The sequence below is a fragment of the Polaromonas sp. P1_E12 genome (genome assembly GCF_056405975.1).
On the sequence record NZ_JBFUBB010000001.1, the window covers coordinates 228550 to 448578 of the forward strand.

General features: G+C 62.5%; 233 protein-coding genes and 1 pseudogene (2 of these 234 cut by a window edge). 92 read left to right on the forward strand and 142 right to left on the reverse strand.

The annotated features are described in order from the left end of the window. Window positions 1-132, reverse strand: the start of a protein-coding gene (locus AC1D13_RS01020; protein ID WP_457279300.1) for a LysR family transcriptional regulator. The gene continues 792 nt to the left of window position 1, outside the view; the window shows 132 of its 924 coding nt (coding positions 1-132); it begins with the start codon at window positions 130-132; its stop codon lies off the left edge, out of view. 145 nt (window positions 133-277) lie between these two features. On the opposite strand from AC1D13_RS01020, the gene metE reads away from it, so the two are divergent. Then, the gene (gene metE, locus AC1D13_RS01025; RefSeq protein WP_477688784.1) at window positions 278-2626 is read left to right on the forward strand and encodes a 5-methyltetrahydropteroyltriglutamate--homocysteine S-methyltransferase; all 2349 of its coding nucleotides are present in this window, start codon (window positions 278-280) and stop codon (window positions 2624-2626) included. Window positions 2627-2652: 26 nt separating this feature from the next. Here the strand turns inward: metE and AC1D13_RS01030 are convergent, their stop codons facing one another. Both AC1D13_RS01030 and purM read right to left on the reverse strand, forming a co-directional pair. Continuing rightward, entirely contained in the window at window positions 2653-3630 is a 978-nt protein-coding gene (locus AC1D13_RS01030; RefSeq protein ID WP_457279298.1) for a division plane positioning ATPase MipZ, read from the reverse strand. Window positions 3631-3800: 170 nt separating this feature from the next. Then, window positions 3801-4841: a phosphoribosylformylglycinamidine cyclo-ligase gene (gene purM / locus AC1D13_RS01035; protein WP_477666278.1), complete on the reverse strand. Its 1041-nt coding sequence runs from the start codon at window positions 4839-4841 to the stop codon at window positions 3801-3803. Window positions 4842-5020: 179 nt separating this feature from the next. Here purM and AC1D13_RS01040 point away from each other — a divergent pair, with 179 nt between their 5' ends. Genes AC1D13_RS01040 through folK form a run of 5 tightly spaced genes read left to right on the forward strand, consistent with a single transcriptional unit; the run spans window position 5021 to window position 9662 of the window. Further along, window positions 5021-6097, forward strand: a complete 1077-nt coding sequence (locus AC1D13_RS01040) for an AI-2E family transporter (RefSeq protein ID WP_477666279.1) — start codon at window positions 5021-5023, stop codon at window positions 6095-6097. Between the two features lie 34 nt (window positions 6098-6131). Beyond that, window positions 6132-6818 (forward strand): DnaA regulatory inactivator Hda, encoded by a 687-nt coding sequence (hda, locus tag AC1D13_RS01045; protein WP_457279795.1) that lies wholly within the window; start codon window positions 6132-6134, stop codon window positions 6816-6818. Between the two features lie 17 nt (window positions 6819-6835). Beyond that, window positions 6836-7513, forward strand: a complete 678-nt coding sequence (locus AC1D13_RS01050; protein ID WP_477666280.1) for an HAD family hydrolase — start codon at window positions 6836-6838, stop codon at window positions 7511-7513. A 6-nt stretch (window positions 7514-7519) separates the two neighbouring features. After that, entirely contained in the window at window positions 7520-9154 is a 1635-nt protein-coding gene (pcnB, locus tag AC1D13_RS01055; protein WP_477688785.1) for a polynucleotide adenylyltransferase PcnB, read from the forward strand. 7 nt (window positions 9155-9161) lie between these two features. After that, entirely contained in the window at window positions 9162-9662 is a 501-nt protein-coding gene (gene folK, locus AC1D13_RS01060) for a 2-amino-4-hydroxy-6-hydroxymethyldihydropteridine diphosphokinase (protein WP_477688786.1), read from the forward strand. 20 nt (window positions 9663-9682) lie between these two features. On the opposite strand, the gene AC1D13_RS01065 is transcribed toward folK, so the two are convergent. Then, on the reverse strand, window positions 9683-10036 hold the full coding sequence (locus AC1D13_RS01065; RefSeq protein WP_477688787.1) for a hypothetical protein: 354 nt from the start codon (window positions 10034-10036) through the stop codon (window positions 9683-9685). A 7-nt stretch (window positions 10037-10043) separates the two neighbouring features. Next, entirely contained in the window at window positions 10044-10694 is a 651-nt protein-coding gene (gene pdxH, locus AC1D13_RS01070) for a pyridoxamine 5'-phosphate oxidase (protein WP_477688788.1), read from the reverse strand. A 123-nt stretch (window positions 10695-10817) separates the two neighbouring features. Here pdxH and AC1D13_RS01075 point away from each other — a divergent pair, with 123 nt between their 5' ends. The 4 genes from AC1D13_RS01075 (at window position 10818) to AC1D13_RS01090 (ending at window position 14885) form a co-directional block, all read left to right on the forward strand. Beyond that, the gene (locus AC1D13_RS01075; protein WP_457279290.1) at window positions 10818-11390 is read left to right on the forward strand and encodes a TetR/AcrR family transcriptional regulator; all 573 of its coding nucleotides are present in this window, start codon (window positions 10818-10820) and stop codon (window positions 11388-11390) included. 170 nt (window positions 11391-11560) lie between these two features. Beyond that, window positions 11561-12019 (forward strand): (2Fe-2S)-binding protein, encoded by a 459-nt coding sequence (locus AC1D13_RS01080; protein ID WP_457279289.1) that lies wholly within the window; start codon window positions 11561-11563, stop codon window positions 12017-12019. 23 nt (window positions 12020-12042) lie between these two features. Further along, window positions 12043-14337: a xanthine dehydrogenase family protein molybdopterin-binding subunit gene (locus AC1D13_RS01085; protein WP_457279288.1), complete on the forward strand. Its 2295-nt coding sequence runs from the start codon at window positions 12043-12045 to the stop codon at window positions 14335-14337. Then, complete coding sequence (locus tag AC1D13_RS01090; RefSeq protein ID WP_477666285.1) at window positions 14337-14885, forward strand: nucleotidyltransferase family protein; 549 nt, start codon at window positions 14337-14339, stop codon at window positions 14883-14885. Before AC1D13_RS01085 ends, AC1D13_RS01090 begins: the two co-directional genes overlap by 1 nt. Before the next feature lie 25 nt (window positions 14886-14910). Here the strand turns inward: AC1D13_RS01090 and AC1D13_RS01095 are convergent, their stop codons facing one another. Then, window positions 14911-15435, reverse strand: coding sequence for a superoxide dismutase family protein (locus AC1D13_RS01095; RefSeq protein ID WP_477666286.1), 525 nt, complete (start codon window positions 15433-15435; stop codon window positions 14911-14913). A gap of 87 nt (window positions 15436-15522) precedes the next feature. Continuing rightward, window positions 15523-16068, reverse strand: a complete 546-nt coding sequence (locus tag AC1D13_RS01100) for a gamma-glutamylcyclotransferase (protein WP_457279794.1) — start codon at window positions 16066-16068, stop codon at window positions 15523-15525. 120 nt (window positions 16069-16188) lie between these two features. Between AC1D13_RS01100 and AC1D13_RS01105 the strand changes: the two genes are divergently transcribed. The 3 genes from AC1D13_RS01105 (at window position 16189) to eda (ending at window position 19398) form a co-directional block, all read left to right on the forward strand. Beyond that, a complete protein-coding gene (locus AC1D13_RS01105) occupies window positions 16189-16764 on the forward strand; it encodes an OmpA family protein (RefSeq protein WP_477666287.1) in 576 nt (191 codons plus the stop codon). A gap of 163 nt (window positions 16765-16927) precedes the next feature. Beyond that, window positions 16928-18745, forward strand: coding sequence for a phosphogluconate dehydratase (gene edd / locus AC1D13_RS01110; RefSeq protein WP_477666288.1), 1818 nt, complete (start codon window positions 16928-16930; stop codon window positions 18743-18745). Window positions 18746-18783: 38 nt separating this feature from the next. After that, window positions 18784-19398 (forward strand): bifunctional 4-hydroxy-2-oxoglutarate aldolase/2-dehydro-3-deoxy-phosphogluconate aldolase, encoded by a 615-nt coding sequence (eda, locus tag AC1D13_RS01115; RefSeq protein ID WP_457279793.1) that lies wholly within the window; start codon window positions 18784-18786, stop codon window positions 19396-19398. Between the two features lie 100 nt (window positions 19399-19498). On the opposite strand, the gene gloA is transcribed toward eda, so the two are convergent. The 7 genes from gloA to AC1D13_RS01150 form a co-directional block, all read right to left on the reverse strand. Beyond that, on the reverse strand, window positions 19499-19909 hold the full coding sequence (gene gloA, locus AC1D13_RS01120) for a lactoylglutathione lyase (RefSeq protein ID WP_457279283.1): 411 nt from the start codon (window positions 19907-19909) through the stop codon (window positions 19499-19501). A 148-nt stretch (window positions 19910-20057) separates the two neighbouring features. Further along, a complete protein-coding gene (locus AC1D13_RS01125; protein ID WP_457279282.1) occupies window positions 20058-21713 on the reverse strand; it encodes an ATP-binding response regulator in 1656 nt (551 codons plus the stop codon). Window positions 21714-21874: 161 nt separating this feature from the next. After that, complete coding sequence (locus tag AC1D13_RS01130) at window positions 21875-22222, reverse strand: N-acyl amino acid synthase FeeM domain-containing protein (RefSeq protein ID WP_457279792.1); 348 nt, start codon at window positions 22220-22222, stop codon at window positions 21875-21877. A 23-nt stretch (window positions 22223-22245) separates the two neighbouring features. Then, on the reverse strand, window positions 22246-22548 hold the full coding sequence (locus AC1D13_RS01135) for a hypothetical protein (protein ID WP_457279281.1): 303 nt from the start codon (window positions 22546-22548) through the stop codon (window positions 22246-22248). A 310-nt stretch (window positions 22549-22858) separates the two neighbouring features. Continuing rightward, window positions 22859-23275 carry a DUF6691 family protein gene (locus tag AC1D13_RS01140; RefSeq protein WP_477666290.1) on the reverse strand — a complete coding sequence of 139 codons (417 nt, stop codon included), beginning with the start codon at window positions 23273-23275 and terminating at the stop codon, window positions 22859-22861. A 10-nt stretch (window positions 23276-23285) separates the two neighbouring features. Then, window positions 23286-23720 carry a YeeE/YedE family protein gene (locus AC1D13_RS01145; protein WP_457279279.1) on the reverse strand — a complete coding sequence of 145 codons (435 nt, stop codon included), beginning with the start codon at window positions 23718-23720 and terminating at the stop codon, window positions 23286-23288. After that, window positions 23717-24046, reverse strand: coding sequence for an ArsR/SmtB family transcription factor (locus AC1D13_RS01150; protein ID WP_457279278.1), 330 nt, complete (start codon window positions 24044-24046; stop codon window positions 23717-23719). The genes AC1D13_RS01145 and AC1D13_RS01150 overlap by 4 nt, the downstream gene beginning before the upstream one ends. A gap of 78 nt (window positions 24047-24124) precedes the next feature. Between AC1D13_RS01150 and AC1D13_RS01155 the strand changes: the two genes are divergently transcribed. Then, the gene (locus AC1D13_RS01155) at window positions 24125-24997 is read left to right on the forward strand and encodes an MBL fold metallo-hydrolase (RefSeq protein ID WP_457279277.1); all 873 of its coding nucleotides are present in this window, start codon (window positions 24125-24127) and stop codon (window positions 24995-24997) included. Here the strand turns inward: AC1D13_RS01155 and AC1D13_RS01160 are convergent. After that, a complete protein-coding gene (locus tag AC1D13_RS01160; protein WP_457279276.1) occupies window positions 24994-25548 on the reverse strand; it encodes a PaaI family thioesterase in 555 nt (184 codons plus the stop codon). The genes AC1D13_RS01155 and AC1D13_RS01160 overlap by 4 nt on opposite strands. Window positions 25549-25596: 48 nt before the next feature. Here AC1D13_RS01160 and AC1D13_RS01165 point away from each other — a divergent pair, with 48 nt between their 5' ends. From AC1D13_RS01165 to AC1D13_RS01180, 4 genes are all read left to right on the forward strand, one after another. Continuing rightward, window positions 25597-26076 (forward strand): MarR family winged helix-turn-helix transcriptional regulator, encoded by a 480-nt coding sequence (locus AC1D13_RS01165; protein WP_457279275.1) that lies wholly within the window; start codon window positions 25597-25599, stop codon window positions 26074-26076. A 67-nt stretch (window positions 26077-26143) separates the two neighbouring features. Next, window positions 26144-27355 carry an MFS transporter gene (locus AC1D13_RS01170; protein ID WP_477689132.1) on the forward strand — a complete coding sequence of 404 codons (1212 nt, stop codon included), beginning with the start codon at window positions 26144-26146 and terminating at the stop codon, window positions 27353-27355. 17 nt (window positions 27356-27372) lie between these two features. Beyond that, window positions 27373-27846, forward strand: coding sequence for a MaoC family dehydratase (locus tag AC1D13_RS01175; protein WP_477688789.1), 474 nt, complete (start codon window positions 27373-27375; stop codon window positions 27844-27846). Window positions 27847-27933: 87 nt separating this feature from the next. Then, window positions 27934-28908, forward strand: a complete 975-nt coding sequence (locus tag AC1D13_RS01180; RefSeq protein WP_457279273.1) for a magnesium and cobalt transport protein CorA — start codon at window positions 27934-27936, stop codon at window positions 28906-28908. A gap of 1 nt (window position 28909) precedes the next feature. On the opposite strand, the gene AC1D13_RS01185 is transcribed toward AC1D13_RS01180, so the two are convergent. Further along, a complete protein-coding gene (locus tag AC1D13_RS01185) occupies window positions 28910-29590 on the reverse strand; it encodes a DNA-3-methyladenine glycosylase I (RefSeq protein WP_477688790.1) in 681 nt (226 codons plus the stop codon). Window positions 29591-29709: 119 nt separating this feature from the next. Here AC1D13_RS01185 and AC1D13_RS01190 point away from each other — a divergent pair, with 119 nt between their 5' ends. Continuing rightward, window positions 29710-30336 carry a LysE family translocator gene (locus AC1D13_RS01190; protein ID WP_477688791.1) on the forward strand — a complete coding sequence of 209 codons (627 nt, stop codon included), beginning with the start codon at window positions 29710-29712 and terminating at the stop codon, window positions 30334-30336. A 2-nt stretch (window positions 30337-30338) separates the two neighbouring features. Here AC1D13_RS01190 and AC1D13_RS01195 read toward each other — a convergent pair whose 3' ends face one another. The 7 genes from AC1D13_RS01195 to AC1D13_RS01225 all read right to left on the reverse strand — a co-directional run bounded on the left by AC1D13_RS01195 (window position 30339) and on the right by AC1D13_RS01225 (window position 38640). Then, entirely contained in the window at window positions 30339-30740 is a 402-nt protein-coding gene (locus AC1D13_RS01195; RefSeq protein ID WP_477666293.1) for an SRPBCC family protein, read from the reverse strand. A 91-nt stretch (window positions 30741-30831) separates the two neighbouring features. Next, complete coding sequence (locus tag AC1D13_RS01200) at window positions 30832-33201, reverse strand: heavy metal translocating P-type ATPase (RefSeq protein ID WP_477688792.1); 2370 nt, start codon at window positions 33199-33201, stop codon at window positions 30832-30834. Window positions 33202-33407: 206 nt separating this feature from the next. After that, the gene (locus tag AC1D13_RS01205) at window positions 33408-34196 is read right to left on the reverse strand and encodes an SDR family NAD(P)-dependent oxidoreductase (RefSeq protein WP_457279269.1); all 789 of its coding nucleotides are present in this window, start codon (window positions 34194-34196) and stop codon (window positions 33408-33410) included. A 2-nt stretch (window positions 34197-34198) separates the two neighbouring features. After that, a complete protein-coding gene (locus AC1D13_RS01210; protein WP_477666295.1) occupies window positions 34199-34840 on the reverse strand; it encodes a 2-dehydro-3-deoxy-6-phosphogalactonate aldolase in 642 nt (213 codons plus the stop codon). Between the two features lie 35 nt (window positions 34841-34875). Next, window positions 34876-35757, reverse strand: a complete 882-nt coding sequence (locus tag AC1D13_RS01215) for a 2-dehydro-3-deoxygalactonokinase (RefSeq protein WP_457279267.1) — start codon at window positions 35755-35757, stop codon at window positions 34876-34878. Continuing rightward, a complete protein-coding gene (locus tag AC1D13_RS01220) occupies window positions 35754-36686 on the reverse strand; it encodes a sugar kinase (RefSeq protein WP_477666296.1) in 933 nt (310 codons plus the stop codon). The genes AC1D13_RS01215 and AC1D13_RS01220 overlap by 4 nt, the downstream gene beginning before the upstream one ends. Before the next feature lie 214 nt (window positions 36687-36900). Then, window positions 36901-38640 carry an IlvD/Edd family dehydratase gene (locus AC1D13_RS01225; protein WP_457279265.1) on the reverse strand — a complete coding sequence of 580 codons (1740 nt, stop codon included), beginning with the start codon at window positions 38638-38640 and terminating at the stop codon, window positions 36901-36903. 67 nt (window positions 38641-38707) lie between these two features. Between AC1D13_RS01225 and AC1D13_RS01230 the strand changes: the two genes are divergently transcribed. From AC1D13_RS01230 to AC1D13_RS01270, 9 genes are all read left to right on the forward strand, one after another. Continuing rightward, window positions 38708-39703 carry a 2-hydroxyacid dehydrogenase gene (locus tag AC1D13_RS01230; protein WP_457279264.1) on the forward strand — a complete coding sequence of 332 codons (996 nt, stop codon included), beginning with the start codon at window positions 38708-38710 and terminating at the stop codon, window positions 39701-39703. 139 nt (window positions 39704-39842) lie between these two features. Continuing rightward, window positions 39843-41219 carry an ABC transporter substrate-binding protein gene (locus AC1D13_RS01235; protein ID WP_457279263.1) on the forward strand — a complete coding sequence of 459 codons (1377 nt, stop codon included), beginning with the start codon at window positions 39843-39845 and terminating at the stop codon, window positions 41217-41219. A 72-nt stretch (window positions 41220-41291) separates the two neighbouring features. Then, complete coding sequence (locus AC1D13_RS01240; protein ID WP_457279262.1) at window positions 41292-42164, forward strand: carbohydrate ABC transporter permease; 873 nt, start codon at window positions 41292-41294, stop codon at window positions 42162-42164. Next, window positions 42161-43012 carry a carbohydrate ABC transporter permease gene (locus AC1D13_RS01245; RefSeq protein WP_457279261.1) on the forward strand — a complete coding sequence of 284 codons (852 nt, stop codon included), beginning with the start codon at window positions 42161-42163 and terminating at the stop codon, window positions 43010-43012. The genes AC1D13_RS01240 and AC1D13_RS01245 overlap by 4 nt, the downstream gene beginning before the upstream one ends. A 204-nt stretch (window positions 43013-43216) precedes the next feature. Continuing rightward, window positions 43217-44287: an ABC transporter ATP-binding protein gene (locus AC1D13_RS01250; RefSeq protein WP_477688793.1), complete on the forward strand. Its 1071-nt coding sequence runs from the start codon at window positions 43217-43219 to the stop codon at window positions 44285-44287. An 18-nt stretch (window positions 44288-44305) separates the two neighbouring features. Further along, a complete protein-coding gene (locus AC1D13_RS01255) occupies window positions 44306-45061 on the forward strand; it encodes an SDR family oxidoreductase (RefSeq protein ID WP_457279259.1) in 756 nt (251 codons plus the stop codon). A 36-nt stretch (window positions 45062-45097) separates the two neighbouring features. Continuing rightward, window positions 45098-46144, forward strand: a complete 1047-nt coding sequence (locus AC1D13_RS01260) for an L-idonate 5-dehydrogenase (RefSeq protein ID WP_457279258.1) — start codon at window positions 45098-45100, stop codon at window positions 46142-46144. A gap of 37 nt (window positions 46145-46181) precedes the next feature. Then, window positions 46182-46565 (forward strand): cupin domain-containing protein, encoded by a 384-nt coding sequence (locus AC1D13_RS01265; RefSeq protein WP_477688794.1) that lies wholly within the window; start codon window positions 46182-46184, stop codon window positions 46563-46565. 9 nt (window positions 46566-46574) lie between these two features. After that, window positions 46575-47324, forward strand: coding sequence for a FadR/GntR family transcriptional regulator (locus tag AC1D13_RS01270; RefSeq protein WP_457279256.1), 750 nt, complete (start codon window positions 46575-46577; stop codon window positions 47322-47324). 7 nt (window positions 47325-47331) lie between these two features. On the opposite strand, the gene AC1D13_RS01275 is transcribed toward AC1D13_RS01270, so the two are convergent. Both AC1D13_RS01275 and AC1D13_RS01280 read right to left on the reverse strand, forming a co-directional pair. Beyond that, a complete protein-coding gene (locus AC1D13_RS01275) occupies window positions 47332-47958 on the reverse strand; it encodes a Rossmann-fold NAD(P)-binding domain-containing protein (protein ID WP_457279255.1) in 627 nt (208 codons plus the stop codon). Continuing rightward, the gene (locus AC1D13_RS01280; RefSeq protein WP_457279254.1) at window positions 47900-49633 is read right to left on the reverse strand and encodes a DEAD/DEAH box helicase; all 1734 of its coding nucleotides are present in this window, start codon (window positions 49631-49633) and stop codon (window positions 47900-47902) included. Before AC1D13_RS01280 ends, AC1D13_RS01275 begins: the two co-directional genes overlap by 59 nt. 381 nt (window positions 49634-50014) lie before the next feature. On the opposite strand from AC1D13_RS01280, the gene ettA reads away from it, so the two are divergent. Further along, window positions 50015-51676 carry an energy-dependent translational throttle protein EttA gene (ettA, locus tag AC1D13_RS01285; protein ID WP_457279253.1) on the forward strand — a complete coding sequence of 554 codons (1662 nt, stop codon included), beginning with the start codon at window positions 50015-50017 and terminating at the stop codon, window positions 51674-51676. A 143-nt stretch (window positions 51677-51819) separates the two neighbouring features. Next, on the forward strand, window positions 51820-52356 hold the full coding sequence (locus tag AC1D13_RS01290; RefSeq protein WP_457279252.1) for a DUF1415 domain-containing protein: 537 nt from the start codon (window positions 51820-51822) through the stop codon (window positions 52354-52356). A gap of 17 nt (window positions 52357-52373) precedes the next feature. Here AC1D13_RS01290 and AC1D13_RS01295 read toward each other — a convergent pair whose 3' ends face one another. The 18 genes from AC1D13_RS01295 to AC1D13_RS01380 all read right to left on the reverse strand — a co-directional run bounded on the left by AC1D13_RS01295 (window position 52374) and on the right by AC1D13_RS01380 (window position 70389). Continuing rightward, the gene (locus AC1D13_RS01295) at window positions 52374-52739 is read right to left on the reverse strand and encodes a response regulator transcription factor (protein WP_457279251.1); all 366 of its coding nucleotides are present in this window, start codon (window positions 52737-52739) and stop codon (window positions 52374-52376) included. Window positions 52740-52904: 165 nt separating this feature from the next. Continuing rightward, window positions 52905-54668, reverse strand: coding sequence for a sensor histidine kinase (locus AC1D13_RS01300; RefSeq protein ID WP_477666297.1), 1764 nt, complete (start codon window positions 54666-54668; stop codon window positions 52905-52907). A 74-nt stretch (window positions 54669-54742) separates the two neighbouring features. After that, entirely contained in the window at window positions 54743-55840 is a 1098-nt protein-coding gene (locus tag AC1D13_RS01305) for a M14 family metallopeptidase (protein WP_457279249.1), read from the reverse strand. Window positions 55841-55856: 16 nt separating this feature from the next. Beyond that, the gene (locus tag AC1D13_RS01310; protein ID WP_477688795.1) at window positions 55857-57071 is read right to left on the reverse strand and encodes a M20 aminoacylase family protein; all 1215 of its coding nucleotides are present in this window, start codon (window positions 57069-57071) and stop codon (window positions 55857-55859) included. 80 nt (window positions 57072-57151) lie between these two features. Next, window positions 57152-58255 (reverse strand): ABC transporter ATP-binding protein, encoded by a 1104-nt coding sequence (locus AC1D13_RS01315; RefSeq protein WP_477688796.1) that lies wholly within the window; start codon window positions 58253-58255, stop codon window positions 57152-57154. Then, entirely contained in the window at window positions 58252-59229 is a 978-nt protein-coding gene (locus AC1D13_RS01320) for an ABC transporter ATP-binding protein (protein WP_457279246.1), read from the reverse strand. Before AC1D13_RS01320 ends, AC1D13_RS01315 begins: the two co-directional genes overlap by 4 nt. 129 nt (window positions 59230-59358) lie before the next feature. After that, entirely contained in the window at window positions 59359-60276 is a 918-nt protein-coding gene (locus AC1D13_RS01325; RefSeq protein WP_457279245.1) for an ABC transporter permease, read from the reverse strand. Between the two features lie 239 nt (window positions 60277-60515). Continuing rightward, window positions 60516-62099 (reverse strand): ABC transporter substrate-binding protein, encoded by a 1584-nt coding sequence (locus AC1D13_RS01330; protein WP_457279244.1) that lies wholly within the window; start codon window positions 62097-62099, stop codon window positions 60516-60518. Window positions 62100-62171: 72 nt separating this feature from the next. Then, window positions 62172-63152 (reverse strand): ABC transporter permease, encoded by a 981-nt coding sequence (locus AC1D13_RS01335; protein WP_457279243.1) that lies wholly within the window; start codon window positions 63150-63152, stop codon window positions 62172-62174. Window positions 63153-63314: 162 nt separating this feature from the next. Continuing rightward, window positions 63315-64712: a TAXI family TRAP transporter solute-binding subunit gene (locus tag AC1D13_RS01340; protein ID WP_457279242.1), complete on the reverse strand. Its 1398-nt coding sequence runs from the start codon at window positions 64710-64712 to the stop codon at window positions 63315-63317. Window positions 64713-64850: 138 nt separating this feature from the next. Then, on the reverse strand, window positions 64851-65150 hold the full coding sequence (locus AC1D13_RS01345) for a copper-binding protein (protein WP_477671982.1): 300 nt from the start codon (window positions 65148-65150) through the stop codon (window positions 64851-64853). 11 nt (window positions 65151-65161) lie between these two features. Continuing rightward, the gene (locus AC1D13_RS01350) at window positions 65162-65644 is read right to left on the reverse strand and encodes a DUF411 domain-containing protein (protein ID WP_477688797.1); all 483 of its coding nucleotides are present in this window, start codon (window positions 65642-65644) and stop codon (window positions 65162-65164) included. Window positions 65645-65666: 22 nt separating this feature from the next. Beyond that, a complete protein-coding gene (locus tag AC1D13_RS01355) occupies window positions 65667-66161 on the reverse strand; it encodes a cupredoxin domain-containing protein (RefSeq protein ID WP_457279239.1) in 495 nt (164 codons plus the stop codon). A gap of 49 nt (window positions 66162-66210) precedes the next feature. After that, window positions 66211-66798, reverse strand: coding sequence for a Spy/CpxP family protein refolding chaperone (locus AC1D13_RS01360; protein ID WP_477688798.1), 588 nt, complete (start codon window positions 66796-66798; stop codon window positions 66211-66213). A 21-nt stretch (window positions 66799-66819) separates the two neighbouring features. Further along, the gene (locus tag AC1D13_RS01365; RefSeq protein WP_477688799.1) at window positions 66820-68205 is read right to left on the reverse strand and encodes a multicopper oxidase family protein; all 1386 of its coding nucleotides are present in this window, start codon (window positions 68203-68205) and stop codon (window positions 66820-66822) included. Window positions 68206-68231: 26 nt separating this feature from the next. Then, window positions 68232-69398 (reverse strand): TolC family protein, encoded by a 1167-nt coding sequence (locus tag AC1D13_RS01370; RefSeq protein WP_477688800.1) that lies wholly within the window; start codon window positions 69396-69398, stop codon window positions 68232-68234. An 8-nt stretch (window positions 69399-69406) separates the two neighbouring features. After that, window positions 69407-69742, reverse strand: coding sequence for a hypothetical protein (locus AC1D13_RS01375; RefSeq protein ID WP_457279235.1), 336 nt, complete (start codon window positions 69740-69742; stop codon window positions 69407-69409). A gap of 113 nt (window positions 69743-69855) precedes the next feature. Beyond that, complete coding sequence (locus AC1D13_RS01380; protein WP_457279234.1) at window positions 69856-70389, reverse strand: hypothetical protein; 534 nt, start codon at window positions 70387-70389, stop codon at window positions 69856-69858. A gap of 33 nt (window positions 70390-70422) precedes the next feature. On the opposite strand from AC1D13_RS01380, the gene AC1D13_RS01385 reads away from it, so the two are divergent. After that, window positions 70423-71481, forward strand: a complete 1059-nt coding sequence (locus tag AC1D13_RS01385) for a DMT family transporter (RefSeq protein WP_477666308.1) — start codon at window positions 70423-70425, stop codon at window positions 71479-71481. Window positions 71482-71514: 33 nt separating this feature from the next. Here AC1D13_RS01385 and AC1D13_RS01390 read toward each other — a convergent pair whose 3' ends face one another. From AC1D13_RS01390 to AC1D13_RS01430, 9 genes are all read right to left on the reverse strand, one after another. Further along, window positions 71515-71793, reverse strand: a complete 279-nt coding sequence (locus tag AC1D13_RS01390; protein ID WP_477688801.1) for a hypothetical protein — start codon at window positions 71791-71793, stop codon at window positions 71515-71517. A 28-nt stretch (window positions 71794-71821) separates the two neighbouring features. Then, window positions 71822-72988, reverse strand: a complete 1167-nt coding sequence (locus tag AC1D13_RS01395) for an MFS transporter (protein WP_477688802.1) — start codon at window positions 72986-72988, stop codon at window positions 71822-71824. A gap of 203 nt (window positions 72989-73191) precedes the next feature. Further along, a complete protein-coding gene (locus AC1D13_RS01400) occupies window positions 73192-73860 on the reverse strand; it encodes a DUF1989 domain-containing protein (protein WP_457279231.1) in 669 nt (222 codons plus the stop codon). Between the two features lie 12 nt (window positions 73861-73872). Beyond that, the gene (locus AC1D13_RS01405) at window positions 73873-74658 is read right to left on the reverse strand and encodes an amino acid ABC transporter ATP-binding protein (RefSeq protein ID WP_457279230.1); all 786 of its coding nucleotides are present in this window, start codon (window positions 74656-74658) and stop codon (window positions 73873-73875) included. Then, a complete protein-coding gene (locus AC1D13_RS01410; protein ID WP_457279229.1) occupies window positions 74648-75328 on the reverse strand; it encodes an amino acid ABC transporter permease in 681 nt (226 codons plus the stop codon). Before AC1D13_RS01410 ends, AC1D13_RS01405 begins: the two co-directional genes overlap by 11 nt. Window positions 75329-75457: 129 nt before the next feature. Next, window positions 75458-76120 (reverse strand): amino acid ABC transporter permease, encoded by a 663-nt coding sequence (locus AC1D13_RS01415; RefSeq protein ID WP_457279228.1) that lies wholly within the window; start codon window positions 76118-76120, stop codon window positions 75458-75460. Window positions 76121-76257: 137 nt separating this feature from the next. Next, on the reverse strand, window positions 76258-77046 hold the full coding sequence (locus tag AC1D13_RS01420; protein ID WP_457279227.1) for a transporter substrate-binding domain-containing protein: 789 nt from the start codon (window positions 77044-77046) through the stop codon (window positions 76258-76260). Next, the gene (locus tag AC1D13_RS01425; RefSeq protein WP_477688803.1) at window positions 77043-77828 is read right to left on the reverse strand and encodes a GntR family transcriptional regulator; all 786 of its coding nucleotides are present in this window, start codon (window positions 77826-77828) and stop codon (window positions 77043-77045) included. The genes AC1D13_RS01420 and AC1D13_RS01425 overlap by 4 nt, the downstream gene beginning before the upstream one ends. Before the next feature lie 182 nt (window positions 77829-78010). Further along, complete coding sequence (locus tag AC1D13_RS01430) at window positions 78011-78964, reverse strand: Bug family tripartite tricarboxylate transporter substrate binding protein (protein ID WP_457279788.1); 954 nt, start codon at window positions 78962-78964, stop codon at window positions 78011-78013. A 263-nt stretch (window positions 78965-79227) separates the two neighbouring features. Here AC1D13_RS01430 and AC1D13_RS01435 point away from each other — a divergent pair, with 263 nt between their 5' ends. From AC1D13_RS01435 to AC1D13_RS01445, 3 genes are all read left to right on the forward strand, one after another. Next, a complete protein-coding gene (locus AC1D13_RS01435; protein ID WP_477673549.1) occupies window positions 79228-80982 on the forward strand; it encodes a long-chain fatty acid--CoA ligase in 1755 nt (584 codons plus the stop codon). A 54-nt stretch (window positions 80983-81036) separates the two neighbouring features. Continuing rightward, complete coding sequence (locus AC1D13_RS01440) at window positions 81037-82149, forward strand: mandelate racemase/muconate lactonizing enzyme family protein (RefSeq protein WP_477688804.1); 1113 nt, start codon at window positions 81037-81039, stop codon at window positions 82147-82149. A gap of 170 nt (window positions 82150-82319) precedes the next feature. Beyond that, window positions 82320-83258 (forward strand): ion transporter, encoded by a 939-nt coding sequence (locus AC1D13_RS01445; RefSeq protein ID WP_477666397.1) that lies wholly within the window; start codon window positions 82320-82322, stop codon window positions 83256-83258. Here the strand turns inward: AC1D13_RS01445 and AC1D13_RS01450 are convergent. Then, entirely contained in the window at window positions 83255-83815 is a 561-nt protein-coding gene (locus AC1D13_RS01450) for a YaeQ family protein (RefSeq protein ID WP_477666313.1), read from the reverse strand. The genes AC1D13_RS01445 and AC1D13_RS01450 overlap by 4 nt on opposite strands. Before the next feature lie 276 nt (window positions 83816-84091). On the opposite strand from AC1D13_RS01450, the gene AC1D13_RS01455 reads away from it, so the two are divergent. The 10 genes from AC1D13_RS01455 (at window position 84092) to ppk2 (ending at window position 92227) form a co-directional block, all read left to right on the forward strand. Further along, window positions 84092-85102, forward strand: coding sequence for an LLM class flavin-dependent oxidoreductase (locus tag AC1D13_RS01455; protein ID WP_457279221.1), 1011 nt, complete (start codon window positions 84092-84094; stop codon window positions 85100-85102). Between the two features lie 58 nt (window positions 85103-85160). Next, window positions 85161-86204 carry a methionine synthase gene (locus tag AC1D13_RS01460; protein ID WP_457279220.1) on the forward strand — a complete coding sequence of 348 codons (1044 nt, stop codon included), beginning with the start codon at window positions 85161-85163 and terminating at the stop codon, window positions 86202-86204. An 86-nt stretch (window positions 86205-86290) separates the two neighbouring features. Further along, window positions 86291-86845 carry a cupin domain-containing protein gene (locus tag AC1D13_RS01465; RefSeq protein ID WP_457279219.1) on the forward strand — a complete coding sequence of 185 codons (555 nt, stop codon included), beginning with the start codon at window positions 86291-86293 and terminating at the stop codon, window positions 86843-86845. A 178-nt stretch (window positions 86846-87023) separates the two neighbouring features. Then, complete coding sequence (locus AC1D13_RS01470; RefSeq protein ID WP_477687869.1) at window positions 87024-87686, forward strand: glycine zipper 2TM domain-containing protein; 663 nt, start codon at window positions 87024-87026, stop codon at window positions 87684-87686. A 307-nt stretch (window positions 87687-87993) separates the two neighbouring features. Beyond that, window positions 87994-88275, forward strand: coding sequence for a DUF427 domain-containing protein (locus tag AC1D13_RS01475; RefSeq protein WP_477674366.1), 282 nt, complete (start codon window positions 87994-87996; stop codon window positions 88273-88275). A gap of 157 nt (window positions 88276-88432) precedes the next feature. Further along, complete coding sequence (locus AC1D13_RS01480) at window positions 88433-89149, forward strand: class II aldolase/adducin family protein (protein WP_477687868.1); 717 nt, start codon at window positions 88433-88435, stop codon at window positions 89147-89149. Window positions 89150-89177: 28 nt separating this feature from the next. After that, on the forward strand, window positions 89178-90152 hold the full coding sequence (locus AC1D13_RS01485; RefSeq protein WP_477688805.1) for a Bug family tripartite tricarboxylate transporter substrate binding protein: 975 nt from the start codon (window positions 89178-89180) through the stop codon (window positions 90150-90152). Between the two features lie 186 nt (window positions 90153-90338). After that, complete coding sequence (locus AC1D13_RS01490; protein ID WP_477688806.1) at window positions 90339-90776, forward strand: universal stress protein; 438 nt, start codon at window positions 90339-90341, stop codon at window positions 90774-90776. Window positions 90777-90825: 49 nt separating this feature from the next. Next, complete coding sequence (locus AC1D13_RS01495; RefSeq protein WP_457279214.1) at window positions 90826-91065, forward strand: HP1242/YdcH family protein; 240 nt, start codon at window positions 90826-90828, stop codon at window positions 91063-91065. 256 nt (window positions 91066-91321) lie between these two features. Beyond that, entirely contained in the window at window positions 91322-92227 is a 906-nt protein-coding gene (gene ppk2, locus AC1D13_RS01500) for a polyphosphate kinase 2 (RefSeq protein ID WP_457279787.1), read from the forward strand. A gap of 313 nt (window positions 92228-92540) precedes the next feature. Here ppk2 and AC1D13_RS01505 read toward each other — a convergent pair whose 3' ends face one another. After that, window positions 92541-93305, reverse strand: coding sequence for an SDR family NAD(P)-dependent oxidoreductase (locus AC1D13_RS01505; RefSeq protein WP_457279213.1), 765 nt, complete (start codon window positions 93303-93305; stop codon window positions 92541-92543). Window positions 93306-93345: 40 nt separating this feature from the next. After that, window positions 93346-94053, reverse strand: a complete 708-nt coding sequence (locus AC1D13_RS01510; protein ID WP_457279212.1) for a pseudouridine synthase — start codon at window positions 94051-94053, stop codon at window positions 93346-93348. A 41-nt stretch (window positions 94054-94094) separates the two neighbouring features. Here AC1D13_RS01510 and atpE point away from each other — a divergent pair, with 41 nt between their 5' ends. Continuing rightward, entirely contained in the window at window positions 94095-94331 is a 237-nt protein-coding gene (gene atpE / locus AC1D13_RS01515; RefSeq protein WP_007868318.1) for a F0F1 ATP synthase subunit C, read from the forward strand. On the opposite strand, the gene AC1D13_RS01520 is transcribed toward atpE, so the two are convergent. From AC1D13_RS01520 to AC1D13_RS01530, 3 genes are read right to left on the reverse strand one after another with little or no spacing between them, the layout of a single operon-like run. Beyond that, a complete protein-coding gene (locus AC1D13_RS01520) occupies window positions 94328-94660 on the reverse strand; it encodes a VF530 family protein (protein WP_457279211.1) in 333 nt (110 codons plus the stop codon). The two genes, atpE and AC1D13_RS01520, sit on opposite strands and share 4 nt — an antisense overlap. Before the next feature lie 7 nt (window positions 94661-94667). Continuing rightward, window positions 94668-94811: a hypothetical protein gene (locus AC1D13_RS01525; protein ID WP_164483755.1), complete on the reverse strand. Its 144-nt coding sequence runs from the start codon at window positions 94809-94811 to the stop codon at window positions 94668-94670. Window positions 94812-94870: 59 nt separating this feature from the next. Continuing rightward, window positions 94871-96181 (reverse strand): NAD(P)/FAD-dependent oxidoreductase, encoded by a 1311-nt coding sequence (locus AC1D13_RS01530; protein WP_457279210.1) that lies wholly within the window; start codon window positions 96179-96181, stop codon window positions 94871-94873. Window positions 96182-96514: 333 nt separating this feature from the next. Between AC1D13_RS01530 and AC1D13_RS01535 the strand changes: the two genes are divergently transcribed. Continuing rightward, the gene (locus AC1D13_RS01535) at window positions 96515-97759 is read left to right on the forward strand and encodes an MFS transporter (RefSeq protein ID WP_457279209.1); all 1245 of its coding nucleotides are present in this window, start codon (window positions 96515-96517) and stop codon (window positions 97757-97759) included. Here the strand turns inward: AC1D13_RS01535 and AC1D13_RS01540 are convergent. From AC1D13_RS01540 to AC1D13_RS01585, 10 genes are all read right to left on the reverse strand, one after another. After that, a complete protein-coding gene (locus AC1D13_RS01540; RefSeq protein ID WP_477666320.1) occupies window positions 97749-98066 on the reverse strand; it encodes a hypothetical protein in 318 nt (105 codons plus the stop codon). The genes AC1D13_RS01535 and AC1D13_RS01540 overlap by 11 nt on opposite strands. A 48-nt stretch (window positions 98067-98114) precedes the next feature. Then, window positions 98115-98552, reverse strand: a complete 438-nt coding sequence (locus AC1D13_RS01545) for a DUF6678 family protein (RefSeq protein WP_457279208.1) — start codon at window positions 98550-98552, stop codon at window positions 98115-98117. A 351-nt stretch (window positions 98553-98903) separates the two neighbouring features. Next, window positions 98904-99455: a DUF4166 domain-containing protein gene (locus AC1D13_RS01550; protein ID WP_457279207.1), complete on the reverse strand. Its 552-nt coding sequence runs from the start codon at window positions 99453-99455 to the stop codon at window positions 98904-98906. A gap of 193 nt (window positions 99456-99648) precedes the next feature. Continuing rightward, window positions 99649-100935 (reverse strand): c-type cytochrome, encoded by a 1287-nt coding sequence (locus AC1D13_RS01555; protein WP_477688807.1) that lies wholly within the window; start codon window positions 100933-100935, stop codon window positions 99649-99651. Then, window positions 100932-101720, reverse strand: coding sequence for a c-type cytochrome (locus AC1D13_RS01560; RefSeq protein WP_477688808.1), 789 nt, complete (start codon window positions 101718-101720; stop codon window positions 100932-100934). Before AC1D13_RS01560 ends, AC1D13_RS01555 begins: the two co-directional genes overlap by 4 nt. A 166-nt stretch (window positions 101721-101886) precedes the next feature. Continuing rightward, window positions 101887-102306: a hypothetical protein gene (locus AC1D13_RS01565; protein WP_477688809.1), complete on the reverse strand. Its 420-nt coding sequence runs from the start codon at window positions 102304-102306 to the stop codon at window positions 101887-101889. Window positions 102307-102451: 145 nt separating this feature from the next. After that, a complete protein-coding gene (locus AC1D13_RS01570) occupies window positions 102452-103537 on the reverse strand; it encodes a hypothetical protein (RefSeq protein WP_457279203.1) in 1086 nt (361 codons plus the stop codon). A gap of 255 nt (window positions 103538-103792) precedes the next feature. Beyond that, window positions 103793-104551 (reverse strand): alpha/beta fold hydrolase, encoded by a 759-nt coding sequence (locus AC1D13_RS01575; protein ID WP_477688810.1) that lies wholly within the window; start codon window positions 104549-104551, stop codon window positions 103793-103795. Between the two features lies 1 nt (window position 104552). Beyond that, on the reverse strand, window positions 104553-105548 hold the full coding sequence (locus tag AC1D13_RS01580) for a M14 family zinc carboxypeptidase (protein WP_477689133.1): 996 nt from the start codon (window positions 105546-105548) through the stop codon (window positions 104553-104555). 148 nt (window positions 105549-105696) lie between these two features. After that, a complete protein-coding gene (locus tag AC1D13_RS01585; RefSeq protein ID WP_477688811.1) occupies window positions 105697-106629 on the reverse strand; it encodes a LysR family transcriptional regulator in 933 nt (310 codons plus the stop codon). A gap of 73 nt (window positions 106630-106702) precedes the next feature. Here AC1D13_RS01585 and AC1D13_RS01590 point away from each other — a divergent pair, with 73 nt between their 5' ends. After that, window positions 106703-107374: an N-acetyltransferase family protein gene (locus AC1D13_RS01590; protein ID WP_477688812.1), complete on the forward strand. Its 672-nt coding sequence runs from the start codon at window positions 106703-106705 to the stop codon at window positions 107372-107374. On the opposite strand, the gene AC1D13_RS01595 is transcribed toward AC1D13_RS01590, so the two are convergent. Further along, window positions 107314-107625: a 2Fe-2S iron-sulfur cluster-binding protein gene (locus AC1D13_RS01595; RefSeq protein ID WP_457279199.1), complete on the reverse strand. Its 312-nt coding sequence runs from the start codon at window positions 107623-107625 to the stop codon at window positions 107314-107316. The genes AC1D13_RS01590 and AC1D13_RS01595 overlap by 61 nt on opposite strands. A gap of 42 nt (window positions 107626-107667) precedes the next feature. Then, window positions 107668-108264, reverse strand: a complete 597-nt coding sequence (locus tag AC1D13_RS01600) for an LURP-one-related family protein (RefSeq protein WP_457279198.1) — start codon at window positions 108262-108264, stop codon at window positions 107668-107670. A 183-nt stretch (window positions 108265-108447) separates the two neighbouring features. Here AC1D13_RS01600 and AC1D13_RS01605 point away from each other — a divergent pair, with 183 nt between their 5' ends. Further along, window positions 108448-108969 (forward strand): GNAT family N-acetyltransferase, encoded by a 522-nt coding sequence (locus AC1D13_RS01605; RefSeq protein WP_457279197.1) that lies wholly within the window; start codon window positions 108448-108450, stop codon window positions 108967-108969. 675 nt (window positions 108970-109644) lie between these two features. Here the strand turns inward: AC1D13_RS01605 and AC1D13_RS01610 are convergent. Further along, window positions 109645-109824, reverse strand: coding sequence for a hypothetical protein (locus AC1D13_RS01610; RefSeq protein WP_457279196.1), 180 nt, complete (start codon window positions 109822-109824; stop codon window positions 109645-109647). Between the two features lie 335 nt (window positions 109825-110159). Between AC1D13_RS01610 and AC1D13_RS01615 the strand changes: the two genes are divergently transcribed. Continuing rightward, window positions 110160-110507, forward strand: coding sequence for an ElaB/YgaM/YqjD family protein (locus AC1D13_RS01615; RefSeq protein ID WP_457279195.1), 348 nt, complete (start codon window positions 110160-110162; stop codon window positions 110505-110507). 204 nt (window positions 110508-110711) lie between these two features. Next, window positions 110712-111653: a DUF808 domain-containing protein gene (locus tag AC1D13_RS01620; protein ID WP_457279194.1), complete on the forward strand. Its 942-nt coding sequence runs from the start codon at window positions 110712-110714 to the stop codon at window positions 111651-111653. Window positions 111654-111689: 36 nt separating this feature from the next. Here the strand turns inward: AC1D13_RS01620 and AC1D13_RS01625 are convergent, their stop codons facing one another. Together AC1D13_RS01625 and AC1D13_RS01630 are read right to left on the reverse strand one after the other, a co-directional pair. Beyond that, window positions 111690-111893 carry a hypothetical protein gene (locus AC1D13_RS01625; protein WP_477666327.1) on the reverse strand — a complete coding sequence of 68 codons (204 nt, stop codon included), beginning with the start codon at window positions 111891-111893 and terminating at the stop codon, window positions 111690-111692. A gap of 187 nt (window positions 111894-112080) precedes the next feature. Further along, window positions 112081-113007: a LysR family transcriptional regulator gene (locus tag AC1D13_RS01630; RefSeq protein WP_457279192.1), complete on the reverse strand. Its 927-nt coding sequence runs from the start codon at window positions 113005-113007 to the stop codon at window positions 112081-112083. Window positions 113008-113432: 425 nt separating this feature from the next. Here AC1D13_RS01630 and AC1D13_RS01635 point away from each other — a divergent pair, with 425 nt between their 5' ends. From AC1D13_RS01635 to AC1D13_RS01665, 7 genes are all read left to right on the forward strand, one after another. Continuing rightward, complete coding sequence (locus AC1D13_RS01635) at window positions 113433-114308, forward strand: alpha/beta hydrolase (RefSeq protein WP_457279191.1); 876 nt, start codon at window positions 113433-113435, stop codon at window positions 114306-114308. Window positions 114309-114352: 44 nt separating this feature from the next. Then, window positions 114353-115591 carry an efflux RND transporter periplasmic adaptor subunit gene (locus AC1D13_RS01640; RefSeq protein WP_477666328.1) on the forward strand — a complete coding sequence of 413 codons (1239 nt, stop codon included), beginning with the start codon at window positions 114353-114355 and terminating at the stop codon, window positions 115589-115591. 32 nt (window positions 115592-115623) lie between these two features. Continuing rightward, a complete protein-coding gene (locus tag AC1D13_RS01645) occupies window positions 115624-118857 on the forward strand; it encodes an efflux RND transporter permease subunit (RefSeq protein ID WP_477666329.1) in 3234 nt (1077 codons plus the stop codon). A 30-nt stretch (window positions 118858-118887) separates the two neighbouring features. After that, window positions 118888-120297, forward strand: coding sequence for an efflux transporter outer membrane subunit (locus tag AC1D13_RS01650; protein WP_477666330.1), 1410 nt, complete (start codon window positions 118888-118890; stop codon window positions 120295-120297). Between the two features lie 511 nt (window positions 120298-120808). Further along, the gene (locus tag AC1D13_RS01655) at window positions 120809-122065 is read left to right on the forward strand and encodes a methyltransferase (RefSeq protein ID WP_477688813.1); all 1257 of its coding nucleotides are present in this window, start codon (window positions 120809-120811) and stop codon (window positions 122063-122065) included. 19 nt (window positions 122066-122084) lie between these two features. Continuing rightward, a complete protein-coding gene (locus AC1D13_RS01660) occupies window positions 122085-123107 on the forward strand; it encodes a tRNA dihydrouridine synthase (RefSeq protein ID WP_477688814.1) in 1023 nt (340 codons plus the stop codon). Window positions 123108-123229: 122 nt separating this feature from the next. Then, the gene (locus AC1D13_RS01665; protein WP_477688815.1) at window positions 123230-123694 is read left to right on the forward strand and encodes an RcnB family protein; all 465 of its coding nucleotides are present in this window, start codon (window positions 123230-123232) and stop codon (window positions 123692-123694) included. Between the two features lie 127 nt (window positions 123695-123821). On the opposite strand, the pseudogene AC1D13_RS01670 reads toward AC1D13_RS01665, so the two are convergent. Further along, window positions 123822-124523, reverse strand: a pseudogene (locus tag AC1D13_RS01670) (GNAT family N-acetyltransferase); the annotation flags it as partial. Window positions 124524-124651: 128 nt separating this feature from the next. On the opposite strand from AC1D13_RS01670, the gene pdxR reads away from it, so the two are divergent. Together pdxR and AC1D13_RS01680 are read left to right on the forward strand one after the other, a co-directional pair. Then, window positions 124652-126145 carry a MocR-like pyridoxine biosynthesis transcription factor PdxR gene (gene pdxR / locus AC1D13_RS01675; protein WP_477688816.1) on the forward strand — a complete coding sequence of 498 codons (1494 nt, stop codon included), beginning with the start codon at window positions 124652-124654 and terminating at the stop codon, window positions 126143-126145. A gap of 20 nt (window positions 126146-126165) precedes the next feature. Continuing rightward, on the forward strand, window positions 126166-127026 hold the full coding sequence (locus tag AC1D13_RS01680) for a PA4780 family RIO1-like protein kinase (RefSeq protein WP_477688817.1): 861 nt from the start codon (window positions 126166-126168) through the stop codon (window positions 127024-127026). A gap of 20 nt (window positions 127027-127046) precedes the next feature. On the opposite strand, the gene AC1D13_RS01685 is transcribed toward AC1D13_RS01680, so the two are convergent. Then, complete coding sequence (locus tag AC1D13_RS01685; protein ID WP_477671493.1) at window positions 127047-128249, reverse strand: multidrug effflux MFS transporter; 1203 nt, start codon at window positions 128247-128249, stop codon at window positions 127047-127049. A 296-nt stretch (window positions 128250-128545) separates the two neighbouring features. Between AC1D13_RS01685 and AC1D13_RS01690 the strand changes: the two genes are divergently transcribed. Further along, a complete protein-coding gene (locus AC1D13_RS01690) occupies window positions 128546-130975 on the forward strand; it encodes a cellulase family glycosylhydrolase (RefSeq protein WP_477688818.1) in 2430 nt (809 codons plus the stop codon). A gap of 24 nt (window positions 130976-130999) precedes the next feature. Here AC1D13_RS01690 and AC1D13_RS01695 read toward each other — a convergent pair whose 3' ends face one another. Then, complete coding sequence (locus AC1D13_RS01695; RefSeq protein ID WP_477688819.1) at window positions 131000-131959, reverse strand: tripartite tricarboxylate transporter substrate binding protein; 960 nt, start codon at window positions 131957-131959, stop codon at window positions 131000-131002. A gap of 49 nt (window positions 131960-132008) precedes the next feature. Further along, window positions 132009-133235: an acetylornithine deacetylase gene (gene argE, locus AC1D13_RS01700; protein ID WP_477688820.1), complete on the reverse strand. Its 1227-nt coding sequence runs from the start codon at window positions 133233-133235 to the stop codon at window positions 132009-132011. 180 nt (window positions 133236-133415) lie between these two features. Here argE and AC1D13_RS01705 point away from each other — a divergent pair, with 180 nt between their 5' ends. Next, window positions 133416-133925, forward strand: coding sequence for a DUF1993 domain-containing protein (locus tag AC1D13_RS01705; protein WP_457279178.1), 510 nt, complete (start codon window positions 133416-133418; stop codon window positions 133923-133925). Between the two features lie 63 nt (window positions 133926-133988). On the opposite strand, the gene AC1D13_RS01710 is transcribed toward AC1D13_RS01705, so the two are convergent. Then, window positions 133989-134510, reverse strand: coding sequence for a hypothetical protein (locus AC1D13_RS01710; protein WP_457279177.1), 522 nt, complete (start codon window positions 134508-134510; stop codon window positions 133989-133991). A gap of 182 nt (window positions 134511-134692) precedes the next feature. On the opposite strand from AC1D13_RS01710, the gene AC1D13_RS01715 reads away from it, so the two are divergent. Beyond that, window positions 134693-134920, forward strand: a complete 228-nt coding sequence (locus AC1D13_RS01715; protein ID WP_477688821.1) for a hypothetical protein — start codon at window positions 134693-134695, stop codon at window positions 134918-134920. 212 nt (window positions 134921-135132) lie between these two features. Here the strand turns inward: AC1D13_RS01715 and AC1D13_RS01720 are convergent, their stop codons facing one another. The 7 genes from AC1D13_RS01720 to AC1D13_RS01750 all read right to left on the reverse strand — a co-directional run bounded on the left by AC1D13_RS01720 (window position 135133) and on the right by AC1D13_RS01750 (window position 140256). Then, complete coding sequence (locus AC1D13_RS01720; RefSeq protein WP_477666339.1) at window positions 135133-135831, reverse strand: hypothetical protein; 699 nt, start codon at window positions 135829-135831, stop codon at window positions 135133-135135. A 149-nt stretch (window positions 135832-135980) separates the two neighbouring features. Continuing rightward, window positions 135981-137030 carry a class I SAM-dependent methyltransferase gene (locus AC1D13_RS01725; RefSeq protein ID WP_477666340.1) on the reverse strand — a complete coding sequence of 350 codons (1050 nt, stop codon included), beginning with the start codon at window positions 137028-137030 and terminating at the stop codon, window positions 135981-135983. Window positions 137031-137250: 220 nt separating this feature from the next. Next, on the reverse strand, window positions 137251-137724 hold the full coding sequence (locus AC1D13_RS01730) for a DUF4864 domain-containing protein (RefSeq protein WP_477688822.1): 474 nt from the start codon (window positions 137722-137724) through the stop codon (window positions 137251-137253). Window positions 137725-137821: 97 nt separating this feature from the next. Next, the gene (locus AC1D13_RS01735) at window positions 137822-138712 is read right to left on the reverse strand and encodes a PhzF family phenazine biosynthesis protein (RefSeq protein ID WP_477688823.1); all 891 of its coding nucleotides are present in this window, start codon (window positions 138710-138712) and stop codon (window positions 137822-137824) included. A gap of 119 nt (window positions 138713-138831) precedes the next feature. Further along, the gene (locus AC1D13_RS01740; protein WP_457279171.1) at window positions 138832-139068 is read right to left on the reverse strand and encodes a hypothetical protein; all 237 of its coding nucleotides are present in this window, start codon (window positions 139066-139068) and stop codon (window positions 138832-138834) included. A gap of 79 nt (window positions 139069-139147) precedes the next feature. After that, window positions 139148-139765 (reverse strand): ubiquinol-cytochrome c reductase iron-sulfur subunit, encoded by a 618-nt coding sequence (petA, locus tag AC1D13_RS01745; protein WP_477688824.1) that lies wholly within the window; start codon window positions 139763-139765, stop codon window positions 139148-139150. A 41-nt stretch (window positions 139766-139806) separates the two neighbouring features. Beyond that, complete coding sequence (locus AC1D13_RS01750) at window positions 139807-140256, reverse strand: carboxypeptidase-like regulatory domain-containing protein (RefSeq protein WP_477688825.1); 450 nt, start codon at window positions 140254-140256, stop codon at window positions 139807-139809. A 278-nt stretch (window positions 140257-140534) separates the two neighbouring features. On the opposite strand from AC1D13_RS01750, the gene AC1D13_RS01755 reads away from it, so the two are divergent. Further along, a complete protein-coding gene (locus AC1D13_RS01755; protein WP_457279168.1) occupies window positions 140535-141197 on the forward strand; it encodes an alpha/beta hydrolase in 663 nt (220 codons plus the stop codon). A gap of 93 nt (window positions 141198-141290) precedes the next feature. Here AC1D13_RS01755 and AC1D13_RS01760 read toward each other — a convergent pair whose 3' ends face one another. Then, the gene (locus AC1D13_RS01760; RefSeq protein ID WP_477666343.1) at window positions 141291-142580 is read right to left on the reverse strand and encodes an MFS transporter; all 1290 of its coding nucleotides are present in this window, start codon (window positions 142578-142580) and stop codon (window positions 141291-141293) included. 63 nt (window positions 142581-142643) lie between these two features. Then, window positions 142644-143381: a hypothetical protein gene (locus tag AC1D13_RS01765; RefSeq protein WP_477688826.1), complete on the reverse strand. Its 738-nt coding sequence runs from the start codon at window positions 143379-143381 to the stop codon at window positions 142644-142646. A 356-nt stretch (window positions 143382-143737) separates the two neighbouring features. On the opposite strand from AC1D13_RS01765, the gene gshA reads away from it, so the two are divergent. Further along, entirely contained in the window at window positions 143738-145330 is a 1593-nt protein-coding gene (gshA, locus tag AC1D13_RS01770; protein ID WP_477688827.1) for a glutamate--cysteine ligase, read from the forward strand. A 215-nt stretch (window positions 145331-145545) separates the two neighbouring features. Here the strand turns inward: gshA and AC1D13_RS01775 are convergent, their stop codons facing one another. Beyond that, a complete protein-coding gene (locus AC1D13_RS01775) occupies window positions 145546-145770 on the reverse strand; it encodes an oxidoreductase-like domain-containing protein (RefSeq protein WP_477688828.1) in 225 nt (74 codons plus the stop codon). A gap of 20 nt (window positions 145771-145790) precedes the next feature. After that, complete coding sequence (locus tag AC1D13_RS01780) at window positions 145791-146066, reverse strand: hypothetical protein (RefSeq protein ID WP_457279163.1); 276 nt, start codon at window positions 146064-146066, stop codon at window positions 145791-145793. 230 nt (window positions 146067-146296) lie between these two features. On the opposite strand from AC1D13_RS01780, the gene AC1D13_RS01785 reads away from it, so the two are divergent. Further along, window positions 146297-147169: a MipA/OmpV family protein gene (locus tag AC1D13_RS01785; RefSeq protein ID WP_477688829.1), complete on the forward strand. Its 873-nt coding sequence runs from the start codon at window positions 146297-146299 to the stop codon at window positions 147167-147169. A gap of 148 nt (window positions 147170-147317) precedes the next feature. Here the strand turns inward: AC1D13_RS01785 and AC1D13_RS01790 are convergent, their stop codons facing one another. Together AC1D13_RS01790 and AC1D13_RS01795 are read right to left on the reverse strand one after the other, a co-directional pair. Beyond that, window positions 147318-148730, reverse strand: coding sequence for an ATP-binding protein (locus tag AC1D13_RS01790; RefSeq protein WP_477689134.1), 1413 nt, complete (start codon window positions 148728-148730; stop codon window positions 147318-147320). A 5-nt stretch (window positions 148731-148735) separates the two neighbouring features. Next, the gene (locus AC1D13_RS01795; RefSeq protein ID WP_457279161.1) at window positions 148736-149401 is read right to left on the reverse strand and encodes a response regulator transcription factor; all 666 of its coding nucleotides are present in this window, start codon (window positions 149399-149401) and stop codon (window positions 148736-148738) included. Window positions 149402-149717: 316 nt separating this feature from the next. On the opposite strand from AC1D13_RS01795, the gene ylqF reads away from it, so the two are divergent. Continuing rightward, window positions 149718-150692: a ribosome biogenesis GTPase YlqF gene (gene ylqF / locus AC1D13_RS01800; RefSeq protein WP_477688830.1), complete on the forward strand. Its 975-nt coding sequence runs from the start codon at window positions 149718-149720 to the stop codon at window positions 150690-150692. 21 nt (window positions 150693-150713) lie between these two features. Here ylqF and AC1D13_RS01805 read toward each other — a convergent pair whose 3' ends face one another. Together AC1D13_RS01805 and AC1D13_RS01810 are read right to left on the reverse strand one after the other, a co-directional pair. Continuing rightward, window positions 150714-150914 (reverse strand): YgaP family membrane protein, encoded by a 201-nt coding sequence (locus AC1D13_RS01805; RefSeq protein WP_457279159.1) that lies wholly within the window; start codon window positions 150912-150914, stop codon window positions 150714-150716. A gap of 26 nt (window positions 150915-150940) precedes the next feature. Next, window positions 150941-151378 (reverse strand): universal stress protein, encoded by a 438-nt coding sequence (locus AC1D13_RS01810; protein WP_457279158.1) that lies wholly within the window; start codon window positions 151376-151378, stop codon window positions 150941-150943. Window positions 151379-151631: 253 nt separating this feature from the next. On the opposite strand from AC1D13_RS01810, the gene AC1D13_RS01815 reads away from it, so the two are divergent. Next, window positions 151632-152219, forward strand: coding sequence for a hemerythrin domain-containing protein (locus tag AC1D13_RS01815; protein ID WP_477689135.1), 588 nt, complete (start codon window positions 151632-151634; stop codon window positions 152217-152219). Window positions 152220-152234: 15 nt separating this feature from the next. Here AC1D13_RS01815 and AC1D13_RS01820 read toward each other — a convergent pair whose 3' ends face one another. Beyond that, window positions 152235-152891, reverse strand: a complete 657-nt coding sequence (locus AC1D13_RS01820) for a GDSL-type esterase/lipase family protein (protein ID WP_477688831.1) — start codon at window positions 152889-152891, stop codon at window positions 152235-152237. Between the two features lie 405 nt (window positions 152892-153296). Between AC1D13_RS01820 and AC1D13_RS01825 the strand changes: the two genes are divergently transcribed. After that, window positions 153297-153899: a hypothetical protein gene (locus AC1D13_RS01825; protein WP_477688832.1), complete on the forward strand. Its 603-nt coding sequence runs from the start codon at window positions 153297-153299 to the stop codon at window positions 153897-153899. Between the two features lie 80 nt (window positions 153900-153979). Here AC1D13_RS01825 and AC1D13_RS01830 read toward each other — a convergent pair whose 3' ends face one another. Continuing rightward, entirely contained in the window at window positions 153980-154138 is a 159-nt protein-coding gene (locus AC1D13_RS01830) for a hypothetical protein (protein ID WP_457279155.1), read from the reverse strand. 6 nt (window positions 154139-154144) lie between these two features. Between AC1D13_RS01830 and AC1D13_RS01835 the strand changes: the two genes are divergently transcribed. After that, entirely contained in the window at window positions 154145-154939 is a 795-nt protein-coding gene (locus AC1D13_RS01835) for an oxygen-binding di-iron domain-containing protein (protein WP_457279154.1), read from the forward strand. Window positions 154940-154964: 25 nt separating this feature from the next. Here the strand turns inward: AC1D13_RS01835 and AC1D13_RS01840 are convergent, their stop codons facing one another. Next, window positions 154965-155633, reverse strand: coding sequence for a hypothetical protein (locus tag AC1D13_RS01840; RefSeq protein ID WP_457279153.1), 669 nt, complete (start codon window positions 155631-155633; stop codon window positions 154965-154967). Between the two features lie 158 nt (window positions 155634-155791). Between AC1D13_RS01840 and AC1D13_RS01845 the strand changes: the two genes are divergently transcribed. After that, window positions 155792-156358, forward strand: a complete 567-nt coding sequence (locus tag AC1D13_RS01845) for a hypothetical protein (RefSeq protein WP_457279152.1) — start codon at window positions 155792-155794, stop codon at window positions 156356-156358. A 183-nt stretch (window positions 156359-156541) separates the two neighbouring features. After that, window positions 156542-157096, forward strand: coding sequence for a DUF2242 domain-containing protein (locus AC1D13_RS01850; protein ID WP_477688833.1), 555 nt, complete (start codon window positions 156542-156544; stop codon window positions 157094-157096). A 115-nt stretch (window positions 157097-157211) separates the two neighbouring features. Here AC1D13_RS01850 and trxC read toward each other — a convergent pair whose 3' ends face one another. From trxC to AC1D13_RS01870, 4 genes are all read right to left on the reverse strand, one after another. Next, window positions 157212-157649, reverse strand: a complete 438-nt coding sequence (gene trxC / locus AC1D13_RS01855; RefSeq protein ID WP_477688834.1) for a thioredoxin TrxC — start codon at window positions 157647-157649, stop codon at window positions 157212-157214. Between the two features lie 205 nt (window positions 157650-157854). After that, entirely contained in the window at window positions 157855-158376 is a 522-nt protein-coding gene (locus AC1D13_RS01860) for a hypothetical protein (protein ID WP_457279150.1), read from the reverse strand. Window positions 158377-158569: 193 nt separating this feature from the next. Beyond that, window positions 158570-159493 carry a peptidoglycan DD-metalloendopeptidase family protein gene (locus AC1D13_RS01865; RefSeq protein WP_477688835.1) on the reverse strand — a complete coding sequence of 308 codons (924 nt, stop codon included), beginning with the start codon at window positions 159491-159493 and terminating at the stop codon, window positions 158570-158572. Between the two features lie 28 nt (window positions 159494-159521). Next, window positions 159522-159737 carry a hypothetical protein gene (locus AC1D13_RS01870; protein WP_457279148.1) on the reverse strand — a complete coding sequence of 72 codons (216 nt, stop codon included), beginning with the start codon at window positions 159735-159737 and terminating at the stop codon, window positions 159522-159524. Window positions 159738-159994: 257 nt separating this feature from the next. On the opposite strand from AC1D13_RS01870, the gene AC1D13_RS01875 reads away from it, so the two are divergent. From AC1D13_RS01875 to AC1D13_RS01910, 8 genes are all read left to right on the forward strand, one after another. Then, window positions 159995-160330, forward strand: a complete 336-nt coding sequence (locus AC1D13_RS01875) for an ArsR/SmtB family transcription factor (protein WP_457279147.1) — start codon at window positions 159995-159997, stop codon at window positions 160328-160330. Next, a complete protein-coding gene (locus tag AC1D13_RS01880; RefSeq protein ID WP_477688836.1) occupies window positions 160327-160761 on the forward strand; it encodes an SRPBCC family protein in 435 nt (144 codons plus the stop codon). The genes AC1D13_RS01875 and AC1D13_RS01880 overlap by 4 nt, the downstream gene beginning before the upstream one ends. 39 nt (window positions 160762-160800) lie before the next feature. Next, window positions 160801-161250, forward strand: a complete 450-nt coding sequence (locus AC1D13_RS01885) for a DUF1801 domain-containing protein (RefSeq protein ID WP_477689136.1) — start codon at window positions 160801-160803, stop codon at window positions 161248-161250. A gap of 33 nt (window positions 161251-161283) precedes the next feature. Next, entirely contained in the window at window positions 161284-161691 is a 408-nt protein-coding gene (locus tag AC1D13_RS01890; protein WP_477688837.1) for a DUF1801 domain-containing protein, read from the forward strand. Between the two features lie 222 nt (window positions 161692-161913). Further along, window positions 161914-162393, forward strand: coding sequence for an SRPBCC family protein (locus AC1D13_RS01895; protein WP_477688838.1), 480 nt, complete (start codon window positions 161914-161916; stop codon window positions 162391-162393). 13 nt (window positions 162394-162406) lie between these two features. Continuing rightward, a complete protein-coding gene (locus tag AC1D13_RS01900; RefSeq protein ID WP_457279142.1) occupies window positions 162407-162733 on the forward strand; it encodes an ArsR/SmtB family transcription factor in 327 nt (108 codons plus the stop codon). Window positions 162734-162755: 22 nt separating this feature from the next. After that, a complete protein-coding gene (locus AC1D13_RS01905; RefSeq protein WP_477688839.1) occupies window positions 162756-163106 on the forward strand; it encodes a DUF2200 domain-containing protein in 351 nt (116 codons plus the stop codon). Window positions 163107-163189: 83 nt separating this feature from the next. Then, complete coding sequence (locus tag AC1D13_RS01910) at window positions 163190-163930, forward strand: NYN domain-containing protein (RefSeq protein ID WP_477688840.1); 741 nt, start codon at window positions 163190-163192, stop codon at window positions 163928-163930. Window positions 163931-164008: 78 nt separating this feature from the next. Here AC1D13_RS01910 and AC1D13_RS01915 read toward each other — a convergent pair whose 3' ends face one another. Beyond that, on the reverse strand, window positions 164009-164608 hold the full coding sequence (locus tag AC1D13_RS01915) for a pseudouridine synthase (protein WP_477688841.1): 600 nt from the start codon (window positions 164606-164608) through the stop codon (window positions 164009-164011). Between the two features lie 50 nt (window positions 164609-164658). On the opposite strand from AC1D13_RS01915, the gene AC1D13_RS01920 reads away from it, so the two are divergent. Then, window positions 164659-165363 carry an SOS response-associated peptidase gene (locus AC1D13_RS01920; RefSeq protein ID WP_477688842.1) on the forward strand — a complete coding sequence of 235 codons (705 nt, stop codon included), beginning with the start codon at window positions 164659-164661 and terminating at the stop codon, window positions 165361-165363. 120 nt (window positions 165364-165483) lie between these two features. Here AC1D13_RS01920 and AC1D13_RS01925 read toward each other — a convergent pair whose 3' ends face one another. From AC1D13_RS01925 to AC1D13_RS01950, 6 genes are all read right to left on the reverse strand, one after another. Then, window positions 165484-166107, reverse strand: coding sequence for a DUF938 domain-containing protein (locus AC1D13_RS01925; RefSeq protein ID WP_477688843.1), 624 nt, complete (start codon window positions 166105-166107; stop codon window positions 165484-165486). A 129-nt stretch (window positions 166108-166236) separates the two neighbouring features. Beyond that, the gene (locus AC1D13_RS01930; RefSeq protein ID WP_477688844.1) at window positions 166237-167304 is read right to left on the reverse strand and encodes a hypothetical protein; all 1068 of its coding nucleotides are present in this window, start codon (window positions 167302-167304) and stop codon (window positions 166237-166239) included. Between the two features lie 160 nt (window positions 167305-167464). Beyond that, window positions 167465-168601 carry a hypothetical protein gene (locus AC1D13_RS01935; protein ID WP_477688845.1) on the reverse strand — a complete coding sequence of 379 codons (1137 nt, stop codon included), beginning with the start codon at window positions 168599-168601 and terminating at the stop codon, window positions 167465-167467. A 93-nt stretch (window positions 168602-168694) separates the two neighbouring features. Further along, entirely contained in the window at window positions 168695-169672 is a 978-nt protein-coding gene (locus AC1D13_RS01940) for an alpha/beta hydrolase family protein (protein WP_477688846.1), read from the reverse strand. An 8-nt stretch (window positions 169673-169680) separates the two neighbouring features. Next, window positions 169681-172509, reverse strand: a complete 2829-nt coding sequence (locus AC1D13_RS01945; RefSeq protein WP_477688847.1) for a DUF3857 domain-containing protein — start codon at window positions 172507-172509, stop codon at window positions 169681-169683. Between the two features lie 81 nt (window positions 172510-172590). Then, entirely contained in the window at window positions 172591-174435 is a 1845-nt protein-coding gene (locus AC1D13_RS01950) for a glutamine--tRNA ligase/YqeY domain fusion protein (RefSeq protein WP_477688848.1), read from the reverse strand. Window positions 174436-174553: 118 nt separating this feature from the next. Here AC1D13_RS01950 and AC1D13_RS01955 point away from each other — a divergent pair, with 118 nt between their 5' ends. Continuing rightward, window positions 174554-174949, forward strand: coding sequence for a hypothetical protein (locus AC1D13_RS01955; RefSeq protein WP_477688849.1), 396 nt, complete (start codon window positions 174554-174556; stop codon window positions 174947-174949). A gap of 120 nt (window positions 174950-175069) precedes the next feature. Here AC1D13_RS01955 and AC1D13_RS01960 read toward each other — a convergent pair whose 3' ends face one another. From AC1D13_RS01960 to AC1D13_RS01990, 7 genes are all read right to left on the reverse strand, one after another. After that, on the reverse strand, window positions 175070-175651 hold the full coding sequence (locus AC1D13_RS01960) for a DUF3455 domain-containing protein (RefSeq protein ID WP_477688850.1): 582 nt from the start codon (window positions 175649-175651) through the stop codon (window positions 175070-175072). Window positions 175652-175987: 336 nt separating this feature from the next. Further along, window positions 175988-176578 carry a DUF3455 domain-containing protein gene (locus tag AC1D13_RS01965; protein ID WP_477688851.1) on the reverse strand — a complete coding sequence of 197 codons (591 nt, stop codon included), beginning with the start codon at window positions 176576-176578 and terminating at the stop codon, window positions 175988-175990. Between the two features lie 340 nt (window positions 176579-176918). Further along, complete coding sequence (locus AC1D13_RS01970) at window positions 176919-177473, reverse strand: DUF3455 domain-containing protein (protein WP_477688852.1); 555 nt, start codon at window positions 177471-177473, stop codon at window positions 176919-176921. A 353-nt stretch (window positions 177474-177826) separates the two neighbouring features. After that, window positions 177827-178510 (reverse strand): DUF924 family protein, encoded by a 684-nt coding sequence (locus AC1D13_RS01975; protein ID WP_477688853.1) that lies wholly within the window; start codon window positions 178508-178510, stop codon window positions 177827-177829. Window positions 178511-178528: 18 nt separating this feature from the next. Next, window positions 178529-179689: a branched-chain amino acid ABC transporter substrate-binding protein gene (locus tag AC1D13_RS01980; protein ID WP_477689137.1), complete on the reverse strand. Its 1161-nt coding sequence runs from the start codon at window positions 179687-179689 to the stop codon at window positions 178529-178531. Between the two features lie 234 nt (window positions 179690-179923). After that, the gene (locus tag AC1D13_RS01985; RefSeq protein WP_477688854.1) at window positions 179924-180949 is read right to left on the reverse strand and encodes an alpha/beta hydrolase family protein; all 1026 of its coding nucleotides are present in this window, start codon (window positions 180947-180949) and stop codon (window positions 179924-179926) included. Window positions 180950-181085: 136 nt separating this feature from the next. Then, a complete protein-coding gene (locus AC1D13_RS01990) occupies window positions 181086-181496 on the reverse strand; it encodes a DUF2306 domain-containing protein (RefSeq protein WP_457279125.1) in 411 nt (136 codons plus the stop codon). Window positions 181497-181794: 298 nt separating this feature from the next. Between AC1D13_RS01990 and AC1D13_RS01995 the strand changes: the two genes are divergently transcribed. The 3 genes from AC1D13_RS01995 to AC1D13_RS02005 all read left to right on the forward strand — a co-directional run bounded on the left by AC1D13_RS01995 (window position 181795) and on the right by AC1D13_RS02005 (window position 184363). Further along, window positions 181795-182628 carry an undecaprenyl-diphosphate phosphatase gene (locus AC1D13_RS01995; RefSeq protein ID WP_457279124.1) on the forward strand — a complete coding sequence of 278 codons (834 nt, stop codon included), beginning with the start codon at window positions 181795-181797 and terminating at the stop codon, window positions 182626-182628. Window positions 182629-182672: 44 nt separating this feature from the next. Then, window positions 182673-183878, forward strand: coding sequence for a dienelactone hydrolase family protein (locus AC1D13_RS02000; RefSeq protein WP_457279123.1), 1206 nt, complete (start codon window positions 182673-182675; stop codon window positions 183876-183878). 98 nt (window positions 183879-183976) lie between these two features. Beyond that, entirely contained in the window at window positions 183977-184363 is a 387-nt protein-coding gene (locus AC1D13_RS02005) for a DUF3597 domain-containing protein (protein ID WP_477686643.1), read from the forward strand. Window positions 184364-184381: 18 nt separating this feature from the next. On the opposite strand, the gene AC1D13_RS02010 is transcribed toward AC1D13_RS02005, so the two are convergent. The 5 genes from AC1D13_RS02010 to mutS form a co-directional block, all read right to left on the reverse strand. Continuing rightward, the gene (locus AC1D13_RS02010; RefSeq protein ID WP_477666372.1) at window positions 184382-185887 is read right to left on the reverse strand and encodes an acyl-CoA-binding protein; all 1506 of its coding nucleotides are present in this window, start codon (window positions 185885-185887) and stop codon (window positions 184382-184384) included. Window position 185888: 1 nt separating this feature from the next. Next, window positions 185889-187169: an MASE1 domain-containing protein gene (locus tag AC1D13_RS02015; RefSeq protein ID WP_477688855.1), complete on the reverse strand. Its 1281-nt coding sequence runs from the start codon at window positions 187167-187169 to the stop codon at window positions 185889-185891. A gap of 868 nt (window positions 187170-188037) precedes the next feature. Beyond that, entirely contained in the window at window positions 188038-188880 is an 843-nt protein-coding gene (locus tag AC1D13_RS02020; RefSeq protein WP_457279119.1) for an alpha/beta hydrolase, read from the reverse strand. A 3-nt stretch (window positions 188881-188883) separates the two neighbouring features. Continuing rightward, window positions 188884-189711 (reverse strand): proteasome-type protease, encoded by an 828-nt coding sequence (locus tag AC1D13_RS02025; RefSeq protein WP_457279118.1) that lies wholly within the window; start codon window positions 189709-189711, stop codon window positions 188884-188886. Window positions 189712-189761: 50 nt separating this feature from the next. Further along, complete coding sequence (gene mutS / locus AC1D13_RS02030; RefSeq protein WP_477688856.1) at window positions 189762-192374, reverse strand: DNA mismatch repair protein MutS; 2613 nt, start codon at window positions 192372-192374, stop codon at window positions 189762-189764. A 311-nt stretch (window positions 192375-192685) separates the two neighbouring features. On the opposite strand from mutS, the gene AC1D13_RS02035 reads away from it, so the two are divergent. Beyond that, entirely contained in the window at window positions 192686-193543 is an 858-nt protein-coding gene (locus AC1D13_RS02035; protein ID WP_457279116.1) for a lysophospholipid acyltransferase family protein, read from the forward strand. 37 nt (window positions 193544-193580) lie between these two features. After that, entirely contained in the window at window positions 193581-194357 is a 777-nt protein-coding gene (locus AC1D13_RS02040; RefSeq protein ID WP_457279115.1) for a glycosyltransferase family 2 protein, read from the forward strand. On the opposite strand, the gene AC1D13_RS02045 is transcribed toward AC1D13_RS02040, so the two are convergent. From AC1D13_RS02045 to AC1D13_RS02115, 15 genes are all read right to left on the reverse strand, one after another. Then, window positions 194345-195145 (reverse strand): class I SAM-dependent methyltransferase, encoded by an 801-nt coding sequence (locus AC1D13_RS02045; protein ID WP_457279114.1) that lies wholly within the window; start codon window positions 195143-195145, stop codon window positions 194345-194347. The genes AC1D13_RS02040 and AC1D13_RS02045 overlap by 13 nt on opposite strands. Before the next feature lie 11 nt (window positions 195146-195156). After that, complete coding sequence (fabG, locus tag AC1D13_RS02050; protein ID WP_457279113.1) at window positions 195157-195891, reverse strand: 3-oxoacyl-ACP reductase FabG; 735 nt, start codon at window positions 195889-195891, stop codon at window positions 195157-195159. Continuing rightward, complete coding sequence (locus AC1D13_RS02055; RefSeq protein ID WP_457279781.1) at window positions 195888-196394, reverse strand: hotdog family protein; 507 nt, start codon at window positions 196392-196394, stop codon at window positions 195888-195890. Before AC1D13_RS02055 ends, fabG begins: the two co-directional genes overlap by 4 nt. Before the next feature lie 14 nt (window positions 196395-196408). Further along, window positions 196409-197239 (reverse strand): beta-ketoacyl synthase chain length factor, encoded by an 831-nt coding sequence (locus AC1D13_RS02060; RefSeq protein WP_457279112.1) that lies wholly within the window; start codon window positions 197237-197239, stop codon window positions 196409-196411. A gap of 9 nt (window positions 197240-197248) precedes the next feature. Next, the gene (locus tag AC1D13_RS02065; RefSeq protein WP_457279780.1) at window positions 197249-198442 is read right to left on the reverse strand and encodes a beta-ketoacyl-[acyl-carrier-protein] synthase family protein; all 1194 of its coding nucleotides are present in this window, start codon (window positions 198440-198442) and stop codon (window positions 197249-197251) included. Window positions 198443-198524: 82 nt separating this feature from the next. Further along, window positions 198525-199196, reverse strand: coding sequence for a phosphatase PAP2 family protein (locus AC1D13_RS02070; protein ID WP_457279111.1), 672 nt, complete (start codon window positions 199194-199196; stop codon window positions 198525-198527). Next, entirely contained in the window at window positions 199193-199996 is an 804-nt protein-coding gene (locus AC1D13_RS02075; protein WP_457279110.1) for a polysaccharide deacetylase family protein, read from the reverse strand. Before AC1D13_RS02075 ends, AC1D13_RS02070 begins: the two co-directional genes overlap by 4 nt. Next, the gene (locus AC1D13_RS02080) at window positions 199989-202331 is read right to left on the reverse strand and encodes an MMPL family transporter (protein ID WP_477689138.1); all 2343 of its coding nucleotides are present in this window, start codon (window positions 202329-202331) and stop codon (window positions 199989-199991) included. The genes AC1D13_RS02075 and AC1D13_RS02080 overlap by 8 nt, the downstream gene beginning before the upstream one ends. Continuing rightward, window positions 202331-202975 carry a LolA-related protein gene (locus AC1D13_RS02085; protein WP_457279108.1) on the reverse strand — a complete coding sequence of 215 codons (645 nt, stop codon included), beginning with the start codon at window positions 202973-202975 and terminating at the stop codon, window positions 202331-202333. The genes AC1D13_RS02080 and AC1D13_RS02085 overlap by 1 nt, the downstream gene beginning before the upstream one ends. A gap of 4 nt (window positions 202976-202979) precedes the next feature. Beyond that, window positions 202980-203948 carry an LpxL/LpxP family acyltransferase gene (locus tag AC1D13_RS02090; protein WP_457279107.1) on the reverse strand — a complete coding sequence of 323 codons (969 nt, stop codon included), beginning with the start codon at window positions 203946-203948 and terminating at the stop codon, window positions 202980-202982. Continuing rightward, window positions 203945-205609, reverse strand: coding sequence for an AMP-binding protein (locus AC1D13_RS02095; RefSeq protein WP_457279106.1), 1665 nt, complete (start codon window positions 205607-205609; stop codon window positions 203945-203947). Before AC1D13_RS02095 ends, AC1D13_RS02090 begins: the two co-directional genes overlap by 4 nt. Further along, window positions 205606-206277: a COG4648 family protein gene (locus tag AC1D13_RS02100; protein WP_457279105.1), complete on the reverse strand. Its 672-nt coding sequence runs from the start codon at window positions 206275-206277 to the stop codon at window positions 205606-205608. Before AC1D13_RS02100 ends, AC1D13_RS02095 begins: the two co-directional genes overlap by 4 nt. Beyond that, the gene (locus AC1D13_RS02105; protein ID WP_457279104.1) at window positions 206274-206570 is read right to left on the reverse strand and encodes a phosphopantetheine-binding protein; all 297 of its coding nucleotides are present in this window, start codon (window positions 206568-206570) and stop codon (window positions 206274-206276) included. The genes AC1D13_RS02100 and AC1D13_RS02105 overlap by 4 nt, the downstream gene beginning before the upstream one ends. A 144-nt stretch (window positions 206571-206714) precedes the next feature. Beyond that, window positions 206715-207686 carry an inositol monophosphatase family protein gene (locus tag AC1D13_RS02110; protein WP_457279103.1) on the reverse strand — a complete coding sequence of 324 codons (972 nt, stop codon included), beginning with the start codon at window positions 207684-207686 and terminating at the stop codon, window positions 206715-206717. 152 nt (window positions 207687-207838) lie between these two features. Continuing rightward, window positions 207839-208126, reverse strand: coding sequence for a DUF1330 domain-containing protein (locus AC1D13_RS02115; RefSeq protein ID WP_457279102.1), 288 nt, complete (start codon window positions 208124-208126; stop codon window positions 207839-207841). A gap of 104 nt (window positions 208127-208230) precedes the next feature. Here AC1D13_RS02115 and AC1D13_RS02120 point away from each other — a divergent pair, with 104 nt between their 5' ends. From AC1D13_RS02120 to cysE, 3 genes are read left to right on the forward strand one after another with little or no spacing between them, the layout of a single operon-like run. Beyond that, a complete protein-coding gene (locus AC1D13_RS02120) occupies window positions 208231-209091 on the forward strand; it encodes a LysR substrate-binding domain-containing protein (protein ID WP_457279101.1) in 861 nt (286 codons plus the stop codon). 14 nt (window positions 209092-209105) lie between these two features. Further along, window positions 209106-209921 (forward strand): RNA methyltransferase, encoded by an 816-nt coding sequence (locus tag AC1D13_RS02125; RefSeq protein WP_477688857.1) that lies wholly within the window; start codon window positions 209106-209108, stop codon window positions 209919-209921. Window positions 209922-209930: 9 nt separating this feature from the next. After that, the gene (cysE, locus tag AC1D13_RS02130) at window positions 209931-210704 is read left to right on the forward strand and encodes a serine O-acetyltransferase (protein ID WP_457279099.1); all 774 of its coding nucleotides are present in this window, start codon (window positions 209931-209933) and stop codon (window positions 210702-210704) included. Between the two features lie 81 nt (window positions 210705-210785). Here the strand turns inward: cysE and AC1D13_RS02135 are convergent, their stop codons facing one another. The 3 genes from AC1D13_RS02135 to yjgA all read right to left on the reverse strand — a co-directional run bounded on the left by AC1D13_RS02135 (window position 210786) and on the right by yjgA (window position 212397). Further along, the gene (locus AC1D13_RS02135; protein ID WP_457279098.1) at window positions 210786-211124 is read right to left on the reverse strand and encodes a DUF4870 domain-containing protein; all 339 of its coding nucleotides are present in this window, start codon (window positions 211122-211124) and stop codon (window positions 210786-210788) included. 74 nt (window positions 211125-211198) lie between these two features. Then, window positions 211199-211792, reverse strand: coding sequence for a molybdopterin adenylyltransferase (gene mog, locus AC1D13_RS02140; RefSeq protein WP_477688858.1), 594 nt, complete (start codon window positions 211790-211792; stop codon window positions 211199-211201). Next, window positions 211789-212397: a ribosome biogenesis factor YjgA gene (yjgA, locus tag AC1D13_RS02145; protein ID WP_457279096.1), complete on the reverse strand. Its 609-nt coding sequence runs from the start codon at window positions 212395-212397 to the stop codon at window positions 211789-211791. Before yjgA ends, mog begins: the two co-directional genes overlap by 4 nt. 25 nt (window positions 212398-212422) lie before the next feature. Here yjgA and pmbA point away from each other — a divergent pair, with 25 nt between their 5' ends. Further along, window positions 212423-213859 carry a metalloprotease PmbA gene (pmbA, locus tag AC1D13_RS02150; RefSeq protein WP_457279095.1) on the forward strand — a complete coding sequence of 479 codons (1437 nt, stop codon included), beginning with the start codon at window positions 212423-212425 and terminating at the stop codon, window positions 213857-213859. Between the two features lie 214 nt (window positions 213860-214073). On the opposite strand, the gene AC1D13_RS02155 is transcribed toward pmbA, so the two are convergent. The 3 genes from AC1D13_RS02155 to AC1D13_RS02165 form a co-directional block, all read right to left on the reverse strand. Next, window positions 214074-214523, reverse strand: a complete 450-nt coding sequence (locus AC1D13_RS02155; RefSeq protein WP_457279094.1) for a GatB/YqeY domain-containing protein — start codon at window positions 214521-214523, stop codon at window positions 214074-214076. Between the two features lie 121 nt (window positions 214524-214644). Further along, a complete protein-coding gene (gene rpsU / locus AC1D13_RS02160) occupies window positions 214645-214857 on the reverse strand; it encodes a 30S ribosomal protein S21 (RefSeq protein WP_007872347.1) in 213 nt (70 codons plus the stop codon). A 166-nt stretch (window positions 214858-215023) separates the two neighbouring features. Beyond that, entirely contained in the window at window positions 215024-215971 is a 948-nt protein-coding gene (locus tag AC1D13_RS02165; RefSeq protein WP_477666379.1) for an alpha/beta fold hydrolase, read from the reverse strand. A gap of 110 nt (window positions 215972-216081) precedes the next feature. Between AC1D13_RS02165 and AC1D13_RS02170 the strand changes: the two genes are divergently transcribed. Next, the gene (locus tag AC1D13_RS02170) at window positions 216082-216909 is read left to right on the forward strand and encodes a cupin domain-containing protein (RefSeq protein WP_477666380.1); all 828 of its coding nucleotides are present in this window, start codon (window positions 216082-216084) and stop codon (window positions 216907-216909) included. Here AC1D13_RS02170 and AC1D13_RS02175 read toward each other — a convergent pair. Both AC1D13_RS02175 and AC1D13_RS02180 read right to left on the reverse strand, forming a co-directional pair. Next, window positions 216906-218153, reverse strand: a complete 1248-nt coding sequence (locus AC1D13_RS02175; protein ID WP_477688859.1) for a BaiN/RdsA family NAD(P)/FAD-dependent oxidoreductase — start codon at window positions 218151-218153, stop codon at window positions 216906-216908. The two genes, AC1D13_RS02170 and AC1D13_RS02175, sit on opposite strands and share 4 nt — an antisense overlap. Window positions 218154-218289: 136 nt before the next feature. Next, window positions 218290-219414 carry a sterol desaturase family protein gene (locus tag AC1D13_RS02180; RefSeq protein ID WP_457279092.1) on the reverse strand — a complete coding sequence of 375 codons (1125 nt, stop codon included), beginning with the start codon at window positions 219412-219414 and terminating at the stop codon, window positions 218290-218292. Between the two features lie 214 nt (window positions 219415-219628). Here AC1D13_RS02180 and AC1D13_RS02185 point away from each other — a divergent pair, with 214 nt between their 5' ends. Beyond that, window positions 219629-220029, forward strand: the 5' portion of a protein-coding gene (locus tag AC1D13_RS02185) for a CPBP family intramembrane glutamic endopeptidase (RefSeq protein WP_477688860.1). It continues 274 nt past the right edge of the window; only the first 401 of its 675 coding nucleotides appear in the window; it begins with the start codon at window positions 219629-219631; the stop codon falls past the right edge of the window.

Here is a 220029-nt window from a genome sequence, read left to right on the forward strand (position 1 = left end):
GAGCAGCTTGACCTGATGCGAGAGTGCCGACTGCGTGAGGTTGAGCAATTGCGCCGCGCGCACCAGGCTGCCGCTGTCGCGCAGGGCGGTCAGTGTGCGCAGGTGGCGCAGTTCAAGGATGGACGGGCTCATCAGTTATTCCCTGCAGATCGATCAGTAGATTAATCGGTGAATCAATTATTTTCATATTGAAAGGCAATATCTTTCGTTTGAATAATAGTTGAATCTGGCCGACCATGCGTTCTTCTGTGATTGATTTGCATTGGGAGATAACTGGATGGTCCACACACATACCCTGGGTTTTCCGCGCATGGGCGCGAACCGGGAACTGAAATTCGCGCTCGAAAAACACTGGCGCGGCGAGATTGACCTGGCTGCACTGGAAGCCACCGGAGCCGGCCTGCGCGAGCAGCACTGGGCCGTGCAGAAAGAAGCCGGGCTGGACTTTGTCACGGTAGGCGACTTCGCTTTTTACGACCACGTGGCCAATCACATCCAGATGCTGGGTTGCGAACCGGCGCGCTTTGGCTTCACCGGCCGGGAGTCTGCCCTCAGCCGCTACTTCTCCATGGCGCGCGGCGTGAATGCGCACAGCGACCATACACACAGTGCCGACTGTGCGTGCGCGGATGGCAAGGCGGGCGGCGGCAGCTTCGCGCTGGAAATGACCAAATGGTTTGACACCAATTACCACTACCTGGTGCCCGAATTCAATGCAGGGACGCAATTCAGCCTTGCTTCGGAGCGCCTCTTCGATGAAGTGGCGCAGGCCCAGGGCGCCGGCCACCGGGTCAAGGCGGTGCTGCTCGGGCCACTGAGCTTTCTGTGGCTTGGCAAGGAAAAGACAGGCGGAGATGAGCCCGGCTTTGACCGCTTCAGCCTGCTCGACAAACTATTGCCGGTGTATGCGCAGATTCTCGGGCGGCTGAAGGCGCAAGGTGTGGAGTGGGTGCAGATGGACGAGCCCATCCTGGGCCTGGATTTGCCCGAGCAGTGGCGCTACGCCTTTGAGCGCAGCTATTCGCAGCTTGCCCGCAACGCACCCCAGCTGCTGCTGGCCACCTACTTTTCGCCGCTGGCCGACAACCTGAGGCTGGCTTGCCAGCTGCCGGTGGCGGGCTTGCATGTCGATGCGGTGCGTGCGCCCGAGGAACTGGTGGGGGTGGCCGACTGGCTGCCTGCGCACAAGGTGCTGTCGGTGGGCATTGTGGACGGCCGCAACATCTGGCGCACAGACCCGGACGCGGCGTTGGCAAAGCTGCGCGCGATGACTGCCAGGCACCAGGGCGAACTCTGGATCGCGCCATCCTGCTCGCTGCTGCACGTGCCTTTCAGCCTTGCCGCCGAGAACGCGCTGGATGCGGAGCTGCGCGCCTGGCTCGCCTTTGCTGTGGAAAAACTGGGCGAGCTGCGCATGTTGCGCGCGGCGTTCACGGGAGAAGAGTCTCTGGTTGCCAGGGAGCTCGCTTCAGCCCGCGCGGCTGTTGCGGCGCGCCGGCGCAGCCCCCGTGTGCACCGGGCCGACGTGGCATTGCGTCTTGCACGCAGCGTTGCAGGCGACGATTGCCGCAGCTCACCTTTTCCGGTGCGCCAGGTCCTGCAGCGCGCCCGCCTTGCGCTGCCGCCGCTGCCCACCACCACCATCGGCTCGTTCCCGCAGACGCCGGAGATCCGCGCTGCGCGCGCAGCGTTCAAACGCGGCGAACTCGGCGCGGCGGGCTACCGTGAAAAGATGGAAGCCGAGATTGCGCTGGCGGTACGCAAGCAGGAGGCGCTGGGCCTTGACGTCCTGGTGCATGGGGAAGCCGAGCGCAACGACATGGTCGAGTACTTCGGCGAGCAGCTTGACGGTTTTGCCTTCACGGCCAACGGCTGGGTGCAGTCCTACGGCTCGCGCTGCGTCAAGCCGCCGGTGATCTTCGGCGACGTGGCCAGGCCTGCGCCCATGACGGTCGAATGGACGGCCCATGCGCAGAGCCTGACAAAGCTGCCGATGAAAGGCATGCTGACCGGCCCCGTCACCATCCTGCAATGGTCCTTTGTGCGCGACGACCAGCCGCGCAGCCTGACCTGCGAGCAGATCGCCTGGGCCATACGCGACGAGGTGGTGGACCTTGAGAGGGCCGGCATCGGCATCGTCCAGATCGACGAGCCGGCCATTCGCGAAGGATTGCCGCTGCGCCGTGCGAGCTGGGCCGCGTACCTGCGCACCGCCACGCGGGCTTTTCGCATCAGTGCCTCGGGTGTGCGCGACGAGACGCAAATCCACACCCACATGTGCTACGCCGAATTCAACGACATCCTGCCGGAAATCGCAGCAATGGACGCCGACGTGATCACCATCGAGACCAGCCGTTCCGACATGGAACTGCTGCGCGGCTTTGGCGCCTTCAGGTATCCCAATGAAATCGGGCCGGGCGTATATGACATCCATTCACCGCGCGTTCCCAGCGTGGACGCCATGGTGCGCTTGCTGCGAAAGGCCGCCAGCGTGATCCCGGCGGAAAACCTCTGGATCAATCCCGACTGCGGGCTGAAAACGCGGGGCTGGCCGGAAACCGAAGCGGCGCTCGGCAACATGGTGCGGGCCGCGCAAGAAGTGCGCAAGGAACTGGCGGCTTCCTGACGCGGTGCGCCCGGAGGGAGGGCGAATCAGGTGCCGCGCTTGAGGAAATGCGGAATCTGCATGCCGTCAGGAGAGTCCACATTGCGCGACATGGCCGGCGCCGTGCTGACCTGCACAGGCCGGCCGACCGCGCGTGCGGTACTTTGTGCGGACATGCGCGCGCCATGCACCAGGGATTCCTGCGCGGGCATGAGGCTGTTGGGGAGCGAGCTGCCCAGGCGCGCGGACGCGGCTTTGGCTGCGGGCGGTGGGTTGAGCAGCCGGGCACCCAGCGTTGCGGCGGTCGAAGGCAGGGGCGCGATCATCCGGACCGGGGCTTTGGCCGGCACCGTCGCGTGCCCCCTTTCGGGCGCGTCGTTGGCGGCTTGCGGCGGATACAACGTGGGGCGCAGCCACTCCAGGATCGGTTGCCACTGCTGCAGGTCTTGCGTTGCGGCGCTGGCCGGCAGGTCAAATATCGTCATGCCGCGTTCCAGGCTGCGTACATACAGCTGGGTTTCGCGCAGGGCGCCCAGAAAAGGCATGCCAAGGCTTTCAGACCACGCCTGCAGCGTTTTTGCGGCACTGGTGCGCCCGTCGATGCGCATGCCCACCGTGGCGAGCCGGCAGCGGCCGCTGGCCACGCGCGGCATGGCCATCAGCTCGGCGTGGCACTGCGCGGCCGATTCACGGTCAAACATCGAATTGCACACCGGCATGACGATGACATCGGCAAACATCACCACGCGCGCCAGCTCAAAGCCGTGCATGCCGCCCGGCGTGTCAAGCACCACGTGCGTGATGCCGGTGGGCACACGCAGCATGTTTTTCTGGTCGACGGCCCAGGGCGCGATGGCGGGCAGCGCGGGGTCCCGGCGCTTGAGCCAGCTTCGCGCCGACTGCTGGCGGTCTACATCGCCCAGCATGACCGAGCTGCCATTGCGCGCGCACCAGGCGGCGATGTGCGCGGCCAGCGTGCTCTTGCCACTGCCTCCCTTGCGGTTGACGACTGCGATAACCGGCATGACTGCTCCAAAGACGGATCGATGGAACAGTTTGATACATAACTAACTAAAAGTCCAGTGACCCCAAGCGCCATGGGCGCACGCAGCTAGTGTTTTTGTAGCAAAACGGCCCGACCGAGGGAAGCGGACGGCCCCGGATCGTGGGGCGCGAGAGGGCGGTTGCGGCAGATTTAACCGACGGTGACGGCGGCGCCGTCACCCTTGGGCGCGATCACACCGATTTCATACACCTGCTCGCCGGCGTCACGCAGGGTTTTGGCTGTGGCTTGCGCATTGGCGGCGTCCACCACCACGACCATGCCGATGCCGTTGTTGAAGGTGCGGTTCATCTCGAAGTCGTCGATACCGGCGGTTTTTTGCAGCCAGGCAAACAGCTCGGTTTGTGGCCAGCTGCCCTTTTTGAGATGGGCGGCCGTGCCTTCGGGCAGCACGCGCGGAATGTTTTCGAGCAAGCCGCCGCCAGTGATGTGGGCCAGCGCCTTGATCGGGTGGGCAGCCAGCGCGGCCAGCACGTTCTTGACGTACAGGCGTGTGGGTTCCATCAGGGCCTGCTTGAAGGGTTTCCCGTCCAGCTTTGCCGGAGCCGCAGCGCCGGCGCGTTCAATGCACTTGCGCACCAGGCTGAAACCGTTGGAATGCACACCGCTGCTGGCCAAGCCGAGCACCACGTCGCCGGGCTTCACGTCCTTGCCGGTCAAAATCTTGGACTTTTCGACCGCGCCCACGGCGAAGCCGGCCAGGTCGTATTCGCCCGCGGGGTACATGCCGGGCATTTCGGCGGTCTCGCCGCCAATCAGGGCGCAGCCGCTCAGCTCACAGCCCCTGGCGATGCCGCCCACCACTGCCGCGGCCGTGTCCACATCCAGCTTGCCGCAGGCGAAGTAATCGAGGAAAAACAGCGGCTCGGCGCCTTGTACCAGCACGTCGTTGACGCTCATGGCCACAAGGTCAATGCCCACGGTGTCGTGCATCTGCCATTCAAAGGCCAGCTTGAGCTTGGTGCCCACGCCGTCCGTGCCGCTGACCAGGACGGGTTCCTTGTAGCGCTTGGGCACCTCAAACAAGGCGCCAAAGCCGCCAATACCTGCCAATACGCCCTCCCGCATGGTCTTTTTGGCCAGCGGCTTGATGCGTTCGACCAGCGCGTCACCTGCGTCGATGTCGACGCCTGCGTCTTTGTAGCTCAGGGGGGAAGTGGAGGAGGTGGTCATGTGTCGGCTTTGATGCAGTGGGAGGGCAGGCGGTCAGAAGGCGGATTTGCAGCCCGGAAGCGGCCTGCAAGCCCGATAGAATTCAGCCTGAGATTCTAAAGGCTGCCCATCAGGCGCCTTTCGGGCCTTTCCAGGGACTTTTTCCAGGGTTCCTTCCGGCAAGCTCAACCCAAGGCTGTATGCAATTCACCACCACCCAAAAACGCGCCGCCACCTGGTGCGCCATCGCCGCGCTGGTCATCCTGGCGCTGTGGCTGCTGGGGCCGGTGCTGGCGCCCTTTGTCATTGCAGCCGTCCTGGCCTATGCATTGACGCCGCTCGTGAACCGGCTGGACGACATGGGCAAGGGCCGCCTGCCGCGCGTGGTGGCGGTGGTGCTGGTGGAGTTCCTCTTCATCGTGGCGCTGCTCGGCCTCTTTTTGCTGATTGTGCCCATCATGGCCAAGGAGCTGCCCGTGCTGCGCGAGCAAGTGCCGCTGCTGGCCGACAGGCTCAACACCAGCCTGGCGCCGTGGCTGGCGCAGTTCGGCATCCATGTCGCGCTGGACGTGGGCAGCATCAAGGCCTTTGTACTCAAGTACCTCAATGCCAATTTTGAAGACCTGTTCGGCTCGCTGATGTCGTCACTCAAGCTGGGCGGCAGCGTGGCGCTGGCCATCATCGGCAATGCGGTGCTGATTCCCGTGGCGCTGTTTTACCTGCTGATGGACTGGGACAAGTTTGTCGCTCGCGTGCTCGAACTGGTGCCGCCGCACCTGCGCGCGGGTTTTGACAGCTTCACTGACGAAGCCGACTCGGTGCTGGGCCAGTACCTGCGCGGCCAGTTGCTGGTCATGCTGATCATGGCGGTGTTCTATGCCGTGGGGTTGGCGCTGTTCGGCCTGGACCTGGCCCTGCCCATCGGTGTTTTTACCGGCCTGGCGATGTTCATCCCTTACCTGGGCTTTGGCCTGGGCCTGATGCTGGCGGTGCTGGCCGGCCTGCTGGAGTTCGCTTCGCTCAAGGCGCTCGTCATGGTCGCCGTGGTCTACGGCATCGGGCAACTGGTGGAAAGCCTGTACCTCACGCCGCGCCTGGTGGGCGAGCGCATTGGCCTGCACCCGCTGGCGGTGATCTTTGCCTTGCTGGCTTTCGGCCAGATGTTCGGCTTTGTCGGTGTGCTGGTGGCGCTGCCGGCCAGTGCGGTGCTGCTGGTGGGCATACGCCGCATTAAAGCCAGCTATATGGCCAGCCGGCTTTACAACAAGGCCGGCTAAGGCTGAACAGGGTCAGGATGAACGCATGGCGGGCATGAAACAGATTGCGCTGGACATCGGGCTGGCTTCAGCCCCGTCGTTCGCCAATTTTTTTGGCGGGCCGAACGAAGCCGCGCTCCGGCACCTGGAGCTGTGGGCCGGCAACACGCTGCGATCGCCGGTGCCAACCTACCTCTGGGGTGAGGCCGCCAGCGGCAAAACGCATTTGCTGAAAGCCGTGCGCGAAGCGCTGCGCGAGCAGGGTGCTGCCAGCGGCTGGATGGACGCCTCCATGCTCGAGCCGCCCGAGTTCAACGAATCCTGGGCGGCCGTCATCCTGGACGACTGCCATCTCTACACCGCCGTGCAGCAGCAGGCGGCCTTCAACTGGTTTGTCAACGCGCTCAGCGCGCCCGACGGACGTCCGCGCTGGGTGCTGGCCGCCGGCCAGATGCCGCCGGCCGACCTGGCGCTGCGCGAAGACCTGCGCACCCGGCTGGGCTGGGGCCATGTGTTTGCCCTGCAGGCCTTGACCGAACCCGAGCGGCGCGCCGTGCTGCGGCGCGAGGCCGATGCGCGGGGCGTGTTTTTGAGCGACGAGGCCATGGATTTCATGCTGACCCGCTTTTCGCGCGACCTGGGCAGCCTGATGCAGCTGCTTGACCAACTGGATGCATACGCCCTGCAAACCAAACGGGCCATCACGATTCCCTTGATCAAATCGATGCTGGAGAGCGAATAAGTGACTGTGACTGCGAAATGACTGCTTCCCGCAAGATTGCTTTATTTGACCTGGATCACACGCTGATCCCTATCGATTCCGATTACGAATGGGGCGAATTCACCATTGCGCTGGGCTGGTGCGACAGCACCGAGTTCAAGCGCCGCAACAATGAATTTTTTGAGCACTACCGCGCCGGCACGCTCGACATCCACGAATACGTGCGCTTTGCCACTGAAGCCATCCGCAAGCAGGGTGCTATCAATTCAGGAGCGGGTCACGCAAGTTTCATGCGGGACGTGGTGCAAAAAGCCATCACAAAACAGGCGCTGGCGCTGGTCGATGGCCACAGGGCCGCGGGCGATGAACTGGTCATCGTCACTGCCACCAACGAGTTCGTCACGCGGCCCATCGCCGACGCTTTCGGGGTGAAAGAGCTGATCGCGGTCGAGCTGGAGCGCGACGCCGACGGCTGGGTGACCGGCGAGATCAGCGGCACGCCCTCGGCGCGCGAAGGCAAGGTCACCCGCGTGGAACAATGGCTGGCAGCCCGCCAACTCGGCTGGAGCGACGTGGAAACCACGTTCTACACCGACTCCATGAACGATATTGCCCTGCTGGAGAAGGCCACCCACCCCGTCGCGACCAACCCGGACGAGCGCCTGCGGGCGCTGGCGACAGAGCGCGGATGGCGCATACTTGACCTGTTTATCTAGTTATCCATGATCAAAAAATTTATCGACAAGCTGTTTGGCAAATCTGACAGCACGGATCCCGGCGCCAAGCGGGTCAAAAAATCACCTTTCGGCCAGCGCCAGGATGTCACCGTCAAGGAACACGGCATCGATGTCTCGCTGGTGGACGACCGCGCCATGGACGTGGTGCGCACCCTGAAAGACGCCGGTTACGAGGCCTATATCGTCGGCGGTGCTGTGCGTGACCTGCTGGTCGGCCTGCGCCCCAAGGACTTCGACGTTGCCACCGACGCTACGCCCGAGCAGGTCAAGTCGCTGTTTCGCCGCGCCTTCATCATCGGGCGGCGCTTTCGCATCGTTCACGTCATTTATGGCCGCGGGCGTGAGCATGAAGTGATCGAGGTCTCGACCTTCCGCGCGCACCTTGACAGCAGCCTGGCCGAGCAGGTCGGCGGCAACGAGCGCACCAGCAAAAGCGAACTCGCCGGCATGAAGCATGCGGTCGATGCGTCGGGCCGGGTGCTGCGCGACAACGTCTGGGGCCCGATCGAGCAGGACGCTGCCCGCCGCGACTTCACCATCAACGCGATGTACTACGACCCCGAGACGCAGGTGGTGGTCGACTATCACAACGGCATCAGGGACGCCAAGAAAAAGATCATCCGCATGATCGGCAACCCGGCCGTGCGCTACCGCGAAGACCCGGTGCGCATCATCCGCGCCGTGCGCTTTGCCGCCAAGCTCAGCGCGCTGGGTTTCAAGTTTGAAGACAAGACGGTGGCCCCTCTGCGCGAGATGAAGGGCCTGCTGGCTGATGTGCCGCAGTCACGCCTTTTTGACGAAATGCTCAAGCTGCTGCAGACCGGCCATTCACTGGCCAGCATCGCGCAGCTCAAATTCCTCGGGCTGGGCACCGGCATTTATCCGTTACTCGACGTGGTGGTGGAAAACGCTGACGAACCTTTTCTGAAGCTCGCCCTGCAAGACACCGACCGCCGCGTCGGCGAAGGCAAACCGGTGGCGCCCAGCTTTTTGCTGTCATGCGTGCTGTGGTTTGATGTGCGCGAGGGCTGGGAGCGGCGCAAAAAGCGCGGCGAGCACCTCATGCCCGCGCTGCAGGATGCGATTGACGATGCCTTCAACGCCAAGATTGGCGACGTGTCGGGCCGCGGCAAGCTGGGCACCGACATGCGCGAGATCTGGACCATGCAGCCCCGCTTTGAAAAGCGCACCGGCAGCGCGCCGTATTCGCTGCTGGACCAGCCCCGCTTTCGCGCCGGCTTCGATTTCCTGCGTCTGCGCGCGCAGACCGGTGAGATCGAGATGGAGCTGGCCGAGTGGTGGGAGAAGTTCAGCACCGCCTACGACGACGAACGCCACGCCATGATTGAAGAGGCGCGCCAGGCGCAGCAGAACAAGCCGCAGGCGCCTCGGGTTCGCGTCAAGCGGCCTGATGGCGAGCCTGGTTTGGGCCAGACAAGCCATGCCGAACGCACCGTGCCCGATGCGGCTGATGCATCCGGCGAACAGGGCGACGTCGCACCCGCCAAAAAACGCCGCCGCCGCCGCAAGCCGGCCAATCGTGGCGGCGCAGGTGGGGCTGAAGGCGCAGGCGGCGAGGCTGCTGCTTCGCCTTCATCGGACAGCACTCCCAACGCCTGAGGGCCGCATGGTTTGCGCTTACGTTGCCCTGGGCGCCAACCTCGGCGATGCTGCGGCAGCACTGCGGCAAGCCGTTCAGGCGATAGGCCGGCTGCCGTTCACGCAGGTCCGCCAATCTTCCAGCCTCTATAAAACAGCGCCGCTGGATACCGACTCAGGAGCAGAAGCTTCAGCGCCCGGTGGTGATTACCTCAATGCCGTCGTCGAACTCGAAACCGGTTTGACCGCTCCCGACTTGCTGAGCCACTTGCAGCAGATCGAGCAAGAGGCCGGCCGCGAAAGGCCGTACCGCAACGCGCCCCGCACACTCGACTTGGACTTGCTGCTCTACGGCAGCGCCCGCATGGAATCAGAACGCCTCACAGTGCCGCATCCGCGCATGACGCAGCGGGCTTTTGTGCTGGTGCCACTGGCGGAGATTGCGCCTGAATTGGTCAGTGCAGAGCAGTTGGCGACAGTGGCGCATCAGTCCATAACGCGGCTGGACCACCTAACTGACAGCACCTAGCCAGGTAGATGCTTTGACATTTACAGATACTGGAGATATTTGGCCCAAATCATTCCCATGTATCCAAGAATGGCGCCGAGCAGAGCGGTCAGCATTAACGCATCGCCAGACCAGTTCCAAAGGAGGGTTAGAGCTGCGCCTGAGGCAGCACCGATAAGAGTGCGCGCGAATGAATTCTCTTTGACCTTGCATGGGGACTCTAGGTCGAATGCAAGAATGCCGCCCACGAGAAACCCAAAACACCCGGAAGTTGCAACCCATAGGAGCAGGCCGCTGAAGGGGCCGCCGTGAAGAAAAGTCTGCAGGAGGGTATACAGAGCAAACACTCCAGCTCCGACGGCCGCAACAAGAAACCCCTTTGCGATCCACTTCATTTCAGCCTTAGGGCGCCAGCCGTTCGCGCAGCCAGGTCGCGTCATCCTGGAGCGTGTACCGCAGCCGGTCATGCAGCCGGCTCTTGCGGCCTTGCCAGAACTGCCAGTTGTCGGGCTTCAGGCGGTAGCCGCCCCAGTGCGGCGGGCGCGGGGGCTGCAGCAAGAATTTAGCGCCGTATTTGGCCGCATTGGCCACCAGCACGCTGCGGCCGGAAATCACTTCGCTTTGCGGGCTGGCCCAGGCGCCTATGCGGGAGTCGAGGGGGCGGCTGCTGAAGTAGGCGTCGCTTTCTTCGGCGGAGACTTTTTCCACGACGCCTTCAATGCGAACCACGCGTTCAAGCTCTGTCCAGTGAAATTGCAATGCCGCATACGGGTTGCCGGCCAGTTCCTGGCCCTTGCGGCTGTCGTAGTTTGTAAACCAGGTGATGCCGTGCTCGTCGTAGCCCTTGATCAGCACGATGCGGGTAGAGGGGCGCAGGTTGCTGGCCACGGTGGCCAGTGTCATCGCGTTGGGCTCGGGCACTTCGGCGGCGATGGCTTCTTTCAGCCACTGGTCGAATTGCTGGAGCGGGTCTGCGGCTGATGCGTCTTCGTTGAGTTCGGCGCGTTCGTAGCTTTTGCGTAGGTCGGCAATGGAGAGGGTAGGCTGGCTCATGGCTCTGATTGTGCCCGCAGAGGCCATGTCCTTGCCTGCGGTAGACCTCGGTAGACCTCGGTAGACCTCGGTAGAGGGCGGGCTTGATACCGAATTAATATTCGTTTATATTCACACCCTTCCATGAAACCCAAAGACGACGAAAAGCAGCGAGCGATCGCCGAGGCCACCTTCAACCTGGTGGCCCAGACCGGCCTGAGCGGCCTGACCATGGCCGACATTGCCCGCACGGCCGGCATCGCCACCAGCACGCTGTACGTCTATTACCCGTCCAAGGACGAGCTGATCAGCCAGCTCTATGAAGAAGCCAAAACCGCCACCATGCAGCGCCTGATGGATGGTGTCATACCCGGGACTCCATTGCGCAGCCGTGTGCGCCGACTCTGGGGCAACCTGCTGCGGCACCGGCTGGAGCGTTATGCCGAGGTCGTGTTCCAGGAGCAGTATTACAACTCTCCCTGGTTCACGCAGGGCAACCGCGAGTTGTCGACCCGACTGGCGGCGAGCTTCTTTGCATTGATCGAGGAGGGCCAGAAGCAGGAGATTTTCAAGCCTGTGCCCTTGCCGTTGTTAACGGCCACCCTGGTGGGCTCGGTGCGGGAAACTGCCAACCTGATACGCACCCAGGTGCTGCCCGACGACGAGGCGGTGCACCAGGCGGCTTTTACCCTGTGTTGGGACGCCATCAAGGCCTGAATCTTTGAAACGCCTCTGAAAGGCAATACCCCTCATTTCTGCATGCCCAAGTTTTTACGGATAAAACCCTGATTTAAGCGAATATAAATTCGACAAGTAGCCTCCCTTTTTTTCTCACTTTTTTTCTCCCTTTTGATTTCCCACTAACAAAAACCGCAAGGAGTTCCACGATGCCCACCCTCAACATCAACGGCAAGGACGTATCCGTCAACGCCGACCAATCCACCCCTATTCTCTGGGCCCTGCGTGACACGCTGGGCATGACAGGTACGAAGTTCGGCTGCGGTGCGGCGCTGTGCGGCGCGTGTACCGTGCATCTCAACGGCGCGGCCATACGCTCGTGCATCACGCCGATTTCTGCCGCTGCCGGACAGAAGATCACCACCATCGAAGCGGTGGCCACCGACCGCGTCGGCAAAGCCGTGCAGGACGCCTGGGTCAAGCATGACGTGGCGCAGTGCGGCTATTGCCAGAGCGGCCAGGTGATGAGCGCCACCGCCTTGCTCAAGTCCAACGCCAAACCGAGCGATGCCGACATCGACGGCGCCATGGCCGGCAATATCTGCCGCTGCGGCACCTATGTGCGCATTCGCGCTGCCATCAAAGACGCCGCCCAGGCACTGGCTTAACTGGTTTAAAGAAGGAGAACACCATGTATTCCAACGCCACAGACACCTTCGACATCGCCGCTCAACTGCCAAAAGGCCTTCAAGCCCTTATGCATAAAGCGCAAGCAGCTACCAAAACCATAGCAGATGCTGAACTGCCTCGCCGCAGTTTCCTCAAGGTTGCAACCGCCGGTGGCTTTGCACTCGGCGCTTTTCCGATGCTGACGCAAGCGCAAACCATGGCCACGGCGGGTGCGCCGGCGGCATCCAGCCTCAAGCCGACCCAGCAGCCCTCGGCCTTTGTGCGTATCGACAAGGACGGTACGGTGACCGTCACCATCAACCGGCTCGACTTCGGGCAGGGCGTTCAGACCGGCTTGCCGATGATCCTGGCGGAAGAGCTGGATGCTGACTGGGCTTTGGTCAAAAGCCAGCACGGCAATGCCGACCCGGCTTATGTGGATCCGGCTTTCGGCATGCACCTCACGGGCGGCTCGGGCTCGATCAAAAACTCCTACACGCAGTACCGCGAGCTGGGCGCGCGCACCCGCGCCATGCTGGTCTCGGCCGCCGCGCAGCAATGGGGGGTTGATGCAAGCAGCCTGCGCACGCAGCAAGGCGTGGTGATTGGCCCCGGCGGCAAGCGCCTGACGTACGGTGAGCTGGCCGAAGCGGCCATGAAGCTGCCGGTGCCGGAGGCCGTCACGCTCAAGGATCCGAAACAGTTCCGCATCATCGGCAAGCCCACGGGCCGGCTCGATGCCCGTGCCAAATCCACCGGCGGCCAAAGCTACGGCATCGACGTGCGCCTGCCCGGCATGCTGACAGCCGTGGTGGCGCATCCGCCGGTGTTTGCCGGCAAGCTCAAGTCGCTGGACGACACCGCGGCCAAAGCCGTTCCCGGCGTGAAGGCCGTGCTGCGCGTGCCGCTGGACCGCGGCGGCGAGGGCGTGGCGGTGGTGGCCGAGGGCTACTGGGCCGCCAAGCAGGGCCGCGACGCGCTCAAGGTCGAGTGGGACACCAGCGGCGTCGAGAAGGTCGACAGCGTGCAGCAACTGGCCAGCTACCGCGCGCTGGCGCAGAAAACCGGCGCACTCAAATACAAGGACGACATCAGCAAGCTGGCGTCAGCACCCAGGAAGATCAGCGCCGAGTTTGTCTTTCCTTACCTGGCTCACGCACCCATGGAGCCGCTCAATTGCACGGTGCAGCTGAGCGGGCAGGGCGCGGACGCGAAAGCCGAACTCTGGCTGGGCACGCAGATGCCGGGGCTGGACGCGCTGGCCGCCTCCAAGGCGCTGGGCGTGGCGCCGCAAAACGTCAAGATGAACGTGCAGATGGCCGGCGGCGGCTTTGGCCGGCGCGCGATTGCCACCAGTGATTACGTGGTGGAAGCCTGCAATGTCGCCAGGGCCGCACGTGGCGCCGGGCTGACGGCCGCGGTGCGCACACTGTGGAGCCGCGAGGACGACATCAAGGGTGGCTACTACCGTCCCATGCATGTGCACCGCGCCGAGATCGGCTTTAACGACAAAGGCGAGATCCTGGGTTGGGACCACGTCATCGTCGGCCAGTCCATCGTCGGCGGGACGCCGTTTGAAGGTTTTATGGTCAAGGATGGTGTGGACGGCACCATGGTTGAAGGCATGAAGGAGCCTTACGATATCCCGATGCGGCTGTCCGTACATCACCCCAAACTCAATGTGCCGGTGCTCTGGTGGCGCAGCGTGGGTTCTACCCACACGGCGTACGTCATGGAAACGTTGATTGACGAAGTCGCGCGCAGCAGCGGGCAAGACCCTGTGGCCTGGCGCATGAAGCAGTTTGGCAGCAAGCACCCGCGCCACGCGGCCGCGCTGCAGCTGGCGGTCGACAAATCCGGTTACGGCAAACGCACTTTGCCCGCCGGGCGCGCCTGGGGCGTGGCGGTGCATGAGTCGTTCAACACCGTGGTGGCTTATGTGGTCGAGGCATCCGTCAAGGACAACACGCCGGTGCTGCACGGCATCACTGCAGGCGTGCATTGCAACCTCGCCATCAACCCGACCAGCATTGAAGCGCAGGTACAGGGCGCGGCGCTGATGGGTTTGTCGATGTGCCTGCCGGGTGCGGCCATCACGCTCAAGGACGGTGTGGTCGAGCAAAGCAACTTCGGCGACTTTCCCGTGCCGCGTATCACCGACATGCCGACGGTTGCCGTCTTCATCGTGCCTAGCGCCGATGCGCCCACGGGTCTGGGCGAGCCCGGCCTGCCGCCGTTGGCCCCCGCCTTTGCCAATGCGATCGCCAAGCTCACAGGCAAGCCGGCGCCGCGCGAGCTGCCCTTCAAGCTGGCGTGATGGCAGGCGGCAAGCCCACGGTGCTGGTGCTGGCCTCAGGCCGGGGTGAGCGCTTTGCCGCGTCGGGTGGCGGCACGCACAAGCTGCAGGCGCTGCTGGCCGGCAAGCCGGTGCTGCAGCACACGCTGGACGCCGTGGCTGCCAGCGGCTTGCCCTGGCACCTGGAAGATGCCGGCCACCCTGGCATGGGCGACTGCATCGCGGCCGCCGTGCGGGCCACGCCCGAAGCTGCGGGCTGGTTGATTTTGCCGGGTGATTTGCCGATGGTGCAGGCCGCCACGCTGCAGGCAGTGGCCGACGCGCTGGCGCAGCACGCGGTGGTGGTGCCGGTGTTCAGGGGCACGCGCGGCCACCCGGTCGGGTTTTCGGCCGCGTGCCGCGATGCCTTGCTGGATTTAAAGGGAAATCAGGGTGCAGCGCCCGTAGTACGTGCGCAAGCAGCTATCAATTCTGTAGCATTCATGGGCGTGGCCGATGAAGGCACAGTCACCGACATCGACACGCTGGACGATTTGCGCCGGGCTGAAGAACTGTTCAGCCAGCGTTGACCGCCCTGAACGGCCTCGGGAGCTCTCAGCCCTTTGCGATGACTGCGCAGGCCAGCCGCGGGCCGGAGTTGCCGGTGGGCTGGGTCTTGTAGTCGTCGGGGTCACGGTGAACGATCAGGCCCTTGCCGACGATGTCGGTCGTGCCGCTGCCGACTGAGAGGGTCTTTGATTCAAAGCTGAATTTCGCGACGCCGCTGGCATCGGCTTTCAGGCTGGGCAGGTCGCCTGTGTGATGGGCCATGTCGGCATGGCTGCCGTGCTGCTGGCCGGTGGGGTTGAAGTGCCCGCCTGCACTCATGCCGTCGCCGCTGGAGCAGTCACCTTTTTCATGCACATGAAAACCGTGCTCGGCATTGGGCTTGAGGCCGCGTATCTCGCCTGAGACCAGTACCTTGTCGCCGCTCTGCACAAAGCTGACGGTGCCGGAGGCGGTATTGCCGGTGGTACTTTGCAGCTGGGCCACGGCGCGCGGGCCGTTCATGGATGAGGCGCAGGCGGCCAGTACAAAGGCGGCAAGGGCGGTGGCGAGTGGTGCCAGGTGGTATTTCATGATGCAGGTCTCCTGATGGTTGATTCAGTGGCTGACTGTAGGGCGCCTTGTCCCTGCTGACAAGGCCGGGGCCTCCGCTGTCTGGGCCTATTTGGCCAGCTCCAGCAGCTTCCCCAGCGCGTGGTCGTGAATTCCCAGGGTTTTAAGTTTGTCGTAGGTGAGTTGCGCATATTCGCGCGTGGTGCCGTAGCGCCCGCACGAGTCCGAAAAGATCTGCCGGTAAACGTCTTCGCTGAGCACGCCCGTATGGTTGGGGCTGCGCTTGGACAAGGTGAAGGCCAGCGCCCGCACATTGCCCTCTGCAGTCTGGCAGCGCAGCCACTTGGGGTCGTACACGCCATTGGGCATTTCGCGTTCCCACAGCGCGGGCAGGGCGCCGGCAACCTGCGCCTGCGGTATCCGAAACACCATCCCCTTGCAACTGCCGCCGTGCAGGAGGCCAAACACCAGGCCCGGGCATTCCGGCGTGCCGCGGTTCAGGCGGCTCCACATCTTCAGGGCGCGGTGGTAGCCGTGGATGGTCGCAAAACGCTCCTCGGCATGTTCAAACTCCGGGCGCCAGATGAGCGAGGCATAGGCGAAGATCCAGAGATCGCTTTGGCCGCCCCATTCGCGGATGACGGTCTCAAGCATGTGGTCCGGGTTGCGGGAAACGCTGATGCCGGGGCTGGCGGCTTGTTGGGCTGAATTTTCCACAGCCGCACTTTACAATGCGCTGAGTTTTTGTGACGGATTTAGTGACGGGAGTGGGCAATGTTTTCTCAGGACGATGAGGGCCAGCAAGGCTTGGTGTTGGCGGTCGTTCTCGGCCTCGTGGCTTTCGTGATCGCGCTGGTGGTGGGGCTTTGCATGCATCGGCTCGGCCGGGCGCCTTCCGCCGCTGTTGCCCCTGCCCAAATATCCCTGCCCGTGCCAGAGGTGGCGCCGACGCTTGCCGAGCCAGCCAGCACCGTGGACCATGCCGCGAACATTGCCGGCCGGGCTTCGCAGGCTGCAGCCGACGCCGCCAGCGTGAAGGTGGAGCAAGGCGCGGTGCGGTTTTATTTTGCCTCGGGCGATGCAGACCTTGCGGACGGTGCGGGTGCTGCCCTGGGTGAAGTGGTCAAGGCCGCCAAGGCTGGCCGCACGCTGGTGATCACCGGTTTTCACGATGCCACAGGGGACGCCCAGAAAAATGCAGCGCTTGCCCGGCAGCGGGCCCTTGCCGTGCGCGAGGCACTGAAGCAGGCCGGTGTTTCCGATCGCCAGATTGTGCTGAAAAAACCCGAGCAGCTTGTAGGCGGCGGCAGCGACGCCGAAGCGCGGCGTGTGGAAATTACCCTCCAGTAAAGCCGCACTCACGGGTTGTTTCAGAACTTTGCAGAGCAGCTTTTGGGCTGCGTTTCGTAACCACGTAGTAACCATGTGGCGGTAAACAGGCCGGTAACCCGTTACCATAGAGTCAGTAATAAAGTTACATACCCAGTGACTTGACCATGACCGGAGTTACAACATGGCCCTTCACCCCGCAGTTTTAAAAATCACCGCCCGTATCGCAGAGCGCAGCCTTCCCACGCGCAGCGCCTACCTTGCACACCTGCGCGCTGCCGCCACCCGCGAACCCGGCCTGGACCGCATGGGTTGCGCCAATGTGGCGCATGCCTTTGCCGGCATGCCGCTGGACGACCGCTTCAAGGTGGTGACCGAGCGCAGGCCCAACATCGGCATCGTCACCGCCTACAACGACATGCTGTCGGCGCATACCCCGCTCCAGGCCTACCCGTCCTTCATCAAGGACGAGGCGCGCAAGCTGGGCGCCACGGCGCAGGTGGCCGGTGGCGTACCTGCGATGTGCGACGGCGTGACGCAAGGCACCAGCGGCATGGAGCTCAGCCTCTTCAGCCGCGACGTGATTGCCATGAGTACGGCCGTTGCGTTGTCGCACGACATGTTCGACGCGGCGCTGATGCTGGGTGTATGCGACAAGATCGTGCCGGGCCTCTTGATAGGCGCGCTGCAGTTCGGGCATCTGCCTACGGTGTTTGTGCCGGCCGGGCCCATGACATCGGGCATTCCCAACAAGGAAAAAGCCCACGTGCGTGAGCAGGCCGCGCAAGGCCTGGTCGGCCGTGACGCCCTGCTTGATTCCGAGTTCAAGTCCTATCACAGCCCCGGCACCTGCACCTTCTACGGCACCGCCAACAGCAACCAGCTGCTGCTTGAAGCCATGGGCCTGCACGTGCCGGGCACTGCGTTTGTGAACCCCGGCAACGCACTGCGTGAGGAGCTCACGCGCGAGGCGGCACGCACCGTGCTGGGCATCGTCAAGGCGAAGCGCTTTGCGCCCATCGGCCAGATCGTCGATGAAAAAGCCATCGTCAATGCCATGGTCGCGCTGCTCGCCACTGGCGGCTCCACCAATCACCTGATCCATTGGGTAGCCGTCGCGCATTCGGCCGGCATTGTGATCGACTGGAATGATTTTTCCGACCTCTCCGATGTGGTGCCGACGCTGGCCCACGTCTACCCCAACGGCAGCGCCGACGTGAACCAGTTCCAGGCCGCAGGCGGCCCCGGCTTCATCATTCGCGAATTGCTGGACGCGGGCTTCATGCATGAAGACGTGCTCACGGTGCGTGAAGGCGGCATCCGCGAATACACACGCGAACCGGCGCTGGCCGGCGCGGCGCTTGCCTGGCACGACGTGGGCGCTTCCAAAGACGAAACCATCGTGCGCACACCTGCCAAACCATTCAGCGCCACGGGCGGCCTCAAGCTGTTGCAAGGCAACCTGGGCCGCAGCGTGATCAAGGTGTCGGCGGTGCCTGACGACCGGCATGTGATTGAAGCGCCTGCGCGGGTGTTTGATTCGCAGGAAGCCTTGCACATCGCGTTCAGCGCCGGAGAACTCAACCGCGATGTGGTGTGTGTGGTGCGCTGGCAAGGCCCACAAGCCAACGGCATGCCCGAGCTGCACAAACTGACGCCGCCGCTGGCCGTGCTGCAGGGCAAGGGATTCAAGGTCGCGCTGGTCACCGACGGCCGCATGAGCGGCGCTTCGGGCAAGGTGCCGGCCGCCATCCATGTGTCGCCCGAGGCCGCTGCCGGCGGCCCGCTGGCCAAGGTGCGCGACGGTGATGTAATTCGTGTGGACGCCATCACCGGCGAATTGAAGGTACTGGTGAACGATGCAGAATGGACCGCCAGGCCGGTCGACACCATGCCTGCCGATTTGCGCGCGGCCAACGGCATCGGCATGGGACGAGAGTTGTTTGCCGGTATGCGCCGTCACGCGCTGACGGCTGAAGAAGGAGCTTTATCGTGGATATAAACCTGAACGTCAGCGGAAAACTGACCCCCCTGCAGATCATGCAGGATGCCCCAGTGATACCCGTGATTGTGCTGACCGACGTGAGCCAGGCGGTGCCGCTGGCACGTGCACTGGTGGCGGGCGGCATCCGCATGCTCGAAGTCACCCTGCGCACGCCGCAAGCGCTGGCCTGCATTGAGGCCATTGCGCGCGATGTGCCCGAAGCCGTGGTGGGGGCGGGCACTGTGCGTAGTGCCGCCGACGCCCAGGCCTGCGCCATGGCCGGTGCACGCTTTGCGGTAAGCCCCGGTTACACCCATGCGATGGGGCAGGCCTGCAGGGATGCGGGCCTGCCGCTGCTGCCAGGGGTGGCCACCGGCAGCGAGATCATGATGGCGCAGGAAGACGGCCTGACAGAACTCAAATTTTTCCCGGCCATGCAGGCGGGCGGCCCGGCCATGCTGAAGGCCTGGAACGGCCCCTTTGGCGATGTGCGGTTTTGCCCGACGGGCGGCGTCACGGTGGCCAATGCGCCTGAGTTTCTGGCGCTGCCCAATGTGGTGTGTGTAGGCGGGTCCTGGTTGACCCCTGCGGACACGCTGGCTCGCGGCAACTGGTCACACGTCACTGCACTGGCTTTTCAGGCCTGCCAGCTGGCACGCAATGCTGCCTGAGCCTGGCAGCCTGCCCGCTATTTATGAGGAAAATAGCGCTCCCAGCCTTTCTGGGTGAGCGCAAGCAGCTATTAAAAGAATAGCAGTGAAGCGCAATGAACTAACGCAGGCCAGCGCCCGCAGCACTTTCATCACGCTGGATCAGCTCAATCTTGTAGCCGTCCGGGTCCGTCACAAAGGCAATCACCGTGGTGCCGCCCTTGACCGGGCCGGCCTCGCGCGTGACGTTGCCGCCCGCCGTCTTGATCTTCTCGCAGGCCGCATAGGCGTCTGGCACGCCCAGCGCGATATGGCCAAAAGCCGTGCCCATGTCGTAGCTTTCGGTGCCCCAGTTGTAGGTCAGCTCGATTTCGGCCTGCGCCGGGTTGCCTTCATAGCCGACAAAGGCCAGGCTGTATTTGTACTCGGGATTTTCCGAGGTGCGCAGCAGCTTCATGCCAAGAACCTGCGTGTAGAAGTCGATGGAGCGTTGGAGACTGCCAACGCGCAGCATGGTGTGTAGGAGTCGCATGGTGATGAAGGTGGGAAGTGGCCGGACTGCCCATTGTCGCCAATCTTCGCTTCCTGTGCAGGCCGCTTGCGTAGGGATGCAAAGGCGATGGCGATGCATGCCGCGCAATGACCGATGAGGGACTTCGCGGGGTTGGATTTTCCCCGGGCTACTCTGTTGCCGCCAAAGCCTCCAGCATTTTTCCTTGCAGCAACTTCATGTCGCCATTTTTCAGGATGTAGCCATTCATGCCGGCGTTCAAGGCTGTCCTGACATCAAGCTCATCGGAGTTCCCGGAAAGTGCGAGGATAAAAATACCCTGATGCTCCCAATCACGCGAGCGAATCGCCTGGGTCGTCTGCACGCCGTTCAACCCGGGCATGTTCATGTCCATCAAGATCAAATCGACACTTGGGGTGCTGTCCAGGTGGGCCAGTACCTGGCGTCCCCCTTCGGCCTCCAGCACTGTCAAGCCCCAGCTTTTCAAGCGCTCCCCCACCATGATGCGGTTAAGTTCGTCGTCTTCGGCCAATATGACGGTTCTGCCCTCCAGCACATTGCCGGGGATGATGGGGCGGGCTGCCTGTCGAGGCGTTTCCGCAGCAGCGAGGGCCTTGCCCGTCCCGGTTTGCGGTATTGGGGGGAAGGTCAGCGTGAACTGCGTAAATTCACCGACCACGGAATCACAATGAATATCACCGCCAAAACTTTGCATGGTGCGTTTGCAATACGACAGCCCAAGGCCCGTCCCCTCGGCCTTTCCTGAGGTCATGAAGGACTCGAACAGGTGCGCCAACACCTCCTTGTCGATGCCCGGGCCCGTGTCTCTGACGGTCACCTTGTGATCGTCTACCGTCAGTACGATCGTTGCGCCGGACTTTTGGTCGAGGTAATAGAGCGCGTTCTTGATCAGGTTGAAGAGCACAAAAACATAGGGGGTTTCGTCTCCGTAAAAGGTGAAGTCCTTCACGACACGCACTGTGACACTGTCACGTAAGTTGCCACCATCACCGCGCAGGTGTCGATCGGAAAAACTGTATTCGTCCACCGCCTTCTGAGTTATTTTTGCGGCGGATAAATACTCAAATTTGCTTCGGTCCACCGCGCTGGACTTGAAGGATCCCAGGATCAGGTCAATCACCTGGTTACCCCTGTGTACAGCGATCTCCCCCATGTTGACAAACTGGCGCATGCGGGATGTGTGTTCGGCGGGGACCGCGATGCCGTTCGCGGGCAGCATTTCCCCGATACTCTCCAGGCTCATCTTGGCCTGTGCGAGCGGGTTGCGCATTTCATGGGCGATCGAGCCGGCAAGGGAGTTTGCGATGCGCAATTTTTCGGCATCTATCTGCTTTTCCGAAAGCTTGAATGCGGCGCCGCCGATAAGAATCAGCAGGTAGGCCGGAAGCTGGGCCACCATGTCCATGGGTATTGAGGGGTTGGGCGTGATGGCGACGTACAGCAACGCCGCGCTGCCGCAACCGATCACCAACATGGCAATCGTGTTGCGCCAGTCGGCGATCATGACAAGAAAACTGAGCGCGATAAAACAGTTGGAGATCGCGGGGATACCTCCGTGCCGCTTCAGCGAAAGAAATACATTGAAAAACGGCAGGCAATAGATCAATGCCCAATAGGAGTAGGAAAAGTAGTATTTTTTAAGTTTCTGTGGCCAGTGATTTTTCATGGCCAGCACGGTAAAGAGAATTACGACCAGCACCCGCATTCCCAGGTCATCGTAGGGGCGAGGATTGGGTTTCGTGAACCGTATCAGGTAAAACACCACATAGGTCAGGGCGCCTACGATGCCAATGTATTTGAGCAAGGGCCTGCCATGTGCGTGGTAAGCCTCATAGTGGCCAAAGAGTCTTTTTAACCAGCCCATATATATTTCAATTCTGTTGGCGCGGGAAAACCATCAACAGCAGCCTCTTCCGGTCTCTGGTGGAGGATGCTGCTGCAATATGAAATATTCCCGTGCATGACTTACTGACAGTCAGACGATTTGAGAATGTCCGGTACCTGTCCATGTATCAGGGTAAACGATTCGTCCGCCCCATCCACCCGTATATTGTTTGCGATGGGGGAAAACCCGAAACGCCTGTACAAGCGGCTCAGCACCGGCGTGCAGGAGGCAAAGAGGTCTTGCCCATCGGTATGCCGCGCAAGATACGAAACACCCAAAAATATGCATCGCTTCACAAGATCGGGGCCGCTTCTGTAATCGGGATTGAGCACAAGGCGCCCGATTTCCCAGCTGTTTCGGCAGGTCTCTGGCTCAATCAATTGTTTTTCCGCCAACAGCTTTTCAAGTGAGGTCAGCCCCCTGTGCATGGGAACCAGCCTCAAGGTGCCAATCACCACGCGTTGGAACTCAAATGCAAACACAAAGCCCAATTCGTCTCTTTTTTTTCTTGTTCAAAAAACCGCGCGTCACGGCATCCGGACGGCAGGTTGATGTGGCCGCGCAGGCTCTGGACTTTTTCCATCTTTAACGGAGTATCCAGATGGCAGAGCGTGATTTCCTCGACGAAGTTTCCCCGGGGAGGGGCCGAAATGAAGGGTGTTCCGCCGGTGAGGAAAATGGCGTCTGGAGCATCCATCGGCTGGCGCAGAACCTGGAAGGGGGTTGGCGCATGGTCGTTCAGGGAGGTAATCATTGCGTTGTATTTCCAGGTTGAGTGCTTGTCTTTGCCAAATGCTCTCATTCTTCTTTTGATGTTCGCGCAGTCTATGCGCCGTGCAAGGCTGAATCAAGCCTTACCCTGTCAGATATAACAGGGGCTTCCCCGCATATTCCGCTTGAATAGCGGGTCGAATCGAAAAAAGAACATAAATTGTCCGCATGCGGACAGTCGGCCGGGATCTTTGGTCCTGGTGCGAGCCCTTCTTTAAGGATATCTTTCGGTCAGGTCATCGAACCGGCTTTTTGGAGGGCCATGCCGGCCAAGTGGCGTAGTTGCGTGGGGGCTAGGGCCGCCGTCTTTCGAGCAACTCGAAGATCGCCATGCCGGCCAGCATGGCAAGCACAAACACGGTGGCCTTGGGTTCGCCCATGCCAAGGGCCACCAGGCCCGGGCCGGGGCAAAAACCGGCAAGCCCCCATCCCATCCCGAAGAGGGCGCTACCGGCCAGCAGCCTGCGATCCACAGGGCCCGCGGCCGGCAGTTTCATATCCGCGCCCAACAGGGAGCGGCTCCTTTTTTTAGCCAGCAGGAAAGCGAAGAGGCCCACGGCAATGGCGCCGGCCATGACAAAGGCCAGCGACGGGTCCCAGGGGCCGGCAAGATCCAGGAAGCCGAGGACCTTGGCGGGATTGGCCATGCCCGAGACGATCAGGCCCAGGCCGAACACCAGGCCCGCCAGCAGGGAGGACAGCAGCAGCATGGTCATTCTCCTAAAGTTTGAACAGATGGCGCACCAGAAACACCACGGTAAAACCGGTAGCCATGAAAGTCACCGTGGCCACCAGCGAACGCGGCGACAGCCTTGAAAGCCCGCACACGCCATGGCCGCTGGTGCAGCCCGCGCCATAGCGCGTGCCGACGCCCACCAGCAAGCCGGCGATGACCAGCAGGCCATAGCCGGCATCCACCTGTACGGGAGGCAAGGCCGAGAATGCGGCATAGGCCCATGGGGCGCCGACGAGCCCGGCGATAAAGGCCACGCGCCAGCCCATGTCGCTGCGCGCCGGCTTGAGCAGCCCGCCCAGAATTCCGCTGATGCCGGCGATGCGCCCGTTGAGCAGTACGAACATCGCGGCGGCCAGGCCTATGAGCAGGCCGCCCGCCAGTGCGGACCAGGGTGTGAAGGCGTTCCAGTCCAGGGTCATTGCTTGTTTCCTTCAGGGCAATACAGGCGGTAGAGCAACGCCAGGATTTCCAGCGTCCCGGGTTCGGCCACGCGGTAATAAATGTTCTTGCCGTCCCGGCGCGGGATGATCACGCCTTCATTGCGCAGCACACCGAGCTGCTGCGAGAGCGTGGGTTGGCGTATGCCCAGGTCCTGCTCGAGCTCGCTCACGCAGCGCTCGCCCTGCGAGAGCTGGCAGAGTAGCAGCAACCGGTCTTCATTGGCCAGCGCCTTGAGTGCACCCACGGCTTGTGCGGCCGCGTCGCGAAGCAGCCCGGGGTCCAAAACGGGAGGGGATGATTTCATGGCTGTGTGTTGGGGCTTCTTGATATTATATGAAAATATATAATGTAAAGGCGACCTCTTCGATGAAAGAAACCATCCATGCCAAGCCCGCTGAATCCCCAGGCATTTTTTGATCCCCTGACCGGGACCGTCACCTATGTCGTGGCGGACAGCGGCACAGGGCAGGCGGCCATCATCGACCCGGTGCTGGGGTATGACTTCAAATCGGGGCGCACCAGCACGGAGCTGGCCGACCAGGTGCTGGCCCATGTGGCGCGGCAGGGCCTTCAGGTCGAGTGGATCCTGGAAACCCACGCGCACGCTGACCACCTCTCGGGCGCGCACTACCTGAAGGCGCAGGCCGGCGGCAGGACCGCCATTGGCGAACATATATGCACCGTGCAGGCCACCTTCAAATCGATTTTTAACCTGGAGCATTCATTTGCGCCGGATGGCAACCAGTTCGACCACCTGCTCAGGGACGGCGAGATATTCAGGCTGGGCAATCTGGAGATGAGCGCCCTGCATGTACCCGGCCATACGCCCGCGGACATGGCCTACCTTGCGGGTGATGCCGTGTTTGTGGGCGACACGCTCTTCATGCCCGACGTAGGCACCGCCCGCGCGGATTTCCCGGGCGGCGACGCCCGCCAGTTGTACCGCTCTATCCGCAAGCTGCTATTACTGCCGGCAGAAACCCGGATCTTCGTCTGCCACGACTACCCGCCTGGAGAACGTGCGCCTCAGTGGGAAACCACTGTGGGTGAGCAGCGCCGCGCCAATATCCATGTGCATGACGGCATCTCCGAAGAGGCTTTTGTCGCCATGCGCGCGGCCCGGGATGCGACGCTGGGCATGCCCTCGTTGATTCTTCCTTCAATCCAGGTCAATATCCGCGCGGGTGGTTTGCCGCCGCCTGAATGCAACGGTGTCAGTTACCTCAAGATCCCCGTCAACGCCTTCGGCGCTTAGCTGGTCTTCTGCGCCGGTACCTCAAACACCAGGCAAGTTGTGGTCGCATGCGCATACAGCTTGCCGTCCGGCCCCACGATGCGGCCTTCTGCGGTGGCCAGCTGCCGGCCGCAGTGGATCACGGTGCCTATGGCGCGCAGCGGTCCGGTCTTGTGCGAGGCGGCGCGCACGATGTTGATGCTGAGCTCGGCCGTGGTGTAGGCCCGGCCCACCGGCATCATGGTGTGCACAGCGCAGCCCACGGCGGAGTCGAGCAGCGTGGCGTACCAGCCACCATGCACCGTGCCCAGCGGGTTGTAGTGCTTGAGCTGCGGTGTGCCCTGAAAGGTCGCTTTGCCGGGTTCGATTTCAATCAGCGCAAAGTCCAGTGTTTCGGCAATGTGGGGGTAGGGCAGCTCACCGGCCAACATGGCCTGCATCACTTCCATGCCGGTCTTGCCCATCACGTCTTCGGGCCGGGCCAGGCCCGGCTTGCCGCCGCCGCCGACCATGCGGGCGCGCACCGCGGCGCTTTGTTCCATCCACTGAGTCAATGTGTCTTGTGGGGTCATGGTGTTTATAAATGTTGCATATACAATGATTGTAGCTACAATTAAATTATGAGCGAGAAAACCCGCCTGTCAACCCAGGCCGAACTCAAAGTGCAGGGCTGCACCAATGTCAAGCTGCGCCAGCTGATGCGCCGCGTCGCGCACCACTACGACCTTGAAATGACCAAGGCGGGCCTGAAGACAACGCAGTATTCCCTGCTGACTTATGTGCTGAAGCTGGGCCCCATGCGACCGGGCGAGCTGGCGCGTGGCATGAAGATGAGTGCCTCCACCCTCACGCGCAACCTCAAGCCGCTGATCGACGCCGGCTGGATTGAGCTCGCCGCAGGCACCGATGCGCGCAGCCGTACCGTGATGCTGACTGACGCGGGCCGTGCCAAGCGTGAGGAGGCCCGATCGCGGTGGAGGGCTGCGCAGGAGCAGCTTAACGCGCTGCTGGGCGCCGGGCGTGTGCTGGCCCTGCATAACCTGATCAACGAATCTTTAGAGCTTTTGTCCCCCATCGAATCTGGAGCTGATGATGAGTAATACCGAGCCTTCCAATTCCTCTGCGCCTTCCGCTTCTTCCACTGCACTGCCAGCGCGCCGCATCGCGATGTGGCTGGTGCTGCTGGCCGCCGGCGGCACTTTTGCCCTCACCATGGGTGTGCGCCAGACCATGGGCCTCTTCCTGTCGGCGCTGAATACGTCCACCGCGCTGGGCGTAGGCAGCATCAGCCTGGCCTTCGCTTTCGGTCAGCTTTGGTGGGGGCTCACACAGCCCTTTGCTGGCGCGGTGGCTGATCGTATCGGCACAGGCCGCGTGATCTTTTTGGGTGTCGTGCTGGTCGCAGTGGGCACCGTCATCACTCCGCTCATGACCAGCACGGCCGGCCTGATATTTGCCATCGGCATGCTCGCAGCAGGCGGCGCCGGCATGGCGGGCCCGTCGGTGCTCATGGCCGCCAGCACGCGCCTGGTGCCACCGGAAAAGCGGGGTCTCGCCACCGGCATCGTCAATGCGGGCGGCTCCTTTGGCCAGTTCGCGATGGCGCCTATTGCCATTGGCCTGACCGCCGCTGTCGGCTGGGCCAGTGCGATGCAGTGGCTGGGCGCGCTGGTGCTGCTGGCGGTGCCTGCGGTGCTGGTGCTGAAAGGCAATTCGAATGCGCTGGCAGCCCAGGCTGCGGCGGCCTCGGGCACGAAAGCGCTGAGCGCACGTCAAGCCATTAGCCAGGCCATCGCAACGCCTAGCTACCGTTACCTCGCGGCGGGTTTTCTGGTGTGCGGTTTTCACGTGGCGTTTCTGGCGACTCACCTCCCCGGCGTGATAGCGGCCTGCGGCTTGCCGCCCGAAATTGGCGGTTGGTCGCTTGCGATGATTGGCCTCTTCAATATCGTCGGCAGTCTGGCCATGGGTTGGGCCGTCGGCCGCTGGCGCATGAAGTCCTTGCTGGCGCTGCTCTATGCAACGCGTGGCCTCGCCGTACTCATCTTCCTGCTGGCGCCCAAGACCCCGGCCGTGATGCTGATCTTTGCCGCCGTCATGGGCGTGACCTTCCTTTCGACCGTTCCGCCCACCGTGGGCCTGGTCGCCAAGATGTTCGGTACGGCCAACATGGCCATGCTGTTCGGCGTGGTGATGTTGTCGCACCAGGTGGGTGGTTTCCTGGGTGCTTATCTGGGCGGCTATATATTCCAGGCAACCGGCAGCTACGACTGGGTCTGGTACATCGACATCGTGCTGGCCACAGGCGCCGCCTTGGTGAACCTGCCGATCCGCGAGGCGCTGCTGCCTCGGCAAATGGCTGCCAAGGCCGCAGCCTGAAGGTGAAAGAACAAGGCATGAGCAAGGCCCCTGAAACCGCCGCCACCGCATTGCGCTACCTGGATGATTTGCAGCCCGGCGACCGCTTCGTCAGTGGCGAGCACGCGCTCGACGAGGCGCAAATCACCTCGTTTGCCGCGCAGTTTGATCCGCAGCCGTTTCACCTGAGTGACGAAGCGGCCAAGGCCACGCTGTTTGGCGGGCTGGCCGCCAGCGGTTGGCATACGGCGGCCATCACCATGCGCCTGCTGGTGGGGGGAGGGTTGCCGCTGGCCGGGGGCATCATAGGTGCGGGCGGGGAGATCAGCTGGCCCAAGCCCACACGCCCGGGCAATGTGCTGCGCGTTGAGACGGAAGTGGTAAGCGTGACTCCCTCGGCTTCGCGGCCCGACAGGGGCCGGGTGGTAGTGCGCAGCCAGACGTTCAACCAGCACGGCGAGGTGCTGCAGCAATCCGTCTACAACCTGGTGGTTCCGCGCCGGCCTGCCTAAGGGATAGGGTGGCGGCGATTTCGCTGTTGCGCCTGTAAGCGGGTGTGCCAGAATCCACGCAAGCAGCCAACTTGCGGGAAATATCAGATGCTCATCAATTGTGTGGTCTACCAGAACGGCACCAAACTGGCCGACATCCCGGTCACCGAGATCAGCGACTACATCTGCCGTCCCGATGCTTTCGTCTGGGTGGCGTTGCAAGACGCCACGCCGGAAGAGCTTGAAGAAATGCAGCATGAGTTCGGCCTGCATGAACTGGCGGTCGAAGATGCCCGGCACGGCCACCAACGCCCGAAAATCGAGGAATACGGCGCTTCGCTGTTTTCGGTACTGCACCTGATTGAGCAGTCCAACGACAAGCCGGGCGAACTCCACGTCGGCGAGGTGGATGTGTTCACCGGGAAAAACTATGTACTCTCGGTGCGCAACCGCAGCCAGAAGGGGTTTCTGGGCGTGCGTGAACGCTGCGAGCGCGAACCGGAGTTGCTGCGCAACGGTTCGGGTTTTGTGCTGTACGCCCTGATGGACGCGGTGGTTGACCGCTACTTTCCCATCCTCGACGCACTCGAGACCGAGCTGGAGCTCATCGAGAAGGAAATCTTCACGCCTGGTGCTGCGCGAAAGAACATCGAACGGCTCTACGAACTCAAGGGCAGCGTGATGGTGCTCAAGCACGCAGTGGCGCCGCTGCTCGAAGGGGCCAGCAAACTCTATGGCGGCCGGGTTCCGCAAATTTGCAGCGGTGTGCAGGATTACTTTCGTGACGTGGTCGACCATTTGTCGCGCATCAACGCACTGATCGAAAACATGCGCGACACCATAGGCACTGCTATCCAGGTGAACCTGGCGATGGTGACCATCGAGGAAAGCGAGGTGACCAAGAAGCTCGCGGCCTGGGCCAGTATCTTTGCGGTCTGCACGGCGTTTGCCGGCATATGGGGCATGAACTTCGAAGCCATGCCCGAACTCAAATGGCGTTACGGCTATCTCATGGCCATCAGCATGATTGTGGTGGCGTGCTCGCTGCTGTACTGGCGTTTCAAGCGAGCGCGCTGGTTATAACTTACGGCACCTTGGGCGGGGTGAAAGCCTTGCGGGCGGCCAGCGCCGCCTTGCGGCTGGTGCATCCCTCGATGTGGTCGTTGACCAGACCCATAGCCTGCATGAAGGCATACATCGTGGTGGGGCCCACAAAACTCCAGCCGCGCTTTTTGAGATCCTTGGACAGGGCGACGGAGGCGGGGGAAGTCGGCATGGCTTTGACGGCCTCATGTGTGATGCGCGCGGGCCGGCTCTTGGCCTCGGGCTCCAGCCGCCAGACAAAAGCGCCCAGTGAGCCAAATTCTTTGCGCAGTTCGATGACGCGCTTTGCATTGTTAATGGTCGAAGCAATCTTCCCCGCATGCCGCACGATGCCCGCGTCGTTGACCAGGCGTTTGATGTCGCGCGCGTCAAAGCGGGCCACCTGCTCGGCATCGAAGTTCGCGAACGCGCTGCGAAAGGATTCGCGTTTGTTCAGGATGGTCAGCCAGCTGAGGCCAGCCTGAAAGCCTTCGAGGCAGATTTTTTCAAAAAGCCGGCGTTCATCGTCCACCGGAAAGCCCCACTCGCTGTCGTGGTAGTTGCGGTAAAGGGGCGTTGCCTGGCACCAGGCGCAGCGCGCGGTGTGGGTGTCATCGATAAAAATGCCGGCAGCCGGCGAGGGTGCAACGTTGGGGCGCTTGGGAGGGGTGGCGGAAGGCATGGGCAATTTTAGGCAGATGCGGGCAGGGCGGTGCGCGTGAGGTGACTCATCTTTGGCAGCCCGGCAGTATCATGACGCACGCTCCCTCTCACCGATCCACAACTTCGGAACAACGCACCATGTCCATCCAGCTTTGGCTCGCTTTCGTCGCCGCAACCGTCGTCCTGCTCATCATCCCGGGCCCGACCATCCTGACGGTCATCAGCTACTCGATGGCGCACGGCAAGCGTGCCAACATTCCGTTGGTGGCCGCCGTGGCGTTGGGTGACTCGACGGCGCTGGTGGTCTCGTTGTTCGGCCTGGGCGCCTTGCTCGCGGCCTCGGCCTTCTGGTTCACGGTAGTCAAGTGGGCGGGCGGCCTGTATTTGCTTTACCTGGGCATCAAGCTCCTGCGCGCCGGAATTTCGCCCATGCAGACCGCAGCGCCCGAGGCGCCGGGCTCCTTGTGGAGGCTGTTCGGCAATACCTACCTGGTCACCGCACTCAACCCCAAGGGCATTGTGTTTTTTGTGGCTTTCTTGCCCCAGTTCATTAACCCCGGCGCCGACGTGACGCGACAGCTCTGGGTGCTGGCGGTGACCTTTGTGTTGATGGCCAGCCTGAACGCCACGCTGTACGCGGTGTTTGCCACTTCGGCCCGCACACTGCTGGCCTCGCCGCGCGCGCAGCGGCGTTTTAATTTCGCGGGCGGCTCGCTGCTGTCCACGGCGGGTGTCTGGGCCTTGCTGGCCAAGCGCCCGGCCTGAATTCAAACGGCCGGCCTGCCGAGTGCCTGCTGCATCACCGCCGCGCCCTGGGTCATCATCACGTCGATGTATTCCCCCGGCGCATCGGGCAGCACGTCGGTGATCCAGACAAAGCGGGTGCGGTTTTCGCCCTCGGTAAACAGCTGCGCCGAAGCCATGTGATGGGTGGCCTTGCCGCCGACCACGGTGTAGCTGAGGCGGTGCATCCCTTCATGGATGCCCACCAGCACTTCGTGCGCAACCATGCCGTTGGCAAAGGTTACGGTGCGGCCGCCTTCGCCGGGCTTGCAGTCGACCACGAAGCCCGGCGCAAGGCGCCGGTGCACAGCGTTGAAATCGCGCAGCGCGTCCCAGACGCTGTCTATGCCGGCGTCGACGGTGAATTCCTTGTAGATCGTGGCCATGGTGACCCCAGTCTGGCTGGCGTCGGAGTGACGCCTTGTCATTGCAGCTTAGCAATCAAACCGGGCGAAGTCAGCCCTGATTAAGCACCGGTTAAAAACGCTTTTCGCGCAGCCTCAGCGCATTGCTGATCACCGACACCGAACTCAGGCTCATCGCCAGGGCCGCGATCATGGGCGACAGCAGCCAGCCGGTGAAGGGAAAGAGCAGCCCCGCGGCCAGCGGTACACCGAGGGAGTTGTAGACGAAGGCAAAACCGAGGTTCTGCTTCATGTTGGCGATCGTCGCTTCCGAGATTTTCCGGGCCTGTGCGATGCCGCGCAAATCACCCTTGACCAGCGTGATCTGGGCGCTGTTCATGGCCACGTCGGTGCCTGTGCCCATGGCAATGCCCACGTTGGCCTGCGCCAGGGCCGGGGCGTCATTGATGCCGTCGCCGGCCATGGCAACGATATGGCCTTCATCCTGCAGGCGCTTGACCAGTGCCAGTTTGTCGGCCGGCAGCACGCCGCCGTGCACCTCGTCAATGTTCAGGCGCCGGGCGATGGCTTTGGCGGTGGTCAGGCCGTCGCCTGTGGCCATGATCACGCGCAGGCCGGCGGCTTTGAGCGCTGCCAGCGCTTCGGGCGTGCTGGCTTTCACCGGATCGGCCACGGCGAGCAGGCCCGCAAGCCGGCCGTCGACCGCCAGGTGCATCACGCTGGCGCCCTCGGCCCGCAGGGCCTCCGCCTGGGCCAGCAGCGAATCCACCGAAACACCAACTTGCGCCATCAACGCCGTATTGCCTAGCGCGAGCAGCCGACCAGCCACATGCCCGCTGACGCCGATGCCGCTGGCGGACTCGAAGTTCTCTGGCGTGTCCAGCGTCAGGCCGCGAGCGCGCGCTGCGGCTACTATGGCCTCGGCCAATGGGTGTTCGCTGCCCTGATCCAGGCTGGCGGCCAGCCCCAGCACTTCGTCGGCACTGAAGCCGGTGGCGGGAATCGCGCGGTCGAACGCCGGCTTGCCGGCCGTCAGCGTGCCGGTCTTGTCGACGATCAGTACGTCGACGGTGCGCAGGTGTTCAATCGCCGCCGCATCGCGGAAAAGAATGCCCTGGCCGGCCGCCTTGCCGGTGGCGACCATGATGGACATCGGCGTGGCCAGGCCCAGTGCACAGGGGCAGGCGATGATCAGCACTGCTACCGCGTTGATCAGGCCGTAAACCCAGCTCGGCTGCGGGCCGAAAAATCCCCATCCCAGAAAGGTCAGTACGGCCACGGCCACCACGGCCATGACAAACCATCCGGCCACCTGGTCGGCCATGCGCTGCAGGGGTGCCTTCGAGCGTTGGGCCAGCGCGACCATCTGAACGATTTGCGACAGCATGGTTTGCGCGCCGACGCGCTCGGAGCGCATCACCAGGGCGCCGCTGGTGTTGAGCGTGGCGCCTATCAGCTTGTCGCCCGGACGCTTGCTCACGGGCAGGGGTTCTCCGGTCAGCATGGATTCATCGACGGCGCTGCCGCCCTCGGTAACGATGCCGTCGACGGGCACTTTTTCGCCGGGGCGCACGCGCAGGTTGTCTCCCACGTGCACGTGGGTTAGCGGCACGTCTTCCTCGGTGCCGTCGGCCTTGATGCGCCGCGCGGTTTTGGGCGCCAGTCCCAACAATGACTTGATCGCGGCGGAAGTTTGCGAGCGCGCCTTCAGTTCCATCACCTGGCCGAGCAGCGTCAGTGAAATGATCACGGCCACCGCCTCAAAGTAAACCGCTACACGGCCCATGGAAATAAACGACTCCGGAAACACACCGGGCGCGAGGGTGGCGACCACGCTGTAGGCAAAGGCCGCGCCTGTTCCCAGGCTGATGAGGGTCCACATGTTCGGGCTGCGGTGGACGACTGATTGCGCGCCACGCACAAAGAAGGGCCAGCCTGCCCACAATACGACCGGCAGGCTCAGCACCAGCTCTATCCAGCTCTGGACAGTCATGTCGAACCAGCCGAGCTGGTGGCCGAACATGGCCAGCACCGTCACCACCATGCTCAACGGCAGCGTCCACCAGAAGCGGCGGGTGAAGGAGACGAGTTCCGGGTTTTCGTCCTCGTCAAGGCTGGGCATGACGGGCTCCAGTGTCATGCCGCAGATTGGGCAGTTGCCCGGATGGTCCTGCCGGATTTCCGGGTGCATGGGGCAGGTGTAAAGAGTTCCGCCGGCCTGGCCCGCATCAGGCCCGCGCGCCGCTTCGGGCGCAGGCTCTGCTTTGAGCGCACCGACATAGGCCGCCGGATCTGCGGAGAATTTGGCCTGGCAGCCGGCGCTGCAGAAGTAATAAGGCCTTCCCTCGTGCTCAAGATGGTGCGCGGATGCCGTGGTGACGTCCATCCCGCAGACCGGGTCTTTCAGTTCGTCCGGGGCGGTGGGCGGCAGGTGAGCGTTTGCCTGTGCGGTTCCCGGTGCGGCGTGGGAGGTGTGGTTCATGGAGGGCTTCCTTTGGTGTTCTGCAGACCTGGACCAGGCCCATGAGCAAGGGTAGACCTTCCCCCTGTGGGAAGGTCAAGCCCCTCTGGATTGGAGGAGAGTTTCCCCTGGAAGGCTCTGGTGATCTTCAGCGCCTTCCGCGGTGGATTGCATGATCCACATCAACTGAAAGGGGAAAACCGGCACGCTTTCGCGTGCATGCCAGGCTACACCGGCACGGTGTAGTTCAGCGTCATGCGCCCACCATCGACCACGACGATTTCGCCTGTGATATAGCTGGCGGCGTCGCTGGCGAGGTAGGCTACCGTGTCGGCGATCTCCGAGGGCTCGCCCAGGCGCTTCATGGGGGTGCGGCTCATGATCTTGGCCTTGGCTTCGTCGCTGGTGAGCACGGCCCTGGCGGCCAGTTCGGTGGCGATGGTGCCGGGGGCAACCGCGTTGACGCGCACGCCCTGGCTGGCCAGCGACAGCGCCATCACGCGCGTGAGCTGGTTAATGCCGCCTTTGCTGACGTTGTAGCTGGCAATGGTGGGAATGGCGAGCACGCCGTTGACTGAGCTCATGTTGATGATGCTGCCCTTGCCGGCGGCCGCCATCACGCGCGCCACGGCCTGCCCGACCAGGAAGGATCCCTTGAGGTTGATGCGCAGTACGGCGTCGAAGTCGGCTTCCGTCACGTCCAGAAACTCTGCGGCCTTGAAGATGCCGGCATTGTTGACCAGCACGTCGATGCGGCCGTGCGCGGCCACGGTTTGTTCAACCAGCGCATCGACTTGCACTTTGTCGCCCACGTCGCAATGAACATACAGGCCGCCGAGTTCTGTGGCCAGCGCCGTGCCGCGCGCGTCGTCTATATCGGCGATGACGACCTGCGCTTGCTCACGCGAAAAACGCCGCACGCAGGCCTCGCCGATGCCTTGGGCACCGCCGGTGACGATGCAGACGCGGCCCGCCAGCCCGAACGATACCAGGGACGTTTCTGTAGGTGAAATCATGCTCATGCCCTTATGGTACCAGCGCAAGCAGCTATAAATTCCATAGCAGATTCGGAGACCTGGGCGGCGGAAGAACCTGGTTTGTAGAGTGCCGATCCGATGCCGAAACCGTTGGCACCCGCGGCCAGGTAGGGCGCCATATTGGCAGGCGTGATGCCGCCGACCGGCAGTACTGCGGCTTGCGCGGGCAGCACCGCACGAAGGGCTTTCACGACTGCCGGGGTAATCATTTCGGCCGGGAAAATCTTCAGCCCTGTCGCGCCCGCTTCGAGCGCAGCAAATGCCTCGCTGGCAGTCATGATGCCGGGCAGGCACACCAGGCCGAGGCGGACAGCTTCGCGCACCACCGCCGGGTTGAAATTGGGCGAAACGATGAGCTGGCCACCCGCGGCGTGGACGTCACGTACGGCTTCAGGAGTCAGCACCGTGCCCGCACCGACCAAAGCCTGCGGAAAGGTGCTGGCCATGGCGGCAATGCTGTCCAGCGGCTGGGGTGAGTTGAGCGGAATTTCGATCAACGTCCAGCCCGTGGCAACGAGTGCCTGGCCGACAGGCAGGGCCTCCGCCGGCGTCAGTCCGCGCAGGATGGCCACCAGGGGGAGGGCGCCGAGGGCCTGGGAAAATTTTTGGTGAGCGTTGTTCATGGTGTTCTGCAGGTTGAGGCGCAATACTGCGCCGGTCAGGCCAGGGTATCGGCGATGGCGCGCAGGCCGCGCCAGGTGGCGCCCGCGCCCACGCGCTTCACGGGCACATTGATCTGGACCAGTGCCTGTTCGTAGCGCGCCGTGAGCGCCTCGGCGCCCATCACCACTACAGGCTCGCCGCGTGGCAGTGCCTGGGATTTGAGTTCTTCGCCGATGACCAGGCCCGACAGGTAGCTGGGCAGGGCCTCGGTTGTCATTCGCTGGAACAGCGACAGGGTGCGTGTGCTGAAGGCGGTGTTCAGCAGGCCGGGGCCGGCCAGCGCATGGGCCACGCCCTGATCGAAGGCGGCGGCGTCCAGCGCGGGTTCGTCGTCGGGCAGCATGCGTGCGAGGATGGATTGGCGGCGCAGCAGCGCATAGAACTCGCCGGTCATCCAGGTCGAAAAATCAGTGACCTGCCGGTTTTCGACGGTGACCCATTTGCTGTGTGTGCCGGGTAGCACCAGCCGGGCGTTCGTCAGACCCAGCAGCTGCAAGGCGCCAAAGATCTGCGTTTCCTCGCCGCGCATGACGTCGGGCACACCGCCCTTGTCTATGCTCAGGCCGGGCACGATGGCGATGCGGCCGGGCTCCACCCATTCCAGTGCGGCGGCGATCGCGTCAAAGCCGGCGGGGCAGGCGCAGTAGGGCGCTTCGCGCCAGCCCTGTTTGCTGCCGGCCATGCCGGAGATCAGGCACAGCGTGCCTGACGTCATCCAGTCGGCAAAGCAGCTTGCAAAAACCTCCGGAAAGGTACCGGGAGCGACGGTCAGGATGCCACGTGCGAAGGAGCGCTCGTCCAGGGCTGTGCCGGCGCCGTCGATCAACGCGCCGCGCAATGAAGAGCTGCCCCAGTCGACTGCCAGAAGGCGGCTCACAGCAGGGCCCTGACCTGTTCGGGACGCGGCAGCGGAGCGACCGCGCCGTAGCCCTGCACCGTGAGGGCGGCCGCTGCATTGGCATAACGGGCCGCATCAAAGACGTTATCGCCCGCCGCAATGCGCGCCAGCAGGTTGCCGCAAAAGCAGTCGCCTGCGCCGGTGGCATCCACCAGCTTCACGTTGTGCACGGGCACGCGCTCGCGCCGCGTGCCGTCGCTGACCAGCGCGCCGTCGCCGCCGAGCTTGAGCACCACGGTTTTGGCGCCCAGGGCATGGCCCCAGTCCGTCACCGCGTCGGGGTCTGTCATGCCGTTGAGGGTGGTGATGTCTTCCAGGCTTGGCAGGAAAATGTCGCACAGTGAAACGGCGTGGCGGGTGCAGGCAAGCGCCCGGTCCAGCGGCCAGAGCTTGAGCCGCAGGTTGGAGTCAAACGACACGAGGGTACCGGCCTCTTTGGCCAGTTTCATCGCGGCAAACGCTGTGTCGCAGGCACTGGCGGAAATCGCCAGCGAGATGCCTGACACATGCAGGACCTTGGCTTCACGCACGGCCTGTGCGGCGCCGCCTTGGTGCAGCCAGGCAGGGGTCATGCGGCTGGCCGCGGAGCCCGCACGCAGGTAGCTGAACTCATGTCCATTTTTGCCGTGTGTGACGAAGTAAAGGCCGGTGCTGGCTTCCGGATCTTGCTGGACTGCGGTCGTCGAAACGTTTTCTGTGGCCCACAAGGTCATCAGTGATTGGCCGAAAGTGTCACCGCCCAAACGGGTTAAATAAGCTGCGATGGCGCCCGCGCGCGCGGCGGCAATCACGGCATTGCTGGTGTCCCCGCCAAAGCCTTGCAGGTAGTTGGGTTGGCCAGCCTGGGTCTGGTTGAACTCCACCATTGCTTCGCCGAGCGCGACGACATCGAATTTTCTGGCTTGCATAGAACTTTCTGGCATCCTTTGCTGTCCCGAAAAGGTAGCAGCATGCGCGCCTCAAGGCCTTGATTGGCGCGCGGGCGCGGTGGGTCGTAACGCGGAAATTTCCAGAAGAAAATACCCGCGTTTGAAGCCTCCATGTTACCCGCGGCCCGGTCGCGGCGCCGTACCCGCGCTGTACCCCGAAAGGGATGGCCGTACAAGCAGCGTCTGCTGATTCTCAGTGATTGTCGCGCGGCACGAAAGAGCCACGCTTGCCCACCAGAAAATCCAGGTCCACACCTTCGTCGGCCTGTAGCACGTGGTCGATGTACAGCTTCCAGTACCCCGAAGACAGCGGTGGCTCGGGTGCTTTCCAAGTGGTCATGCGCCTGGCAAGCTCTTCGTCGCTGACATGCAGGTGCAGCCTGCGGTTGGGCACATCGAGTTCGATGATGTCGCCGTTTTGCACCAGGGCCAGCGGTCCGCCTGCTGCGGCTTCAGGGGCTGTGTGCAATATCACGGTGCCATACGCTGTTCCGCTCATGCGGGCGTCGCTGATGCGGACCATGTCGGTGATGCCTTTGCGCAGCACCTTGGGCGGCAGCGGCATGTTGCCGACTTCGGCCATGCCGGGGTAGCCCTTGGGCCCGCAGTTTTTCAGCACCATCACGCAGTTCTCGTCGATGTCCAGGTTTTCATCGTCGATGCGTGCGTGGAAATCTTCAATGGTTTCGAACACCACGGCACGGCCCTTGTGCACCATGAGTGCAGGCGTGGCCGCGCTGGGCTTGATGACCGCGCCGCGCGGCGACAGGTTGCCGCGCAGCACGGCGATGCCGGCCTTGTCCTTGAAGGGCGTGGAGAGCGGCATGATGACATCGGTGTTGTAGTTTTCCGCATCAGCAATGTTCTCGCCGATGGTTTTGCCGTTGGCCGTGATGGCGCTGGTGTGCAGGTGCTGCGCGATTTCCTTCATCACGACAGGCAGGCCGCCGGCGTAACAGAAGTCTTCCATCAGGTATTTTCCGGAGGGCTGCAGGTTGACCAGGCAGGGCAGTTCGCTGGCCAGGCGGTCAAAGTCATCGACCGTCAGCTTCACGCCGATTCGCCCGGCGATGGCAATCAGGTGAATGACGGCGTTGGTCGATCCACCGATCGCGGCCAGTGTCTTGATGGCGTTTTCAAATGCTTCGCGCGTGAGGATTTTCGACAGCGTGAGGTCTTCGTGCACCATTTCGACGGCACGGCGCCCGGCCATGCGGGCCAGTACATTGCGCCTGCCATCCACCGCCGGGTATGCGGCGTTGCCGGGCAGGCCTATGCCCAGCGCCTCGACCATGCTGGCCATCGTTGATGCCGTGCCCATGGTCATGCAGTGGCCGTGGCTGCGGTGCATGCAGCTTTCGGCCTCAAAAAACTCGGCAAGTTTGAGCGTACCGGCCCTTACCTGCTCGCTCATGCTCCAGACGCCGGTGCCGGAGCCCAACTCCTGACCACGCCATTTGCCACTGAGCATGGGCCCACCGCTGACACCCACCGTAGGCAGGTCGACGCTGGATGCTCCCATGACCAGTGAGGGAGTGGTCTTGTCGCAACCCATCAGCAGCACGACGCCGTCGATCGGATTGCCGCGAATGCTTTCTTCCACGTCCATGCTGGCCAGGTTGCGGTAGAGCATGGCGGTGGGGCGCAACAGCGTCTCGCCCAGCGACATCACCGGAAACTCGAGCGGAAAGCCGCCTGCCTCATAGACACCGATCTTGACCTGCTCTGCAATGGTGCGGAAATGCGAGTTGCAGGGAGTCAGTTCGCTGAAGGTGTTGCAGATGCCGATGACCGGACGGCCGTCAAACTGGTCATGTGGCACGCCCTTGCCCTTGACCCAGCTGCGGTAAGCAAAACCGTCGCGGTCTTGCCTGCCGAACCATTGCTGGCTGCGGAGTTCGTGGGGCAATTTTTTCTTGGCTGAATCGCTCATTCGGGAAAGTCCTTAATTTTCAAACATATTATCGTCATACCATTGATTCTAAATCTTAGTGAAAACCATGACCGCAGGAGTTCGCCCCTTGTCTGCCCCGCCATCCGGCCCTTCCGTCCGTCCGCATATCCTTGCTGTTGCCAAGCTCCCGCCCTTTCTGATGGAGCCGCTTCAGGCGTCCTTTGAGGTGCACGACAGGCTGCATGAAAGCGACCCGGCGGCCTTTGCCAAAGTTGCATCCCTCATACGCGGCGTTGCCGGTGGCGGCGAATCCAGGGTGCCGCGCGCATTGATGGACCAGTTGCCCGCACTCGAGATCATTTCCATCATGGGTGTGGGTTATGACGGCGTCGACGTCACCAGCGCACTGGAACGCCGTATCCCGGTGACGCACACCCCTGGGGTACTGAATGACGAGGTCGCCGACCTGGCCCTGGGTCTCATGCTGTCAGTGGCACGGCGCATACCGCTGGCCGACCGTTATGTGCGGGCCGGGCGCTGGGCGAAAGAAGGACCCATGCCGCTTGCACGCAAAGTCTCGGGTGCTCGCCTGGGAATTGTCGGGTTGGGGCGGATAGGTCAGGCTATCGCCAGCCGGGCTGAAGCCTTTGGCATGTCGATTGCCTACACCGGCCGCAGCGCCAAGCCTGAACTTGCTTACAGCTTTTACCCGACGGCACAGGCACTGGCTGCCGCGGTGGACTTCCTGGTGGTCATTACGCCGGGCGGAGTCGGCACCCGCCATCTGATCAATGCAGATGTACTGAAAGCGCTGGGCCCTGCGGGTTATTTGATCAATGTGGCGCGTGGGTCTGTTGTGGATGAGGCCGCTCTCGTGGGTGCATTAAAGAATGGCGTCATCGCCGGCGCGGGCCTCGATGTATTCGAGCAGGAGCCGCATCCCCTGGAGGCGTTGTGGTCCATGGACAATGTTGTGCTGACCCCGCACATGGCCAGTGCCACTGTGCAGACGCGCCACGCGATGGCCAATCTGGCGGTCAGCAATCTGCAGGCGCACTTTGAAGGGCAACCCCTCCTCACCCCTGTACCGGAATGGCATTGAAAGGGGGGCCAACGAGCCTTGGTGCTTCGGGTTTTCCATAGAAAACACTTCGGTTAAACATCATATGATAACAATGCGTCAAGGAACGCAGGCGCCGTTTTGCCAGCTAAACAATTAACCCGCAGAGGAGACAAGCCAAATGAGACTCAAGACAATCCTTGCCACCGCGATGGTCGCGGCAGGCCTGGTGACAGCCGGGCAGGCTGTGGCCCAGGAAAAGCTCACCGTCTGGTGGGTCAAGGGCTTTTACAAGGCCGAAGATGACGCACTTTTCGCTGCCATCAAGAAGTACGAAGACAAGCACAAAGGCGTCAAGATCGAGCTGTCGCAGTACCCGGTGCAGGACATGATCCCGAAAACCGTCGCGGCCCTTGACTCCGGCAGTCCGCCCGATGTGGCTTATGCCGACGTCTATGACTTCCAGGTTGCAGGCAAGTGGGCCTTTGACGGCAAGCTCGAAGACATCAGCAGCGTGATCAACCCCATGCGTGCGCGTTTTGCGCCCAACACGGTTGAAACCGCCTTTCTCTATAACGACGTCGCCAAGAACCGGGCCTATTACGCCTTTCCGATGAAGCAGCAGACCATGCACATCGAGTACTGGGTGGACATGCTCAATGAAGCCGGCTTCAAGGAGTCCGACATTCCTACCGGCTGGAAGGACTACTGGTCATTCTGGTGCGACAAGGTGCAGCCGGCTTATCGCCAGAAGAGCGGCAATCGCACCTTTGGTATCGGCCAACCGCTGGGCGTGGATTCGAGCGATTCCTTTTATTCGTTCCTGACTTTCATGGACGCCTACAACGTGAGTCTGGTCAGTGACAGCGGCAAGTTGCTGGTTGATGACCCGAAAGTCCGTGCCGGCCTGATCAGTGCGTTGACTGACTACACGCAGCCGTACGCCAAGGGCTGCACGCCACCGTCGTCCACCAGCTGGAAAGACCCGGACAACAATGTCGCTTTCCACAACAAGACCACCATCCTGACCCACAACGCCACGATCTCGATCGCCGCGAAATGGCTGGACGACATGAACAACGCGTCGCTCAAGCCCGAAGAGCGCGAGACCGCGAAGAAGAACTACACCGAGCGCATCCGCACGGCTGGCTTCCCAAACAAGCCCGACGGCAGCAAGATGGTTTACCGCGCCGCCGTCAAGGTGGGTGTGGTGTTCAACCAGGCCAAGAACAAGGCCCGCGCCAAGGAGTTCGTGTCCTTCCTGATGCAAGAGGAAAACCTGACGCCTTACGTGGAGGGCTCGCTGGGCCGCTGGTTCCCTGTGACCAAGACTGCGCAGCAGCGTCCGTTCTGGAAGGCTGACGCGCACCGCCAGTCGGTCTACAACCAGTTCATGAACGGCACGGTCAATTTTGAATTCACCAAGAACTACAAGTTCACCATCTTGAACAATGAGAACGTCTGGGCCAAGGCGGCCAATCGCGTCATCAATGAAAAAGTGCCGGTGGACAAGGCTGTTGATGAAATGATTGCCCGCATCAAAACCGTGGCCAACTGACCTTTCGCTGACTGAAGAAAGCCGCGCTGCCCGGACTGGATCGCCCAGACGGGTGGCGCGCGTACCAAAAGCATGAGCACTGCAATCATCGACCAGGCCGGCCCCTCTTTGCGCGCAGAGCGCGGAGCCATGACTTCATGGGAGAAGTGGGGGCTGGTTCTTGTTATTCCCTATCTGCTGATATTTCTGGTTTTCGTTATTTACCCGGTAGGGTATGGCTTGTGGCTCGCACGCCATCCCGAGAGTTATGTCCGGCTTTTTGCCGACCCGATATTCTTCCGCTCGCTGGTCAATACCGTGGTGTTTATCGTCGTGGCGGTCAACGTCAAGATGGTGGTCGCGTTATTCCTGTCGGGTTTTTTCCTGAACACGCGCTGGTGGGTCAAGGGCTTGTCGGTCGTATTTATCCTGCCTTGGGCGGTGCCGTCGATTCCGACCATTCTGTCCATGCGCTTCATGCTCAACCCTGAGTGGGGTGTCATCAATACGCTCATTTACAAGATGACCGGCGTTGACGGGCCCAACTGGCTTAATGATCCGACGCTGGCGCTGTGTTTTTCGATGCTGGCCCACATCTGGAAGTCGTTGCCGTTCTGGACACTGATTCTGCTTGCCGGCCGTATGGCCATCCCGGCCGAGCAGTATGAAGCAGCGTCGGTAGACGGTGCCACCATCTGGCAGAAGTTCCGGTTCATCACCTGGCCGTCGATGCGCTCGCTCTACCTGACGTCGACCATCCTGTCGATGATCTGGACGCTGGGCGACTTCAACAGCGTTTACCTGCTCACGGGCGGCGGGCCCGCCGATCTGACCCATGTGCTGGCTACGCTCGGCATCCGCTATTTGCGCCTGGACCAGGTGGATCTGTCGCTGGCGTCCATTGTCGTGGCCCTTCCCCTCGTCTTGCCGCTGGTGTATTTCATGATGAAAAGGTTGTCCAAATGAGCCGCATCACACTTCGCAAGGTGAGTCGCGAGGCCAGACTGCTGTTGATCGGTATCCCGGTGCTGCTGTGGACGCTGATTCCGATCTACCACATGGTGCTGTTTGCAATTTCGCCAAGAAACGAAGCCACGACGGGGCGGCTCTGGCCTAAAAATCCCACATTGAGCAATTTCGAGACGGTGTTCTGGCAAAAGCATTTCTACCTCGACCACTTCTGGGTGCAACTGGGCAACTCGCTGGTGATCGCGCTGTCTGTGGGCGTGTTGACGCTGGTGGTTTCCACCACCGCAGCCTTTGCCATCAGCCGCCTCAAAGTGCGCGGAGGCCGCACGGTGATGAACATGGCGCTCTTCACCTACTTCATTCCCGCCGCTTTCCTGGCCGTTCCCATGTACAAGACCATGGGTAACTACGGCATGCTCAACCACCAGTGGTCGCTGATTCTGGCCATGGTGACCATCGCCTCGCCGTATTGCATCTGGGTGCTCAAGCAGGCCTCCGACAAACTGCCTTACGAACTTGACGAAGCGGCCAAGATGGACGGCGCTACGGCGATGCAGTTGTTTCGGCTGGTTTACCTGCCACTCATGGTGCCGTCGCTGGTGGCGGTTGGCACCTATGCGCTGCTGCTGGCCTGGAACGAGTATCTCTACGCCTTCCTGCTGCTGTCCAGGGACACCAGCGTGACGCTGGCGGTGGCGTTGGGCAATTTCCTGGCGGCCGACGATTCGCCCTGGGAACTGCTGATGGCCACCGGCCTGATTTACGCGCTGCCTCCGGCGGCTATCTATTACACATTCAAGCGCTACATGGTGTCCGGCCTGACGGCCGGCGCCGTGAAAAGCTAAACATGACCCCCACGCTTGTCACTTTGTGTACTGCGCGAGGCCTTGCAGGCCGCGGCTCGCGGGACGCTTCGCCTCTGTCGCCCATCCAAGCCTGCGCAGGCAGGCTTGGAGCCGCGGGCTCCAGCCCCTCGGGGGTCGTAGCCGGCTTGGGGCGGCCCGGCGCTGGCTGGGACTCGGTCTTTATCAGGAAATAACGGGAATCTCATGGCATCTGTATCGTTTCGCAATATCGAGAAGGCCTTCGGCAAGGTCAAGATCATTCACGGCATCAGCTTCGACATCTCCGACGGCGAATTCGTCGTACTGGTGGGTCCGTCGGGCTGCGGCAAGTCCACGCTGCTGCGCATGCTGGCCGGGCTCGAGGAAATCAGCGGCGGTGAAATGTCGATTGACGGCAAGGTCATCAACGAGCTGGATTCCAAGGATCGCGATATCGCCATGGTGTTCCAGAGCTACGCCCTGTACCCGCACATGACGGTGCGCGACAACATGGCTTTCAGTCTGAAGCTGCGCAAGGCTGATGCCGAACTCACCAACAAGCGCGTCGGTGACGCCGCCCGTATCCTGAATCTGGACCCGCTGCTGGATCGCTTCCCGCGCGAACTGTCGGGCGGGCAGCGCCAGCGCGTGGCCATGGGCCGGGCCATCGTGCGCGACCCCAAGGTCTTCCTGTTCGATGAGCCGCTTTCCAACCTGGATGCCAAGCTGCGTGTGGCCATGCGTGCTGAGATCAAGGCGCTCCACCAGCGCCTGAAGACCACGACTGTCTATGTCACCCACGACCAGATTGAGGCGATGACGATGGCTGACCGCATCGTCGTCATGCACGATGGCATCGTCGAACAAATCGGTACGCCGCTCGAGCTGTTCGACCGCCCCGGTAATTTGTTCGTTGCGCAATTTATTGGTTCCCCGTCCATGAATGTGTTCAAGGGCGTTTTGCGCCAATCGGGCGGACAAGCCTGGGTGGAGGCGCAGGGACACCAGTGGCCCATTGGCACGATTTCGCAGGCGCGCGACGGCCAGCCGGTGCACTATGGTGTACGGCCCGGTGACATCTCGTTGTCGACAAGCGGGCAGGGCATTCCTGCAAAGGTGATTGTGGTGGAGCCTACCGGTGCTGAAACTGAACTTTTGCTCGATGTCGGTGGCGCCAACGTCATATTGGTGATGCATGGCCGAACAGCGGTGCGGCCAGACGATATCGTTCATCTCGAAATCGCGAACGGCAAGAGCCATGTCTTTGACGACGCTAGCGGTGCCCGTCTGGATTGAGGCGCAATGGCTGCAGGCATGTTCAGTCTTGATGGTCGACTGGCGCTGGTGACGGGGTCTTCCGGCGGCATTGGTTTTGCGCTGGCACGTGGTTTGGGTCAGGCCGGCGCCGCCGTGGTGCTTAACGGCCGCGACGGCCTCAAGCTGGAGCGAGCTGCAAACACGCTGCGAAGCGAAGGATTGATTATCCACACGCGCGTATTTGACGTGACCCAGGCATCGGCCGCGCAGGCCGCAGTAGATGACATTGAATCGTCAATAGGCCCTGTCCATATTCTGGTGAACAACGCCGGCATGCAGCGACGCATGGCCCTGCAGGATTTTCCGGCTGAAGATTGGCATGAGTTGATGCGCACCAACGTCGACAGTGTTTTTTTTGTCGGGCAGGCTGTAGCCCGAAAAATGATTGAGCGCCGCAGCGGCAAGATCATCAATATCTGTTCGGTGCAGAGCGAGCTCGGGCGGCCCAACATCGCGCCCTATATGGCCAGCAAGGGTGCGGTCAAGATGCTGACCAAAGGCATGGCGATTGACTGGGGGCCCTATGGCATCCAGGTCAATGGCTTGGGCCCCGGCTACTTCAAGACCGAATTGACGGAAAAGCTGGTGGCCGACGAGCAGTTCAGCGCCTGGCTTACCGCGCGAACGCCCAGCAGGCGCTGGGGAGAAGTGGCGGAACTGGCCGGCGCGGCCGTGTTCCTGGCCAGCGATGCCTCCAGCTTTGTCAATGGCCATGTTTTGTATGTCGACGGCGGGGTGACGGCGACGCTGTGAAGCCGCCGCCTGCCCGCCCAACCAGGGAGAAACATCATGCGTGGACTTGTCTGTCATGCACCCCTAGACCTGCGTCTTGACGCGCTGGATACCGAACACCTGGGTCCGAAGCAGTTGCGGGTACGGGTGGCGTTCGGCGGCATCTGCGGCTCCGACCTGCACTACTTCCAGCACGGCGGCTTCGGCACGGTGCGTATCAAGGAGCCCATGGTGCTGGGCCATGAGGTGTCGGGCGTGGTCGAAGCCGTGGGCAGCGAGGTCAACGGCCTGCGCGCCGGCCAGCGCATTGCAATTTCACCGTCCCGGCCTTGCGGTGTTTGCCGCTTCTGCCAGCAAGGCCTGCACAACCATTGCATGGACATGCGCTTTTACGGCAGCGCAATGCGCTTTCCGCACATCCAGGGCGCTTTCCGCGAAACCCTGGTCATAGAGGCCGCCCAGGCGCATCCGGTGGCTGATGACCTTCCCTTGTCCGAGGCCGCGCTGGCCGAGCCCCTGTCGGTGGGCTTGCACGCCATTTCGAGGGCCGGCTCGGTGTTCGGCAAGCAGGTGCTGGTCACCGGCTGCGGACCCATAGGCGCCTTGCTGATCGCCGGCCTGCGCCGCGCGGGCGCGGCCCGCATCGTCGCAGCCGACATTGCCGAGCTTCCCCTTGCCTGTGCCAAAAAAATGGGCGCTGACCAGACCATCAACCTGGCCCAGGAACCCGACGCCCTGGCGGCCTTCGCCGCCGGCAAGGGGCAGTTCGATGTGATGTTCGAGGCCTCGGGCAATGAGAAAGCCCTGGTCGCCGGCCTGGATGTGGTGGCGCCGCGCGGCGTCATCGTGACGGTGGGTCTGGGTGGCAATATCTCCCTGCCGCTCAACACCCTTGTCGCCAAGGAACTGGAGTTGCGCGGCACCTTCCGCTTCCATCCTGAATTCGCCGTGGCGGTGGCCTTCCTGAATCAGCGGCTCATCGACGGGCGGCCCGTCATCACTGACATCGTCGCCTTCGACCAGGCCACGCATGCCTTTACACTCGCCGGCGACAAGCGCCAATCCATGAAAGTGCAAATCGCCTTCGGCGGCGAAACTTCATGAGGCGCCTGCTTTTCACATCCATTCACCGGAGTCCCTTGTGACCGTTTTCCCCAAAGTCATTCTTTACACCGATACCGACGGTCGGGCCAAATTCCGGGATGAGTCGATCCCGCTTGGCGAAGGCTCGCCGCAGGCCATGCTGTCCACGTTGTTTGCTTCGGGCGGTTACCAGTTGCGCCACAGCCCGCCGGGGTTTCGCAGCCAGTTCCATTGCACGCCGAACCCGCAGTGGGTGTTCATCCTGGGTGGCGAGATGGAAATCGGCCTGCAGGGCGGCGTTTCCCGCATCTTCAAGCCGGGCCAGCATTTCTACTCGGCCGACGTGTTGCCGACCGGCGCCACCTTTGACCCGGCCCTGCACGGCCACTGGAGTCGCCAGGTCGGGCCGGACCCGCTGGTCACGCTGTTTGTGCGGGGTTAAGGCAACACCATGGCCACCATGAAAAACGTCCACGGCAACACGGTTGACCACATCGGGGAAGCCATTGTCGCGGGGCGTTATGCCGCAGGCATGTCTATGCCACCGGAGCCTATTCTTTGTGAAGAGCTTGGGGTGAGCCGCACGGTGGTGCGCGAAGCGGTCAAGTCGCTGATCGCCAAGGGCCTTGTCACCACCGGGCCCAAAGTGGGTACCCGCGTGCTGACCGAGGAGCACTGGAATTGGTTCGATCCCGACGTCATCGCCTGGAAGGCCAAGGCCGGCATCACACCCGAATTTTTGCGTGACCTGCTTGAGTTGCGGCGCCTGGTGGAGCCTGCTGCCGTACGCATGGCAGCCGAGCGGGCAACAGCCGCAGAAGTCGCTGAAATCGAGGATGCCTATGCAGGCATGAAGCGTGCCATTGAAGGCGGCGGCGACTATGTCACCTATGATCTGCGCTTTCATCAGGGACTATTGCGGGCCGCCCATAACCGCATGCTCGTCCAGATGAGCAAAGCCTTGAGTGCGCTGCTGCGTACCAGCTTTGAGATTTCCACGAGCCGCAAGGACGGGCCCAAGCTTTCACTCCCGCTGCATCGTGCCGTGCTGGACGCCGTGATTGCACGCAACCCGGCCAAAGCTGAAAAAGCGATTCTGGTGTTGATTGACGGTGCGCGCGAGGATATCGAACTGGTGCTCGGCTCGCGGCGCCGTTTGCCCAAGCTGAGCGACCCGGCCAAGCAACTGAAAGCTGCCTGAACAGACCCTAGCGTTGCTGCATCTCGCCCGACAGCACCACGTGTTGGCCCCGGCGAACGGCCACTTCTTCAACCAGCGTACGTGCGACGCTTTCCGCTGAAACGGACTGGTAGTTGGCAGGGATCACCCTGCTTAGGAGCCGGCTCAGGCCGAGTGCGATTTTTTCACCGGCGCGCGGCGCCTGGCCCAAAGACTCGCGCTCACCCGCCAGGAATGAGGGCCGCACCACCACCAGAGTGGAAAAGCCCAGTAGTGCGAGTGCTTCTTCCGCTTCGCCTTTAACGCGCGTGTAGAAGAGGGCGGAGTGCGAATCAGCGCCCATGGCACTGACCACACCCAGCCGTGTAGCGCCGGCAATTCGGCCAGCGCGGGCTACGGCCAGCACGGCGTCGAAATCCACGGCCCTGAAAGCTGCCTGGCTGCCGGCCGTTTTGATCGTGGTGCCCAGTGCAATGAAGACATCATCGACTGGCGGCGCCGTGAAGTCCGCGAATGAATCGGTCAGGTGCACGGCCAGCCGTGCGTCGTGCTGCGCAGGCGCACGGCGGCCTACACAGTGAACCGCCGAATAGCGCTTATCGGCCAGTAAACGAGCCAGGACCGCCTGGCCGACGAGGCCCGTTGCCCCGGCCACCAGCGCCACCCGAACCGCCGCCACCGCCGGAGCGGTTGCCGCCCCGGTAGTTGCCGCGGTTGCCGCCTGTGGGCTGGCCGGAGGATGGGAAGCCGGAGGAGGCGTGGCTGGCAGGTTGCTGGTTGTCGAAGTCATTGCGTGGCTCCCTTGACTCGTTGCGGGGCGCGCGCGGCTGCTGGTCGTCGCGATGGCGCGGCGCCTGGGCCTGCCGTGGCGGCTGACCGTTCTGCGAATAACCGGAAGCCTGGCGCGGCTGGCCGGGGTTGGGGGTGCGCGGGCCGCGGCCGCCGCCATTTCCTCCGCCATTGCCACCGCCGGCGGGGCCGCGTCCACGGGCGCCGCCGTTGCCGCCCCCGTTACCACCGCCTGCGCCGCGCGCGGGCTGTGCCCCCTTGGTATCGCGGATGCGCTGCATCATTTCAGTACGGGCTGCTTTGGCGGCAGCCTGCATCACGTCGCGGCTAGGCGGCTTGCCCAAGCCGCCCCAAATGGTCTGGCGACCCATGGCTAGCGGCTCGGCGCGTTCACCGGGTTCCGCTTCAAAGCCGGGGACGATGACTTTTTCGATGTTCTGCTTGGTGAAGCGCTCGATGTCCTGCATGAAGCCTTCTTCATCCAGGCAGACCAGGCTGACGGCTTCGCCGCTGTTGCCGGCGCGGCCAGTACGGCCGATGCGGTGCACGTAGTCTTCGCTGACATTCGGGATTTCGTAGTTCACGACGTGCGGCAGCTCGTCGATGTCAATGCCGCGGGCGGCGATGTCAGTGGCCACCAAGGCGCGAATCGTTCCGCTCTTGAAATCGGCCAGGGCCTGGGTGCGGGCGGTCTGGCTCTTGTTGCCGTGCAGCGCCATCGCGGGGATGCCGTTTTTGGTCAAGTGCTCGGCCACGTTGTTGGCGCCAAACTTGGTGCGGGTGAACACCAGCACCTGGCTCCAGTTGTGCTCGTTGATGATGTGGGTCAGCAGCGCTTTTTTCTTGGCTCGCCCGACGGGATGGATGGTCTGCGTGATGCGCTGCACCGTGGTGTTGCGCGGCGTGACCTGGATGGATTCGGGGTTCTTCAGCAGGCCGTTGGCCAGTTCACGGATTTCGTCGCTGAAGGTCGCGCTGAACAACAGCGATTGTTTCTGCTTGGGCACCAGGGCCAACACTTTTTTGATGTCGTGGATAAAGCCCATGTCCAGCATGCGGTCGGCTTCGTCGAGCACCAGGATCTGTACCTGGCTCAGGTCCAGCGTGCCCTGGCTCGCATGGTCCAGCAGGCGGCCGGGAGTGGCGACCAGGATATCGACGCCGCGGCGCAGTTTTTCAATCTGGGCGCCCATGCCGACGCCGCCGAACATCACCATGGAGGTGAGGTCGGTGTATTTTCCGTAGGTGCGGACGCTTTCTTCGACCTGGGCCGCGAGTTCGCGGGTGGGGGTCATGATCAGGGCGCGTACGGCGTTGACGCCGCGGCGGTTGGTCAGGCGCGCTTCGGTGGACAAGCGCTGCAGCAAGGGCAGCGTAAAGGCAGCGGTCTTGCCGGTGCCGGTCTGGGCGCCGCCCAGCAGGTCGACGCCCTTGAGCACGGCGGGGATCGCCTGGGCCTGGATGGGGGTGGGGGTGTCGTAGCCCTGCTCGAGCACGGCCTTCAGAATGGCCGGAGCCAGATTCAATTCTTCAAATGTCATGATGTTGCGCCTGTGTGGCGCTTTAGATCGGCCTGTTGGGCGCCTTGTTGAAAGGCAAACCCGCCAGTCAAAGGCAGATGGGGTCAGAAAGTGGGCCCTAAACATTACGTTTTACATCGTAAGCAGCCACTTGAAGCGGTACCCGGATGTGCCCAAATGTTGAAGGCAACTGGAGCCAGCAACGCCTGTATTGTCGCACAGCAACGATAATGGAGGCATTCACGCATAAAACACGCTTTGCCAAAAGGCGTTTGCGCCCAGGCGCGGCGTGTCGTTCCAGCCCGCAAGAAAGCCTGCTGACAGCCTGTAGAAATAGCATGTACAGGCGGCAAGCAGCCCGTTTTCCTGCATTGTTTTTCATTTTTACCAAAGTTAATCCTGATGGCTCAGTACGTATTTACTATGAACAAGGTCGGCAAAATCGTGCCGCCCAAGCGCCATATCCTTAAAGAGGTGTCGCTCAGTTTCTTCCCGGGCGCCAAGATCGGCGTGCTGGGCACCAACGGTTCCGGCAAGTCCACGCTGCTCAAGATCATGGCCGGCCTGGACACGGAAATCGAGGGCGAAGCCACTCCCATGCCGGGGCTGAACATCGGCTACCTGCCGCAGGAACCCAAGCTGGACCCCGAGCACACGGTGCGCGAAAGCGTGGAAGCCGGTATGGGCGCGGTATTCGCCGCCAAGGCCCAGCTCGAAGCTGTGTACACCGCCTACGGGGAGCCTGATGCCGACTTCGATGCGCTGGCCGCCGAGCAGGCCCGCCTGGAAGCCATCATCGCCACTGCCGGCACCGATTCCGAGCACCAGCTTGAAATCGCCGCCGACGCGCTGCGCCTGCCGCCCTGGGACGCCAAGATCGGCGTGCTCTCGGGCGGCGAAAAACGCCGCGTGGCCCTGTGCAGCCTGCTGCTGTCCCGGCCCGACATGCTGCTGCTTGACGAACCCACCAATCACCTGGACGCCGAATCGGTGGACTGGCTGGAGCAGTTCCTGCAGCGCTTTTCAGGCACTGTGGTGGCCATTACCCACGACCGCTACTTCCTGGACAACGCCGCCGAGTGGATCCTGGAGCTGGACCGCGGCCACGGAATCCCCTGGAAGGGCAACTACAGCAGCTGGCTGGACCAGAAGGGCGAGCGCCTGGCACAGGAGCAAAAGGGTGAGGAAGCCCGGGCCAAGGCCCTGAAGAAGGAACTCGAATGGTCACGCCAGAACCCCAAGGCGCGCCAGGCCAAGAGCAAGTCGCGCCTGGCCCGTTTTGAGGAACTCTCCGACTTCGAATACCAGCAGCGCAACGAAACCCAGGAAATCTTCATCCCTGTGGCCGAGCGCCTGGGCAATGAAGTCATCGAATTCAAGAATGTCAGCAAATCCTTCGGCGACCGCCTGCTGATCGACAACCTCAGCTTCCAGGTGCCCGCAGGCGCCATCGTCGGCATCATCGGCCCCAACGGCGCAGGCAAGTCCACGTTGTTCAAGCTGATCGCCGGCAAGGAAACGCCCGACAGCGGTGAAGTCGCCATCGGCAAGACCGCGCGCATGGCTTTCGTCGACCAGCACCGCGATGATTTGGCCAATGAAAAAACTGTCTGGGAAGACATTTCGGGCGGCCTGGACATGCTGACCGTCGGCAAGTTCACCATGCCCAGTCGCGCCTATGCAGGCCGCTTCAACTTCAACGGTGCCGACCAGCAAAAACGCGTCGGCATGCTGTCGGGCGGAGAGCGCGGGCGCCTGCACCTGGCCAAGACCCTGATCGCGGGCGGCAACGTGCTGATGCTTGATGAACCCTCGAACGATTTGGACGTGGAAACCCTGCGCGCGCTCGAAGACGCGTTGCTGGAATTCGCCGGCTCCGTGCTGGTGATCAGCCATGACCGCTGGTTCCTGGACCGCATCGCCACCCACATCCTGGCCGCCGAAGGCGACAGCCAGTGGACCTTCTTCAACGGCAACTACCAGGAGTACGAAGCCGACAAGAAGAAGCGCTTGGGTGAAGAGGGCGCCAAACCGAAGCGTGTGCGGTTCAAGGCACTGCATTGAGCCCCCACGCTTTTCACTTCGTGTAATGCGCTGCCCCCCGAGGGGGCCGCTGCGCCTGCGGTCTGGCAAAGCCAGTCCTGCGGCCCTGGCTTGATTGAATCGGAGCCCCCACGGCCTTTGCGTGAGGCCCCTTGGAGATAGCGATGACCGACGATGAAGTCCTGACCCAAACCCGTCACTGGCTTGAAAAAGCCGTGATCGGGCTCAACCTGTGCCCGTTCGCCAAGGCGGTCTACGTCAAGAACCAGGTTCGCCTGGTGGTAAGCCATGCGAAACATGCGGACGGCCTGCTCGAGGAACTGGATCGCGAACTGGATCTGCTGGCGGCGACGCCGGCCGAAGAGGTCGACACCACATTGCTGATCCACCCCACGCTGTTTGACGACTTCCTGGACTTCAACGATTTCCTGGAAATCGCCGAAGGCGTGGTGGATGAGCATGGCCTCGAAGGCGTGATCCAGCTGGCCAGCTTTCACCCGCAGTTCCAGTTCGATGGCACCGAGCCCGGCGACATTGGCAACTACACGAACCGCGCGCCCTTTGCCATCCTGCATTTGCTGCGCGAGGAAAGCGTGGCACGGGCCGTGGAGGCGTTTCCCGAGGCTGAGGCCATCTTTGAGCAGAACATCGCGACACTCGAAGAGCTGGGCCACACGGGCTGGAAGGCACTGGGCCTTTAGCGCCACGGGCGCCAGCTCTACCTGGGCAGATGCTGCTTGAGCACCGCGTGCAGTTGCGCGAAGTTAAAGGGCTTGGTCACGTAGCCGCTGGCACCCAGGCGCAAGGCTTCCTCCAGCCGCTCTGACTCCGCACTGGCCGACAAGAACACAAAGGGCACCTGCTTGAGGGCGGGTTCCGATTGCAGCGCGGCCAGAACTTCCATGCCGTTCATCAGCGGCATCATCACGTCGCAAAAAATCAGGTCCGGCTGCTGCTCCCTGGCCACTTGCAGGCCGGCATGGCCGTCTGCCGCTGCCAGGCCTTCGTGGCCCTCCAGCCGGACAAAGCGCAGCAGGTTGTCCCGGATATGGGATTCATCTTCAATCACCAGAATGCGCGCCATTTTTCTTTCGCATTGAAGGCCCCGCATTTCATCGTGGGCGGAGCTGATTTCCCTGAACCACCCGGCAGGCTCTGTCGCAGTGCCGGGCTGGTATCCATCTTATAGCCTTACCCCGGTTTCCCCAATCTGCCCGGTGCGCGGGCTGGTTTGGCCCGGTTCCGCGCCTCAAATCGTGACGGTAAAGCGCGTACCCTGGCCCACGACGCTGGTTACGCTTATGTGGCCGCCGTGCAGGTCGACCGAATTTTTGACGATGGCCAGCCCCAGGCCCGTGCCCTGGATTTCGCCGACGTTGCTGGCCCGGTGGAACCACTCGAAGAGGTGGGGAAGCTCTTCGGCCGGAATGCCTATGCCTTGGTCCGCCACCTCAAAGGCCACACGTCCCTCCGACGGAAACACGCGAAAAGAGACTTTTCCGCCTTGCGGCGAATACTTGATGGCGTTGGACAGAAGGTTGCCGAAGATATGGCGCAGCAGCTTTTCATCAAAAAGCCCGATGTCCGGCCGGGCCCCGAATTCCAGGGCCAGTTCACAGCCCGCCTCTGAATACTGGATGCGCGCATCTTCCACCAGGTTCTGGCAAAGCAGTTGCAGATTGATCTCTGCCGGCTGGAACGCCAGCATTTGGGCCTCCACCTTGCCCAGCAGCAGCACGCGGTCCAGCATCTGGGTCATGCGTTGTACGCCGGTTTCTATGGTGGCGATGACGTCGGCTTTTTCGAGTTCGGGCAGGCGGTCGCCGTAGTGCTTGAGGAGTTCGGCGGACGACAGGATAAAGGCCAGCGGCGTGCGGAATTCATGCGACGCCACCGAGATGAAGCGCGACTTCATGTCATTGAGCTCGGTTTGCCGCTGCAGGGTCTGGCGCTGCGTCAGTTCGGCCTGCAAGCGGGCCGTCGCATCTACCACGAAGATCAGGGTCGCCTCGCGTTTGCCCCATTCGATCTGCACGGCGGAGAGCTCCAGCGAACGAACTTCGCCGGCCTGGGTGATCACGCGAAAACCGTACATCGAGTCGACTTCGTCGCCCCGCAGGCGACGCTCGTGGCGCTCGCGCATCACCGGCAGGTCGTCGGGGTGGACGGTCGCGGTGTAGGGCTGGGACAGCAGGTACTCCCGCGGGTGGCCCACGATGCGCTCCAGGCTGGGGTTGGCAAATACCATGCGGCCGTCCTGCACCACCACCACGCCGACACCGACGTTTTCAATCACCGTGCGGTAGCGCTCTTCCGATTTACGCAATTCATCCAGCGCCTGATAGCGTTCAATCGCACTGCTGACGTGGTTGGCGACAAAGGACAGGATGTCGGCATCGGTGTCGCTGTAGGCCACGCCCGGCTCATATCCCTGCACCGCGAGCACGCCGCCTATGGTGCCGCGTATGTGCATGGGCACGCCCAGCCAGGAACTGAAAGTCATGTCGCCACTGCCTTCCGTCACATCACCGGCGGCTTCCAGTACCTTGAGGCGCATGGCGTCAATAATTTGCGGCTTGCCGGTACTCAGGACGAATTCGGTCAGACCCCTGCGATACGGCACATTGCTCAGTTGCAGCGCATCGCCATCGCGCTCGTCCACGTAGTAGGGAAAATCCTTTCGGTGTTTCTGCGCGTCGTACAGGCACACATAGCAATTTTTGGCATACAGCAGCTCTCCCAGCAAGCCGTGAACCGACTGCAGGAAATCGTAGAAAGAGAGATCTGCTGCTGCACGCTCGGCAATGCGGTAAAAAACCCGTTGCAGGGCTTCGGCTTTTTTTTGCTCCAGTGCTTCGGCCTGAAGTTCGCGGGTTCGCTGTTCCAGCCACAGGTTGGCGGATGTCTCCTGCTTCTGCTTTTCAAGCTGCAGATTCCGGTAGTCGGCCTCTAACGCCTGGTATTGCTGTTGCAGCTGCTTGAGCTGGAGTTGCAGGTCGGCGTCGGACGGCATGGCGCGGCTTTCGTGCTCGGGTTGAAAAGAGGGCTGCTGCAATGGCTGCACCCGAGTCATTATGCTGCCCTGGTTCAGGGGGTGTTCAGTCCGCCCACGGTCTGGAACATGGCCTGGCGCGCCTGAGCCACGATTTGTGAGCGCCATTCGTCCGTGTCGACATAAAACGCGTTCATCATCTGCCGCTTGATCGTCGCCTGTTGCTCCGCGGGCATCTCAGGATGCTTGTGCAGCCAGTGGTCGGCGCGCAGGGCGGCAATGACGTCCAGAATGGGCACCGTACCGTATTCCATGGCCATGCCGGTGTATTCGGCCTGCGGGCATTCGTCGGGAACCGACGCCCACATCAAACCCGTCAGGTGCGCCGAGCTGGAGGAGCCGTCGTAGAACGAGGTGACGGGGGTGGCGCCGCCGCCGTCCCACCAGGCGCGCGCACGTGCCAGGGCTATGGGATCGTTGTCGCAGGCAAAAATGCGCTCACCAATCCCGCTGGGGCCCAGCCCCGTGTGCAGGTCCATCCAGGCGATGCGTTTAGCCCGTTGCCCGAAGGTTTGCAGCACTTCGCGCAAGGTGCGATTGCTCCACGTGGGCTCCGTCCCGCCGAAAAACATGCCATCGGCGTATTCATGCTGGCCTTGCGACACGGCCGCCTGGTAGCGTGCCACGCCACGGGTGTCAATATAGGCCGCAATGGCGGCCTGGTTTTCGCTTGTAGGGGGCCACTGCGCGGGTAGCAGCAAATCGTGGAGCTCGCGGTAAGCCTCATTCACAGGCAAGGGCTGGCCGAAGTCATGGAAGTTGCGGTTCAAGTCCACGTTTTCGTGCGTGGTGCGCCGTGCATGGGAAAAGCCGTGGGGATTGATCGCGTGAATGTAGAGCACCGCCACACCGCCCGCGCGGGCCTTGGCGCGCCATTCGGCGTCCTGTGCGGCGCACACCTGCACACCCGAGCCGCAGTAGCCTTCCACGCCGTGGCAAGCGCTGCTGACGATAAAGAGCTTGTTTGCGTCAGGCGAGCCGTCCAGGGCCACGTCCATCGCGAGGGTTTCGCCGTCGCGGCCCTTCAGCGGGTGTTCATAGGCGCGAAGCGCCATGCCGGCGGCGCGAGCCGCCTCGAGGAATTTGGCGCGCGCAGCCGCATAACTGGCTGAAAAAGCCGCGTGTGTGTTCATGGTGTTGTTGGCGTTGTCAGGGGCGCGCCTCAGGAACCGTACCCAGCCAGCGCGTAGCCAGCTGGACCCAGTAGGTGCCGCCCAGGGGGATCAGGTCGTCGTTGAAGTCGTAGCTCGGGTTGTGCAGCGTGCAGGGCCCTTCGCCGTGGCCCATGTCGCGGTGCGCGCCGTCACCGTTGGAAATGAAACAGTAGGCGCCTGGCTTGGCTTGCAGCATGTAGGCGAAGTCTTCGGCGCCCATGGTGGGCTCCTGCGGCAGCACGTTGGCCGGCCCCACGATGTCGCTCATCACCCGGCGTGCGAAGTCGGCCTCGGCGGCGCTGTTGACCGTGGGCGGGTAGTTGCGCGTGAACTCGAATTCGCAGCGTGCTTCAAACGCGGCACAGGTGTGTTCGGCCACTTCCTTCATGCGCTTTTCAATCATGTCCAGCACCTCAATGCTGAACGTGCGCACTGTGCCCTGCAACTCGCAGAAGTCCGGCACCACGTTGGTCGCTTCTCCGGCGTGAATCATGGTCACCGAGATGACGCCCGCATCAACCGGTTTTTTGTTGCGGCTGATGATGGTCTGGAAGCCCTGCACCATCTGGCAGGCGACAGGCACAGGGTCGATGCCGAAGTGCGGCATCGCGGCGTGGCAGCCCTTGCCGCGTATAGTGATCTTGAACTCGTTGCTTGATGCCATCACTGGACCCGCGCTGACCGCGAAAGTGCCGACAGGCGCGCCCGGCCAGTTGTGCATGCCAAAGACCGCTTCGACGGGGAATTTTTCAAAGAGGCCGTCCTTGATCATCTCGCGTGCGCCGCCGCCGCCTTCCTCGGCCGGCTGGAAGATCAGGTAGACCGTGCCGTCAAAGTCTCGGTTCTGCGAGAGGTGGCGTGCCGCGGCCAGCAGCATCGCGGTGTGGCCATCATGGCCACAGGCGTGCATCTTGCCCTGCCGCGTGCTGGCATGGGGGAATTTGTTGAACTCCTGCATGGGCAGCGCGTCCATGTCGGCGCGCAGCCCCACGGCCCGGCCACAAGCGCCGCCGTCGCGGCCGTGCACGATACCCACCACGCCGGTGGTGCCCATGCCGCGGTGAATCGGGATGCCCCAAGATTCGAGCTTTTGCGCGACCACGTCGGCGGTGCGTACTTCCTGGAAGCACAGTTCGGGATGGGCGTGGATGTCGCGGCGCACGGCAGCGATGTCGGCCGCCCCGGCCAGGATGGATTCAATGATTTTCATGGCAGTGTCCCCTGAGAGTACATATTAACCAAGCCGGTTCCGCTTTGCATGGCCGTGCCTGGGTTCCTGGTATTTGTTCCCTAAATTCGGCCCTCTTCAACCGCATGGCAGGCCACACGAACGCCTTCGAGCTGCAGAAACTCCGGCCGTTCGCTGCGGCAACGCTCGTTGGCATGCGGGCAGCGCGGGTGGAAGGTGCAGCCGGCGGGCGGGTTCAGCGGATTGGGCACTTCGCCCGATACCGGCGTGCGGGCCCGGCCGGTGTCATGCATCTTGGGGATGGCATCCAGCAGCATGCGTGTGTAGGGATGGCGCGGCCTGTCGAACAGGCTGTGCTTGTCGGCCATCTCGACCAGGCGGCCCAGGTACATCACACCGACCTGGTCGCTCACGTGGCGCACCACTGCGAGGTTGTGCGAGATGAAGAGGTAAGTCAGGCCGCGCTTTCGCTGCAGGTCTTTCATGATGTTAAGCACCTGTGCCTGCACGCTCACGTCCAGCGCAGAGGTCGGCTCGTCGCAGACCAGGAACTCGGGCTCCGTGGCCAGCGCGCGCGCGATCGAGATGCGCTGGCGCTGCCCGCCCGAGAATTGATGCGGATACTTGGGCATGTCCAGCGCAGACAGACCCACCGACCTCAGCAGCTCGTCCACCCGTTCCTTGAGTGCTGCACTGTCACTCACGATGCCGTGCTCGTGCAATGGTTCGGCGATGATGTCTTCCACAGTCCAGCGCGGGTTCAGGCTGGCATAGGGGTCCTGAAAAATCATCTGGATGCGCCTGCGCAATTGCCGGCCCTGGGGTGTCTTGAAAGCGGAATGCGCATCCTGGCCGTCAAAGGTCAATCCACCGCGCGTCGGCTCATAGAGACCCACCAGCAGGCGGGCGACGGTGCTTTTGCCGCAGCCCGACTCGCCGACCAGTGCCAGCGTCTTGCCTCTCTCGATGTCGAAGCTCACGCCGTCGACGGCCTTTAGCAGCAGCCTGGGCTTGCGTTCGAGCACCCGGTTCAGCCAGGGTGGCGACACATCGAAGGTTTTCGCAAGGTCGTGGGCTTGGACTAACGCCCCCACGCTTGTCGCTTCGCGTACTTCGCTGCCCCCCGAGGGGGCCGATTTTCCTTGGGGCGGCCCGGCGGAAAATTCTCCCGCGCTGACTTGGGACGTGCTCAAAATGTCGCTCATGCCGCCACCCCTTCGTGCGTGTCATGCAGCCAGCAGGCCGCCCACGTAGCACCGGCTGGCATCAGGTCGGGCCGTTCCTGACGGCAGCGGTCGAACGCTTTGGGGCAGCGCGGGTTGAAGGCACAGCCCTGGGGAATGGCGTTCAGGCGAGGCATGGCGCCGTCGATCTGGTAGAGGCGTTCGCGTTCCACTGTGATGTCGGGAATGGCGGCCATCAGGCCCGCGGTATAGGGGTGTGATGGATGGTTGATCACCTGATGCACCGGTCCGAGCTCGGCGATCCGCCCGGCGTACATCACGGCCACACGGTCGCAGGTTTCGGCGATCACGCCCATGTCGTGGGTGATCAGCATGACGGCGGCACCGCGCTGCCGGCAGATGTTTTTGAGCAGGGTGATGATTTGTGCCTGGATCGATACGTCAAGCGCGGTGGTCGGTTCGTCGGCCACGATGAGCTTGGGCTCGGCCGCCAGCGCCAGGGCGATTACCACGCGCTGGCGCATACCGCCCGAGAACTGATGCGGGTAGTGGTCTATGCGCTGTGCGGCGGCGGGAATGCCGGTGTCGTCCAGCAGTTCGATGGCGCGCGCCCGGGCTTCCTGCGTGCTGACAGGCAAATGAGCCTGGATGGTTTCCACCAATTGCCGGCCTATGGTGTAGAGCGGATTCAGCGAGGTCAGCGGATCCTGGAAGATCGCGCCTATCTTTCTCCCCCGGATGTGGCGCATGCGCTCATGGGGCAGGTTGTCGATGCGTTCGCCCTCGAGCAGGATCTGGCCGCCCGCCACGCGCCCGGGCGGCTCCAGCAGGCCGATGATGGCTGCGCCGGTCAGCGACTTGCCCGCGCCCGATTCACCGACCACGCCAAGGATTTCTCCGGGTGCGATGTCAAATGTGATGTCGTCCAGCGCACGCAGCGTGCCACGCCGGCCGGGAAACTCGACCACAAGATTCTTGATTTGCAGAAGGCTCATTGACGGTTCAGCTCACGAAGTGAGCGATGAGTAAGGTTTTTCCGCCGGGCCGCCCCAAGGAAAAATGCGCTCCCTCGGGGGGCAGCGTAGTACACGTAGTGACAAGCGTGGGGGCATTCATTTTTTGGCCTACCTCAGACGGGGATTGAGGGCATCACGCAACCAGTCACCCAGCAGGTTCACGCTCAGCGCAATCAACACCAGCATCAGGCCCGGGAACACGGTGATCCACCACTCGCCCGAGAACAGGTAGTCGTTTCCGACGCGGATCAGCGTACCCAGCGAGGGTGAGGTGGGCGGCGCGCCCACGCCCAGGAAGGACAGCGTGGCTTCGGTGATGATGGCGGTCGCCACCTGGATGGTGGCAAGCACCAGTACAGGCCCCATCACATTGGGCAGCACATGGCGCCGCATGATGCGCAAGGGCGAGACACCGGTGACGCGTGCAGCCTGTACATATTCCTTGCTGCGTTCCACCATGGTGGAGCCACGCACGGTGCGCGCGTATTGCACCCAACCCGACTGCCCCATCGAAATAGACAGAATCAGCACACCCATGGCAAGCAGCTGACTCGCGTCAGGAAACACCGCGCGGCCCACACCGGCGATCAGTAGCGCGACCAGGATGGGCGGAAAAGACGACATCACATCGCATACGCGCATCAGGGCTGCGTCGATCCAGCCGCCGCGAAAGCCCGCGAGCAAGCCCAGCGACACGCCGGCCAGCATGGACAGGATGACAGAGGCCACACCCACTACCAATGAAATGCGCGCGCCATACATCAGCGCCGACAAAATGTCGCGACCCTGGTCATCGGTGCCCAGCAGGTATTTGGCGCTGCCCTGGGCGCTCCAGGCCGGCGGCAGGCGCGCATCGCTGAGCTCCAGCGTGCTCAGGTTAAATGGGTCGTGCGGGGCCACCCAGCCGGCAAACACCGAACAGAAAACGCAGACCAGCGCAATGGCCGCCGCAAGCATCGCAACCGGCGAGGTGCGAAAACTGTGGCCCACATCGCTGTCAAACCAGCGCGCAAGAGTTTTTGTCATCAAAAGAAAGAGCAATCCATATAACCAAAGACGAGCAAAGCGAGACCTGTGCCAGCAACAGCGCGGAACCGGCTTTGCCGGGCCGCAGCTGTTGTCCCCTGCAGGGGAGAGGCCGTTACGCGAAGCGAAAAGGCAACAGGGGGAGGTTACCTTCAGCGCGGAACCGGCTTTGCCGGGCCGCTGCTGTTGTCCCCTGTAGGGGAGAAGCCGTTACGCGAAGCGAAAAGGCAATAGGGGGCTTACTTCTTCACAGTTATCCACTTGAAGAACATGAAGTTGTCGGCCATCTGGACCAGTTCCACCTTCTTGTTCATGCCCCAGGCCAGCGACTGCTGGTGCAGCGGTATGTGGCCGATGTCGGCCCCGTGGATGTCGAACGCTTCCTTGATCATCGCATTGCGTTTGGTCTTGTCGGTTTCGGATTGAACCTTCCTGGTCAGCTCGTCAAACTTCGGATTGCAATATGCGCCCAGATTGAACTGGCCGGCGCCCTTGTCGTCGACACAGGCGACCAGGGCATTCATGGCGTTGTGGGCGTCATAGGTGCCGGGTGTCCAGCCCAGCATGTAAAAGCTGGTGTCGCGACGCAAAATCTTGGGGAAATAGGTGCCTTTGGTTTCAGCCTGGAGGTTGATCTTGACGTTGATGCGTGAAAGATTGGCTGCCACAGCCTGGCAAATCCGGCTGTCGTTCACATAACGGTCGTTCGGGCAGTTCATGGACACTTCAAAGCCGCTCGCATAGCCGGCATCTGCCATCAGCTTTTTGGCGGCTTCAGGGTCGTAGGGCAAGCGCTTGTTCTGGTCGGCCTGGAAGCCGTTGATACCGGGGCCGATCAGCAGCGCTGTCGGGTTGGAGCCGCCGCGCATCACGGTTTTCTTGATGCCTTCGATGTCGATGGCCTGATAGAAGGCCTGGCGCACGCGCTTGTCCTTGAACGGGTTTTTGCCCTTCACGCTGGAATACAGGAGTTCGTCGCGCTTTTGGTCCATGCCCAGGAAAATGGTGCGCAGCTCTGGTCCGGCCAGAACACGGGTTGCGGCGTTGCTGTTGACACGGTCAATATCCTGCACCGGCACGGGCTCCATCACGTCGACTTCACCGGACAGCAAGGCTGCCACGCGCGTGGCGTCGTTGCCGATGGGGGTGAAGACCACCTCCTGAACGTTGCCTTCAATCTTGCCCCAGTAGGTGCCGTTGCGGACAAAGGTGGTGCGCACATTGGGTTGACGCTCCCGTACCCGGTAAGGGCCGGTGCCGTTGGCACGGAAGGACGCGGCGTTTTCAATGCCTTTACGGCGGTCCACCGGCTTGGTCGCCTGGTTGGTTTCGCACCATTTCTTGCTCATGATGTAAACCAGCGTGATCACGTCGGGCAAGATGGGAAAGGGTGTTTTGGTTTCGATCTCGACCACATGGTCGTTGATCTTGCGCACTTCCTTGAAGTCGTTGGTGTAGCTCTTCATGTCCGAGCCGTCGGCCTGGGTCCGGTTAAAGCTGAACACCACGTCATCGGCGGTGAACGGCGTGCCGTCGTGAAACTGCACGCCCTTGCGCAGTTCGAAGCGCCATACGGAAGGTGACGTCTGTTTCCACGAGGTCGCCAAGCCAGGCGCCAGGCTCAGGTCCTTGTTGCGGATGACCAGGCCTTCATACGCGTTGCCCGTCACGCTGAGCTGCAGTGACTCGTTCAGCGAGTGCGGATCCATCGACAATGAATCGCCCTGGTTGGCGACTCGCAGGGTTTGCGCCGAAGCGATAAAACTTGTGGCCGTGAGGCCGCACAGCACAGCGGCTGAAAGCAGATTGGACTTGAATTTCATCAGGAACTCCTTGTGAAAGGGATGAGGACTTGCGGGTGTAAAAAATGAAAGAAAGGGGCGCGGCCTGCGCCATCAGTGGCCTGTGGCATTGCCGACGCGAAGCCGGGGGTCCACTGCGAAATACAGCAGGTCGACGACCAGGTTGATGGCCACAAAAATCAGCGCAATCAGGCACAGGTAAGCGGCCATGACGGGGATGTCGGCAAAGGTCACTGCCTGAATGAACAGCAGGCCCATGCCCGGCCACTGAAACACGGTTTCGGTGATGATGGCAAAGGCGATCAGTCCGCCCAGTTGCAGCCCGGTAATGGTCATTACCGGCACCAGCGTGTTGCGCAGGGCATGGCCGAAATGGATGGCCCGGTCGGGCAGGCCGCGGGCCCGTGCGAACTTGATGTAGTCGGTGCGCAATACCTCCAGCATTTCGGCGCGCACCAACCGCATGATCAACGTGAGCTGAAAGACGGCCAGCGTCACGGCCGGCAGGACGATGTGGTGCCAGCCGTCGGCCTTGAAGAGGCCTGTGCTCCACCAGCCGATCTGCACCGTCTCGCCACGGCCAAAGCTCGGGAACCACCCCAGGCCCACGGCGAACACCAGGATCAGCAGGATGCCGATCAGGAAAGTGGGCAGTGAAACACCCAGCAGCGACACCGTCATGAACACCTGGCTCAGGAACGAGCCGCGGCGCAGCGCCGAATACACGCCCATCGGGATACCGATGAGCAAGGCCAAAACGGCCGCCACCAGCGCCAGCTCCAGCGTGGCGGGGAAGCGTTCGGAAATCAGGCGCGACACCTTGGCGCCCTGTCGCAGGCTCAAGCCGAATTCGCCCTGCGCGGCGTTGACCAGGAAATGCCAGAACTGGACGATAAAAGGCCGGTCCAGCCCGAGGTCGGTACGCAGTTGCCTGATCTGCGCCGGTGTGGCGTCCTGTCCCAGAAGGAACACCACCGGGTCACCGACATACTGAAAGAGCATGAAGGCAATCAAGGCGACCACGACCATCACGATCACGGCCTGGATCAGGCGGCGCAGAATAAAAGCAAGCATTGGCCAAAGAAAAGTGTCGGACGATACTAGCAGAGCAATTGCTATGCCGACACAGGGGTTTACTTTAGGGTTAAAGAACCACGTGGCCCCGGCAATTGCCCTGAATCGGGCCTTTCATTGCCCTTTTAAGGTGCCGCGCGCCTCTTTGCGGCGCGACCGGCTTTAAAGCCTTTGCAGCTTTTTTCGGACCAGGTGAATATTCCCGCGCAGCGCATACAACTCGTCGGTATAGGACAGCGGCACCGTGATTTTTTCGGCGCGGCTTTCCAGGTTGTTGAGTTCTTCCAGCAAGGCCGCGTTGCCGCTGTTTTCCCCGGAGATTTCCACGCGGTTTTCGATGTCGCGCAGTTGGCCGTACCAGCGGAAGATGCGTGAACGCACACGAAAGGCGTACAGCGGCGGGATGATGCGCGACAGCGGCAGCATGATGGCGATGATGATGCCCATCGCCAGCCACATCCGCTCGACCAGGTTGGCTACCCAGAAGGGCAGGTAGCGCTGCAGCACGGGGGTGCCGTTCTTGATGGCGCGCTCGGCCTCCTTGGCAATGGGCAATTCGCTGTTATCGCGGTTCGGGTATTCGCGGGCGCTTTTGAACCAGCCAGCCCCGCCGTGGATGTCGTTACCGGCCTGGGCCAGCAGTTGCTGCAGTGCGGGGTGGATGCCGGAGCGCGTGATCAGTGAGGTGGTCGACGCGACCAGCCGTACGTCATCGGGCGGAATATTGCCCGCCAGATCCACCACACCGCGTGGCAGGCGGGTCGGCGTCAAAAATGCAAAGCGCCGCGAATAGGCTTCGCTCTGGGCGAAATTCATGAGCTTGACGCCGGGGGTTTGCAGCAGCATCTGCACCATCAGCGACTCCGGGGCGGACGCGAACACAATCGCGTCCAGTTCGCCGCCCAGAAAGGCCACGGTCGCGGGTGTCTGCTCCAGCCTGGAGACTTTCATCGTAGCGGGGTCGATGCGGTTGCTGTCGAACAGTTTTGCCATCAGGCTGGGGACTCCGCTGCCTGGCGTTCCCAGGTTGACGCGCAGGCCCTGCAATTGCGTGAGCGATGTGAGGCTGGCGTCTTCGCCCGTATCCGCGGAGTCTGCCTTTGCGGCGAGTCGGCTGCCTGGTGCCTTCGCGGCCCGTGCCGCGGCAGCCACCTTGCGCGCCGCATCTTCCCGGTAGAACAACCAGAGCGGCTCGACAAACAGGCTGCCCAGCGACGACAGGTCTTCTTCATCCTGGGCGGTGTAGTCGCTGGTGCCGCCCTGGACAAAACCGACGTCCACCTTGCCTTCGCGCAGCAGCTGCAGGTTGGCGGCTGAGCCTTCCGAGGGTACAAGGACCACCTGGATGCCCTCCTGAGCCAGCGCCTTGGCGTAACGTTTGCCGAATTCTTCATAGGCGCTTTGCGCCGGGCCGGTCGCCAGGGTCACCCGCTTGGGCGGGTTCGGGTCCAGCCACCAATAGGCCAATACCAGCAGCGCTGCCGCCAGCAGGATGAACGGGCCGGCGGAGACCCACAGATCGCGCAGGGACAACAGGGTGTAGCGAATGGTTTTAGGCATGCGCCGAACCATAGCATGGGGCCGCTGCCGGCCTGCAGGCAAAGTTTGTCTATTGGTAAAAATGGCCTGCAGGCCAATCAGGACAAGCGCAATTAGCTATCAAAATGAGAGCGGATTGGCGATCGTGCCGGTGGGCGCTTACTTGCGGGGTTCGATGGAAAGCACGGTATAGGCACCGTTGATCTTGTCTACGGTGAAACTGACCTGGTCCCCGGCCTTGACCGCTTCCAGCATCGCGGGGTCCTTGACCTGGAACACCATGGTCATGCCGGGCATGTCCAGGTTCTTGATCTCACCGTGCTTGAGGGTGATCTTGCCGGCCTCTTTATCGACTTTGCGGACTTCGCCTTCGGTCGGCGGCAAGGCCGCCTGCGCCAGGGCAAGCGACGTGGCCAGTACGGCAAACAGGGCAGCCCCTATGCGGTTAAAACGTTTCATGGGGAATCCTTTCAGGTGCGGTGATAGCTTTGGTAAATGCGGGTACTGCCATCGCGGTGAACCAGCAGCACGTCATACGGGTCTTTGCGTCCGCCATAAAGCGGCGCATCCATGCCGGGCGAGCCCACCGGCATGCCGGGAACGGCCAGGCCTACGGCCTGCGGGCTCTCTTTGAGCAGGCGGTAGATCTCGCGGGCCGGCACATGGCCTTCCAGTGCGTAGCGCTTGCCGGCCAGGCTGACTTCCGCCGTGTGGCAGGAGCCGAGCTTTTCCGGGATGCCGAGCCGGGTCCGCGCCGCCGTGTTGCCGCTGTCGTGAATGCGAACCTGGAACCCGTTGGCCTGCAGGTGCGTCACCCAGTCCTTGCAGCAGCCGCAGTCAGGGTCTTTCCAGACTTCGACGGGTACTTGGGTCTGGGCCCACAGTGCCGGGGTGAGGGCTGAAGCGCTTGCAATCGCGGCCGTCACCTGGATGAGTTGTCGTCTTTGCATCATGTGTACTCCTTGTGTGAACGGATCAGCGGGCCGCAACAGTGATCTTGCCCACCATGCCTGCCTGGTAGTGGCCGGCGATCAGGCAGGCGAAGTCGAATTCGCCGGCGCGGTTGAAGGTCCAGACCAACCCGCCCGACTTGCCCGCCGGCACGTGCGCCATGTAGGGTTCGTCGTGCTCCATGCCCGGAAACTTCACCATCATCGCCGCGTGTTCGTCGAGATTCTTTTGGGTCCCGATCACCAGTTCATGCAAAAGTTTGCCGCGATTGCGGATTTCAAAACGCACGGTTTCGCCTTGCTTGAACGAGAGCTTGTCGGGTGTGAACCGCATGTTGTCGTCCATGGACAGCGTGACGGTGCGTGTGGCTGCACTGGCATCTCCCGCGATGCCCCAGGGCTTTTGCTCCTTCGGGGCTGGGGCCGCACTGGGGCTGTGGGCAGCATCGCCGTGGGCGAAAGCTGGCGCGGCCGAGGCTGCAAAAACGGCGGTAGCAAGAATGGCGATAAGTGGGTTCATGGTGTGGTCCTTGTATAGGAAGTTAAAGAGTCAAAAGTTCAAAGTCAAATCAATGTTGGTGCCCGGGATGCCCGGCCGCTGTGCCCGGCGCATCGCTGTAGCCGCGCAAATCCGCGTAAAGGTTTATCTGCTGCGGTGTCAATAAACCGGCCTGTTGCAAGTGCGTATGCAAGTGCGAGGCACGCAACTGGGCTTGAAGCAGGCCAATCTGCCGGGTCAGGGCATCAACCTGTGCCGCGTTCACCTGCCTGCCGGCAAAGGCGCTGTCCAGGTCACGCTCGGCCTCTACCAGCCTGGCGCCCAGCGCGCGGGCCTCGGCCTTGTGCTGGTTCATCAGTGCTTCGCTGGCCTGCTTTTGCGCGGCGCTCAGCGCCAGCGGGCCGGCCAGTTCCAGCACGTGCATGGGCCCCGGGTAACCGTTCAATTCGGCCGCTTTGGCTTGTTCCATGCCTTTGCCGGCCAGAAGGTCAGCGGTTTGTGCCGCCGACAGGGCTTTGATGCCGCGCGCTTGCTGGCCCGCGTAGGGACTTGCTGCGGGGTTTTCACCCCTCGTCCGGCCATGTTGGGCAAACAGGGCTGTAGCGCCCGACAGTAAAGCGCAAGCAGCTATCAATTTAAGAGCGTTTTGGGTTTTCATGGTGTTCCTCAAGGTTCTGGGTCAGTGGCCGGTATGGCCCTGGGGTTTGCGGATATTGATTTCAGTGCCACCCGCAGGTGCGGCCGCATTGCCAGCCAGGGGGCGGGCCGGGTCGGGCAGGGCGCCCTTCCACTCATAAGCCTGCGTGCCGGCCGGCTGCCGGTACCAGCCCGGGTCCTTGTAGTCGCCGGGCTTCTGGTCCCCGCGCACCTTGAGCACGCTGAACATGCCGCCCATTTCCACGCCGCCGTAGGGGCCCTTGCCCGTCATCATGGGCGCGGTGTTGTCGGGGATCGGCATCTCCATCTCCCCCATATCGGCCATGCCGCGTTCGCCCATCACCATGTAGTCGGGCACAGCCTTCTGGATTTTCTTGATGAGACCGCGGTGGTCCACGCCAATCATGGTGGGCACGTCGTGACCCATGGCGTTCATGGTGTGGTGGCTTTTGTGGCAATGAAAAGCCCAGTCGCCTTCCTCGTCCGCCAGAAATTCAAACTGGCGCATCTGGCCCACGGCAACATCCGTCGTCACTTCCGGCCAGCGGGCCGGCCGCGGCGTGGGGCCGCCGTCGGTGCCGGTCACCGTGAACTCGTGCCCGTGCAGGTGCATCGGGTGGTTGGTCATGGTGAGGTTGCCCACGCGTATGCGCACCTTGTCGTTCCTGCGCACCACCAGTGGGTCAATGCCGGGGAAGATGCGGCTGTTCCAGCTCCACAGGTTGAAGTCCAGCATGGTCATGATCTTCGGCGTCATGCTGCCGGGCTCGATGTCGTAGGCGTTGAGCAGGAACACGAAGTCGCGGTCGACGACGTCGATGAGCGGATGTTTTTCCCTGGGGTGTGTAACCCAGAAACCCATCATGCCCATGGCCATCTGTGTCATTTCGTCGGCATGCGGGTGATACATGAATGTGCCGGGGCGCCGCGCCGCGAACTCATACACAAACGTCTTGCCCACCGGGATCGCCGGCTGGTTCAGCCCGGCCACACCGTCCATGCCGTTGGGCAGGCGCTGGCCGTGCCAGTGGATGCTTGTGTGTTCGGGCAACTTGTTGGTGACGAATATGCGAACGCGGTCGCCTTCGACGACCTCAATCGTGGGGCCCGGGCTCTGGCCGTTGTAGCCCCACATGTGGGCCTTGAAGCCCGGGGCCATTTCGCGCACCACCGGCTCTGCCACCAGGTGGAATTCTTTCACGCCGTTGTTCATGCGCCAGGGCAGCGTCCATCCATTCAGGGTGACGACCGGGTTGTAGGGCCGGCCGTTCGGCGGCGCAAGCGGCGGCGCGGTGTCGGCCTTGTTCATCGTCATGGGTTCCGGCAGCGCGGCCATCGCTACCTTGCTGACGGACGCGGCGGCAACCGCCGTCAGCGCCGTGCGGTTAAAGAAATTTCGTCGGTTCATGGGATTCCTTGTGTTGGGGTGTGTGCTCAGCGCGCTGCGGCCGTGGTGGCGGCTTTACCGGTAGACCTGGACGCGGCCGGGCCGGGCGATGCGCCGGCCAGCACTGCCTGAAGGTCGGCTTCGGCAAGCCAGAAGTCGCGTTGCGCCTCGATGGCGCCGGCAGCGGCCAGGGTCTGCGCGCGGGCGCCGGCCAGCAGGTCAAAGACGCTGGTGAGCATGCCGTTGTAGCGCAGCACCGTTTCATCCTGGATGAAGCGGTAAAGCGGCATCACTTCCGTCTGATAGTGGCGTGCCAGGTCGTAGGCCGTGCGGTAGCTGTGGTAAGCCTCGCGTGCTTCGCTGCGCGCCCTGACCGCCAGTTCGCGCACACGTGCCGAATCACCCAGGGTGTCCCACAGGCCGTCGGCACCGGGTTGGGGCCGGATGGCGCGTTGTCCTGCCCATTGCGCCGTCGCCAGGCGCAGGTCCAGCCGCCGCTGCAGCACGCGGCTTTCGATATCCGGCATGTCTTGCGCTTTTGGCGGCAGGTCGGGCAGCCGTTCGGGCAAGGTGAAGCCGGCTTGCGCGCCCCACAGGCCCATCACCACCACGAGTTTTTCGCGCTCGCTGAACGCGGCCTGCCGGGCGCGCGCCAATTGCGCCGTGGCCTCGGCCAGCAGCAGTTGTTCGCGGGCCTGCTGCAGCTTGCTCCAGTTGCCTGCGCGTGCCATGCGGCGCGCCAGCTCGCCGCCGGTTTCCGCGTTCTCCCTGGCCTCGTCCATAAAGCGCGCTGTCTGCGCGGCAGCCACTGCGTTGATCCAGGCTTTGCGGGTATCGCTTGACAGCAGGGTGATGTCTTGCGCGGCCTTGAGTTTGGCCGGGCTGGCAGATACGGCATCCGTGATGTTGACGCCTTCGCCGGCCAGGGACAGTTGCAGGCCGGGGTTATTGAGCAGTGCAATGCGCACCGCGCTTTCTGCGCTGAGCGGGCCTTTCAGCAGGTCGGCAACGGCGGCGCTGGTGTCTTTGCCCGGCCGCGCAATGAGCACGGGGGGCGCAGTGCCCGAGCCGCCCGGTTGCGGGGCGGCCAGCGCCTGCAGGCCACTCACGCCGCCGTCGGGCACTGCCGTTGTGCAGCCCGCGAGGGCCAGCATAAGCAGCGCCAATGAACCCAGACGTGGAGCGATGTGGCGTTGGCCGGCAGCGGAGGTCATGCCGGGCCTCATGGTTTCGAAGCGGCGGGCGCCGCAGGTTCGGTGCGTGGCGCCTGGGCCTCTTCCCATTTCAGCAGGTCAGCATGCCCTTTTTTGAACTGGCCCGCAGTGGCGTTGGATTTTTTCCAGTCATCGCTGGCCGGCTCCACGCCCTGCGGACGGTTCACAAATACGGACTGGTACACGGTGGACGGTACCGGCATGTCCGGATTGGCAGCCTGTTCGGTGGGGCGGGGGTTCACCCGGGGGTAGGGATCTGCCTGTGCATGGGCCCTGGCAGAACCGATGAAAAAGAGTGCGAGGGCCAGCGCTGCGCGCGGGCCGGGAATGAAACGAATAGTCACAAGAATCTCCTGAATACAAGCGGGGCGATTTGCGGAAAATCGCGGGTATCCGGCGTCAAGAGCCTGAAAGGCCCTGCCGGACGGCAAGTACAGGCCCACTACGGGCCTGGAGATCAGGAAATGGGTGGTTTTTGGCCCAGCGCGGCGTCGGCACTGGCAAACTGGTCTGGCGCCGGGCGCAGCAGGCTGCGTCCTTTGAAAACGGGGCTCTGGTCTGACGTTGCCAGCGACAGCGCCACCGTATGACAGGCCTGGCAGGCCGCGCAGGACTCACAGCCGGCGTCATTCGTCGGGGTGCTGCTGTCGGAGGTGTTCCCGGCACAGTCGTGCATGGCCATGGTTGCTTCGGGCGACGTCTCTTCGTGGCCTGAATGGCCTTCAGCCCCCATGTGGTGAGCGGAAGCTGCTATCGTTTTGGTAGCGGACTGTTCTGCGGAAGCAAGCTGCCTGTGTTGCACATGGGCCGCCGCCATTTGCGTCGCCATCGCATCGCCCACCCAGCCACGCAAGGGCAGCAGGGCGATCATCAGGGCGAAGAGCAGGTGGCGCATGGGTGAATGATAGGCGATGCGTTTAAAAAGTTCCCGCGCAAACCCATCAAGCTTGCCATCGCAAGGCCGGCAGCGGAAACTGTCAAGATCACTCATGACAAGTAGATTCGTCCTTTGAAACTTCATTCCATGCTTTTGAAGCCTGGCGTTGCAGCCGCCCTGGCCTCGGCTTTCCTGTTCGGCGCGGGCACGCCGCTGGCCAAGTCGCTACTCGGCCAAGTCAACCCCTGGATACTCGCCGGGCTTTTGTACCTGGGCTCCGGTCTGGGGCTGGCGATTTATCGGCGCCTGCGCGGTGCTGCCCAGCCACGCCTGAACCGCGGCGAGGGTCGCTGGCTGGCCGCGGCCGTGCTGTGTGGCGGCGGGCTGGCGCCGGTGCTGCTGATGTACGGCCTGTCGGCGATGCCTTCCAGCCATGCGGCCCTGCTGCTCAATGCTGAGGCGGTATTGACCGCCGTGCTCGCATGGATGGTGTTCAGGGAAAACTTTGACCGCCGTATTGCGACGGGCATGGCCGCTATCGTGGCGGGTGCCGTGCTGTTGAGCTGGCCGCAGCAGGCTGCGGCCACGGCGGGGTCAACATTCAGCGCGCTGTGGCCCGCGCTCGCCGTGACCCTGGCGTGTTTTTTCTGGGCCCTGGACAACAACTTCACGCGCAAGGTGTCGTTGGTGGATGCGTCATGGATTGCCTGCGTGAAAGGGCTGGCAGCTGGCGTGACCAATCTGCTGCTGGCTTTTTTGGCAGGCGCGGCGTTGCCGGGTGCGGTACAAATCTCCGCCGCGATGGCGGTCGGCCTGCTGGCCTACGGCGTGAGTCTGGCGCTTTTTGTGGTGGCCTTGCGGCACCTTGGGGCATCAAGGGCCGGCGCGTACTTTTCGACAGCGCCTTTTGTGGGCGCATTGTTTTCCGTGGTGTTTCTTGCCGAGCCCGTCACCTGGCAACTGGTGGGCGCCGCCTTGCTGATGGCGGTCGGCATCTGGCTGCACCTGACCGAGCATCATGCGCACATGCATCGGCACGAAGCGCTGGAACACGAACACCTGCATGCGCATGACGCACATCACCCGCATGAGCATGCGCAGGCGGTTCCAGGGATGCATTCACATCGCCACCGCCATGAGCCCCTGGCCCACAGCCATGCGCATTACCCTGACGCCCATCACCGCCATGGGCATTCCGGCGGTTGAAGAAGGCGGCCTCGTTTAGACCGCAAACAGGTCTCAGGCTTTCTGAAGTTGCAGCTGCGCCTTGTCGATCCATAGCTGCAGGCTGTCCAGCAATTCCTTCTGGCTGAATGAACAGCTTTCTTCGGTGAAGAGTGCGGCGGACTCCAGCCGGTTGAGCAACTGCGACAGCACATCATTGAAGCGGGCCGGCAGGGCAGCCGCAAGGCTTTGCTGCTGCGCGGCCAGTTGTGCAAAGGTGCCCACGCGAATGCCGTCACTGCGCAGTTGCTGCAGCGCAGCTTGCAGTGCTTCGAGTTGCTGTTGGGGTGTCATGGTCTGGGTGTGGAGTTTGAAGAGACGTTCAGGCGGCGGCGGACACCTGCACACGGGCCGGCATGCGGTCGAACACCAGCGTCAGCATGGCCAGCAAACCAAAAGGCACGCCGACCCAGCCCAGCTGCGCAAAACCCACCTGATCGAGCACCGCACCGCTGACCACAGCGCCCAGCGCCGTGCCCACGTATAGCATGGAGCCATTGAGGCTGAGCAGCAGCGGTGCCTGTGCGGGCGACAAGATGGCCAGCCGGCTTTGCTGCGGTGCCATCAGCCCGAAACCTGCAATGCCCCACAGAACCAGCACGGCCATGGTGGCCGGCACATGGCCGCGCGTCAGCGGCAGCAGGCACATCATCGCCACCAGCACAGCCAGCTGCACGCGCATGCTGCGCAGTGCGCCAAAGCGGTCGGTGGCCCAGCCGCCCATCAGCGTGCCGGCCACGCCCGCCAGGCCGAAGACGGCCAGCGTGGCGGAAAGCTGCGCTGAACTCATGGGGTTGAGTGCCTGCAGCACCGGGCCGACATAGGCAAAAACACTGAAGATGGCGATGAAGTACAGCAGCGTTCGGCCCCATACGCGCAGCACGGCGGGCTGGCGCGCTGCGGCGCGGAAACCCGCAAAGCTGGTGCCTGCGCTGGCCATGTCGGCCGGGATCAGCCAGCTCGCCGCGACCAGCGCCGCCAGGCTGGCCCCGGCCGACAGCCAGACCGGCACGCGCCAGCCAAACTCAAAGCCCAGCCAGGCGCCGACCGGCAGGCCCACGGCGTAGCTGATGCTCATGCCCAGGAAGGTGATGGACAGCGCCCGGCCGCGCAGGGCCGGCACCACCATGCTGACCGCCAGCGCCGATGCCGCTGCGGTGAACATGGCACCAGCTCCCATCAGCACACGGCCCAGCAGCAGCAGGGGAAAGTTGGGCGCGACGGCGCAAACCAGGCAACCGGCGGTAAACAGGCTGAGTGCCAGCTGGACGGCGCGCTTGCGTGGCCACCTGGCGGTAAGGATGATGAGCAGGGGCGCCAGCACCGCGGTGGCAATGGCGTATGCCGTCATGGCCTGGCCGGCGGCGGCCACACTGATGCCCAGCGAGGCACTCATGGGCTGCAGGATGCCGCCGAGCACAAAAGCCCCGCTGCCGATCACGAGGTTGCACAGGGCGAAGAAATAGAGAATGGGCGGCATGGCAGTCATGGGCAGCAGGAATCCGGTGGGCAGATCAGGGTGAAGGCATGGTTGGGGGCGGGCGAGCGGTTAGGCAACAAATCGGCCTTCGGACCAACCGGAATCAGCGCAAGCAGCTATCAAATTGAGAGCAACAAAAAGACGTCACCGCTATTGTGCGGGAACTCACCCAACCCTGCAGGAGCGGGGAAAGGCGGTTTGGCGCGGCCCCGTCAGGTTTGCGGGATCCAGGGGTCGCTGGCGGGCAGGGTTGATGTGCTTTGCAGCACTTCCAGGTCTACCGGCTGCGGGGTGTTGTCGCCCGCACCCTGGATTTTCACGATGTCCTGCGGGCAGGCGGAAAACGCGACAAAGCAGTCCATCTCGGCGCGCAGCGTGATTGAGTCGCCGGCCTTCGTCACGGTGGGCAGGGTTTTGAGTGTGATGCCGTCGGGCTGCACCCGGATGTTCATGAAGATGTTGAACGAAGCGAGAATGGCGCGCGGCGGCGTCAGGCCCAGCTCGAACATGCCTTCAAACATGTTGTCGCAACAGTTGCGGTGATAGCCCTTCACGCCCAGCAACTCATAACGGCGGCGGTCGCAGGCAGCCATGAAGGTGTCGTGCACGCCGGGCGTGCTGTCTTCCACCACGGTGAGGATGGGGTGACGCTGGTTCGTGACGAAGGAGTCGCCGACGACGGGATTCAGGCGCTGGTTCCACACGCGGGTGGTTTCCATGCACATGAATTCGTTCAGGTCGTAGGCATTGAACGCCCAGCAATCGACCACCTGCGTGCCGTGGGTGTTGATGACCTTCACGGCTTGCCCGGCCTGCAGGCGCAGCGCCTTGCCGTGGCCGGCGGGGACGTGCAGCGTGCCGGGCGTCGCGGAAGGTGTCATGGATTTCCCGGATTACTGGATCATCCCGAGGAACTGCTTCAGCTCGGCGGTTTGTGGATTCGAAAACACTTCGTCGGGCGGCCCAATCTCGTGCACGCGGCCCTGGTGCATGAAGACCACGCGGTCGCACACCTTGCGCGCGAAGTTCATTTCGTGGGTCACCATCAGCAGCGTCATGCCTTCGGCGGCCAGGCTCTCCACGACCTGCAGCACTTCGCCCACCAATTCCGGATCCAGTGCCGAGGTGATCTCGTCGCACAGCAGCACCGAAGGCTGCATGGCCAGTGCGCGCGCGATCGCCACGCGCTGCTGTTGCCCGCCCGAAAGCTGGTCGGGCCAGGCCTCGAATTTTTCGGCCAGGCCCACACGTTGCAGCAGCGCACGCGCATGTTCTTCGGCGGGAGCGCCAGCCGTCTTCTTGACCAGCGTGGGCGCCAGCATGATGTTTTTGCCGACCGTCAGGTGCGGGAAGAGGTTAAAGCTCTGGAAGATCATGCCGACATGCTGGCGCAGCTCGCGCATGACCTGCGGACTGTCGTGCAACAGGTGCTTGCCGTCCACGCGCAGCGTACCGCTCTGAAAGACTTCCAGCCCGTTGATGCAGCGCAGCAGCGTGCTTTTTCCCGAGCCGCTTTTGCCGATGATGGCAATCACCTCGCCGGCCTTGACCTCCAGATCAATGCCTTTTAAAACTTCGTTGGCGCCGAAGCTTTTGCGAAGTTGATTGATCTCGACAAGAGTCCTGTCGGACGAAGTTGTTGCGGCGGCTGCAGGGGGTGGTGCGACGTTAGCGTCCATTTCGGGCTTTCCTCTCAAGCTTGCGGGCATACAGGGACACGGGGAAACACAGCGCGAAGTACATCAGCGCGACGCAGCTGTACACCACAAAGGGTTTGAAGGTGGCGTTGGTGATCATGGTGCCGGCCTTGGTCAGTTCGATAAAACCAATCACCGAGGCCAGCGCCGTGCCCTTGATGACCTGCACCAGGAAACCCACGGTGGGCGGCACGGCAATGCGCACGGCTTGCGGCAGCACGATGTACTTGAGCTGCTCGCCGAAGTTGAGCGCCAGGCTTTGCGCGGCTTCCCACTGGCCTTTGGGGATGGCGTCGACGCAGCCGCGCCAGATTTCGGCCAGGTAGGCGCTGGTGTAAAGCGTCAGCGCCACCGCGGCGGCCACCCAGGCGGGCACATTGATGCCGAAGAGCGCCAGGCCGAAGTAAGCCAGGAAGAGTTGCATCAGCAGCGGCGTGCCCTGGAACAGCAGCACATAGCCGTCCAGCGCGCGCCGCGTAATGAGCGCGGCCTTTTGTGCGCCCGGCACCGCGCGGGTGGCGGACAGCCGGCCGACCAGCAACAGCATGCCGACGATGCCGCCGCCTATGAAGGCGACGAGTGAGAGTACAACGGTCCAGCGCGCTGCAAGCAGCAGGTTGCGGAAGATGTCCCAGACTGAGAATTCAATCACGGCGATTCCTTTTGAGCGCTGGATTCTTGACGCCAGCAGGGGCCGCGGAACCGGCTTTGCCGGGCCGCAGGCGCAGCGCCCCCTCGGGGGGCAGAGAGCTACACGAAGTGAGCGAACGTGGGGGCATAGTCAGCGACCAAAAAGGAACTTCGGACCCATCCAGTTGAGGAGCTTGCGCACCGCAACGGAGAGCACCAAATAGATCAGTGTGGCGATGATGAAGGCCTCAAACGCCCGGAAGTTGCGGCCCTGGATCAGGTTGGCGGCGTAAGAGAGTTCCTGCGTCGAGATTTGCCCGCACACTGCGGAGCCCAGCATCACGATGATGATCTGGCTCACCATGGCGGGCCAGACCTTCTTGAGTGCCGGCGGCAGCACCACACGGGTATAAATCTGCACCCGGTTGAGCGCCAGGCTTTCGGCCGCTTCAATCTGCCCGCGCGGTGTGGCTTCAACGCCCGCGCGAATGATCTCGGTGGCGTAGGCAGACAGGTTGATCACCATCGCCAGCACCGAGGCCGTCTCAGGCGACAGCCTGAAGCCCGCAGCCGGCAGGCCGAAGAAGATGAAGAACAGCTGAACGATGAAGGGCGTGTTGCGGATCAATTCCACATACGTACCCACCACCCAGCGCAGCCACGTGGGCCCGCTGGCACGCGCCCAGGCAAACGCCATCCCCATGAACATGCCGAGTACCGACGAGATCGCCGTCAGACCCAGCGTCCACGCAACCCCAATGGCCAGCAGCGGCCATTGCGACAACACGGCCATGAAATCGAGTTCGACACGCATCTGAATCACTTTCTGTTGAAAGAATCGCTGCTTGCTTCTGTCATGCCAGCAGCCGCAGTGGAACCGGCTTTGCCGGGCCACCAGCGGCGCCCCCTGAAAGGGGGGAGGAGGCTACACGAAGTGAGCCTCAACGGGGGTCAGGGTAAATTGCCGGCAGGGCGACCCAGCCACTTCATCGCGATCTTGTCCAGGTCGCCATTTTTCTTGGCTTCGGCAATCACTTCATTGACCTTCAGGCGCAGCTTGTCTTCACCCTTGGCGACGCCGATGAAGTTGGGGCTGTCGGCGAGCAGCAATTTGTACTCGGTGTTCAGTTGCGGGTTCTTGGCCATCATGTTGCCGGCTACTGACGCGCCGGTGGCGATCAGTTGCACCTGGCCTGCGGTGTAGGCCGACACGGTGGTGTTGTTGTCTTCAAAGCGCTTGATGTCCGCGCCGGCGGGTGCAACCTTGCTCAGCTCCTGGTCTTCCAGGGCGGCGCGCGTGACACTGATGCTCTTGCCGGAAAGATCGGCAAACGACTTGACGCTGACGCTCTTGGGGCCGAACACCGCCTGGAAGAAGGGCGAGTAGGCCACCGTGAAGTCGATGACTTTTTCGCGGTCGGGGTTTTTGCCCAGTGTGGAGATGACCAGGTCGGCCTTTTTGGTTTGCAGATAAGCGATGCGGTTGGCGCTGGTGACGGGCACGAGCTCGATTTTCACACCGAGTTTTTGCGCGATGTAGCCGGCCATTTCCACGTCCAGGCCCTGGGGTTTCAGGTCAGTGCCAACCATGCCGTAGGGTGGGAAGTCGGTCGGGATGGCGATCTTGATCTCTTTGGCTTTCATGATGTCGTCCAGCGCAGTCTGTGCATGGACGCCGGTGGCGCCCAGCACGGCGGCTGCGGCAAGGGCAAGAGAAAAAACGCGTTTGCTGGGATTCATAGCAGGGCTCCAAGGTAAGTTGAGGAATCGTCAGTGGGTTTGGCCGAAGCACGGCCGGGCTTGCGAACACGGGGGGGCGGCGAGGACGCCGCCTTGTTGCTGGGGCTCTGCGCATCCAGTGGACTTAATGCACTGCGCAGATGCGACAGCGGGTCGCCGGCGCCGACCTGCAGCTTGAGCGCGGCCTGCACGCTGCCGATATGGGCTTGCATGAGCTTTTCAGCCTTGGCCAGGTCGCCCTTTTCAAGGGCCTGCACGATCTGCACATGCTCTTCGCAGGATTGCGCCGCGTCGTGCGACGACTGGTAGAGCATGGCAATGAGTGTGGTGCGCGCGGTGAAGTCGCGCAGGGTATCGGCCAACAGGCTGTTGCCCAGGCATTCGGCCAGGCACACATGAAAGTCGCCCAGCAAAAAACTGCGCAGGCCCACGTCGTCGCCCTTGACGGCGGCTTTCTCGCGGGTGAGGTGGCTTTTGAGCTGCTTGATGGCAGCCTTGCTGACGTCACCGGTACAGCGGATCAGGCCCATCTCGATCACGCGGCGCGCCTCGAAGGCTTCGCGCGCCTCTTCCTGCGAAGGCTCGATGACGTACCAGCCACGCCGGCTGCTGACGGTAACGATGCCGCGCACCGCCAGCCGGGTCAGGGCCTCACGCACGATGGTGCGGCTGCAGTCAAACAACATGGCCAGCTGCTGCTCGCCCAGGCGCGCGCCGGGCGCAAGCTTTTGCGCCATCACGGCTTCAATGATGCGGTTGGAAATGTCGGAGGCGGTGGCCATGCACCAGACAGTGCATATCCCGTGCCAGCCGACAAACTGGTTCAATCAACTGGTATACAAGCTATGTGCACCTATCTGGCGTGCCAAAAGGCCCGGTTTGCGGGTTTTTGGGGCTGCCCGCACCAGAACGGGGAGTGGCGCGGCCCGCGCAGATGCCCGCGGTTTGCCGCGCGGGGAGCTGGTTAGTCCAGCTTTGCACCGGAAGCCTTGACCGCCTGGGCCCAGCGCGGCATTTCAGTGGCCAGGAACTGGGCGAATTCGTCACTGCCCATGAAGGCAGGGTCGGCCCCTTGCGTGACCATGCGGTTGCGGATGTCCGGGCTGGCCATGACTTGCCTGAAGGCATCGCTGAGTTTGGCGGTCACGTCCTTGGGCAGGCCGGCGGGTGCGAGGAAGCCGTAAAAGCCCACCACCTCAAACCCCGTGATGCCCGATTCAATGACGGTCGGGATGTCGGGCAGGGCGGGGTTGCGCTCCTTGCTGGTCACGGCCAGCGCACGAACCTTGCCCTGCTTGTGATAGTTGGCTGCCTGCGGAATCGATTCGCCCATGAACTGCACCTGGCCTGCCATCAGGTCGGTAAAAGCGGGGGCGCTGCCGCGGTAGGGGATGTGCACCATGAAGAGTCCGGTGGCATTCTTGAACATCTCGGGCACCAGATGGCTGATGCCGCCGTTGCCGGCCGATCCGTAGTTGACCTGGCCGGGCCTGGCCTTGGTGTAGGCGATGAATTCCTTGAGGTTGTTGACCGGCAGCTTGGGGTTGACCAGCAGCGCCAGCGGTTGCATGGCGGTGCGCGCGATCGGGGTGAAGTCTTTCAGCGTGTTGTAGGGCAACTTGCTATAGAGCGCGGGGTTGATCACCATCACGCCGGTGTTGGCCAACATCAGGGTGTAGCCGTCGGGCGCGGCCTTCATGACGTCTTGTGCGCCCACGGTGCCGCCGGCGCCGGATTTGTAGTCGATCACGATGGGTTGCCCCAGCACGGCCTGCAGGCGCTCGGTCAAGAGGCGCGCATGCTGGTCCAGCGGCCCGCCGGCCGGAAAACCGATCACCACGCGGATGGGCTTTTCGGGAAAAGCCGCGAACGCTGCGCCAGAGGCCAGCGCTGTGAAGGCCAGCGCGCAAGCCGACATCAGGGTTTTGCGTCGAAGGGCGAGAAATCGGGTCATGGTGTCTCCTGGATGTTTCTGCTTTTATTTCCGCGTGTAAACGGTAAGGCCGGAAGGACTTCCTTCGTGAAAGGGGGAAGCATGTGCTCTCGCACGGGGTGCAATCCATCATAGTGAGCGCGGGTCGCTCAAGTGACAGTGTTTTATCAGGAGCTTCCCGGATGTGGGCAGTGTGGACTCGGGGTAGGCTTGGGTCCCAAGTCAGTACTTGTCTGGAGACTTTTTTCTTGACCCTTGATTCCAACACCGGCCAGGCCGTCCCCGCAGCAACTCCGCACAACCTGCACCACCAGGTCTGGCCCAAGCGCCTGCCGCACAGCATCACGCCGCCGGCGACTTCGCTCTGGCACAACCTGGCGGTCAGCGCGTTGCGCTTTCCGGACAAGCCCGCGCTGGTTTTCTTCAACCGCGCGCTTAGTTATGCCGAAGTGATGCGTCAGGCGGAGCGCCTGGCAGCCACGCTTTACCGCATGGGCGTGCGCAAGGGCGACCGCGTGGTGCTCAACATGCAGAACTGCCCGCAGTGGGTGATCGCGCACTTTGCGATCCTGCGGGCCAACGCCGTGGTGGTGCCGGTCAACCCGATGAACCGGGCCGAAGAACTCAAGCACTACATCATCGATCCCGACGCCAGGATTGCCATCACCACAGCCGACCTGGCGCCCGAGCTGGCCAGGGCCAATGCACAGCTGGCACCCACCGACCGGCTCATGCACCTGGTGGTCACGCATTACAGCGATGCTTTTGACATGGAGCAATCCGGCGGCGACGATGCAGCGATGCCCGACGCCTGGCGCGACTGGCTGGGCACGCGCCACTCGCTGCCCGCACTGGATGGCGGCACGGTGATGAGCTGGGCTGATGCGATGACGGCCGGAGAAACCACCGAGCTGCCCCCACACACCGCCACACCGCAGGACCTGGCCGTGCTGCCCTACACCAGCGGCACCACCGGCCTGCCCAAGGGTTGCATGCACACGCACGCCAGCATCATGCACAACGCGGTGGCCAGCTGTTTGTGGGGCGGCAGCACGTTTGAAAACGTCACGCTGTCTGTGGTGCCGATGTTTCACATCACAGGCATGGTGTCGGTCATGCACGCTTCCATTTACGGCAGTGCGACGCTGGTCATCATGCCGCGATGGGACCGCGAGCTGGCCGGGCGCCTGATCTCGCGATGGGGGGTGACGCACTGGACGAATATCCCCACCATGGTGATCGACCTGCTGGGCAGCCCTAACTTCGCCAGCTTCGACCTTCGCAGCCTGGTCTACATCGGCGGCGGCGGGGCGGCCATGCCGCAGGCGGTGGCCCAGCGCCTGTGGGAACAATACGGCCTGCGCTTTGCCGAAGGCTACGGCCTGACGGAAACCGCGGCGCCTTCGCACAGCAACCCCTATGACGCCACCAAACAGCAATGCCTGGGTGTTCCCTTCATGAGCTGCGACTCGCGCATCATTGATCCGGTCACGCTCAAGGAAGTGCCACAGGGCGAGCAGGGCGAAATCATCATGAGCGGGCCGCAGATATTCCAGGGCTACTGGAAGCGTCCGGACGCGACGGCCGAAGCTTTTATTGAGCTCGATGGCAAACGTTTCTTTCGCTCGGGCGATCTGGGGCGCATGGACGAGCAGGGATATTTCTTCATCACCGACCGGCTCAAGCGCATGATCAATGCCTCGGGCTTCAAGGTGTGGCCGGCCGAGGTCGAGGCGCTGATGTTCAAGCACCCGGCCATCCAGGAGGCCTGCATCATCAGCACCAAGGATGCCTACCGCGGCGAGACGGTCAAGGCTGTGGTGGTGTTGCGCGCCGCGGCCAAAGGCCAGACGACGGAAGACGACATCATCAACTGGTGCAAGGAGAACATGGCGGCGTACAAATATCCGCGTGTGGTGCAGTTTGTCGATGCACTGCCCAAGAGCGGCTCGGGCAAAGTGATGTGGCGCGCGTTGCAGGAAGCGGAGCAGGGCGCACGGTGAAGACTCTGGCACGATGAGGGTTCTGAGCCTTCTGAGTGCCACCCGGAGACAAAATTGAAAATCACATCGGTCAAGCCGTTTATCCTGCATGTGCCCGTTACGGGCTCGCAGATTGCCGACAGCACCCATACCATTTCGCACTGGGGCGTGGTCGGGGTGCAGATAGACACAGACAACGGGCTCACCGGGTACGGCTTCACCGGCACCCATGCCCATTTGCCGAGCGACCAGCTGATCACGCGCTGCATCGAGACCTGCCATGCGCCGCTTCTGATCGGTGAAGATGCGGCAGACATCCAGCGCTTGTGGCTCAAGCTGGCGCGAAACCCCGCGCTGCAATGGGTAGGGCGCGCCGGCATCACCACGCTGTCGCAGGCGGCCATCGACATCGCCCTCTGGGACCTGAAGGCCAAGGCTGCAGGTGTACCGCTGTGGAAGCTGCTGGGCGGCCAGGTGCGCGAGAAAGTACGCGCTTACAACACCGACATCGGCTGGCTCAGCATTCCCGACGAACAACTGGTGGCAGGGGCGAAGCGCGCAGTCGACGAAGGCTTCACCGGTATCAAGGTCAAGATTGGCTCCAGCGTCGACCGTGACCTGAAACGCCTGGAGGCGGTACGCCGCGCCATCGGCCCCGCCATCACGATGGCGACCGACGGCAACGGCAAATGGGACTTGCCCACCTGCCAGCGCTTTTGCCGCGCGGCAGAGGCGTTTGATTTGTACTGGATCGAAGAGCCGATTTGGTACGACGACGTGAAAGGCCATGCGCAACTGGCGCGCAGCACCAGCATTCCCGTCGCGCTGGGCGAGCAGCTCTACACGCACGATGCATTTGCCGAATTCTTCCACCAGGAAGCCATTCATTGGGTGCAGCCCGATGTGACGCGTATGGGCGGCATCACCGAAGTGCTGCGGGTGTGCGACACGGCGCATTCCTTCCGGTTGCCGGTGGCGCCACACGCGGGCGACATGAGCCAGGTGCATGTGCACCTGAATCACGCGCACCCGGCCTGCGCGGTGCTTGAATACATTCCCTGGATCAAGGACTGCTTTCTTGAGCCCGCGCAGGTGGTAGACGGCCACTTCAGCCTGCCGCAGCAGCCGGGTGCCAGCACCACGCCCACGGAAGCAGCCTGGGCCAGATACCGCCAGCCGGCATCCTGATGTCGTTCGGATGATTTTTAGTAAAAAGTGGCTGAGAGCCATAATGGACGGGCGCAAGCAGCTATAAAAATAGCAGCAAATCCCTGTGCGTCCGTGAAGGCTTTCCCGGTCAGGTATCGTGCTGCCCTGTCAACCCAATGAACACGCGGCGCTTGCTGCGCCTTTCCTGCATGGCCAAACCCGCTCCGCCTCTTCCTCCTTCCGACCTGGATGACAAGCCCCTCGATGGCTGGCGGCTGCGCCTGTACACCATCATCTTTGAGGCTGACACCCGTGCCGGGCGGCTTTTTGACAAGACCCTGATCGCCCTTATCCTGGTCAGCATCGCTGTGGTGATGGCCGACAGCGTGCAGGCGATCCATGCTTCGCACGGCCGGGCGTTCGCGGTGGTCGAATGGATTTTCACGCTGCTCTTCACCGCTGAATACATCGCGCGCCTGGTGTGTGTGCGTAAGCCTCTGCAGTACGCGACAAGCTTTTTCGGCATCATCGATCTGGTCGCCGTGTTGCCAACTTACCTGGCGCTGTTTTTTCCGGAACTCCATGCGCTCATCGATGTGCGCGTGCTGCGGCTGCTGCGTGTGTTCCGCATCTTCAAGCTGGCTGCCTATGTGGCCGAATACCAGTCGCTGGGCCGTGCGCTGGCAGCAAGTGGCCGCAAAATTCTGGTGTTCCTGTCGGCCGTGGTGATGATGGTGCTGGTGATGGGCACTGTGATGTACGTGGTCGAAGGGCCTTCCAACGGCTTTACCAGCATCCCGACTTCTGTGTATTGGGCCATCAGCACCGTCACCACCGTGGGCTTTGGCGACATCACGCCCAAGACCGACCTGGGCCGGCTGATCTCGTCATTCATGATGTTGCTGGGCTGGGGCATTCTGGCTGTGCCCACCGGCATTGTCACGGCCGAAATGGCGGCGGAGCGGCGCCTGCAGCATCTGGCCCTGCCAACCACGCGCACCTGCCATGAATGCCTGACCGAAGGCCACTTGCCCGAGGCAGACTTTTGCTTTCATTGCGGTGCGAAGCTGCCGCTTTATCAGCATCAAGGCCAGCACCAGGATTCCAGGGACGCGAAGGATGCGTCCTCTCGGCGTCCTGGTGTTTAAGACTCTCCGGCCGTCAACCGGCGCGGTGTGATCTCTACCGACCCGAGCGCTGTACTCATCCACACCGTGCCGTCTTGCACCGTCACCTGCAGCTGCATGCTGCGCTCGGCCAGCTTGGCCAGCGCCTGGCTTTCAGCCGCGTCGATCTGCCAGACCACCAGGTTGGGGGCGCGGGTGAGCTTGGTTTCAATGTTCTTCCACCAGACCGGTGTGCTGCTGGCAAAGCTGTAGACACTCACGCGTTCGGCGCGGCCGGCGGCCTTCATCAGGCGCTTGTCGTCGGGCTGGCCTACGTCGATCCAGTGCAGGATCTGCTCGGTGTAGTCCTTGTGCCAGAGCGCCGCTTCGTCCACGTCCCACAGGTCCTTGGCAAATTCCAGGTTGCCCTTTTTGTCGTCGGCCGGCACGTTGAGCGCGAAGGCCAGCAGGCGGATCATCATGCGTTCGTCGGCCTCCGACGGGTGGCGCGCAATGGTCACACTGTGGTCGGCGTAGATGCTGCGGTCCATGTCGGACAGGGCTAGCTGGGCTTTGTAGATAGTGGCTTTGAGTGCCATAGGATTTACTTCTTTATCTCGGGTCTGGACGGGAACGAACCCTCTATTGGAACAGAGCGGGAACAAAGTCGTCCCGGGGTAACCCCGCCCGAGCGGGATTTAAGGGGTCTGGCTATAGTTTGCCGATGCCGGGCGCGATGTTGCATGCCATCTGGAACATAAAAACGCGTCTTTTGCGCCAGGCCTGCGTTGCAAATCCGCGCGATACCTTCGTATCGCTGTGGTTTGCGCCTTGTCCTGACCCAAAATCCATCGTTTTTATTTGTCCCAGCTAGCATGCAACATCGCACCAGCCTCTCCGTTCTCGACCAGTCCGTCGCCGTCACCGGCCGTACGGAAGACGCCTCCATCCGTGAAACCCTGCAGCTGGCCCGCCATTGCGAAGCGCTGGGCTACAAGCGCTTTTGGGTCAGCGAACACCACAGTCACCCCAGCATCGTCGGCTCGGCCCCCGAAGTCTTGATGGCGGCCATCGCGGCCACCACCAGCCGCATCCGTGTGGGCAGTGCCGGTGTCATGCTGCCGCACTATGCGGCACTCAAGGTGGCCGAGCAGTTTCGGGTGCTGGAAGCTATCGCCCCCGGCCGCATCGATCTGGGTGTGGGCCGCGCGCCGGGCTCGGACATGCGCACGGCGCGCCTGCTCAGCAGCGACCCGCGCCAGTCGGCCGAGAACTTTCCCATTCAGGTGCGCGAGCTGCAGGCCTGGCTGGCGGGCGTTGACCTGCCCGAAGGCCACCCGGGCCGTGGTGTGACGGCCAACCCCATGGGCCCGACCACGCCGGAGATGTGGATGCTGGGCAGCTCCGACTACGGCGCGCAGCTGGCCGCACACTACGGCTTGCCGTATGCGTTTGCTTACTTCATCACTGACGGGCAGGGTGTGGAGCAGGCGCTGGAGATTTACCGCTCGACCTACCGGCCCAGTCCGCGCCACCCCACGCCGCAGGCGGTGCTCTGCGTGTGGGCGCTGGCGGCTGACACCGAGGCCGAGGCCTGGCACCACTTCTCGGGCCGCGAGCGCTGGAAGATAGACCGTAACCGAGGTGCACTGGCGGCTCTGCCCTCGCCCGAAGAGGTGGCGCAGCGGCCATATACGCCGGTCGAGCAGATGGAGGCCGACAGGCTCAGGGCCAATGCGCTGGTCGGCAGCGGCCCGCAAGTAGCCGCTAAATTAAGGGCGCTGGCCCATACACTGGGGGTTGACGAGCTGGTCGTGATCACCTGGACGCATGACCCCGCCGCCCGCAGGCGCTCCTATGAACTGCTGGCGCGGGAGTTTTTCTGAGTTTGAAACCGGCCACCAAAAAAAAGCATTGAACAAATATTGAGACAAGGACCACCCCATGCAAACGCCTCCTGCCACTCCGCTCTTTAGCGCCGCCATCGCCGGCAGCCTGCCCAAACCCGGCTGGCTGTCGGAAACCCAAAAACTCTGGCCTCAGTGGAAAAGTGAAGGCGAAGAACTCAAGCAGGCCAAGGCCGACGCCACGCTGCTGTGGATCAAGGTGCAGGAAGACGCGGGCCTGGACGTGATTGGTGACGGCGAGCAGTCGCGCCAGCACTTTGTGCACGGTTTTCTGGAGCAGGTTGAAGGTATCGACTTCGAGCACAAGGTCAAGATGGGCATACGCGACAACCGCTATGACGCGATGGTGCCGCAGGTGGTGTCCCAGCTCAAGCTCAAGGGCCGGGTGCATGCTGCTGAAGCACGGCTGCTGCGCGCACACACCACCAAAAAAATCAAATTCACCTTGCCTGGCCCGATGACGATTGTCGACACCGTGGCCGACCAGTTCTACGGCGACAAGGTCAAGATGGCGATGGCGTTTGCCGAACTGCTGAACCAGGAAGCGTTGGCGCTGCAGGCCGACGGAGTGGACATCATTCAGTTCGACGAACCCGCCTTCAATGTCTACATGAAGGAAGCCGCCGACTGGGGCGTGAGGGCGCTGGAGCGCGCGGCGCAGGATCTGACCTGCACGACCGCCGTGCACATTTGCTACGGCTACGGCATCAAGGCCAACACCGACTGGAAGGAAACCCTGGGCGAGGAATGGCGGCAGTACGAAACCGTGTTTCCGGCGCTCGCCAAAAGCACCATCCGCCAGGTCAGCCTGGAGTGCTACCACTCCCACGTGCCGCCGCACCTGATGGCGCTGCTTGAGGGCAAGGACGTGATGGTCGGCGTGATCGACGTCGCCAGCGAGGAGATTGAAACACCCGAGCAGGTGGCCGACACCATCGGCCAGGCGCTCAAATATGTGCCCAGGAACCGATTGATTCCCTGCACCAATTGCGGCCTGGCGCCCATGGACCGCGAAGTGGCGCTGAAGAAGTTGCAGGCGCTGGGCGCAGGTGCGGCGCTGGCGCGGGAACGCTACAAGTAAGGTTGCTCAGCGGACGCGGCATCGCTGCGCAGTGCGGGAGGCCGTTGTGCTGGACTGAATGCACGGCGCTGGTGTACGCTGACAGCATGAGCAATGACCCCACGCTTCCGCATCATCCTCACGACCACGATCATTCCCACGGTCCCGGACACAAGCATCCCCATGCGCATGGAGAAGCCGACCCGCCGTGGAAGCACGACGGCGTGCGCGTGATCGCCGGCAATCAGCTGGACAGCAACACGGCACAGACACCGGGCATGGACAGGCGGGCCGCCATCAACTTTGCCCGCGTGGGCGCACAAAAGCTGTGGGCCGGCACAGTGACCATCCACGCTGACGCCAAGACCGGCGCGCATCACCACGGCCACCTGGAGAGCGTGATCTATGTCATTCGGGGTAGAGCCCGCATGCGCTGGGGCGACCACCTGGAGTTCACCGCCGAGGCCGGTCCGGGCGACTTCATCTATGTGCCGCCTTACGTGCCGCACCAGGAAATCAACGCCAGCCCGACCGAGGTGCTGGAGTGCGTGCTGTGCCGCAGTGATGGCGAAGCGGTTGCTATCAACCTCGATATCGATCCGGTGGAAAAGCCGGACACAGTGCTGTGGGTGGACCCGACCCATCCCCATGGGGGCGTCTAAAAAGACGTGTAAAGCTTGGGTGAAGGCTGTATGAGGGCAGTGTGAACGCGTGCTGAAGTGCGGAAAAGCGCACACTTTCACCTGAACGCGGAAAGCTTTCCTTACGAATGTCACTTCGTCCTACAGGATGTATCCGTCGGTGTTGTTACAACCGGGGCTCACACACAGGAGTTCCATCATGGACACCAACAACCAAGTTAACCAACCCGCCGTTCAACCTCAGCCTGCCCACCAGCCGGGCTTCTCGCAGCGCCTGCAGCACAGCAAGGCGCTTGTCGCCATCGTCGCCGTGCTCGGCGTGACCGTCATGGCACTGGCCGCCGCGCTGGTCGTCAACCGGTCCGACGCGCAGCCGGGTGGATCGGCTGCCGTCAATGAACCCGCGCAGACCGCCAAGCTGGCGGCCGATACATCCAAACGCCCCCAAACTACCAAGCCGCACACCAATCCGGTCGTAGTCGCGCAAGCCACCCCGCGCGCCAATGTCTGCGCAACCTGCGGCACCGTCGAAGCTGTGACTCCTGTCCAACGCCAGGGCAAGGTGAATGGCGTGGACGTGGGCAACACCACCATCGGACTTGGCACGGTAGCTGGCGGCGTTGTCGGCGGCCTTGTCGGTAACCAGATGGGCGGCGGCAATGGCAAAACCGCCATGACCGTGCTGGGTGTTGCAGGCGGCGCATTTGCCGGCAACCAGATCGAGAAAAACATGAAGAAGGTCACCGTGTACGAAGTGCGCGTTCGCATGGACGATGGCACCGTGCGCAACATGGAGCTTTCCAGCGCCGTGGCAGTGGGTTCGAAGGTGATTGTTGAAGGCAAGAATCTCCGTCTTGCTTGATGGGCCCCCACGCTTTTCACTTCGTGTAATGCGCTGCCCCCCGAGGGGGCCGCCCGCTGGCAGTCCGGCAAAGCCGGCCCTGCGGCTCATGCTGGCCTTAAGAAGGGGCCTCAATAAAAAGCGCTGGTGTTTGTCACCGGCGCTTTTTTTTTTGGCCGTCATTCTTGTCGGGCGGCTTCATAAATCCCTGGGTCGGCCAAGACCTGTGCGGAGGGTTAGCATGGAGCCCTGCATCTTCCGAATTCCCGATCAATCGATCGATTTCCACATCCCGCCTCAACATCAGCTTGAGCAGAAAGAAAGACCCATGAAAGCCATCTGGAACGGCGCAGTGATTGCGCAAAGCGACGACACCGTGGTGGTGGAAGGCAACCACTATTTCCCTGAAAGCGCGCTCAACCGCGACTACGTGACCTTCAGCAACCACCACACCATGTGTTCTTGGAAAGGCCAGGCCAGCTACTACTCGTTGCTGGTCAACGGTGAAATGAACACCGATGCCGCCTGGTATTACCCCAATCCCAAGCCCGAAGCCGACAACATCAAGGGCCATATTGCCTTCTGGAAGGGCGTGAAGATCGAGCCCTGACGCACCAGCCTGAGGCTGCTGCTGCCGGGAGGCCCGATGAACGCCTGAAGAGGGCGGGTTTACCCTGAATCTTCAGCGTTTGCCTGGAAAATTTGCCATGTAATATGTATGCTTATTAAAAATGACCCTTCCGGGCCGTTGCCAATAAGGAGACTTCATGACGCCTTCCGCGGCCGATCCAGCGCTGATCGAAAAACTCGTGATGGCCAACCGCATCCTGTACGACCAGGGTGTGGTGGACGGCTTCGGCCATGTGAGCGTGCGCCACGACAAGTCACCTGAACATTTCCTGCTGTCCTGCAACCGCGCCCCCGGCCTGGTCAAAAAAGCTGACATCCTGACCTACGACCTCAATGGGGACCTGGTGGGTGAGTCCACGCTGCGTTCTTACCTGGAGCGCTTTATCCACGGCGAAATCTATCGCGCGCGGCCTGACGTGATGGCGGTGGTGCACAGCCATTCCCCCAGTGTGATTCCTTTCGGCGTGACCGGCCAGCGTCTGCGCCCCATCTTCCACATGAGCGGTTTTTTGGGTAGCGGTTCGTCGCTGTATGAAATCCGCGAGTCCAACGGAAACACTGACCTGCTGATCCGCGACATGGGGCTGGGCAAAGACCTCGCCAGGGCGCTGGGCCAGCACACCTGCGTGCTGATGCGTGGCCACGGCTCGACCGTGGTGGCGCCTTCGCTGGAGCGCGCGGTTTACCGGGCGGTCTATGCCGAAGAAAATGCCAAGCTGCAGCTCACGGCATCTGCCTTGGGCCCCATCGAGTTCCTGACGCCCGAAGAAGCGGACCTGGCCATGGCAACCAACGAGGGGCAGGTCATGCGGCCATGGGAACTGTGGAGCCGCCGCATCGGCGCCGTTGAATAGGCAACCCGACAAACGAAAGAGGCGAACCATGAAATTTCCCAAGCTCCTGGCCCTGGCCACCTTGATGTCACTGACATGCATGACAGCAACGCAGGCGCTGGCGCAAGCCTACCCGTCCCGTCCTGTGCGCATCATTGTTCCTTATGGCACCGGCGGCGGCTCCGACATCCTGGCGCGCCAGATCGGCGCACGTCTGCAGACCCTGTGGGGGCAGGGCATTGCGGTAGACAACCGTGCGGGCGCTTCCGGCAATATCGGCACGGAAGCCGTGGTCAAGGCGCCGGCAGACGGCTACACGCTGCTGCTGCAAAACAGCACCATGGTGGTCAACCCGGCCGTGAACGGCAAGCTCAACTACGACCCCGAAAAAGACCTGACACCCATCATGCTGCTGGGCCTCACGCCGATCGCGCTGGTGTCTCATCAAAGCACCAACATCAAGACGATTCAGGAACTGGTCACCTATTCCAAAGCCAATCCGGCAGCGTTGAGCTACGGCTCCTGTGGCGTCGGCACACCGCAGCATTTCGTGATGGAACTGGTCAAGCAAAAGTCTGGTGTCAGTGCTACCAATGTCGGCTACAAGGGCTGTGCCCCTGCGCTGACCGACGTGGTGGGCGGCCAGGTGCAACTGGCCATCCTCAGCGCCAACCTTGCTGCGCCGCACATCAAGACCGGCAAGCTCAACGGCATTGGCGTGTCAACCGCCACGCGCTACGACCTGATGCCCCAGGTGCCGACCTTTGAAGAGCAGGGCCTGAAGCCTCTGGACTTTTCCATCTGGTATGCGCTGATGGGCCCGGCCAAAATGCCGCCCGAGGTGGTTGCCAAAATTTACGCGGACGTTCAAAAGGTGCTGGCTGAAGCTGCCGTGAGGGAAAACCTTTCAGGGGCAGGCGTGGAGCCCCTGAGCGGCGACGGCGCCGCGCTTGCCAGGCTGATCAAGGTGGACCTGGCGCGTTATGCGCAACTGGCCAAATCGACCAATATCAAACCTGAATGAATGCCGCGGGGCAGTGACGTCCGTGCAGCGCAGTGCTGCGGTTTCGGCGCCTTGTCTGACGGCGGCCTGTCGCCCAATACCCTATAACTGATGCATGGCGGGCCCGTAGCGGCCCTGCGCTGGCCGGCATTGACCCGCGAAGGGCGCCGGCCGCAGAATCCATTCCTGGCTCAAGGAGATTCCATCATGTACAAGCACATTCTGGTTCCTGTAGACGGCTCTTCCACCGCGCGCAAGGCGATCGGCAATGCATTGGCAGTCGCCCTGGCATTCAAGAGCGAGGTGACAGTCGTTTACGTCATAGACCCTTATGCTTTTACCGGGGTGGGCGCCGATTTTGCCTATGGGCAGGCCGAATACCTGAGCGCTGCCACGGCCGAAGCCAATGAGGCCATCACCGCAGCCAAACAGGCTTTCCAGGAGGCGGGTATCACCGCTACCGGCTCGGTGGTGGAAGGCCATGCCATCTATCGCGGCATTCTGGACACCGCCGAGACGATCAATGCCGACCTGATTGTCATGGGTTCCCACGGCCGCCGCGGGCTTGAAAAACTGGTGCTGGGCAGCGTCACCGCCCAGGTGCTTTCCCACGCGCACCTGCCTGTGCTGGTGGTGCGCGACTGAACAGCTGTTCGTTTCCCGACGGCGTGACGCTACACAAAAGGAGTTTTTCATGGACCTTCTGAACCACGACATTGCACATGAATTTCCGGAATACCTGCAGAAGATGCGCAGCCTCAAGGTGTCTGACCCACACTTTGCCGAGCTCTTTGCGCGCTACGACGAGGATAACCACGCGATTGCAAAGTATGAGCAGGGCGTGGGTGTCATCACGGACGAGGCGCTGGAAGACCTGAAAAAGCGGCGGCTCAAGGTCAAGGACGAGATTTACCAGATCCTCAAGAAAAGCTGATCACGTCATGGGAGTTCCTGATTTTTAAGGAAAACTGCCTTGAAACCCAATAGGGACGTGCGCAAGCAGCTATCAAAAGGGAAGCAAAGACAGGGTTGATATCGTTCCTGCCCTGCAGGGCGGCTTGAAAGTCCGGTGATTTAGATAACGTTTTTAGGCTGTTTCATCAAACTGCCATGTGCCGCGGGTACGCTGGGGTGTTGACCGATTTCCGGTTGTGCAGGAGAGAACCTTGAGTTCAAGCGACGAAGAATTGATGCGGCGGATCCGCAATGACCTGATCGACAGCTACGACGAAGAGCTGGAGATGGAGATTGAAGACCGCACCGTGGCCGAGCTTATCGGGGAAGAGCAACCTGCCCGCAGCCCCAGGGACGCGGCACAGGAAAAAGAAGACCGCCGCCAGTACTTCCGTGAGCTGTTCCGCCTGCAGGCCGAACTCGTGAAGCTGCAGGACTGGGTGGTCAGCACCGGCCACAAGGTGGTGATTTTGTTTGAAGGACGCGATGCCGCCGGCAAGGGCGGCGTGATCAAACGCATCACCCAGCGGCTTAATCCGCGCGTCTGCCGTGTGGCGGCATTGCCGGCCCCGAACGACCGCGAGCGTACGCAGTGGTACTTCCAGCGTTATGTGTCCCATTTGCCGGCAGCCGGAGAGATCGTGCTGTTTGACCGCAGCTGGTACAACCGCGCCGGCGTGGAACGCGTCATGGGCTTTTGCACTGACGACCAGTACGAGGAATTTTTCCGTACTGTGCCGGAGTTTGAAAAGATGCTGGTGCGTTCGGGCATACAGCTCATCAAGTACTGGTTCTCCATCTCCGACGAAGAGCAGCACCTGCGTTTTCTCGGTCGCATCCACGACCCGCTCAAGCAATGGAAGCTCAGCCCCATGGACCTGGAGTCACGCCGCCGCTGGGAGGAGTACACCAAGGCCAAGGAAATCATGCTGGACCGCACCCACATCCCCGAGGCCCCATGGTGGGTGGTGCAGGCGGACGACAAGAAAAAAGCCCGCCTGAACTGCATCCACCACCTGCTGCAGCAGATGCCCTACCAGGAAACCCCGCACCCGCCCATCGTGCTGCCCGAACGGGTGCGCCATGAGGACTATGTGCGTACTCCGGTCCCACAAAACATTGTGGTACCGGAAATCTACTAACACCCCGCCCAGGCTCACTGCGTGTAGCCTGTCCCCCCTCAAGGGGCGGCGCCTGGGGCCGGCGAAGTCGAAAGACTGGCACACCCCTATCGAGCTCACTCCGTGTAGCCCTTTTCCCCTTGCAGGGGACGGCGCCTGCGGCCCGGCGAAGCCGGTTCCGCGGCACCCACTGATGAAGTATCTCAACGGTTACGCCCATGGAACTCTTCAACCCAGCATGAGCCGCGGGACTGGCTTTGCCAGACCGCAGGCGGGCGGCCCCCTCGGGGGGCAGGGAGCTACACGAAGTGAGCGACCGTGGGGGCCTAGTTAATTAGTCCCTCACGTCAGCTACTGTATTGGCGCCGAAGTCCGGTCGGGCAAGAAACGCCAGGATGCGCGCTGCCGCATCTTCGGGTGATGTCAACACACCACCCGTTTTTAATCCCACAAACGACTCACGATCCGGAAAGGCCTTGGGGTCGGCTGTGCGCAGCTGCTCCTGCATGCCGGTGTCGATCACGCCCGGCGCGAGTGAGCAGACTTTGGCGCCATGGGGCTTCAGGGCTTCTTCCAGTGCCAGGCAGCGGGTGAAATGGTCCATGCCGGCTTTGGCGGCGCAGTAGGCCGCTTGCGAAGCCATGGCGCGGCGCCCCAGGCCTGACGAAATATTGAGCACCTTGCGCGGCGCCTGCCAGCTGTCGGTGGCGCGCAGGAACGCGGCGGTGATTTGCATCGGCGCTTCCAGCCCCACACGCAGCGCCCTTGCCAGGTCGGCTTCACCAATCTGGTCCAGCGAGCCGATCTGCGGGATCACGCCCGCGTTGTTGATCAGCGTGACGCTGGTCCAGGGTTTCTTGGCATGTGAATCCTTGAGCCAGCTTTCCAGCTTCTCATTCAGTGAGCCGCTGTCCGCCAGGTCATGCGTCCATTGCAGCACCGTAGCGCCGACGTGCTGCGCATGTTCTTCCAGCTCGGGCACCGCCGTGCGCGAAATGCCAAGCACCGTGTGGCCGGCGGTGAGCAGCTGGCGTGCCATGGAAAAGCCCATGCCGCGCGAGGCGCCTGTGATGAGGGTGAGGTGAGTGGTTTGTGTCATGGCTGCATGGTAGCGCCGGTACCATGGAACTGCTCGCGGTCTAAAAGTCGGGCTTGCTTTCAAATGCCATCGCCTGCCCACTGGCCGGGTGCATGAACTGCAGCGCTGCGGCGTGCAGCAACAGCCGGGGCGCGGCCGCCTGTACCGTTTCAGAGGCGTACAGCGCGTCGCCCAAAATCGGATGGCCCAGCGCTTTTAGATGCACGCGCAATTGATGCGACCGGCCGGTGACAGGTTCGAGTTCTACGCGCGTGGTGTTAGCCGCCGTGTCATGCGCCAGCACGCGCCAGCGGGTCTGGCTGGGTTTGCCGCGTTCACCGTCGATGATGCGCAGCGGCCGGCGTGGCCAGTCCACGATGATGGGCAGGTCGATCAGGCCCCAGCTGTCTGGGGCATTCGGCTCACTCGGTGCGGGCAAGCGGCCGCTAACCACCGCCACGTAACGCTTGCCAACCTCACGCGTTTCAAACGATCGGCTCAGCGCCCGCTGCATGGCCGCGCCGCGCGCCATCAGCATCAGGCCGGAGGTGGCCTGGTCCAGCCGGTGCACGATCAGGGCGTCTGGAAAGGCGGTCTGCACGCGGGCGCTCAGGCAGTCCTGCTTGTCTTCGCCGCGTCCCGGCACTGAGAGCAGTCCTGAAGGCTTGTCCAGCACCAGCAGGAACTCATCGGCGTGTAGCAGCCTCACACCTGGAATGTCGATGACATTACCTGCGGGGTAATTGTTCTGCGGCGACTCGGCCTTCATGATTCAGTCAACGAAAAGTTTTTAACCAAGGAGAAGACATCATGACTGACGCAGGTGCCATTGCCATTGCATGTGGATTGATCATCGGCCTGGGCGCCATTGGCGCCTGCCTGGGCATAGGGGCGATGGGCGGGCGATTTCTGGAAGGTGCCGTGCGCCAGCCCGAAATGATGGAGCCGCTGCAGGTCAAGATGTTTCTGCTGGCCGGCCTGATCGATGCCAACTTCCTGATCGGTGTGGGCATCGCCATGATGCTCCTGTTCGCCAATCCCCTCTAGGGCTGGTGCTTGGCTTTAGGCGGCGGGAAGTTGTGAACCGGCGGGCTGCTGCGCTTGACTTCCCGCAGCATGAATAGGTAAAGGCTTTCAACCTTCTCGCGCGCCCAGGGCGTCTTGCGCAAAAATTTCAGGCTGGACGCCACGCTGGGATCGCTGGTGAAGCAGCGGATGTTGATGCGCTGGCCGAGCTCTTCCCAGCCGTAGTGATCAGACAGCGCAGTGACGATCGTTTCCAGTTTGACGCCGTGCAGCGGATTGCCCGGCTGTGCGGTAGCAGCAGCCGGGACTTCTTCCCGCAAATTTTCAGGCGAATCGCCAGAGCCGGCCATCAAGGCTTTATTTGTTCTTCAGCTTGCCGCGCAGTGGTACCTGCGTCACGATGGTCGGGCGCACCGCGTCGGGAGACACCGTCTTGGGTGGTGAGGTGTCCTTCTTCGGCTTCTTGACCATCTTGTTGTTGTTTTGCTGTCCTTTTGCCATGGTTTTCTCCGTTGGGTTGAGTGAAGTTGATAAAAATTGCGAGGGTGATGCCCCGATTATCAATGCAACTTGATGCGCGGGCGATAGGTCCGGTCCAGCATTTCAGACAGGGTGATCAGCGCGGTTTTCTTGAAGCCGCCCAGCGCCAGCTGGTGCTGCTTGTGCAGGCCCCAGTACATGAACTTGGCCAGCTGGCCTTCAATAAAGAAGCTGCCCTTGGTGAGGCTGCCCATCAGGCTGCCGACGGAGGAGTATTCCGACAGTGACACCAGCGAACCCTGGTCTTTGAAGACGAAGGGCGCCACCGGCTTGCCGGCGATCAGGTCGGAGAGCGAGCGCGTCAGGTACATGGCCTGCTGGTAGGCGGCCTGGGCTCGCGGTGGTACCCAGGTGCCGTCGGGTTGCTGGCATGCCGCGCAGTCGCCAAAGGCATAGATGTTTGTGTCGCCCGCGCTTTGCAGGTTTCCGTTCACCACCAGCTGGTTGAGCCTGTTGGTTTCCAGCGGGTTGCCATCGCCCAGGGTCCGTAGAAAGTCGGAGGCTTTTACGCCGGCGGCCCACACCGTGATGCTCGATGAAATGACCTTGCCGCTGGCCATCTTCAGGCTGTCGGCCGTGACTTCCACCACCTTTTCATTGGTGTGCACTTCGATGGCCAGCTTGCGCAGCTCGCGCATGGCCGATTCGCTCAGTCGCTCGGGCAACTGGGCCAGCAGGCGCGGCGCGGCTTCGACGAGCACGATCTGCAGGTCTTTTTCGGGGTGGATGTGATCAAAGCCGTAGTTGGCCAGCACCCGTGCTGCGGCATGCAGCTCGGCGGCCAGCTCCACCCCGGTGGCGCCGCCGCCCACGATCGCCACCGTCAGACGGCCGCTACCCGCCACGCGCGGCACGGTTTGCGCGCGAATGCAGGCGTTGATCAGGCGGTCGTTAAAGCGCTTGGCAGCTTGCGGGCTGTCCAGCTTGATGGTGTGTTCGGCCGCACCGGGTGTGCCGAAGTCGTTGGTCTGGCTGCCCACGGCAATCACCAGTGTGTCGTAGGCCAGTTGCTGGGCCGGTGTGATCTCGCGGCCGGCTTCGTCATGGCTGGCGGCCAGCTGCAGGGTTTTGTTCTGGCGGTCCACGCCGGTCAGGCTCCCCAGGCGGAACTTGAAATGGTTCCAGCGGGCCTGTGCGAGGTATTCAATTTCTTCGGCGTGGGTGTCAAAACTGCCTGCGGCCAGCTGGTGCAGCAGCGGTTTCCAGACATGGGTGCGGGCGGCGTCGACCAGGGTGACCTCGGCCAGGCCCTTTTTGCCCAGGCGTTTGCCCAGTTGCGTGGCCAGCGCCAGCCCTCCGGCGCCTCCGCCCACTATGACGATTCGGTGCATAACTTCTTCCTCCTGGTGCCAGGGTGGCCCTGTTATGTCGCCATGTTAACTGCCTGTTTCGCCTAAAACGGCCACCCACTTAAAGCCAATGGCCTAATTTTCAGGCCAGCAGGCGGGCTTATCGGGCTTCTCCCCCGGTTCGGGCGAAATCGGTTCAGTTCCGGGCACGGCCGTCGTGCCTGCGAATGAGACGATGCGGGAATACTGGTTTAGCCAGGCAGGACGTGCGCAAGCAGCTATTAAATCAATAGCATTACAGCCACTGAAGGCGTTCCCTCAAGAGTAGCCCCGTGCCACACCTTGCGGGTACGGCACTGTTAAGCTTCGGGCCGCATGCCGACACACTCATTCAAGGAACTCACCCACCAGCGTGCCTACATGCGCATGTGGTTCGCCCGGATTTTTGCCACCACAGGCAACCAGATGCTGATGGTCGCCGTGGGCTGGCAGATGTACGAATTGACCGGCAGCGCCTGGGACCTTGGCCTGGTGGGGCTGTACCAGTTTGTGCCGGCCTTGTTGCTGACGCTGGTGGCCGGGCATGTCGCCGACCGGGCTCACCGCGGGCGCATCATCGCGGCCTGCCTGGTGACGCAGGCCACGGTGGCGATGATCCTGGTGGCGGCCACGCAAGGCTGGCAAGTTGGGGGAATGCACCACAGCTGGGTTTCGCGCGAGCTGTTGCTGGCGGTATCGGTCATGCTGGGCGTGGCCCGCGCCTTCCAGATGCCCGCGCAGCAATCGCTCACCCCGGTGCTGGTGCCGCCTGCCATGCTGCCGCGCGCCATGGCTTTCAGCTCGGCCGGCATGCAGGCGGCGGTCATAGGCGGGCCGGCGCTAGGTGGCGTGATTTTTGTGGCCGGCGCCACGGCGGTGTATGCCACCTGCGCCTTCCTCTTTGCCACCGGCTGCGTGCTGATCGCGGTGCTGCGCTATGACCACGCGCCGCCGCCGCGCGAGCCGGTGACGCTGCGCACGCTGCTGGCCGGCGTGGAGTTTGTATGGCAGCGCAAGGCCCTGCTGGGCGCTGCGTCGCTGGATCTTTTTGCCGTGCTGCTGGGCGGCGCCACGGCCTTGCTGCCCATGTTCGCCAAAGACATCCTGCACGTCGGGCCCTGGGGCCTGGGCCTGCTGCGCGGCGCCCCTGCGGTCGGCGCCCTGTTGACGTCCGCGGTGCTGACACGCTGGCCGCTGGAGCGACGCGTCGGGCCGACCATGCTGTCAGCAGTCGCCCTGTACGGCGTGTGCATGGTGGTGTTTGGCCTGTCGACCAGTTTTGTGCTGTCGCTGCTGGTGCTGGCCGTCTCGGGCGGTGCCGACATGGTCAGCGTGGTGGTGCGCCAGACACTGGTGCAGATCGAAACCCCCAACGAAATGCGCGGCCGCGTCAGCGCCGTCAACTCGGTATTCATCGGTGCGTCCAACCAGCTTGGTGAGTTTGAATCAGGCGCCACTGCTGCGCTGCTGGGGCCGGTGGGCTCGGTGGTGGCGGGTGGGGTGGGTACGCTGCTGGTGGCTGCGGCGTGGTTCAGGCTGTTTCCGTCGTTGTCGCGGCGGGACAAGATGGTCAATCACTAGCTTTCACGCTGGCTCGAACCGCCCGCCGGCTCTTTCGACTGCCCAGCACTTCACCCAATGGGTCGTCCGCAGATTTGCGCCAGTGGCGTGGCTTGGTAGAGCGCACCTGGTTCTCAAGCGCGTCGAGTTGTTCTGGGTCAACAGTCCGCACTACTTGCGCCAGTTTGTGGTCTTGCGCGTGTCGCTCAGACCGGATGCCTCTCGCCTTGGAAAGCGGTATTCCTTTGCGCGAAGCCTTGCTATTTTCGCCGTAGGTATTTCGACGGTCTTTCAGGTAGCTGAGACGTTTTTTCTGTTGAGGAGTCATATTGAGGCCAACGTAATTCGGGTGTGGTGTGGATCCATGGCGTAAGAACTAAGCAGATGTGCCAAGCGGAAAATCTTCATATGATTTTGGGTAATAGCCCCAGATTCTGGCCACACCGTCTCTGTATTCAAAATCGAAGCCGATCTCTTTCAACCTTCCGAGAAACACAGGCGAATAGTCAATGATCTTTGGCGCAAGAAGGCGGCCCGTGCGGAGTTCGCCATGCAAGCCGATGTCAAACCACTCCACGCCCACAAACGGGTAGGGCAGGTGATAAAACCATTCGACATCCCAGCCCGAAATGTGGCCGTTGACCCACTTCGAGCGATACGAAGGTCTCCATTCAAGGCCGCGCACGTATGTGATCAGCTCGTTCCATTGAGTGTCGTTCGCCAGCGAGCCTGAGAACTTCTGGCGCGCCTGCTGCGCAATTTTCTCCTTGTCTTCGTTCTCAGGGACGGCATTGGCAAGTGGTAGTGAATGCATGATCAAGGCCTGATTTAAAAATGAACGGACGCATTGACTGTGATGCTGCACGATGCCTGCTGTTGTTGCGACGCATGAACAATTTATTGGGAATGCGCAAGGTCGGTTTCCAGAATGTAGAGGCTGTTGGGTGTGGGGTTGTGGCATGTCAGGCCCACTTCACTCACCGGGATATCGAACGTGACCAGCACGCGGCCGTTTGCGTTTACCGGACCTGCGATGGTTCCCCGGGTCCCTATCAGGAGCCAATAGTTCTCGGCAGGGTGACAATCTTCAGGCGCGCACCGGGCACCGTTGAAGGATATGAGTACGACTTTCGATCCGGCTGGATGCATCTAGCCACCTACGCTTTCACATGAGAGGCTCAGACGACAGGTTCCCGCTATAGGAGAGCACTGTACCGAGCAATGGGAGGCCGACTTCCACGTTGAACTGATACTGACCGTTGTCGATGCACTTCGATGCGGCCGTGCGAGGCAGGAGCCAAAGAGGGAATGGAACGCCCGCTAGCCGGCCTCCGATGGGACGCCAGACCCAGCCGCCATTGACAATGGAAACACCCAGGTTGAGGCGAAGCAGGCCCGATGACTCGACCCAGTAACCCGATGGATAACGACCTGTCGGCGTGAAGGTTGAGGCAAACGTGGAGGTTCCATTGAAGGTACGGTTCCAATGAAGCTCGGTGTCAGTGCTGAAGATGGAAACGCTCATCGATGCAGTTCCGTCGCAAGGCGGGACACCAAGTTTTTGCGCAAGCCGCCGGCCCGCCCAACCGGCAAGGCCGGTGCCCAGGCGAACCTCGACTGTGCCTGAGAGCGTGCCTCCAGACCGATGGAGTTCCTGCAGCAACGGGTGCAGTTGTGCGAAGGCCTCACCAAACCAGGTTTCAACGACTGCCGACATGCGCTCTTTCGGTTGCGGTGCAGTTCCGCCATGAACCAGATCAACAGAAGCGGGGGCTGCACACTGCAGGTGATTTTAGGTGTGTAGCTGGCAGGCCGCTGTCCTGCAGATGAAAGGCGCTGGCGGCCCGGGTCCTGTTGTATTCAAAGGACGACCATTGCGCCCCGCTTCGCAACGAAGCGCAGTGATTCGTCTACCGCCCCGTATTCGCCCGTATCCGGTTCACTTCCACCGGCGTGATTTCACTCGCCCTATTGCCCCATGACTGGCGGACATGCGTCAGCACCAGCGCCATATCGGCGTCGTTCAGCACCAATACGAAGGGCGGCATGCCAAAGGGGCGCGGGTTGCCCGTGGTGGCTGGTGCGTAGCCGCCATTGAGCACGATCTGCACCAGGTTCACGGCCTGGCTCATGGTGACGGCGCGATTGCCTGCCAGCGCCGGGTAGGCATTGGCGATTCCTTCGCCCCTGGCACCGTGGCACTGGGCGCAGTGCTGTTCGTACAGCTTGGCGGCGCGTTCCACAGACTCGCCCTGAGTCTTGATGGTGGCCGGCTCCGGGGACGTGGTGTGTGTGGGCGGCAGCTCTTTCAGGAACTGCGCCATCGCGCCGAGATCGGCATCGCTCAAATACTGCGTGCTGCGCTGAACGACTTCCGCCATGGGGCCGGTGACCGAGGCGCGTGGTGAGACGCCGTTTTTCAGAAGGCTCACGATGTGCTGCCTGTCCCAGTCGCTCACGCCCGCTTCATACGGCGAGGTCAATGAGGGCGCATACCAGTTCTGCATGGGGATCAGCCCGCCGGCCAGGTCCAGCCCCGCGTCGCTGGCGCCCAGCGCATTGCGTGCGGTGTGGCAGGCCGCACAATGACCCAGGCCCTTGACCAGGTAGGCCCCGCGGTTCCAGTCGGCACTGCGTGCGACGTCCGGTTGGTATGCACCGGGGCTGAAATACAGGGCGCGCCACACTGCAAGCGCTGCCTGCGACTGGTAAGGAAAGCGCAGCGCATGGGACTGGTTGGGCTGCACCGCAGCGGGCAGGCTGCGCAGGTAGGCAAACAGCGCATCGGAGTCTTCGCGCGTGACCTGTGTGTAGCTGGTGTAGGGGAAGGCCGGGTAGAGCAGGCGGCCGTTTTTGGAGCGGCCGTTGTGCATGGCGCGCCAGAAATGGGCGGATGACCAGCTGCCGATGCCGGTTTTGTCGTCAGGCGTGAGGTTGGAGGTGAACACTGTGCCAAACGGCGTGGCGATGCCGCGCCCGCCCGCATAGGCCTGGCCGCCCTGCACGGTGTGGCAGGTCTGGCAGTTGCCGGCGCGCGCCAGGTAGGCGCCCCGGGCAATCAGGCTGTCGCTGGGGGCCGCGGTAGCCACAGGCGCCTTCACGTCGACTTCGTCGCGCACATTCAGCGCCCATACCAGTAAAACCGCGGCGGCTGCCAGGGTGGAAAGGCCCACCGCCCATTTGAGGAGGGTCTTCATTTTTGCAATTTCCTGGTGGGCGAAGCCGGCACAGTGGGCATGTCTGCTGCGCTACCGCAGGTAATGACCACGGCGCCGGGTGCGAGCGCGGGCAGCGTGGTGGCTGGTTTGGTGCTTGCCGGCAGGGGCTGCGCCGCCACCCAGCTGGCGACGGCATTGATGTCTTCCACGGTGAGTTTTTCCACCACATTTTTCATGCAGTCCGGCGCGTGCGCGCGGCGCTGGCCGGCCTTCCAGGCACCCAGCTGTGCATTGAGGTAGTCACGTGGCAGCCCCAGCAGGCCCGGAATGGCAGGCGCCACGCCGGTCATGGCCTGGCCGTGGCATTGCACGCAGGCCGGTAGCCGGCGCGCAGCGTCGCCCTGCATGACCAACTGCTGTCCATGGCGCATGGCCTCGGGTGATGCGGCAGCGGGCAGGGGTGCGGGATAGGGGACTTCGAGCTGGGAGAAGTACTGCGCGATCTCCATCAGGTAGGTGTCGCTGAGCGGTTCGATCAGCTGCGTCATGAGACCGTAGTGGCGGCGCCCGTCGCGAAAGTTCAGCAGCTGGTTGTACAGGTAGCCCGCCGGTTTTCCCGCCAGGCGCGGGTAGTAGCCGTCGGGAGCTGCCCGGCCCTGGGGCCCGTGGCAAGCCGTGCAGGCCATGGTGCGCTGCGCGATGGTGTCTTCAAACGGCGGCGGAGCTGCCTGGGCGGCAACGGCCATGGCAAATGCCGGGCCGGCCCACAACAGCCGCGCGGCCAGCACACGCTTGCAAAAGCGTGAGAAAAATCTTGGGTTCATGGGGCCATCATGCCGCACATGGGCGGCCGGTGTCAGCATCAGTTGCGCTCCCAAAAAACACATCAGATGAAAAACAGGTGAAATTGACGGGACGCTGGGCGCGGTGGACCCGCTGCAAAAGTCCCTGGAGTGAGTCGCACGGCAGACGGCAGCCGGGCTTGCGGCCCTACTTGCGGGGGTCTTGCAGCGCGCGGACACAGGCCAAAAAATGGTCCCAGCTGGTCTGCACTTCCTTCACACGCACGCCTTTGTCCAGCACTGCACCGCAGGCTGCTTCCGCGCGCCGCACAACCTTGGTCAATGCGCTGCCCGGCAAGGGGGGAATCTGCGCGCGCAGCGCGTCCGCTTTCGCCCGCATCTGCATGATGGCGTCCTTGGCCAGCGTCTTGTTGCCGGCACAGGCAATCATGCCGATCATTTCCGCCATTTCAGTCAGGGCGGGGTCCAGTTGCCAGATGGCGGCGGTGGTGCCCAGCGCCAATGCCCAGATGCGCCGGTTGCGGCGGGTGGTGGCACCTGCAAGTGGCTCGGCCGCCGCAGTGTCGTGTAGCGCTGTGCTGGCAGCAGGTGGGTTGGGCTTGTTCATGGTGTCGACGGGAGACAGCCGATTTTGCACCAGGGCCGTCACGAAGGCATCCGGTGGCGCCTAAAAGCCCCAGTCTTGTCAAACCTCAGTTGCTGGTTACCTTGGCGCTACAAGAAGTGCAGGACCCGGAGGACGTGGTGCCGCCCTAGTGCCTGTCAATCGGTGTCAGCGCGGCCGTCCGGGTCCCGGTCGCCACGCGCTGGGTATTGACGTTGTCGGTGGTCACAATTTTGGTGAAAGGCCGCATATTTGCATGCATTGCAGGTGCGACACCAAGGGACGCTATCGGGGGCATCGGCAAGTTTGCTTTCAGTCTGGTCGCCACCGCCACTTCACGCAGGGGTTGCTTGATGGGTTCAAGTGCTTCATGCAAGGGCCCGAGCTTGGCTGTCTGCCGTTCCATGGCATCGACAAAGTGGTGCAGGTTGTTGGGGTTTTCGGGTTTTTCCTTGATCTTCGTGACGAAACCATCGTCGGCGCCCTGCCGGCTGGGCAATGTGGAGTTGCTGTCGCCCTGGAACCCGCTGACGCGTACACGCGGATCGGCGTGCTGGGCATCCAGCGTGGCAGAAACCTGCCCGGCAAAGGTCTGGGCCAAATTGCGCGGGCCGATGGCCACGTGGTCGCGCGACACCGTACCGGCGCTGCCACAGGATGTCAGCCGGACGTCCAGGCCCGGGCTGTTCACGGAATTGGCAATATTGTGCACCGCAGTCCCAATATCCTGCGCCGTGTGCGTCATCTTGTAGCCGCGCTTGATGTTGACCTTTGTTGCCTGCTCGAACAGGCCCGGCGGGTGGTGTTCGTCTTCGTCCACGGGCGTTGCCACGGTGGTGATGGAGTTGGGATTGCGCGGGCTGCCATGGCCCTTGACGAACAGAACATCGGCGGGGCCGTTTTCCCGGTTGTTGTACGGCGCCATGCCGGGCTGCACGACCCTGACGTTGCGGATCGCTGAGCTCAAACCGCGGTATTCGCGCTGCAGTTGCTGCTTTTGCGGAATCGTCAGGTTGCCGGCGAGCAGCTTGTCCATCACGCTGGCATGGCGTTCCTCGTAGTGCGCACGCACCGCGCGCTGGGCTTCGATGTTGTCGACAAAAACCGTGCCTGGTTTGAACTCGTTGTTGGCACCGGTGTGTCCCATTTCCATCACCGCTGCCTTGCGGTGGCCGGTGTCGAAGGCCGCCAGGCCGGGAAGATAAACGTGCCGTTTGATCCTTTGGTCTGCCATGGTGTGGGCTGCGCTCCTTTTGCCGCAAAGGTTCGCAAACCCTGTGCCAGGTGAGCAGCGCGTGCAAGTGCATGAATCCAAAAGGTATTTGGCGCAGAAAACAGGAGCTGCGGGACCAATTTGTCCCTTGGGTTCGAAGAGGAATATCACCCCAACCCAGTCGCTGCGTTGCCTGATGGGGTGGGATGTTTTTGTCCCGTGCCGGGTCTTATTTGTCCCGCCCCGCTGGCACCCAGCCCGCAGGGCTGGAACTATTCATGCGCAGGCGTTGTCCCATGGCGCCACGTGCTGGCACACCCAGCGCGGGTCGTCGTGCGGCAGGTCATGCCCTGCCCAGGGGTGCTCCCGGTGCGATGTTTGCCAGGCATGGGCAAGCTGCGCGGAGCAGGCCGGGTTGACAAGGGCATCGCCGGCTGAAGACAGGACCAGCACCGGGCAACGCGGTGCAAGAGGTGCGCAGGTGAACCGGGTGGCTGCCCATAATTGCCGCGCTGCGTTGGCTGCGCTCACAGGTGCGCTTTGGCGGATGAAGCGCCACTGCGTGAGATCCTGCTGCCTTTGCTCCTGGCGCTTGCAGGTGAGTTCATGGACTTTTTGTTCCACGGCATCAATGTTCCGCCAGTGCGAAGCCATCGCCAGCAGTGTCAGCCAACTGCGGGGCCGCAGGCGCTGCGCAAAATGTGCGTGGGGCCGCATGCTGGTGTTGACAAGCACCAGCCGCGAAATTTCGTCCGGGTAGCGTTGTGCCCAACTGGCCGCCGCCATGCCGCCCAGGGACATCGCCAGCACTGCGTAGGGCGGCCGTACGCCCTGCGCCGCCAGTTGCCGGCGCACCGCCTCGACCATTTCCTCCACGGAAAGTGGGGAGCGCTGCCCGCACCATTTGCCATTGCCGGGCAGGTCCGGCGTGATGACCTGGCCGGGGCTGCGGCCTGTGGCTTCCTGCAACTGCAGCGGGAAATCTCCCCAGTGCCGCGCCTCGCGGGTCAAGCCCCTGAGCAACACCCAGGTCATGTCACACCACCCTGCGCGGGCGCCAGTGCGCTGCGGCAAGCCGTGCGAGTTGCACGCGCTGTTCGCCCGAAGGCAGCCAGCGCGGCGCGGAAAATGCGGCGCGTGTCAGGAAATCCAGCAGGTCCGCATGGCGGCGCAGTACGCGCCGCGTGCGGTGCGCCTTAATAGGGTTGAAAATGCCGTGGCGCGAAAACAGCTGGCGCGGGTTCTTGCGTATCCATAACCACGAGCCCAGCTCCAGCGTCATCGGCAAAAAGATGTTCTCCGCCGGTGCGCGATCATAGGCATGGTCCCAAAGGTCGCCGTGCAGCAGGTACTGGTTGCTTTGCGGCTCGAAGCTGTAGGCGTGGTGCGGGTGCGATTGCTCCAGCATGGTCCGCAGTGCAAACATCTCCGGCAGGTGCGGCATCAGCCGGCGCGTCCTGGCGTACGGAAACCACAGGCTGTCCTCAAAGCCGTAGCCCGAATGGCAGTCCAGTGCCAGGCTGAAGGGCCGGCTGGCCAGTTGTTCCCGCACCACTTGCAGTACGGCCGCGCTTTCCACTTCCATCGGCATGCCGGGCCTTCCGCAGTACCAGGGAAGCCGGGGGCTCACGGTTTGCCCGCCGGCCAGGAAGGGCACACGGGCGTCGGCCTTGTGGGGGGCATTGCGCATCAGGTCCACGCCCTGGGGGTTGGCGCGCTTGTGCGCCCACATGCCGCCGGGGTTCACGATGGGCATGAACACCAGCCGGATCTTTTGGAGTTGCCGGTGCAGCAACTCGTCCCACTCCAGGCGAAACAGCAACGCCCGCATGTAATGCAAAACCAGCTGCGTGCCGATGCGTTCCAGTCCATGGATGCCGCCGAAGAAACCGACCGCGGGCGCCGCAGGGTCGCGGGAGCCGATGCCCGCCACATACAGCGGAAAAGACGGGCCGGCAGTATGCGCTTCGGCCGCAACGGCCACGTCAAAGTGCGCGCTGCCTGCCAGCAAAATTGTCTTGAGCTCTTCCATCTCCGAAAAGCTGGCCGCCGCATCCCGCGCCGGCGTGAGGCTGTAGGGGCTGTGAAAGCTGCGTGGGCTGTCGGCTGCGCTATTCAGTGGCGGAGGCAGTGGCGGAGGGAGCATCCGCCCATCCTTGCACAGTTGTTTGACAGGCGTGCTACAGCTTGTTGTTTTGCGGGGAAGGCCGGGAGCCCGGCTGGCGCGGCTCGGCGCCCGCCCGCTGTGAAATGGCGGCAATCACCTGGTGCAGGGCCTTGTTCACCGGTTTGTCGTTGCGCATGATCAAGGCCAGCGTCCTTTGCAGCCGTGGGTACAACGGGTGGACCACGAGTTCGGCATGCTGCCCTGGGCCGGTGACCGCCATTGCGGGCAGGATGCTGCAGCCCAGGCCGGCCGCCACCATTTCCTTGATGGCTTCGACGCTGCCCAGTTCCATGATGGGTTTGGGGGCGTGGCCCGCATCCTGAAACCACTGGTCGATGATCACGCGGGTATTGGCCGCCGGCTCGAACAGCACCAGCTCGCGCTTTGCCAGGACGGCCGGCGTGATCCTGGCGGGCGTGGCGGCATCACGCTTGGGTGCGATGGCCACAAACTCGTCGTTGAACAACGGTGTCACCACCAGCGCGCGCCGTTTGACGGGCAGCGTGACCAGCGCCAGGTCCAGCATGTTGCCTTCCACCGCCTTGACGAAGTCGGCCGTGTTGCCCGTGCTGACCACCACGCTCAGATTGGGAAACCGCAGCCTCAATGAGCGCAGGATTTGCGGCAGGAAATAAAGGCAGGCCGTGGCGCCAATGCCCAGCGTGATGCGGCCGGCCACATTCGAGGAGTGGGAAGCCATGGCGGCCATGACGCCGTCTACGGCGGTGTTGACATGCTGGATTTCTTCCATCAGGTCAAGCCCTGCGGGTGTGGGCGTTGCGCGGCGCGCCACGCGTTCGATCAGGCGCACGCCCAGCTTCTGCTCCAGCTGCCTGATTTGCAGGCTGACGGCGGGCTGTGAAAGGCCCAGCCTTTCGGCCGCACCGGAAAAGCTCCCGGTTTCAACGATGAGGGCGTAGGTGCGCAGGTGGTCCAGGTTGAGCATGCAAAGAAATTCTAATCAATCTGATAAGTTTTGACATATTTACTTATGCATGCCGTTGCGCAACCATAGCGGCATGCACCTCACACCTATACCCCAGGCCACCCGCCCCGATCCTTCCTCTGAAACTCGGGGTTCCCTGGTGATCGGTCCCTGTGCCGAAAGCCATATGGAGGCAATCCAGGCGATATACGCGCACTACGTGGCCACCAACCTGGCGACGTTTGAGCTGGAGCCGCCCAGCGTCGCGCAGATGCTCTCGCGCCGCGCTGACATCCTGCAGGGCGGCTACCCCTACCTGGTGGCGCATCGCAACGCAGAGGTGGTGGGGTATGCCTATGGCAGTGCCTACCGTTCGCGGCCGGCCTATCGCCATACGGTGGAAGACTCGATTTACGTCGCGCCCGGCATGCGCCAGTCCGGCATTGGCAGCGCCCTGCTGCGTGAGCTGATCCGCCAGTGCGAGCAGCGCGGTTTCCGGCAAATGGTGGGCGTGGTCGGCAACAGCGCCAACACGGGCTCGCTCAGGGTGCACGAGGCTTTGGGCTTTGCCCGTGTCGGCACGCTGGGCAGTGTCGGCTACAAGTTCGGCCAGTGGGTGGACACGGTGCTGATGCAGCGTGCGCTGGGCGACGGCGCCGCGTCGCCCGGGGCTTTTCCCGTGGGTCTACGGCAGATCCCGCCAGTTCAATCCCCTGGCCCGATCACCACATCCGACAGTGGGTACGCGACACAGGGCAGGATGTAGCCCGTCTGCTTTTCCTCGGCGCTCAGGCCCGGCCATTCGATGCGGTAAGCCACCTGCCCGTTGGCCAGCCGGCGGATGCAGGTGCGGCAGGTGCCGTTTCTGCACGAACTGTCCATCGCCACGCCGGCCTGGAGCGCCGATTGCAGGATCGGCAGGGACGGCGAGGCGCTGAAATGCACCCCTTCCGGGTTCAGCTGGACGCTGAACAGAACCGCATTCGCCGGATCGCCAGGGTGGGCCGGGTCGTCCATCGCTGCTTCGGGTACGGGTAGCTGCCTGCGCCGGCGTCTGCGTTAACCGCGCAGGCGTTCCAGCAGCAGCACGGTCATCAGGGACAGCAACAACTGCTGCTCTTCGCGTTCATTGACGGGGGCCATCCGCTCGGCGGTGAACCGGCCCTCAAACAGGGCGGGCTGCTTGGTGAGCTCGGCCACCAGGGTGCCGTCGGGTCTCGTCACCTGGTAGGCGGGATGGAACAGGTAGCCCGAAAACATACCGATCACCGGAATCTGGCTGAATAGGCCGTCAAGAAAACGCGTCATCACGCTTTTCTCGTTGATGCTGAAGTGGGTGACGCCGTTGTCCTGCACGTCAAAACCGGCTCTCCACATGGAGCGCATGCCGCGACGCTTGATGCCGCCCAGCGCCGCGCCCTGGGTATCGGTGAAGTGATAAAGCGCTGAAAAATCGATAATCCGGTCCGCCTTGATCTGGTAGAGCTGCCGGTCCTGTTTTTCATCGGTGAAAACCGTGATGGCTTCCTTGAGCTTGAAGAGTTTTTGTTTGACATACGCCACCGGCTGGCTATGCGCGTCCTTGACCAGAAATTGCGGTGCAAAGGCGATGAGTTTGAAGGACATTTGCAGGGGAAACTGAATACCTTGGGCCATGATGTGCAAGCGCTTGTAAGTGTTAGGGTGCGACGAATGTACCCGACGCCCAAGTCACTTGCCGGGCATTCATCCTGCCGCCAGACCGCCGTGAAGCGAATGTATTGCCGGGTGGGAGGCGATTTGGGCGACAATTCTGCTCCCCCGATCATTTCCCGCACCGATTCACAAGCGATTTTTTTCATGTCCAGCTATTCCGTCCGTCCCGCTACGCCCCGTGATGCCAAAACCATTGCCGAAATTCATGTCGCCACCTGGCAGGCCGCTTATAAAGACCTCATGCCCGAGGACTACCTCGGCAAGATCACGGTAGAAAAACGCCTGCCTTACTGGCGCGAAGCCATCGAATTCAGCGAGCCGCAACTGCTGGTGGCCACGGACGGAGATGAGATCGTGGGCTTCGTCGGCTTTGACCGTTCCCGCGATGCCGGCACCAAATCAACAGTGGGTGAGATCTGGGCGCTGTATGTGCTGCCCGAACATTGGGGCAAGGGCGCAGGCCTGGCCCTGTGGGACGGCGCGCGCGAGGGCCTGAAAGAAGAGGGTTGCACGCAGGTAACGTTGTGGGTGCTGTTGCGCAATGAGCGTGCGCTGCGATTTTATGAACACGCGGCGGGGTTCAAGCGCGAGATGCCATCGCTCAAGACTGTGGCTTTTGGCAGTGCCAAGCTGGAAGAGATCCGGCTCAAGCGATTGGTTGATTGAGCGTCTGACATTCGTCTGAGCTAGGCCGGCTCTTGCTCCGGCGGTGCGCTCTTTGCTGAGGGTTGCTGGCCGGGGGTAGCCCGGCAGCTACTCACTTTTCTTTTGCTTCGCCAAAAGAAAAGTAAGCAAAAGAAAAGGCGACCCTGCTGTCTGCGTCCCTACGCTTCGCTGCGGGCAACCTGCGGTGCTCGGTCCAGGCGGGGTCTCGCTCGAACTCGCTACGTTGCACTTCGCTCAGACAATCGCGATCCCTGATCCGCCTGAACCTGCGCTCCTCGGCGCATACAGAAGGGCTAATCGGGAGGGGGGACTGAAGACAAATACCAACTCCAATACCAACAAGGACACGCCATGGCGTGTCCTTGTTTCTTCAGGCGTTCGGGTGTTCGGTATCCTTCTCCTACCCCCTTGTGGATGCGCCGAGGAGCGGAGGTCCAGACGGATCAGGGCAAAAACTTGTTTGAGCGAAGCGAGTTGTTTTTGACCCCGGCTGGACCGAGCACCGCAGGTTGCCCGCAGCGAAGCGGAGGGACGCAGGAACCAGGGTCGCCTTTTCTTTGCTTACTTTCTTTTGGCGAAGCAAAAGAAAGTGAGTTGCATGCCGGGCAACCCCCGGCCAGCCACCCTCAGCAAAAAGCCCAACGACAGAACAAACCAGGCCTCAACAGCGCGATCTCACGACGGCACATTCACCACCCGCTCATCGTCATCAGGAATCAGCGGCATCCCTTCATCGGGCTCCACCGGCAGCTCCAGTGCGTCGTCTTCATCCAGACCTTCCTCGGGTGGGCCGTTACGCGGCTGGCCGTTGTCGGTTGCGCCGGTTCTGAGGGCGGGTCGTCCAATTCTGGGCATTGTGCTTCTCCTTGGAGTTTCAAAAACGTTGGAAGGGCGTTTATCAACGGTGCCTGGCCTGGATGCCTTTGGCTTGTGAGTTCAGGACGATGATGCGGGCAACTGCGACAGGGGCTGCCAAGCCAAGCGGCCTTTTTCCTGTCAGTGTGGGCCGACAACCGCGCGGCGCGCACAACACTCTCTTGTCCTACATGCAGCGTATCCGGCTGCGCACAGTCCGCATGCCTGCCGCCGCTTAATGTCGGCAGACACCTCTGGACGACCATGAGCCCGTCATCACCGAGGCTCAGATAGATCCCAGAGGTATTTTGCGGAATTTTTTTGAAAGAAGCATCATGGACAAAACCACAGCCTCCACCGGTACGGCTTCCGGTACTGACAACCCTCTGCAGCGAGGCGTCGAGTCTGCCGGAGCAGCGCTCCACAGCGGCATTGACAAGGTGGCTGAGCCGGCCCGCAGTGCGGTAGACCGCGCGTCTTCCGCCGCGCACGAAGGCGTCGACAAGCTGGCCAGCGGTGCCAGCACTGTGGCTGACCGCTTTGCCGACCAGACCCGCCGGGTGACTGAAGCGCCAGGCCGGGCCATTGACGCCTCGAAATCGTGGGTTCAGGAAAGGCCCCTGGAGGCTGTCGGTGCCGCCCTGGCGCTGGGTTTTATCCTGGGACGGCTCACGGCGCGCTGAGCATCTAGCGCTCTGACGCCCATCCAAAGCCGCCCGCGGGGCGGCTTTTTGTTGCGCTGGATTTGGGTACAGTAGGCCTTCGCCTTCGGTGCCACCACAACGCATAACAGCAGCACCGGACTCCTGCCGGCCGGGCTCATCACGGCCGGGCCTTGCAAGTTTTGCTCACCCCTTCGGCCTTGCGCCGGCACACGGAACCTACATATGGCCAGCAGCCTTCTCGCATTGATCGACGACATCGCCACCATCCTTGATGACGTAGCGCTGCTTTCCAAGGTGGCCGCCAAGAAAACCGCCGGCGTGCTGGGTGATGACCTGGCGCTCAACGCCCAGCAGGTCTCAGGGGTCAAGGCAGACCGGGAGTTGCCGGTGGTCTGGGCTGTGGCCAAAGGTTCCTTCGTCAACAAGGCCATCCTGGTACCGGCCGCGCTGGCTATCAGCGCGTTCATACCGTGGGCCGTCACGCCGCTGCTGATGGTGGGCGGTGCATTTCTCTGTTACGAGGGGTTTGAAAAACTCGCGCATAAATTCATGCACAGCGCAGACGAACAGGCGGCCGAGCATGAGGCGCTGACTGCCGCACTGACCAACCCGGACGTAGACGTGCTGGCGCTTGAAAAAGACAAGATCAAGGGCGCGGTCCGCACCGACTTCATCCTGTCCGCTGAAATCATCGCGATCACGCTGGGCACCGTGCAGGCCAGTCCCTTCGTGACACAGGTGGCTGTTCTGGGCGGTATCGCCCTCCTGATGACGGTGGGGGTTTATGGCCTGGTGGCAGGCATCGTGAAGCTGGACGATGGCGGGCTTTACCTCAGCCAGCGTGAAGGAGGCGGCGCCCTGGGCCGCTTGCAGCGCGGCGCAGGCCGCGCCATCCTGCTGACCGCTCCCTGGCTCATGAAAGGCCTTTCTGTGGCAGGCACCATCGCGATGTTCCTGGTGGGCGGCGGCATTCTGACGCACGGCTTTGCGCCGCTGCATCACGCGATCGAGCTGCTCGCACAAAAAGCGTCGGCCATAGGCGGAGCAGGTGCTTTGCTGGCCGCGCTCACGCCGCTGTTGATGGACGCACTCACAGGCTTGATCGCCGGTGCGCTGGTGCTGTTTGTTGCCGTGCTGGTCAAGCGCGTCCTGGCGCGCCGCTGACACAGAAGAGAAGAGAGCGAATGGAGAATCCGGCAGTTAGTCGCCGGACTTTCCTGGCTTGGCCGCCTTTTCCGGTTCCTCGTGGCGGCCTTCAGTTTTGCCGGCGGGCTGGTCGTCCGGCACCGGAAATGGCCAGCGGCCTTTTTCACGGGGTGGTGCGGGCATGGCTGCTTCCCGCGCGCGCTGCTCCAGTGCCTTTCGGCTCTCGGTATCGGGCGCGGCAACTTTGGGTCTTGGCATGGGTGGTCTTTCGCAGGGAAGGAAGGCGGTGTATGAACGCAGGCGTGCAAACGCGGGACAGCCACTGACCTTACTCCCGCGGGTTGTCCTGCGGTGTAGTCTGCGGATGACGCCAGCTGTAGGAAGCTGGGGACGCCGGAAAATGCCGATGCATTCGGTGTAGCGGCTGTCGCGTCGTCTGCCGCGTTTATTGCGGCAAGCTGCTCTTGCGCTGTATCAGGTCGTGTTTGGCGAACAGGTCGGCGATCCAGTCGACAAAAACACGCACCTTGTTGCTCAGGTGGCGGTTGGGTGGGTACACCACATGAATGGGCTTGGCCTCGGAGCACCAGCCGTTGAACAGGGGTTCCAGCGCACCGCTGCTGATATGGTGCTGAACCAGGAAGGTGAGCGTCTGCAGGATACCCAGGCCCGCCAGCGCCGCCGCCACACCTGCGTTCGAGTCATTGACCGACAGCTGGTGGTGCCCGCCGATCTCCACCACCTCGCCGTCTTTTTGCAGGTTGACGGTGTAAAGCTTGCCGTCGCGCGGCGAAAAATAGCGGATCAGCTTGTGCGCCTGCAGCTCGCGCGGGTGCTGCGGCACGCCGTGGCGCTTGAGGTAGGCGGGTGAAGCGCAGGACATCAAATAAAACTCGCCGATGCGGCGCGCCACCAGTGATTGGTCTGTGATCTGCCCGCCGCGGATCACGCAGTCCACATTTTCAGCAAGGATGTCGATCGGCCGGTCGCTCACGCCAAGCTCCAGCTGGATGTCCGGGTAGCGCGCATAAAAGTCGGGCAGGGCCGGAATCACCACCGCAAGGCCCAGTGAAGAGGGAATGTCCACCTTGAGCCGGCCACGCGGGCTGGCCTTGGCGCGCGACATGCTCGACTCAAGCTCTTCCATTTCGCCCAGAAGGCGGCCCGCGCGCTCGTAGTAAGCCGCACCGTCGGCCGTCACCGTGACTTTGCGCGTGGTGCGGTTGAGCAGCTTGGTGTCCAGTGACTGCTCCAGTGTCTGGATCAGGCGCGTCACCGTGGGCTTGGGCATACCCATGGAATCTGCCGCTTTGGTAAACGTGCCGGCCTCCACAACCCGTACAAAGGCCTGCATTGCGGAAAATTTATCCATGAAAGAGTCCTGTTCTGGTGAGGGCCGTCAGCGCGTGCCTTGCCTGGCGGGCGCCGCAAGAGGGATACGGGGCGGTAATTAAAAATGGCTGCCGGGGAAGAGATGCATCTGCCAACAGGGGCTCATCGGCAAAACGGCGAGGGGCGATTGTGACCAGCCCAGCAGGTTCAGGTGCGGGGCGCGAAATAGCCCTGAGAACTTTCCGGGATTGCTCACTCCCAATTGACCTTGCCCCACAGGGAAGGATGAAACTCCGCGCTCGGATGTTCATGGGAGCTTTCATGGGGGGGCCGTGATTTTCAGAGGAGAAGCCTGCTTGCTACCCCTCATTGTTGCACTGGTGAAATAAAGTATAAACAAAACGGCTATTTATTAAGCGACCTGCCGCGCGTATCTTCTGCTGCATTGCAACAAAGAGGAGCCGCGTGCGGCTCGCCAAGATGAACAGCCCACAGCCCGTCCCCGCAGGCGCCGACAAAAGCCCCCCTCCCTGGGTGGAAAAACAGATCCAGCTGGCACTGAAAAAGCCGCTGGACGTGCGTTTTTACGGCCGCCGCAGCGGCACGGGCGTTTCACCCCTGGTGGTGCATTTCCATGCCGGCGCGTTTGTGGGCGGATCCCTGGAAGGCGGTTCCTGCGTAGCCGGGCTGCTGGCCCAAGCCGGCGCAGTGGTGATGTCGCTGGACTATCCGCTGGCGCCAGAGCACCCTTTCCCCAATGCAGTCGAAATAGGTTATGCCGCGCTGGTTTGGGCCGCCAAGGCCCGCCACAAGCTGGTCGGCGTCGGTGCGCCGGTTTTTGTGGCCGGCGAAGAGGCCGGTGGCAATATCGCTGCAGCCGTGGCGCTGATGGCGCGTGACCAGCATGAGCCGGCTCTGGCGGGGCAGATCCTGATGTCGCCGATGCTGGACCCATGCCTTGCGACCGCTTCGCTGCGCGACGCCGAAGCCGGGCCAGTGGGCTGCACCTGGGCCGACGGCTGGCACAAATACCTGCCCCGGGCCGAAGACGCAAGCCACCCTTACGCTGCACCCGGCGCCGCATTCCGCCTGGCCGGCCTGGCACCGACGCTGCTCATCACGGCACAGGACGACCCGCTGCGCGACGAAACGCTGGCCTACGCCGCACGGCTGCGCGCCGCAGGCCTGGTTGCGCACGAGACCGTGTTGCCGGTGCCGACCGGCTGGCCCTGCAGCTATCTGCAGCCTTGCGACCACAAGGCTGCTTGGGGCCCTGTCCTGCATGAGCAGTACACCCGTTTTTTCGCTGATGCGCTGGCCGCGCATGCGACCCATTCCTGAGTTTCACAGTTCCTTTTTTTACTTTTCTTTTGAGGGGTTTCACCATGACATCGATTCATCTGCACAACAACAAGCGCCGTTTGCTGGCAACCGTCGTGGCCGTACTGGCATTGACGGGCGTGACGGCCGTCATCTTCGGCGTTTCGGGCACGCGTGCCCAGTCGGGTGCGCCTGCCGAGCCGCAGGCCACGCCGGTATCGGTGGCCACCGTCGTGCAAAGCGACGTCTCCGCCTGGGATGAGTTTTCGGGCCGGCTGGAAGCGGTCGAGCGCGTGGACATCCGCTCGCGTGTGGCCGGTACCATCCAGGCCGTGCACTTCCGCGAAGGCGCATTGGTCAAAAAGGGGGACCTGCTGCTGACGATTGACCCGGCACCCTACGCCGCCGAAGTGGCGCGCGCCGAAGCCCAGGTGGCCGCGGCGCAGGCCCGTGTGGCCCAGGCCAAGGGCGAACACGAGCGCTCACAGCGCCTGTGGGGCGAGCAGGCCATTTCAAAACGCGAGTTTGACGAGCGCACCAACGGCAAGGGTGAAGCCGACGCCAACCTGCGCGCCGCGCAGGCAGCCCTTCAAACGGCGCAGTTGAGCCTGGGGTATTCGCAGGTCCGCGCCCCGGTGGCCGGCCGCGTCGGCAAGCTCGAAGTGACGGTGGGCAACCTGGTCGCAGCAGGACCGGGCGCACCCGTGCTGACCACACTGGTGTCCGTGAGCCCGATTTATGCGAGCTTCGACGCCGACGAGCAGGTCGTGGTCAAGGCGCTCAAGGATGTGCAGGGCACCAACGCCGGTATCGCGGGCGGCCGCAACCTGGACCGCATTCCGGTACAGATGGGCACCGCCGCCAGCGCCGACACGCCGTTTGAAGGCAAGCTGCAACTGGTTGACAACCAGGTGGACGCCCGAAGCGGCACCGTGCGCGCACGCGCCGTGTTCGACAACAAGGACGGCCAGTTGATTCCCGGCCAGTTCGCGCGCATCCGCATGGGCCAGGCCACCAAAGGCAAGGCATTGCTGATCAACGAGCGCGCCGTCGGCACCGACCAGAACAAGAAGTTTGTGCTGGTGGTGGGCGCCGACAACAAGGCGATGTACCGCGAAGTCACGCTGGGCGCTTCCGTCGATGGCCTGCGTGTCGTCAAAAGCGGCCTGGCCGCCAACGACCGCATTGTGGTCAACGGCCTGCAGCGCATCCGCCCAGGAGCGCTGATCACGCCGCAGCCGGTCGAGATGACCGCCAAGTCGGAACTCACCGAAAAAGCCGTGAAGGTCGCGGCCAAGTCCTGAGCCGCTCCTTCACCTGAACCAGAAGAATTGCCATGAATCTTTCCAAATTTTTTATTGACCGGCCGATCTTTGCCGGCGTGCTGTCGCTGCTGATGTTCATTGCCGGACTGATCGCGCTGCGCTCGCTGCCGATCGCCGAATATCCGGACGTTGTGCCGCCCACGGTAGTGGTGCGCGCCAACTACCCCGGCGCCAACCCCAAGGTGATCGCCGAGACCGTCGCCACGCCGCTGGAAGAAGCCATCAACGGCGTCGACGGCATGCTCTACATGAGCAGCCAGGCCACGACCGACGGCCTGATGACGCTGAACGTCACCTTCAAGCTCGGCACCGACCCCGACAAGGCGCAGCAGCTCGTGCAAAACCGTGTCTCGCAAGCCGAGCCGCGCCTGCCCGAAGAAGTGCGCCGCCTTGGCATTACCACGATCAAGAGCTCACCCGACCTCACGATGGTGGTGCACTTGCTGTCACCCAACGACCGCTACGACATGACCTACCTGCGCAACTACGCGGTGCTCAATGTCAAGGACCGCCTGGCGCGCATCAACGGCGTGGGCCAGGTGCAGCTGTTCGGTTCGGGCGACTATTCGATGCGCGTCTGGCTTGACCCGCAAAAAGTGGCTGAGCGTGGTTTGTCCGCCGGCGACGTGGTGCGCGCCATCCGCGAGCAGAACATCCAGGCCGCCGCCGGCGTCGTGGGCGCTTCGCCCGGCCTGCCCGGCGTGGATATGCAACTGTCCATCAATGCCCAGGGCCGCTTGCAAAGCGAAGAAGAGTTCGGTGACATCATCGTCAAGACCGACAAGGGCGGCGCCGTGACGCGCCTGCGCGATATTTCTCGTCTGGAGCTCGGTGCTTCCGACTACGCCCTGCGTTCGCTGCTGGACAACAAACAGGCTGTGGCCGTGCCGGTGTTTGCCGCACCGGGCTCCAACGCCATCCAGATATCCGACGATGTGCAGGCCGTGATGAAGGACCTGAAAAAGAGCATGCCCGAAGGCGTGGACTACGAAATCGTCTATGACACCACGCAGTTTGTGCGCTCGTCCATCGAGGCCGTGGTACATACGCTGCTCGAAGCCGTGGCCCTGGTGGTGCTGGTCGTGATCATCTTCCTGCAGACATGGCGCGCTTCCATCATTCCGCTGCTGGCCGTGCCTATTTCTGTCATCGGCACGTTTGCGGTGATGCACCTGTTCGGTTTTTCGATCAACGCGCTCAGCCTCTTCGGGCTGGTGCTGGCCATCGGCATTGTGGTGGACGACGCCATCGTGGTGGTGGAGAACGTCGAACGCAACATCGAGGCGGGCCTGAGTCCGCGCGACGCCACCTACCGCGCCATGCGCGAGGTGTCGGGGCCCATCATCGCGATTGCGCTGGTGCTGATCGCCGTGTTTGTGCCGCTGGCTTTCATCACCGGCCTCTCGGGACAGTTCTACAAGCAGTTCGCGCTGACCATCGCGATCTCTACAGTGATCTCGGCCGTCAATTCGCTGACCCTGTCGCCGGCACTTGCCGCCTTGCTGCTCAAGAGCCATGACGCACCGAAAGACGCGCTGACCCGCGGCATGGACAAGGTGTTCGGCCGCTTCTTCGCAGGCTTTAACCGCCTGTTCAGCCGCGGTTCCGAAAACTACAGCCGCGGTGTCAAGGGTGCGATTTCGCGCAAGGCCATCATGCTGGGTGTCTACCTGGTGCTGGTGCTCGCCACGGCGGGCCTCTTCAAGGCAGTGCCCAGCGGTTTTGTGCCTGGGCAGGACAAGCAGTACCTGATCGGTTTTGCCCAGTTGCCCGACGGCGCCACGCTGGACCGCACCGAAGACGTGATCCGCAAGATCAGCGACATCGCCATGAAACAACCCGGCGTGGAACACGCGATTGCTTTCCCTGGCCTGTCGATCAACGGCTTCACCAACAGCTCCAACTCGGGCATCGTGTTTCTCTCGCTCAAGCCGTTTGACCAGCGCACCACCGCCGACCTGAGTGCAGGCGCCATCGCCGGCCAGCTCAATGGAAAATTCGGCGGTATCCAGGAGGCGTTCATTGCGATGTTCCCGCCGCCGCCCGTGCAGGGACTGGGCACCACCGGCGGCTTCAAGCTGCAGCTGGAAGACCGCGGCTCGCTCGGTTATGCCGCGCTGGACGCCGCCACCAAGGCCTTCATGGCCAAGGCGTACCAGACACCTGAGCTGGCGGGCATGTTCTCAAGCTTCCAGGTCAATGTGCCGCAGCTGTATGCCGACATCGACCGCACCAAGGCGCGCCAGCTCGGCGTGCCGGTGACTGACGTGTTCGACACCATGCAGATTTACCTGGGCAGCCTGTACGCCAATGACTTCAACAAGTTCGGCCGCACATATTCCGTGCGGGTGCAGGCTGATGCACCTTACCGCGCCCGCGCTGAAGACATCGGCCTCTTGAAGGTGCGATCGGCCACCGGCGAAATGGTGCCGCTGTCGGCACTGATGAAAGTCACGCCCAGCTTTGGCCCTGAACGCGCCATGCGCTACAACGGCTTCCTCTCGGCCGACATCAACGGCGGCGCCGCGCCCGGCTACTCGTCGGGCCAGGCGCAGGATGCGGTCGCCCGCATCGCGGCTGAAACCCTGCCACCCGGCATCAGCTACGAGTGGACGGACCTCACGTACCAGGAAATCATTGCCGGCAATTCGGCCATGTGGGTGTTCCCGCTGGCGCTGCTGCTGGTCTTCCTGGTGCTCGCTGCGCAGTACGAAAGCCTGACCCTGCCGATCGCCATCGTGCTGATCGTGCCCATGGGCCTGCTGGCCGCCATGCTGGGCGTGAAGCTGACCGGCGGCGACAACAACATCTTCACGCAGATCGGCTTGATCGTGCTGGTGGGGTTGTCGGCGAAGAACGCGATTTTGATCGTGGAGTTTGCGCGCGAGCTGGAGTTTGCCGGGCGCACGCCGCTGCAGGCCGCGATTGAAGCGAGCCGCCTGCGTTTACGCCCCATCCTGATGACCTCGCTGGCGTTCATCATGGGCGTGCTGCCCCTGGTGTTGTCCTCCGGTGCCGGTGCCGAAATGCGCCATGCCATGGGTGTGGCGGTGTTCTCGGGAATGATTGGTGTGACGGCTTTCGGCCTCTTCCTCACGCCGGTGTTCTACGTCACGCTGCGCCGCCTCACGGGCAACCGTCCGCTCAAGCTGCATGGCGAAGTGCCGCACGTCGAGGCCTTCGCGGGCAGTGGTGGTGCAGGTGCGCACGCGCAGCCGGCAGCGCCCCTCAAGCTTCACGAATAACAACAAGCATCAAAGGTACAGGAGTTCATCATGAACCACACAACGTCCAAACTGCGCACCGCGCTGCTGCCTTTGCTGGCAGCCCTGGTGCTGGCCGGCTGCGCCACCAGCGCGTCGGTTGACCCGGCGAGCATTCCGGCTGCGCCTTCCGCCTACAAGGAAAACGCTGCCGCCGTCGCGGCGGCGCCTGCAGCAACCGCTCCGCAATCACAAGGCACCTGGTGGAAGGCGTTTGCCGACCCGGTACTCGACCAGCTGGTCGAGCAGGCCGGCGCCAACAACAACAGTGTCAAGGTGGCCGCGGGCCGGCTGGCCCAGGCGCGCGCCATCCTGCGCAACACCGATGCCGACCGCCTGCCGCAAGTGGGTTTGAGCGGCGGTGCCGTGCGCCAGAGCAACATCACGACCAACCGCGTCGCGCAGACCACGGTCACAGCCGCCGCCAACTTTTCGTATGAAGTCGATTTGATCGGCAAGCTGTCGCTCAACTCGGACGCCGCATCGCTGGACGCGAAATCGCGCGAGGCCTTGCTGCGCAGCACCCAGCTGCTGGTGCAGGCCGATGTGGCGCAGACCTACCTCAACCTGCGCGCGCTCGACACCGAGCGCACGCTGGTGCGCGACACGCTGCAGGCTTACCGCAACACGCTGCGCCTGACGGAAGTGCGCTTCAAGGAGGGCGATGTGGCCGAGCTGGACGTAGCCCGCGTGCGCACCGAGGTCGCCTCAACCGAGTCCGATGCACTGGCACTCGACCAGCGCCGCGCCGTGCTGGAGCATGCCCTGGCTGTGCTGGTCGGTGAGGTAGCGTCGAACTTTGCCGTCGCGCCTGCTGAATGGTCGACGGCCTTGCCGGTGATACCGGCCGGCGTGCCCAGCACCGTGCTGGAGCGCAGGCCCGATGTGTCTGCCGCGCAAAGCACCATGCAGGCCGCGCAGGCTCGCGTTGGTGTCGCCCAGGCTGCGTGGTTCCCGACCTTTTCGCTGACAGGCAACGCCGGTTATGCCGCGCCCGAGATCAAGGACCTGTTCAAGGTCTCGACCCAGGCATGGGGCGTGGGCGCGTTGCTCTCGCTGCCGATCTTTGACGGCGGACGCCGCAAGGCCGGCGTGCAGAACGCGAATGCCGAACTTGACATCGCCCTGGCCAATTACCGCGAGCAGATCCTCGTCGCCTTCAAGGACGTGGAAGACCAGCTCTCGGCCCTGCGCCTTTTGGCCGAGCAGTCGGAAGCGCAATCGCGTTCCGTCGCTTCGGCCACACGCGCCACGGTGCTGTCGGATTCGCGCTACCGCAATGGTTTTGTCAGCCAGCTCGAACTGCTGGATGCGCAGCGCAGCGAATTGCGCAACCGCCGCCAGGCGCTGCAGGTCAAGACCGCGCAGTACCTGGCAACGGTGGGGCTGATTCGGGCGCTGGGTGGCGGTTGGACAGTTTGAACACCCCTGTTGAGGCTCACTTCGTGTAGCCTCCTCTCCCCTTGCAGGGGACAGGCGCCTTGGGGCCGGCAAAGCCGGACCCCGGCCCCTGCTGGTGAAGATTGGTACACCCCCTTTTGAGGCTCTTCCCTTGCAGGGGACGGCGCCTGCGGCCTGGCGAAGCCAGTTCCGCGGCTCCTGCTGGTGAGGAGGGGAGCGCCCTCTGTCTGTCGTTGCTATCTAATTCATAGCTGCTGGCGCCTGTCCCTATTTGGCTTGAGGCCTAAATCGTTCTTGAAAATGGCCTGAAAAGTGCTCTGGAAGCCTTTTTTGGAGCCTGTTGAGCGCCCAAAACAGCCTGGAGACCCTCAAAAAGCCGTTTTTTCAGGATCGAAAGTGCCTGAGAGGCAATCAGGATGTGCGCGAGCAGCTATTAAATTGATAGTGATTAGGTAGCGCTTGCAGCCGCTGGGGGCGGCCATCTGTTAAAACACTTGGCTTTCCTCTTTGTTCTTCTTTGTGTCTGCCCCTGATGCCCCTGATACCCGTTTCACCTGCCGTTCCCGTTGCTTCTTCTGCTGAGCCCGCCACCATCCACTGGACGGAGGGCGGCGAAGCGCGTTCTGCGCGCTGGCGTTCCGAGCGCGGTGCGCCGCCGCCCAAGCGCGTGGTGATCGCTGACGACACCCTCGCGGCTGACGCGGCTTACCGCCTGGCGTGTGAAGGCACGGGCCTGCTCTGGCGCGGCGACTTCCAGAATGCCCGGCTGCTGTTGCAGGCGCTGGCGCGCCGCGTCGACAAACCGGCCAAACCCAAGCGAGAGAAACGCGTGAAAGACCAGAAGGCCGGGGAAGCCAGCACCCAGGCTTCAGCAGCCGCACCGGTTTTTCCGGAAGCCTTTCACCTGCACCGTCAGTCCCAGGCGCAGCGCGCCCGTGTGCTGGGCATGGTGCTGATTCCGTTTGACGCGGACTACAGCATCCCCTTGCGCCGCGCACCGGATGCAAAAAAAGCCTGCGCCGAAGCCTGGGGACCATCCAGGGATGGCGCAGTGCCCTCCGTCGCATCGCTGCGCGAGCTGATGGGTTTCATCAGCTCGCACGAATGGCGCCGCAAGGGCGTGCCCATTCCCGCGCTGGGTGAAGACGGGCCGCACAACCGCATCCATCCGCACTACGGCGTTTTCTCGCCGGTGCGCGGTGAATACATCGACCTGGTGGCCCAGGCACCCGTGCCTGAAGGTACCGATGACCTGACCGGTTTTGACATCGGCACCGGCACCGGCGTGCTGGCCGCCGTGCTGGCGCTGCGCAGCGGCATCCAGCGCGTGGTGGCCACCGACCAGGACCCGCGTGCGCTGGCTTGTGCGCGCGACAACCTCAAGCGCCTGGGCTTTCCGCAAGTCGAGGTGCGCGAGGCCAACCTGTTCCCCGAAGGCAAGGCGCACATCATCGTCTGTAACCCGCCGTGGTTGCCCGCGCGTCCCGGCTCGCCGCTGGAGCATGCTGTGTATGACGAAGACAGCCGCATGCTGCTGGGTTTCCTCAACGGCCTGGCGGCGCACCTGGAGCCCAAAGGCGAGGGCTGGCTGATCCTGTCGGATATTGCCGAGCACCTGGGCCTGCGCACGCGCGCCTGGCTGCTGGCGGCGATCGATGCAGCGGGCCTCAAGGTGGTGGACCGCCTGGACGCGCAGCCGCATCACCCCAAGGCCTCCGACGCCAGCGATGCGCTGCATGCGGCGCGCGCGGCAGAAGTCACGTCCTTGTGGCGATTGGCCGCCAAATAGAAACCAGAAGCTGGCTGGGATGAGTACTGAACCACGCGCTACCGTCCTGTTGGCCCCGATGGAAGGGCTGCTGGATTTTGTACTGCGTGACATCCTCACGCGGGTCGGCGGCATTGACCGCTGCGTCTCTGAATTCATCCGCATCACCGACCAGCTGTTGCCCGAGCGTGTGTTCTATCGCATCGTGCCCGAGCTGCACCACGGCGGCCGCACGCTGGCCGGTGTGCCGGTGCGTGCGCAGCTGCTGGGCTCCGACCCAGGCTGCATGGCCGAGAATGCCGCGCGGCTCGCAAGCCTTGGTCCGGCAGGCATTGACCTGAACTTTGGCTGCCCGGCCGCGGTGGTCAATCGCCACGGCGGAGGTGCATCGCTGCTGCGTGAGCCCGAAACCCTGACGGCCGTTGTCGGCGCGGTTCGCCGGGCGGTGCCGGCCGGCATGCCCGTCTCGGCCAAGATGCGGCTGGGCTACGAAGACGATGCGCGTGCCGTGGAATGCGCGCTCGCCATCGAAGCCGGCGGCGCCGGCGAACTGGTGGTACACGCCCGCACCAAAGCCCAGGCCTACAAGCCGCCCGCCTACTGGGAACGCATCGCCGACATCCGTGCCGCAGTCAGGATTCCGGTAGTGGCCAATGGCGAGATATGGACAGTGGAAGATGCGCGGCGCTGCCGTGAAGCTTCGGGTTGCGGCGTGCTGATGATCGGCCGCGGCGCGGTGCGCGACCCGGGCCTGGGGCTGGCGATCAAGGCGGATATGGCCGGTGAGCACCACCATGCCACCGTGAGCTGGCCCACGCTGCTGCCGCTGATCGCCGAGTTCTGGCACATCGTCTGCTCACGGCTTGAGACACGCGCGAGAGCTGGGCGCCTCAAGCAGTGGCTCAATTTTTTGCGGCGGCGGTTTCCTGAAGCGGAAGTGGCTTACCAGGCGATCAAGACGGTGAATGATCCGATGCTGGTTGATGAATGGCTGGCTCAGCTGCTGCAACTTGGCGAGAGTGACAAGCCTTCCGCGCGCTTGCCTTTGCCCGTACTGGCTTGAAAGGCCAAGACCTGAGTTCGGCACAGATTGCAACCAGGCTTTACACAAACACTCCCGCGGCTTTGCTGCGCCGACACTTCGCCGGAACACCATGAGGGCTCTTCCATCCAAAGGAGTCGATCATGAAATCAAAAGCCATTGTGTGTGCCATCGCCGCAGCGTCGCTGGGCTTTGCCTCGCTCTCGTTTGCGCAAGGCTACGACGGGCGCGGCCAGCGCGGTGAGTCGCCTCGTGTTGAGCAGCGCGGGTCTGTCGGTCCCGGTTACAGTCGCGACGATGGTCCCGGCTATGGTCCCGGTCATGGTCGCGCAGATACCCGTGCAGACGATCGTGGCGGGCGCGGTTTTGACCATCGTGACGATCGCCGTTACGCCCGCAATGACCGCCACTTCGATGGGCACGGCCCGCAGTTCTACCGTGGCGGCCGCATCCCGAATGAGTACCGCGGCCGTCAGTATGTGGTGAATGACTGGCGCGGGCATCGCCTCCATGCGCCGCCGCGTGGCCAGCAGTGGGTGCAGGTGGGTGCGGACTATGCACTCATCGCCATCGCCACCGGTGTCATCGCGCAACTGGTGCTGAACTGAACTTTCGGTACGGCGCCGGGAAATACATACCCGGCGCCGTCCTGGAGTTCGCGGCGAAAAGAAACCCCCTTGTGTGGTGCTGCCGTCAGACTGCCATCGCAGCGGGGGCTTTGTGCATCAGGCGGCTGCGAATGTCAGTGAGCGCCAGAACCTGCGCACCCTGCGCATCAAAATTACCCGGCGAAAGCCAGCTGTCGAAGGCTTTCTTCAAGAGCGGCCATTCACCGTCAATGATGGAAAACCAGGCGGTGTCGCGCGTCCTGTTCTTGTAGACGAGGAGCTGCCGGAAAACGCCTTCGAAGCTGAAACCGAGCCTGGCGGCCGCGCTGCGCGACGGCGCGTTGAGGCTGTCGCATTTCCACTCGTAGCGGCGGTAACCGAGCGTTTCGAAGACCAGCTTCATCAGCAGGTACTGGGCTTCGGTGGAGGCGCGGCTGCGCTGCAGCAGCGGCGAGAAGATCACGTGCCCGACCTCAATGACGCCGTTGGCGGTGTCCATGCGCATCAGCGACAGCGTCCCGACCGCGCGCTGGGTGCCGGCGTCCACGACCGTGTAATGCAAAGGGTCGGCGCTGGCTGCGTTGCGTTCGAGGTAGGCATCGAAATCGCTGCGCGCGGTAAATGGCTCGGGGGCCAAGTAGGTCCAGGCCCGGCCGTCGGGTGCGGCGGCGTAGGCGGTGAACAGGTCGTCGCCATGGCGCCTGGCGTCCAGCGGCTCGAGGCGGCAATACCGGCCTTCGAGTGTGATGCGTGGCGGCCTTTGCCTTGCTGTCCAGCCCTGCATGGCTTCGCCAATGGGTTGCCCGTAGGCGTTTGTGCGTGTGGTCATCGATGCTCCTGTGAGTTTGATCGCCTAGGTTAAGATCTTTGTGGCTCTTCATAAAGTGCCATAAAGTGGTTATTTCGTGGTGCCACGATCTGCGACCAAATTCTTTGCCGTTCAACAACCCTTGCGCGATGCCCTCCACCCAGTCCGCTAACAAGTCCGCTCCAAAGCACTCCGCCCCGCAGGGTTTCCTGGAAGCCCCGCTGGACAGGTCCGACGCCGAGCCTTTGCAGCGCCAGCTTTACCGCAGGCTCAAGGAGGCCATCCTCAAGGGCCAGCTGGCTGCGGGCAGCCGCCTGCCCGGTTCGCGCGCATTGGCGCAAACCCTGTCGGTCTCGCGCAATACCGTGGCGATTGCCTACGAACACCTTGTGTCCGAAGGCTATGTCCGCGCCGACCGGCAGGGAAGCACCGTGGCGGCTCTGTTGCGCCCGGCCACGCAACAGGCGCAGCCCGAGGCCACCGCGCCATCCCGCGTGGCACTGCGCCTGTCCCGCATTCGCTCGGGCCCCGCACGCCTTGACACCAGCACCGCCCTGCGACCCGGCGTGCCGGCCCTTTCCCACTTTCCGCTGGCCGTCTGGCGCAGCACGCTGGACCGCGCGGTGCGTGAGGCCTTGCCGGCGGCGCTGCATTACGGCGACCCTTTCGGTCAGGCTGAACTGCGCACCGCCATTGCGCGCCACCTGGCAATCACGCGCGGCGTGCATTGCGAGCCGGCGCAGGTCATCGTGACGGAAGGGGCGCAGGAGGCGCTCATGCTGTGTGTGCGCTTGCTGACCAACCCGGGCGACACGGCCTGGGTGGAAGACCCGGGCTACCGGGGCGCCAAGGCAGCGATGCATGCGGGTGACCTGCGCATCGTGCCGAAACGCATGGACGACGAAGGCCTGCACATCGGCGCGGCGGATTGGCGCTCACGCACGCCACGGCTGATTTACACGACGCCTTCGCACCAGTATCCGATTGGCGTGGTGATGTCGGTGGCACGCCGCCTGGCCTTGATGTCTGCCGCGCGCAGGCACGGCGCCTGGATCATTGAAGACGACTACGACAGCGAATTCCGGCATGCCGGCGAACCCATAGGCGCGATGCAGGGCCTGGTGGCCGATGCGCCTGTGCTCTACGTTGGCACGTTTTCCAAAACCATGTTCCCCTCGTTGCGCCTGGGTTTCGTGGTCATGCCAAAGCCACTGCTGGCTTCAGCGCAGGACGCCTTGCGCGAGATGCTTCGCGGCGGCCACAGCCATGAGCAGCTTGCCATGGCCGGCTTCATCGAATCCGGGCAGTTTGTGCGGCACCTGGGCCGGATGCGAAGGCTGTACCGTGAGCGCCAGCATGCCCTGCGGGAAGCACTGACACGGCACCTGCGCGTTCCGCACGTCATTGAAGGCGGGCAGGGCGGCCTGCACCTGGCTGTCCGCCTGCCGCGGGATTTTGCGGGCGCTCGCATTGCGGAAGCTGCCCGGCGGTACGGGATGGCGCCCATGCCGCTTTCCTCGTTTGCCATGGCGCCGGCGCCTGAAGACAACGGCCTTGTGCTGGGCTACGGGAACACCGCGACGGAGCTGCTGGACCCTCTCGTCAAACGCCTGTCGCAGCTGGTGCTGGCGGCAGGAGGCTGAGCCCGGCGCACAATGGCGCCATGAAAACACCCAAGAGGCTGCAGTCGCTGCTCGAAGAAGGCCTGATCGATACCGTGGTACGGCAACTGATGAGCGGCAAGGAGGCCATGGTGTATGTGGTGCGCTGCGGCGACGAAACCCGCTGCGCCAAGGTCTACAAGGACGCCACCGAGCGCAGCTTTCGCCAGGCGGTGGACTACACCGAGAACCGCAAGGTCAAAAACACGCGGCAGGCGCGCGCCATGGCCAAGGGCACGCGTTTCGGCCGGCAGGCCACCGAGGCGGCCTGGCAAAGCGCCGAGGTCGATGCGCTGTACCGGCTGGCTGCTGCCGGTGTGCGTGTACCCAAGCCGCACAACTTTTGCGATGGCGTGCTGCTGATGGAGCTGGTGACCGACGAGCACGGTGATGCCGCACCGCGCCTGAACGACGTGGAGTTCACGCCCGAAGATGCCCGCCAGCACCACGCCACGCTGCTCACGGAAGTGGTGCGCATGCTGTGCGCCGGTGTTGTGCACGGCGATTTGTCGGAATTCAACATCTTGCTCGGTGTGACGGACGGCCAGCCCGGCCCGGTCATCATCGACCTGCCGCAGGCGGTGGACGCTGCCGGCAACAACCACGCGGGCCGCATGCTGCTGCGCGACGTGGCCAACCTGCGCGGCTTCTTCGGCCGCTTTGCGCCGGAGCTGCTGCAAACCGACTACGGCAGCGAGATCTGGGACCTGTACCAGCGCGGCGTGCTGCAGCCCGAGACGGTGCTGACGGGCCGCTTTGCCCACAAGACCGGGCCGGTCAACCTCGGCGCCGTGATGGGTGAGATCGAGGATGCGCGTGCTGAAGAGTCAGCGCGGCGGCTGCGCATGCAACAAGCCCGTTAGGTGCGTCTTTTCGCGAGGCGCTAGTGCGCCGGCGCAGTGGCAGCGCGCTTGCCGCCCAGCGTCACGCGTGCCGTGACATACGCCAGCAAGGCGCATCCGGCGATGCCGGCCACCATGGGGCGGGCGCTGCCGTCTACAAACACGCCCACCACCGCCATCACCACCGCGCCGGTGACAAACTGCAAGGTGCCCATGAGGGCCGAGGCCGTGCCGGCTATGGCGCCGTGTTCTTCCAGTGCCAGTACGGCGGTGGTTGGAACCACCAAGCCCAGAAATCCATAGCCCACCAGCATCAGCGCGATCATCACGTCCAGCCTTTCGATGCCCACCAGGTTTAGCACCAGCAGCAGGGCCATCACGGCGGCATAACCCGTCACGGCCACTTTCACGATGGGCACAAGCCCGAAACGCGCAGCCAGCTTGCCGGTGAACTGCGAAACCCCGATGAAGGAGGCTGCGTTGACTGCAAAGGCGATGCTGTACTGGCGCGGTGTCAGGCCGTAGTGGTTGATCAGCACAAAGGACGAGTTGGCAAGGTAGGCAAAAAAGCTCGAGATGCCGAAAGCGCCGATGAACACCAGGCCCATGAAATGGCGGTCGCGCAGCAGCACGCCGTAGGCGGTCAATGCGCTGCCAAAGCTGCTGTCCACGCGTTGTTCGGGCGGTCGCGTTTCCGGCAGAGTGAAGGCCACCAGCACCAACCCTGCAGCGGCGGCCACGGTGACGGCCCAGAACACGCTGCGCCAGCCGAAGGCCTCAATGAGGAAGCTGCCGGCCAGCGGCGCCAGGATGGGCGAGACGCTGAAGACCAACATCAGCAGGGACATGAGGCGCGCGGCGTCGTGGCCGGTATGCAGGTCCCGCACCACCGCGCGCGGCACCACCATGCCGGCGCAGGCGCCCAGGCCCTGGATGAAGCGCAGCACCACCAGCGTCTGGATGTCAGGCGCCAGCGCGCAGCCGATGCTGCCGGCGGCAAACAGCAGCAGCCCGAAGTACAGCGGCGGCTTGCGGCCCACCATGTCGGAGACCGGGCCGTAGATGATTTGCCCAATGCCGAGGGAGATGAAAAACGCCATCAGGCTGGCTTGCACCGCGCCCATGGAGGCGCCCAGGCTGTGCCCGATGGAGGGCAGCGCGGGAAGGTACATGTCGATGGCGAAAGGGCCGATGGCGGACAGCAAACCCAGCACCAGGGCTGCCCGGAAGAAACTTTTTGTCATGAATGAAATGAAGTCAAGCCGCTTTGTGTATCAGTAACAAGGCGGAGGGCCTTGCACCCAAACGGCACTGTTAAAACCGCCATTGGAAACGCACCAGGGCGGGGCGCAATGACGGTAAAGAATTTATCTGCGGCTATTGTCGCTGACCTCGCTGTCTCTTGCTTGCACTGCGGCAGTAACCTGTCAGGCCTGACAGGGGCCGAAATGTAAGCGGGACACTGTGTTGATTCAAACTGTAATGAAGCCGCAATACGGGGTTTAACCTGAGGTCTTTGGACGAACAGGAGCGCACCCCGATGCATAGACGTGAATTTTCACAGGCCGCCGTGGCGGCGGGCGCGTTGGCCGCCTTTGGGCCTTTCATGACGGCCCGGCTTGCCCAGGCCGCAGCGCCTCTTGCTGCGGCCGGCTCGCCAACGATGGGGACCAATCTCTCCGGCATGGAATGGGCAAAAACCGGCTTGCGGCGTAACACGAGTTCTGCAACCAACATCCATTTCACCGTGCCGCGCAAGGCCGACGTGGATTATCTCGCCGCCTGCGGCTTCACCAAAAACAGGCTGCCCATTCAATGGGAGCTGCTGCAGCCCATGCTGCATGACACAGTGGCCAACGCTGCGGTCAAAGCGGCGATCGGCAATCCGGGTGTTTTCCACGCTGCGTATGAAGCCTATATCACCGGTGTGCTGGATGCCCATGCGGCGGCGGGTATGAAGTGCATCATCGACAACCATAACTACGGGCGCTACCAGGATTTCAAATTCCAGGCGGACGGCTCGGTGACCGGCCTGACCGTGCCGTCCGACCCGCTGCTGCGGCCCTACACCACCGATGCAAGCCAGGTGCAGGTGAGAATTTTTTCGCTGACCGCAGGCGCCACGCTCAAGCAATCCCAGTTTGCGGATTTCTGGGCGCGTGCCGCCACGAAGTGGAAGAGCCACCCTGGCTTCGGCGGCTATGGCCTCATGAACGAACCGCACGATTTGCCCAAGCCGGGTGGCCTTATCGCCTCGGATGAAGAAACCGTGAAGGGCGGTGAAGACCTGGCGATCATGGCGGCGTATTCACAAGCCGCCATCAATGCGATCCGGGCCATCGACCCCGTCAACCCCATTTATGTGGGCGGCAACCAGTACAGCGCGGCCATATCGCTGGGCACCAAGAACCCGGGCTTCCCGGTCACAGGCGCCAACCTCGTGTATGAAGTACACGTCTACCTTGATGCCTTCGGCAACGGTGCCTCTTTCGATTACGACACGGAAGTCGCCAAGAACTACAGCGCGGGTTTTGGTGTCGGCCCCATCAAGGCTTCCACGGGCATGGACCGCCTGAAGATTGCGGCCGACTGGGTACAGGCCCGGGGCGCGAAGCTGGCGCTCACCGAGATCGGCATGCCGATTGACGACACGCGGTGGCAAACCATGTTTGCCCAGGCCGTCAACTATGCGCGCCAGGTCAACTGCGAGGTCTATAGCTGGATGGGGGGCAACCACTGGCCCATCCACAACTACGCCATCAATCATGTGCCGGGCTGGCACCAGAACCGCACGCTCGAGCCGCTGGTCTCGGGGCCGATGAAGGCTGCGGTGGGTATTGTGCAGGCCACCGTGTACGACGACGGTCCTGGCTATTCACCTGCCGGTGCACCGCTGACGTTTACGGTGTATGCCCGCGGCAATCTGGCGCAACCCGTGACGCTGATGGTGGCCTCCAACAACGGAGGCACGTTGAGCAAGTCCAGCCTTGTCATTCCTGCGGGCGCCAACGGCCAGGACACCTTTACCTTCACGCCGGCAGCCAATCGGGTGGCTACGCTGACCTATACCAGCGGCGGCCAGCTGTCGGGCCAGGTGCCGCCGCCGCGCAAGGTGTTCTCGCTGACCGATCCGGTGGCCTACGCTGCCACCAGCCTGGCCGATGCCGCGCTGGCCATCATCGCGAAATACAACGCCTGCAAATGGGACATGACCCACGGCTACACCGACTACCTGCTGGGTGCGCCCGCCGCGGCCGGGCAGGCGGTGCGCGCGGTGTCGGATTCGGGTTACGGCTCCAGCCCCGGCAATGCCATGGAGATGATCAACTGGATCAACAGGGACGGCCCCAACATGGGCACGATGGCGCCGCCGGTGATGCGCGTCAACGCTGGCGGCAAAAAGTATTCGGACCACAGTGTTTACGACACGGCGGGCTTCTGGTGCAAAAAATCAGTGCCAATGGCCGGCATCCAGCCCAATCCGAAAAACCGCGTGCCCTACAACATTGAAGATCCCCATTTCGCCATTGCCGCGGTCAGTGTTCCGGGGCCCACCAATACCGGCGTGGTTTTCCAGGCCTCAAAGACCGAGACGCTCTACACCTCGGACCTGGGTTTCACCAACAGCCAGCCGTATGCCAAATGGGTGGACTCAGCGGGGCAGACCGTGCAGCTGACCAGCGTCACGAAACTCACTGCGGGTGTGCCTGCCGTGATGGCGCTTACCTCTGCACCCGGTGCGCAGAGGCTGCGTATCAATTCGGTGCAGGCAGGCACCGCCAGTGCCACGCTGGCGCCGGGTGTGTGCAGCCAGATGCTGATCGGCTGGGGTTATCTCAGCTACTACCCGCGCGGCAGTTTCAGGGGACACATTTACGCCGTCATCGCGGGCAAGGGCGCCCCCACCGTGGCCGAGCTGGCCGTGCTGGAAAAATACCTGGCCTCCGTGGCCGGCGTCACGCTGGCATAGGCCAGCGGTGAAGTATTGCCGGCGCTATTCGACCTTGGCGCCCGATGCCTTCACGACCTCGGCCATGCGCTTGTAGTCCACTGCCAGCAGTTTGGCAAAGTCGGCGTTGCTCAACGCCAGGGGTTCGATGCCCTGCTTGTCCAGGCGCTCAAGGATGACGGGGTCCTTGAGCAGTTTGGCGATGGCCGCGTTGACACGGTTGACGTCGGCTGCAGGTGTACCGGCAGGGCCCAGCAGGCCAAACCACGAGTCAAACTGGTAGCCCGGCAAGCCGCTTTCGGCAATGGTGGGGACTTCAGGCAGGTATCTGGAACGCTTGGGTGATGTCACACTGATCAGCCGGATGCGGCTGTCTTTGGCGAAAGCCAGCGCGCCTATGCTGGCGGCAATCACGGCCTGTGCGCGGCCCGAGATCACTTCATTGATGGCTTCGCCCGTGGCTTTGAGCGGCACATGCACCACGTCGATGCCAGCCAGGCCGTTGAAATACGCCATGGAAAGATGCGTGGCGCTGCCAACGCCGGCTGTCGCGTAGTTCATCTTGCCCGGGTTGGCCTTGGCGTAGCGGATGTATTCGGCCGCGGTTTTGGCGGGCACCTCGGGGTGGATCATCAGCACATAGTCGGCCGTGCCGATATGCGCCATGGGCGTGAAGTCTTTTTGCGGGTCGTAGGCGAGTTTGGTGTAGAGCGTACCGGCGATGTTGTGGCTGGCGGCAGCCAGCACCATCGCACCGCTGTCGGGCGGGGACTTGGCGACATAACCCGTGCCCACGGTGCCGCCCGCGCCTGGACGGTTTTCCACAATCACGGTTTGGCCCAGTGCAAGGCCGAGCTCGGTGGAGATGGACCGGGCCAGGATGTCCTGCACGCCGCCCGGTGCAAAAGGCACCACGATGCGCGCGATTTTGGGGTTGGCCTGCGCCAGTGCGCTGCCTGCGGTCAGTGCCAGGCTGGTGCCCAGGAAATCTCTGCGTTGCATCATGTGTTCTTTCGGGTGAGGTAGGGGGTGCAGTGGTCAGTTCAGGACGGGCTCACGACGGATTTATGCAGAGCTCGTCGGCCAGGCGGCGCATGAAGCGCTCGCACCAGGCCAGTTGCTCCAGCGTGACCCATTCGTTCGGCTGGTGTGCCTGCGCGATATGGCCGGGGCCGCACACGATGGTCGGCACACCGGCCTGGTGGAACAACGCAGCTTCCGTGCCAAAGGAAACCTTGCCGGCGCCCGAGTTGGCATCCACATCCGCGCACCTGAAGCACAACTGGGCGATTTCGCTGTCGGCTTCCGTCGCAAAACCGGGCAGCACCGAATTGAGTTTGTGGGTGATGCCGGTGTCAGCCGCCACCGCCTGCATGGCCGGCACCAGGCTGTCGGCAAAAGCTCTGGCTTCGTTGAACAGTGCATCGGGCGAATTCATGTGATGGTGGCGGATCTCCCAGGTCACATCGCAGTCGCGCGGAATGATGTTGAGCGCGGTGCCGCCGGCAATCACCCCGGTGTGGATGGTGGTATGCGGCACGTCGTAGATCGGGTCAAACGGGCCTTCCTTGACCAGTCGCCTGTGCATGGTCTTGAGATGGGCGACAAACTCGCAGGCAATCTCTACCGCGTTCACGCCCAGCGGCGTGAGCGATGAATGCGCTTCAAAACCGCGCACCGACGTCTTGTAGGCATGCTTGCCCTTGTGCGCAATCACCACCTGCATGCCGGTGGGTTCGCCCACGATGCAGCCCGCAGGCTTGTAACCCTGCTCCACCATGTCTGCAATCAGGCGGCGCACGCCGATGCAGCCGACTTCCTCGTCATAGCTGAAGGCCAGGTGAACCGGGCGCTTGAGTTTGCGCTTGAGCAGTTCGGGCACCATCATGAGCGCGGTGGCGCCATAGCTTTTCATGTCGGTCACGCCGCGGCCGTAGAGCTTGCCGCCAATAATTTGCGCTGCGAACGGGTCGGTGTCCCAGGGCTGGCCGTCCACCGGCACCACGTCGGTATGGCCCGACAGCACGATACCGCCCACTTTGGTTTCGCCGTTTTCGGCGGGCAGGGTGGCCCACAGGTTGGCCTTCTTGCCGCTGTCGTCATAAGTGCGCCGGCATTCAATGCCCAGTGCCTCAAGCCGTGCCTGCGTCCAGTCAAGAAGGGGCAGGTTGCTGTCGCGCGAGACGGACGCGAAGGACACCCATTTTTCAATGATTGGCAGGGCGGCGAGGTCGGTGGCCTGCACGGCCTGGCGGGCGGCGGCGGGGAGAGGGGCGTTCATGGTGGGGCCTTTTGGGGAGGGCGGAAATTGGTATGACAGCATACTATTTTGCGAAGGGCTTCGCCGTCCCCGCAGGCCATTGCCGGGCTGCAAAGCGTTCCCGCCGCAATCCGGCGAGAATGCAGGGCGCCGCGCGCAGGGCGCGGCAGGCTATCTCCATTCCTTTACCGAAAGCTTTTCATGACCAGCAGCATCTACACCACGTCCATTCCCGTTTTCAAGCAGATGCTGGGTGGCCTCAAGGGCGTCCTGGCCAAGGCCGAAGCCCACGTTTCCGCCAAAAACATCGACCCGAATGCGCTGCTGCAGGCCCGCCTCTTCCCCGACATGTTCCCCTTGCTGCGCCAGGTGCAAGTGGCCAGCGATTTCGCCAAGAGCGTGTCGGCCCGGCTGGCCGGTGTGGAAGTGCCGAAGATCGAAGACAAGGAAACGACGTTTGCCGAACTGCAGGCGCGTATTGACACCATCCTCGCCTTCGTCGAAGGCCTGGACGTGGCGAAATTTGATGGGGCCGCCACGCGGGAGATCGTCACGCAAGCCGGCACGCCCAAGGAAAAGCGCTTTACCGGCCAGTCCTATTTGCTGAATTACGGCCTGCCGCATTTCTTTTTTCACACCACCACGGCATACGCCATCCTGCGCCACAACGGCGTGGAAGTCGGCAAAAAAGATTACATCGGCTCGTATTGAGCCCATCGCCCGCACCCGGGATGGGTGCCTGCTGCCGGGCCCCGGTGGCGCCCGGTGGTGCGCCTAGTGCGCCGGGCTTTGTGCCAGCGCGGGCGCTCCGGGCGCAGCCGGTTCCACGGGCGCACGTGGCGCGTAGCCGCTGCGCGGCCGGGTGGGGCTTTGCATCCAGATGGTCGGGTCGGGCATTTCCTGATGGGGGCAGCTGTCGCCGCCGTCCAGCTGCCATGAAATGCCGTGGAGCCAGTCACTGGCGCGCGGCTCAAAACGCATGATGTCCGCCATCAACACTTTCTGGAAAGCTGCCGCGTAGGTCAGCAGGCGCAGGTCCCACTGCTTCATGATGATGCGCAGGTACATGCCTTCGCCGCGTGTGGGGTTGGCGGTCAGCAACATCTGGCAGTCCAGCCAGTTCGACGGAATGCCCGCCCGCCGGGCGGTGTCCCGCAACAGCACCTGAATGAGCTGCTGCCGCACGCCGATGGTGGAGTGTTCGTCGCCGGGGACAGAGACTTCCGATTCAGGGTGGGTGGCGCTTGAGGCCGTTTTTGGCTGGCTTTTCAGTCCAAAGAGCTGTTGAAGTTTCATGAGGTGCCCGCATCGCGTTGCGGCGCCAGCTGTCTGACAAGAGGTATTTTTCGCTCTGTCTTTGGCTAACACCGCGTGTTACAAAGTGTTAACAATGTCGACGACTGGCGTCCGCAAGTCAAGCCGAGGGCTCTTTAAAAGCGGAATTTTTTCATGAAAACGCGGCCAAAGTGATGTGCTTCGTGAGTATTCAACCTGGACGCTACAGGCGAGAACTGGCCGCGGTTGGGATTTTCAATCGAAGACGCTGGCAGCGCCGGGAAGCCTGCGCTGGATTTGCACTTGGCAAACGTCAATTTTCATTAAATGTTTCTTTATGTAACGGATTGATGATTTTTGCCGGCGAAGAAGGGTATTGGCATGACGCGAATCCAGCCTGGCGCGATGCCCGCGCAACTGGACTTCAGTGACACGAAAGCGGGCCTGCATCGGGCCCATCTGGCATGTGTCCCGGCCTGCGCGAACATTTGAGCAAGCGTTGAGGGGGCGGCTGCTGTTCTTACGGGAAAAGAGCCTGCAGGCCAGACAGGACGAGCGCAAGCAGCTATTAAATCGATAGCGATACGACAGCCTTGCGCAGGTGCTTGTGGTTTAGCGGCGCGCGGTTGAACAGATGCGCGCGTTACTTTCCACCATTTCCGCCACCGTTGCCTCCGCCATTACCACCGCCGTGGCCGCCTCCATTGCCTCCGCCCTGACCTCCATTGCCGTTGCTGCCGCTTTTACCGGACTCTTTTCCGGTGCCCAGGCCCTTGCTGGAGGCATGGGCCGTGGCGACATTGCTGGCATGAACGGCATGGATGTTGTCGTTGGCTTTCTTGCCGCTCTTGGACGTGTGCGAAGCGCTCACGACGGCGCCTAGTTTCACGCCCATGCTGTTGGCAATCTGGCCCCAGCCAATGCCGTCGGCCTTCTGGGACAGCAACCCGCCCAGTGTGGCTGAGAGCTGTGAAGGCGTAGGGTTGGTAATGCCCTGTTTGGCCAGTGAAGTCTTGGCCAGCGCAAGCGCGATGTTGATGTTGCCGTAACCCATTTTTCCGGTGGCCGGCGAAAGGCTTGCGGCCGGCGCGGTGGCGTTGGGTCCGGTCGGGCTGGGGCTCAGCGAGATCGGTGTGCCCGTGCGCAGCCCCTCAACCAGCGACTCGGCGTTTTGGGGTGAGCCGGCAAACGCGCTGTAGCGGCTCGCCAGCCTTGCGCCTTCCGGATTCCCGGCCGTGGTGCTCACACCGGCGTCTGTTGTTTGTGCAGCGATGACAACACCGCCGGCCAGAAACATGGCAGTGGCCGTTGCGGCGATGGTGATGGTTTTTTTGATCAGCATGGGGTGCCTCGCTTTCTGAATCAACCCTGAAGCAGGCCGGACCGCGACATACGGTGCGACCTTTTTTTATCTTAAAGGCCGTGTGGCACCGCTCGACCGTCTTCCGGCGCCGTCCTACGGCCAAGCCCGCCAAAAATGAAGCCGCGGCGCTAGGCGCGCACAAAATAGATGAAGGTAGTGCCCGGAAAAATATGCCGGTAGACAGGCCGGGCAATGACCCGCGCCAGGTTTTTGGGCTGAAGCAGGCCCGAGGCGCTGTTGTACAGCCGATAGAGTTTGGGGCGCAGCGGTTTCAGGCCAAACTCTTTTCCGAAGGCGACGAGCGATTCATGGCTGAAAGCGTTGATGTGTTCGAGCGGGGCGATGGGCATCTGGTCGTCGGGCGACAGCGCGCCGAAATCTTTCCCCTGGCTGATCTTTTTCAGCGCGGCAGCCGCGTTGGGAACGCTGATCTTGATGACGCCGTCTCCTGACAGGGCATCGCGCAGTTTTTCGAGCACCAGCCTGGGCTCCGTCAGGTGTTCAAAGACCTGCTCCGTATTGATGAACCGGAACCTCCTGGCCGGCAGGTCGGCCAGGCCGACGACTCGCAGCCCCACGGATTTGCCGTGGCGGGCGCGTTCCTCGGAAAGCTCCACACCCCACACATTGCAGCCAAATCCCATGGCCATTTTTGACCAGTGCGCCCAGCCGAAGCCGAAGTCAAGCGCATCCAGCTCACCCGGCGGAAGCCCGAAGTATTGAATGATGAACTGGACCTGCTCGGCCAGGTAGCGGTATTCGTCCAGGCTGTAGTTGCGGTGCTCGCGGTCCAGCTCGGTGCCGGGAACCCAGTCGTTGTAGATCTCGCCGAGCAAGGGGTCGTCGGGCACCTGTTGCTGAAAGACCAGGCTGCAGCTGTTGCAGCGCGCCAGCGCATAGACGCCTGCGTCGGCAGTCCTTGACGCATGGCCTTCATAGTGCCTTGCAAGATAGGCCTGAACGCCCGCGCCGGCGTACGGTTCCTCGTAAACCACGGAGAGGGAAGCCGACAGGCAACCGGGACACCGCGTCCTGATCTTGAGGGCCGATTCACGCGGCTGCGTGGCACGCTGACGCTGTTGTGCATGGCGTGGCGCCTGCAGGTTTTCCCTGAGCGACGGCGAAGCCGGATCCCCCGGCAGACGCGGGAATTCAAGTGAGGTGGCGGGCATGTTCATGGGTTGAGTCCGGAATGCCGCAAACGCAGCAGCACCAAACACCTTAGCCTCCAGCAGGCAGGAGCGGGTAACCCTCTGTAAACCACGTATCGGTGCTCTTTGCCGCATACGCGTCCGGTTGGCGTGGCGTTTCAATGCGGGCCACGGCAATGGTGCCTGTCCCCGGGACGGCTCCCGCCTCTGGGAAAACCGTTATCAGCAGGCGCCGCGGACTGGCGTACTACGCCATACGGCCCTTGTTTTCGACCACCACGCACCCGGTGATGCGCCACGCTTTGTTGCTTTGCCGTTCGAGGCTGTAAACCGCCAGCCACGAAACACCGTTGGCATCGGCCATTTGCACCCGCTGGATCACCTGGTCGTTCTTGCCGTCGGGTTTCAGAAAGGCGACCGATGCCGGGCGGTATACCACCGGGTAATCGCGGCGCACCATCGCCATGAATCCCTGGGGTGTTCCGACGGCCTTCTGCACATTGGGGGCCGCAAAAGAAAACGCCTTGGCTGCGTCATCCTTTGCGAAGGCTGCCAGCTGGGCCTGCACCACGGTGCGCACCGTCTTCTCGTCAGCCGCGGTAAAGGGCGCTGCACTTGCCGGCAATGGCGTGCATACCAGCAACAGCGCCGCGCTGCCGGCAGCGAGCAGGCCGGCCATGCAGTTCAGCACACGGTTCAAATGGATCAGGCGGGCAGTCATAAAGCTAATCTTTCCTGGATTCGATGGCCGCAGCTGCCAAAGATGCTGGGGGTGCTGAAGGTACGCAAGCGGCGCGCCAACGGATGCCATCCATCCCTCAAATCAGCCGGCCGTGCGCCAGCACCACGACGCCGCCGCTGACAAGCATCTCGCCGGCTGCATTGACCTCTACCGTGATGCGGCTGGGGCGCCCGGCAAAACGCCCCTGCTTGAGCGTGATGACTTCGTTCACCTTCGCCGCGCCGTGGCGCAGCAGGTAGGCGCCCGCTGGCCCGGCGGCGCTTCCGGTGGCAATGTCTTCCACCTGCCCGGCGTTGTCCCAGGTGCGGCCTTCGCGCGCCGACACGTCCAGCACATAGGCAAATTTGGCGCCCACGGTGGCCAGCAGCGCCTCAAAGTCAGGGTGCACAATTTTTGCGCGCTCCAGGCCGCCGACCACGGGCACCAGCAGATAGGGCAGGCCGGTAGACACCACCTGCAGCGGAAAACGCACATCCAGCTGCGCCGGGCCCAGCCCGAATGCCGCGAGAAACGGCAGGCTGTCCGCGTGGCCGAGGGCTGCCTCGAAGCGGGCCACGCCCTGGTTCATGCTGGCGTCGTAAGTGCCCGGTGTGCCTTCTTTGCGTGTGGTGCTGATGGCAACTGCCCGTGTGCCCAGCATCAGCGTCCAGGCAGCAGAAGGCTGATGCCCCGCATGCAGGTGATGCAACAAACCTGCTGCGCCCAGCAGGGGGTGGCCGGCGAAGTCAAGCTCTTCCTCCATCGTAAAAATGCGCGCCTCGAAGCGGTTCCCGGGGCCGTCAGGCGTGAGGAAAATGCTCTCGAACTGCCGCATTTCGATGGTCAGGCGTTGCATCTGGCGCGCCGGCAAGGGGCTTTCGGGCAGAAACACCGACAGGCCGTTGCCGGCCAGCGCCTCGTGGGTAAACACGTCCACCTGGTAGTACTGCAGCCCCGACAAGGGCGGCATGGTTGTCATCACTGTCATGTGGCAATTCTCCTGCGGGGAATTATCGCGGTGCAGGTCATTGCGGCGGCATCCCGGCTTGCGGGCTGCCGTTTCTGTTTGGGATCCAGCGGCTTGCACCGCGGGATCGCCTGTGCGGTTTAAATCCCGAGCAGCTTCTTCGCGCCGCCCAGCGCCTTCATGGAGTCGTCGTGCTTGCCTTCCTTGTGAAACTTTTCGCCATCGGCGCGAAGCTCTTTCACCTTGGTCATGTCGGCGGGCGAGAGCTTGGGGTTGGTGGAGAGCTTGGCGTCGATCGCCTTCATCTCGTTGGGGCAGTTATGGGCAAACGCCAGGGACGAAGTGGCCAGGGCGACGGCGGCAATGATGAGCTTCATGTGAATCTCCAACCTGCGTCAGAAAATGCTGACGCCAGATGCTAGCAAAGCCTCTGCTGTGGCACAAGCCGCAGTGACACTAGCTTGTCTGGCCGATTTGCAGCTTGGTGGCGTCGATGAACTGGTATTCCGGGATGTCCAAGTTGGTCGGCGCCGGTACGTTCTTCACTACGCGGCCGGCAAGATCAAACCGGGAGCCGTGGCAGGGGCAAAAAAATCCACCGGGCGCGTGAAGCTCGGCATTCAGCGCGCTGTCGTCCAGGCGCAGGGTCGGTGAGCAGCCCAGGTGCGTGCACACCCCCACCGCCACCAGGATTTCGGGGCGCTCGGAGCGGGTCGCGTTGGCGCACGATTTCGGTTGCTCGGATCGCCTGGACTGCGGGTCTGCCAATGCCGCATTGGGCTGCTGCAGCGCGCGCACCATCTCCTCACTGCGGCGCATCAGCCAGACCGGTTTTCCGCGCCAGGCGACGGTGCGCAGCTCGCCTGTCGCCAATGTGGAAATATCGACAAGCACCGGACCGCCCTGGGCGCGTGCCACTTCAGAGGGCGCAAGGCTGGCCGCGAAGGGATAGGCCGCAGCCAGCAGCCCGGCGCCGGCGGCGATGCCGGTTGCGGCCGCCAGCAAGCTTCGCCGCTCGGCGTCCGGCAGGGTGCCGTCGTCTATCGCGTGGATCAGTTCGGTGACGCTGCGCATGATCTGATTTGAAACGTTAAATTGAGGCAGGCCCGGTGTGCTTACGGCGCGGCTTTATCGGCGCCCGCACCCCAGAGGAAGACCTCTCTGGAGGGTTTGCCTGCCCTCACGTCCACCTTCCTGCGCTGGGTCTGGCCGGCCAGCGTCGCCTCCACGGCATAACTGCCCGGTGCCAGCCGGGCCAGCAGGAAGGGGCCTTCCGACGTGGCCTGAAGCACTTCATTTCCCCGGGCATCGAGCACCCGCACCTTCACGTCGGCCGCGAAGTCGGCACGCTGCTTGTCCTTGATGGCAAATTCGAGTGTCAGCGGCCATTGCCCGCTGGCATTGCGGATCGCTGCGGATTCGTCGGCGCCGATGCCGCCGCTCAGGTATTCAACCGGGCCGCCGGTGCGCACCGGCGGCAAGGGGGCGCTTGCCTGGGCCAGTGCGCCGCCCGCCATAAGCGCACCGAGGACGGCCGAGGCGGCCTTGTGGGTCAGGGTTTTCATTTCAGCGTGCTCCTTCTGCAACGATGGGCAGCAAGTCGGCGCAGTGTGCTGCCTGGCACTGTGTTCATGCGGCCTGCCGATAGGTGCGAAGGCCTGGCCAGCTACCTTGTCATCACACCGTAGCAGGCTTTGTGCGCCAGGTGTTCAGCGCTGCCGGAAACCATTGTTCGCGGGTCAGCTTAGGCCGGTCTTAAAATCCCCGCTGGCATGCTTTGCAGCTTCAAGCCCGCAGCATTCAATCGTCATCTGTTCCTTCAACCACCTGGACCCGTCACCCCATGCCCCTCGAAGTCATTGAAGCCCAGACCGGCGACAAGCCCGTCGCCACTGTCCTCATCATGCACGGCCTCGGGGCCGACGGCCGGGACTTCCTGCCAATTGCAGAGCAGATGGATTTGTCCAGCGTGGGCGATGTGCGTTTCCTGTTTCCGAGTGCACCCAGCATTCCGGTCACCATCAACGGCGGCTACGTCATGCCGGCCTGGTACGACCTGCTGGGCGCCGACCTGGTCAGCCGGCAGGACGAGGCCGGGCTGCGCAAGTCGCAAGGCGACATCGAGGCCTTGATCGCCCGGGAAAAGTCCCGCGGCATTCCCGCCAGCCGCATTGTGGTGGCGGGCTTTTCGCAGGGCTGCGCCATGGCGCTCATGACGGGCCTGCGCCACGGCGAACGGCTGGCCGGTATTGCGGGCCTGTCGGGTTACCTGCCGCTGGCCGACAAGACGGCCGCCGAGCGCAGCGCCGCCAACCAGGACGTACCCATTTTTCTGGCGCATGGCACGCGCGACGGCGTGGTGGTGCTGCCGCGCGCCACCGCCACGCGTGATGCACTCAACGCCATGGGCTACACGGTCGAGTGGCACGAGTACATGATGGAGCACTCGGTGTGCCCACAGGAAATCACCGACCTGGAACAATGGTTGTGCCGGGTTCTGGCCTGACGGGATTTTAAGGAAAAATGGCTGCAGCCCTTATAGAAAGAGCGCAAGCAGCTATTAAAAGCATAGCGGTCCAGGCAGGACCAAGGCGTTGTTTCAGGCCGCCGCGGTTTTCGTCGTGGCCGCCCGCGCCATCCGCCGCACGCGCCACAGCAGGAAAAACGCGATGCTGAAGTTCAGCAGGTTCCACGCAATGCCGTTGAGGAAGGCGGCATGGTAGGAACCGGTGAGGTCAAACACCTTGCCTGACATCCAGCCGCCGAGCGCCATGCCCAGCAAGGATGCCATGATCACCGTGCCCACGCGCGCGCCGGCCTCGGCTGGCTCGAAGTATTCGCGCACGATGATGGCGTAAGCCGGTACGAGGCCGCCCTGGAACAGGCCGAACAGCGCGGCGATGACGTAAAGCGATACCAGCCCGTCAAAGGGCAAAAACAGCAGCAGCGCGACGCCTTGCAGCACCGAGCCCAGCATCAGTGTGCGCAGCCCGCCGATGCGGTCGCAGATCGCGCCCGACACCAGCCGGCTGACCACACCGCAGGCCAGCATCAGCGACAGCATTTCAGCGCCGCGCGCCGCGCCGTAGCCCAGGTCGGTGCAGTACGACACGATGTGCACCTGCGGCATGGCCATGGCCACGCAGCAGGCCACGCTGGCCACGCACAGCAGCATTTGCGCCGAGCCCGGCGTCAGGCCGAAAGGCATGCTGCTGGTGGTGGCGGCGATGCCGCTGTTGCCCACCGCCGACGCCACGGCCACCGGCGGGCGCTTGCGCATCAAAAGGGCCAGCGCTGTCATGGTGACGAAGCTGAAGAGGCCGAGCCACAGATAGGTCTGGCGCCAGCCCACGGCCTCGACAAAATGCTGCACGATGGGCGGCCAGATCGCGCCGCCCAGGTAGTTGCCGCTGGCGCACACCGCCACGGCAAAACCGCGGCGCCGTACAAACCAGAGCGAGGTGTCGGCCAGCAGCGGCGCAAAGGTGGCGGCAGAGCCGAGAAAGCCGATCAGCAGGCCGTGGGCCAGCGAGAACATCCAGATGTTGCCGGCCATGGCGGCCAGGGAAAAACCCAGACCCAGGCCCACCGCGCCAATCAGCAACGGAACCATGACGCCGAAGCGGTCGGCCAGCCGCCCCATCAGCACGCCGCCAACGCCGAAGCCGATCATGAGCGCGGTGTAGGGCAGGGAGGCATCGGCCCGCGTCACACTGAATTCAGCCTGCACTGCGGGCAGCACCACGGCCACCACATACATGCCGCAGGCGCCGACGGTCATCAGGGCCAGCGTGACCATGAGCCGCATCACCGCGTAACGCGAGTCGATGAGGAAGGAGGAATCTTGCGTGGCGGTTGCGGGGCCTGGAGGCGTGACGGGAGGGCTCATCAGGCAAGCGTACACCAGCAGCTGCCCCGCTGCGCTGTTGATGGCCCGGCCGGACCTGGTGCGTTACAGCGGCGAAGGGCGTGTGGCTTCGTAACCGACGGCGGAGTTGCTGTCGCTTGGCTGGCCCAGTTCCTGGTCGCGGATGCGAAAGAGCCGCTCCAGGTCTTTCATGGCGTCTGCGTCAGCTGCAGAGACCGGGGCCGGCCGTGCCACCGGTGCTGCGGGCTGGGCCGGCAGGCTGGCGGCCACAACGGGGGCGGCTGGCACGGGCGCCGCAGAGGCTGTTGCCGCCGCGGGAAGAGGGGCCAGGGAGGCCAGCGGCGCGCTGCGTGGCGGGCGAACCGATGCGCCAGCAGGTGGCCGGACGGGATCGGCCCAATACGACTTGTCGGGCATGGTCGGGTTGGGGCAGGTCTCAGCCACTTCCAGTTGCCAGGAAATGCCGTGCAGCCATTGGGCCGCCCCGGGTTCAAAGCGCGTGATTTCTTCCATCAGGGCGTTCTGGAAGGCGAAGGCGTACTGCAGCAGGCGGTCGTCCCAATGCCGCACAACGAGGCGTACATACATGCCAGGGCCGCGGCTGCGGCTGGACACGAGCAGCATCTGGCAGTCGATCCAGGGCAAGGGAATACCGTATTTGCGCATGGCATCGCGCAGCAGCACCTGCACCAGGTGGCGGCGCGTGGCGTTGTCCGAGCCGTCTTCAATGGTGAGCGGGTTGTCCCGGCTGGACGCGCCTGTGCGTTTGGGCGACGCTGCGGGGGTTGAACCGCCGAAAAGGCTGGCTAGCAGTTTTTTCATTTTTTGATCAAGCTCTACGCTGCCTCAGGCTAAAAGACCGCAAAACCATGAGTTTGGCGGAAATTGAAGGGTAAAACAGCCGTGTTACGGAATGTTTTTTATCGTCGTCCAGCTTGTCTGACAAGTCAAGGGAGTTCTGCACCTTGGAGCACCGGCGTCGCTCACTTTCCACATCCCGGCCACCAAACTGCGGATTTCTGCCCGGAAAGTGCGGTGTATGGCCCAAATCCGGCCGGCCTGCACAGACCCCGCGCCAGACCCCACCCGGGCTGTGCTGGCAAGCCCGGAAGCGCCAGCGCAAAGCGCCGTGCTGTGATAACTTCCACGCCAATTCAAGATTCTGGGGGAATGACGATATGACCAAGTTGCAGGCGCCTGCGGGCGCGCTACAGGACCGCCTGAAAGCGCTCACCCCGGCCCGGCTCAAGGGCATGCGCCGCGGTATCGAGAAGGAAAGCCTGCGCGCCAAACCCGGCGGCGGCCTGGCCCTCACACCGCATCCCGCGGCCCTGGGCTCGGCCCTCACGCATCCGGGCATCACCACGGACTTCAGCGAATCGCAGGTTGAGCTGGTCACCGGCGCCCACGCCAGCCCTGAAGCCACGCTGCAGGAACTGACGGAGCTGCACCAGTTCACCTACCGCACCATGAAAGAGCTGGGCGACGAAATGCTCTGGGTGTCCAGCATGCCCTGCGGCCTGCCGACCGACGAAACCATTCCCATCGCCCGTTTCGGTTCGTCCAATGTCGGGCGCGCCAAGAGCGTTTACCGCATGGGCCTGTCGCACCGTTACGGCCGGCGCATGCAAACCATTTCGGGCATTCACTACAACTGGTCCCTGCCCGGGGTGAGCAGCAAGGAATATTTCGCGCTGATCCGCAACTTCCGCCGCCAGGCGTTTTTGCTGTTGTACCTGTTTGGCGCCTCGCCCGCGGTGTGTTCCACGTTTGTGGAAGGGCGCCAGCACGAGCTGCAAACCCTGAGCGACAGCACCATGTACATGCCTTACGGCACTTCGCTGCGCATGGGCCGCCTGGGCTACCAGAGCGACGCGCAGGCTTCGCTTGCCGTGAGCTACAACAGCCTGGACGGCTACGGCGCTTCGCTGCAGGACGCGCTGACCCGGCCCTACCCGGCCTATGAGGCGGTGGGCATCCGCAACCCCGGCGGCGACTACAACCAGCTGGCCACCACGCTGCTGCAAATTGAAAACGAGTTCTACGGCACCATTCGCCCCAAGCGCGTGATCTTCCCCGGCGAACGGCCGCTGCATGCGCTGCGCGAGCGCGGCGTCGAATACATCGAAGTGCGGCTGATGGACCTGGATCCTTTCGAGCCCGTCGGCATCAATGCGCAGACCATGCGTTTCCTCGATGTGTTCCTGCTGCACTGCCTGCTCAGCGACAGCCCGAACGACACGCCCCAGGAAATCGCCGAGCTCAAGCACAACCAGCACCAGACGGCGGCGCGCGGGCGCGAGCCCGGCCTGAAACTCAAGCGCGGTGGCCATGAGATCACGCTGACGGCCTGGGGTGCGGAGGTGGTGGGCCAATGCGCGCCCATCGCGGCGGCGCTTGACGCCGCGCATGGCGGCACGCAATACAGCGACGCCCTGACGTTGGCCAGCGCCGCTTTGCTGGACCCGTCCACCTTGCCTTCGGCCCGTGTGCTGGCCGCCATGGCCGACAGCCACGACAACTCCTTCATCCGGTTCAGCCGGGCGCAGTCTGAAAAGACGCAAGGCATCCTGCAGGTGCAGCCGTTGTCGGCCGGCCAGCTGGCACACTTCGCCGCATTGACCGATGCTTCCGTTCAGGAACAAAAGAAGATTGAAGCTGCGGACACCATGCCGTTTGAGGTGTACCGGCAGCAATACGTGTCGGCTGAGCGCCTGGGCATGCCAGGCCGCGAAGTTGAGCACACCCCTGTTGGGGCTCACTTCGTGTAGCCCCCTCTCCCCTTGGGAAGTAGGTTCACCCCTATCGGCATTCACTGCATGTAATGCCTTTTCCCCTTGCAGGGGACGGCGCCTGCGGCCTGGCAAAGCCAGTTCCGCGGCCCCTGCTGGCCGCATTAATCACTCCTGCTGGCGCCGCTGATCCGGTGTCATGGTTACTGCGGTTGCTATCAATTCAATAGCTGGTGGCGCAGGTTGGTATTGGGCTAGGACCCGATTTGGCATTTAAAAATCGCTTCTTCGGCGTCTTCACGCCAGTGCGCCACGGCTGCGTACCAGCCTTCCCATACGCAGCCGTTGCAGCCGCGACCGCAGCAGGTGGTGGGCTCGGGGGGAGGTGGCCGCAAGCGGATGCCCGCAGCAGCGGCGCGCTCCTGCAGGGCGCTGAAGATCGCCAGGGCGGCGTTGTGGTCAGTGAGGCTTTCGGGCATGGGCCTGGTGTGGGCGCCTGTCAGGGTTTGGCGGAGGCTGCCATGCGCCGGCGAAGGTACAGGCCGATGAATGCACAGCCCAGCACCAGTGCAAACCAGCCCACCAAGGCTGATTTGGCGACGATGCCCTGCATGCCCGGTGAGGTGATGAAGTAGGGCGACACCACCACACCGAGGCCGATCAGCACACACAGGATGCCTTTGATCATCAGCTCGTTGTTGGCCTTGAGGGTGGAAGCGGCCAGGCGGCGGGCCGGGATCACGGGTTTTTGGTCGGGGGCTGCGGGCAGGGGCATGGAGGGTTTGATAGATGGGGTTGCAAGGCGCTCGGGGTGGCCCTGGTAGCTGTAGTGACGGTCCGGCGCCGTGGTACCTATTGTCCTTCATCGCGCTTGCGTGGATGTAACAGGCCCGCAGGCTTGCCTGGCACAAATGGCCAGACTTAACGATTTCTTAATACCGCTAAGAACTCCTTAAATTCGCGTCGGCATGATCCGCTCCAGCTTAACCACTGGAGAACCTGAAGATGACCTCTCGCCAATCGCGCCGTCCTGCCAAACCTGTGCCGTCCAGCGCCCCATCCACCGCCGGGCAAACGGCAAACCGCCCCGCCGGAACAGCGGAAAAAGCTTCGCTTCCGCTGTTCTCGCTGTTCCTGCTGGCGGCTTTCGCCCAGCCAGCCGCCGCCCAGCCGCAGCCTGCGCAGGGCCAGAGCCAAGGTGAGGTGGCATCCTCGTGGGGCCTCGGTGTGGGTGTCGGCGTGGAGCGCAAGCCCTACCGCGACTTTGACAACAAGACCAGGCTCTTGCCGTTGCTCACCTATGAAAACAAATGGGTCAGCGTCTTCGGCCCGGGCATAGACTTCAAGCTGCCTTCGGCGGGCCCGGTGTCCTTCCGCTTGCGTGCGCGCTATTCGATGGAAGGCTATGAGGCTTCCGACTCCCCTTTCCTGGCCGGCATGGACGAACGCAAGGACGGCATCTGGCTGGGTGGCGCGGCCATCTGGCGCAACGACATCGCCAACCTCTCGGCCGAGCTGCTGGGCGACGCCTCTGGCAACAGCAAGGGCACGAAGTTCAGGCTGACCCTGGACCGCCGCTTCCAGTCGGGCAGCTTCGACATCACGCCGCGTCTGGCAGCGACCCGGCTCGACGACAAATACGTGTCCTACTACTACGGCGTGAACGCCGCCGAGGTGCGCGCCGGCCGGGCTTTCTACCAGGGCGGTTCGGCCGTCAACCTGGAAGCCGGGCTGCGCGTGGGTTATGCGCTCGCGCCGCGGCAAAGCATCTTCCTGGACCTGAGCACCACCAACCTGGGCTCCAGCATCAAGGACAGCCCGCTGGTCGACCGCTCCAGCCAGAGCAGTGTGCGTGTGGGTTACCTCTACCGTTTCTGAGTCCTTCGACTACCCCGTTGCAGGGCCTGCCGGGCCGCGGCCCTGCACTTCAAGTTCCGGCGGTCCTTACACGAAGGAGTTACCAAACATGCGAACCGACACAATCTATCTCGTGAAGAAAGCAGTCTGGCGCGGGTGGATACATTCCTTAAGCTGGTTGCGCAGGCACCGCGCCTACCCCGGCTGAGCCGGCTCCCTCGGCCGGCAGCGGAAACAGCACACGCACGCAAAAGCCCTTGCCGTCCAGCCCGGTCCCGGTTTCGATGGCGGCCTCGTGCAGCTGCGCGATGCCGGCCACCAGCGACAGGCCTATGCCGCTGCCGCGCCCGCCGTTGCCCGCTACGCGGTGAAAGCGGCGAAAGATCGCTTCGTGCTCAGCATCGGGCACGCCCGGGCCGTCATCGGCCACTTCCAGGCAGATCCGTTCCCGGCCGGCTTCGCCGCGGTAACCGCAGCTAAGCTTCACGCGGCCGCCCTCGGTGGTGTAGCGCAGCGCGTTGTCCAGCAGGTTGCGCAGCAGGATGCCGATCTCGTCGACGTCGCATTCAATGGGGCAGGGCGTGAGCGCCAGGATGATGCTGCGGCGCTGCTGCTGGGCCTGCATGTCGAACTCCTGGCTCACATGCATGATGAGCTCGCTCAAATCGGCCAGGCTTTTTTGCGGCGCATGAACGCCCGCGTCCATGCGCGCCAGATCCAGCAGCTGGTCAGAAAGGCGCGTGCTGCGTTCGGCAACCGCCAGCAGCTTGACGAGGGCGGCGTCCTTGTCGGCCACCGTGGCCGCGCGCAAGGCGACCTGGGCCTGCGCCTGGAGCGCAGATAAAGGCGTACGCAGCTCATGGGCCGCATCGCCGATAAAACGCCGCTCGCCCTGCATGGCCTGGTCCAGCTGGTCCAGCAGGTGATTAAAGGACTCAACCAGTGGCCGGATCTCGTTGGGCAGTTGCGCTACCGGCAGCGGCGTGAGGTCAAACTTGCGGCGGCTGCGCACGGCGGTTTCCAGCGCCGTCAGGGGGCGCAGCGACTTGTTCACCGCAAACCACATGAGCAGGCCGGCCACGGTCAGCAGCATCGTCGTCAGGCCCAGCAACGCAAAGATCTTGTTGCGTATTTCTTCGTCGATCACGCTGTGCCGCACGGCCACCTGCACGCTGACCTCACCGGTGCTGTCGGACACCGAGAAGATGCGCCAGCGCTCGCCGTTGACGGTGGAACTGGTAAAGCCATCGTTGAAGGACGGCAGCAACGGGACGCGCGGAGAATCCGGTGCCCGAACGATCAGCTCCTTGCGGTTCGTCCAGACCTGGAAGGTCAGGTTGACGTCGCGCGGCATGTTCTCGTTACGCAATTGCAGGCCGTGGCTGAAGGAAGGTTTGAGCTTTGCGCCGCTGGGGATGGCCGTCAGGATCTTGGTGCCTATGGCCTGCAGCTTGCTGTCCCAGCGGTCGCTCTGGCCGCGCAGGGTGTACACCAGCAGCACGGTGAGCGCGCCGGCCCAGCACAGCGTGATGGTCGCGCCCAGAACCGCCAGCATGCGACCCTTGAGTGACCTGACGAACACGCACTTCAAGGCTGGGCCTCGCCGATCATGTAACCCTGGCCGTGCACGGTGGTGATCAGGTGCTCGCCAAGCTTTCGGCGCAGCTGGTGGATGAACACCGCAATCGTGTTGCTCTCAATCGCCGAGGTGTTGCCGTAGACCACGTCTTCCAGGTGGTCACGCGTGACCACGTGGCCGGGCCGCTCCAGCAGGGCCAGCAACGTGCGGTATTCGTGTGCGCTCAGCGCCACCCGCACGCCGCTGCGCGTCACAGCGCGTTTGCTTCGGTCAAGGCTGACGTCGCCATAGGTGTGCACCGGCACCACCTTGCCCTGGCTGCGGCGTATCACGGCACGCACGCGGGCCCACAGTTCATCGAGCTGGAAGGGTTTGACAAGGTAGTCGTCCGCGCCGGCGTCCAGCCCTGTGATGCGCTCGCTCAACTGCCCGCGCGCCGTGAGAATCAGCACCGGCGTGACGTCGTAGCGCCCGCGCAGGGCGCGCAGCACGGCCAGGCCTGAATCGCCGGGCAGGCCGAGGTCCAGCAGCACGGCTTCGTAGACATGGTCTACCAGCGCCAGCTTGGCGGCCAGCGCATCGCCGACGTGGTCGACCGTCCAGGCAATCTGGCGCGCCGCATCGCACACCGCTTCGGCCAGCATGGTGTCGTCTTCTACCAGGAGCAGGTGCACGGATTTGTCTCTTTCGGGTCGCTGTGTGGGGTGACAGGATGGGGCTGCCAGGCGCAGTGCACGCCATGCATTGATCGTGCCGATGGCTGATTAACCACTTATTAACAAGTACACCCCCGTCCAGGCTCACTGCGTGTAGCCTGTTCCCCCCTTGCAGGGGGCGGCGCCTGCGGTCCGGCAGAGCCGGTTCCGCGGCCCCTGCTGGTGGTGCCTTGTTCGCCAGGAGGGTATTTTGCGGTATGCGGCGACAATTGGGGTATCGCAGGGGTCTTCGCCCCATGCCCCCAAACCCGAACCCCAGAAAGAAAAGATCCCGATGGCCATCCAGTGGTTTCCCGGTCACATGCACCTGACCAAAAAAGCCATCAGTGAGCGCATCAAGGAAATTGATGTCGTCATTGAGTTGCTTGATGCGCGCCTGCCCGGCTCCAGCGCCAACCCCATGCTGGCCGAGCTCACCAGCGCCAAGCCCGCGCTCAAGGTGCTCAACAAGCGCGACCTGGCCGACGCCACCCGCACGCCGCTCTGGCTGGATCACTACAACAGCCTGCCTGCCACCCGCGCCATCGAACTCGACGCCAGCGAAACCACGCCCACCCGCCGCCTCATCGACGCCTGCCACGCGCTGGCACCAACACGCGGCACCATGGTCAAGCCTATGCGGGTGCTGATCTGCGGCATTCCCAACGTCGGCAAGTCCACCCTGATTAACACCCTCACCGGCAAGCGCGCCACCAAAACCGGCGACGAAGCCGGCATCACCAAGGTCGAGCAGCGCCTGGTACTGGCCGACGGGTTTTATTTATGGGACACGCCCGGCATGCTGTGGCCGCGCATCATCGTGGCCAAAAGCGGCTACAACCTGGCCGCCAGCGGTGCCATTGGCCGCAACGCCTTTAATGAGGAAGAGGTGGCGCTCGAGCTGCTGGACTACCTGATCAAGCACTACCCGGCCTTGCTGGAGGCGCGCTACAAGGTCGAAGTCACGCCCGGCATCACCGACGAGCAACTGCTCGAAGAAATCGGCCGAAAGCGCGGCGCGGTGCTCTCCAAGGGCCGGGTCAACCTGCAAAAGGCCGCCGAGATCGTGATCTACGAATTCCGGGCGGGAACGCTGGGCCGTGTGACCCTGGAAACGCCTGACGAATTTGCCGAATGGGCGACCGCCGGCCGGCTACTCGACGCCGAGCGCCAGGTGAAAAAAGACAAGATCGAAACCAACCGGTTGATCAAGTTCAAGAAGATTCCCCGGCCGGATAAATCCGGCAGGTCCGGGTCCGACGAACCCTGAGGCCAGCCACCGCGCACGGGGTCACGTGGGGCCTGTTTTGCAGGTCCGTATGCCAAACAGCGTGTACGCCGGGCACCAGCCCAGCAACCCTGTCAGCAGGGGCACGACTCCCAGCAGCGCCCACCAGCGCCAGGCGGGCTCCACCACAAAATACAGGCTGAGGATGACGAGTCCCGCCACGATGCGTGCCGCGCGGTCGGCAGTGCCGGCGTTTTTTTTCATGATGAGCTCCTTTGGCATAGTGGTTTCTAGTGCAGTACCAGCACCGGTTTTTTGCTGTGAGACAGCACCTTCTGGGTTTCACTGCCCAGTAGGAACCCGGTGATGCCCTTGCGGCCGTGCGAAGCCATCACGATGAGGTCGCAAGCTTTGCCGTCCGCCATCCGGACGATGGTTTCGTAGGGGTGGTCGCCTGCGACACAAACGGTTTCGCAAGGCACGCCCGCCTTGTCGGCGGCGTCTTTCAGCGCAGACAGGAATGCCTCTGCCTGCGCCTGGCATTCCCTCATGAATTGGTCCCGCGTGTCTTCCAGCATCTGGACCCGGTAGGTCAGCAGGTGGAACTCCTGCATCACATGCAAGCCCGTGATCCTGGCCCGGGCTTCCCTGGCGAAGGTTACGGCCCGTGCAATCGCCCGTTCCGAAGCGGGCGATCCGTCGGTGGGTAGAAGGATATGTTTGAACATGGCAAATCTCCTTGTCATCCTGGGCGGCTCATCGCCGGCGCGGCAAACCTTGAGCAGGAGGCGGTTCCACTTTAGGTTGCTGCCGCCAAACGGCTTTGATGCAGGTCAAGCCATCGCCTCAATGGGAAGGGGGTGGGGCGATATTCGTTCCCGGGGCGATACCGGCTGGAAAAATCCGCGTGGTTTGATCTTCATCAAGTCCGGGGGAGAACCTGGTGGCATTCTTGGTGGCACTTACCCGCCGGAGACCGCCATTCACAAACATGCCAGCGTGCAGATCATCCTTGATGAGCACGCCTCCCTTTCCGCCATGCTGCGTTCCATGCTGCTCATGGTGGCGCGCGGCCCGGGCGACCGTGCGCAGCAGTTCTTCGACGTCTTTCGGGCCATGCTGTTTTATATCGACGAGTTCCCCGAGCGCCTGCATCACCCGAAAGAGTCGGACCTGCTGTTTCCCCGCGTGGTGCGCTCCGCGCCATCGGTTATGGCCACGGTGCAGCAGCTGGAGCGCGACCACATGAGCGGCGAGAAGGCCGTGCGTGAACTGCAGCACCTGCTGCTTGCCTGGGAACTGCTGGGCGAGCAACGAAAGCCCGAGTTCGAGGCGCAGTGCAAACGCTACGTCGAGTTTTACCTCGAGCACATGCGGCTCGAAGAAACAGTCATCTTGCCGCAGGCTGAAAAAGTACTCACGGAGGCCGACTGGAAGGAGCTGGACGCCGCCTTCCAGCAAAACCGCGACCCGCTTGGCGGCAAGCACGCCGCAGACCCGGTGTATGACCGCCTCTTCACACGCATCGTGATGGAGGCGCCGGCGCCTATAGGGCTGGGTGACGCCTGACGTTGGTCCGGGGTTCTAGGCCACAAATTTCCTGTCGCGCAGCCAGCTGGCCAGGCGCCCGGCAAAGACCTTGTAGCCTTCCGCATTCGCGTGGATCTGGTCAGAACGCAATTCGCTGCGTGACAGCACATAAGACCAGGCATCTGAAAAAAGCGGGGTGGCTGTTTCCGCGGCGACCTCGGCATACACCTCATGGTCTTTCAGTGAACCCATGGCGGCAGAAAGCAGCACGGGTTTGGGCTGTGCGATCAGTACCACCTGCGTGCTGGCAGCGGCGGTTTGCACGATCGACTTGATGGCGGCGCGGGTGCCGTCCGGCGGCATGTTGCGCAGAAAGTCGTTGCCGCCAATGCACACCAGCACCAGGCCCGGCTTGTTTTCCTGCAGCAGCGCCGGCAACCGTGCCAGTGCGCCGGCCGCTGTGTCGCCGTTGATGCCCGCGTTCTGCGTGACGTAGCCGGTCAACAGTTCCAGCTGCTGCGGGTAGCTGGCGCCCGCAGGGGCGCCATAGCCAAAGGTCAGCGAATCGCCCAGGCACAGGAGGGTGGCCTCCTTGGGCAGGGTCTTGCCTTTGGGGCCGGCCTTTCTGGAGCAAGCCGTAGCCAGCAGCAGCGCAGAGCCGGCAGCACCCAGCAGGAGTTGGCGGCGAAGGGATTGGTGATGCGAGTCCATGCGTCGTGCCGGTTTATTTCAGATTATCGGGTGGAGCCGGGTGTGCGGCCGGCGTCTTGTCTTACGGATGCAGCTGCTTGCGGCTCAGCGAAGGGATGATCAGCATGCGCACAGTCTAACCATGCCAAAGCGCATCTGGACACCACTGCAAGCGCGAGGTAATGCGAGGGTAATCACTGCGTAATGACGGGGTAAAGCTCCGTTTGCCTTACACGGCATTCACAAGAGCGGGCCAACAATGGTTTCACTGAAGCGCAAAAAAGCATTTTCACCAGGTCTTTGAAAAGCAGCGATTCAGGAGCAGCCCCGACAGCCGCTTGCCGAACCGGAGATTTATCGCCGCCACCGCAAGTTGCCCACCGGGTTGCTGGCAATCAAACGCATAAGCATTCCAAGGAGAACCCCATGAAATCGAAATTCCTCACTGTCTCGTTGCTGGCCTCAGCCCTGTTCGCCGGCCTGGGGTTTGCACCCGCCATGGCGCAGGGCACTCACACACCCGGCATTGACCAGGCGCAGCAAGCCATCAGCGCGCGCATTCAGCAGGGTCTGGCCTCCGGCCACATCACACCGTCCGAAGCGCAGGTGCTGTACCGCCGCGACCACGAAATTGCGGCTCGCGAGGCACGCTTTAAATCCAATGGCGTTGCCACACCGCAAGAGCGCCAGCAGCTGCGCGCCGACCTGGATGGTCTCAGTGCCGAAGTGGAACGCAAGATGGCCAACCGCGAAGTTGCGGGCCGGCCGGGCAACAACGCCGGCACCCCCGGCATCGACAACCGTGAATTCCAGATCAGCCAGCGCATTGACGAAGGCGTCCGCACGGGCCGCATCACGCAGCGCGAAGCCGCGAAGCTGCACCAGCGTGAACGCCGCATTGAGCGCCATGAGACCCAATTCAAGTCCGACGGCGTGGTGACCGCGCAGGAGCGCCGTCAGCTGCGCAATGAGCTGACATCGCTGCGCGACGACGTGGAACGCATGATGAACAACCGCCGCCGCGGTTAAGCGGTTAAGTAGAGCGCTGTTCCGGGCGCCGCCACGCGGTGCCTGGACAGCTGCCATGCGCAAGCAAGGCGCGCCGGTGCTCATTGAAGCGCCGGCGCGCTTTTTTTTGCCTGCGGCATTGCTCGTGTTGCGCCGGTGTGGGTGGCGGCGCGCGCTTCAGGCGTGTCATTGATCTGCATCAATACGCGAGCAGCAGGCCGCTTATAAAGTTGCTTTTTTTTCTGCGTCGCCGCACGCATTCAGCCATGCCCATAGAGCTTTACCGTGACGACAGGCATGCCTGCCTGATGTTCACCGACCTGATCGAAGAAGACGGGCAAGCCGTCCAGTCCAACCAGTTCCTGATTGTCGACAACGGCACCGGCGCCGTGATCGACCCGGGCGGCAACCTGGCGTTCAACGAACTGTTCCTGGGCATGTCGCGCCACTTCAGCCCGCAAAAACTGTCTTACATCATCGCCTCCCACGCCGACCCCGACATCATTGCCTCGCTGGACCGCTGGCTCACGTCCACTCCGGCGCAACTGGTGATCTCGCGTGTGTGGGAGCGTTTTGTGCCGCACTTCACCAAGGTCGGCAAGACCGAGCAGCGCCTGGTCGGCGTGCCCGACAGCGGCGGGCGGTTGCCGCTGGGGCAGAGCGAGCTGTGGCTGCTGCCCGCGCACTTCCTGCACTCGGAAGGCAACTTCCATTTTTACGATCCCATCAGCCGCATCCTGTTCACCGGTGACTTGGGTGTGTCGATGATGTCCGGCCGAACGGCGCAGGTGCCCGTCACCGACCTGAAGCCCCATCTGCCGTTGATGGAGGGCTTTCACAAACGCTACATGGTGTCGAACAAGGTCCTGCGCCTGTGGGTGGCCATGGCGCGCCGGCTGGATATTTCCATGCTGGTGCCCCAGCACGGCGCGCCGCTAAAAGGCCCGGCCATCGGCCAGTTTTTTGACTGGGCGGAATCGCTGAAATGCGGCATCGACCTGTTTGACGAACGCAACTACCAGGTACCCACCGGGCAGATCAATGGCCGGGCGGTGGCTTGAGCCGCCGGGACAAGGCAGGCGTTTGCTACAGCCGGCTGATGGAACACACGTAGACCACCTCGCACGAGCTGGCTCCGGTGTCTTCCCGCACGGTGGAGCTTCGCCAGCGCCAGCCGTCGGGTTTCTGCGCTTCCACCAGCCAGCCGTCGATGCGCACGCGGTCGTTGCGCTTCACGCGGGTCAGTGCTTTGGCAACCGCGTCCGTGGCCGGGATCAGGTGCATGTTGGCGCTGCTACGTGCAATTTCCGGCGGCGGCAGTGGTGGTTCGTTGTCCCACCGGTAGTAGTACCAGCGTGACGACTGGCTGATCATCAGCTGCGACAACACCTTGTCGTCGGCCATGCGCTGCCAGCCTAAAGCCAGGTCGGTGGGCGACAGCGTGGCCTCGTTGCCCATCCGGTAGTCTTCGCGCGACAGCACCCGCGCGTCCACGCTAAAGCCCGCCAGCGGCGTCAGGGTCGCGGCTTTCAGCACGAAAGGCGCCATGTCGCCCGGCACACCGGTTTGCAGCGGCTCGTCGCCGGTGCTGACCTGCGGCGGCAGCGGACAGGCAAGGTCGTTGCCCACACCGGCCGCGCGGAAGGTGTTGGGTGAAAACCACCAGTGCAACCCCGCCAGCAGCGCACAGGCCACCAGTACAAAGCGCAGGCTGACAAAGCCGGAATTCGGGCGGCGGTGCGGGCTTTGGGTCATGGATGTGATGCGGGTGTCTTCAAATCGGATTCTGCTTCAGAGCGGCGGGCCAATTATGAGCCTGTGAGCCCGGTTGCCGTGTCGTTTGTGCCACGGGCGCCGGCCGCGATGCCGGATATGCTTCGGGGCTGGAGCAGAGGTGCAACAAGGGTTAAATCATGAATGCGGTGACCGGAAAGTGGATCAAGTGGGGCGTGCTGGCGGTATTGGCGGTGTTGGTGTGTCTGGTCGCCGTCGTAGGGGTTTTGAACCGTGACCGCCTGGAGGTCTATTACGGCTACCTGCGCGTCGAATCACCCGCGGTGACGATGCGCTACGCCCAGCTCTCCGGCCAGATGGACGAAGCCGCTGTGCGCAAGCATTTTGGAGAAGTGTTCCTGAGCTGCTCCAACCAGCAGGGCGGGCCTGCCGGGACCGACCGGCTTTGCCATGCGGCTGTGGACAAAGCCGATGGGGAACCCGCAATGATGCTCGTGGCTTTTTTCAGCAAGGGCCGCCTGACTTCCACGGTGGTGCATGTTCCCTGGTGGGTGCACGGCAGGTGGCTTGATCGCCTGGTAGGGCAGTACGGAAAAGCGGAACGCGCAGGCATTGTTTCGCGGATGGGCGGTCCGGTTCTGCGCTGGACCTTGCCCAACGGCACGCTCGAATACAACCGCGACCGGAGCTTTAACCCGCTGGAATGGAGCGCCGTCTTCTGGTCCGCAGGCGCGGACCAGAAATAGCGGGCCGGCGTAGCGAACCGAACTAGCGAGCCGGTTTTTCGGCCGGCCAGCTGGCCTCGCGAACGATTTGCTACAACTGCGACGCACCCGATGCGTGAGCTGGCGCTTCTAGCGGAGGTATTGGAGGTATGGTGACACCTTGTGCATGAGACACCTCTTACCCTTGTGGAAACTTCCCTTTTGATGCAACTCTGGAAATCCTGCCGACTCCCCGCCCTGCTGCTGGCAGCATGCGGCCTGTCGCCCCTGCTGACAGGCTGCGTCACCGGCGCCAAGGCATTTCCGCTGCAGGAAAAGTTTGCCTCCACCCAGACGTATTCGCGCCTCTTTGACGCCACCCCTGCACGGACCTGCGAGGCCTCGCGGCGTGCACTGCTGAGCCAGGGCTACATCATCAACATGGCCAGCGCCGAACTGGTGGAAGGGCAAAAAGCCTTCCAGCCCGAGCCCGAGGCGCACCTGCAAATGGTGGTTCGCGTGGTGTGCGCCCCCGACACGCCCGATGGAAAAGTGAGCCTGGGTTTTGTCACGGCCCTGCAGGACAGCTACGCCATGAAAAAGACCAACAACTCCGCCAGCCTGGGTGTGGGCGCCATTGGCTCCGTCTCGCTGCCCTTCACGTCGAGCAATGAGTCCATGGTCAAGGTGGGCAGTGAAACCATCACCGCCGATGACTTTTACGACCGATTTTTTGACCTGGTGAGGCGCTACCTGGTGGCGGACGCCGCGCTCGACTGATTGAGCGGGTGGACGCGGCCCGGCGCGGGCGCACAAAAATGATTAAGAAAAGTGCCTGCAGGCTAATACGACCGGGCGCAAGCAGCTATGAAAAGCATAGCGCCGGCTGATGGTCTCAGCGCAAATTACCCTGCACCCAGCGCACGATGTCGGCCGCACCCATGGCGCCGGCCTGGCGCGCCACTTCACGGCCATCCCTGAACAACGCCAGCGTGGGAATGCTGCGGATGTTGAAACGCGCGCCCAGGTTGGGCACCGCTTCGGTGTCGACCTTGGCTACGCGTACCTGCGGCTCCAGCTGCGCTGCCGCCTGCTCATAGGCCGGCGCCATTTGCCGGCACGGCCCGCACCACGGCGCCCAGAAGTCCACCAGCACCGGAATCTGGTTGCGGCTGATGTGTTTGTCAAACGCGGCTTCGTCCAGCGCGGTGGAATGCGCGGTAAACAGCGCCTTCTTGCAGCTGCCGCAAGTTGGCTCGCTGCCGAGCTGGTCGGCGCGCACGCGGTTGGTGGTGTGGCAGTGCGGGCAGACGATGTGGAGAGGGTCGGTCATCAGGCGCAGCTGGGGGCCGTGGCCGGCATTTCAAGCGCGGTCTGCAGTTGCCTGGTCAGCAAGCCTCCGGATTTCGCTCGTGAAAAAGCCGCCTGGAAAGGCGGCTTTTTCTTTGGGGTGAATGCGCTCCTTCAGTATGCTATTGATTTGATAGCTGCTTGCGCCCGTCGGTAAAGGGCTATGACCCTCTTTTATTCAGAAATTCTCAGGCAGCCTTGGCGGTGCGGCGCTGGCTGAAAGCCGTTTTGCGCTTGGCGGTGCTGGCCTGGTCGCCGGCAATTTTGCTGGCGAGCTGGGCGGTCTTCTGCTCGATCTGCGCGGCGAGTTTGCTCAGTGCCAGGGCGCCCGGTGCGGTGGCCTGGGCCAGCGTGTTCAGGGTGGTCACGCCGGTTTTTTCTTCAAACAGGCTGGCATTGGCGGCAGCGCGTTCCACGCCGCTCTCCAGAACCTTGACCAGCTGGCTCACCACTTGCTGTGCGCCGTTGGTCGTCAGCATCAGGCCCTTGGTGTAGTACACGCTGAAGGCCAGTTGTGCTGCCGTGGCGTTTTTGGCCGTTTCGGCTGTCAGTTCGGTGCGCGACTGTTTCAGGGCGCGGTTCCAGCGCTGCTCCAGCAGGATGACTGCGCGCTCGCCGCCGGCGCGGTAGGCGTTGATCACGTGGCGGGCGGTGTTGCCGGAAGACTCGATGAGGTCGGTTGCAACGGTAGACAGGTTTTTGGCGGTCATGGTGTTTCCTTCAAAGGGGTTGAACAATGATTCATCATCAATGTTTTCCCTAGTGAGTGCGACCTACCGGGCTAGAGGGGCCGGTCCAGATTCAGTTACAGCCGGTTTTGGTGTGGAGGTGCTACGTTTTTAATAGCTGCTTGCGCAATATCCTATTGGGCTGTGGCCACTTTTCCCTTAAATAACCTGTCGGCTACTCGCCGCCTGCCCGGGCCCCCAGAAACAGCGCCGGGTCCACCATGGCGCGGTTCAGCATCACGCCCCAGTGCAGGTGCGGCCCGGTGACGCGGCCTGTGGCGCCCACGGCGCCAAGGCGCTCGCCCGTCTTCAGTGTGTCGCCAACGGCCACGCCAATCGCACTCAGGTGGCACATCATGCTCAGCAAGCCGCCGCCGTGGTCCAGCCACACCGTGTTGCCGTTGAAGAAATAGTCGCCCGTGTCAATGACGCGGGCGGGCAGCGGCGCCACCACCGGCGTGCCCGTGGCGGCGGCGATGTCCATGCCGCTGTGCGGGTTGCGCGAGTGCCCGTTGAAGACGCGGCGCAGCCCGAACGAGCTGGAGCGGCGCCCCGGCACCGGCACCTGCATGCGCAGTGGCTGTTGCGGCAAAGGCTCGCTGAAGGTCGCCATCACCACTTCCTGGTGCGCGCGTTCCCGCTCGTAGCGCGCCTGGTCTTCGGGCGACAAATCTACTGTGCCGGGCGCTACTTTGAGGCGCTGCTCAAGGTAGTGCTTGGGCGCCACCGTGTAGGCAAGCTGCTGCTGGCTGCCGTCAGGGGCCACCACCGAGATGCTCGCCTCGCCGGGTTCTGCAGACAGCGCAATGCCCACCAGCGCGGTCCATCCCGCAGGGTCACCCAGCACCAGCAAGGGCACGCCACCTGACTGCGCCACAGGCCGCACCGCCGCCGGGCCCAGCGGCAGCCGGGCAATGCCGCCGGGAACCTGCGACGCGTTGGGCCAGACGCCGGAGGGCGCCGGTGCCGCGGCAAGGCATGAGGCAGGCAGGGCCAGCAAACCCGCGCCCGCCAGCAGCACTGAGCGGCGGGTAGGCGGGGAGGGCTGCAGGGATGGCAAGAAAGGCAGGAAAGTGGAGCGTGAGGAGCTGACAGGCATGGAGTCGATTATTGCGGCGCCGCGGCGCTTACTGCGTGAGCGTGATTTTTCCTTTGCTCACGTAGTCGTCAAACTGGATGCGCGGAATCGCTGTGACGGCGGCAACACCGTCGCCGGCGTCCCAGCTGAGCGTGGCGCTGTCCGGCTCCAGCGCAACTTCCACGCGCACACGCGGGATCTCGATGGGCGTACCGTCACCCGGTGTGTAAGTCACGTCACCGGTAATCATGGCGAACTGGGGCATGGCTATCTCCTGGCAGGGGTCGTTATGCGCCCCCGGACGGCGGCGCTTGAAACCCATTTGGCACGCATCGCAAGCGTTTGTCTGTCAGAGAAAGGCGGCATTGTTGAATGTCGGCGTTCATGAACTGCCTTCCATGATGGCAACGGGTTGTCACGCTCAGGTCACGCTGAGGTTGACGGGGCTAAATCCCCGGGGCTTTCACTTTCTGGATGCAGGGTGGGTTGACAAACCAATAACCATATGGTTATGATTTAGGCATGCAAACAGTTTCCAACGAGGTTGCCAACGAAGTTTTCAAAGCCCTGGCCGACCCGACACGCCGGGCGATTTTTGAGCGCCTGGCCCAGGACGGGGCGCAAACCGTGCGTGCGCTGACAGACCGCGCGGGCGTGTCGCAGCCGGCGGTGTCCAAGCACCTGCGCATCCTGAAACAGGCAAGGCTGGTTGACGACAGGCGTGAGGGCCGCGAAACGCATTACAGCGCCCAGCCGCTGGCGCTTTCAGTCCTGCGCGACTGGGTGAGTTTTTATGGCGCCTTCTGGAACGACCGCATCGATCATCTCGAATCACTTTTGAAAAGGATGGACCAATGAGCAACACCACAACCCTTGACACCACTACGGCCTCCACTGAAACACGCGCTGTCGTCGTCGAGCGCGAGATCCCTTACCCGCCCGAAAAAATCTGGCGCGCCCTCACGCAGCCGCACCTGATCGAAGAGTGGCTCATGAAGAACGACTTCAAACCCGTCATGGACCAGCGTTTCAGCCTGCGCGCAGACTGGGGCGCTGTCGAATGCCAGGTTCTGGCCATCGAGCCCGACAAAACGCTGTCTTACACCTGGGCCGCCTATGGCCTTGAAAGCATCGTCACCTGGACACTTACCCCCACAAGCACGGGCACACACCTGCGCATGGAGCAGTCGGGCTTCCGGCTGGACCAGGAGCAGGCCTACCAGGGCGCCAAGCACGGCTGGCCGCAATTCTTTGCCAAGCTCGAACAGGTTCTGGCGCGGGCAGGTTGACCGCCCAGGTCTTCAACGCGAGGCATTGAGATGAATGCAATGGCCAAAAAGAAGCCCGATGCGAGCAGGGTGCCGGCAAAGGCAGGCAAGCCGGCCCTGCTCGCAGGCGGCAACCCGCAGATCCCCAAAGGCGAGGGCGACGCGCCCGTGCAGGCCTACATCGCGGCCATGCCGGGGTGGAAGCGCGACATCGGGCAACGCCTTGACGCGCTCATCGTGCGCACCGTTCCCGGTGTGCACAAGGCCGTCAAATGGAACTCGCCCTTCTACGGTGTGGCGGACCAAGGCTGGTTCCTCAGCGTCCATTGCTTCACGAAGTACGTCAAGGTGGCTTTCTTTCGCGGCACGTCGCTGCGCCCTGTTCCGCCTGGTGAGTCGAAAAGCAAAGACACGCGCTACCTCGACATCCATGAAGACGACCCCTTCGACGAAGCGCAGCTAACCGACTGGGTGAAGCAAGCCAGCCAGTTGCCCGGCGAAAAGATGTGAGCAAACACCAGACATGATGAATGGAGCAACAACATGAACAAAACCAAAAGTGCGCCGGCTGAAGCAAAAGAATCAGGCTCAGCATCTGAGTTGATAGACGCAAAGATCAAAGGCCTCGATGACTGGCGCGGCGAGACGCTCGCCCGCGTGCGGGCCATCGTCACGCAGGCTGTTCCCCATGTGGTCGAGGAATGGAAGTGGAGCGTTCCCGTCTGGTCTAAAGATGGCATCCTCTGCACCGGCGAGACCTACAAGAAGGCCGTGAAGCTGACCTTCCCCAAAGGCGCAAAGATGGAAGACCCTTCAAGCCTCTTCAACTCCAGCCTCGAAGGCAACACCCGCCGCGCCATTGACTTTCATGAGGGCGACAAGATCGATGAGAAAGCGCTGAAGGCATTGATACGCGAAGCCGCGACGCTGAACAAACCATCGGCCAAATAGCCGGGCTCCAGGGCCACTTTCACGCGTCCTTGGGGAATCTCGATCGGCGAACCACTTTGAGGCCTGTAGCGCTCTCACGCGCTGGTTAAGTATTTAGCGTGCAGTTTTCACCATCCGGTTGCAATTTATCGCCGGCGATAAAAATGGTTGCAAATTAATGCAACCATTTTGTTGCGGTTTTGAATTGGCTTGCGCATAATTAATGCAACCAGGAGATTGCATATGACTTCATCAACGACATCGTCTTCATCCACAGACCGCATCGAACGCAGCACCTTGATCAACGCCCCCGTGTCACGGGTCTGGCGCGCGCTGGTGAACGCCGAAGAATTTGGCGGCTGGTTCGGCGTGGCGCTCAAGGGCAAAAACTTTATTGCCGGCCAGCAGGTGCAGGGCCACATCACCATTCCGGGCTATGAGCATGTGCTGTTTGACGTGCTCATTGAGCGGATAGAGCCCGAAAAGCTGTTCTCTTACCGCTGGCACCCCTACGCGGTAGACCCGGCCATCGACTATTCGAAAGAGCCCACCACGCTGGTCGAGTTCACCCTCAAAGACACCGGCAAGGGCACCCTGCTCAGCGTGGCCGAATCAGGCTTTGACAAGATTCCCGTGGCCCGCCGGGCAGAAGCCATTCGCATGAACACCGGCGGCTGGGAAGGCCAGTTGGACAATATCCAGAAATATGTCACCTCGCACTAAAACCTCTGAAGTCTTGACCCCCCAGCCCGGCCCCGCAGGCGTCTTCGCCGCCTTGGGCGACGAAACCCGCCTGCGGCTGGTGGCGGTGCTCTGCGTGGGCGGCGCCGTGTCAATTGCCCAGCTCACCTCCACCACCGACATCACCCGTCAGGCCGTAACCAAGCACCTGCATGTGCTGGCCGACGCGGGGCTGGTGCATCACGTCAAAGTGGGGCGAGAGCGCCTGTGGCAGTTTGACCCACAGCAGCTCGACGAAGCCCGCCGCTCACTCGACCTGATTGCCCAGCAGTGGGACCAGGCACTGGGCCGGTTGAAGGCCTCGCTGGAGGCAGAGGCATAGCCGCTTTGCAGAAGGAATGACGATGCTCAAGCACAAGATTTTCACAATGGCTTTTGCCAAGGTCTACCCGATGTTGGTTCAAAAAGCCGAACGCAAAGGCCGCACCAAAGAAGAAGTCGACCAGATCATCTGCTGGCTGACCGGTTATGACCAAAAGGGGCTGGACAAGCAAATCAAACAGCAAAACGATTTCGAAACTTTCTTCGCCCTGGCCCCCGCCATGCATCCGAACGTGTCGCTGATCAAGGGCGTGGTCTGCGGTGTTCGAGTAGAAGAGGTCGAAGACCCGCTGATGCAGAAGATTCGCTGGCTGGACAAGCTGATTGATGAGCTTGCCAAAGGAAAGGCGATGGAGAAGATTCTGCGGTCGTAGCTTTACGGTGGCTTGGGGCCTACGAGGTCGAGGTCCAAAAAGGGTTCTTCTAGTACGATGAGCCAAAACAACCGGGAGCAGGCATGGCGGTTCAGGACAACAAGCGACTGGCGGTGTTGATTGACGCGGATAACGCCCAGGCCGCTGTCATCCAGGAGCTATTAGCGGAAGTCTCCCGGTACGGCACTGCCACTATCAAGCGGGCTTACGGGGACTGGACCACGACCAACCTGAAGGGCTGGAAGGACACACTGCACAAGATGGCGATTCAGCCCATCCAGCAATTCAGCTACACCAGCGGGAAAAATTCCACAGACTCCTCGCTCATCATCGACGCCATGGACGTGCTGCATGCAGGCAGTGTTGACGGTTTTTGCCTGGTTTCTTCCGACAGTGATTTCACCCGCCTGGCTACACGCGTTCGCGAGGCAGGCCTGGTCGTCTATGGCTTTGGTGAAAGAAAAACCCCAGAAGCTTTTGTGGCTGCGTGCGACAAATTTATCTACACGGAAATTCTGCGGTCCGAGGTGGCGGAAGAAAAAGGCGGGAAAGTTGAAGAGGTTCCCGCCCTGCCTGCGCTAAAGCCGATGGTGCTTGCCGCATTGGGTGCCGTCACCCGCGAAGACGGTTGGGCAGCGTTGGGGCCTGTGGGTAGCCAAATGACCAAGAACCAGCCCTCGTTTGATCCCCGTAACTATGGCTTTTCCAAGCTGGGCGAGTTGATGCGAAAGCAACCCTATCTTGAAGTCAAGGAAGTTGCAAATGAGGGGTCCGGTGGGGTGCATCTGCATGTCCGACTTAAGCAGGGTAACAACGCAAAGTAAGGCTATTCCGTCCAAGCTGCCCTTCCTGTCTTCGGCTGCCATGTGCCGTGCCACCGCCTCACCCAAAGGGCAAACGCCTCAGCTGGTTTCGGCCTGCTCTGTCTCTTCACGCCAGCTGCCCTGCGTCAGGCCCTGCAGCGCATAAGGGCCGATGGAAGCACGAATCAGGCGCAAGGTCGGAAAGCCCACCGCGGCCGTCATTCGCCGCACCTGGCGATTGCGCCCCTCGCGAATTCCCAGTTCCAGCCACGTGGTGGGGATTGCCTTGCGCACGCGCACGGGCGGCTCACGCTCCCACAGGCCCGGTGGTGTGCCGATCAGGCGCGCGTTGGCGAGGCGCGTCATGCCGTCGTTGAGTTGCACGCCCTGGCGCAGTGCGGCCAGCGCGGCCTCGTCGGGCACGCCTTCAACCTGCACCCAATAGATCTTTTCCATCTTGAAGCGTGGGTCACTGATGCGCGCCTGCAGCGCGCCGTCGCTCGTCAGCAGGAGCAGGCCTTCACTGTCCGCGTCCAGCCGGCCGGCCACATACACCTCGGGCACTGCAATGAAATCTTTCAACCCGCGCCAGCGGCCTTCGGGCGTGAACTGGCTCAGCACGCCGTAGGGCTTGTTAAAGCAGATCAGGCGCGGCGGCATGCCGGTTGCGGTGGGCGGGGGGAGGCTGGGGCTGGGCATGGGTGTCATTGGACCATGCCCTGGTAGCGGCACTGCGATAGCATCGCCGCATGAGTACCCAATACGAGAGCATCAAAACCGCCACGCTTTATACCGATGCCTTCAGGGTGGCCGCCCCGGCTTCGCCCGTGGAACGCAATGTATGGCCGCGCAAGCCGGGTGTTTTTATCCGCGCGATCAAAACTGATAAAGCCGCAGAGGTTGATGAGCCCATAGGCGCTGAACAGCCCGCGCGAGCGCTGCTTTCGCATGAGCTGGTGGCCGGGCAGTTTGGCCTGGTGCCGCGCTGGGTCAAGTCGGCGTCAGACGCCAAACTGCGTTCGACCAAGCTGGTCAATGCCCGCTCGGAAACCGTCACCACGTCCAGCAACTTCCGCGATGCCTGGCTGGCCGGGCAGCGCTGCATCGTGCCGATGATGGCCTTCATGGAGGACGATTGGCGCAGCGGCAAGGCCGTGCCCACCCGCATTGCCCGGGTGGACGGTGAGCCCATGGGTGTGGCGGGCCTGTGGGAGAGCTGGACAGGCGCGGATGGCGAAGTCATCGTCAGCTACGCACTCCTCACAGTGAATGCCAACAGCCACGCCCTGATGAGCCGATACCAGCAGCCCGGCAACGAAAAACGGATGCTGGCGATTCTGAACGAGGGCGCCTACGACGCCTGGCTGGGCGCCCGCACGGAAAAGGCCAAGGAGTTTATGCGGGCGTATCCGGCTAACTGGTTGACCGCCAACCCGGTTGAGAAAAGCCGCTGATCGCCACGCTAACCGGGTTAGAACGAGAATTATGAGAAATCATGCTGCAGCCCTTGATGGGAAAGCGCGACCAGCTATAAAAATAATAGCGAATTCAGTTTTCCGACGACGAGTCCGCAGTTAATGTTTTGCCGACTGCTGTGATTTGGCCCAGACCAGCAGCAGGTTGTTGGCCGGCATGGCGTGCCGGGCTTGCAACTGCAGGCCGGCGCGCGCGGCTTCCTGCTCTACATCTTCTCTGCGCCTGATGCCCCACGACGGATCTTGCGCGCGCAGGCTTTGGTCGAAGTTGAGGTTGCCTTCAGATGTAGATACACCGTCTTCCAGATATGGCCCGTAAGTCACCAGTACGCCGCCCGGCGCTAGATGGCGCGAGGCGCCTTGCATCAACGCAGCGCAAGTCACCCAAGGCGAGATATGCAGCATGTTGGCGCAGTAGATCAGGTCGAATTGCTGATCACTTGGCAACCATTCAGGCGCTATCACGTCGAGCACCAGAGGAGGGCGCACATTGCGCAAACCTTGTTCCGTGATTCGCGCAGAGATGGAATCCAGGGAGGCGCGCATCGCATCGGTGGGCTGCCATGTCCATTGTGGAAGGGCTGCGGCGAACCATGCGACGTGTTGGCCTGTGCCTGAGGCGATTTCTAGCGCGTTGCCACGTTCAGGTAAGACCAAGCGCAGTACATCTAGGATGGGCTGTTTGTTGCGGTCTGCGGCGGGGCTGAAGGTGGCTTTGGGCATGAATGGATTACAACGGTCAAGCAAGAAACTCGGGCTATCTAGCGTATTGCGCTTGAACTAAACCGCATATTGAAGGCACATTTAGACATGTGAATGTGCTGCCATTTGCAAGATTGAGAGGTCCGTTTATCAGTTAGCTTGATAAAGTCGCTTCATGTATTTTTGAAGAAATTGAACTGCGATCTCTGAGTTTTGTTCGTGCAGATTTTTGTCCCAAAGAAGCTCGGAATTTTCTTCGGGACTAAGCGACAAATCGTTCCAGATATCACGCAAAGGTACATCAGACTTGGTACCAATCCTGTTGACCAGAAGGCTGTATATATGCGCTTGCGTCAATATGATTCTCCACAACACAGGGCAAGTGTTGGGATGAAATTTATGAAATAAATTGAACAACAGAGAGATTTCATGTTGGGGGTTCAGCTTGAGTAACTCTCCCACGTTGCGCTCAAAGTCTCCGAATGTTCGAAGAGTATGGGGCTCATTCTCGGATAGAAAACAATCGTGTAATACGTTGTCTAAACTGCCTAGTGCAATCCCTTGACGTCGAACAAATCCAAGATCGCCTTCTATTTTCGGATGCCCGCTTTTTAGCAAAGGCTCATATGGAATTTTCGGTTCTCTACCAGCAAGTTCAAAATCACTTGAAAGCGTTTGAGAAAGGATTTTCGCAAGCGTATATGTAGTTGCAACGCCTTCATCTACGCTGAAATCAACGAAAGTGAGCTTGCGTTGAATTATTTTGAATATGGCAATGGGAGCTAGTAACTTGTAAATTGTGGACCACATGTAGTACCCGTTGTGGTCGAGCCATCCCCCATCCGGCGTGAGCGTTCCGCTACGGACGCTACGAGCCAGACTTGCTACTCGGTAGTATGCGTCCTCACACTGTTCTACTAGTTGAAAGAGCAGTGGTTCGTACTGTTCGTACAGTTTCTTCTTTGCTTCATATTCGTAGTCTCGCCGTGCATTTTTCTCGGCACTTGCCGTGCCAAGTTCGGCTTTTATTCTCTCCAGATTTTGACTTTGCTCCGTCGCAAGGAGTGATTTGTGAGTTTCTAATTTGCGATCATATTCATGGCGAATTGAATCTTTAATTCGTTCCGAAATCCATGTTTTACTCAACCAAACCAGTACGGCAGTCAATATTCCGCTAATCGTTGCTGAGGCTAAAAGAGTGGATGCAAAGTCGGTCATAAGAGCTTGTTCGTTTTATGAACAAAAATTTCAGTGGGTACCCTCATGCGAATCAAGCTGAAGAGGTGTGTTGGTCGGCACATCTCTCAGTGAGACTCGATATAAGAAGTCATGGCCTAGAGATTGCTGGGTATCTGACAGAAGTAGCTTTCAGATGTACTCAGTTTGAATTTTCATCGTTGGCCATGGTTGGCGCCGGAAGCGCTTTTTGCAAAGCATCTTTATGCTCGCCAAAATCAATGTCCGGTTTTGCATATTGCAGTTCAAGTTGAATTTTTTCCGCACGATCAAAAGCTACTAGTTGTTTTTTCTGCTCTGCAGTGGGCTCTACTCCCTCAGCAATTTTTGGCTTTTTGGGTAACTCCAGTCGCAGTTCAACTTTGGCGCCTTCCGCCAGCTTATGTGACAATTTTTGAAGCGCTACGGATAAGGCGTTACGCAGTTCATTTTTTCGGCCCTTGTCAGAACCTTTATAGAACTCTGAGACCAACTTCGTCGCTAATTTATCCAGATCTGTCTTTACCTTTGAGGCGTTGTGTGTCTCCAGTTTCTTTAGAACATCTTTTGGCGCATCTGAATCGACCAGCTGTGCATACAGCGATTTCATCTTAATAAGATCTCGCAGTATGGAGTTGACGCCCTTCACACATTTGGCCACGCCGAATATGAATGTGGCCGTTCCTGCCAAGTAGAGCAACCAGGAACCGGAGGCAAGAGTTCGAACATTCACCGGAGCTCTCTCTGGATCAAAGGTCTCTGAGATGGCCTGACATATCCGGTGCCAGTCTTTAGCTTCTTTAGATAGATCATCCAGAGTCTTCGTTTCGTAATCTACCGGTAGATCAATCAGCATCTCTGCGTCACCCTCAGGCAGCTTGAAATACTCAACTTCCAACTCACTGAAGGCGGTGTTGATGGTGGTTATGTAGTTCAGCTTCTTTACAGTTTTGTCTTTTAGCCGGTTTAGCGCTGTCGCCATCAAGTTCGCGCTAAGTTGGTTTGAATTTATGGCACCCATCACCTCATCAAACAACGGATCTCCGAGGTATTCCTCAAGATCCAAATCTGCTATCAATTGCGCTAAATCTTCATCTGGATTGTTCAATGGACTTTCTTGTAAGAGGCCTCTTAGTTCCTCTAGATGGTCTCTGAAGTTTTTGGCGAGATTGGTGTCTCCAGGACTCCCCGCGATAGCATTGAGATCGTTTATGAGACCTTGTATGCGCGTGTCCAGATTGATGCGGTTCACATCCTGATCGATTATTTCGATCCCCCTATGAAAGCGTGCTAAATCCATATCCCCTCCTTTTTGTATCAACTTGGGTCTCGCCACTTGCGGACTGCCTTAACGGTACCAGCCTAGCTTGATCTTTGGTAGCCATACCTATCGTTACCCCTTAAGCCCCTTACCCGCCCGCGCCACCATCTCCTCCGTCCCTAGATCCTTCGCACACCACCCCGCCACAATGCGCGACGAGTTGGAGAGACCATGCGCGTCCGGCCCGCTGCCTTCGCCTTGCAGCACCTGAACCGGAATCTGCGCTTTCTGCAATGCATCGGCCATCACGGTTTGCGAAGCCCAGAAAACGTTTTTGTCATTCGGGTTGCCCAGCACAAACACGCGCAGCTTGGGGTTGACCTTGTCTTTGGCGACAAATTTCCACGGCTCGTAGGAATCGGCGTAGTTGGTGGTGTCTTTGGTGCGGCCCATCATTTCCCAGCGGATGCGGGGAGAGGAGGGTGCTGAGGTGGGGATGGCGCAGACGATGTCTGAACGTTCGGTGATCAAGGACGAGGTGACGTGGCCGCCGCCGCTTTGTCCGGCGATGACCCATTCTTCAATGCCGTAGTGCTTCTTGATCTCGTCTAACGCGGCCGAGATGATGAGTGATTCGTCAATGCGCCTGCGCTGCATGTGGTCGCCTGATGAGCCGTGGGTGCCCGGGCGGCCCATGTATATGTAGGGCATGCCGAGTGTTTTGGCCCAACCGTCGGCGAAGTTTTGCAACTGGGCATTGGTCAAGTCCAGGTAGTTTTTGCTGGTCTTGCCTATGCCTACAAAGATGTCGCCGTGAAAGAACACGATGGCGCGTTTGACGGGCTGGTCGCCAAAACCGGCCTTCCAGTATTTAAGGCATTCAGCGCCCGAGCTGGCCGTAGCGGCCCAGACTGTATTGGCGGCGGCTGCGCATTGCGCCTGCGTGGCCTTGACGCCGTGCAGGATGGCCGATTCTGAAAAATCGCCTGCGTCGCTAAATTCGAAACGGCCGAACTGGGCATGACCGGTGGCCGGTACCAGCAGGGATGCCGCCCATCCCGTCATCACCAGAAAATTGCGCAGGCGCTTGGGGTAAGGGGATGGGCGCATATGTGGGCCTAGGGCTTGGCGACACCCATCTGTTGCAGCTCCAGGCCCGCTGCGACGTGCTCGATGTAGAGGAGGACGCCTTTTTCGCGGGCCTTGTTGAAAAACTCGGCGGCCTTTGTCTTGTCGCCCTGGGCATAGTAGTTCTGGCCAACATAGAAATAACCCTCCACAAGGGCCATGTCGCGCTCGTCGCCTTTTTTGCTGTCGAGTGTGGCCAGGGCCTGTTCGGGCGTCATCAGGCCGTGCAGCATGGCAAGGGCGGGGCGGGGCCAGTCACCGCCAGGCTTGGCCCTGGCAAGCGCTTGCTGTGCGGCGTCCGGCGTGATGCCCAGCCGCTTTTGTGTCCATACGCGCCACAGCTCTGCATAAAGTGCTGCGTCTGCATCAGCCTGTTTGGACTGGCTTGCTTTGGCAAAGTCTTCTGCCGCTGCCGCAAGCTGGCCGCCGTAGAAACGCGCATGGCCGCGCCGGTACATCACGTGGTCGCTTTCGTCGCCGAGTGAGATGGCCTTGCTGTAGTCGGCAATGCTGCGGGGGTAGTCTTGCAGGCCAAAGTACACATTGCCGCGGCAGGCATAGGCGCGCGAAAAGTTGGGGCTGCCCTTGATGGCAAGCTGGGCGTCTTTCAGGCCTTCTTCGGGTTTGCCGAGGTCTGTGAGTGCTTCGGCGCGTTCGCACAGGGCGTTTGCCAGGTCGTCACCGCTCAGCCGGCCGCTGTCGATACCTTTGCCGATCTTGCCGATGCGGTCTTTCAGGCGGTCCTCAATTGTCTGGCGCAGGTTTTTGGCCCCCAGGCCCAGCAGGCCGGATGCCTTGATGTCGTCTTTACGCACTACCGCAATGGGGTAAAAAATCTCGCCCGTGCGGCGCAGGGCGGCCGCATAGGCCGGCACGCGTGACGCCTCGATCTGGGTTTGCAGTACGGCCAGCTCGATGGAGGTTGATGCCCGATTGCCGCGAAAGGTGCTGGAGACCTTGTAGTCAAAGGCGTCGTCGCGCACGGAGCGCGTGAGGGGGTCACGCACCACAGACACCTCAGGCGGGAATTCAATCTCGATCGAGTAGCGGTTCTTGCGCGGCAGGACTTCCATGGACAGCGGCTGGGTGCGATTGACTGACGGCGGCATGACCACCATGCCCGCCATGTTGCTGGCGCTGTAGCGCACGCCCCACTCGCCAGTGGCCGTGATGGCCAGGTTGGGAATGATGTAGAGGTTTTTGACGGTTATGACGTTGTTAACGGTGTCGTCGAGCACCTGGAGCGGCGCCGAAAAACGGATGCCGGGATAGAGCCGCTCATATACCTCGCGAAACACCTTGTCGCGCTGCTCGGTCGTCCAGGYGGCCAACTGGATGCGGCGCATTTCCGCGCTGTAGCCCGACCAGAGGTTCTGGCTTTCGAGCGTGCCGTCGCCGCCAAATTTCGGCAGCGTGATTTTTTCGGTGAGTTCGTTGCGGGAGATCGCGGCGTAATCAGCTGACTTGATGCGGGTGAAGCTGCTGTTGCCGGGTTGAACAACGAGTACTTCAGAGCCTTCATGCGGCTGGCCTAGCGCGTCCAGCCGTCCGGTTTGGCCGATCAGGGTGGGGTCGAGAAAATAGGTTTTTCCTTCCACTTCCGCGCGCACGATGGCGTGGTCGAAAGCGTAAGGTGAAGGCAGCATCTTCGTCAGTCCATCGCGGAAGCGGGTGGACACCAGCACCGGCTGTGCCTTGATGCCCAGCGCGCGCAGCATCTCGATCAGCATGAATGACTTGTCCTTGCAGTCGCCATAGCGGCGCTGCAGGGTGAGCGCGGGTTGCGTGGGGCGGTGCGAACTTTCACCCAGGGACACCGAGAAATAACGGATTTCGTTCTGCACCCATTGCAGTGCACCGGAGACGCGCTCGTCCATGGTGGGCTTGGTGCCCAGCGTTTGCACTACCTGCATGATTTCAGGAGGCAAGGGTGCGTTGCTACGGAACAGCTGATCAGCCCAGTCCGACACCTCGGCCCAGCTCTGGAACTCCGAGAACTGCATGGAGCGGCCCACATAAAAACTGGAAGGAACCGACGCTTCAAAGTCCACGGCCGGCAGCGCGAGCTGTTCCCAACGGAGTTTTTTCATCGCGCCGCTGACTGACTCGACAGGCTTTGGATAGTCCTTGTTCAGGTCGCCCAAAAAACGCACATTGATCTTGCGCGCGGAAGGATAGTTAAGCGTGACACGGCGCCGGTCAACCGGGCCGCCCTGGTCCCAGCTAGCGTAGTCAATGAAGCGGTTGCCCATGACCGGGTTGGCTCCGATGGTGGAGTAGGCGATCTCCAGTATGTCGCCGACGCGCAGGTCCTCAACCAGGATGGATGCGGTGGTTTCGCCGTTGTAGGCGCCCATGTCGAGGCCGGTTTCCTGCTGAAGGAAGCGGATTTCGGCCGTGGCGAGCTTGTCAAGAACCTGGCCTGCGCGGTGAATGCGCAAAATATGGAGCTTGGCCCGCTGGTATTCGGGGTTGAAGGACACCTGCATCGTGCCCAGCGACTGCAACGGGGCATTGGTGTTGGCCAGCCAGGCCCGGTGTACAAAGCTGGTGGATTGTGCGGCCACCATGAACTGCGTGTCCGCCAGTATGGTTACCACTGGTGCCTTGCTTTGCGTGGCAGGCAGGTTGGTGATGGGTTCGACCCAACTGGGCAGGGCCGCCTGGCGCTCGAATTTGTCGGATGAAATCCGCACTTCCTTGACGCCTTCGTTCGGACCCTGTGTAGCAGGCGCCGGCTGGGAGTGCGCGGCCAGTGCGCACAGACCGAGCGTGCCCATCAACATCGTGCTGCGCACGGCATGCAACCAGATTTTCAAAATATTCTCCCTCGTAATTCGAATTGTTTTGTGGACGCTTTTTTGGGGGCCTCGTTGGCGCTGCGTCTTTCGGGTTGCCAGTTATTTGGCCCAGTTGTCCTTCATGCCCGTGACCCGATTGAATACGGCTTTACTGGCAGAGTGATCCACCAGGTCAGTCACAAAGTACCCATGCCGCTCAAACTGAAAGCGCGTACCGGCGGGCACATTCGTCAGTGATGGCTCAACGTAGGCAGTCACTGCCTTGAGGCTGTCGGGATTCAACTCATCGTGGAAATCCTTGTCGCCGGTGCCGGGGTGTTCGGTGGTGAAGAGGCGGTCATAAAGGCGCACTTCGGCCTGCACCGCGTCGTTCACGCCCACCCAGGTGATCACGCCCTTGACCTTGATGGCGTCTGAGCCGGGCGTGCCGCTCTTGGTGTCGGGGATCAAGGTGGCGTGCACTTCTGTCACCTTGTCGTTTGCGTCTTTCACCGCGCCCGTGCATTCAATGACGTGGCCGTACTTCAGGCGCACCTTGCTTCCCGCAATGGCCTGCTTGCTGGCGTTGATGTGGGGCGGGAACAGGCGGAAGAAACCTTTGGGGGGAGTTTCTTCGTAGTCGGTGCGCTCAATCCAGACTTCCTTGCCGATCTTGAACTGGCGCTTGCCCATCTCTTCGTGGTGCGGATGAACCGGGGCGCTGCAATCGTCGAGCTTTCCTGCGCCCATGACTTCGTCCCAGTTGGTCAGTACCAGTTTGACGGGGTCGAGCACGGCCATGGCGCGTGGGGCAATCGGGTCGAGCGTATCGCGCAGCGAGCCTTCGAGCGTGCTGTAGTCGATCCAGCTGTCGCTCTTGGTCACGCCTATGCGTTCGGCAAAGAGTTGCAGCGATTCGGGCGTGTAGCCGCGGCGGCGCAGGCCGACTATTGTTGGCATGCGCGGGTCGTCCCAGCCGCTCACGCGCTTTTCTGTCACCAGCTGCGCGAGTTTGCGTTTGCTGGTGAGCACGTAGGTGAGGTTCAGTCGCGCAAATTCGTACTGGCGTGGGTGCGGTGTGGCGATCAGCTTGCCTTCGGCCAAACGGTCGAGCAGCCAGTCGTAAAACGGGCGCTGGTCTTCAAACTCGAGCGTGCAGATGCTGTGGGTGATTTGCTCAAGTGCGTCTTCGACCGGGTGGGCGAAGGTGTACATCGGGTAAATGCACCATTTGTCGCCCGTGTTGTGGTGGTGGGCGCGGCGTATGCGGTAGATGGCCGGGTCACGCATGTTGATGTTGGGGGAGGCCATGTCGATTTTTGCGCGCAGCACGGCGGCGCCGTCGGGCAGCTTGCCGTCTCGCATCTCGCGAAAACGGGCCAGGTTTTCAGCGGGTGTGCGGCCGCGGAAGGGACTGTTGGTGCCGGGGTGGCCGAAGTCGCCGCGGTTGTGGCGCATTTCTTCGGCGGTTTGTTCGTCAACGTAGGCGTTGCCGCTTTCAATCAAATATTCAGCCGCGCGGTACATGAAGTCGAAGTAGTCGCTGGCCTGGTAGGGCGTGTCGCCCCCCTTGTCGTTGCCGATCTGCGCCCAGTCATAGCCCAGCCACTTGACGGCTTCAATGATGCTGTCGACGTATTCGGTGTCTTCTTTTTCGGGGTTGGTGTCGTCAAAGCGCAGGTGGCATACGCCGCCGTAGTCACGCGCCAGGCCGAAGTTCAGGCAAATGCTTTTGGCGTGGCCCACATGTAAGTAGCCGTTGGGCTCGGGCGGAAAGCGCAGGCGCACCTTGGCCGGGTCGGGCTGGCCTCCAGCATGGTGGGCAGCGTCCCCGGGGCTGCCGCCCCAGCGGCGGCTGGCATAAGTGCCTTCGGCCAGGTCTTTTTCGATGATCTGGCGCAGGAAGTTGCTGGGCTTGTGGGTTTCTTTGTCGGCGGGAGCGGAGGCAGGGGCGGGGGTGGTCATTGAGTGATTTTAGGGGGTTACGTTTGGCTACGCTCTTCACTGTGCATGCGGTACGCCGTTACGGGGGTGGCGCGTTTAATAAACACATGGGCATTTCCTGCCCTGTTAAGGAGATCATATGAAGACAGCATTCAAGGCAAACCGCTCCGTCGCCATGGCTGGTGCCGCAGCCGCATTGGCCCTGGCCGCCTTCGGCTTTGCCGGTGCAGCCCAGGCCCGCGACAACGTGACCTTTTCTGTAGGGGTTGCCGCCCCAGGTGTGCAGGTCGGCGTGACAAACGCCTACCCGGTGTACCAGCAGCCTGTTTATGTGCAGCCGGCACCTGTGTATTACCAGCCTGCGCCGGTGTACTACCAGCCGCGCCCTGTGTACGTCAGGCCTGCACCGGTGTATTACGCACCGCAGCCTGTGTACTACGGCCCCAGGCACGGCGGCTACTATGGTCCGCGCCCGGTGTATTACCAGGGGCATGGCCGCGGACATGGTCACGGCCACGGCCACGGATATCGCTAAGAATCGTTAAGGGGTTTTGAAAGGCATCCTGCCGGTCAATCACGCCCCAAAACCCTCAAACAAAAAGCCCGCTTCGTGCGGGCTTTTTGTTGGGCGCTGAAAGGTTGGTGGGTTGCAGTACTAGGCGGCCGGGCGCCAGAAAACATAGTCGGCCTCGTAAGGCACCGACACCCGCATGCCCAGGCTGGCGGAGGTGCATGGGGTGGCCGACACAACCCCGCCCGCTGTTCTGCGGCTCTGGATGTAGCTGACGCTGGCGAGGGCACCCGGGGTGTCTGAAGGGCTCACCATGGCCCGCTGCAGCGGTAGGCTGCTGCGGTCGGTGAACACTTCGACCAGTTCCCGCGCGGCGACTTTGGAGCCGTCGCTGTGCACCCAGCGTGAGCGCAAACCCGGGTAGTACATGACGGTCTGGCCATAACTGTCTTGCAGCCGCAGCCCGGGCGTCTGGAGCAGCCAGGCGTATTCATAGGGCGCACGTTTGATGGCCTGGCATTCGTACAGGAGGTCGCCCTTGCCCTGCGCTTCCAGCACGGCCTGGTGGCCCGCCGGCACGCGTATGGCTTCAGGCAGGGCCTGCTGGGCGTTGTAGGGGTTGGGCAGGCGCACGCTGCAGGCGCCAAGCACCCCCACTGCGCCGGTGACCATGAGCACGCTTCGCAGCAGGGCGAAGCAGGGAGCGCGAGGGGCTTTGGTGTTCACGGCAGGTTCCAGGTGAGGGGCGATGGTCTCAGGCACCAGTAAAACACAATAAGCCAGGCCCGCTGTAGGACGCCGAAGAGAATGGGTGCGGGCAAAGGTCGGCAGGTTTCACCGGGTAGGGTGATGGCGCATTGGAAGCGTCCAGCCGGTATTCCATGCCGGTGCCAATGCCGATGTCGTGATGCAGCTCCATCCCGGTGCCAAATATGGCTGCAGCCCAATAAGAATCAGCGCGAGCAGCTATAAATTCAGTAGCGGATTGATTCTGCCAACGCCAGAAAAAAAGCCCGCAGACCAGGGGCCTGCGGGCTTTTGGGTTCCGTTTGCCGCTCTGCTTCAAGAGGCTTTCCAGAAAATATAGTCGGCCTGGTAAGACGTTGTCAGCTTGTCGCCGAGGTCGGATTGCGTGCAGGCCTTGCCCAGCTCCTGGCCGCCCTTGGTCTTGATGCGCTGGATGTAGGTGATGTTTTGCAGGACGCCGGGCGTGGCGCCGGATGCACCGGTGGAAAGCTGGTTCGGCAGGTTGGTGGCGCCTATGCGGGGTGCCAGCGCCACCTGCGTGCCGACGACGCTGGAGCCGTCGACGTGCGTCCAGGTGGCAGGCGGGCCGGAATATTTCGCGACGGTTTTGCCGGTGCGGTCCAGCAGGTCGGCTTCGGGCCTCACGAGAACCCAGCCGATGGTGCCGGCCGTGTCGGCGTTGGCCTTGCACTCGTAATGAAGCAGGCCGCTGGCGGTGGTTTCAAGCGCCACAACATGCCCGGGCGGCACCTTGACCGATGCGTCCAGCGGGTCCTGCGTGTATTCCTTGGGAAGCGGCGCGACGCCGGAGCAGGCGGTGATCAGCGCGGCAGTGCCGGTGACCATGGCCAGCGTGACGGCAACGCTCTTGCTATAGGCCCAAAAGGTGTTGTGTGTGCTTTTCATGAAGGCTCCTCGGGTTGTTGTTTTGCCCGCTAACCAGTAAAGCCCGCTGAAATGTAAACATCTGTAGGACGCCGCGCAGCCTCGTTGCCAGCGCCTGGCCGGACCGTTTGCGGGCAAACGCGACAGCTCAGGCGGCATGTCAAAAGACAGGTCACGCAACCAGCCAAAGAGGAGGCCAACTGCCCATAAAAAAGCCCGCAGCGCCGGCCTTGCGGCAAGCCTGCGGGCGTAAGACCAGCCCCGCCTGACTTCAGAGCTGGCGGCTCACCCTGAGGAGATGCGGGTGAAGGGTGTCGGGCGCCGGGAAGTGCCTGTGCGAACTCCCTGCACTTTCCGGCGTTTACATCGCCTTGTAGAAGATGTAGCCGGCCTGGTACTTCACGACCTGTTTGGCGCCCATGTTGCCGGCGGCGCAGGGCATGGCGGGCGCAACGCCGCCCTGGGTGTCCACGCGCTGGATGTAGGTCACGCCGCTCATGGCGCCGCTGCCCATGGCCGGGTTGCCCTTGACGAGCTGCAAAGGGATGTTGCCCATGCCGCCGGGGGCGACCGCGATTTGCGTTGCCGTCAGTTTGGAGCCGTCCATGCTTTCCCAGGTGGCCGGCGGGCCGTAGTATTTGCCGACCTGCTTGCCGCTGCGGTCATTGAGCTTCGCGTCGGGGCCGACAAAGACCCATTCAAACTGGCCGGCCATGTCTTTTTTGGCATTGCACTGGTAGGTGATGTCGCCCACGCCGACGGTCTCCATCGCGACCTTGTTGCCGGCCGGTACCTGCACGGCGGCAGGCAGGCTGGCTTGCGAGTACGTGGGCATCATGGGCGACATGCTGCCGCAGGCGGCGAGCAAGGACACGAGCAGAACTGAAGCTGAGGCGGTGGCTGTGCGTAAAGTCATTTTTGAACTCCTGGGTTTTTGTGAACCGGCCAGGCTGGCCGGCATGTACCGGACGTCCGCCCTTGTTGTGTACCTGTGCGGGCGCGTCCCGCAATGGATACGGCGCAAAAACGGCAATGGATTCAAATGAATGAGGCCCCACGCATCGCGTCCTATGCCAAGCGCTATCAAATTAGTAGCTACTCGCGCCCGTCCTGCATGGGCTAGAGGTCGATTTGATGCATAACTCCCGCAGAGCCGGTTCTTCGGCGTATTCACCAGCGGGGGCCGCGGAACCGGCTTTGCCGGGCCGCAGGCGCCGCCCCCTGAGGGGGGAACAGGCTACACGCAGTGAGCCTGGACAGGGGGGAACCTTATTGCCCGAAGCGCGGGCCCTTGAGGAGAAAATCGGCTTCCTCGGGCGTATCGGTACGCCCCAGCGCCGCGTTGCGGTAGGGGAAGCGTCCGAAGCGGGCAATGATGTCCCGGTGCTGGTGGGCGAAGTCAAGATTGCCGCGCAGGCGCTGCTTGAGTGAATCGGGCGCGTCGTCCACCAGCCGGGTGAAGCGCGCCACGCATTCATCTTGCAGCGCCAGGCTTTCGGCATGCATCAGCGGCATGTACAAAAAGACGCGCCCGGCCCAGGGCAGCTGCAGGTCGGTTTGGGCGGTCAGCGCCTCCAGCACCAGTTGCTGGGCCCGCGCGTCGCCGGCAAAGGCCTTGCCGGAGCCGCGAAAGACATTGCGTGTGAACTGGTCCAAAAGGACGACCAGCGCCAGGCGGTGAAGGGGCGGTTGCGCCCAGCCTTGCAGGCCGCCGTCCACGGCTGCCTCGACCGCATGGCCGAAGCGCGTGCGGATGTCTTCGTCGAGTTCGGCGCCGCCGCCAAACCAGCGTTTGCCAAGGTCTTGCGTGGGCCAGTCTTTTTCGACGCCGTCGCCCAGCCAGAAGTCCAGGACTTCGGCGGGCGTGGCGTGGTGGCGGGCAGGCGCCGCGCCGGAAAGTGCACCAGGGAGTGCGCCAGACAATGCGCCAGGGAGTGAGGTGGGCTCGGTCATGACGACCGAAAGCTTAGCCTACCAGCGGTCGGAGCGCAGTTGCAGGTCCCAAACACCCTTGCGGATCGAGTAAACGCCGACCACGCCGTAACGCTGCTCGCCCACCGAGTCCCACTTCATGGAGCCGGTAATCGGCGCGTAGCCGTCGAAGGTGCGCAGGGTTTCGGTGATTTTTTCGGGCTTGACCGAGTTGGCGCGCCGCATGGCGCCGGCCAGGATGTACATCGCGTCGTAGGTGTAGTGGCCGCCGTAAGCCGGCTCCCTTTTGAAGGTGTCCTGGTACTTGCTCAGGAAGGCCTTGCCGTTGACAAACTCTTTGGCGTCCAGGATGGGCGAAGTGGCGTAGATGCCCTTGACTGTGTCGCTGCCCTTGAGCATGTCGGTCGTCTTGATGGTGTCGCCGCCCAGAATGCTGATCTGCTGGTTGTAGTCGATCTTCTTGAGGGCATCAATCAGCGCGAGGATCTGGAAGTCGCCTTGCGTGGACACGACCACTTCGACATTGCCGTCCTTGATCTTGCCGGCCAGCTCGTCGAACTTGGTGGTCTTGTCGTCGGATGAATAGGTGACCACTACTGCCTTGCCGGCTTTCTTCAGCTCGACGGCCGCACCGGCGGCCAGGCCCTTGCCGTAGGTGGTGCCGTCATCGACGATGGCGAACTTGCTGGCACTGAGCTGGTTGGCGGCGAAGGAGCCGATCGCGCGGGCCTGCAGGTTGTCGTTGGCCACCAGGCGGAAGGTGGTGGCCAGGCCCAGCTCGGTGAACTTGGGGTTGGTCGAGATGGCCAGCTGGGGAATGTTTTTGGCGGCATAGACCGGTGCGGCCGGGATGCTGACGCCCGAATTGAGGTTGCCGATCACGGCGACCACGCCGGCATCGACGAGCTGCTGCGCGACTTCCACACCGGTTTTTGGATCAGACCGGTCGTCCATGGCCACGATTTCAATCTTGACCGTCTTGCCCTTGATCTGGAAGCCCTCCTTGTTGATCTCGTCCACGGCCATCTTCACGCCGTTGTGCAAGTCCTGGCCGAGCGCGGCGAGGTTTCCCGACAGCGGTTGGGCAACGCCGATCTTGATGGTGTCTGGCGGGTTGTCACAACCCGAGAGCAGGGCGCTGGCTACGGCAATGGCGGTCAGGCCGACCAGGGTATTGCGGCGGGAGGTGAAGCTGTTCATCGTGAGAACCTTGGTGGTAATGTTGGTGTAACTGAATGTATATTTCACCTTCATGAAGCGGTAGTAGGGTTCACCCATCAGCGAATGAATGTACGAGTAGATAAGTTTTACTAATGGTTCTTATTGGTTCGTTTTTGACTCAAAAATGCACCTGAAAGGCTCATTTTTGGTTCACTTCGATGCGTGACTGCCTGGCGTGCCTGTGGCCAGCCTCACAAACCCGTTGCCGGGAATTTAAGGGAGCAGGTGCCTGCGCAGGAAGCTGCTGATCTTCTGGTCCACCGCGGGAAGCTCGCTGCGGTCAAAGCCGGGCGGGTCCAGCAGCAGGTCTTTGGCCAGGGCCGACATGGCATCGGCCGGTGGCGGCGGCGACAGCAGCGCACCGTGGCCGCCGGTGGGCAGGTCGGCCACGTGTTCGCAGCGCTTGCAGGCCGCAAGCACCACGTCGCTGTGAAAACGGGGCACCAGCCAGCGATCTTGCCGGGCGGTGACCAGCCCGAGCGGCACGGGCGGTGAGGCCAGCGAGGCCATGTCGAAATCGGCGGCCAGCGGAACGCCGGCAACCACTGCGCGAATGCGCGGATCGGTGTGGGTTTGCCAGCCTGCGTCGCTGAATCTTTGGCGAATCACTGCCAGCGCCACCGTTTTTTTCAGGCCGTCCAGCATGCCGCCCGTGAGCCGGGTGGTCAGCCCGACGCAGGTTTGAAAGTCCTCGGCAATGTTGGCCTCGCAATGCCGGGCCAGCAGCGCCGGGGACCAGCGGCCGCCGGCGAGCGTCAGGGCGGTGTGTCCGCCGGCCGACATGCCGTACATGCCGACCTTGTCCAGCGACAGCAGCGGTGCCAGGCGCTGGTCATGCGCTACCGCGTCAATGGCGCGGGACACTTCGGCGGGCCGCAGCTTCCAGCTGTCGGGTCCGGGGGTGGATGGGTCCATGGCGTTGTCGCCGCGGTGCCGGGGAAACGCGACCACGAAGCCGTCTTCGACCAGGCGGCGTGCCAGGTCGGTGTAGGTCCAGGGCGAGCCGCCCGAGCCGTGCGAGATCACCACCAGGCGCGTATTGCCGCGCACCGGCTGGCCACCGCGATCAAGTTTGAGGGAATAGGAGCCGAACTGGGCCTGCCGGTCTTCACCGGCGGAAGGGTAAAAAACGCTGATGGGGCCATCGTCCTGCAGGCCGGGCAGTTCGGTGAATCCCATGCCGGCCTGCACGCAGGTGGCGGCGAGCAGCAACAGGCCACTCAGGACATAACGGTGCATGGGTGTTCCTTCTTTTTCTGGGCGCCCAGGTGGGGCATTGTGTGCGTCTGAGGGATTTTCACCGGACTCCGTGCACGGACCGTCCTGCCACGGGCTCGTCAAAAAATGCTGCGGCTTTTTCGGGCGATGTGGAAAGTCACAGCAGGCCGAGCTGCATCCACAGCATCTTGCCCAGGTAGCGGTCGGGCATCAGCGTGAACACGCCTGCCACAAGGCATGCGCCAATGTAGAGGGACTGCATGGCGCGGCGGTGGCCCGCAATGTTGCCGCGGCTCAAATGCCAGAACGCGCCGCTCAGGCTGAGCAGCGCGAATGGCACCAGCAAATGGATAGGTGTGTAGCCGGCGATATTGGGATAGTCATAGTCGCGGATGAAAACGGCCGTCGCGGCGGTGACCAGCATCATCGTCACAAAAGCATAACCAAAAGCCCGGTGCAGCTTGGGCCGCTGCACGCGTCCTTTGCGCGCCCACAGCGCGACGGGCCCAATGACGATGGCGGTGCTGGCAGCAAACAGGTGAATGGCGATCAGCGGTGTCAGTTGCATGGCTGTGGCGACTGGCGAAGGGGTAACAAATTGTGCACAGAAATGCCACCCCTGTCCAGACTCACTGCGGTAGCTGGTTCCCCCTCGAGGGAGCAGGCGCCTGCGGTCTGGCAAAGCCACTCCCGCGGCCCTACTGGTGAAATACCCCATCCGGGTTGCGCGCCGGGAGCTCTTGAACCCAGCCGGGCCGCGGAACCGGCTTTGCCGGGCCGCAGGCGCAGCGGCCCCCTCGGGGGGCAGGGAGCGACACGAAGTGCGCGACCGTGGGGGCCATAATCTTTCATTTTCTGGAGACCGCGTGGATATAGCACTGTTGATCAAAGCCGCCGTCATGGGCATCGTCGAGGGCCTGACTGAATTCCTGCCGATCTCTTCGACAGGGCACCTGATATTGGCCGGCGCTCTGCTGGGATTTGACGATGAAAAAGCCAAGGTGTTTGACATCGCGATCCAGACCGGCGCCATTTTTGCGGTGATCCTCGTGTACTGGCAGAAGATCCGCGCCACAGCCGTAGCCCTGCCGACCGAGAAACAGGCGCAACAGTTTGTGCTGAATGTGCTGGTGGCCTTTGTGCCCGCCGTGGTGCTGGGCCTGCTGTTCGGCAAGGCCATCAAGGCCCATCTTTTCACGCCGGTGGTGGTGGCCAGCACCTTCATCATCGGCGGCTTCATCATCCTCTGGGCCGAAAAGCGCCAGCAAAAGAACACCGCGGCTGCGCGCATCCAGGAGGTGGAGGACATGACCGTGATGGACGCGGTGAAGGTCGGCCTGGTGCAATGCCTGGCGATGATTCCCGGCACCAGCCGAAGCGGTGCGACCATCATCGGCGGCATGCTGCTGGGGCTGTCGCGCAAGGCCGCGACCGACTTCTCGTTTTTCCTGGCCATGCCGACGCTGATTGGCGCCGGCGCCTACAGCCTGTACAAGGAGCGGGCGCTGCTGTCTGCTGCCGACATGCCCATGTTCGCGGTAGGCCTGGTGTTTTCGTTTTTCAGCGCCTGGCTTTGCGTGCGCTGGCTGCTGCGCTACATCTCGACCAACAGCTTTGTGCCGTTTGCCTGGTACCGCATCGCGTTCGGCATTGTGGTGCTGGCCACGGCATGGAGCGGGCTGGTGGTTTGGGCGGCGTAAACAACTGAGCGTCCGGTAAAAGAGACGCAGAGGAGGGGACTGCCATGACCTGGCTTCGTTATTTTTCTGTTCTTCTTTTTGGCTTTCTGCTGGCACAGCTGTCGCATGCGAGTGGCCCGGTATTTATCCCGTCGCAGGACGGCAAGCTGCAGATTCCCGGCTACTGGTTCGACACCGGCGACAAGGATCCGCGGCCCGTCATCATCGGCCTGCACGGCTGCGGCGGCGGGCTCGACAGCAAAGGCAATTTTGCCGAGCGGCTCTTCCGCTATGGCGGGTACTTCAACGCGGAGCGCATGCATTTCCTCGCGCTGGACAGCTTCACCCCGCGTGGCCAGAAATCGATTTGCGAGACGCCCAACAAGCTTCGCACCATTCACGAAAGCGACCGCCGCGAGGACGTGTTCGCCGCCATCGACTGGCTGGTGAAGCAGCCGTCCGTGGATGCTTCGCGCATTGTGGTCCTGGGCTGGTCGCATGGCGCGCAGACAGTGCTCAGCACCATCGACGCCACAGACAAATTCGTGCAGGCACAGAAGGTGCAGCCGCGCGCCGCCGTGGCTTTTTACCCTGGCTGCCTGCTGAACAACAGGATGTGGAACTATGAAGTCCATGTGCCGCTTTTGATCATGATCGGCGAGCTTGACGACTGGACACTGGCCCCGGAATGCGTCACCCTGCATGGGCGCCTGCAAAAGAACAAAGCCAATGCGCCGGTGGAACTGACGGTTTACCCCGGCAGCTACCACGGCTTTGACGGCCCCGGGCCTGTCAAGCAAATGGAAGGCCTGGGCAACACCAAAACCGGCAAGGCCACGGTGGGCGGCAACCCCGCAGCGCGGGAAGCATCGCATGCGCGCATGTTCGAGTTTCTCTCGGCGCAATTGGGCCAGCCTTTGCTGTTGTCGCACGCCCAGCGCTTCAAAGGGCATCACTACGTGGTGCCGCCTGCCTCCGGCTTTGCGGCGGCCGATGACACGGCGGCCGTGCCGCTCAGCGACGCCGGCAAGGCGCGTTATGCCCACTTCCGTACCTTGCCGTCCCCCAAAGCCTTTGCCGTGACGGAAAAGGGCGGCTGGTACTTCAACGCTGGCGAGCCCGAAGCGATCGCGACGACCTTCCAGCAGTGTGCGAGGGCGAAATCAAGGTGCTGGCTGTATGCGGTAGACGATCAGGTGGTGTGGCAGCCCGATGCGGCGGCGCGAGCGGGTGAAGCGGGCCTGAAACGCGTGAGTGCGCCAGCCCGTTGAGCGATGCGTTGCCCAAGCTGCGATTGGCGTGACGTCTGACAAAAGCTGTCACATCCCGGTGTTACGCTGGATTTTTAAACTTCACCCAGGGGCGCACCATGAGTATTCTCGGCAAAATTTTCGGCAAGATATTTCCCTCGCTGCAAACGCCCGATGCAGCGCCGCCGGTGGCTGCCGCCCCCGCTGACACAGCACCTGCCCCGGCGCCTGCAGCGCCACCCATGCAGCAGGTCGATGTCGAAGCCCTGCTCAACGGCATGGCCAGCAAGAACCCGGAAAAACTCAACTGGAAGACCTCCATCGTCGACCTGATGAAGCTCCTGCACCTGGACAGCAGCCTGGGTGAGCGCAAGGAGCTGGCGAAGGAGCTGGGTTACACGGGCGACATGAATGACAGCGCGACCATGAACATCTGGCTGCACAAGCAGGTCATGAACAAGCTGGCAGCCAACGGCGGCAAGGTACCCGCCGACCTGATGGACTAGGCTTGCGAGGGGTAACGCTCAGGCGGACCTGAGCTTTTCGACCAGGGCTGTGTAGCCGGCCATCGCGTCTTCGCGGGTCATGCCCTTGCGCTGGGCCCATGCATCGTATTTGGCGCGGCCTGTCACGTCCATCATGCCGGGCCGTTCGCCGGTCGCGTCGCCCAGCGTCGCCTGTTTGTACAGGGCATAGAGGCCCAGCAGGGCTTCGTTGTCAGGTGGTTGGGCCAGCGTCTTCACTGCGATGCCGGCGGCTTCAAAAGCGCGCTCGGCTTCGCTGGGCCCGGCAGGGGCCACCGGTTCACCGAAGTGCGCGTCTTCCAGCGCCACGTCGTCGGGAAACCAGCGCGCATCGAGCAGCCGGCCCGAGCGCACCGCAAAGGCCAGTACACCCTGCGACATCAGGCCGCCGGCCGTGAGCGTGGCGGGCACCACGGCCACGCCGGCATTGAACACCGGCTGCCCGAATGCCGTGAACCGCACTGCAGCGGCCCACGGCAGCATGGCCTGCAGACCCTTGTTGCCGCGGTAGACGCCGCTGGCGCGGTTGGCGCCGGGCTGGAACCATGCCATGTCCGAAGCGCCCCTGGCAAAGATGCCGGTGAAGTCGCCGGCTTCGAGCGCCGTGCGCAGCGCTTGCGCAAATGCGGCCAGTGCTTCGGGGCTCATCTTCGGGTCATCTACCGCCATGCCTAGTGAGGCCGCGCTGCTGGCGCCGAAAAACTCCAGCACGTTGCGGGCAACCTGTTCGCGGTCGTTGTCGACGCAGATCATGTGATAGCTGTTTTCCAGCACCACCATGCGGGCTTTGGCGCCGCCGATCTGCTCGACCAGGTAGTTGGCCGAGCTCAGGCTGGTGAGTTCATCCTCGCGTGCGTGGATGACCAGGGTTTCGCTGGCCATGTCTTTCAGGCCCGTCATCACCCAGCCGCGAAGCCGGTCTACCTGCCGCACGCAGGCCAGCGGTACCCAGCGGTAATGAAAGGCTTCACCACGCGCAAATTTGGCTTTAACGATGGCGCGCAGCTGTTCGTTCTTGATGCCGAAAGGGTCTTCTTCCTCGACCTTCATGCGTGCCGCAACGCCGGGCACGTGGTACATCAGGTGGCGCAGCGGGGTGTACCAGGCGGTGGCCCAGCCGTCGATGTAGATAGGCGGCGCCAGCGCGATCAGCTTGCCGCGCGTGTGCTTTTGCCGCTTGGCCAGCTCGGTGGCCAGCAGCGCGCCCATGCACATGCCCATGATGTGGAAGTTGTCGTGCAGCGCGGCTACCTCGTGGTACTTGGCCGTAACGGCATCCATCCACTGTTCGGCGGTCACGTTCACCAAATCCTCGGGCGTGGTGCCGTGGCCGGGCAGCGTCAGCGAATGCGTGACGAAGCCCGCGTTTTTCAGCCGCTTGTGCATGGAGCCCAAATCGTATTGCGTGCCGCCCAGCCCGTGGATAAGGAAAACGGCCGGCGTTTTCGTGTCTGCGGCCGGCGCTGGCGACTCGGCGGACGCGGTGCTGGAAGTGTCCAGAGCCACGTCAGGCCTCGACTTCCAGCAGCGCTGCAACCTGTTCGACATTGCCGTCGGCGCCGCGCACACCCGACAGGCGCGCGTTCACGCTGGCCACGCGGCCGTCGCTCCAGCGCAGGGTGTTCTTCCACAGCACGTGGTCGCGCTGGCCCTGGGTCAGGTCGCGCCAGTCGGCTTGCAGCCCGGGCTGCTCTTGCGGGTCGGTGTGGGCGATGAAGTCCTGCACGGTCAGCAGCGCGTTGGCGTTGGTGCGCAGCAACTCGCTGGCGCCTTCGCCCCATTCGGCAGCGCCCGTCCTGGCGTCAAAATTGGCGACCACCGTGCGGTTGGAGTCCAGCACCTGGCGGTAGCGGGTGCGCCAGTCTTGCGCCTGCGCCAGGGCCTGTGCGGCGGTGGCACCCAGGGCATTGACCACGCCCACCAGCAGCGCCATCACGGCAACATAACCCTGGATCTCGATCACGGCCTCACCGGGAAAGCCTTCCACCTCGGCGAAGGGGCCGCCGCCGGCGTTGGTCCATGCGACCAGGGCCAGCGCGCCGATGAGCGTGGCCACCGTGGCGCCGCGTTCTTTCCAGAGGATGGCGGTTACCACCATGAAGGGCAGCGGCAGGTAGGTGAGGGTGGGGCCCAGTGATGCGCTGAACCGGTCGGACACATCGCTCGAAAAGATCAGCCCCGCCACCACAAAGAAAAGCAGAAAGGTGCCGGCGCCCGCCAGGAACTGGCTGGTGGCCATGCCGCCCGATCGCTTGACCTTGAAGCTGGAAAACGCAGTGATGAGCGGCGCAATCAGCAAGATGCCGACAAAGGTGGTGCAGGTCCACACGCGCCATTCGGTCAGCAGGACAACGGGCTCGGGCAGGGCCCAGCTCCAGAGCATCACGCCGATGCTGGCACCCAGCGCGGAGGTCAGCAGTGCACCCAGCAGCACGCCGGCGTAAGCCTTGCCCGGCTCCATGCCGCCGTCAGGCCCGGTGCTGCGCAGCAGGCGCGCCACCCAGGCGCCCAGGCTTGCGCAGAGGGCTTCGTTCAGGCCAAAAGCGATGGCCGGCAGCACGGCCAGGCCGTCCAGCAAGGCCAGCGCGATGGCCGCCAGCGCGGCGCCCGCCAGCACGGCAGGGCGCTTGGGCGGTTTCACGGCCAGCAGGGCGCCAAAGGTGACACCCGTGGCCAGCCAGACGGATGCGCTCAGCGTCATCGCGTCGCCCATGCTTTGGGACAGCACCGCGGCAACGGCCCAGGCTAGAAAGGTCACGGCGAGGGTGACGATAAAGGACAGGGCCATGAGAAACCTCCTCTGAGAGTCGTTCTGATGCGCGGCGCAGGGGCTACCGGATGATGTGGGCTAGTTTATCCAGTCTGTTGCAAATGTAGAACCGCGGTCTTAAGGGTAAGTCCCCCGCGGCGTCAACATCGCTGAGATCTACACTTTTAGGTGATTTTTGGCCTTTGGGGAAATAGGAACGGGCGCTGGCAGCTATTGAATTGATAGCGGTTCCTTGAGGCCGGTTTGTGTTCCGACTGGGCGCTTTCGTCTAGGAGCTGCTGGCCGGGGGTTGCCCGGCATGCAAGTAACTTTCTTTTGCTTCGCCAAAAGAAAGTCACCAAAGAAAAGGCGACCCTGCTGTCTGCGACCCTTCGCTTCGCTACGGGCAACCTGCGGTGCTCGGTTCAGGCGGGGTCTCGCTCGAACTCGCTTCGCTCAGACAATCGCGATCCCTGATCCGCCTGAACCTCCGCTCCTCGGCGCAGACAGAAGGGGCTAGCGGGAGCGGGGACCGAATACCAATACCCAAGACAAATACCAACAAGGACTCGCCACGGCGAGTCCTTGTTTCTTCCGGAATTTGGGGTTTGTCTTCGGCTGTTGGGTATTGGGTGTTGGCTCCCTCCCACCCCCTTGTGGATGCGCCGAGGAGCGGAGGTTCAGACGGATCAGGGCAAAAACTTGTTTGAGCGAAGCGAGTTGTTTTTGACCCCGGCTGGACCGAGCACCGCAGGCTGCCCGCAGCGCAGCGGAGGGACGCAGGAACCAGGGTCGCCTTTCTTTTGCTTACTTTTCTTTGGCGAAGCAAAGAAAAGTGAGTTGCATGCCGGGCAACCCCCGGCCAGCCGCCCTCGGCAAAGAGTGCACCGCCGGAAACAACAGCAGCCTACTCGAGGAAATTCCTCAAAGCCGCCTCAATCGCAGCCGCCGTTGCCAACGGCTTCTCCATCGGAAACAGATGACTCCCATCCAGCATCATGATCCGCCCCTTCGTCACTTTTTCGGTCATCGCCATCCCAACCTGCTTCATCTCCACCGATTGCCGCCCGCCGATAAAGGCAACGGGGCATTTCAGCGGATGGCGTTTGAGCAAACCTTCCAGATTGTGCGGAAGCGTGTTGTAGATCGCGGTTTCGACGTCGCGGTCGAAGCTCAGCAACTGCTTTCCATCGTCGTCGCCGGTGCCTTCGTAGGTGCCATGCTCGATGTAGTCACGCAGCACTTGTTCGTCCCAGGCGGCAAACGCCTTCTTGCTGCGAAAGTGTTCAAACACTTCCTCCTTGCCCAGCCACTGGTTCTTGCGTTTGCGGCTGATGGCGCCGGGGGAGATGGAGCCCACCAGTTGTGCGCGCTTGGCCACGCTCAGCGCTGCGGCGCGCCAGCCGCCGAGGATGGGGGAGTCGACCAGCACCACGCCCTTGACGGGCTGGCCGCCCAGCACAGGATTACGTGCGGCGCACATCAGGCTTAAAAAGCCGCCCAGCGAATGGCCCACCAGGAAAGCCGGCTGGCCGGATTTTTCAACCTCGCGGGCCGTGAAGTCGGCCAACTGCTGCACCAGGTGCGGCCAGTTGCTGGTGACCGGGTAGCGCGGGTCGTGGCCGAATTTTTCAATCGCCTTGACCTGAAAGCCGCGTGCTTTCAGGCTCTGGAACACCGCGCTGTAGGTGCTGGCCGGGAAGCTGTTGCCGTGGGAAAAAATGACCAGCGGCTTTGCGTTGGCGGGCACGGCTTAAATCAGTTTTTCGTCAGGCGTGCTGATCTTCTTCAACGGCTCATGGCGCGTGGCCGGCATCTTCAACGGGATGTCGGTGTGCGCGTCGTCCCACACCGGGTCTTCGATGCTGTCGAACACCTCGCGCAGCTTCTGGCCCCAGCTGCTGTGCATCATGCGGTAGTAGGGGTTGTCGTTGTCGATGCAGACGATCTTGTCGCTCCGGTAGGTGTCGGCCTCATAGACCACCAGGTCCAGCGGCAGGCCAACCGAGAGATTCGACTTCATGGTCGAGTCCATGGACACCAGCACGCACTTGGCGGCTTCGGCCAGCGGCGTGGCCGGGGTGAGCACGCGGTCCAGCACGGGTTTGCCGTATTTGGATTCGCCGACCTGGAAATAAGGCGTCTCGTCGGTGGCTTCGATGAAGTTGCCGGCCGAATACATCTGGAAGAGGCGCATGTTCTCGCCGCGGATTTGTCCGCCGAAGACCAGCGAGACGTTGAAGTCGACATCGGCGTTTTTCAATGCTTCGGCGTCGCGGTCGTAGACGCGGCGTATCGCCGAGCCCAGCACGCGGGCTGCGTCGAACATGCTTTTGGCGTTCCAGATCGTGATGGCTTCGCCGCCGTCGGGGTCCTTGAGCTGCTCGACCTGCAGGATTTCGCGGATCGACTGGGAAATCGACAGATTGCCGGCCGACAGCAGCACCATGAAACGGTCGCCCGGCTTTTCATAGACGATCATTTTGCGGAAGGTGCTGATGTGGTCCAGGCCCGCGTTCGTGCGGGAGTCTGACAGGAACACCAGCCCGGCGTTGAGTTTGGCGGCGACGCAGTAAGTCATGAGGTGGCTTTGGTGGCTTGGAAGTGTGGGGGCGGTCGGGTTGCGCTGGGTCACGGTGAGGCGGAGATCTTTTTCAGGCGGTACAGGGCGTCCAGCGCTTCGCGCGGACTCAGTGCGTCAGGGTCTATGGTACCCAATGCCTTGTCCACGGCACTTTGCTCGGGCGCCGCCGCTTCGGGAGGGGCGGCAAACAGGTCGACCTGGGCGCGGGCTTCGGTCTGGTGGGCTTCCAGCGCGGTGAGCGCATGACGGGCGTGGTTGACGACGGCGGCGGGCACGCCGGCCAGCTTGGCCACGGCAATCCCGTAGCTTTTGCTGGCGGGGCCGGGCTCGATGTGGTGCAAAAACACGATGTCGGCGCCGGACTCGACCGCGCTCACGTGCACGTTGATCGCACCGTGGTGCTGCGCCGGGAATTCGGTGAGCTCGAAGTAATGCGTGGCAAACAGCGTGAAAGCCTGCGTCTTGTTGTGCAGGTAGGCCGCGATGCCGCCGGCCAGCGCCAGGCCGTCGAATGTCGAGGTGCCGCGGCCGATTTCGTCCATCAGCACCAGCGAATGCGGTGTGGCGGCGTGCAGGATCTGCGCGGCCTCGGTCATCTCCAGCATGAAGGTCGATTGCGCGTTGGCCACGTCGTCGGCCGCACCTATGCGGGTGTGGATAGCATCTATGGGCCCGAGCCGGCAGCTGGCCGCCGGCACGTAAGAGCCCACGCTGGCCAGCAGCACGATCAACGCCACCTGGCGCATATAGGTCGATTTACCGCCCATGTTGGGGCCGGTGATGACCTGCATGCGGTGTTTGCCGCTCATGACGGAATCGTTGGCGATGAAGGCGCCGCCGCCCGTCTCGGCCAGGCGTGCCTCCACCACCGGGTGGCGGCCCTGGACGATGTCGATGCAGGGCTCGCGCACAAACACCGGCGCGGCCCAGTTGAGGGTGAGCGAGCGTTCGGCCAACGCGCACAGCGCGTCGAGTGAGGCGAGAGCGCGCGCCAGGCGGCTCAGCGCGGGAATGAAGTCCTGCAACTGGTCGAGCAGCTGTTCATACAGCCACTTCTCGCGCGCCAGTGCGCGCTCCTGTGCCGACAGGGCCTTGTCTTCAAAGGCTTTGAGCTCGGGCGTGATGTAGCGCTCGGCATTTTTCAGTGTCTGGCGGCGTCGGTAGTCGTCGGGCACCTTGTCGAGTTGGCCCTGCGTGACTTCAATATAAAAGCCGTGCACCTTGTTGAACTGCACGCGCAGGTTGGCGATGCCGGTGCGGGCTTTCTCGCGGCCTTCCAGGTCCAGCAGAAAGTCGTCGCAATTGGTCTGGATGGCGCGCAGCTCATCCAGGTCGGCATCGCAGCCGTGGTTGATGACGCCGCCGTCGCGTATCAGCGCGGCAGGCTCGTCCAGCACATAGCGGCCGAGCAGTTCACGGCAGCCTTCCGGCGGCTTCAGGTCTTCAAAAATTTTGGTTAAAAGTGCCGGCAGTCCAATACTGGCGGGCGCAACCAGCTCTGTTTTTTGTAGCGTGTCTTTCAGGGCCACGAGCTCGCGCGGTCGCACCTGGCGCAGCGCGATGCGCGCCGTAATGCGTTCCACATCGCTGCAGCCCTTGAGCCTGGCGCGCAGGGTTTGCTGGGAGCCGCTGCGCAGGTGGGTAATGGCATCCAGCCTGTCGGCAGCTTGTGCGCGGTCGCGGCGCGGGGTGAGCAGCCAGCTTTTGAGTGCACGGCTGCCCATGCCGGTGGTGCAGGTGTCCAGCAGCGAAAACAACGTGGGCGAATCTTCGCCGCGCAGGGTCTGCGTGAGTTCCAGGTTGCGGCGCGTGGTTTGCGGCAGCTCGATCAGCTCGCCCGAGCGCACCACCTGCAGGCCTTGCACGTGCGACAGTGCCCGGCCCTGGGTGTGTTCAGCGTAGCCCAGCAGTGCCGAGGCTGCGGCGTGCGCCTCATTCAGTGCTTCGGCATTCCAGGATGCGAGCGAGGCGACCTTGAGCTGGTCCAGCAGGCGGCGCGCGCCCAGGGCGGAATCAAATTGCCATGCGGGGCGGGCGCTGGCGGCGCAGCGCTGGGCTTTGAGGCGCTGCTCAAAGGCCGGCGTCACATCGACGTTGTAAAGCAGTTCGCTGGGCGCCACGCGCGCCAGCCAGGCTTCGAGTTCGTCATTGGCGCAGTGCGCCAGATGGATTTCGCCCTGCGTCACGCTGAGCCAGGCCAGGCCGCAGGTGTTGCGCGCGCCCTGGTGCACGGCCAGCAGGATGGATTCGGTTTTGTCGCTCAGCAGTTCAGTGTCTGTGAGTGTGCCGGGCGTGACCACGCGCACCACTTTGCGCTCCACGGGGCCTTTGCTGGTGGCGACGTCGCCGACCTGCTCGCAGATGGCCACCGACTCGCCGAGTTTGATGAGTTTGGCCAGGTAGCCTTCCAGCGAATGAAAGGGCACACCCGCCATGACGACCGGCTCGCCCGCGGACTGGCCGCGCCGTGTCAGCGTGATGTCCAGCAGGCGGGAGGCCTTTTCGGCATCGGCAAAGAAGACTTCATAGAAATCCCCCATGCGGTAAAAAACCAGGGTGTCGGGGTACTCCGCCTTGATGCGCTTGTATTGCGTCATCATGGGCGTGTCTTCCGGCGCGCTGCCTGTTGGGTTTTTGCCCCGAATTGTTTCTTTTTGCATCAATGACCTGGCGCATGCGCGCTTCCTTCTTTTCGCATTTTCGTCTCACCTGGCGCCTATCTTAGGGGCCGTTCTTCGATGTTTCCGGACCCTGATTGTCCTTTACTATCAGTCACTTACCGCCACCACCGGCTTTTGCCGGGAAAGATTGCGCTGGACCCGTCAGTCGGCATAAAACCTTACGCTGGAATCCGGAAATCCGCCAAAGAGAGGCATTTTTGGGGAGGTAGACTCGCTTGCATTCATCTATTCAAAAAGCAAACCGGATACGGTCTGCGCCAGGGCCCACGACCTCAACCGAAAGGCAAGCAATGACCGAGCCGAGTATCCCGCCTTTCAACAGCGTAAGCGGGGCGGAGCCGACTGACACTGTGCTGCTTGCCGAGCCGTCCCTGGCCAATAAGGGCCGCAGGGCGGTGCATGAAACTGCCCGTCTTTGCGTGGGTTACCTGGTGCTTGTCGGCGTCAGCCTGGCGGTCTCGTTGCTGGCGGTGGTCATGCGGCCATTGTTGCCGAGGGTATTAAGCAAACGCTGGGGGCGCAGGCTTGTCGCAGCCACTTTCCGGTCTTACCTGCGCCTGCTGGTGTTGATGGGGGCCTGCCGGTTCGACCTGACGGCGCTGGATGCGCTTCAGGCAGGCCCTCCAGTGATCATCGCGCCCAATCATCCTTCCCTGCTGGACGCCATCATGATCCTGTCGCGTTTGCCGGACGCCACCTGCATCATGAAGGCGGACATCGTCAACAGCGTTTTTTTTGGGGCCGGTGCGCGGCTGGTAGGTTATATCCGCAATACGCCGCTGCGCACCATGGTGCAGCTGGCTGTCGCCGACTTGCGCCAGGGCAGCAGCTTGTTGCTTTTCCCGGAAGGCACCCGCACGCGGCGGTTTCCTGTAGGGCGTATGCAGGGAACGACCAGCCTGATTTCCAAATACGCGGGTGTGCCGGTACAAACCGTTTTTATCGAAACCGATTCGAGGTTTCTGGGCAAGGGCTGGTCCCTGCTATGGACGCCGAAAATGCCGGTCACTTACCGTGTTCGCCTCGGCAAATGCTTTGAGCCGGTCAGCGACACGGCGCACTTCACCGCAGAGCTGGAGCAATACTTCCAGACCGAGCTGGGGCGTACCCGGGCGTCCTCCCTGACTGCTTCTGCGCCGCCGGCGTGAAGCTGCACGCAGTTTTCCGTTCAAGCTATATCCCTCGATGAATGACTCCCTTCGCGACATGTCCAGGACGCACCTCGTCCTGATTCCCAGTTACAACCCCGGTGTCAAAGTTGACGAAACAGTTCGCAGTGCGCTTGCGCAGTGGGCGCCGGTCTGGGTGGTCGTTGACGGCAGCACGGACGGTAGCACCGACCGTCTGCTGGCAATGGCCGCAGACGATGCGCGCTTGCGTGTCGTGGTGTTGCCGCGCAATGTGGGCAAGGGTGCCGCGGTGCTGCACGGCATTGAGCTGGCTGCGGCCCAGGGGTTCACGCATGTGCTGACCATGGACTCCGATGGGCAGCACCCCGCCCACCTGATTCCGGAGTTCATGGTCGCGTCGCTGGCCCAACCCGCTGTCATGGTGCTCGGCGTGCCGGTGTTCGCCGCAGATGCACCGCGCCTGCGTGTCAATGGACGCAAGGTGTCCAATGGATGGGCCGACCTGGAAACCCTGTGGGCCGGCATCGGGGACTCCCTGTTCGGCTTTCGTGTGTACCCGATCGCGCCGCTGCGTGATGTGATGGCCGGGCAGCGCTGGATGCGCCGGTTTGATTTTGACCCGGAAGCGGTGGTGCGCATGTGCTGGCGCGGCGTGAAACCAGTCAACCTGCCGGCCACCGTGAAGTATTTTCGGCCCGACGAAGGGGGGGTGTCGCACTTCAACTACTTGCGCGACAACCTTTTGCTCACCTGGATGCATTCCCGGCTTTTCATCGGGTTTGTGCTGCGCTTGCCGGTGTTGCTGGCCCGGCGCCTGTTTCAGCGATCGTGATGAGTTGAGGCCAGGGCCGCGGAGCCGGGCAGCGACTTGACTGCCTGGTATTCTGAAAATACGCCGGCTTCCAGGTGTTGCCGGACATCCGCCAGGCCCGCCGCGCGCAGCGTGGCCAGCACCTGTTCGGGCGGCACGCAGGCTTCTATGCTGTCCCAGTAGTAGCGCCAGATGGACGCGGTTTCTTTTTGCCGCGAAACGAAGCGCGTCAGCAGCGGTATGACGCCGCGCATGTAGGTTTTGAGCAACCAGCGGCCCCAAGGGCTTTTTGCCTGGGTGATTTCGAGCACGCAGAGCCGTCCACCGGGCTTCAACACGCGTTCAAATTCTGCAAATGCCACCCCCAGGTCGCTGATGTGGCGCAGGGCATAGCCCATGCTTAAAAAATCGAAATGGTTGTCTGGAAACGGCAGGGACTCGGCCCGGCCTTCCACCAGCACCATGGTTTTTGGCAGCTTGCTGGCGGCCATCATGCCGGGGCTGGGATCAAGGCCGGTCACCAGCGTGGGGTCTCCGGTCAAGAGACACGCCTGGGCGGCAACCAGGCCGGTTCCCACGCCCACGTCGAGCACTTTCATGCCGGTTTTCAGGCCGCCGCGAATCAGTGCGTCGCGTCGATAGCGTGAACCGCTGCCCCAGGCCAGGATCGCCTCGATGCGGTCGTAGTCCGGCGCCGTGCTGTCAAAAATCCTGCGCAGATAGGTTTGCCGGTCCTGCTCTGTCTGGTAATACTCGGTCAGCGGGACATGAGGTGCATGCACCGTGGGAGTGTTTTCAGGAATGGTCATGGAGTGCCTTTTTAAATCATGCCGCCGTTGATGGAAATAACCTGGCCGCTGATGTAAGCTGCGCGCTCTGAAGTCAGAAAACTCACGAGGTCGGCGACTTCTTCGGGTCGGCCGGCTCGTTTCATGGGTACCAGCTGCGCGATGGCAGTGGCATCAAAACTGTCCTGGCTCATCGGCGTTGCGATGATGCCGGGCGCGACCGCATTGACCGTGATGCCGCGGCTGGCCACCTCCAGTGCAAGGGATTTTGTGGCCGAATGCAATGCGCCTTTGGCAGCCGAATAATTCACCTGTCCGCGGTTGCCTGCCACTGCGGCGACCGACGTGATGTTGATGATACGCCCCCAGCGCGTACGGATCATCGGCATCATCAAGGGCTGGGTGACATGAAAAAAACCATTCAGCGAGACGTCAATGACCTGTTGCCATTGCCGCAGCTGCATGCCCGGAAAGACCGCGTCGTCATGGATGCCGGCGTTGTTCACGATCACCTGGACCGGCCCCTGCAGCAGCAGGGTTTCCAGGGCAATGGCGGTTGCGGCGGCATCAGTGACATCAAACGCCACAGCCTCCGCATGACCGCCTGCCGCCTGGATGGAGGCCACCAGCGCTAAGGCGGCATCAAGGCCGCGGTTGGCATGCACGATGACGTGAAATCCATCGGCAGCCAGTTGCCGGCAAATGGCCGAGCCAATGGCGCCACTGCCACCGGTGACCAGCGCGCGTTTGAGTACGGAGGCGTTCATGCAGTCCCCTTGGATGGTGCGCCGAGCATCACCACGGCGCGGCCTGACAGAAGCAATGCAGGGCCCGCGTGGACCGTGAACCCATAAAGAATACTGCCGGCGTCGCCGCTCGTGCGCTCGGCATGGATGGTGAGCGCGAGGTTGATGTCGTCGAGTCTTTCGACATGCAGGGTGACGCCGCGAACGCTGACCAGGTAGCCGAAGGGGGCGGCATCGCCGGCCTGCGGGTGATTTTCCTGGGTACCGGCCACGGCTTCCGAGATCAGTGCGCCATGCACGGCCATGGCTTGCGCCGCATATTCAATCCCGCATGCGGCGCCCAGCCTTCCGTAGGCACGCAGGGGATTGCCGGCAGCGCGGTGGCTCGTGGCTTCGCAAGAAATTTGACTGTTGTCCCACGCCGTGACGCGTTCAAGCAGGCACATGCTGCCTTGATGGGGAATACGGCGCGCGATCTCGTCGTGCCCAAGGCTCAAAGGCGCGCTGCAGGCCTTGGTGGGCATCAGGCCTGCAAGTATCACGGTGCCACCTGCAGGGCCAGCTGCCGGCCGTCAAGGTAGTCCAGCACGATCCGGCCGCTTTGCTGCCGCGCGATGCTGCGCAGTAGAGGCAGGCAGCGTGCCGCAGGAATGTCTGTGCGCAGCTGTTCGAGCGCGGCGTCATCGAGCCGGTCGGCAGGCAAGGCCGTCAGGCAGTTGTCTGGTTCCAGCGTCCACTGCGCCTGGCTGCGTTCACTGCGGTGGGGTGTCAGCACCAGTCCCAGGCCGAAGGTGTCGGGAATGGGGCGTGTGCTGTACAGCGGCTCCGGGTAATCGGTGTCATAAGCGACCAGCAGCACGGGTATCTGGTCCACCGCTACCTGGGTCATGGCCTCCAGCAGGCCTGCCGAAAAACTTGCATCGCGCGCGCAAAGCACCGAGGACGAAACCATCGAGCCGCTTGAAATGCTCCAGTAGCCGGAGGCGGCGTTGTGCACTGAATTGTGAAAGCGCGTCGGGGAGATCAGCCTGTCGCTGGAGGCCAGCGCATTGCAGATTTCGTGGCAATTGACGGCGTCGCCGCTGGAAGATGAAAACACGGATGCCAGCATGGCAGCTTGCAGGCCCGAAGCTGCAACCGCTTCCTCGCTCACTGCCAGCGACACCTTGACCACCGCGCCGGCCCGGCGGCGTTCGGCCTGCGGCAAAGCCATGGGTGGCGGAAGAACGCAGCGCGTGGCTTGATAAGCGGTGCTGCCTTTGAGATATTCGCGCCCTTGCGCCCACCCCGCCAGTCCGGGGCCCAGCAGCCCGATACCTTCGACAAAAACCGTCAGCGCTGTTGCGGATGGGGATTGTGCTTGTGTCATGTCGGAACCTTAACCGGCACGGCCAAAAATCAGGCTGCAATTGGTTCCGCCGAAGCCGAAGGAATTGCTGAGCACATGCCGGGGGGCGGCCTCCTGGTTGTCCATGAGGTAGTTGACGGCCAGGGCCGGGTCGCGCTCGTGGGTGTTGATGCCGCCGGGCAGCAGGCCGTGCTGCAATGCGAGCGCGCAGATCACGGCTTCAAGCCCGCCTGCGGCGCCCAGCGTGTGGCCGGTGGCGCCCTTGGTGGAACTGCAGGGGGTGCCAGGGCCGAACAGCCCGGACACTGCCTTGGCTTCCGCGGCATCGTTGCTTTGTGTGGCTGTGCCGTGCAGGTTGATGTAGTCGATCCCGGCCGTGGTGAGGCCGGCCATATCCAGGGCCTGCTGCATGGCCAGCCGTGCACCCAGGCCGTCGGGATGGGGGGAGGACATGTGGTGGGCGTCGCTGGATTCGCCGACGCCCAGCAGCAGCACGTCACCTGGGGCGGGTTGTGCCGGCGTGGGCTCCAGCAGGGCGAAAGCGGCAGCTTCGCCAATGGTGATGCCGTTGCGCGCGGCGTCGAATGGCCTGCAAGCCTGGGGGGAAATCAGACCCAGCGAGTTAAAGCCATACAAGGTTGTGAGACACAGCGAATCTACCCCGCCGACCACGGCAGCATCGATCAGACCCGCCCGCATCATCCTTCGCGCTGAAGCGAACACCTTGGCACTGGATGAGCAGGCTGACGAGACGACGGCGGCCGGGCCGGTCAGCCCAAGGTACTGGCGCGTGAAATCAGCGACAGAAAATGTATTGTGTGTTGTGCCGTAAATGAAATCGGGGGGCAGGGCGCCGGTTCCCGGGTCGCGCCGGCGATAGGCCAGTTCGGTTTGCAAAATGCCCGATGTACTGGTGCCGATGAAGACCCCCACGCGGTGCGCGCCGTATTTTTTGCTGGCGGCTGCCGCCGCTTCAGTAAAGCCGTCCTGTTGAAGCCCCAGCAGGGCGAGCCGGTTGTTGCGGCAGTCGAAGCGGGCCCATTGCGCAGGAAGCTGCACGCTGTCCGTGCCCGTGACCTCGCCTGCAAAGGTCGGCAGGTCGACTGTGTCGAACGTGCATGGGGCGAGCCCGCCCCGCCGCGTACGCAACGCGTCGAGAGTTTGTGCAAGACCGCGACCCATGCTGCTGGTTGCGGTGAAGTGGGAGAGCCAAAGTGGATACAGAGAAAAAACCAATCTGAAGAAAAAGACACTTTAGCAAATCAGGTGGAAAATCCGGCGCCGTTGCGATGCCGGACACCAGCTGTTACTTGCCTGCGGTGTGCTGTTTGTGAAGATACAGGGACAACCAGGCTGCCACCCCCCCGAGGAGCAGGCCCCCGGCTACGTCCACCGCGACGTGCTGCCTTGTGGCCAGTGTGGAATAGGCAATGCCGAAACACCAGAGCGCGTTTACCGCCAGCAACCACGCGGGTACGGAGAATCGGCGCAGCAGATGGTGCAGCCAGATGCCCGAAAAAAAGGCTGTTGCCACATGAAGCGAAGGGCAGGCGTTGCCCGACGCATCCATGTTTTTGAGGAAAAGCATCTGAGGGTATTTCGGCCAGTCAATGTCTGGAGCGGGTGCGGCCGTGGGCCAGAAATAAAACACCAGCAGGCCCGCCAGGCAGGTCAGCGCAATGGCGCCGCCATAGCGCAAGAGTTCACGCCGGTCACCAAAGAAGAGGGGTGGCAGCGAGACATAAACCCACAGCGAGAGGTAAACCGGCAAGGCCAGTGGTTCAAAACCGATGAGGTGGTCGGGCCAGGTGAGAGGCATCACCGCGATCGGAAAGGCCGGGTGCTTGAGCAGGTAAAAGTAGGCGCCAAAAAATACGCCGATGAAAAGCATCGTCCCGATGGCTTTCAGATAGATGTGCTGAAAGACGACCCGTCCCATGTGTGACCACGGGCCTTGCCGGGTTTGCACGGGATTCATGCGAGGGCCTGCTGCAGGGTCACGGTGCGCAGGTCGGCCGCTGCAATGGACTCCAGCAAGGCGGGCAGGACATCCAGGATGACCGGAACACCTTGCGGTGTGCGTGCCGCATTGCCGTCATGCAACAGCAGGATGGCGCCGGCTTGCAGCCCGGCCGTGAGTTTGCGTTTTACACGCTCGGCATTGGCGACGCGGGTGTCGAAGCCGCGCACGGACCAGCTGGCGAGCTTCAGGCCGAGCCGGGCCAGTACCGGATCAAGAAAGGGGTTGCGCAGGCCGGCGGGAGCGCGAAAGAAGAGAGGCCGCTGGCCTGTCAGGCCGCTCAGTGTGTTTTGCGCTGCCTGCAACTCGCGAAACATGCTGCGCGGGCCCGTCAGGGCAAAGTAGTGGCGGTGGTGCTGGCTGTGGTTTTCAACGGCATGTCCGCGCCGCACCAGCTCGCGGCACAACTCGGGATGGCGGGCGGCTTTGTCACCGACGCAAAAAAAGGTCGCGCGGGCCGCATACCGGTCGAGCAGGTCCAGGACTTTGGGTGTCACGGCGGGGTCGGGGCCGTCATCGATGGTCAGGGCGATTTCCCGCCTGGCGACGGAGGCCTGGGGCAGGCGGGTCCAGTTGGGGCCCAGCCACTGGCTGCGGGGCCACATACCCACGACGGTAAGCAACAGATGGTTGAGGACCACGGCGGCAAGCGCCCAGCGCCACCAGCCGGAATCAACAAGAACGGCCGCAAGTGCCGCCGCGTGTAGCGCGATGCTCGCACGTACCAGGATGCTGGGCTTCCACCGGAGGTCAGGCATGGGGCTTCCTGGCAAAAATTGCGGCATAGACCAGCGCCAGGATGACGCCCGGTGCAACGGTGACACCCATGGCCTGCAGGATGGATACTTTGGAAAATGCGAGCAGGCCAAACCCTGCGACGGTAGTCAGATTGGCCAGCAACATGGACGCCAGGGTTCGGGGCGCTATCGGGGCATGGGGATCGGGCCGGTCAAAAAACAGCGCGTAGTTGGAGCCCACGGCCACGACCAGCAACAGGCCCACCAGGTGCAGAATGATCAGTTGCTGGCCCAGCAGGGCCAGCCCGGCCGTGACTGTGACGACCGCGGCCGCCAGCGGCGCAATGATCCGCAGCACCCGGGAAGGGGAGCGGAAAACCACCAGCAACAGGGCCACGAGGACTGCCAGCCCGCCCAGTGACAGCACGATGGCTTCGTGCAGGTAGCTGGAATACAAACGGTCAGACTCGGTTTTCATGTCGACAAAAAGTACGCCAGGCAAGGGCTTGGTGGCCAGCGCGGCACGAATGTTGTCGGCGTCGATGTTTCGTCCCTGGGACGCAGTCAAAGGTAGCAGGGCGCTCCAGCGGCCGTCCTTACCAATGAGCAGTGCAGCCAGGGCCATGGCCATCGAGGTTTTTTCAAGGTCGGCTGGTTGCAGCAAGGGCTGGCTGCGGGCGGCAGCGACCTCTGCCAGGAAAGGTGAAAACACCCCCGGGCGCACTGGCAGCCCTTGCGTGGCCTGGGTCATGCGGGCCTGCAACACCTCAGCAGCGGGCAGGCTGGCCTGGCGGGCGCGTTGCGTGGCCACGCTGGGGAGGTAGCGGCTGGGGCTCTCAAACCCGGCAATTTCACCGCGCTCGACCTGTGCCTGGAGCAGGGTTGAAACCTGTTCGGCGGTCTGGAGTACCGACTCCTGGCTGGTGCCGGAAACCACCACCACATAGCGCACGTCAGGCGCTCCCATATCGGCACGCAGGCTTTCATCCAGCGCCACATCGGCTTGCGAGACCGGGCTGAGCGAGGAAATCTTGTCGTTGAACAGGCTGGCGTGATTTCCCGCAAGGACGGCACAGGCGGCTATCAGCAGGGCCGCGGCAGGCCATCGCAACAAGGCCGCATGTTGCACCAGCCCCTCCAGCGCCCGCCCGATGGCCGACACATCATGGATGCGGAAATGGCGCGGTAGCAGATGCGGCAGTACATAGCGGGTCACGGCGGCGGCCACGACCAGGCCGGCAATCGAATACAGGCCGAGTTGCGCCAGGCCCGGAAAGCCCGAGAACAAGAGAGAGGCAAAACCGGCTATGGAGGTCAGAACGCCGAGCCGGACGGTCGGCCAGAAGCGCTTGACCCAATGCGCCTGGTCGGCGCCTGCATCTTCGGACTGCACAAAAAGATAGATGGAGTAGTCCACAGCTTCGCCGATCAGCGCTGTGCCGAAGCCCAGTGTGATGCCGTGCACCGACCCAAAACCCAGGCTGACTGCGGCAATCCCCGCCAGCGCGCCGCTCAGCACGGGCAAAAATCCGAGCAAAAGGGCGCTGACAGAACGGTAAACCAGCAGTAACAGCGTCGCGATCAGCACCACGCTGATCAGCGAGAGGTGGCTCACCTGGCTTTGAATGGTTTCGCGGGACGTGACCGAAAATACGCCAGGGCCTGTCATGACGAAGCTGGCACCAGCTGAGGAACCGCCCGCCGCATCGAAGGCCTGGCGAATCGCGGCCATGGCACGTTGCTGGGCATCGGTGTCAGAGCCTGCTGCGTGGGTCTGCAGCAGCATCAGTGCCCGCTTGCCGTCACGGGAAGTCCAGGCGCCATGGGCCTGTTGCGGCTGGCTTCCGCCGTTGAGCTGGCCCAGCAACTGCACCATTTCGCCGGTAGGGTCGCGGGGCAGCAGGGCCTTGACCATCAGGCCTGCGGGCGAAGCGAGCAATTCGATGCTGTCAGTGAGGGCCGTGTGCAACCCATCCGCGCTGAATCGTTCCGGCGTCACTGAAGGGCTCAGCAGATAGCGATGGTTGAGCAGGAAATTGCGGTCCCGCTCGCTATTGACGGGTTCGCCATTCGCCACGCTGGCAAAAGCGGAATCGGTGCGCAGCTGCTGCGCCATTTTTTTGGAAAGCGCTGCACGTTGAGGGGCGTCGGAGCCTTCTATGCCTACCAGGACAAGGCGCGAGGCCAGGCCCTCGGTCAGCTGGTCCATCAGCAGTTGTTGCTCGGGTGTGGGAGTACGCGGCAAAAACGCCGACAGGTCGGTCGTGAACTGTGTGCGGCTGATGACAATGCCGCAACCGATCAGGAATGCCAGCCATACCGCAATGGCTGCCATGCGGCCGCGTGCGCCGTTCATCACGGGGCGGCCACTTGCTCGATGGTCATGGTGGAGCTGTCGCCATCGGCCTGGGCGATGTCGATGTTGCGCAACTGGTCACGCACACCCGTAATGCGGATGCGTTGGATCACCGCCTGCATTTTGGGATCGACGGGCTGCAATTGCAGGGTCCAGCGTTCGGCCGTGCCTTCGAGGCTGAGCCGGTAGTTGCGCTCCAGGGCGCTGCGGTCGCCCGCCAGGGTGCCGCGAATGCTGTCAATGAATGCGGCCAGCTCGGGGTACGCCTGGAGCCGCAACTGGTATTTTTGCTTCCCGCGTTCAATCACCAGTTCTCCGCCGTTCACCACCATGGATTCAGGCTTCGGTTTGAGCGTCCGCTTTTCCAGCCGGTCTGGCGCGGTATAGAGCAGTTCCCCGGACGATTCCACCGGTTTGTCGAGCAACGCAATGCTCTTTTTTTCGACGAAGGTGGCGCGGCCCGACTTGGTTTGCGCCAGCGAATCCATCAGTTGCTGAAGGTCCCAGGCGGCCAGCGCTGCCGGGCTCAATGCGGCCAACACCAGACCCACCACAACTGCGGCCACCGCGAAGACGGGCCGTGACGGCTGTTGCGTGATGTGCGATGAGGCGGGGGTGGATGTTTGCTGAATAAGGTGTGTCATATGCTCAGGTGTTTTGTTCGGGCTGGCCGGACTGCCGCGGCGCAGGTCGCCAGAAATCAAAAAAATTGAACCAGTTGTAAGGCGCGCTGCGGCAGTATTGCGCCATCAGTGCAGCATAGCGCGTCATGGCGGATTGCACCGCCGCTGTGCGGCCGCGCGAAGGTAGCGTCGAGAAATCCGCCAGAGGTTCGAAATGAATGTCATAACGATTGCCGCCGCGGTACAGCCCCGTCATGAACAACACGGGGCGTTTCAGTATGGCGGCCATGCGAAAAGGACCCAGCGGCAGCTCGGCGGCGTCTCCGAGGAACTCGATGGAATAGGTGTCGTCCTTACCCAGTGACCGATCACCCAGCATGCCGACGACGGCACCCTCATCCAGCAGTTCGTGCACCCTGATCATGGAATCGATATGTCCCAATGCCACGACGTCCAGCTGCGCTTTGGGATTGATGGCGCCCATCGCCGCGTTGATTTTCCGCGCGTTTTCCTCGTACATCACCATGGCAATGCGCAGGCCCGGTTGCTGGCGCCCGATGGCCCGCAGAACTTCAAAACTGCCCAGATGGGCGCCGATGAGGAACACGCCTCTTCCGTCAGCCACCACCTTGTCGATCAGTTGCTGGTTGTGCACCCGGATATCAAACAGCTCGAAGCGGTCATTCAGCAGGTAAACACGGTCGTGAATGGCAGAAGCAAAACTCAGGAAATGCCGGAACAGATGACGCCAGCCGACCGCAGCGGGCGACGGCAGGTCGAACACGCGCCGCAAGTAGTTTCGCGACGTCCGGCGCGCCGCCGGCGCGAAAATAAGGAAATAGGCTGCAATCCCGTAAAGGACGATGCGGCTGGCGCTACGGCCCAGGTTCAGCGAGATCCCGGTCATGACACGCAGCATGAAGCCGTTGCTGCGTTCCGGGAGCTGCTGCCATTCGGCGCCGGATGTCGCATTGGCTCCGCGTGGCGTGTTCATGGCTGCGGCGATAGCAGCAAGGTTCCGGTGGCAACTTTTCGGTCGCCGCTGGAAATGTCAAAGCGCGTGCTGCCGGAGGCGGTGGTGCTGCAGGAGATGGTCAGCGTCTCACCGGGCCCCACCGTGCTGAGGAATTTCGCCGAGCTGATCTGGCAGACCTCCGGGGCATGGCCGGTACGTGCGTGTTGTACCGCGTGTATGGCGGCGTCGAGCAACACCACACCGGGAACAATGGGTGTACCGGGGAAATGCCCGGCAAGCGCCGGATGGTCAGGGGCGATGGAAAACCGGGTTTCGCCCGGAACGGGAGATTTCTTTTGAAGATGGTCGCGCGCCAGGGTAACCAGCGTATCGCGCGGCAATTTCCCGGTGCTGTTGCGTGGCAGGCTGCCCAGCAGCACGAGGGGCCGCGGGATGAAGATGGCGTCAATCCGCTCCCTCAGTGCCGCCAAAAGGGCCGGCGCCGTCAGGCCCGGTGCCACAACGAAAGCCATCAACCGGACCACGGTGTCGCCGGAACCCTCGTCCGGCATGAAGAAGGCGCCGTCCATCACGCCCGGTATGGCGTGGAGCTGATGGTTCAGGTAGCCCAGCGAGCTTCGCTTGCCCGCGATATTGATCAGGTCGGCAGTCCGGCCGTGCAAAAGAAATTGTGTGTCCGACACCGACTCCAGTTCATCGGCCAGCGGGGTGGGTTGGTCGACATGGCCGCCTGAGGCCCAGGTCTGGCCTTGCCTGATGCTCAGCGTGACGTCCGGAAAGAGTGTCCACGCCAGGGCCTCGGTCATGCGTCGCGTGGCGATTTGTCCCGTTTCGGTGGAGCCGTAGATTTCCAGCAGAGGAACCTGCAGCCGGGCTTCGGTGGCCAATGCCAGCTGGGGTGGCAGGGGTGCCGTGGCGGACAGCACGAGGTCAACCTGCGGAATGTCCAGGCCTGAAGCCAGCAGCGCTTTCAAATGCACGGGCGTGGTCACCAGCATGCGGGGGCGCTCCGCTTGCGCCAGTGCGGCGCAGATATCGGCCGGATAAAACGGATGGGCCGCGACCAGAATGGCGCCACTTTGCAAAGGCTGCAACACGGTGGATTCGAAGCCGAACATGTGCTGCGGCGGCACCGTCGCCACGATGCTGTGCTTGCGGCCATCCAGCAAGCCGAGCCGGCCGGCTTCAGCCCGCGTGCTGCGAACCAGCCCGCCCCAGCTTTTACGGTGCGCCACCGGGGTGCCGGTCGAGCCGGAGGTGAACATGATGGTGGCAATGCGCGATGCGGGAATTTGCGGAATATCGCACTGCGTGCCAGTTGCGGTTCCTGGCGGACGTGGCGTCATCGCATCCGTCCAGCTCAGTAACGGCAGGGCCAGAGACTGTGGTTGGTCCGCGAGGCAAAACACGTCGGGTGCAAAGCTGCGGACCTGTTTCACCATTTCCGGCGTCAGCGTGGGTGGCAGCAGGCTGACCTTGTCTGCCAGCAGGGCGGCCGCCATACCCACGGCAAATCGGTAGCGGTCTGCGCAGACATTGAGAACATGCTTGCCTGAGGGCAGGGCCGCCGCAAGCTGCCTGACATCGGCCAGAAAATGTTCAACGGTAACGGCCTGGCCATGGCTGCAAGCCACAACGTCTTCAGCCCGGGTGTGCGAGATCAGCGGAAACGTCGTCATGGCCGGCGCGCGCGGCTTTCTGCGGAAGCCTGCCGGTAGGCGCGAATGGCCTCCAGCGGACCGGCACGATCTGCTGCCGGCAATGCGTAGCAGCGAACGGCATATTCCGCTGCAAACATCAGTGCGAGCAGGGGAATGCCCAGAAGATTGGCAAAAGTGGACCACACAGCAATGGGCGCCAGCCAGAACAGCAGTAATGAAAAGCCCGCAATGATTCCGAAATACAAGGCCCACGCCAAGGTGGCCGACCGCGTGTACGAAACAAGCGCAGGCGAAAGCTCGCCATGCACGATGCGGGCAAACTGCGCAATCATCGGTGTGCGTCCTTGCACGAGTGTGCGGCCGAAAGTTCCGCATAGCAGGGCATATGTGCCCGCATGCTGAAGCAGGAAAACCCAGTTGTAATGGGTGATCAGCCATTCCCTGAACAGATAAAACCCGAGGCAGGCTACACCACAAAGGGCCAGCATGACAGGGCGCTGCGGTGAACGCCAGGCCAGGACAACGGCCAGCACCAGCAGCGGAAGCACGGCGACCAGCGCCTCAAGCAAGCCCGGCGCCGTCGATGCCGCGGCCAGATGGGAAAGCACGGCGTAGCCGATTCCCAGAGCCGCGATGCCGCCCCAGCGACAGGCTTGGGTAAACCGTGTCGCCAGCACAGCTGTCACTGGGTTCGCCAGGCGGCAATATGGTCGCCCAGGCTTCGCAGCGAATGAAAGATGGCGTGGTTGTCTTCGTGGTCCGCCCTGAGCTGCAGGCCATAGTGCTTGGAGACAACCAGCGCAATTTCCAGGATGTCGATGGAATCCAGCCCCAAGCCGTCGCCGTAGAGCGGTTCGTCGGGTTGTACATCGTCGGCGCTCACCTCAAGGTTGAGGGCGCTCACCACCAGTTCCGCGACCTCGCGCAGCAAGGCTGCATCAGCCGATGTGGAAGAGGTTTTTACGGTGGATTCAGGCATAGTTTTATTACTAGTTATTACCAGGTGCGAAAACAGTTCGGTCGGGGCCGCTGCATGCATGCGACTCCCTGCGCAGTGCGGAAATTTTAGCTGAGGCTATATTGCTCAAGCCTTCATCGCGGCCTTTGCCTACAACGGCTGGTGCTAGAAGGGTGCGTCCGGTGTGGTGTCGGGGCGTGCCGCGGGGGCCTTGATCTTTTTGGCGGTCAGCTTTGGTTTGTCTGCGGGCTGGGCGGTGGTGTCGGCGGTCTCGGTGCTCACAGTGTCTTCCTGCAGGGTCTGACGTACCGTGGCTTTGTCGCCGGCGCCGGCAAATTTGCTGTATTTACCCAAAGTGGCCACCATCTGCCCGTAAATGCGCGGATTGCCGGCCACGCATTCGCCGTGGTCGATGAAGTCGGCCTCGCCGGTGAAGTTACCGATCAGGCCGCCGGCCTCGGTGACCAGCAGTGAGCCGGCCGCCACGTCCCAGGGCTTGAGGCCGGTTTCAAAAAAGCCGTCGCTGAAGCCCGCTGCCACGTAGGCCAGGTCCAGCGCCGCAGCGCCCGGGCGGCGCACGCCGGCGCACTGGCTCATGACTTCACCGAGCATGTTGAGATAGCTTTTGAGCTTGTCGCCGGGGCGGTAGGGGAAACCGGTGGAGATCAGACATTCCTGCAGGCGGGTGCGCTTGGCCACACGGATGCGGCGGTCGTTCATGTAGGCGCCGCGGCCTTTGGTGGCGCAAAAAATGTCGTTGCGGGTGGGGTCGTACACCACGGCTTGCTCGACCTTGCCCTTGACGGCCAGCGCGATGCTGACGCAATAGACGGGAAAGCCGTGGATGAAGTTGGTGGTGCCGTCCAGCGGGTCGATGATCCACACGAAGTCGGAGTCTTTGGCGCCATGCTCGCTGCCGGATTCTTCGGCCAGGATGCCGTGGCCGGGGTAGGCGGTCAGCAGGGTTTCGATGATCGCCGCTTCAGCGGCCTGGTCGATTTCGGTGACAAAGTCGTTGGTCTGCTTGACCGAAATGCGAACCGATTCGACGTCAAGCGCCGCACGGTTGATGATGGCGCCTGCAGCGCGCGCGGCCTTGATGGCCACGTTGAGCATGGGGTGGAGATTGCTGGACATAACTTGTAGGGAAGAGCGGAACGAACCGGCGCCGGCGATGCGGGCGGCGGGCAATGCCGGTATTTTCCCATAAACGCGATACGACCCTTTCCAGTCCCCTTTCAACCCCTCCTCAAGGGCGATATCGCGTCCCAATCGTCCAGAAACCTGTTCTAGGCGCCTTCCGCGATCAGGAAATCTGCGTCTGCATGTTGCTGGCGTATCGCCCGGGCCGCCTGGTATTCAGGGCTGGCATAACAGGCCCTTGCGGTCACCATGTCGGCAAACTCCACGACGACGTTGCGCTCGCGCGAGCTGCCCTCCATGCATTCGTACGCGCCGCCGCGCACCAGAAAGCGCGCCCCGAACTTCTCGAAGGCCGGCCGCGCCGCCGTGAGGTAACGAGGATATTCCTCGATATTGCGCACCGAGACGCGCACGATCCAGTAAGCCTTTGCCATTCTTGTTCCTTGGGTGGTGTGAAGTGATGAAGGCTGGACGATACGCGTGACAATTCATTCTGAAAAATGAATAATAAAGATAATTAATATCTTTTCAAGAGATCATGGAGCTGAGCGACCTGGTTATTTTTCGTGCCGTGGTGGAGGCGGGCGGTGTGACACGTGCCGCCGAGCGCCTGCACCGCGTGCAATCCAACATCACGACGCGTATCCGTCAGCTGGAGGAAAAGCTCGGCGTGCCGCTTTTTATCCGTGAGGGCAAGCGGCTGCACCTGTCGCCAGCCGGGCAGGTGTTGCTGGACTATGCCGGGCGCCTGATCAGCCTGGCTGACGAAGCACGCGATGCGGTGCAGGGCGGGCAGCCGCGCGGCGCATTTGTGCTTGGCGCCATGGAAAGCACTTCGGCTGTGCGGTTGCCGGCCCCTCTGAGCGATTTTGTGCGTCTCTATCCGGAGGTCAGGCTTGCGCTTAAAACCGGCAACCCGCAGCAACTGGCCGCAGCTGTGCTGGCGGGAGAGATGGACGCGGCGCTGGTCACTGGGGCTATTGCGGAGGGTCCCTTTGAACGAGAGGCGATTTACACCGAGGAACTGGTCATTGTTGCGAGTGCCGGGCACCCGCCCATTACGGCAATCCACAGTGAGCCTCCGCGTGCCATGGTGGCTTTCGAAAAGGGCTGCCCGCATCGCGCGCGGCTGGAAGCCTGGTACTTGCTGAAAAACAGCATGCCGGTGCAGACGATTGAAATCACGTCCTACCATGCCATGCTGGGCTGCGTGGTGGTGGGCATGGGCATTTCGCTGGTGCCGCGCAGCGTGCTGGCAACCTTTCCGGAGCGGGGCCGGCTCAGCATCCACGCATTGCCGCCGGGCAGCGACTGCGCCCAGACTGACCTGATCTGGCGCAAAGGGGCGAAGTCGCCGAAGGTGGAGGCATTGCTCCGCGTCCTGAAGCCGCCGGCATAGGACAATCCAGCTCCATGCACACGCGATTCATCCTGATCAATACCAGCCATGCCGGCAATGTGGGGGCCACGGCCCGTGCCATGAAAACCATGGGCTTTGACGACCTGGTGCTGGTGGCGCCGCGCTGGGCCAATGTGCTCAACCGCGAAGAAACCATCCAGCGGGCCAGCGGGGCGCTCGACGTTCTCAAAAACGCCCGCATTGTGGCCACGCTGGATGAAGCCGTAGACGGCATGGCCCACCTGTGCGCCACCGCCATGACGCCACGCGACTTTGGCCCGCCCACGCGGGCGCCGCGCCAGCACTTTGCGCAGCTGCTGGGCCTGGCAGGTCTGCTATCAAAAGAGGAGCTGCTTGCGCTTGCCCCTATTGGGCAGAAGCCCGATTCCGTTGCTTTTTTGTTTGGTTCCGAGCGTTTTGGCATGCAGAACGAGGACGTTTACCGCTGCCATGTGGCGCTGAGCATTCCGACCGACCCGAAGTTCGGCTCGCTCAACCTGGGCGCGGCGGTGCAGCTGATTGCCTATGACTGGCGCCAGGCGCTGGGCGGTTTCAGCGTGCAGCCCGCCACGGCGGAGCCGACGCTGGCCGACGCGGCCGCAGTGGCGGGCATGCTCAGGCACTGGGAAGAGGCCTTGACCGGCATCGGCTTCCTGGATCCGGCCTCGCCCAAAAAACTGATGCCGCGGCTTAATCAGTTGTTCAACCGTGCGCAGCTCAGCCCCGAAGAGATCCACATTCTGCGCGGCGTGGCCAAAGCCATGCTGCAGAAGGCCTCCGAAGCCAGGGGCAAAAGCGTGGTCCCAGCAAGCAGCTCACAGCCTCAGTAGACTTCGCCTATGTTTTCCCGACTTCGCTCAGACATTCAGTGCATTCTCGACCGCGATCCTGCCGCCCGTACGGCCTGGGAAGCACTGACCTGCTACCCCGGCGTGCATGCGCAGGTGCTGCACCGCCGGGCGCACTGGTGCTGGAACCACGGTTTCAAGTGGCTGGGCCGTTTCATTTCACATTTTTCACGCTGGGTGACTGGCATTGAAATCCACCCTGGCGCCAAAATTGGTGAACGCGTGTTTTTCGACCATGCCATGGGGGTTGTCATCGGCGAAACCGCTGAAATCGGCGACGGCTGCACGATCTACCAGGGCGTGACTTTGGGCGGCACCTCGCTGTACAAAGGCACCAAACGCCACCCGACCCTGGGCCGCGATGTGGTGGTGAGTGCGGGGGCCAAGGTGCTTGGCGGTTTCCTGGTGGGTGACGGTGCCAAGATTGGCAGCAACGCAGTGGTGATCAAGCCCGTTCCGGCAGGCGCCACGGCGGTGGGCATCCCGGCGCGCATCATTCCTTCCAAGACCGGGGAAAGCGCCGACGTCACCATTACCCAGTTTTCGGCTTATGGCATCACGCAAGAGGATGACCCGCTGTCGCAAGCCATGCGCGGGCTGATCGACAGCGCCGCCGGCCAGGAGCACCAGATCGCCCTGCTGTGGCAAGCGATTGAGAAACTCTCCGGACCGCAGACAGCCATGAGCAAGGATTGCGTGCCGCAGGACGCCGCGCTTACGGAAACCTTTGAGGCCGACAAGCTCAATCAGCTGGTCGGTAAATAAGGCAGTGAGACAGGCGGGCGAATAAGACGGGCAAAAAAAAGGAAGGGCGAGCCCTTCCTTTTTTGTTTTCGCCGGTGGGCTTCAGTTGATCAGGCGAAGCGCGAACGGCACGCGGAAGGCCTTGCCATTGGAGGCGCCCAGCGCGCCCATGACGCAGAACACCAGGTGGCAGATGCCCAGCGCCGCGAACACCAGAAAGCCGATCAGCACAAAAGTCAGGATCAATGCCGCCACATAGCCGATGGTCGCGGTGATTGACCAGTTGAGCGCTTCCTTGGACTGGTCCAGGATATAGGCGTCGTCCTTTTTCACCAGGTAGACAATCAGCCCCGGAATGAAACCCAGAAACAGGGTTCCGATCCAGATCAGCACGGCGGTGTTTTTCGATTCCTTGCTCGGCGTTTCAATCAGGTCGTCCATCCCAGCTCCTCGTGTTGTAAAGCCCGAATACTACGTGAGAAAGAGGCCAGGCCCAAACTGGCGAGCGGCAAGGTTCAGCGCGGCGGGCGTATGGCGCTTTTGGGCCTGAAGGCCTGGCACACCGCTTCATCGGTTTCCAGGTAAGGGCCGCCGATCAGGTCGATGCAATAAGGCACGGCGGCGAAGATGCCCGCCACAGCCTGGGAGCCGTCGGCGTTTTTGAGCCCTTCCAGGGTTTCGGCAATCGATTTGGGCTGGCCCGGCAGGTTCATGATCAGGCATTTGTCGCGTATGACGGCGCACTGCCGCGACAGGATGGCCGTCGGGACAAACTTCAGGCTGATCTGCCGCATCTGCTCGCCAAAACCCGGCATTTCCTTGTGGGCAACAGCCAGCGTGGCTTCAGGCGTCACGTCGCGCAGCGCGGGGCCAGTGCCGCCGGTCGTCAGCACGAGCGAGCAGCCGGTGTCGACCAACTCAATCAATGCGGCGCTGATACCCGCCTGCTCGTCGGGGATCAGGCGCTCTTCAAAGGTGATGGGGTTGCGCAGGGCGCGGGTGAGCCAGTCCTTGAGTGCCGGCAGGCCTTTGTCGACATAGACGCCGGCGGATGCGCGGTCGCTGACCGAGACAATACCGATCTTCACCGCGTCAAAGGCGCTGCTCACGCTTCCGGCTCCTCGCCATCTTCAGGACCTCGTGCCATGCCTTGCCTGACCAGCTGAAAAATCTCGCGGTAGGACTTGCCGTGCCGCGGCGCTTCGCCGGGTTTTTCGGGCTTGGCGTCCTTGCGGGCCTGGCGGATCAGCGCGCGCAGTTGCTGGGAGTCGGTGCCGGGGTGTTCTTCGAGCCAGGCGCCCAGCGCGGCGTCGTCGGCGATCAGCCTGTCGCGCCACTGCTCGGCCAGGTGCAGGGCCAGCGTCAGGTCGGCCGATCCGTTGAGCTGCTCATTGATGGCTTCGCGGATGGGGTCAGGGTCCAGCGGGCGCATCAGCTTGCCGATGAACTGCATCTGGCGGCGTCTGCCCTCGAAGTTGGTAATTTTTTTGGCATCGGCGATCGCGTCGCGCAGCTTGTCGGGCAGGTCCAGGCGCGCCATCAAATCGGCGCGCAGGGTCAGCAGCGCTTCACCGAGCGCCTGTTTTTCGTCGGCCTCGGCCTTGAGCTGGGTTTTGCTGGGCGGGCCGACTTCTTCAAGCGCGATTTCCTCGGGTTTGACGAAGCGGCCGTTGGACCAGTAGCCCTTGATGGCCTTGGGAGTCTTGTTGTTCATAGCAGTCAGTATCATAGCTACCCATATGACCCAAAAAGCTTCTTCTCGCGCCAGCGGCGCAACACGCAGTGCTTCCCGCCCCGTCCCGGGCCCCAAGAGCCAGTCAGCCCAGCCCGAATCCGGTTTCAGCTACCACCGCGATTTTTTCGAGGAACTCGTCGACAGTGCCCTTGGCCATGCCAAAAAACTGGGGGCCACCGATGCCGCCGCGGAAGCCTCCGAAGGCTGCGGGCTCTCAGTCAGCGTGCGCAAGGGCGAGCTTGAAAACGTCGAGCGCAACCGTGACAAGTCGCTGGGCATCACCGTCTACATCGGCAAAAAGCGCGGCAATGCCGCCACCAGCGACTTTTCCAAGGCGGCGATTGAACAGACCGTGAAAGCGGCATACGACATCGCGCGTTTCACGGCGGAAGACGAAACCTCCGGCCTGCCCGATGACCGCGACATCGCGCGCGTGCATCCGGCGCTCGACCTCTTTCATCCCTGGTCCATCAATTCGGAAGAAGCCGCCCAGCTCGCCCTGCAGTGCGAAGCCGCCGCCCTGAGTACCAGCCGCCTGATCACCAACAGCGAAGGCGCCGGTGTGTCGGCGCAGCAAAGCCATTTTTTCAGTGCGCATACCAAGGGCTTTCGCGGCGGTTACGCCAGTTCGCGACACAGCATCTCGGTGGCGCCGATTGCGGGCAAGGGCGACCAGATGCAGCGCGATGCCTGGTACAGCTCCATGCGTGATGCAGGTGAATTGGCGGCCCCCGAAGCGGTAGGCCGCTATGCCGCCGAGCGTGCACTGGCACGGCTCAAGAGCCGCAAAATCCCGACCACGCAATGCCCGGTGCTGTTCGAGTCGCCGCTGGCAGCGGGCCTGCTGGGCGGCTTTGTGCAGGCCGTGAGCGGCGGCGCGCTGTACCGCAAAAGCACCTTCCTGGCCGACAGCCTGGGCAAGCCGGCTTTCCCCAAACACATCGACATCGCCGAAGACCCGCACCTGCGCAAAGGCAAAGGCAGCGCACCCTTTGACGAAGAGGGCGTCAAGACCAAGGCACGACAGGTGGTGGAAGCCGGCCGCGTTGAGGGCTATTTCCTGAGCACTTACTCAGCCCGCAAGCTGGGCATGCGCACCACCGGCAACGCCGGCGGCTCACACAACCTCATCATGACCAGCCGCCATACCCGCAAGGGCGACGACCTGGACGCCATGCTGCGCAAGCTGGGCCGCGGCCTTTTTGTGACCGAGCTGATGGGGCAGGGCGTGAACTATGTGACGGGCGACTACTCACGCGGCGCTTCGGGTTTCTGGGTCGAGAATGGCCGCATCGCCTTTCCGGTCGAGGAAATCACGATTGCGGGCAACCTCAAGGACATGCTGATGGGCATTGAGGCGGTGGGTGCGGACGCCTACAACTACGGCGCCAAAACCGTGGGCTCGATTCTCGTCAACCGGATGAAGGTCGCCGGTAGTTAGAGCCCCCACGGTCGCTCACTTCGTGTAGCTCCCGAGGCCTTGCAGGCCGCGGCTCGCGAGACGCTTCGCCTCTGTCGCCTGTCCAAAGCTGCTCAAGCAGCTTTGGAGCCGCAGGCTCCAGCCCCTCGGGGGCCGCCCGCCTGCGGCCCGGCAAAGCCGGTTCCGCGGCTTGAACTGGCTTAAGGCGGGTACATGTAGCCGCCCACCTCTGTATTCAGCCGGCTAGCGCTGCCTTCACTGCGGCAGACACCTGGCCCATGTCGGCCTTGCTGGCGAGCTTGGCTTTCACCGCGCCCATCACTTTGCCCATGTCGCCGGGACCGGTGGCGCCCAGTTCGGCGACGATGGCTTTCACGGCGGCGGCGACTTCGTCGGCGCTCAGGCGCGCTGGCAGGTAGGCCTGCAGCACGACCAGCTCGGCCGCTTCCTTGTCGGCCAGATCCTTGCGTTCGGCCTTCTGGAATGCTTCCAGTGAGTCCTTGCGCTGCTTGATCAGCTTGTCGACGATGGCGACCACGGCTGCGTCGTCCAGCACCACACGCTCATCCACCTCTTTTTGCTTGAGGGCCGCCAGCAGCAGGCGGATGGTGCCCAGGCGCTCGCTGTCCTTGGCGCGCATGGCGGTTTTCATGTCTTCGGTGATCTGATCTTTGAGTGCTGACATTGGGGCTCCTGAAGCGAATAGGGTGGGGTGGAATCGACTGGGCCGGGGAGGCGCCAAAAACACAAAAGCCCGCAGAGCGTCCTCGTGCGGGCTTTTTGTTGCCGTGAGGCGGTACTAAAAATTAGTACAGCTTTTTCGGCAATTGCATCGAGCGGATACGCTTGTAGTTGCGCTTGACGGCGGCTGCCTTCTTGCGCTTGCGCTCTGCCGTTGGTTTTTCGTAAAACTCGCGGGCGCGCAGGTCGGTCAGCAGGCCGAGTTTTTCAATGGTGCGCTTGAAACGGCGCAGAGCCACGTCGAAGGGCTCATTGTCTTTTACACGGATGGTGGTCATTGATGAATAGATCCAAAATTTGCGTCGTTAGTGATCTGATCAGAATCAGGCCGGACGCGGGTTTGCTAGCAAAGCCTTGGATTATAGCCCAATAATCCCGGCGAAGCCCTTCTCAAGCGCTCCCGAAGCGCCTCAATCCCCGCGCCCGGCCCCCTGGAGTGTGCGTTTATTCGCGGATGAAAGTCAGCAAATCCTGGTTGAGCCGCTCCTTGTGGGTGTCGGCCAGACCGTGCGGCGCACCGGCGTAGACGATCAGCCTGGCGTTTTTCACCAGTTTCGCGGCGGCGCGGCCGGAGGCGTCGATTGGCACGATCTGGTCGTCGTCGCCGTGGATCACCAGGGTCGGCACGTTAAAGCGCCTGAGGTCCTCGGTGAAGTCGGTGGCCGAGAAAGCCGCGATCGAATCATAGGTGTTCTTGTGGCCCGCCTGCATACCCTGCACCCAGAACGACTGGATCAAACCCTGCGAGACTTTGGCGCCGGGGCGGTTGAAGCCGAAAAACGGGCCCGAGGCGATGTCCAGGTAAAGCTGCGAACGGTTGGCCAATTCGCCCTGGCGAATGCCGTCGAACACCTCGATCGGCAGGCCGCCCGGGTTAGCTGCGGTCTTCAGCATCAAGGGCGGTACGGCGCTGACCAGCACAGCTTTTTTGACCTTCGCGGTGCCGTAACGGCCGATGTAACGCGCCACCTCGCCGCCGCCGGTCGAAAAACCCACCAGCGTCACGTCTTTCACGCCCAGCGTGTCGATCACCGCTGCGAGGTCGGCGGCGTAGTGGTCCATGTCGTTGCCGTCCCAGGGCTGGCTGGAGCGCCCGTGGCCGCGCCGGTCATGGGCGATGACGCGGTAACCTTTTGAGGCCAGGAAAATCATCTGCGACTCCCAGCTGTCCGAGTTGAGCGGCCAGCCGTGGCTGAAACTCACCACGGGGCCATTCTTCGGGCCCCAGTCCTTGTAATAGATTTGCACGCCATCCGGGGTGGTGACGTAGCTGGCGCTGCGTGAGGCCGACGCCGCTGGTTGCGGCGCGGCGGCGTCTGCGGCCATCGCTGGGCTGGCGGTGACGGCGGCGGCCAATGCGGTGGCGGCGGCGAGACGGGTGAGAGCGTTCATGGCTGTTCCTTTGAGAGGGTTGCAACAAGTCGGAATCGACAAACTGAACTTTACGCTTCACAAAATACGATAAGTCGCTAATAATCCTAAAAAATTGATCTGGAGTATTTATGAGTGACCGGCTTGAAGCGCTCTTGCGGCATTTCTCGGTGAGCGCGAATGTGTTCCATTCGGGCGCACTTTGCGGGGTCAACGAGCTGGGCGAGGAGGAGGGCACCGGCCAGCTTCACCTCGTGCGCAGCGGCGAAGTTGGTATCAGCCATGGCGGTGCCGAGGTGATGCGTGTCAGCGGCCCCTGCCTGCTGCTTTACCCAAGGCCGATGGCGCACCGCTTCATCACGGATACCCGGCATGGCGCCGACTTTGTGTGTGCGCACCTGCGCTTTGAGGGCGGCGCGGCCAACCCGATCGCTGCGGCACTGCCGTCCTTTGTGTGCCTGCCGCTGGCGCAGATCGAGGGCGCCGCAGGCGTCCTGCAACTGCTGTTCGAAGAGGCTTTTGAGCAGCGCTGCGGCCGTCAGGCGCTGTTGGACCGGCTTTTTGATGTGGTGCTGATCCAGGTGCTGCGGCACCTGATGGAAAGCGGCGAAACCCGCTCCGGCATGCTGGCGGGGCTCTCGCACCAGCGACTGCGCCACGCCCTTGTCGCGATGCATCAAAGTCCTGGGCAAGAGTGGAGCCTGGAGGCGCTCGCCGATCATGCGGGCATGTCGCGCAGTGTGTTCGCCAACCAGTTCCGCGATACGGTCGGCTGCACGCCCGGCGTGTATTTGCAGCGCTGGCGGGTGGGTCTGGCGCAGCAGGCGCTGCGCCGTGGGCGGCCGCTCAAGCTGATTGCCGCCGAGGTCGGTTATGGCAGCGAGGCGGCGCTGTCGCGCGCCTTCAAGGCGCAAAGCGGCCAGTCACCGCGCGAGTGGAAGCTGGCCCGGCAGGCCTAGCGCGCCGGTGTCAGTGCTTGCGCGCAGGCGTGCGCGGAGGCCCAGGCCCACTGGAAGTTGTAGCCGCCCAGCCAGCCGGTCACATCCACCACTTCACCGATAAAGTACAGCCCCGGTTGCTGCGATTCCATAGTTTGCGACGACAGGTCGCGAGTGTCGACACCGCCGACGGTCACCTCGGCCTTGCGGTAGCCCTCGGAGCCGTTCGGCGTCAGTTGCCAGTCTGACAGGCGCGCGGCCAGACCTAGCAGCGCTTTATCGGTCGCCTCGCTGATGGGTTTTTGCAGCGCCGGGTCGGTGCCGGCCCAGGCGTCGGCCAGGCGGTTGGGCACCAGGGTGGCGAGTTCGTTGGCGATCAGTTTTTTGGAGGTGGCCTTGGCGCGCAGCAGCAGGGCCGGAAGGTCCACGCCGGGTGCCAGGTTGATGCGGATGGGCTGGCCTTCGCGCCAGAAGCTGGAGATTTGCAGGACTGCCGGGCCGCTCAGGCCGCGGTGGGTGAAGAGCAGGTCTTCCGAAAAAACCACCGCCTTTTTGCGTTGCTTGGGCGTCGCGTCGGCGGGGCTGGTCTCGATGAGCACCGGCAGCGCCAGGCCTGCCAGCTGGGCATAGGGCGCCCAGGCTTCGCCGTCAAAGGTGAGGGGTACCAGTGCCGCGCGGGGCTCGACCAGGCGCAGCCCGAACTGCTTGGCGATGCGGTAGCCGAAATCGGTGGCGCCAATCTTCGGGATCGACAGGCCGCCGGTGGCGATGACCACTTGCGGCGCTTCGACCGGCCCGCGATCGCTCTCAATTTGATAGCTGCTGGCGCCTGTTCCGTCTGGGCTGGAGCCGTATTTTATGCTTTTTATGGCGCAGGGTTGCCAGCGCGTCACGTGCCCGGCATCGCATTCGACCAGCAGCATATTGATGATGTCTTCGGCCGAGCGATCGCAAAACAGCTGGCCCTTGTGCTTTTCGTGAAAGGGGATGTTGTGGCGCTGCAGCAACTCGATGAAATCCTGCGGGGTGTAGCGCGACAGGGCCGAACGGCAGAAGTGCGGGTTCTCGCTCAGGAAGTTGGCGGGCGTGGCGTCGCGGTTGGTGAAGTTGCAGCGGCCACCGCCCGAGATCCGGATCTTCTCGGCGACCTTTTCGCTGTGATCGACCAGCAGCACTTTCAAGCCGCGCTGGCCCGCCTGGGCCGTGCAAAACAGGCCGGCAGCACCCGCGCCGATCACGACCACATCGAATGATTGGACGGGCACGCTCAGACCGCCGCTCGCCGTTCTGCGAGTTTCAGCCAGCAGGGGCCGCGGAACCGGCTTTGCCGGGCCGCAGGCGCAGCGGCCCCCTCGGGGGGCAGCGCATTACGCGAAGCGAAAAGCGTGGGGGCCAAGTACTTCAACCTTTCCAGGTGAAAGGAAACTTCAGCTGCTTCAAAAAGCCATTCGGCACGTAGTCGCCCAGCACGCCGTAGCGCTCCGGCCAGAGCCGGGTGCTTTTCACGGCTGTGCCGAAGAGGTAGTCGATGAAGGCATAGTGGGCCGAGTAATTGCGGTCCAGTGCTTCCTGGTCCTGGCTATGGTGCCAGTGGTGGAAGTTGGGCGTGACGATGACGTAGCGCAGCGGGCCGAGGCGCACGCTCACGTTGGCATGGTTGAAGACCGCCTGGAAGCCGACGATGACGATGTAGGCGTCGATCACTTCCTTGGAAAAACCCAGCACGTAGATGGGTGCCAGGATGAGCGTGCGGGTGATCAAGAGCTCCAGGATGTGCTGGCGCGAGCCGGCGAGCCAGTCCATGCTTTTGGCGCTGTGATGCACTGCGTGCAGGCGCCACAGCACCGGCACCTCGTGGTAGGCGCGGTGGGTCCAGTACTGCACCAGGTCGGCCACAAGAACGATCAGCAACACGCCACCCCAGAAGGGCAGGCCCTGCACCCAGCCGCGTATGCCGTCGTTGGCGGCCCAGCCGAAGAACTTGTGTACCAGCAGGTTGGTTGCCAGCAGCACAAAGCCCACGATCATGTGGTTGACGATGAAGTGGTGAAAGTCGGTTTGCCATTCGGCGCGAAACACCGGCTGCTCCTTGCGCAGCGCAAACAGCTTTTCAATGAAGATGAAGATCAGCGAGGAGCCCAGCAGGTCGAGGATGAACCAGTCCAGGCCGATATACGGCGTGTTGTCGGCGAAGTCGTTCACCGGCACCTTGTGCCCGCCCAGCAGCGCGGTGGCCACCACCAGCAAAAAGGCGGCGCCGGCCAGCCAGCGCGAGCGGTTGAAGATGATGTTGACCAGCGAGATGCCGCCCGCGATCACCAGCGACGTAAACATCACGATGCGGATCACGTCGACGTTGTAGCTTTTGCGCAATTCCGGTGTGGTGAGGTATTCGGGGAAGTGAAAGGCCAACACGCCCAGGAAGCACAGCACACCCAGGCTGAGGGCGATCACTCCGCTCATGAGGCCCTTGCCGCGGCGCAGCTCGCCGTGGCTTTCCGTCAGTTCATTGAGTTTTTCAAGCATTTTTCGCCTCTCCAGCGGGTGATGTGTTTTCAAGGAGTTTAGCTGGCGGCGACTGCGAGCCAAAAGTGATCGAGCGTGGGCAAGAGTGCGCAACTGCTGCTGTATTCGGTAGTTTTTGGCACTCCTTGCAGATTGACGGAATGGCGCCGTCTTGAGCCGGGGCACACTGGCGCGCATGAATGGAGTGATTCGATTTGCTGTCAGGGGGAGGGGCTTGACGAAGCGGGAGGCCGTTCTGGCCGCTGCATTCCCGTTTGTTGCGCTCAGCTTGCTGAATGACTTTTACCGCGGCTGGCTGTTCTCGTTTAACCCGGGCCTGTACTGGTTGGTCGATGTTGTGCAATTCATCGTCGCACCTGCTGCGGGCTGGTATTTTTTCCTGCGACCCGCTGGCATCACGCCCCGTGATTGGGGAATGCCAGGGCGCAAGAGACCGCACGAACGACGCGACGGCGCCGCTGTCATGCTGTTCGTTGCGTTTTTGCTGGTGGCGGCCGACTGGCCAGTGATCCTGTTGACTCAACGCCTTTACTGGGCGTATGCGGACCATTTTCAGCCCGTTCAAGCCATGCCCGTCGGCTTCTCCGCAAAGCTGGCGTTAGCCGTCTACATGTC

Excerpts from the sequence above, each read along its gene's own strand:
- AC1D13_RS01475 (WP_477674366.1), top strand. The coding sequence starts at position 87,994 with ATGAAAGCCATCTGGAACGGCGCAGTGATTGCGCAAAGCGACGACACC.
- AC1D13_RS01545 (WP_457279208.1), bottom strand. The coding sequence starts at position 98,552 with ATGCATTCACTACCACTTGCCAATGCCGTCCCTGAGAACGAAGACAAG.
- AC1D13_RS01390 (WP_477688801.1), bottom strand. The coding sequence starts at position 71,793 with ATGACACCCCAACAGCAACTCGAAGCACTGCAAGCTGCGCTGCAGCAA.
- AC1D13_RS01830 (WP_457279155.1), bottom strand. The coding sequence starts at position 154,138 with ATGCGTGCGGCGACGCAGAAAAAAAAGCAACTTTATAAGCGGCCTGCT.
- AC1D13_RS01550 (WP_457279207.1), bottom strand. The coding sequence starts at position 99,455 with ATGTCGGCAGTCGTTGAAACCTGGTTTGGTGAGGCCTTCGCACAACTG.
- AC1D13_RS01100 (WP_457279794.1), bottom strand. The coding sequence starts at position 16,068 with ATGCTTGAGACCGTCATCCGCGAATGGGGCGGCCAAAGCGATCTCTGG.
- petA (WP_477688824.1), bottom strand. The coding sequence starts at position 139,765 with ATGCGCAGCGTCACCGAACTGATCCACGCGATAGACGACGGCACCCTG.
- AC1D13_RS01225 (WP_457279265.1), bottom strand. The coding sequence starts at position 38,640 with ATGAGCGATTCAGCCAAGAAAAAATTGCCCCACGAACTCCGCAGCCAG.
- AC1D13_RS01920 (WP_477688842.1), top strand. The coding sequence starts at position 164,659 with ATGAGTACCCAATACGAGAGCATCAAAACCGCCACGCTTTATACCGAT.
- fabG (WP_457279113.1), bottom strand. The coding sequence starts at position 195,891 with ATGAACGCCTCCGTACTCAAACGCGCGCTGGTCACCGGTGGCAGTGGC.
- AC1D13_RS02110 (WP_457279103.1), bottom strand. The coding sequence starts at position 207,686 with ATGTCCAGCAATCTCCACCCCATGCTCAACGTGGCCATCAAGGCCGCG.
- AC1D13_RS01570 (WP_457279203.1), bottom strand. The coding sequence starts at position 103,537 with ATGGCAGACCAAAGGATCAAACGGCACGTTTATCTTCCCGGCCTGGCG.
- AC1D13_RS01580 (WP_477689133.1), bottom strand. The coding sequence starts at position 105,548 with ATGGAAGAGCTCAAGACAATTTTGCTGGCAGGCAGCGCGCACTTTGAC.
- AC1D13_RS01295 (WP_457279251.1), bottom strand. The coding sequence starts at position 52,739 with ATGGCGCGCATTCTGGTGATTGAAGATGAATCCCATATCCGGGACAAC.
- mutS (WP_477688856.1), bottom strand. The coding sequence starts at position 192,374 with ATGCAAAAAGAAACAATTCGGGGCAAAAACCCAACAGGCAGCGCGCCG.
- AC1D13_RS01645 (WP_477666329.1), top strand. The coding sequence starts at position 115,624 with ATGAATCTTTCCAAATTTTTTATTGACCGGCCGATCTTTGCCGGCGTG.
- AC1D13_RS01190 (WP_477688791.1), top strand. The coding sequence starts at position 29,710 with ATGTCCATCCAGCTTTGGCTCGCTTTCGTCGCCGCAACCGTCGTCCTG.
- AC1D13_RS01885 (WP_477689136.1), top strand. The coding sequence starts at position 160,801 with ATGGCCAAAAAGAAGCCCGATGCGAGCAGGGTGCCGGCAAAGGCAGGC.
- AC1D13_RS01760 (WP_477666343.1), bottom strand. The coding sequence starts at position 142,580 with ATGAGCCCTCCCGTCACGCCTCCAGGCCCCGCAACCGCCACGCAAGAT.
- AC1D13_RS02060 (WP_457279112.1), bottom strand. The coding sequence starts at position 197,239 with ATGACACAAGCACAATCCCCATCCGCAACAGCGCTGACGGTTTTTGTC.
- AC1D13_RS01565 (WP_477688809.1), bottom strand. The coding sequence starts at position 102,306 with ATGAACAAGCCCAACCCACCTGCTGCCAGCACAGCGCTACACGACACT.
- AC1D13_RS01615 (WP_457279195.1), top strand. The coding sequence starts at position 110,160 with ATGGACAAAACCACAGCCTCCACCGGTACGGCTTCCGGTACTGACAAC.
- AC1D13_RS01465 (WP_457279219.1), top strand. The coding sequence starts at position 86,291 with ATGAGCAATGACCCCACGCTTCCGCATCATCCTCACGACCACGATCAT.
- AC1D13_RS01135 (WP_457279281.1), bottom strand. The coding sequence starts at position 22,548 with ATGATTACCTCCCTGAACGACCATGCGCCAACCCCCTTCCAGGTTCTG.
- AC1D13_RS01710 (WP_457279177.1), bottom strand. The coding sequence starts at position 134,510 with ATGAAACTTCAACAGCTCTTTGGACTGAAAAGCCAGCCAAAAACGGCC.
- AC1D13_RS01150 (WP_457279278.1), bottom strand. The coding sequence starts at position 24,046 with ATGAAATCATCCCCTCCCGTTTTGGACCCCGGGCTGCTTCGCGACGCG.
- AC1D13_RS01240 (WP_457279262.1), top strand. The coding sequence starts at position 41,292 with ATGAGCACTGCAATCATCGACCAGGCCGGCCCCTCTTTGCGCGCAGAG.
- AC1D13_RS01990 (WP_457279125.1), bottom strand. The coding sequence starts at position 181,496 with ATGCAACTGACACCGCTGATCGCCATTCACCTGTTTGCTGCCAGCACC.
- AC1D13_RS01095 (WP_477666286.1), bottom strand. The coding sequence starts at position 15,435 with ATGAAATACCACCTGGCACCACTCGCCACCGCCCTTGCCGCCTTTGTA.
- AC1D13_RS01765 (WP_477688826.1), bottom strand. The coding sequence starts at position 143,381 with ATGAAAAAACTGCTAGCCAGCCTTTTCGGCGGTTCAACCCCCGCAGCG.
- AC1D13_RS01605 (WP_457279197.1), top strand. The coding sequence starts at position 108,448 with ATGTCCAGCTATTCCGTCCGTCCCGCTACGCCCCGTGATGCCAAAACC.
- AC1D13_RS01105 (WP_477666287.1), top strand. The coding sequence starts at position 16,189 with ATGTTTTCTCAGGACGATGAGGGCCAGCAAGGCTTGGTGTTGGCGGTC.
- AC1D13_RS01085 (WP_457279288.1), top strand. The coding sequence starts at position 12,043 with ATGTATTCCAACGCCACAGACACCTTCGACATCGCCGCTCAACTGCCA.
- ppk2 (WP_457279787.1), top strand. The coding sequence starts at position 91,322 with ATGCGGCGGATCCGCAATGACCTGATCGACAGCTACGACGAAGAGCTG.
- AC1D13_RS01650 (WP_477666330.1), top strand. The coding sequence starts at position 118,888 with ATGAACCACACAACGTCCAAACTGCGCACCGCGCTGCTGCCTTTGCTG.
- AC1D13_RS02005 (WP_477686643.1), top strand. The coding sequence starts at position 183,977 with ATGAGTATTCTCGGCAAAATTTTCGGCAAGATATTTCCCTCGCTGCAA.
- AC1D13_RS01690 (WP_477688818.1), top strand. The coding sequence starts at position 128,546 with ATGCATAGACGTGAATTTTCACAGGCCGCCGTGGCGGCGGGCGCGTTG.
- AC1D13_RS01200 (WP_477688792.1), bottom strand. The coding sequence starts at position 33,201 with ATGAACCACACCTCCCACGCCGCACCGGGAACCGCACAGGCAAACGCT.
- AC1D13_RS01535 (WP_457279209.1), top strand. The coding sequence starts at position 96,515 with ATGCCGACACACTCATTCAAGGAACTCACCCACCAGCGTGCCTACATG.
- AC1D13_RS02075 (WP_457279110.1), bottom strand. The coding sequence starts at position 199,996 with ATGCCTGACCTCCGGTGGAAGCCCAGCATCCTGGTACGTGCGAGCATC.
- AC1D13_RS01170 (WP_477689132.1), top strand. The coding sequence starts at position 26,144 with ATGTGGCTGGTGCTGCTGGCCGCCGGCGGCACTTTTGCCCTCACCATG.
- AC1D13_RS02120 (WP_457279101.1), top strand. The coding sequence starts at position 208,231 with ATGGAGCTGAGCGACCTGGTTATTTTTCGTGCCGTGGTGGAGGCGGGC.
- AC1D13_RS02135 (WP_457279098.1), bottom strand. The coding sequence starts at position 211,124 with ATGGACGACCTGATTGAAACGCCGAGCAAGGAATCGAAAAACACCGCC.
- AC1D13_RS01140 (WP_477666290.1), bottom strand. The coding sequence starts at position 23,275 with ATGCTGCTGCTGTCCTCCCTGCTGGCGGGCCTGGTGTTCGGCCTGGGC.
- AC1D13_RS01630 (WP_457279192.1), bottom strand. The coding sequence starts at position 113,007 with ATGGATAAATTTTCCGCAATGCAGGCCTTTGTACGGGTTGTGGAGGCC.
- AC1D13_RS01835 (WP_457279154.1), top strand. The coding sequence starts at position 154,145 with ATGCCCATAGAGCTTTACCGTGACGACAGGCATGCCTGCCTGATGTTC.
- AC1D13_RS01755 (WP_457279168.1), top strand. The coding sequence starts at position 140,535 with ATGCCCCTCGAAGTCATTGAAGCCCAGACCGGCGACAAGCCCGTCGCC.
- AC1D13_RS01365 (WP_477688799.1), bottom strand. The coding sequence starts at position 68,205 with ATGAACCGACGAAATTTCTTTAACCGCACGGCGCTGACGGCGGTTGCC.
- AC1D13_RS01590 (WP_477688812.1), top strand. The coding sequence starts at position 106,703 with ATGCACCTCACACCTATACCCCAGGCCACCCGCCCCGATCCTTCCTCT.
- AC1D13_RS01775 (WP_477688828.1), bottom strand. The coding sequence starts at position 145,770 with ATGCCCGAAAGCCTCACTGACCACAACGCCGCCCTGGCGATCTTCAGC.
- AC1D13_RS01695 (WP_477688819.1), bottom strand. The coding sequence starts at position 131,959 with ATGATGCAACGCAGAGATTTCCTGGGCACCAGCCTGGCACTGACCGCA.
- hda (WP_457279795.1), top strand. The coding sequence starts at position 6,132 with ATGAAACAGATTGCGCTGGACATCGGGCTGGCTTCAGCCCCGTCGTTC.
- AC1D13_RS01970 (WP_477688852.1), bottom strand. The coding sequence starts at position 177,473 with ATGACTTTACGCACAGCCACCGCCTCAGCTTCAGTTCTGCTCGTGTCC.
- AC1D13_RS01985 (WP_477688854.1), bottom strand. The coding sequence starts at position 180,949 with ATGCACCGTTATGTCCTGAGTGGCCTGTTGCTGCTCGCCGCCACCTGC.
- AC1D13_RS01380 (WP_457279234.1), bottom strand. The coding sequence starts at position 70,389 with ATGAGTGATCTTGACAGTTTCCGCTGCCGGCCTTGCGATGGCAAGCTT.
- AC1D13_RS02170 (WP_477666380.1), top strand. The coding sequence starts at position 216,082 with ATGAGTGACCGGCTTGAAGCGCTCTTGCGGCATTTCTCGGTGAGCGCG.
- folK (WP_477688786.1), top strand. The coding sequence starts at position 9,162 with ATGGTTTGCGCTTACGTTGCCCTGGGCGCCAACCTCGGCGATGCTGCG.
- AC1D13_RS01555 (WP_477688807.1), bottom strand. The coding sequence starts at position 100,935 with ATGAAGACCCTCCTCAAATGGGCGGTGGGCCTTTCCACCCTGGCAGCC.
- AC1D13_RS01930 (WP_477688844.1), bottom strand. The coding sequence starts at position 167,304 with ATGACCGACTTTGCATCCACTCTTTTAGCCTCAGCAACGATTAGCGGA.
- AC1D13_RS01935 (WP_477688845.1), bottom strand. The coding sequence starts at position 168,601 with ATGGATTTAGCACGCTTTCATAGGGGGATCGAAATAATCGATCAGGAT.
- AC1D13_RS02085 (WP_457279108.1), bottom strand. The coding sequence starts at position 202,975 with ATGACACACCTTATTCAGCAAACATCCACCCCCGCCTCATCGCACATC.
- AC1D13_RS01175 (WP_477688789.1), top strand. The coding sequence starts at position 27,373 with ATGAGCAAGGCCCCTGAAACCGCCGCCACCGCATTGCGCTACCTGGAT.
- AC1D13_RS01520 (WP_457279211.1), bottom strand. The coding sequence starts at position 94,660 with ATGGCCGGCTCTGGCGATTCGCCTGAAAATTTGCGGGAAGAAGTCCCG.
- AC1D13_RS01725 (WP_477666340.1), bottom strand. The coding sequence starts at position 137,030 with ATGAACATGCCCGCCACCTCACTTGAATTCCCGCGTCTGCCGGGGGAT.
- AC1D13_RS01485 (WP_477688805.1), top strand. The coding sequence starts at position 89,178 with ATGAAATTTCCCAAGCTCCTGGCCCTGGCCACCTTGATGTCACTGACA.
- AC1D13_RS01165 (WP_457279275.1), top strand. The coding sequence starts at position 25,597 with ATGAGCGAGAAAACCCGCCTGTCAACCCAGGCCGAACTCAAAGTGCAG.
- AC1D13_RS01370 (WP_477688800.1), bottom strand. The coding sequence starts at position 69,398 with ATGACCTCCGCTGCCGGCCAACGCCACATCGCTCCACGTCTGGGTTCA.
- AC1D13_RS01490 (WP_477688806.1), top strand. The coding sequence starts at position 90,339 with ATGTACAAGCACATTCTGGTTCCTGTAGACGGCTCTTCCACCGCGCGC.
- AC1D13_RS01315 (WP_477688796.1), bottom strand. The coding sequence starts at position 58,255 with ATGAGCGACATTTTGAGCACGTCCCAAGTCAGCGCGGGAGAATTTTCC.
- AC1D13_RS01220 (WP_477666296.1), bottom strand. The coding sequence starts at position 36,686 with ATGCAAGCCAGAAAATTCGATGTCGTCGCGCTCGGCGAAGCAATGGTG.
- AC1D13_RS01480 (WP_477687868.1), top strand. The coding sequence starts at position 88,433 with ATGACGCCTTCCGCGGCCGATCCAGCGCTGATCGAAAAACTCGTGATG.
- gshA (WP_477688827.1), top strand. The coding sequence starts at position 143,738 with ATGACCAAGTTGCAGGCGCCTGCGGGCGCGCTACAGGACCGCCTGAAA.
- AC1D13_RS01825 (WP_477688832.1), top strand. The coding sequence starts at position 153,297 with ATGAAATCGAAATTCCTCACTGTCTCGTTGCTGGCCTCAGCCCTGTTC.
- AC1D13_RS01895 (WP_477688838.1), top strand. The coding sequence starts at position 161,914 with ATGACTTCATCAACGACATCGTCTTCATCCACAGACCGCATCGAACGC.
- AC1D13_RS01300 (WP_477666297.1), bottom strand. The coding sequence starts at position 54,668 with ATGCCGTCCGACGCCGACCTGCAACTCCAGCTCAAGCAGCTGCAACAG.
- AC1D13_RS01665 (WP_477688815.1), top strand. The coding sequence starts at position 123,230 with ATGAAATCAAAAGCCATTGTGTGTGCCATCGCCGCAGCGTCGCTGGGC.
- AC1D13_RS01980 (WP_477689137.1), bottom strand. The coding sequence starts at position 179,689 with ATGAACAGCTTCACCTCCCGCCGCAATACCCTGGTCGGCCTGACCGCC.
- trxC (WP_477688834.1), bottom strand. The coding sequence starts at position 157,649 with ATGACCGACCCTCTCCACATCGTCTGCCCGCACTGCCACACCACCAAC.
- AC1D13_RS02045 (WP_457279114.1), bottom strand. The coding sequence starts at position 195,145 with ATGACCATTCCTGAAAACACTCCCACGGTGCATGCACCTCATGTCCCG.
- AC1D13_RS01975 (WP_477688853.1), bottom strand. The coding sequence starts at position 178,510 with ATGACCGAGCCCACCTCACTCCCTGGCGCATTGTCTGGCGCACTCCCT.
- AC1D13_RS02090 (WP_457279107.1), bottom strand. The coding sequence starts at position 203,948 with ATGAACACGCCACGCGGAGCCAATGCGACATCCGGCGCCGAATGGCAG.
- AC1D13_RS01540 (WP_477666320.1), bottom strand. The coding sequence starts at position 98,066 with ATGACTCCTCAACAGAAAAAACGTCTCAGCTACCTGAAAGACCGTCGA.
- AC1D13_RS01050 (WP_477666280.1), top strand. The coding sequence starts at position 6,836 with ATGACTGCTTCCCGCAAGATTGCTTTATTTGACCTGGATCACACGCTG.
- AC1D13_RS01890 (WP_477688837.1), top strand. The coding sequence starts at position 161,284 with ATGAACAAAACCAAAAGTGCGCCGGCTGAAGCAAAAGAATCAGGCTCA.
- purM (WP_477666278.1), bottom strand. The coding sequence starts at position 4,841 with ATGACCACCTCCTCCACTTCCCCCCTGAGCTACAAAGACGCAGGCGTC.
- AC1D13_RS01505 (WP_457279213.1), bottom strand. The coding sequence starts at position 93,305 with ATGACACAAACCACTCACCTCACCCTCATCACAGGCGCCTCGCGCGGC.
- AC1D13_RS01405 (WP_457279230.1), bottom strand. The coding sequence starts at position 74,658 with ATGGACGCTAACGTCGCACCACCCCCTGCAGCCGCCGCAACAACTTCG.
- AC1D13_RS01470 (WP_477687869.1), top strand. The coding sequence starts at position 87,024 with ATGGACACCAACAACCAAGTTAACCAACCCGCCGTTCAACCTCAGCCT.
- AC1D13_RS01205 (WP_457279269.1), bottom strand. The coding sequence starts at position 34,196 with ATGATTTCACCTACAGAAACGTCCCTGGTATCGTTCGGGCTGGCGGGC.
- yjgA (WP_457279096.1), bottom strand. The coding sequence starts at position 212,397 with ATGAACAACAAGACTCCCAAGGCCATCAAGGGCTACTGGTCCAACGGC.
- AC1D13_RS01415 (WP_457279228.1), bottom strand. The coding sequence starts at position 76,120 with ATGCGTGTCGAACTCGATTTCATGGCCGTGTTGTCGCAATGGCCGCTG.
- AC1D13_RS01680 (WP_477688817.1), top strand. The coding sequence starts at position 126,166 with ATGAAAACACCCAAGAGGCTGCAGTCGCTGCTCGAAGAAGGCCTGATC.
- AC1D13_RS01805 (WP_457279159.1), bottom strand. The coding sequence starts at position 150,914 with ATGAAAAAAAACGCCGGCACTGCCGACCGCGCGGCACGCATCGTGGCG.
- AC1D13_RS02095 (WP_457279106.1), bottom strand. The coding sequence starts at position 205,609 with ATGACGACGTTTCCGCTGATCTCGCACACCCGGGCTGAAGACGTTGTG.
- AC1D13_RS01290 (WP_457279252.1), top strand. The coding sequence starts at position 51,820 with ATGACCGACGATGAAGTCCTGACCCAAACCCGTCACTGGCTTGAAAAA.
- AC1D13_RS01880 (WP_477688836.1), top strand. The coding sequence starts at position 160,327 with ATGAGCAACACCACAACCCTTGACACCACTACGGCCTCCACTGAAACA.
- AC1D13_RS01495 (WP_457279214.1), top strand. The coding sequence starts at position 90,826 with ATGGACCTTCTGAACCACGACATTGCACATGAATTTCCGGAATACCTG.
- AC1D13_RS01595 (WP_457279199.1), bottom strand. The coding sequence starts at position 107,625 with ATGGACGACCCGGCCCACCCTGGCGATCCGGCGAATGCGGTTCTGTTC.
- AC1D13_RS02000 (WP_457279123.1), top strand. The coding sequence starts at position 182,673 with ATGACCTGGCTTCGTTATTTTTCTGTTCTTCTTTTTGGCTTTCTGCTG.
- AC1D13_RS01955 (WP_477688849.1), top strand. The coding sequence starts at position 174,554 with ATGAAGACAGCATTCAAGGCAAACCGCTCCGTCGCCATGGCTGGTGCC.
- eda (WP_457279793.1), top strand. The coding sequence starts at position 18,784 with ATGCAGGATGCCCCAGTGATACCCGTGATTGTGCTGACCGACGTGAGC.
- AC1D13_RS01750 (WP_477688825.1), bottom strand. The coding sequence starts at position 140,256 with ATGAAAACCCTGACCCACAAGGCCGCCTCGGCCGTCCTCGGTGCGCTT.
- AC1D13_RS01925 (WP_477688843.1), bottom strand. The coding sequence starts at position 166,107 with ATGCCCAAAGCCACCTTCAGCCCCGCCGCAGACCGCAACAAACAGCCC.
- AC1D13_RS01560 (WP_477688808.1), bottom strand. The coding sequence starts at position 101,720 with ATGAACCCAAGATTTTTCTCACGCTTTTGCAAGCGTGTGCTGGCCGCG.
- AC1D13_RS01040 (WP_477666279.1), top strand. The coding sequence starts at position 5,021 with ATGCAATTCACCACCACCCAAAAACGCGCCGCCACCTGGTGCGCCATC.
- AC1D13_RS01185 (WP_477688790.1), bottom strand. The coding sequence starts at position 29,590 with ATGCCTTCCGCCACCCCTCCCAAGCGCCCCAACGTTGCACCCTCGCCG.
- AC1D13_RS01740 (WP_457279171.1), bottom strand. The coding sequence starts at position 139,068 with ATGAAGCTCATCATTGCCGCCGTCGCCCTGGCCACTTCGTCCCTGGCG.
- AC1D13_RS01445 (WP_477666397.1), top strand. The coding sequence starts at position 82,320 with ATGGCCAAACCCGCTCCGCCTCTTCCTCCTTCCGACCTGGATGACAAG.
- AC1D13_RS02165 (WP_477666379.1), bottom strand. The coding sequence starts at position 215,971 with ATGAACGCTCTCACCCGTCTCGCCGCCGCCACCGCATTGGCCGCCGCC.
- AC1D13_RS01905 (WP_477688839.1), top strand. The coding sequence starts at position 162,756 with ATGCTCAAGCACAAGATTTTCACAATGGCTTTTGCCAAGGTCTACCCG.
- AC1D13_RS02070 (WP_457279111.1), bottom strand. The coding sequence starts at position 199,196 with ATGAATCCCGTGCAAACCCGGCAAGGCCCGTGGTCACACATGGGACGG.
- AC1D13_RS01625 (WP_477666327.1), bottom strand. The coding sequence starts at position 111,893 with ATGCCAAGACCCAAAGTTGCCGCGCCCGATACCGAGAGCCGAAAGGCA.
- AC1D13_RS01360 (WP_477688798.1), bottom strand. The coding sequence starts at position 66,798 with ATGAAAACCCAAAACGCTCTTAAATTGATAGCTGCTTGCGCTTTACTG.
- AC1D13_RS01460 (WP_457279220.1), top strand. The coding sequence starts at position 85,161 with ATGCAAACGCCTCCTGCCACTCCGCTCTTTAGCGCCGCCATCGCCGGC.
- cysE (WP_457279099.1), top strand. The coding sequence starts at position 209,931 with ATGTTTTCCCGACTTCGCTCAGACATTCAGTGCATTCTCGACCGCGAT.
- AC1D13_RS01860 (WP_457279150.1), bottom strand. The coding sequence starts at position 158,376 with ATGACCGCCAAAAACCTGTCTACCGTTGCAACCGACCTCATCGAGTCT.
- AC1D13_RS01250 (WP_477688793.1), top strand. The coding sequence starts at position 43,217 with ATGGCATCTGTATCGTTTCGCAATATCGAGAAGGCCTTCGGCAAGGTC.
- AC1D13_RS01610 (WP_457279196.1), bottom strand. The coding sequence starts at position 109,824 with ATGCCCAGAATTGGACGACCCGCCCTCAGAACCGGCGCAACCGACAAC.
- AC1D13_RS01865 (WP_477688835.1), bottom strand. The coding sequence starts at position 159,493 with ATGCCTGTCAGCTCCTCACGCTCCACTTTCCTGCCTTTCTTGCCATCC.
- AC1D13_RS01450 (WP_477666313.1), bottom strand. The coding sequence starts at position 83,815 with ATGGCACTCAAAGCCACTATCTACAAAGCCCAGCTAGCCCTGTCCGAC.
- AC1D13_RS01840 (WP_457279153.1), bottom strand. The coding sequence starts at position 155,633 with ATGACCCAAAGCCCGCACCGCCGCCCGAATTCCGGCTTTGTCAGCCTG.
- AC1D13_RS01965 (WP_477688851.1), bottom strand. The coding sequence starts at position 176,578 with ATGAAAAGCACACACAACACCTTTTGGGCCTATAGCAAGAGCGTTGCC.
- rpsU (WP_007872347.1), bottom strand. The coding sequence starts at position 214,857 with ATGACCACCATCCGTGTAAAAGACAATGAGCCCTTCGACGTGGCTCTG.
- AC1D13_RS01335 (WP_457279243.1), bottom strand. The coding sequence starts at position 63,152 with ATGCTTGCTTTTATTCTGCGCCGCCTGATCCAGGCCGTGATCGTGATG.
- AC1D13_RS01845 (WP_457279152.1), top strand. The coding sequence starts at position 155,792 with ATGAATGCGGTGACCGGAAAGTGGATCAAGTGGGGCGTGCTGGCGGTA.
- AC1D13_RS02025 (WP_457279118.1), bottom strand. The coding sequence starts at position 189,711 with ATGACTTACTGCGTCGCCGCCAAACTCAACGCCGGGCTGGTGTTCCTG.
- AC1D13_RS01870 (WP_457279148.1), bottom strand. The coding sequence starts at position 159,737 with ATGCCCCAGTTCGCCATGATTACCGGTGACGTGACTTACACACCGGGT.
- AC1D13_RS01210 (WP_477666295.1), bottom strand. The coding sequence starts at position 34,840 with ATGAACAACGCTCACCAAAAATTTTCCCAGGCCCTCGGCGCCCTCCCC.
- AC1D13_RS02080 (WP_477689138.1), bottom strand. The coding sequence starts at position 202,331 with ATGAACGGCGCACGCGGCCGCATGGCAGCCATTGCGGTATGGCTGGCA.
- AC1D13_RS01385 (WP_477666308.1), top strand. The coding sequence starts at position 70,423 with ATGCTTTTGAAGCCTGGCGTTGCAGCCGCCCTGGCCTCGGCTTTCCTG.
- AC1D13_RS01910 (WP_477688840.1), top strand. The coding sequence starts at position 163,190 with ATGGCGGTTCAGGACAACAAGCGACTGGCGGTGTTGATTGACGCGGAT.
- AC1D13_RS01325 (WP_457279245.1), bottom strand. The coding sequence starts at position 60,276 with ATGACAAAAACTCTTGCGCGCTGGTTTGACAGCGATGTGGGCCACAGT.
- AC1D13_RS01345 (WP_477671982.1), bottom strand. The coding sequence starts at position 65,150 with ATGAAACGTTTTAACCGCATAGGGGCTGCCCTGTTTGCCGTACTGGCC.
- AC1D13_RS02040 (WP_457279115.1), top strand. The coding sequence starts at position 193,581 with ATGAATGACTCCCTTCGCGACATGTCCAGGACGCACCTCGTCCTGATT.
- pdxR (WP_477688816.1), top strand. The coding sequence starts at position 124,652 with ATGCCCTCCACCCAGTCCGCTAACAAGTCCGCTCCAAAGCACTCCGCC.
- AC1D13_RS01280 (WP_457279254.1), bottom strand. The coding sequence starts at position 49,633 with ATGACATTTGAAGAATTGAATCTGGCTCCGGCCATTCTGAAGGCCGTG.
- AC1D13_RS02115 (WP_457279102.1), bottom strand. The coding sequence starts at position 208,126 with ATGGCAAAGGCTTACTGGATCGTGCGCGTCTCGGTGCGCAATATCGAG.
- AC1D13_RS01640 (WP_477666328.1), top strand. The coding sequence starts at position 114,353 with ATGACATCGATTCATCTGCACAACAACAAGCGCCGTTTGCTGGCAACC.
- edd (WP_477666288.1), top strand. The coding sequence starts at position 16,928 with ATGGCCCTTCACCCCGCAGTTTTAAAAATCACCGCCCGTATCGCAGAG.
- AC1D13_RS01660 (WP_477688814.1), top strand. The coding sequence starts at position 122,085 with ATGAGTACTGAACCACGCGCTACCGTCCTGTTGGCCCCGATGGAAGGG.
- AC1D13_RS01255 (WP_457279259.1), top strand. The coding sequence starts at position 44,306 with ATGTTCAGTCTTGATGGTCGACTGGCGCTGGTGACGGGGTCTTCCGGC.
- AC1D13_RS01850 (WP_477688833.1), top strand. The coding sequence starts at position 156,542 with ATGCAACTCTGGAAATCCTGCCGACTCCCCGCCCTGCTGCTGGCAGCA.
- AC1D13_RS01195 (WP_477666293.1), bottom strand. The coding sequence starts at position 30,740 with ATGGCCACGATCTACAAGGAATTCACCGTCGACGCCGGCATAGACAGC.
- AC1D13_RS01090 (WP_477666285.1), top strand. The coding sequence starts at position 14,337 with ATGGCAGGCGGCAAGCCCACGGTGCTGGTGCTGGCCTCAGGCCGGGGT.
- AC1D13_RS01940 (WP_477688846.1), bottom strand. The coding sequence starts at position 169,672 with ATGCGCCCATCCCCTTACCCCAAGCGCCTGCGCAATTTTCTGGTGATG.
- AC1D13_RS02125 (WP_477688857.1), top strand. The coding sequence starts at position 209,106 with ATGCACACGCGATTCATCCTGATCAATACCAGCCATGCCGGCAATGTG.
- AC1D13_RS01510 (WP_457279212.1), bottom strand. The coding sequence starts at position 94,053 with ATGAAGGCCGAGTCGCCGCAGAACAATTACCCCGCAGGTAATGTCATC.
- AC1D13_RS01585 (WP_477688811.1), bottom strand. The coding sequence starts at position 106,629 with ATGCTCAACCTGGACCACCTGCGCACCTACGCCCTCATCGTTGAAACC.
- ettA (WP_457279253.1), top strand. The coding sequence starts at position 50,015 with ATGGCTCAGTACGTATTTACTATGAACAAGGTCGGCAAAATCGTGCCG.
- AC1D13_RS01130 (WP_457279792.1), bottom strand. The coding sequence starts at position 22,222 with ATGCACAGGGGGCTGACCTCACTTGAAAAGCTGTTGGCGGAAAAACAA.
- AC1D13_RS01180 (WP_457279273.1), top strand. The coding sequence starts at position 27,934 with ATGCTCATCAATTGTGTGGTCTACCAGAACGGCACCAAACTGGCCGAC.
- AC1D13_RS01030 (WP_457279298.1), bottom strand. The coding sequence starts at position 3,630 with ATGCCGGTTATCGCAGTCGTCAACCGCAAGGGAGGCAGTGGCAAGAGC.
- pcnB (WP_477688785.1), top strand. The coding sequence starts at position 7,520 with ATGATCAAAAAATTTATCGACAAGCTGTTTGGCAAATCTGACAGCACG.
- AC1D13_RS01320 (WP_457279246.1), bottom strand. The coding sequence starts at position 59,229 with ATGAGCCTTCTGCAAATCAAGAATCTTGTGGTCGAGTTTCCCGGCCGG.
- AC1D13_RS01145 (WP_457279279.1), bottom strand. The coding sequence starts at position 23,720 with ATGACCCTGGACTGGAACGCCTTCACACCCTGGTCCGCACTGGCGGGC.
- AC1D13_RS02055 (WP_457279781.1), bottom strand. The coding sequence starts at position 196,394 with ATGCCCACCAAGGCCTGCAGCGCGCCTTTGAGCCTTGGGCACGACGAG.
- AC1D13_RS01080 (WP_457279289.1), top strand. The coding sequence starts at position 11,561 with ATGCCCACCCTCAACATCAACGGCAAGGACGTATCCGTCAACGCCGAC.
- AC1D13_RS01155 (WP_457279277.1), top strand. The coding sequence starts at position 24,125 with ATGCCAAGCCCGCTGAATCCCCAGGCATTTTTTGATCCCCTGACCGGG.
- AC1D13_RS01310 (WP_477688795.1), bottom strand. The coding sequence starts at position 57,071 with ATGAAAATCATTGAATCCATCCTGGCCGGGGCGGCCGACATCGCTGCC.
- AC1D13_RS01820 (WP_477688831.1), bottom strand. The coding sequence starts at position 152,891 with ATGGACTCGCATCACCAATCCCTTCGCCGCCAACTCCTGCTGGGTGCT.
- AC1D13_RS01455 (WP_457279221.1), top strand. The coding sequence starts at position 84,092 with ATGCAACATCGCACCAGCCTCTCCGTTCTCGACCAGTCCGTCGCCGTC.
- AC1D13_RS02015 (WP_477688855.1), bottom strand. The coding sequence starts at position 187,169 with ATGGCCCTGTCCTTTATCGTCACCCTCGCCGTGACCTTTCTAGCCTGG.
- AC1D13_RS02180 (WP_457279092.1), bottom strand. The coding sequence starts at position 219,414 with ATGCTTGAAAAACTCAATGAACTGACGGAAAGCCACGGCGAGCTGCGC.
- AC1D13_RS01705 (WP_457279178.1), top strand. The coding sequence starts at position 133,416 with ATGACCAGCAGCATCTACACCACGTCCATTCCCGTTTTCAAGCAGATG.
- gloA (WP_457279283.1), bottom strand. The coding sequence starts at position 19,909 with ATGCGACTCCTACACACCATGCTGCGCGTTGGCAGTCTCCAACGCTCC.
- AC1D13_RS01730 (WP_477688822.1), bottom strand. The coding sequence starts at position 137,724 with ATGACTGCCCGCCTGATCCATTTGAACCGTGTGCTGAACTGCATGGCC.
- AC1D13_RS01720 (WP_477666339.1), bottom strand. The coding sequence starts at position 135,831 with ATGCTGATCAAAAAAACCATCACCATCGCCGCAACGGCCACTGCCATG.
- AC1D13_RS01350 (WP_477688797.1), bottom strand. The coding sequence starts at position 65,644 with ATGATGCAAAGACGACAACTCATCCAGGTGACGGCCGCGATTGCAAGC.
- AC1D13_RS01270 (WP_457279256.1), top strand. The coding sequence starts at position 46,575 with ATGGCCACCATGAAAAACGTCCACGGCAACACGGTTGACCACATCGGG.
- AC1D13_RS01875 (WP_457279147.1), top strand. The coding sequence starts at position 159,995 with ATGCAAACAGTTTCCAACGAGGTTGCCAACGAAGTTTTCAAAGCCCTG.
- AC1D13_RS01785 (WP_477688829.1), top strand. The coding sequence starts at position 146,297 with ATGACCTCTCGCCAATCGCGCCGTCCTGCCAAACCTGTGCCGTCCAGC.
- AC1D13_RS01400 (WP_457279231.1), bottom strand. The coding sequence starts at position 73,860 with ATGACACCTTCCGCGACGCCCGGCACGCTGCACGTCCCCGCCGGCCAC.
- AC1D13_RS01915 (WP_477688841.1), bottom strand. The coding sequence starts at position 164,608 with ATGCCCAGCCCCAGCCTCCCCCCGCCCACCGCAACCGGCATGCCGCCG.
- AC1D13_RS01330 (WP_457279244.1), bottom strand. The coding sequence starts at position 62,099 with ATGAAATTCAAGTCCAATCTGCTTTCAGCCGCTGTGCTGTGCGGCCTC.
- AC1D13_RS02155 (WP_457279094.1), bottom strand. The coding sequence starts at position 214,523 with ATGTCAGCACTCAAAGATCAGATCACCGAAGACATGAAAACCGCCATG.
- argE (WP_477688820.1), bottom strand. The coding sequence starts at position 133,235 with ATGAACGCCCCTCTCCCCGCCGCCGCCCGCCAGGCCGTGCAGGCCACC.
- AC1D13_RS01575 (WP_477688810.1), bottom strand. The coding sequence starts at position 104,551 with ATGACCTGGGTGTTGCTCAGGGGCTTGACCCGCGAGGCGCGGCACTGG.
- AC1D13_RS02035 (WP_457279116.1), top strand. The coding sequence starts at position 192,686 with ATGACCGAGCCGAGTATCCCGCCTTTCAACAGCGTAAGCGGGGCGGAG.
- AC1D13_RS01950 (WP_477688848.1), bottom strand. The coding sequence starts at position 174,435 with ATGACCACCCCCGCCCCTGCCTCCGCTCCCGCCGACAAAGAAACCCAC.
- AC1D13_RS01235 (WP_457279263.1), top strand. The coding sequence starts at position 39,843 with ATGAGACTCAAGACAATCCTTGCCACCGCGATGGTCGCGGCAGGCCTG.
- AC1D13_RS01245 (WP_457279261.1), top strand. The coding sequence starts at position 42,161 with ATGAGCCGCATCACACTTCGCAAGGTGAGTCGCGAGGCCAGACTGCTG.
- AC1D13_RS01340 (WP_457279242.1), bottom strand. The coding sequence starts at position 64,712 with ATGCCTAAAACCATTCGCTACACCCTGTTGTCCCTGCGCGATCTGTGG.
- AC1D13_RS01620 (WP_457279194.1), top strand. The coding sequence starts at position 110,712 with ATGGCCAGCAGCCTTCTCGCATTGATCGACGACATCGCCACCATCCTT.
- AC1D13_RS01305 (WP_457279249.1), bottom strand. The coding sequence starts at position 55,840 with ATGAACACACACGCGGCTTTTTCAGCCAGTTATGCGGCTGCGCGCGCC.
- ylqF (WP_477688830.1), top strand. The coding sequence starts at position 149,718 with ATGGCCATCCAGTGGTTTCCCGGTCACATGCACCTGACCAAAAAAGCC.
- AC1D13_RS01230 (WP_457279264.1), top strand. The coding sequence starts at position 38,708 with ATGACCGCAGGAGTTCGCCCCTTGTCTGCCCCGCCATCCGGCCCTTCC.
- AC1D13_RS01425 (WP_477688803.1), bottom strand. The coding sequence starts at position 77,828 with ATGGCCACCGCCTCCGACATTTCCAACCGCATCATTGAAGCCGTGATG.
- AC1D13_RS01065 (WP_477688787.1), bottom strand. The coding sequence starts at position 10,036 with ATGAAGTGGATCGCAAAGGGGTTTCTTGTTGCGGCCGTCGGAGCTGGA.
- AC1D13_RS01685 (WP_477671493.1), bottom strand. The coding sequence starts at position 128,249 with ATGACAAAAAGTTTCTTCCGGGCAGCCCTGGTGCTGGGTTTGCTGTCC.
- AC1D13_RS01525 (WP_164483755.1), bottom strand. The coding sequence starts at position 94,811 with ATGGCAAAAGGACAGCAAAACAACAACAAGATGGTCAAGAAGCCGAAG.
- metE (WP_477688784.1), top strand. The coding sequence starts at position 278 with ATGGTCCACACACATACCCTGGGTTTTCCGCGCATGGGCGCGAACCGG.
- pdxH (WP_477688788.1), bottom strand. The coding sequence starts at position 10,694 with ATGAGCCAGCCTACCCTCTCCATTGCCGACCTACGCAAAAGCTACGAA.
- AC1D13_RS01075 (WP_457279290.1), top strand. The coding sequence starts at position 10,818 with ATGAAACCCAAAGACGACGAAAAGCAGCGAGCGATCGCCGAGGCCACC.
- AC1D13_RS01260 (WP_457279258.1), top strand. The coding sequence starts at position 45,098 with ATGCGTGGACTTGTCTGTCATGCACCCCTAGACCTGCGTCTTGACGCG.
- AC1D13_RS01600 (WP_457279198.1), bottom strand. The coding sequence starts at position 108,264 with ATGGCCCAAGGTATTCAGTTTCCCCTGCAAATGTCCTTCAAACTCATC.
- AC1D13_RS01530 (WP_457279210.1), bottom strand. The coding sequence starts at position 96,181 with ATGCACCGAATCGTCATAGTGGGCGGAGGCGCCGGAGGGCTGGCGCTG.
- AC1D13_RS01430 (WP_457279788.1), bottom strand. The coding sequence starts at position 78,964 with ATGTCGGCTTGCGCGCTGGCCTTCACAGCGCTGGCCTCTGGCGCAGCG.
- pmbA (WP_457279095.1), top strand. The coding sequence starts at position 212,423 with ATGACCCAAAAAGCTTCTTCTCGCGCCAGCGGCGCAACACGCAGTGCT.
- AC1D13_RS01810 (WP_457279158.1), bottom strand. The coding sequence starts at position 151,378 with ATGTTCAAACATATCCTTCTACCCACCGACGGATCGCCCGCTTCGGAA.
- atpE (WP_007868318.1), top strand. The coding sequence starts at position 94,095 with ATGACTGACGCAGGTGCCATTGCCATTGCATGTGGATTGATCATCGGC.
- AC1D13_RS01420 (WP_457279227.1), bottom strand. The coding sequence starts at position 77,046 with ATGAATCCCAGCAAACGCGTTTTTTCTCTTGCCCTTGCCGCAGCCGCC.
- AC1D13_RS01160 (WP_457279276.1), bottom strand. The coding sequence starts at position 25,548 with ATGACCCCACAAGACACATTGACTCAGTGGATGGAACAAAGCGCCGCG.
- AC1D13_RS01395 (WP_477688802.1), bottom strand. The coding sequence starts at position 72,988 with ATGACTGCCATGCCGCCCATTCTCTATTTCTTCGCCCTGTGCAACCTC.
- AC1D13_RS02105 (WP_457279104.1), bottom strand. The coding sequence starts at position 206,570 with ATGCCTGAATCCACCGTAAAAACCTCTTCCACATCGGCTGATGCAGCC.
- AC1D13_RS01735 (WP_477688823.1), bottom strand. The coding sequence starts at position 138,712 with ATGACAGTGATGACAACCATGCCGCCCTTGTCGGGGCTGCAGTACTAC.
- AC1D13_RS01355 (WP_457279239.1), bottom strand. The coding sequence starts at position 66,161 with ATGAACCCACTTATCGCCATTCTTGCTACCGCCGTTTTTGCAGCCTCG.
- AC1D13_RS01655 (WP_477688813.1), top strand. The coding sequence starts at position 120,809 with ATGCCCCTGATACCCGTTTCACCTGCCGTTCCCGTTGCTTCTTCTGCT.
- AC1D13_RS01780 (WP_457279163.1), bottom strand. The coding sequence starts at position 146,066 with ATGCCCCTGCCCGCAGCCCCCGACCAAAAACCCGTGATCCCGGCCCGC.